Consider the following 193127-nt stretch of genomic DNA (forward strand, 5'->3'; position numbering starts at 1 on the left):
CCGGAGGGCTTGCTGCTGCCACGGCTGGGGCCGCGGCGGCGGCACCGGCGGCCGGACGGGCGCGAACGCGGGCACGGTGAGGTCCGACGTGTCGAGCGGAACGTGGTGCAGCCCGAAGGCGACGGCCGTCTCGGGCCGGTCCTGCGTGGTCGGCGTGACCCCGAGCTGCCGCCCGAGCAGCGTTGCCAGCAACGGCATCCGGCTCGGCCCGCCGACGAGGTGGATCCCGGCGAGCTGCCCGGGGCTCAGCCCGGCGCGGCGGATCGTCGTCCCGAGCAGTTCGGCGCTGCGCAGCAGGCTGGGCCGCACGAGCGCTTCGAGCTCGTCCCGGCTGACGAGGACGTCCCCGAACGGCTCGGGCATGGGGACGTGGGTCTGCGCGTGCCGGGAGAGGCTTTCCTTGGCGTCGCGGACGTCTTGCAGGAGCGCCCGCCGCGCCCGCCGGTCGGCGGTGGTCTGCGGCCGCAGCAGCCGTTGCCACTGCGCGGGATCGGCGTGCGACACCGCGCGTCCGATGTGCACGAGCAGCGCCTGGTCGATGTCGAGGCTCCCGAGATCCGGCAGCCCGTCCTCGGCGAGCACGGCGAACCCCTGGCGGTTCACCCCGACGACGGCGCAGTCGAAGGTCCCGGCCCCGAGGTCGTAGACCCCGATCGGCCCGTTCCCGGAGTGCCCGAGACTCGCGTAGTGCGCGGCGGCGGCGACGGGTTCGGGAATGAGCCGCACATCGGCGAGCCCGGCTTTACCGGCAGCGGTCCTGATGGCCTCCTGCCGCGCGGCCCCCCACCCGGCGGGGTGCGAGATCCGCGTCTGCCCGGCGGGCCGCTGCAGGAGCCGTTCGGCTTCTTCCCGCATCCGCCGCAGAACGGCGGCGAAGGCGTCGGTGACCGGGACATCGGTGTCGCCGAGCCTCAGCGAGCCTTCGTCGATGCGGCGCTTGGGATTGGCTTCGAACCGGCTGGGATCCAGCCGCGCCCGCCGCTCGGCTTCCCGGCCGACGACGAGCAGCCCGTCATCGTTGAGGAAAACAGCGGAGGCCATGGTGGCGGCCCCATCGACCTCGACGGCCCGCGGGCCGTGCCCGGCGCCGGAGAGCACTCCGACGGTGCTGGACGTCCCGAAGTCGATCGCCAGCACATCCACGCGGATTCCCCTCCCAAGGCCCGCGGGCATCGTCTCACGGGCGGAGGAAGCGGCTCAGGCCCCGGCCTCGGGAGCGGAGACGGTGACGTCGTGGTCGTCGAAGTCCGCGACACGCGCAGCCGGCCGCCGAGAGCCGAGATGTAGCGCCGCAGGGTGTCCAGCTCCATCTGCCCGGGGTCCCCCTGCTCGAGCTGACTGATCCTCGGCTGGCTGACGCCCATGCGCTTGGCGAGCTCGGTCTGGCTGAGGCCGGCGTCCTCGCGGAGCTGAGCCAGGCGGAACCCGAGCACGAACGCCTCGGTGGCTTCGCGCGCGGCGGCCCGAGCACCCCCGACGTCCCGGCCGGCGTCCCGGTCGATGGCGGCCTTGTCCGCCTTCACGGCCTTCCAGGATCGGCTCATCGCGTCAGCCCTCCGCTCCGTGACTCAGGTGAGCGCGAAACCGCAGCTCCGCGACGGGGATGTTCCGGTCGACCAGCGGCTGTCCCGAGACCAGGACCCTCCCGGGCGAGCACACAAGAAAGGGCGGCTCCCCCCTCAAGGGGAACCGCCCTTCCTACGTCGCAGCTAAAGCCCGATCACTCGGCTTCGGCTTCGCCGCTCTGCTCCTCGTGGCCCGCGCCGATGCTGACCGGCGGGGCGTCCGGGATCGAGGACGGCCGGCGCTCACCGCGGAAGGTGAACTTGGCCTGGTCGTCCTTGTCCTCCGGGTTGCCGCTCCAGCCTTCGACGTCGACCAGGATGATCTGGCCCGCCTCGACCTCGCCGAACAGGATCTTCTCCGACAGCTGGTCCTCGATCTCGCGCTGGATCGTGCGGCGCAGCGGCCGGGCGCCCAGCACCGGGTCGAAGCCGCGCTTGGCCAGGAGGGACTTGGCCTTCTCGGTCAGCTCCAGCTCCATGTCCTTGGCGCGCAGCTGCGTCTCCACGCGGCCGATCATCAGGTCGACCATCATGATGATCTGTTCCTGCGTCAGCTGGTGGAACACGATGATGTCATCGATCCGGTTCAGGAACTCCGGGCGGAAATGCTTCTTCATTTCCTCGTTGACCTTCTGCTTCATCTTCTCGTACCGGTTCGTGGTGTCGTTGGCACCGGCGAACCCGAGGGAGACGGACTTCGAGATGTCCGACGTGCCCAGGTTGGACGTGAAGATGAGGACCGTGTTCTTGAAGTCGACCGTGCGACCCTGACCGTCGGTCAGGCGGCCGTCTTCCAGCACCTGCAGGAGCGTGTTGTAGATCTCCTGGTGCGCCTTCTCGATCTCGTCGAACAGGACCACCGAGAACGGCTTGCGACGCACCTTCTCCGTCAGCTGGCCGCCCTCTTCGTAGCCCACGTAGCCCGGAGGGGCACCGAAGAGCCGCGAAGCGGTGTAGCGGTCGTGGAACTCGCCCATGTCGATCTGGATGAGCGCGTCGTCCTCGCCGAACAGGAACGCCGCCAGCGCCTTCGACAGCTCGGTCTTACCGACACCGGACGGGCCGGCGAAGATGAACGAGCCCGACGGGCGCTTCGGGTCCTTCAGACCGGCACGCGTACGGCGGATCGCCTGCGAGACGGCCTTGACCGCGTCCTCCTGGCCGATGATGCGCTTGTGGAGTTCGTCCTCCATGCGCAGCAGCCGGGTGGTCTCCTCCTCGGTCAGCTTGAACACCGGGATGCCGGTCCAGTTGGCCAGCACCTCCGCGATCTGCTCGTCGTCGACCTCGGCGACGACGTCGAGGTCGCCGTCCTTCCACTGCTTCTCCCGCTCGCCCTTCTGGCCGAGGAGGGTCTTCTCCTCGTCACGCAGGCGGGCGGCGCGCTCGAAGTCCTGCGCGTCGATCGCGGACTCCTTGTCGCGGCGGACGTTCGCGATCTTCTCGTCGAACTCGCGCAGGTCCGGCGGCGCGGTCATCCGGCGGATGCGCATCCGGGCGCCGGCCTCGTCGATCAGGTCGATCGCCTTGTCCGGGAGGAACCGGTCGTTGATGTACCGGTCCGCCAGGGTCGCGGCGGCGACCAGCGCCGAGTCGGTGATCGAGACGCGGTGGTGCGCCTCGTACCGGTCGCGCAGGCCCTTGAGGATCTCGATCGTGTGCTCCAGCGACGGCTCGCCGACCTGGATCGGCTGGAACCGGCGCTCGAGGGCGGCGTCCTTCTCGATGTACTTGCGGTACTCCTCGAGCGTGGTCGCGCCGATCGTCTGCAGCTCACCGCGGGCGAGCATCGGCTTCAGGATCGAAGCCGCGTCGATCGCGCCCTCGGCGGCACCCGCCCCGACCAGCGTGTGCAGCTCGTCGATGAACAGGATGATGTCGCCGCGGGTCTTGATCTCCTTGAGCACCTTCTTCAGGCGCTCTTCGAAGTCACCGCGGTAGCGGGAGCCGGCGACCAGGGAGCCCAGGTCCAGCGTGTAGAGCTGCTTGTCCTTGAGCGTCTCGGGCACCTCGCCCTTGACGATGCTCTGCGCGAGGCCTTCGACGACGGCGGTCTTGCCGACGCCGGGCTCGCCGATGAGCACCGGGTTGTTCTTGGTCCGGCGGGACAGCACCTGCATGACCCGCTCGATCTCCTTGCCGCGCCCGATGACCGGGTCGAGCTTGCCCTCGCGGGCGAGCACGGTCATGTTGCGGCCGAACTGGTCGAGGACCAGCGACGACGACGGGGTGCCCTCACCGCGGCCGGAACCGGTTTCGGTGGACTCCTTGCCGCCCTGGTAGCCCGAGAGCAGCTGCAGCACCTGCTGGCGGACCCGGTTGAGGTCCGCACCCAGCTTGACCAGCACCTGCGCGGCGACGCCTTCGCCCTCGCGGATCAGGCCCAGCAGGATGTGCTCGGTGCCGATGTAGTTGTGGCCGAGCTGCAGCGCTTCGCGCAGCGACAGCTCCAGCACCTTCTTGGCGCGCGGCGTGAACGGGATGTGCCCGCTCGGCGCCTGCTGGCCCTGGCCGATGATCTCTTCGACCTGCTGGCGCACGCCCTCCAGGGCGATGCCCAGCGACTCCAGCGCCTTGGCGGCGACACCCTCACCCTCGTGGATCAGACCCAGGAGGATGTGCTCGGTGCCGATGTAGTTGTGGTTGAGCATCCTGGCTTCTTCTTGAGCCAGAACGACCACCCGCCTCGCGCGGTCGGTGAACCTCTCAAACATGTGCACTCCCTCGACTGCTGCGCCGGCGGCCCGTTTCCATCGTGCTTTCACCGCGATGGATTCAGCACCGTGAGACCACTCTAGTAGCCAAGTCGTCGCGCTGGCGTACCACTACGGCTGACAGTGGCCTTTTCCGCACCCGGACGTGGCATCTCCCGGGCACTTCCATCTTCGTGCTGCCCTGCACCTTTACGTCAAGCCCAACGTGCGGAGGGCCATCCGGATTCCGCCATCCGCGCGGTGTCCGCTCACCGCGAACAGTCCGCAACCTGGGAGTGCCGGATCACCCCGCCACCCGATTGGCGCAGCCGCCGTCTGCCTGTAAGGTTAGGCACGCCTAATCCACTACGCCTGCGAGGAGGGCCGCGGTTGAACCACCAGCGGTCCTTCCGTGACGCACGCGAGGTCGGAGACGGCCTCGCGTCGTCGTTGCGGCGGGTCTCCGGCCGCCAGGAGCGCACCGAACTGCGCCGGGACGTCCCGGCGGGCTGGATCCGCTGCTCGGAGCTGCTGGAGACCCCCGCGTACTTCGCCGAGTGGCGCGGCCTCCTCGGCGACTGGCTGCTGCGCGAGCACGACGCGACCCCGCCGCGGACCACGGCCAGCTGGGTCATGACGTGGTACCTGCACGTGCCGGCCTACGTCGGCGCGCTGCTGCTGCACCACGAGCGGCGGGTGCCGTCGCTGAAGCCGGCGGAGCTGGCGTTCCGGCTGGCCGACGACCGCCCGCACCCCGACGGCATGGCCGTGCTGGGTGACGCGTTCCACTGCCTGCCCACCGACCCCGGTTCCGCCCGCCCGGAGGCCACCGTGGTGCGCGACGAGCGCGCGCTGGCGGCCGTCCTGCGAGCGCGTTACCTGGCTCACGCCGCCCAGTTCGTCCAGGCGTACGCGCCGGTCAGCAGGCTCGGCAAGCGGATGCTCTGGGCGGCGGCGACCGACGCGCTGGAGAACTCGCTGTGGTGGGCGGGCCGCCAGGGCGGGACCGCGGAAGCGGAGGGCGCGGGCGTCGCCGACGCGGCACTGGTCCTCGACGCGCGCTACCCGCCGCTGACGTCGGCGTCGACGTTGCGCCTGGCGGAGGGCCCGGACGGCCACCGCGAGTGGACGCGGCGCCGCGAGAGCTGCTGCTTCTCCTACCTGCTCCCGGCCGAGCCGGAGTGCGACGGGTGCCCGCGCACCTGCTCGCCGCGGGCTCAGGGCGTCCAGGACGGGTCGCGGCCCGACGCACCCAGTGCCCGGTCGAACGCCGGCGCGGCCGCCGGCACCTCGACCTCGGGCCCGTAGACGCCCATCGAGCGCGCCTGCGCACCCATCAGCACCGCGGACTCGTACACCGCTGTCGCCGCTTCAGGCGCGACAGCGAGCTCCTGGCCGCTCGCCCGGGCCAGGTCCCAGCCGTGCAGCACGAACTCGCCCAGCACCATGTCGCCGACCACCGAGGCGGGCAGCCGCGTCGTCCCGAGCGCCGTCACGCCGGTCCACGCCGACGGCGTGCCGAAGACGTCGACGAGCGTCTCGGCCTGCTTCTCCAGCGCCGCGCGCCAGTCTTCGCCGACCAGCGCCGCCTCCGCCTCGGCGCCGCCGGGAGGCGGGTCCTCGCGGCGCCCCGCGGCCAGCAGCCACGGGCCCCAGAACAAGAGGTGGTTCAGCAGCCCGCGCACGGCGTACCCGGCGCACGGCGTCGGCGCGGTCAAGTCGGTCACGGCGGTGGCGACCCGGAGGAATTCGCTCGCGGCGGGCCGCAGCAGCTCGGCAGTCATGCCGGAGAGCCAAGCGGGTGCCCGCTTCCCCGTCTTGGACGAACGCGACAGCTACCGTGGTGACCGTGGCGCACCGGATCCCGCGCGGCATCGTGGCCGAGGCCACCGCGCGCACGATGTTCACGCTGACGAGACACCCGCCCGCCCCGGAGCTGGCGGATTTCGTCGAATACCACTGGGTCCTGCGCTGGGACCGGCGCGGCGAACCACCCCACGAGCAGCGGGTATTGCCCAACCTCTCGGTGCACGCGACGTTCTTCCCCGGCGCGTCCGGCGTGTACGGCCCGTCGCGCGACGTCTTTTCACACCGCTTGTCGGGACGCGTGCAGGGCTTGGGCGTGCGTTTCCGGCCCGGCTGCTTCCGCGTGTTCCTCGACGGCCCGGTGAGTGACATCGCCGACCGATCCGTCCCGCTCAGGGACGTTTTCGGGCCGGCGGCGATCCCGGCCGCGGAATCGGTGCGCGCGGCGGCCGGCGACGCACAAATGGTCCGTGCGATCGACAACTTGCTGATCGCAAATCCGGTACGCCTGTCCCCGGCCGCGCGACAGGCGGCCGAGGCGGTGGAATCAATCGCGCGTGATCCGGGAATTACCCGGGTGGTGCAACTGTGCGCGGATACTGGACTAACCACCCGGTCCATCCAGCGGTTGTTCGCCGAACACGTCGGCTGCCCGCCCAAGTGGGCGATCCGGATATACCGGCTCAACGACGCTGCGCAGCGGTTGGTCACGGAAGGAGAGCCGGATTACGCCGGACTGGCGGTTCGACTGGGCTATAGCGACCAGTCGCACTTCATCCGCGATTTCCGGACCGTGACCGGCCAGTCGCCCGCCGACTACACCCGAACGGCTCGCGCGCCCGAACCGGACAGAGATCGGACATGAAGAAAGCCGCCGGGCGAATTCGCCCGGCGGCCACCGCTGGAAAGCCCGCTTCGAGGGATTCCGTCGAACCGGCGCGGGGGTCACCGCTGGTCAGCGACCCGCGACCACCCGCACCGGTGTGAACGTTCCTCAGTTCTTCTTGTGGTAGGCCTCGACGACCTCGGAGGGGATCCGGCCCCGGTCCGAAACGGCGTAACCGTTCTTGCGCGCCCAAGCGCGAATGGCCTGGTTCTGCTCGCGGTCGACCGCGGCCGGGCGCGCCGATCCCTTGCCGGAGACCGGACGCACGGTGGCGCGCTTGCGGCCACCCGCGCGCCGCGCGTGCTCGACGTACTGGGCGAGGGCGTCCCGCAGCTCCTCGGCGTTTTCCGAGGAGAGATCGATCTGGTAGCTGACGCCGTCCAAACCGAACTCGACGGTCTCTTCGGCCTCGCTGCCGTCCAGGTCGTCCACCAGCGAGACGAGCACCTTCTGCGCCATCTGTTTCCTCCTGCGGGGCTTACTCAATGATCTGGTGACGGGGCGAGCCCCGGGGACAGAAGACTTTGTCTAGAACATTAGTACCCGCTCCGGGAGTGCAGCGCAAATCTCTATGCGATAACCGACCGCTATCCTCACACGGGCGGGTTATTCAGGTCGCACGAGCGGGAAGAGGATCGTCTCCCGGATACCCAGACCGGTCAGCGCCATGAGGAGCCGGTCGATCCCCATTCCGACGCCGCCGCTCGGCGGCATTCCGTACTCCAGGGCCCGCAGGAAATCCTCGTCCAGCCGCATGGCTTCGCTATCACCCTGCGCGGCCAGCAGCGACTGTTCGGTGAGCCGTTCCCGTTCGACGACCGGATCGACCAGCTCGGAGTATCCGGTGGCGAGTTCGAATCCGCGCACGTAGAGGTCCCACTTCTCGGCGACACCGGCCCGCGAGCGGTGCTGCCTCGTCAATGGCGACGTCTCCAGCGGAAAATCACGGACAAACGTCGGTGCGTGCAGGTGATCTCCGACGAGGTGTTCCCACAGTTCCTCGACGAGCTTCCCGTGCCCGAGCTTCGGGTCCACTTCGAGGCCCCTGGCCTGCGCGAATCCGTGCAGTTTGGCGGCGGGCGTCTCCGGCGTCACCTCTTCACCGAGTGAATCGGACAACGACTCGTACATTCCGAGTGTGGTCCATTCGCCGGAGAGGTCGTACTCCGAACCGTCGGGCAGCGTGACGACCTGGCTGTCCAGCACGGCCTGCGCGGCCTCCTGGATCAGCTCCCGCGTCATCACGGCGTTCGTGTCGTAAGTCGCGTAGGCCTCGTAGTACTCGAGCATCGCGAACTCCGGCGAGTGCGAAGAGTCGCTGCCCTCGTTCCGGAAGTTGCGGTTGATCTCGAAGACCTTTTCGATGCCGCCGACGACGCAGCGCTTGAGGTAGAGCTCCGGCGCGATGCGCAGGAACAGCTCCATGTCGAAGGCGTTCGACCGGGTGACGAACGGGCGGGCCGCGGCGCCGCCGTGCAGCGTCTGCAGCATCGGCGTCTCGACCTCGGTGAACCCGCGGCGGTGGAACGACTCCCGCAGCGACCGGACCACGCCGGCGCGGGTGCGCACGACGTCCCGCGCGCGCGGGCGCATGATGAGGTCGACGTAGCGCTGGCGGATCCGCGTTTCCTCGGCGAGTTCCTTGTGCGCGTTGGGCAGCGGGCGCAGCGCCTTCGACGTGAGGCGCCAGCCGTCGGCCATCACGGAGAGCTCGCCGCGCTTGGACGTGATGACCTCACCCTGCACGAACACGTGGTCGCCGAGGTCGACGTCGGCCTTCCACGCGGCCAGCGCGTCTTCGCCGACCTTCGCCAGGCTGATCATCGCCTGCAGCTCGGTGCCGTCGCCCTCGCGGAGGCTGGCGAAGCACAGTTTGCCCGTGTTGCGCAGGAACATGACCCGGCCGGTGACGCCGACCTGCTGCCCGGTGGCGGTGTCGACGGGCAGCCCGGAATGCGCCGCGCGCACTTCGGCGAGCGAGTGCGTGCGGGGTACCTCGACCGGGTAGGGATCGATGCCTTCGGCGAGGATCCGGTCGCGCTTCTCCCGGCGCACCCGCATCTGCTCCGGCAGTTCGTCTTCGGCGGGGTCGCTGGTGGAAGCGGGGTTTTCGGTCATGGCCCATAGGGTACGAACCCCGCCGCGCGCTACGCCAACCGGATTACCTTTACTTTCCCTCCATTAACCTGGCCCGGTGAGTGATCCCACACGCGCCCGCCGGGCTTCTTCCTTCGGCAGCCGAGCGGCCGCGTACGCCGAGCACCGGCCCGATTACCCGCGGGCAGCGATCGAGTGGGGCCTTTCCGGCGCCACCGGAACCCCGCGGCGGGTGCTCGATCTCGGCGCCGGAACGGGCAAACTCACCCTCGGCCTCACCGAGCTCGGCCTCGACGTCACCGCGGTCGAACCCGACCCGGAAATGCGCGCGGAACTGGCGCGCCGGGTGCCGTCGGCGACGTCACTGGCCGGCCGGGCGGAACGGATCCCGGTACCCGACGCCGAGGTCGACGCGGTATTCGTCGGCCAGGCGTTCCATTGGTTCGACGTACCGGCGGCGATGACCGAGATCGGCCGCGTGCTGCGTCCCGGTGGCGTGCTGGTGCCGATGTGGAACTACGAAGACGAATCGGTGCCGTGGGTGGCCGAGTTCACCGAACTGGGCCGCGACGGCGCCCGCAAGCCGGCGTCGACCGACGATTTGCGCGCGGTGGCGCACCCGGCCTTCGAGCCGTTCGACGACGAACGGTTTCACCATGTGCAACGGCGGACCGCAGAGAGCCTCGTGGAAACGATCGCGACCTATTCCCTCGTGATCGTCTCGGACCCGGCGGAGTCGTCAGCGCTCCTGACGCGCCTTCGCGAGTTCCTCGCCGCGAACCCGGCGACGGCGAAAGGTGAGTTCGACCTCCCGCTGGTCACGTGGGGCCTGCGCGCCCGCCGCCGCTAGCTTTCCGGCGTGCTAGCTTCGGAAGTGGCCCCCGCACCCGCGGCCGGCCCCGGACGAGCGCGTCGTACCCGGTGCGGACAAGACGGCGCAGTGGTTCCCCACACTGCGAAAGGCTCGTCATGTCTTGGCTCGTCCTTGTCCTGTCCGGCGTGTTCGAAACGATCTGGGCGGCCGCGCTCGGCGCGGCCAAGGGGTTCTCCCGCCCGGTTCCCACGGTGGTGTTCGCCCTCGCGCTCGCACTGAGCATGGGCGGCCTGGCGTACGCACTGCGCGAAATCCCGCTGGGCACGGGTTACGCGATCTGGGTCGGCATCGGCACGCTCGGCACGGCGGCGTACGGCATGCTCGCCCTCGGCGACCCGGCGACGACGGCGCGGATCACCTGCCTGGCGCTGATCGTGGCGGGCGTGGTCGGGCTGAAACTGCTGCATTGACCTCGATCAAGCTGGAGGTTCGATACTGGCGGGATGAGCAGGAAATCGTTGGGGCGAGCCCTGATCTCGCTGACCTCACTGGTGACGGCGGTGGGCCCGTACCGCGCCGACTGGAACGAGACCCACGTGTACAACCCGGCTTGGCCGCCGCACGCGAAGTTCCACAACGGGCAGACGATGAGCCTGGGACTGGCGCTGGGCGCCACCAGCTTGTGGCAGCTGTGGCGGCCGTCGTCGGCTCGGGCCGGGCTCGACGCGGGGGCCGCGCTGGCGTCGTTGTACTGGCTGACGCAGATCTCGGCGCTGGCGTATCCCGGGTCTCGGGCGCCGACGCGGTGAAGCCGGCTTCCGCAGGAACCTCTGGCTGCGCCGGGCCGGCAAGTGTGTCACGCGTTCGGGCGGCCCCACCCAATCGAAGGTTTCGCGGGGGCGGTCGTTGAGCCCGGCCACCTCCGGTCACAAGCCGGGAAAGCGCGACTGCAGCCCGGTTGTCCACAGCCCACCCGAGTTGTGGACAACCGCGCGTCAGGGGCGGATGTTCCGCTCGTAAACCAGCCGCAGCCCGAGCAAAGTCAGGTCCGGCACGTGGTCCGTGATCGTCTCCGACTCCTCGAGCACCAGCGGTGCCAGCCCGCCCGTCGCCAGCACCGCCACCGGTTCCGCGCCGCCGGGCGAAAGCTCGCGCACGATCCGCTTCACCAGGCCGTCCACCTGCCCCGCGAACCCGTACAGGATGCCCGACTGCAGGCACTCCACGGTGTTCTTCCCGATCACCGACCGCGGCGGCACCAGCTCGACCTTCCGCAGCGCCGCCGCGCGCAACGCCAGTGCGTCCACCGAAATCTCGATGCCCGGCGCGAACGCGCCGCCCAGGAACTCGCCGCGCGCGGAAATCGCGTCCACGTTGGTCGACGTGCCGAAGTCGACCACCACGCACGCCGTGCCGCTGTGGAGGTGGTGCGCGGCCAGCGTGTTCGCCAGCCGGTCCGCGCCCACCTCCTTCGGGTTGTCCACCAGCAGCGGGACACCCGTGCGGACACCCGGCTCCACCACGATCTTCGGCACGCCGGCGTAGTACCGCGAAAGCATCACGCGCAGTTCGCGCAGCACCGCGGGCACCGTCGACAGCGCGCTGATGCCCGTCACCGCATCCGCGTGCGGGCCCAGCAGGCCGCGCACCGTCAACGCCAGCTCGTCGGCCGTCATGCGCGCGTCCGTGCGCATGCGCCAGTCGCCCACGAGCGACTGACCGGACCAAAGCCCCAGGACGATGTTCGTGTTGCCGACGTCGACGGTGAGCAGCAAGCGGGTCAGCTTTCCGCGTGCAGCAACGCGTCGAGGCGGCGGGCGTCCGCCGTCTCCGCGACCGGGAAGATCGCCGTCTCGTCGTCCGGCAGCGTCACCGTGCCGGACAGCAGGCCCGAACCCTCCGGCGCGTAGCCGGGGTCGCTGTGCCGGTGGACGATCCGGTTGTCCGCGTCCACGAACACCACGCGCGGTTCGTACGTCGCGGCCTCGGCGTTGTCCATCTGGCCGTACGAGATGAGGATGACCAGGTCACCCGGGTGCACCAGGTGCGCCGCGGCACCGTTGATGCCGAGCACGCCGCTGCCGCGTTCACCCTTGATGACGTAGGTCTCCAGCCGGGCGCCGTTGGTGACGTCCACAATGGACACCTGTTCGCCCGGCAGCAGGTCCGCGGCCTCCATCAGGTCTTCGTCGACCGTCACCGAACCGACGTAGTGCAGGTCGGCCTGGGTCACGGTGACGCGGTGGATCTTCGACTTGAGCATCGTGCGGTACATCGTGGACTCCTATTCCCCTGCGTCCAGCCGCTTCGGGTGCTCGACAGCCGCGCCGAGCAGCACCGGAACGTTGTCGATCAGCCGGGTACTCCCCACCCGGGCCGCGATCAACAGTCGTGCCTCACCGTCGACGGGCGCGGGCCCGAGGTCGGTTCCCCTCAACTCCAGGTAATCCACCTCGACCGCCGGCCGCGCGGCGAGGGTCTTCCACGCGGTCTCGAGGACCGCGTCGGCCCCGTCCCGGCCGACGAACGCCCCCGCGGTGAGGGCGGCCGACAGGACGATGGCGTCTTCACGCTGCTCGGGCGTCAGGTAGACGTTGCGCGACGACAGCGCCAGCCCGTCACGTTCCCGCACGGTCGGCACGCCGATGACGCGCGTGTCGATGTTCAGGTCCCGGACCATCCGCTTGATCAGCACCAGCTGCTGGTAGTCCTTCTCCCCGAAGAACGCGTAGTCCGGGCGCACCAGGTTGAACAGCTTCGCGACGACGGTCAGCACGCCGGCGAAGTGGCCGGGCCGCACTACGCCCTCGAGCTCGTCGCCGAGCGGGCCCGGGTGCACGGTCACGGCGGCGCCCTCGGCGTACAGGGCGTCGGCGCTCGGGGTGAACGCGATTTCGACGCCGTCCTCGCGCAGCACCGACAGGTCGGCCTCGAGCGGCCGCGGGTACGCCTCGAAGTCCTCGCCCTCGCCGAACTGCAGCGGGTTGACGAAGATCGAGGTGGCCACGACGGTGTTCGGCAGCCGCTTCGCGCGGCGGATCAGCTCGCGGTGCCCGGCGTGCAGCGCGCCCATGGTGGGCACGAGCGCGAGCTTGCGGCTGACGCCGTGCAAGGCCCGGCTGACCTGGTTCATCTGCTCGGGCGAGGTGAACGCGTTCAGGGTGCCGCGGCTGAATTTCGGTGTGGTCACTGGTCTTGGTGCCCTTCGGCGGGATCGTCGAGGAGTTCGGTGAGGTCTTTGGCGGCCGCGGTGTCCAGCAGCCCGGCAGCCGCGGAACGCGCTGCCGTGCGCTTGGCCAGCGCCCGGTAGGCCGGCGCCACGTCCGGCGCCCGGTCCGCGAGCACCGCGAGGTGCTTGCGGACGGTGCCGAGATCGCCACGCGCGACCGGGCCGGTGAGCGCGCGGTCGCCGTGTCGGAGAACATTATCCAACGCCGCCGAAAGCAGTGGTGCCACCAGGCGTTCGGAATGCCCGATTCCCGCTTCCCGCAAGACTTCCGTGCAATCGGCGACCAGCGTCATCAGGTGGTTCGCGCCGTGGGTCAACGCAGCGTGGTAGAGCGCTCGCGCGGAGTCGGGGATGCGCACCGGCTCGGCACCCATCTCGACCGCCAGCGCCTCGCCGACGTTCCAGGCCGCCTCGTCGTCCGCGGCCGCGGTGACGCCGATGCTGCACGCCGCCAGCCGTTCGAGGTCCTCTTCGCGGCCGGTGAACGTCATCACCGGGTGCAGCGCGAGCGGCAGCGCCCCGGCTTCGGCCGCGGGGGCCAGCACGTCGATGCCCTGCGCGCCGGAGGTGTGCACGACGATCTGCCCCGGCCGCAGCGACCCCGTGGCGACGAGCCCGCGGACCATCCCGGCCAGCGCGTCGTCGGGCAGGGCGAGCAGCACCAGGTCGGCCCGGCCGACGGTCTCGTCGGGCGGCAGGATGGGCACGTCGGGGAGGAGGCGTTCGGCCCTGGCCAGCGACGCGGCGGACAGGCCGGACGCGGCCACCACGGTGTGCCCCGCCCGGGCCAGCGCGGCGCCGAGCACACTGCCCACCCGGCCGGCGGACACGACGCCGACCGCGAGGCGGGCGGGCCTCATCATGGCGTGCGCCTGTGGACGCTCATGGCTGGCAGACTCCCTCTGCTCTCGTTCCAGTCCCGCTCCGGGTACCGGACGAACGGCGCGAGACTAACTCGATTGAGCGCGCCGCGTTGAACCCGGGTGACCAGCTTCACCCGGACCGGGTCACCCGCGGGCGGCCTCGTCGGCGAGGCGCGTCGCCTCCGCGCGAGCGGACTTCAACGTGCGCAGCAGCTCGCGCTGGCGCTGCCGGTCGGCGTCGCTGCGCAGCTCACGCCGGTCGAGGAAGGCGAGCTCGGTGACGCTCGCCTGGTAGAGGGCGACGGCCCTCGCGGCTTGCTTCCCGGACTGCCGCTTCGCCTGCCGCCGCCAAGCCCGGCGGCCGGGCAGGCTGGCCAGCAGATCGACCTCCGACGGCGCGATCCAGCGCGCCGACGCCATGTGCGGCAGCGCGGTGGCGATGATCCGCTGCTCCCGCCGTCGCTGCAGGACGACCAGGTAGACCACGCCGAGGAACAGCGGCAGCATGATCAGGAAGTAGACGGTGAGGAACTTCGACCCGCCGAGCAGCGCGGCGCTGTTCCACAGCGCGTGCAGGCAGACGGCGGCCAGGTAGCCGGCGACCGGCGCGATGACCTTGAGCGCCTTGGTGGTCGTCCGCGCGGCGATGCCGATCCCGATGCCGGTGAGCACCGCGAACAGCGGGTGCGTGAACGGCGCGAGCACGCCACGCAGGAAGAACGCCGTGATGACGCCCTGGCTGTGCCCGTCACCGAAGCCGTAGTCGGCGAACGCGCGGCCGAAGTAGTAGATGTTCTCGGTGAAGGCGAACCCGGCGGCGCTGAACCCGGCGTAGACGACCCCGTCCACGACGCCGTCGAACTCGCTGGAGCGGCGCCAGGCGATGAGCACGACGAAGAGCGCCTTGGCGGCCTCCTCGACGACGGGGGCCGAGACGAGCGCGGCGAGCGTGTTGCCGTTGCCGGACCCGAGCAGCTCGTCCCCGACCGCTTCGGCGGTGGTGTTGATGAGCAGCGCGGTGATGGTGGCGATGCAGGCGCCCCAGGCGAAGGCGAGCAGCAGGAACTTCGCGGGCTCGGGCTCCCACCGGTCCACCCAGAGGAACCCGGCGACGACCCCGGCGACCGGCACGAGCGCGGCCAGCACCCCGATGGTGACGGCGAGCGGCCCGACCCGCGCGGTGGCCAAGCCGAACAGGAACAGGCCGCACAAGGCCACCACGATCAGTCCGAACACCGGCAGCAGCACGGTGATCCGGCGAGGCCGCCGTCCGCGATCAAGTCCCGTCGCGGGCGAGAGGGTTCCGCTCACAGGCGGTCACCCTACGCAGACCGGACACGAGACGGAACGCCACCTCGCCCCACGGCGTGCCGCTCCTGCTCCGCCTGCGCGCCCCGATGTGGCCTTGGTGCGCTTGGAGCCTGGCTCAGTCCTCCGCGCGTCGGCGGCGGCGCGGGGTCGAGCCCGTTCCGCCGTTCGCCGCCAGCAGCTCGCTCACCGAGCGGCCGGCCGCGTGCGAACCGCTGCCCGGCTGTGGCTCCGCGGACCGGTGGCCGTTGCGCCCGTTGCCGTTGTGGCCGTTGCCGTTCTGCTGCTCGACGTCCGCCGGGTCGACCGGAGCCATGTTGCGCCGGGACATCGACGCGCGCTCGGCGACCATGCCCTCCCACGCCGGGGGCTCGCCGTCCGGACGACGGCGGCGGCCGCCTCCCGTGGGCTCCGGGGCGGGGACGGGCGGCATCTGCTGCGACTCGTCCGGCTTGCGGCGGCGCCCGCCGGACCCGCCCTGGAAGTTGCGGACCGACTCCGGGAGCGTCGGGTTCGCCATCGGCGCCTCGCCCTGGGCGGCCGCCGCCGGCGCGCGGTGCGAACCGCTGTGCCGCGACGACGGCTCGTCGAGGATCGGCGACATGTCGGCCCGCGAGAACTGCTCCAGCCGCGACGGGCGGCGGCCGTCGGCGGCCGGGACCGGGGTCGTCGGCGGGACCACCGGCGGTAGGTCCGTGCGCGACGGCTGCTGCCGCGACGAGGGGCCGGTGCTCGGCACCGGCGTCGTCGGCGGGACGACCGGGAGGTCGGTGCGCGACGCGGCGGCGTCCCTGTTCATCGGCGGGGCCTGCTTCGGCTCGGGCGGCTTCGGCCGGTTCGGGCGCTGCCGCTCGGCGAAGTCGTCGCGGTTCTGGAAGGCCGCGCTGAGGTCCTTGACCGGCCGGATGTCCGACCGCGACATCTCGGACGGCTTGGGCGGCGCCGCCGCGGGGCGGCCCGGCGCCGGACGCGGCGGCTCGGGCGCCTTGCGCGGCTCGGGCCGGGCACCGTTCGGCTTGGGGTTGACGCGCGGCAGGTCCGGCCGCGACATCTCGACGCGGGGGATGTCCGGGCGCGACATCTCCACCCGCGGGATGTCGGGACGCGACATTTCGACGCGGGGGATGTCCGGGCGCGACATCTCGACGCGCGGGATGCCGGGGCGCGACATCTCCACCCGCGGGATGTCCGAGCGGGACACCTCGGCGGGCCGCATCGCCGGGCGCGACAGCTCCGCGCGGCGCGCGGGCGGCGGCTCGGGACGGCGGATCTCGGTCTTCGGCTCCGGCGCCCGCCGGATCTCGGTCTTGGGCTCGGGCCGCGGGACCTGGCGCGTCGGCTCGGCGGCGGCTTCCGGACGTCGCTCGGGCTGCTTCGCGACCTCTTCGGGCTTCGGGAGCCGCATCGGCTGCGACTCGGCCTGGCGGCGCGCGGCCTCGGCCCGCAGCTCGGCGGCCTTCATCTCACGCTGCGCGGCGTTCAAGGCCGGGTCGACGGCCGGCACCGGCGGGCGGCGGTCGCTCAGCGGCTTCGGCCGCGCCATCTGCTGGGTGCTCTGCACCGAGACGTTCGCGGGGGTCTTCGGGACGGCCTTGCCGCCGAAGCCCTTGCCCAGGCCCTTGCCGTTCGCGGGCTTGCCGTTCGACGCCTTGCGGCGGCGCTCGTCGAGGACGCGGTCGATCAGCTCGGTCGGCCGCTCACCGCCCTCGGGCATCGGCTTCTTCGCGGCCATCAGCTGAGCGGGCCGCTTCTTCGGCGCGCTGTCCGGGATCATCCGGTTCTCGTCGGACAGCTTGCGCATCCGGGTCGCCTGCGCGGTCAGCGCGACGCGTTCGAGCAGCACCTCGCCACCGAACAGCGACTGGAGGCTGTCGCGCAGCGCCGACACCTCGGCCCGCAGCGCCTCCAGCTCCTCGCGCCCGCGGGAGTCGGCGGCGGTGCGGTTGTCCGCCTCCATCTCCAGCTCGTACTCACGCCGGGCCGCGATCTCGCGTTCCAGCTCCAACTCGTACACAGCCTGCGCCTCGGCGACCGCGTCCTCGCTCTGTGCCGCGTGCTTGCGGTACTTCACGGCGAGGAAAGCGCCGATCAGGGCAGCCCAGAGGGCCGCGACGATCCCCAGGCGGAGATAACGGAGATCGTCGCTGAGCACCAGTGCGAGGGTGGCTCCGATGGCGAGGACGAATCCGACGACTAGCCACGGCCTGCCCAGAAGGCGGCCGCGCGAGTCGTCACCCACGCCGGTCATGACTGACACCGTACCTGCTCGTAATCCGAACGAGACCTACTCGGTCCAGCGAGCGGTGGGATTCCAGCGCTAACCGGTCGTCCCGCGGGTGTGCTCCCGGTCTTGGTCGCGCGGGGTCCGGCAGCAGTGTTCGAGCCACAAACCCGCTGCTACCAGGGCCGCGGCGGAGGCGACGCCGACGACCGCCGCCCGGGTGTCGAGAACGGCGGCGACGAGTTCGTCACGTCGCGGGAAAAGGTAGGCGAGCGCGGCCAGCCAGGCACCGGCCATGAACGCTCCGGCGAGTGACGAAGCCTTGGCCAAGGCCACCGATCGGGCGATCCCGATCGCGGCAACGACCCGGCCGTTCTTGATCCGCGACCGGATGGAGAAGGCGAGCACGCCCTCGATCACGGCCAGGACGGCGAGGGTGACGCCGGCGAGCAGCGGCAGCTGGGGCAGCGAGCCGTAGGCGATCTGGAACAGCAGGTAGCCGACGGCCAGGCCGAGCAGCCCGGCGACGACCAGGTCACGGGACCGCGTGAAGTGCATGACCCAACCGTACCGTGCAAAGCTTGACTCTCCCCCGACTGGAGACTTCACCATGCGTCTAGTGGGCACCACCGCGACATTCACCATCGGCGAGCTGGCCAAGCGGACGGGCCTGCCGGTCAAGACCATCCGCTTCTACTCGGACGAAGGCCTGTTGCCCCCGACCGAGCGGACGGACGCCGGCTACCGCCTCTACGACGCGGCGGCGATGGCCCGCCTGGAACTGGTCCGCACGCTGCGGGAGCTGGGCCTCGGCCTAGCCGACGTCTCCGCGGCGTTGGCGAGGCCGGCGACGGTCGGCGAGCTGGCGACCCGGCACGTCGAGGCCCTTGACGAGCAGATCCGGCGGCTGCGGCTGCGCCGGGCGGTGCTGCGCGCGGTGGCGAAGCGCAATTCCGAACTGGAGGAAGTGAACCTGATGAACCGTCTCGCGTCGATGTCGGACGAGGAGCGCAAGCGGCTGGTGGACGAGTTCTGGGACGAGATGGTCGCCGGGCTCGAGGTGAACGACGAGTTCTACGAGCGGATGCGCGCGGGCAAGCCGGAGCTGCCGGACGACCCGTCGCCGGAGCAGCTGGAAGCGTGGATCGAGTTCGCGGAGCTGGTGCAGGACCCGTCGTTCCGCGCCCTGATCCGCGGCATGAGCGAGCAGCAGTCCCAGCAGATCAAGGCGGGCGAGTTCGAGCAGCCGGCCGAAGCGTGGCAGCAGAACTGGCCCGGCTGGGTTTCCCGCGCGGAAGCCGCACTGAAGGCGGGCGATTCGCCGACGTCGGAGGCAGGGCAAACGCTTGCGTCCGAGATCGCGACGGCGACGGCCCGCCCGGACCAGGACCCGGCGTCACGGGAGTTCCGCACGGAGATGGCAGACCGCTTCGAGACGAGCGGCGACCCGCGAGCGGAGCGCTACTGGCAGTTGCTCGCGACGATCAACGGGTGGCCCCCGGTCCCGACGGCCCAGCCGGCGGTCCGTTTCATGGTCGCGGCCCTGCGAGGCTGACAGCATCCTGTCACCGACCGCCAGCCACAGCTCGGCGATCGATGACCGGGCGGGGCTTGACTTGACTTGCTCGGCGCGGGGCGGAGTTGGCCGGCGCTGCTGAGGGCGGTCGCGCCAACCGCGGCGGCGCCCGGCGGGCGGGGTGGCAATGGCCGGCCCAGCCAAGGCGGGCGGGGCGGAGTTGGCTCGCGCCGCCGAGGCGGGCGAGGCGGAGTCGGCCGGCGCCGCCGAGGCGGCGGGCAGACCGAGAGCGCGCCGGGCGGGCGGAGTTAGCCGGGTCAGCCAAGTCGGCGACCAGGACGTGGTGGCGCCCGGCTGGCCGAGTTAACTGGATCAGCCAGACCTGCGGGCAGGCCGTGGCGGCGCCCGGTGGGCGAGGCCGGAATTAGCCGGCTCACCCAAGCCAGCGGGCGGGTCGTGGCGGCGCCCGGTGGGAGGAGTTGGCCGGCGGTGCCGAGGCGGCGGGCGGGCCGTGGCCAGCTAAGCGGCTCAGGCGAGTTCGAGCGTCGTCCGGCGGACCGTTGCCACCTCCGCCGGGGGGCGGGCGGCCAGCAGGTCCGTGATCGGGCCGTGGCCTGGCAGCACCGCCTCCGGGGCGATCTCCGCCCACGGGACCAGCACGCTGGCTCGTTCCGGGGTTCCCGGGTGCGGGAGCAGCAGCTCGGGATCGTCGGACGTCACGCCGTCCACCGTGACCACGTCGACGTCCAGGGTTCGCGGGCCCCAACGGAGCTCGCGGGCCCGGCCCGCTGCCTGCTCCGCCGCCTGGCCCGTGTGCAGCCAGGCCCAGTGGTCGCGGGCCGGGTCGTCGACCACGCAGACCGCGTTCAGGAAGTCCGGCTGGTCTTCGACGCCCCAGGCCTTGGTCTCGTACACGCTCGACACCGCGACCAGCGCCGGGCGGACCGCGGCCAGGGCCAGCTTCAGGTAGCCGAGCCGGTCGCCCAGGTTCGAGCCGAGGGACAGGACCGCGCGGGTCACCGGGCGCGCCGGACCGTCACCGCGACGTCGTCGAACGTCAGCGGGATCGGGGCCGACGGCTTGTGGACCGTCACCTCGATCGCGCTCAGGCGCTCGTCGCGCATGACCTCGTCGGCGATCTTGCCCGCGACGCTCTCGATGAGGTCGTACGGCTCGCCCGCGACGATGCCCGCCGCCAGCTCGGCCAGCTCGCCGTAGTGCAGGGTCTTGGTCAGGTCGTCCGACGCGGCGGCGGGCCCGAGGTCGAGCCACGCCGTGACGTCGATGACGAACTCCTGGCCGTCGCGCTTTTCGTGCTCGAACACGCCGTGGCGGCCGAACACGCGCAGGCCGGTCAGCGTGATCCGGTCAGACATCCGGCGAACCCTTTCCCCACGCCGCGGCCACCGCGACCGCGTCCAGCGAAGCTCCGACCTCGTGCACCCGCACGCCCCACGCGCCGGCCGCGGCGGCGAGGGCGGAAATCGCCGCCGTCGCGTCTTCGCGGCCGTCCGGGGGCCTCGGCGTTCCGTCCTTTTCGGACAGCAGGCGGCCGAGGAACCGTTTTCGGGAGGCGCCGACGAGCACCGGGAAGCCCAGGGACAGCACCGAGTCCAGGCCGCGCAGCAACGCCCAGTCGTGCTCGGCGTCCTTCGCGAACCCGAGCCCGGGATCCAGCACTATCGCGCTCTCGGCCACGCCGGCCGCCAGCGCTTCGTCCACCCGAGACAGCAGCTCGGACCGGACGTCGGCGACGACGTCGGAGTAGGACGCCAGCGCCTGCATGTCCTTGCTGTGCCCGCGCCAGTGCATCAGCACCCACGGCACCCCGGTTTCGGCCGCGACCCGGGCCATGTCCGGGTCGGCCAGGCCACCCGAGACGTCGTTGATCACGTGCGCGCCGGCTTCGAGCGCCGCGGCGGCGACGGACGCCCGCGTGGTGTCGACCGACAGCGCGACGCCTTCGCCGGCCAGCGTCCGGATCACCGGCAGGATGCGGTCCCGCTCGGTTCCGGCGTCGACCCGGGCCGCACCCGGGCGCGTCGACTCGCCGCCGACGTCGATCAGGTCGGCGCCGCGCGCCCACATCGCGCGGGCGTGCTCCAGTGCCTGGTCGAGCCCGAGGTAGCGGCCACCGTCGGAAAACGAATCGGGCGTCACGTTCAGCACGCCCATCACGACGCACCGGCCGGGAGCGGGAAGCCCCACGCTCACCGGCGCGCCTTGATCAGGTCGAGCGCCTCCGCCCGCGACGACGGCGAGGTCTTCAGCTGCCCCCGCACCGCCGAGGTGGTGGTGCGGGCGCCGGGCTTGCGGATGCCGCGCATGGCCATGCAGAGGTGCTCGGCCTCGATCACGACGATCACCCCGCGCGGCTCGAGCTTCCGCACGATCGCGTCGGCGACCTGGGAAGTCAGCCGCTCCTGCACCTGCGGGCGCTTCGAGTAGAGGTCGACGAGCCGGGCCAGTTTGGACAGCCCGGTCACCTTCCCGGCGGCGTTCGGGATGTACCCGACGTGCGCGACGCCGTGGAAGGGGACCAGGTGGTGTTCGCACTGGCTGAACATCGGGATGTCCGTGACCAGCACCAGCTCTTCGTGGGACTCGTCGAAGGTGCGGTCCAGCACCGAGTCGGGCTCGGTGTACAGGCCGGCGAACATCTCGTGGTACGCGCGGGCGACCCGGGCCGGGGTGTCCTTCAGGCCATCCCGTTCCGGGTCTTCGCCGCACGCCAAGAGGAGTTCGCGGATCGCCTTCTCCGCCCGGTCTTGGTCGAAGACCGGGCGGTCGGCGTCACTGGGGCTTGTCCGGTCCATCCACGTCACGTCGTTCTCCCTCGTTCTGCTGGTTGCCCGCCTGATCGGCGAACCAGCCGTGCTCACGAGGGCGTTCTTCACCACCGGGCCGCCACGACTGGCCCGGCTGACCGCCGGGGGAGGTCGCGGGGGTCCAGCCCGGAGGGGCACCGTAGTTCGGCGGGCCGCTCTGGCCACCGGCCGGGCCGCCCGGGTAGCCGCCGGGCTGCTGGCCGCCGCCGTAGGACTGCGGCCAGTGCGCCGTGCCGTTGGGGCCACCGTTCGGGCCGCCGTAGGGACGGCCGCCGTTCGGGTAGGCGCCCGGCTGCGGTGGGGCGTACGGGTTGGCGTTCGGGTCCGCCGGCGTCGGCGACGGATACGGCGGGCCGCCGGGCAGGTCGCCCGCGCCCGGGGCCGTGCCGACGGGGGTCGGCTCCGGCTTCAGGGCCGGCTTCGGCTCCTTCTCCGGCGGCGGCCACGGCTCGCCGCGCTCCATCGCCAGCTCGCCCGGGGTCTTGATCGGCGGCTTGTCCGACGGCGTGCGCTCGCCGAACTCGTTGAAGACGGTGATGTGCGGGCGCTTCTCGACGGTCGCGAAGATCCGCTCGAGGTCCTTGCGCTGCAGCGTCTCCTTCTCCAGGAGCTCGATGACCAGCTCGTCGAGAACGTCGCGGTAGGTGTTCAGCACGTGCCACGCCTCGGTGTGCGCCGTCTCGATGAGCTTGCGCACCTCCTCGTCGATCTCGTGCGCCACCTCGAGCGAGTAGTCCGCCTGCCGCCCGGCCGACCGGCCGAGGAACGGGTCGCCCTGCTCCTGGCCGTACTTGACCGCGCCGAGCCGGGCGCTCATGCCGTACTCCATGACCATCGCGCGGGCGATCTTCGTCGCCTGCTCGATGTCCGCGGACGCGCCGGTGGTGGGCTCGTGGAAGACGAGCTCCTCCGCCGTGCGGCCACCCATCGCGAAGACCAGCCGGCCGATCATCTCCGAGCGGGTCATCAACTCCTTGTCGTCCTCCGGGACGATCAAGGCGTGCCCGCCGGTGCGGCCGCGCGGCAGGATGGTCAGCTTGTAGACCGGTTCGATGTCCGGCATCGCCCACGCGGCAAGCGCGTGCCCGCCCTCGTGGTAGGCCGTGATCTTCTTCTCCTTCTCGGAGATGATCCGGCTCTTGCGGGCGGGGCCGCCGACAACGCGGTCGACCGACTCCTCCAGCGCGACGTCGGTGATCACGTGCCCGTTCTGGCGGGCGGTGAGCAGCGCGGCCTCGTTCAGCACGTTGGCCAGGTCCGCGCCGGACATGCCGACGGTCCGCTTGGCCAGGCTGCCCAGGTCGGTGCCCTGCGCGATCGGCTTGCCCTTGGCGTGCACCTCGAGGATCGCCTTGCGGCCGCGCAGGTCGGGCGCGGACACCGGGATCTGCCGGTCGAACCGGCCCGGGCGCAGCAGCGCCGGGTCCAGGATGTCCGGCCGGTTGGTGGCCGCGATCAGGATGATGCCGCCGCGGGCGTCGAAGCCGTCCATCTCGACGAGCAGCTGGTTCAGCGTCTGCTCGCGCTCGTCGTGCCCGCCGCCGAGGCCGGCGCCGCGCTGGCGGCCGACCGCGTCGATCTCGTCGACGAAGATGATGCACGGCGCGTTCTGCTTGGCCTGTTCGAACAGGTCACGCACTCGCGAGGCACCGACACCGACGAACATCTCGACGAAGTCCGAGCCGGAGATCGTGTAGAACGGCACGCCCGCCTCGCCGGCGACGGCTCGCGCGAGCAGCGTCTTGCCGGTACCGGGCGGCCCGTAGAGCAGCACGCCCTTCGGGATCTTCGCGCCGAGCGCCTGATATCGCGCCGGGTTCTGCAGGAAGTCCTTGATCTCGTACAGCTCTTCGACGGCCTCGTCGGCACCCGCGACGTCCCCGAAGGTCGTCTTGGGCATGTCCTTGTTCAGCTGCTTGGCCTTGGACTTGCCGAAGTTGAGGACGCGGTTCCCGCCACCCTGGGCGTTGTTCATCATCCACATCAGCAGGCCCAGGACGAGGGCCAGCGGGATGGCGAAGATGAGGATCTGCGTCAGCACGCCCTGCTGGGTCACCTTGGTGGTGAACTTGATCGGCTGGCCGCCGGTCTTCGCCGCGATCAACGAGTCGTAGATCGGGCGGGTGGCATCCGCCGGGTACTGCGAAATGATCTGGGTGACCTGCTGGCCGTCCACGTCCACGGGCTTCGAAAGCAGCAGCTTGAGCTGCTGTTCCTTGTCCTCGAGGCTGGCTTCCTTGACGTTGTTCGAGGAGATCTGGGAGTTCGCCACCGAGATGGGTGCCTGGGTGTACCCACGATCACTGTCGAAGATCGTGTTGTACGCGAACAACGCCAGCAACCCCGCGACGATCCACAGCAGTGGGTTCCTGAGCACGCTCTTCCGGTTCATACGACTCGGCCCTGGTGGCCTCGACCCTCCCTGGTTGGGCGGCTCCTGTGATACCCGCCATCACGATCTTGACAAACGCGCGGTGCCTGGACACCCGTCCCATCAGGGTACCGTCCGCTGCCGCGTTCATCCCCTGTGAGCCTCTCGCAGGTCAACGGGCGATACCGCGCCCGGGTTCCCGCCCCGCGTCCTCGGTGGTCACGCTATCGCGTGCCGTCCGACACACTGCTCACCATCTCGCCCAGCCGGGTCCGCAAAGTCTTCTGGTCGGCGGGGGCCACCGTGACCCACTCCCGACCGTCCGTACCTGCGCGGGAGAGGCTCAGGTAGCGGCCGCTCGCGGTGTCGAACCAGGCCAGGACGCGGGACCGCTGCTTGGCCCCGACCTGCGAACGGCTGTTCGCTGCCAGCTGACCGCCGCGCTGCCGCGGCTGCCCGGCGAGCCGGCCGTACGCCTCCCGCGGGTCGGCGGTGACACGCTCGCTCAGCGGGGTCCGGCGGGCCTTGCCCCGGCGCTTGTCTTCTTCCTCACCCGCCGACGGGAGTGACACGGGCACCCGGATCGGGGCCGTGCGCAGGGCGTCGTCCAGCGGGAGTGTGACCGACGCCTCGCTGCCGCGGGGGCCGGCGGGCAGCACGTCGACGACCGCGGAGACCAGCGCGTCCGGTGGGACGTCCCGCAGCCAGATGCCGTCGGCGTCCTGGACCGCGAGCACGCCCTTGGTGTCGTCGGCCGCCGCGAGCACGCCGACGGTCGGCGCCTCGAACTGCGGGATGTGCAGCGCGTCGATGGTCAGCGGGGCGAAGGCGAGCAGGTGGAGCGCGTCTTCGATCGGGGGCGCCAGCCTGCCGCGCGATTCGCGGATGCCGCGCGCCTTCAGCTCGACGTCGACGCGGTGGCGCAGCGAAACGCGCTCGTCCTCGGTCGCGCCGTGCGACCGGACTCGCAGCGGGTACGGCAGCTCCCCGACCTGCGCCGACTCCCAGAGGAAGTCGAACGCCAGTGGCGAGAAGAACTCTTGCATCATTACTCTCCCGGATCGTACTCTCGCTCAGCGTAGCCCGCACCACCGACAAAAAGTGATCGTCGGACGGGGCACCTTCGAAGAAGCCGGAGCCCGATCTTGGCAGAGGTGACGCTGGTGCCCGGAGGAGGGATCAGACGGGCGCGGTCGAGTTCGCCGCCGTCGCCAGCATCTCGCCGATGCGGTGGCGCAGCGTCGCCGCGTCCGCCGGGGCGATCGTGATCCAGTCGCGGCCGTCGCGGCCCTGCGTCGCCTGGGTGAAGTAGCGGCCCGTCTCGGTGTCGAACCAGCTCAGCACCGGGGTCCGGGTCCGGCCGCCGACGCGCGAGCGGGCGTTGGCCGCGATCTGGCCGCCACGCAGGCGCGGCTGGGCGTGCAGCCGGGCCAGTGCCTTGCGGTCCTCGTCCGCCGACGAACGCTCGTCGCCGGTGCCCCGCCGCTGCAGGAAGTCGACGCCGTGCGCGCCGACCAGCTGCTCCAGCGGGACCGTGATCGACTTCTCGGTGCCGCGCGGCGCACCCGGCAGCAGCGAGACGATCGCGCTGGCCAGGCCGTCCGCCGGGCACGGGTTCAGGTGCAGGCCGCGGCGGTCCTGCACGGCCAAGAGGCCCTGGCCGCCCAGCACGCCGGCGATCGCGAGCAGCGGCTCGGCGTCCGGGGCGATCAGCTGGACGGCGTCCAGGCTCAGCTCGGCGCCCGCGAGCACGCCGAAGTAGTCCTCGACGTGCGGTTCGGGCCGCCCGCGGCCGTCGGCCAGCCCGCGCGCGACGAGCCCTTCCAACGTGCGGCGGCGCAGCAGCGACCGCTCGTCGACGGTCTCGCCGTGCGAGCGGATGCGCAGCGGGTACGGCAGCTCGCCCAGCCCGGCGGACTCCCACAGGAAGTCCACCTCGACCGGGGTGAGCAGCTCAGCGTTCGGCATCGAGCCACCCCCAAGAGAAACCGGGCCGGGCACACCGTCGGCGTGCCCGGCCCGAAAGGATCAGCGGTCTTCGTCGTCCTCGGACCACGCGCCGATGACCGGCGGCGGGGTCGCCTGGTTCGCACCGAAGGCCTCGTCCGGGTCCGCCTCGATGAGGAAGGACGCGTGCGTGTGCTCCTCGTCCTGCTCGCCCTGGGCACCCTGCGGGGCCATGCCGCCCATGCCGGCCGGGTTCATCGGCGGCGGGGCCTGCTGGCCGCCGATGGTGCCCGCGGGCGAGACGACGCCCTGCTGCGGTGCCTGGGCCGAAGCGGCGCTCTGGCCCTCGGCCGACGCCAGCGTCGTGTCGTTCTCGGCCTTCGAGCCGGACTTGGTGCCCGCGCCGAGCGCCCGCGAAGCCAGCGCGCCCAGGCCACCGGCGACGCCGCCGATGCCGAGGCCCATGCCGATCTTGCCGAGCGGGCTGGTGCCCCCGGCCCCCGCGCCGCCCGGGGCGACCTGGCCGGCGCCGGTCACGGAGCCGGCACCGGTACCCGTGCCCGGGACCGAACCGCCGGGTGCGTCGCTGCCGAGCGAAGCCGCGTCGGCCCCGAAGCCACCGGGCACGCCGTGGCTCGCCCCGGTCACGCCGGCCGCGTGCTGCGCGCCGAACGCGCCGTTGGCGCCGAAACCGGAGGTGCTGGAGGCGAAGATCGCGTCACCCGCGCCACCGGGGAGCCCCTGGACCGGGCCGGTGCTGCCGACGGAGTTGACCGCGTTGAACGAGATCGAGTTGTGCGAGCCCGTCGGCTTCATGCCGAGCGACTCCGGGCCGAAGCTCGGGGTCGAGCTGTCGACCTCGCTCATCGACTTGGTGTAGGCGTTGAAGAACGCGACCTGCTGCGCCTTGACGTCGTTGGCCGCGTCCGCCTGCGCCTTCTGGTCGGCGATCAGCGCCGCCGGGCCGCCGGCCAGCGCCGCCGCCATGGACTGCTTGGGGTCGTAGTCCTTGGGGGCCGGCATCTTCTTGACCTCGGCGGCCGCCGCGGCCTGCCGGGCGAGCCGGTCGGACATCGTGTGCGCGGCCTCGGAAGCCTGCGAACCGGAGTTGGCGATGGCCACCAGCGCGCCCTGCGCACCGCCGGCACCCTGGCCGACCCACGCGTTGCCGAGCTCGGCGATCGCGTTGTACAGGTGGTCGGACGCCTGCTTCAGCTCGGTGCCGTGGTGCGCCCAGGCGTGCCCGGTCGCCTCGGCCGTGCCGGGGTCGTTGTTGTTGACCGCGCCGGCGTAGAGCTGCTGGCTTTCCTGCGCGTTCCAGTTCGGCGGGTTCGCGATCGCGCGGTCGCTGCCCATGTCGAAGCCGTCGGAACGGCCGCGGGCGGTGTCGACGATGTTCTGCGACGACGAGTTGTCCCCGAGCGGGACGAGCGAGCCCGGGTCGGTCGAGCCCCCGGTGGTCGACGAAGGCTGGTCGCTGCGGTTCGGAGCCATGACTGCGAAATCCCCCTCGGACTCAGGCGTTGCGGAACGGTTCGGCGGCGGCGTTGTCGATCTCGTGGTAGCGGGACATCGCCGTGACGATGCCCTCCTCCGCGGCCGAGTACTGGTCGAGCAGGTTCTGCAGCGCGGCGGCGTAGGAGTCGCCCCCGCCGTCCGCGCGCTGCACGAACTTCGCGGCCATCGCGTTGCCGACCGGGTTGTCGCCGAGCTTCGGCGGCTGGGCGAGCGTGCCCGCGCCGCTGAGCAGGGCTTCGACCGCGTCCTTGCCGGTGCGGATCTTGTTCAGCACGGTCTGCGCGGCGTCCGGGTCGATCCCGACCTGGCCCGCCGCGGCCGCGGCCTTGAAGGCGTTCGCGTCGGCAGCGCTGCTGTTCCCCATCAGAACTCTCTCCCGTTCCCCCGACCCGGTCACCGCGGGCACGAATGGTCTTCGCATAGGTTAACGCACGTGATCAGAGCCTATGACGCAAACTTCGCCACCGGGGTTCCGCGAATCCGGTAGTTGCGGTGAACGGTCGGTGAACTCCGCCGGCGCACTACGCGGTGTAGACCTTCGGGTCCAGCGTCCCGATGTAGGGCAGGTCCCGGTAGCGCTCGGCGTAGTCGAGGCCGTAGCCGACGACGAACTCGTTCGGGATGTCGAAGCCGATGTACTTGACCGGCACGTCCACCTTGACCGCTTCGGGCTTGCGCAGCAGCGAAACGACCTCGAGCGACGCGGGGTTGCGGCTGGCGAGGTTCTTCAGCAGCCACGACAGCGTGAGGCCGGAGTCGACGATGTCTTCGACGATCAGGACGTCCCGGCCCGCGATGTCGCGGTCGAGGTCCTTGAGGATCCGCACGACACCGGACGACGACGTCGCCGAGCCGTACGAGGAGACGGCCATGAATTCCAGCTGCGTCGGCAGCGGCAGCGCGCGGGCGAAGTCGGTCATGAACATGACCGCACCCTTCAGGACACCCACCAGCAGGAGTTCACCCTGCCCGTTGGCCGGATAGTCGGCGGCGATCTGCTCCGACAGTTCCGTGATCTTGTCCTTGATCTGCTGCTCGGTGACGAGCACGGAGGCGATTTCGCCCTCGTACACGGGTCATTCCCCTCGTGTGGTGGGTTGGGAGCTGACGCAGAGCCTGCCATGCGCCCGCCGCGCCTCCAAGTTGCCGGGCAACCAGACACCACCCTGACCACGCCACCGGGCGACCAGCCCGTCGACCGCACGGAGGTGCGCGTCGGTGAGCTCGCGCACACCCGATTGCAGCAACCACCTGCGAAGAACCCGCCGCCGCAGTGCCGCGGGCTCGGCCTCGATGAGCCCGACATCCAGCCCTTCGGCGCCGCCCGCGCGGGTGAAGATCACGTCCGCCATTGTGTCCAGCGCCTCATTGTCTTCACGCAGCTGCGCGGCCGTGCGGGCCAGCGCGCCCGCCACCCCGCCGTTGAGGACGTCTTCCAGGAGCGGCAGCACTTCGGTGCGCAACCGGACGCGCGTGAAGCGCGGTTCGGCGTTGTGCGGGTCGTCCCACGGCTCGACGCCGAGCTCGGCGCACGCGGCGCGGGTGGTGGCGCGCGCGACGGCCAGCAGCGGCCGTCCCCACGGCGGGTCGTGCGGCCGCATCCCGGCGACGCTGCGCGGGCCCGAGCCGCGGCCGAGGCCGAGCAGGACGGTTTCGGCCTGGTCGTCGAGGGTGTGGCCGAGCAGGACGAGCCCGTGCCCGGCCAGCGCCCGGTAGCGGGCCTTGCGGGCGGCGGCTTCCGGGCCGCCGGCGCCGGTCACGTCGACCCGGCGCACCTCGGCTTCGTCGACGCCGAGCGCCTTCGCCGCGGCCGCCGCGTCCCGCGCGATCTTCGCCGAGCCGTCCTGCAGGCCGTGGTCGACGACCAGCGCGCGGACGACGTGCCCGCCGCGGTGCGCGGTGTACGCGGTGGCCTCGGCCAACGCGAGGGAGTCGGCGCCACCGGAGACCGCGACGCAGATCTCGGGTGGCGCCTCGACGACGTCCAGGAAGGCGCGGACGGCCCGGCGGACGGCCGCGACCGCCGGCCCGGTCATCCGTGCAGGCGCCGGACCCACGCCGCCGGATCGGCGATCTCGGCGCGCGACGGCAGGGTGTTCGGCGAGCGCCAGACGGCGTTGAAGCCGTCCATGCCGACGGCGTCCACGACGTGTTTCGTGAACTTCGCGCCTTCTTCGTACTGGCGGATCTTCGCGTCGACGCCGAGCAGCGCGCGCAGCAGCCGGTCGAAGACGCCGCCGCCCTTGCGCCGGGAGGTGAACCGCTCGCGGATCGTGTCGACGCTCGGGACGACCTGCGGCCCGACGGCGTCCATCACGTAGTCGGCGTGGCCTTCGAGCAGCGTCGAGAGCGCCAGCAGCCGGTCGAACACCGCGCGCTCCTTCGGTGACTGGAGCAGCTCCGCGAGGTTCAGCTTCGGCCCCTGCTTGATCGCCTCGGGCAGCCGGCCGAACAGGTCGGACAGGCTGTCGCTGCCACCGCCCGCGAGGCCCGAGACGAGCCGCTCGACCTCGTCGGCGAAGTAGTCGCGCAGCCACCGGACCGCGGTGAACTGCAGCCGGTGGGTGCATTCGTGCAGGCAGACCCACAGCCGGAAGTCGTGGCCCGGCACGTTCATCGCCTGTTCGGCGGCGACGACGTTCGGCGCGACGAGCAGCAGCTGCCCGTCCCGCTCCGGCCCGCCGAAGGGGTCGTACTGGCCGAGCACGCGGCTGGCGAGGAACGCGAGCACCAAGCCGGTCTGGACGCCGGCGCCCCCGGCGAGGATCGGCCCGAGCGGGCCGCCCTGCTGCGGCAGCGCGCGCCCGGTCAGCGCGCCGAGCCCGGCGGCGGCGGACCGCACCCAGCCGGGCCGGTCGACGACCTCGCCGGGCAGCAGCGGCAGGTCGAGGCCCAGGTTCGTCAGCTGCCGGACGTGCCCCTCGGCCTCCATCGTCAGCTCGCGGAGGTCGGTGACGGCTGCTTCGGCTTCTTCGCGCGGGACCTGCGGGCCGCCGCGCACGAGCAGCGCGCCGGTCTGCGCGGCGATCGCCCAGTCGACCATGGGCCGGGTCTCGGTTTCCTGACTCACCCTTCCGACGCTACCTGGCCCGGGCCGGTTTCCGGCCACGATCTACGCACGCTTCGCACACGGAGAGGTACGCGGTGCGGCAAGCTGGCGTCCGTGATCGACGACGACGCCAAGGCGTACCTGCACGACGAGCTGCGCTGGATCCGCGAAGCGCTGCTCGCGAAGCTCGACGGACTCGGCGAACACGACGTCCGCCGCCCGCTGACCGCGACCGGGACCAACCTGCTCGGCCTGGTCAAGCACCTGTCGACCTGGGAAGCCCGCTACTTCGGCGAGGTCTTCGGCCGGCCGTTCCCCGAGCCGCTGCCCGAGCGCGGCACCGACCTGTGGGCGACCGAGGACGAGACCCGCGCGGAGATCGCCGGCCGCTACCGGCGGGTGTGGGCGCACACCGACGTGACCCTCTTCAAGGTCCTCGTCACCTTCCTGACCGAGATCAACCGGCACGCCGGGCACGCCGACATCCTGCGCGAGCAGCTCGACGGCACGACCGGGCTCGACGCGGAAGCCATGGCGCGGGAACCCGACGCCGTCGCCCGGGAGGCGCGCCGGGCCGAGATCGAACGGGTTGCCGAGGCGGCCCGGCGCTAGGCGCACTGCCCTGTGAGGTTGTTGACTCGGGTGATGGGTGGCTTTCCGCCGAGTGAGGTGTGGGCTCGGTGGTGGTTGTAGCGGTGCGGGAACTCGGCTAGTGCTTCGGCGCGGTGGTGTGAGCTGGTGAAGGGTTGGGCGTAGGCCCATTCTTCGGCGAGGGTGCGGTTGAAGCGTTCGGCTTTTCCGTTGGTTTGAGGTCGGTAGCGGCGGGTGAAGCGGGCTCGGGCGCCGAGGTCGGCGAGGGCGGTGGTGGCGCGGCGGCGAATCCCTTTGTGGCCGGTCGCGCGGGAGATTCCCAGCTCAGCGGCGACGTGGGCAACCGGGCGTCCAGCGGCGACACGGTCGATCAGCAGCCTGCGTCCGTGCAGGGTCAACCGGGCATCAACGGTGGGACACGAAGGCCTCCGTTGTGATCGGTGATGGCGTCAGACACCAGCACCACACACGGAGGTCTTCGCTCTGATCAACCCGACGCGCCGCTCAACCGTCAACAACGTCCATGGTCACTACAGCTAGGCGCACCCGCACTTGCGGAGGCTGGTGGCCAGCACGTCGATGGCGTCCCGGCCGGGATCGGTGTCCGAGCCGTTGGACATGAACGCGAACACGAGCACCCGGCCGTCCTGGTCGAGCACCAGCCCGGCCAGGGTGTTCACCCCGGTCAGCGTGCCCGTCTTCGCCCGCACCCAACCGCGGCCCGCCTGCGACGCCGGGGTGTCGAACCGCTTGTCGGCGAGGGTGCCGGAGCCGCCCGCCACCGGCAGGCCCGCCAGCACCGGGCGCAGCTTGCCGGTGCCCGGGTTCTTGCCCTCCGGTGCCGCCGCGGCCGCCAGGAGCTGGGTCAGCAGCCGCGCCGGGATGCGGTTGAGCGACGAGATGCCGCTGCCGTCGGAGAGGTCGACGCCCGAGACGTCGAACCCGTGGTCCTTCAGCACCTTGATGGTCGCCTTCGCACCGCCCGCGTAGCTCGCTTCCTCGCCGTTCGCCAGCGCCACCTGACGGGCGATGGCCTCGGCGAGGACGTCGTCGGAGAGCACCATCAGGTCGGACACCAGCTCGGTCAGCGGGGCCGACTTGACCTCGCCGAGCACCTTCGCGTCCTTCGGCGCGGTCGCCTGGCCGGCGGCCGACGCACCCAGCTTCGACGCGATCGACGAGGCCAGCGCGCTGCCCGCGTTCGCCGTGCGCTGCGAGTTGTTGTCCTTGGGGCTGATCCGGCCGCCGTCGGCCATCACGGGGGCCATCTGCGTCGCGTACGTCGACGGCGCGTCGCCCGCTTCCCAGCCCGGCGCAGTCGTCGCGCCCTTGAACAGGGTCAGGTCGACCTGCACCTTCTTGACGCCGGGCGCGGCCTTCTTGACCTGCGCGACGAGGTCGTCGACGTGCGCGCCGGCCGGGTACAGCGGCGAGTCCGTGCCGAGCGGCAGGTTGGTGATCGTCGTGTCGCCGCCGCCGACCAGGATGACCGTGCCCGGGTCGGCGCCCTGGACGATCTTGGTCGACAACCGCAGGTTGTGGTCCAGCGAGAGCAGCGCGGCCGCCGACGTGAGCACCTTCGTCGTCGACGCGGGCGTCACCGGCGTCGAGGAGCTGCGGTCCCACAGCACGGTGCCGCTCACCGGGTCGATCACGCTGCCGGTGAGCTGGCCGAGCGCGCCGTTGCCGGCCGCCGAGGCCAGCACGGACTTGACGCCGTTGGCGGTTGGCGCCGTGCCGGCGGTGTTGGGCCCCTGCAGCTGGCGCGTGGCGGCGACCGGGTCCGGGCTGTCGCCCTTCGGCGCGTTGGGCGCCCACGGCAGGCCCAGCCGGTTCGACACCTTCGGCATCGCCGCGGCGACCCCGCCCCCGGCCAGCACCAGCAGGACGACCACGACGAGCGCGATCAGCTTGCCCTTCTTCCGCTTCTTCGGCGGCTCCTCTGAGGGCGGCGCTTCGGCGGCGGGCGGCGGCTCGGACGGCGGCCGCTGCTCGGGCCGCGGCGGCTCGTTCCGCGGCTGGGGCTGCTGCTGGAAGGCGGCGGGGAACTGGGTGGGCCGCTCGATCCCGACGGTCGCCTCGGCGTCGAACCGCTGCCCGTCCGGCTCGATCCGCTGGGGCCGGGCGAGGGAGCCGGCGGACGCCGACGGCACGACCCCGCGCGGCGGCTCCGGCGGCAGGCTGGGCCGGCGCTCACCCGGTTCGGCCGGGCGGTCGCCGCCGCGGTTCTCCCGCAGCTCGATGCGCTGGGCCCAGGGCTGCTGGGGCTCTTCCGGGCGCTGCGGCTCGTCACGGCGCTGATCGTCCGCGCGCTTCAGCTGCTCTTCGCGGCGCTGCTGCTCGTCGCGCCACAGCTGCAGTTCCTCACGCCACTGCTGCTGCTGCGGTTCCTCGCGGCGTTCCGGCTGGTCGGCGGGCCAGACGTCGCGCTCGACCGGCACGACCGGCGTCCGCTCGGACTGCTTCACCTCGATGAACTGGGTGCTCTCGGCGACCGGCGGCTCGGCCTGGATGTACTCGGTGCCCGCCTCGGCCGGCCGCTTCGGCTCGCGGCTGCCGAGCCGGTCGGCCAGGTCCTGCTTGGCCGGGGGCGGCGGGGGCGGCGGCTCCTCGGCCGGCGCGTTGAGGCCGGGGACCGGCTCGGGCGCGACGTTCGGCGCGAACCAGGACCCCTTCGGGGCTTCGCTGCTTGTGACCTTCGGCACGCCGGACTCCCCCGGCGCGCCCGGCGGCGGGTCGGGCAGCGACATCGGGGTGGTCTTCCGCGCGCCCGACGACGAGCGGTCTTCGTCCGACGAAGGCCACATCGGCTGGTCGTTTTCCGGCACCCACCACTCCTTCTCACCTGCCCCGGAAGGGGCCAAGGTCACATGCCGCGTGGCCGACATCGATGCGGACCCGCGGCAGGCCGTAGTCCACACTAGGAGACGTCAAGACAGTCATGAAGGTTGCCGCCCGCGAGCCGCGGGCACGCCCGGATCTATAAAGAAGCAGCGAGGACGCCGTGGAGTTCGACGTCACGATCGAAATCCCCAAAGGGGAGCGCAACAAGTACGAGGTCGACCACAAGACCGGCCGCATCAAGCTGGACCGGACCCTGTTCACGGCCACGCAGTACCCGGCCGACTACGGCTTCATCGACGACACCCTCGGCCAGGACGGCGACCCCCTGGACGTGATGGTGCTCGTGCAGGAGCCCACCTTCCCGGGCTGCCTGATCCGCTGCCGCGCGATCGGCATGTTCCGGATGACCGACGAGAAGGGCCCGGACGACAAGGTCATCGCCGTTCCGTCGAACGACCCGCGCCTCGAGCACCTGCGCGACATCCACCACATGAACGAGTTCCACCGCCTGGAGATCCAGCACTTCTTCGAGGTCTACAAGGACCTCGAGCCCGGCAAGAGCGTCGAAGGCTCGTCCTGGGTCGGCCGCACCGAGGCCGAGGCGGAGATCGCCCGGTCGTACGAGCGCGAGACCGACCGGCTGGCCAAGGAGAAGGCCAACGGCGGCGCCGACCACTGACGGCACGCGGAAGAGGCCCCTCGGATTCCGAGGGGCCTCTTCGTGTTCCAGCGGGTCAGTGCGCCAGTGCCAGGGCCGGGGCGGCCTCCGCCTCGGCGTCCGCGCGCTGCTCCATCGCCGACTTGTCCGAGAGCGGCTTCTCCTTCAGGAACCACACCAGGGCGAACCCGACGGTCAGCACGATCCCGCCGACCAGGAACACCGTGCTCATCGACTCGGCGAAGCCCTGCAGGATCGGCCGGGCCAGCGTCGGGTCGAGCGAGGACAGGAACGACGTGTCGTTGACGTCCAGCCCGCCGCTCTTCAGCTGCTGCGCGAACGCGGGGTTCTGGGCCAGTGCCGACACGTAGGCCGGGCTCGTCATCGCCGAGCGGATGGCGTTCGCGATCCGGTCGCCGACCGTGCCGAACAGGATCGACAGGAACACCGCGGTGCCCGCCGTGCCGCCGATCTGCCGGAAGAACGTCGCCGCCGAGGTGGCGACACCGATGTCCTGCGGGCGGACGTCGTTGGTCGCGGCCAGCACCAGCGTCTGCATCGAGGCGCCGAGGCCGAGGCCGATCACGAAGGCGATCACCATGACCAGCGCCAGCGAGCTGTCGACGGTGATCGTCGAGAGCGCGAACAGCGCCGCCGCCATCAGGCCGATCCCGGCCACGGCGAACATCTTGTAGCGCCCGGTCTTGGCGATCAGGCGGCCGCTGGTCAGGCTGGCGACCATGATGCCGAGCGTCAGCGGCAGCATCTGCAGGCCGGCCTGGGTCGGCGTCGCGCCCTTGACGATCTGTAGGTAGAGCGGCAGCGACATCATCGCGCCGAACATCCCGGCGCCCTGCACGACGGTGACCAGCGTGGCCATCCGGAACACCGGCCGCTTGAACAGCCGCAGCGGCAGCAGGGCGGCGTCGCCCATCCGGCGTTCGATCCAGACGAACGCGGCCACGCCCAGGCCGCCGACGACGTACATGGCGATCGAGGCGGCGGAACCCCAGCCCCACTCGCGGCCCTGCTCGGCGACGATCAGCAGCGGCACCAGCCCGGTGGCCAGCGTGACGGCACCCCAATAGTCGACCTTCTGGTCCACGCGGGTGTGCGGGAGGTTCAGCACCTTGGTGACGACGACGAGCGCGGCCAGCGCGATCGGGACGTTGACGAGGAAGACCCAGCGCCAGCCGGTGATGCCCGCGAAGGTGTCGATGCCGGCGAAGAACCCGCCGACGACCGGCCCGGCGACGCTCGAGATGCCGAAGACGGCCATGAAGTAGCCCTGGTACTTGCTGCGCTCACGCGGCGCGGTGATGTCGGTGATGATCGCGAGCGCGAGCGACATCAGACCACCGGCGCCCAGCCCTTGGAAGGCGCGGAACGCGGCGAGCTCGTACATCGACGTGGCCATGCCGCTGGCCAGCGAGCCGATCAGGAACAGCGAGATCGCCGTCAGGTACATGGGCTTGCGGCCGTAGAGGTCGGACAGCTTGCCGTACAGCGGCGTGGAGAGCGTGGCGGTGATCAGGTAGGCGGTGGTGGCCCAGGCCTGCAGGGACAGGCCGTGCAGCTCGTCGGCGATGGTCCGCATCGAGCTCGAGACGATGGTCTGGTCGAGTGCGGCCAGGAACATGCCGAGCATCAGGCCGGACAGGACGGTGAGGATCTGGCGGTGGCTCAGTTTGCCGTTCGTAGCGGCTGCTCCTTCCGCCGTGGAGGTGTCGCTCATGGTGGTCTCCCTCGATTCGCGTAGTTGCTTGTACCGCTCAACTACTTGTCTCGACCAAGTATTCCCCGGAAGCTTGTATGGTGCAATCAACTTTTTTGTGAGCCCGGTCTCCCGGCTCGCTTGACGGCCCTCGCGACGACGGTGACCTCGGCGGAGGGGACGTCGAGGCCGGTCACGAAGGTGTAGAGGTCGCCGAGGTCCCGGCACCAGACGGCGGCCATCAGGTTGGTGACGCCCGTCGTGGCGAGGGTGCCGTGGACCATCGGGTGCCGCCCCAGCGCCCGTCCCACCTCGTCGAGCCGCCCCGGCGGGACGGTCATCCAGACGTTGGCGTCGACTCCCAGACCGAGCGCTGCGACGTCGACGTTCGCGTAGGTCCGGATCCGCCCGGCCGCGGCCAGCCGGTCGATCCGCCGCCGGACGGTCGACTCCGGCGCCTCCGCGTCCAGTTCGCCGGGCCCGAGCCGCGCGTCGACGGCCAGCCGGTCCAGCAGCCGGCGGTCGAGGTCGTCCAGGGTCACGTCTTCGCCGGGCGGAGGCGGGGTGAGCGCGGCGACTTCGGCGTCGGTGAGCAGGCCGGTGCGCCACTGCGTCGCGTCGGAGAAGACGTGCAGGACCGAGTGCGCGCGCAGCTCGGTGACGGCCGAGGTCGACGGCAGTGCGTCGTGCACGAGCCGGCCGTCGAGCCCGCCGAGCGCGACGGCGCTGATCTCCTCACCGCCCGCGAGGATGTCCACGAAGAGGACGTCGTCGCGGGCGGCGAGGGCGTCGGCGATCACCGGCGTCCGGCCGCGGAGGACCCTGACCCGCAGGAGCAGTGCACCGCGCAGGCCGTGCGCGGGATCGGGGACGCAGACGACCTTCAGCCGCCCGTCGGCTCGGAGCCGGGCGATGGCACGGGCGACCGTGCGCGGCGAGAGGCCGAGCACTTCGGCGATCCGGCCGGGCCCGGAGCGGCCGTCGAGCTGAAGAGCGGAGACGACCCGCTGTTCGATTTCGTTCATCAGCTGCACCATGCAGTCCAGTTTCGCTCATCGCGGCGCGCTGGAGTACCTCGAACAGCCGGCCTGGCTCGATCCTGGGCGCATGCGGAAATCAGTGATCGACATCGTGGAAACCCTGGCGACCGGCGTGCGGCGGCCGGCGCACCCGCCGACCTCGCTCGACGAGCTCGCCACCACCTTCTCGGCCGTCGACGGTCCCCTGGCCGTGAGCCTGCGCGCGGCGCTCGCGGAGCTCCGGCCGGCCGCGGGCTGGGTCGGCGAGTTCGAAGACGTGCCCGACGGTGAGGTCTGGGTGGTCGACGCGCTCGACGGCGCCGTCCAACTGCTGCAGGGCCTGCCGCAGTACTGCCTCACCGTGACGTTGCTGCGGGACGGCGAACCGGAGCTGGCCGTGTTGCACGCGCCGCGGCTCGGCGAGACCTATTCGGCAGAGCGCGGCGCGGGCGCGTGGCGCAACGGCGTGCCGATCTCGCCTTCACGCAAGACATCCCTGGACGCGGTCGTCGCGGCCACCAGCCAGCCGCCGTTCGTCGCCGGACAGCCGGGCGTCGCCGAAGCCGCCGGGCGGTCGCTGACCGCCGTGCTCACCGAGGTCGCCGCCGTGCGGAACCTCGGGCCGACGTCGTGGCAGGTCGCCGATGTCGCCGCGGGACGGCTGGACCTGTTCTGGCAGTACGGCCGTGACGCGACCAACCTCGCCGGCGCGGCACTGGTCGCGCGCGAGGCCGGTGCGGTGGTCACCACCGCCGACGGCGCCCCGTGGACGCCGTCGGCCGGCAGCTTCCTCGCCGCCGCGCCCGGCCTGCACGCGGCGGCGGCGAAAATCCTGCGTCAGGCGGAGTAGCCCGGGATCGGGAACGGCGCCAGGAACTCGCGGATCTCCGCCGCGATCGCGTCGAGAGTGGATTCGTTGGCCGCGGCCGCCGCGGTGATCGTGCGGTCGATCCAGTCCGCCACCTGGGCCTGGTGCTCCGGCCGCAGGCCGCGGGTGGTGATCGCGGACGTGCCGAGCCGGATGCCGGACGGGTCGAACGGCTTGCGGGGGTCGAACGGGACCGTGTTGTAGTTCAGCTCGATGCCCGCGCGGTCCAGCGCCTTCGCCGCCGGCTTGCCCGCGACCGCCTTGTTCGTCAGGTCGATCAGCAGCAGGTGGTTGTCCGTGCCGCCGGAAACCAGGTCGTAGCCCTTCGCCAGCAAGGCGTCCGCCAGCGCGCGGGAGTTCGCGACGATCGTGTGCGCGTACTCGCTGAACGACGGCTGCTGCGCCTCGCCGAGCGCGACCGCGATGGCCGCCGTCGTGTGGTCGTGCGGGCCGCCCTGCAGGCCGGGGAACACCGCCTTGTCGACGGCTTTCGCGTGCTCGGCGTCGGACAGGATCATCGCGCCGCGCGGTCCGCGCAGGGTCTTGTGCGTGGTCGTCGTGATGACCTGCGCGTGCCCGACCGGCGACGGGTGCGCGCCGCCCGCGACGAGGCCGGCGATGTGCGCGATGTCGGCGACGAGCACCGCACCGACCTCCGCGGCGATCTCCGCGAACGCCGGGAAGTCGATCGTGCGCGGGATCGCTGTGCCACCGCAGAAGATCAGCTTCGGCCGGTGCTCGCGGGCCAGGTCGCGGACCTGGTCGAGGTCGACGCGGCCGGTCTCCTTGGTGACGCCGTAGCGCACCGGGGTGAACCACTTGCCGGTCGCGGACACGCCCCAGCCGTGGGTGAGGTGGCCGCCGTCGGGCAGCCCCATGCCCAGCACGGTGTCGCCGGGCTCGGCGAAGGCGAGGTAGACCGCGAGGTTCGCCGGCGAGCCGGAGTACGGCTGGACGTTCGCGTGGTCGGCGCCGAACACGGCCTTCGCGCGGTCGATGGCGAGTTGCTCGACCTGGTCGATGAACTGCTGGCCCTCGTAGTACCGCTTGCCCGCGTAGCCCTCGGAGTACTTGTTGGTGAGCACGCTGCCGGTCGCCTCGAGGACGGCCTGCGAGACGTAGTTCTCCGAGGCGATCAGGCGGATCTTGTCGTGCTGGCGCTTCGCTTCGTCCTCGACCAGCCCGGCGATCTGCGGGTCGGCGGCGGTGAGCGCGTTCAGTTTCGGCTGGTGGGTCATGGCGTGCTCCGGCTCTGGAGTGGCCTTCACCCAGGCGCGCGGTGCGGGCCTCGTCGTCGCTTCCCGGTGGTGCTCCACCTCGATGGCGCCAGTCGCTGCTGCGGGGAAGAGCCTAGTCCACCCAGCCAGTGCCCCGGCGGTGCTCGGCGCACCACTTGCGGGTGCAGCCCGACGTCCGGTCGCAGAACGGCCGCGCGCAGGTGGCACAGCGCTTCAGCCGCCGACGGCGACGAGTTCGGCCAGCCCGGCCGCGCCCGCGGCCAGCTCGCCGGTGCCCGCGTACGGCGTCACGTAACCGATCCGCCACGCCGTCCCGGTCGCGACGAGCCGCGGCCGCGCACCCGCCTCCGCCAGGACGGCGTTGAGGCGGCGGGCGGCCGCGGATTCGTCGGGCAGCCGCGCGACGATCGCGCTCAGCTGCGGATTTCCCTGACGCAGCAACCGTTCCGCGACCCCGAGCTCGGGGTCCAGCGCGCGGAACGGCGGCACCACCGCGTGCTTGCGCACGTCAGTCCACGACCACGACGCCCATGGAGCGCGCCGTGCCCGCGATCGTGCGCATCGCCGCTTCGACGTCGGAGGGGTTCAGGTCCGGCAGCTTGCGCTCGGCGATCCCGCGCAGCTGGTCGGTCGTGAGCTTGCCGGCGACCTCGTGCCCCGGCCGCGCGGAACCCTTGTCCCCCAACGCCTTCTTGATGAGGAACGACGTCGGCGGCGTCTTGAGCCGCAGCGCGAACGAGCGGTCCTCGAACACCGAGACGACGACCGGCACGACGTCGCCGCGCTGGGCCGCCGTCGAAGCGTCGTACGCCTTCTTGATCTCGACGAGGTTGACCCCGGTCTGCCCCAGCATCTTGCCGAGGTCGACGACCGGGGCGTTGCCCGCGGTGAGCTCGAGGGTGACCTGGTGGGTGAGTTTCTTCGGAGCCATGCCCCGAAGCTAGGGTCTCCAGTTACTGGAGGGTCAACTTCAATCGATCGGCTTGGTCCCGGCGCGGTGCCGGCGGGCCAGCTCCTGGTAGATCGCCGCGTTGTGCTCGACCCACATGCGCGCGGAGTCGGTCAGCGGCACGAACTTCTTCGCCGGGCTGCCCATCGCGATGACCTCGTCCGGCACTTCCGTCGCCGGCGTGACGGTGGCCCCGGCCGCGACCAGCGCCCGCGCGCCGATCTTCGCCTTGTCGAGCACCGTCGAGCCGTTGCCGATCAGCGCCTGCTCCCCGATCGTGCAGTCGTGCACGAGGCACTGGTGGCCCACGGTGACGTTCTTGCCGACCTCGCAGACGCCGTCGTTGACGTGGATCACCGAGTTGTCCTGGATGTTGGCGCCCTCCCGGATGACGATCCGGCCGAAGTCGGCCCGGATCACCGCGCCGAACCAGATCGAGGCGTCCTTCTCGACGACGACGTCGCCGATCAGGGTGGCGGTGGGGGCGATCCAGGCGTCCGGGTGGACCTGCGGGCTGAGCCCTTCGAACGAGAACAGAGGCATGCCCGCACCCTAAACCGCGAGGGCCTCCTTCCCCGGTCCACGGGGAAGGAGGCCATTCGCGCGCCGCGTACCTGGCCGCTGGGGGTCAGCCGGTGATCGCGGCGTTGATGATGATGTCCACGGCCTGGTCGTTGCGGGTCGTCTGCGGCACGATCTGGGTGTCGCGCGGGTAGAAGCCCGGGCTGCTGCCCTTCGGGTACATCTCGAAGGTGAAGCTCCAGATCTTGTGCTGCGCCCACATCCAGTCGTTGACACTGCCGTCGGTGATGTAGAGGTCACTGGACTGCTGCGGCGTGTAGCCGTTGGTCGCGGCCATCTGCCTGCCGAGCGACTGGAACTTCTGCGCCTCGGCCGCGGTCAGGCCCGGCGCGGTGTCGGCGTAGGTGTAGCCGAACGGCCAGAGCACCAGCTCGGAGTAGGTGTGGAAGTCGATGTGCGTCTTGATCTGCTGGACGCCGCCGACCACTCGCGAGTTCACCCAGTTCGACAGCGATCGGGTCTCGGGCGCGGAGAACGCCGCCGTGCCGCGGTAGGTCTCGCTGGACGTCGAGCCCGACGAGCCGCCGCAGCAGCCCCACTTGTAACCCCAGTTGCGGTTGGTGTCGGTGCCGGGACCCTGGCGGTTCTTGCGCCAGCTGTGGAACGTGCCGCCGGAGATGTCGTACTCGGAGCCGTCCGGGTTGACGCTCGGGACCACCCAGATCTCGGCGCCGTCGACGAGCCGCTTGATCGCGGGATCGGTGGCGTACCCGCTGGTCAGCCGCTGCACGATGCGCAGGCACATCTCGGTCGTGAGGTGCTCGCGCGCGTGCTGGTTGCAGGTGAAGAGGACCTCGGGCTCGTTCTCGTCGGTGCCGGCGTTGTCGCTGATCTTGAGCGCCGACAGCGCGCGGCCTTCGTACGACGTGCCGACGCTGCTCAGCTTCGCGAGCGACGGGTAGTTCGCGACGGCCTTCTGCAGCTCCGTCTGCGTTTCGGCGTAGGTGTGGTAGCCGGTGTAGCCGGCCGGGAAGTCCTCGACGGTCGCGGTGCCCTGCGGGCGGTTCACCTTGCCGACCGCCTTGACGCCGAAGCCGAGCGCGCGCAGCCGGGCGACCTCGCCGGGGTTGGCGATGATCGTCGTCGTCGCGCCTTCGACGTCGAGGATGTCGGCGCCGGTCCGCGCGACCTCGGTGCGCTGCTGGGCGGTGCCGGTGCCGCTGACCTCGTAAACCTGCGGTCCGTCGGGCTGGGCGGCACCGGCCTGGCCGCCGACGGTGAGCACCAAGAGGACGGCCGCGGCCGCTGCCATGCACGTTCGTGTGCGCATCACGTCTCCTGCTCTCGGGGGTTCCTCGACCTTGGCCGGAGCCGGACGTACCGCACAATCCGTACCTCTACGGATCTATTGGGTGTTACTGGCCGTAGTTCGCGAAGCAGAGCGCCTCGATGTCGGCACGCAGCGTGGCGAACGGCCGAGGGCGCACCCGCTGCTGGACGACGGTGCCCAGCAGGTACGACAGCAGCGCCCGGGCGCGGGCCCGAGGGTCGTCGACGTCGAGCGGCGCGAGGAGCTCGGCGAGCAGTTCCGTGAGCGACGTGAGCATGACGTCGATGGCCTGCGGGTGCTGCGCGCGCCCGGCGGCGATCCAGTACTCGAACCACAGGAAGGCGGCGTTCGGGTTGGCGGCGAAGACGCGCAGGTACTCCTCGAGGACGGCGAAGAGCCGCCGGCGGGGTTCGTCGTGCTTCGCGGCCACCTCGCGCAGCCCCGCCGCGAAGGCGGTGATGTGGGCGGCCATCGCGCGGTCGATGAGGACGTCGATGTCGGCGAAGTAGTAGTGGATCGCGCTCTTGGTGAGCGGTCCGGCGTCGGCGATGGCCCGCACGGTGCACCCGGCGAGGCCGTCGCGGGCGAGGACCACGCGCGCGGCTTCGACGATCTGCTCCTGCTTGGCCAGCTGGTTGGGAGAGAGCCGGTCGCTGCGACCGGGGACTGCGCTCACGGTGATTCTCGTTACCTTCTTACTGGACGGCAGCCCCGAATCCTAGGGCAGACGTCCCGCGGATGACCTTCGGGTGAAAAACCGGATTGGCCACCCCGGTCCGCGCAGCGGACAATGCGCGCATGGTGATCTCAGGGGACAAGGGGCTCAGCCCGGCTGCGCGCAGCCAGCTGGAGAAGGAAATCGCGAACTTGCGCGCACAGCGGGAGGCCCTCGCGCCGCAACCCGGCGAGCAGGAGCGCACCGGCGACGCGGCGGACCAGGCGGACGTGATCGACCGCGCCGAAGCGGCCGCCCGGCTCGACCGCCAGATCGCCGACCTGGCCGCGAAGATGGAACACGGCGGCTACGGCAACTCCCAGCTCCCGGACGGCACAACGGTGACCCTCCGCTTCTCGGACGGCGACGAAGAGACGTTCCAGGTGGTGACGGTCCCCGGCGAGGACGCCGACGCGATCACCTCCGACAGCCCCCTGGGCCTGGCCCTGGTAGGCGCCAAAGCGGGCGACGAGATCACCTACCGAACCCCCCGCGGCGACGCCAAGGCAACGGTCGTGAAGGTGGTAGCCCCGAAGTAGCTCACGCTTCCCGAAGGCCCCCGGCTCATGGCTGGGGGCCTTCGCCATCTCCAACTTGACCCGTAAGAGTGGTTCCCCCGAACAAAGTTTCGCGCACCCTCCGGCGCCGGACTCGGCAACGCAACCACGACGGGGGCCGGGGCAGAGCCCCGGACGGGGCGTGGGGCGAAGCCCCACAAGACACGCGAGGCCAAGAAAAAGGCCCCTGCCCTCAAGGGGCAGAGGCCTTCCACTTGGACGAGCCGCCTAGGGGAATCGAACCCCTGACCTATTCATTACGAGCGGAATTCGTCACTTGTTGACCTTGGTCGCAGGGCTCTGACCTGCAGCACATCGTCTACGAACGTCCGCACACGTCCGCGCATAGCCACCCCGATTGTCACCCACTTAGCCACCCACCTCAGACCAAAGAGGCTGGAACATCACTAGGCGGAGTACGCCTCCACTTACCGGTGTTTCAGCCTCTTTTCGCTGCTCAGCGACTAGAGAGACATAGTAGTAGAGTGTTAACCCTTGCCTCCCAACGCTGTCACTCAACTGTCACAGCTTAAACCGCAGGTCAGACGAGGTTAAGTGACAGAGCGACAGGTGTGACACCTCGAACACCTACCACCTGTCACACTCGGCCGACGGTCACCACAGGGCGGCGGCACACACCTCGGAGCCACAGGGCGGATCGCCGAGCCCAATCGGGCGCAGGGCTCAGTTGGAGCCCCCGGGCAAGCAAGACGCCGAACACACGCAAGGATGGAAGGGTGCCGGAATACGTAGCTGATCGCGCTTACGCACGGGTGTATAACACGCCCACCCGGACAGAGCTTCACAGGTTCCTCACCGAAGCTGTCGACAGGTCACGCGCTCGGCTGCTGTACGCGAGCGACCCGAAGCGCAGCCCTGTCTACTTGGGGATCCAGACTCCAGCCGACGAACGCGTCGGCGTGCTCGTGTACCCGTTTACGGCGAACCACCGGTTGATCAAGAATCGGCCAGCTGACGAGCACCGGATGCAGATTCGCTACGGCGGTGAAGCGTCCTGGAAGGACGACCACCCGCTCGGCCGGGACATCGCCGGCATCGACACGACACTTGTCGTCGGCATCCACCTCGAGGCAGGCCTGCTGATCGGCCTGGACCCGTCGTTGTACGACCCGCTGCCCATGGGCATCTCGATCGAGTTCAAGGAAGCAAACGTCGCAGCGGCGGACACGAGCGGGTGGCATGTTTTCGAGCGCGACAACATCACCGGTCGAAAGCGTGCGAACCCGCGCGCGGCGAGCGGCCTCGAGACCGTGGTCATGTTCAAGCCGGACCGTCTTCTCGACTACGTCAGGCTCGAACGCACGGCGGCCGACTTCGCGCTCGACCCCGCCCTTCGCTTCGTCGCCGCGAACGAAGCCGCCACACCCAGAGCAGACTCTGACCATACCTTCACGTCAACCCATGACCTGGAAACTCAGTTCGAGATGACCAGTTCCGAGATCTTGACGATGATCAGCAAGGCCAACCGGCTCAGCACAGCCGTCAAGGGTGGCGTCGCTGAGTTCCACCTCGGCAAGCAGCTCACTTCTGACACCACCTCGATCGCGAAAGTCGTACCGCTTGACAAGGACGGCTTGCACGACTTCGACGTCACGATGGCCACGGGCGAGCACGTCCGGGTCGAGTGCAAGAACGCGTCTCCAAAGAAGTACGCCAACGGTGACATCAAGGTCGAAGTCCAGAAGACGCGAGCCACGCAGAACGACCCCGCAGGCCGGCTCTATCGCATCGACCAGTTCGATGTCGTGGCGGCCTGTTTGAAGGGCCCGACCGGGAGCTGGAGGTTCCGCTACCGTCGAACTTCACTCCTCACCGAGGACCAACGGCATCCGGGTAGGATCGCCCCACTTCAGCGGGTGACCGACGACTGGGCGACCACTCTAAAGGGGGCGCTGTGAGCAAGAACATCAGCGTGGCATCCCCAGACTGTCGGGGGGTCGTGGCATCGTCTCGAGATGTGGCTCCAGAACGTGGTGTAGCGGTCTCTCTGTTCTCCGGCGCTGGCGGCCTCGATCTAGGCGCTGAGCAAGCTGGCTATCGGGTACATGCTGCCGTCGAGTACAACAACGACGCTGCAGACACGATGGAGAAGAACTTCCCGGACCTCAGGTCCCCGGTCATACGGCAAAACATCCTCGAGGTGTCCTCCGCTCAGATACGTGAGGCCGCTGGCCTGGGCCAGAAGGAGCAACCTGAGCTTCTCATCGGTGGCCCTCCGTGCACCCCGTTCAGCAAGTCGAGCTTCTGGCTCGACTGGAAACGCGAAGGCCTCGATCCGAACGCCTCGCTGCTGCAGGAGTACACGCGGGTTCTGCGGGACCTGAGGCCGCAGTACTTCGTCCTCGAGAACGTGTATGCCCTCACGTACAACAACCGGCAAAGCAGGCCACACTTCGAGCGTCTGCTCCGCGAGATCGACGAGTACGGATACGACTGCAACTGGGAGGTCCTGAACGCAGCAAACTTCGGCGTACCTCAGGCTCGCCCCAGGCTAGTGATCGTCGGAGCCCCGAAGGGCTCTCGGACGCCAGCTTTACCTAAACCAACCCATGGCGGCCGGTGGGAGCGCCAGGACGTCGGCAAGTCCGACTCCCCTCACGTCACGGCTGGCGAGGCACTCGACGGGCTTCATACCGTGCCTGAACCGGCGGACGCGGTTGCTGGCCAGTACGGGCACCTACTACCGGACATCCCTCCGGGTGGCAACTATCTGCACTACACGGCCGAACGCGGGCACCCAGACCCACTGTTCAAGTGGCGAAGCCGTTACTGGTCGTTTCTGCTCAAGCTCGACCCGGCGAAACCCGCTCCGACCATCCAGGCCCAGCCTGGGCCCTACGTGGGTCCTTTCCACTGGGAGAACCGGAGACTTCGTGTTGCCGAGCTGAAGCGGCTCTTCACTTTCCCTGACAACTTTGAACTTGTGGGCTCGCGAAACTCGATTCAAGCGCAGCTGGGCAACTCGGTGCCACCGCTCCTTGCCAAGACGGTGATCGCAGCGTTGACCGAAGAGGGCTGACCTTGGGCGCTGGCTGGATTCCGACGCGCGAAGGGCGGCACCTCCGTGGACGGAAGAAGGTCGACACCGAGCCAGAGGTCCTGCTTCGCCGCGCTTTGCACGCGGCGGGCGCTCGGTTCAGACTTCACCGACGGATCGCGCAGGGTTGTACTCCTGACATCGTCCTACCCCGGCACAGGATCGCTGTCTTCGTCGACGGCGACTACTGGCACTCTTGCCCGGTCCATGGCAGGAAGACACCGTTTACAGGGCCGAACGCTGAGCTGTGGGAACAGAAGATGCGTCGAAACCGGGAGCGAGACGCACGGTCAACCTCGCTGGCGCGGGAGCAGGGTTGGACCGTGGTTCGCGTGTGGGAATGCGCAGTTCGCGCTGATCCAGACGGTGCAGCACGAGCGGTTCTCGATGGGAACCCACCTGGTCCTGCAGCTGCCACGTGCAGAAATGGTGTATCCACTCGCAACAAGATGGCCGCCAGATGTCACACACCGTAGCGCATAGTCGACAATGGTGGCGTGGACGAGACGCAGCCTTCACCCCTGCTGACCGACTTGACCGAACTCGAGCAACAGGTCATTAGCGCCGCCCGGCGCGGGGAGTGGGCCAAACCCTCCACCCCGATGGCGGTAGAGGGGCTAACCGTGACCGCTGACCCCGGCCTACGGGTACGAGCCGAACTGCTCCGCGATCTGCTCCGCGGCCTGCACGGCGACCTCGACCCCCGCGGAATCAGAGTGGAGGGCGTGCGGATCGTTGGAAAGCTCGACCTCGATCACATCACCGCTGTCACAGGCTTGAGCTTGCGGCAATGTGCGCTCCTGGACGGCATCTTTTGTCGTGATGCGGACCTTCACTACCTACAGCTGGACTACTGTCTGCTCACCCACCTTCACGCCGACGGCCTCCACACCAACGCGACCCTGAATATGCGGGGCGCCACCATCGTCGGCGCCAACGAAGACGGCGCAATCCGACTGCCCGGCGCCCACATCCGCGGCCAACTTGGCCTCGATCGAGCCACCGTCATCAACGCCGCCGGCCCCGCACTGCACGCCGACGGTCTCCGCGCCGACACCAACCTGTTCATGCGGGACGCCACCATCAGGGGCGTGGGAGAACTCGGCGCGATCCGACTGCTCGGCGCCCACGTCGGCGGCTCGCTCGAACTCGATCAAGGCACCAACATCACCAACTCCACCGGCCCCGCACTGGTCGCCGAACGCATGCGCGCCGATATGGGCCTTCTCATGCGGGACGCCACCATCAGCGGCGCCGGAGAACTCGGCGCGATCCGACTGCTCGGCGCACACATCGGCAACTCGCTCGAACTCGATCGAGCCACTGTCACGAACGCGACCGGCCCTGCATTACACGCCGAACGCCTCCGCGCCGACACCAACCTGTTCATGCGGGACGCCACCATCAGCGGCGCCGGAAAACTCGGCGCGATCCGACTGCTCGGCGCACACATCGGTGGCCAGGCTCTACTATCCGTGTCCAGAGTGGACAACAGCTCAGGCCCGCTTCTAGTGCTGCATGAGATGCAGATCGCGGGGTTGTTGCTTTTCCCGCCAGCGGTGGTGTGCGCCGCCGGTCGGCAGGAAGTGAGCCGCCATCGTTGCCCCGACAGCGACCGCACCATCACAGCCCACGGACTTACCTACACCAGCCTGCAGGAGATTTCGTGGCGTCAATGGCTGCACCTGCTGGTCCACCACACCATCGTCTACCGGCCCCAACCCTTCCAACAACTCGCCGCGACCGAGCGCGCCGCTGGCCACGACAACAACGCCCGTGAAGTGCTAATCGCTCAACAACACGACCTCCGCCGCCGCGCTCCTCGCGCTCTGGGCAACAGGCTCGCGCTCGGGCGGCACGCGTTGTGGGGGTGGCTCGGTCGCTACGGCTACCGCGCCCACCGCCTCGTTCTCGCCCTCGCCGTTGTTCTCGCCTTCGCCGCCGGACTGAGCCTGGTCGCCGGGCACGTCACAACCCGCCCCGGCCATCAAGCCGCCGAACGCGTTCCACCCGCCACTGCGAAGCCCGACGCCGCCGGCACTCCGTGCTCGCCGGTCGAACTCATCGGCCTTGGTATCGACCGTGGGCTCCCTCTCGGCGCGACTGGTCTGCGCGCCCGCTGCGACCTCGACACCGCCACCCGATGGGGCCAAATGTTCACAGTGATCCTTTGGGTGCTTCAAGCCCTGCTCTGGGGCCTGGCCACCCTCGCCATCGCCGCCTACACCGGACTCGTCCGCAAACCCGCCTGACAACCGCCGCCACAGGGCCGTCGACGGCAGGATGGGCAAGCCGAGACCGGACAACGGTTCAGCCGTACTACACAGCGTTGGACGGCCGCTCCCCCCTCAGAAACGCGACGATCTGCTGCGCGGCAACCTCATAGCAGAGGCGGTTGGTCCCCGGCACGGTACGGGCGGAGTGAGGACTGATCACGACACCCCGCTGCGCCCACAGTGGATGATCGCCGGGTAGAGGTTCCGGGTCGGTTACGTCGAGCGCCGCGCGCAAACGGCCAGACGCCAGCTCGACGAGCAGCGCGTCCGTATCGACGATTTGGCCACGGCCGGCGTTGACCAGGATGGCGTTGTCGTCCATCAGCTTAAGGAACCTTGAACCGACTAGCCCTCGCGTCCTCTCGGTCAAGGGAGCCGTGATCACCACGATAGCGTGACCCGACACAATTTCAGGCAACGCGGCCGCCCCGAAGACGCCATCCCGAGCACGCGAGGCGACAAGCGTGGAGTCCACTCCAAACACTTCGAGCCTTCGCGCGACCTCACCTCCGATTGCGCCGGCACCGACAATGAGCGCTTTCTTACCTGCCAAAGTATCCGCCTCGAACTGACGGTGCGCCCACACGCCTTTATCTTGAAAGCGAACCAGTGTGGGCCATTGACGAAACTGCGTCAGCACCGCAGATAAGACCCATTCAGCGACAGGTCCGGCGTGTGCGCCCCGTGCAGTCGCCAAAGTAACCCAGGCAGGCACATCCGCCGACCATTCGTCAGCGCCTGCGGATAGGAGTTGCACCATCTGAAGAGACCCTAGTTGCGCGAGTAACCGGATGGGCCGATGGCTGCTGCGGTACGGCGGCAAAAGAACAGTGGCGTCCGCTTGGCTCGACGTCAGCTCCGCGACATTCGGGTCGTACGGCACAACCTCGACACCCTCAAGGTCGCCAAGGATGCCACGGCCAACGACGTCGTCCGCCTCGTCGCTAACGAGAATCTTCAGCGCCGCAGCAGCCATTACTTCCCTTTGCTGTTCGACGTGAGCTGATCGATGAGCTGACGCGCCTGCTCAGCCATGACTCCCCCGGAAACCGAGTTGTCAATCACGACGTGAGGAACCGGAGGGCGGAAGTCGACATCTACGCCCTCCATGTACGTCTCCCAATCGGCAAGTTTCGTGGCGTCGCGCGGTGCGTTGCGATGGCGCACGTACGTGTGCATCGTATCCGCATCACAGTAGACCCAGACGATCGTCAACTGGGCACCAAGGTTGCGACACAGCAACTCTCGCTGTCGAATCCAACCCTCATCGGCGAACTCGCGAACAAACGGCGCAGTAACGATCGAATTGTTCCCGCATTGCAGGTTCTCGGTCATTGCCTCAAGCAGTGAGTCATACTCGGCCGGCCTGATCTTAGTTAGGTACGTCTCGGACTCGCGGTCATTCCTCGACAGGCCCTGCATCTCAAGCGCCGCTTCAACCACGAACCGAGTCAGGGTGTCCTTGTCGAGCATTGGCCAACCGGTCTCGCGCGCCAGAACGCGCCCCAACTCCGTCTTCCCGCTGCCGGCATAGCCGCCGATCATGACCACCTGCGGAGCTACCGGACGAACCTCCCCGCGAACCTCCTGATCCGGCGCGTTGACCGTGCGGGCAGCCCTCGGCTTGCTCACCACTAGCCCCTTCTTGGCGAGCAGGTCCATCGCTTCATTGATCGTGAAGACGCTCACGTCCCACTCTTGCGCCAACTCACGGGACGAGGGCAACCGCTGACCGTGCCGAAGCCGGCCCGCTTCGATGTCGTTCTCAACGTTCCGGGCGATCTGTTGCGCGAGCGGCTCAGACCTGGACACAGGCGACCTCGGGCGTGACATGCCTACTCCTCGCCGGGCTGTTGCCCATCGGTTCAACTGAACGGTCACCGTATCAGAACCTATCAGTTGGCCGCCATGTTTCCGCAGGTCATGACCCACTTTTGTCCAATCTCACGCCTAACAGTTGACCTGCTAACCATTCAACTGTTAGCTTCTTGGTGGTCCGGATCACTCCGGCCGAACCGCAAGGTTCACCACCGCACAAGGAGGCAGCGATGGCGCGGAAGCAACAGGGACTCCCGGTCCTGAAGACCGGTTCTGGCGTCGGTCGGAAGCTCATCGGCCTGGTCGTGGTGGCCGCGGCGCTGATGTTCGTCGTGTCCTCGCCGCTGGAGGCGGCCGGCCACGTCCGCCACGTCGTGCACAGCCTGACCACGTTCTTCAGCTCGCTCTGACACCTCACCGACCAGCACGTTCCTTCGAGAGGACTCCGCAATGGACACCAACGTCAACCGCCGCCGCATCGACGCCGCCGTCTCGGCCACTGACGAGTTCGCCGGCGAAGCCGTCTACCCGGACGGGCTGACTGAAGCCGACATCGACGCGCTGTTGCAGGACGTCTACGCCGAGCTGACCGCCGACGAGCACGCCGCAGAACGGGCGGTCCGGCACGACTTCAACGACCAGCGTCGGGTGAGCCGGGCGCAGCGCCGCGCGGCCCGTAAGGCGCTGTGGGCGCTGCCGGCGACTTGGACGTTCGACGGCGAGGCCGCGTGATGTCTGCCCGTCTGCTGATCAGCCCCGACGCGGCGGCCCACTCCGCCAAGAACGCGCCAACCGCGCCGGGTTCCACCGCCCAGTCACGAAACCGCACGGAGGAACACCAGATGGTAGACACCACCACCCCGGCCCGCGAGGTCGCTTTCACCTACACCCCGGCCGAGCTGAACCGCCTGATCTCCCGCGAGCTCTCCGGCCGCCTGCACGAGCTCGGCATGTCGCTGATGTCCAACGCCGCGTTCCTGCTGGCCAACGACACCGTGCCGGCCGCGGCCAAGCGGGATCGCGCCCGCGTCTACCTCGACGTCTCCGCGCAGCTGCGGCTGCTGGCCCTGGCCGAGCTGGACGGCATCGGAGGTATCCGATGAGCGACTCCGGCGCCTGGCACGACGCCGTACAGGCCGGTCAGGAAGCAGTCGAGAAGGCGCGGCGCGAGGCAAAGGAGAGGTTCCGGTGAACACGTTCGAGGTGTTGCAGGAACGCGGAACCCTCGCGCTGCTCCGGTTCGCTGGCACCGTGTGCCTGTTCCTGGTCCTGCACCTGATGCGCATCCCGCTGGTGATCGCCGAACGCGTGCTGGCCGGCGTGCTGGTCCGGCTCGACCAGGCCGCCACCCGACAGGCATCCCAGCCGCCGCGCCGGCGCGTCAACCAGTTCTTCCCCGCAGGTTTCCCGACCGGGCAGGAGGTGCCCCGATGAACGTCCCCACCGAGAAGCGGACCCGCCTGGAGCAGGCCATGGAGTGGGCGGTGTGGCACTTCGGCGAGCTGGCCGGCGTGCTCGGGCCGCTGGTCCTGGCCGTGGTGTTCACCCCGTGGTTCGCCCTGGTGTCCGCGCTGGTCGCGGCCGGGTGGGCGGTGCACGAGGTGCGCGACCACCGCGAGCAGGCCCGGCTGCGCGCCGGCACCGCGGAGCGCAAGCAGCTGCCGGCGACACCGGCCGCCACCGACGACGAGACGACCGACCACCAGAGCCGGGAGGTGACCCGATGAGCACGTGGGCAGAAGAGCGCCGCGCCAACCACGCGGCCACCGCGGAGCAGCGCCGCCAGGACGCGGCCGCCGCGACCGATCGGAAGCTGCGCGAGCAGTCCGCCCGCGCCGAGCTGCGGCGCGCCGACGCCGCAGCCGCGGTGAAGCTGGCCGACAAGCAGCGCGAGGCCCGCCGGGCTCGCCGGGCCGCCGCGCTGGCCCGCGTCGCGGGGTGGCTGTCGGCGAACCGGGTGCGGCTGCCGATCTACCTGCTTGCCCTGGTGTCCGCGGGCATGGCCGTGCCGGCGATGGCCGGCTACGGACTCGCGACCTACGGGGACGCGACCGGCGCGGCGCTGCCGGCGCTGTCGGAGCTGGGCATGTGGGCGTTCGCCCTTGCGGTGGAGGTCACCCGGCACCGGCACCCGGAGCGGCCGGTGTGGGCGTTGCAGGTCGGGACGTGGGTGTTCGCCGGTGTCGGGTTCGGCCTGAACGTCGTGCACGGCCTGGGTCGCGGGTGGGACGCCGCGGTGGTGATGGGCATCGTGTCCGTCGCCGGTGTCATCGCGCATCAGCTCGCCGTAGCCTCGCCGCCGCGGTCGCCGGCGGAGCGGGCCGCCGCCCGGATCGAGCGGCAGACGCTGCGCAAGGTCGCGAAGGTCCGGGCCGCCGCGGTCCGCACCGCGGTGGCGGAGATCGCCGCGGACGGGACGGCACGGCTGGTGTTCACCCCGGGCCGCTACACCCTCGACGGCCGTCAGCTGGCTGCCGTGGTCGACCTCGACGCCCACACCGCAGACGTGCTCGACGACGAGATCGCCGCGTTCTTCGCCGAGCAGAACCAGGCCGGCCGCGCCGACGACGGCCCGATCGCCGATGCCTCGATCCTGACCCTCGATCGCCCGGCAGAGCAGCCGAAATCGACCCGCAAGCCCCGTCCGCCGAGGGCACCGAAGACGCGGTCGATCGAGGACCTGCGCGCCGCGTTCACCGCCGCGATCGACAACCCCGACGTGGCGATCAACCCGAAGTCGGCGGAGTCGATCCGCAAGACGCTGCATTGCGCGCCGAAGTACGCCCGTCAGCTGCGCGACGAGCACGCCAACCCGAACCGCAAGTGAGCCGGAGGACCTGATGAACGAGCACACCGAGCAGAGCCCGGGCGCCGGCGAGCTGGCCACCGTCCACCACCTGCCCATCGCTCCCGAGCAGGACGAGGTGATCGAGGGCGAGATCGTCACCGAGGAGGAGTACGCGCGGCTGACGTCGCAGAAGGCGCGAGCGATCGCCCGGTACCGCGGCTACGGCCACGACGTCGTGACCGTAGCCCGCACCGCGCGCAAGGTGGTCAAGCACGAGCGCACCAAGACCGCGTTCCGCCACGGCGTCGCTTACCCCGCTGCCGGCGTCAAGGTGGTCGTGGCCCGGTGGCGCGACACGCACGGCGCGAACCGCTACGAACGGATGATGCGCGCCGCGGAAGCCGCCGGCGATCAGGAGATGCTGCGCTACTGGCAGGAAGCGGACGTGTCGGAGAAGCAGCGCCGCCACGACCGCACGATGGACTGGCTCCGCGCCCCGGGGCAGTGGATCAAAGCCGCCATCATCGGTTCCGTTGGTGTGACAGGGTTTCTGCTGGTCCTGGGCATCATCCTGGCGATCAACGACGGCGAGGTCGGCGAGATTCTGACGCCCATCACGGCCGTGTTCGACGCGGTGGCGTTCGTGGTGTGGTTCCTGATGACCTACGGGGTGCTGCTGCTGGTCGCCGGCACCGTCGTGGGTGCCGGCTACCTCTACCAGCAGGGCCGCACCCACGGCGACATGCCGACGTGGCTGGCCAAGCCGATCGAGGGCGACACGATGGACGAGCTGCCCGACGAGAACACCATCCTGAACGCGCTGAAGAACCTGAACATCCCGGGGTTCAACCGCGCGGTCAAGGACGGGTGGCGGATCAAGTTCATCACCCCGCCGCACAAAGACGGCAAGGGGTGGCGTGCGCAGGTGGCGCTGCCGCCGGCGTGCCCGGTGGAAGAGATCGTCAAGCGGAAGACCACGTTGGCGCACAACCTGGTCCGCTACCCGCGCGAGGTGTGGCCGACCGAACCGCAACCGTCCGTTCTGGACCTGTGGGTGGCCAAGCCGGGTGCCCTGTCCGGGCCGGTCGACCCGTGGCCGCTGCTCGCGGACCTGGACAACGCGACCGCGGACTACTTCGTCGGGGTTCCGGTCGGGGTGACGCTCAAGGGCGACGTGGTGCGCGGCCGGCTGTTCGAGGCGAACTACGCCCTGGGCGGCATGATGGGGTCGGGCAAGTCCACATTGGCGATCAACCTGGTGTTGGGCGCGATGCTGGACCCGGTGGTGGACATCGACGTCGTGGTCATGGCCGAGAACACCGACTACGACCCGATGAAGCCGCGGCTTCGGACGCTCACGACCGGTGCCGGTGACGACACCGTGGACGCGTGCCTGAACCTGCTCTACGAGCTCTACGACGACCTGTCCGTGCGCGGTAAGGCACTCAAGGAGCACGCCACCGACCGCGCGGTGACCCGGGCACTGGCCGAAAAGGACGGACGGCTCCGCCCGCGCGTCGTGGTCATCGACGAGTGCCAGAACCTGTTCATGGGCAAGGACGGCAAGAAGGCGATCGAGGTCGCGTCCAAGCTGATGAGCACCGCCCGCAAGTACGCCATCACGCTGATCTTCCTCACGCCGGAGCCGTCGAAGGACGCTCTCCCGCGCAAGATCACGTCCGTGGCCAGCAACAAGGCGTGCTTCGCCATCGGTGACCAGATGGCCAACGACGCCGTGCTCGGCACCGGGTCCTACAAGGCCGGCATCTCTGCGGTGGGCCTCACGCCGAAGACGGACGAGGGCCCCGGCGACGTCGGCACCTGCATGGCGCGAGGCTTCACCGCGAAGCCGGGCCTGCTCCGCTCGTTCTACGTCTCGCCGAAGGACGCTCACGCCGTCACCAAGCGCGCCATGGCGCTGCGCGAGCACGCCACGCTGCCCGCAGGCCCGGACGCGCCGGCCCCGGCCGGACCGGTCGACCACCTCGCGAACATCGCGGCCGTGCTCGGCACCGAAGCGCGGATGCGGACGCAGAAGGTGTTGCAGGCTCTGACCGAACGCGACCGCGGCACCTACGACGAGTGGAGCTTCGCCGACCTCGCCGACGCGCTGCCGGAGTCGGCCAAGCCGTACAAGACCGGCGGGCACATGCAGGTCTCCGCCGCCCGCGTCCGCGATGCCATCGCGGAGCGTGACGAAGACGACGACTTCGACGACGACGAAACGCAGGGAGCCGAGTAGGGGAGGCCGCTAGATCCGGGGAGTTCTCCCTCACCGCCTCCCCGGACTCGCCTCCCTCACCTGACCAGCAATGACTTGGACCAGGGAGGCGAGGGAGCCACCCGAGCAAACCCCCTGATCACGGCCCGAAACCGCTACCTCAACACCCCGTGACGCGCCTCCCTCCCGGGACACCGCGCCGGCCGACCCTACCCAAAAACAGGCACACACAGTCACCAACCGAAAGGGTCACCCGCGATGGAACACACCCACGACACCCCCGAAACGGCCCGGCTCACCGCGGACGTGCTCGCCTTCGCCCGCCGCAACGACGCCTGGAACGTCCTGATGATCCAGCGCCGCTGGGACCCCTTCGCCGGCCGCTGGGCCTTGCCCGGCGGGCACGTCGACCCCGGCGAGACCTTCCGCGCCGCCGCCGCGCGCGAGCTGACCGAAGAGACCGGACTCCGCGCCACCGACCTACGACAGCTCGGCATCTACGACCGGCCCGACCGCGACCCCCGCGGCCGCTATATCACCGTCGCGTTCTTCACCGTCGTCCGTCGGCCGGTCAAGCCCACCGCCGGCGACGACGCCGCCGTCGCGGTGTGGATGCCGCTGTCGTGGCTGGCCCGCAACCGTGACGCCATCGCCTTCGACCACGCCGACATCCTCGCCGACGCCACCGCCGTACTGGCCCGCTTCACCCCGGAGGTGCCCCGATGAACCAGACGACCACGGTGGACGCCGCGCTCGACGCCGCTGCCCGCGGCTGGCACGTCTTCCCGCTGCGCCCCGGCACCAAGCGCCCCGCCGGGCACCCGGAGGACCGGTGTCCCGGCACCGGCCGATGCGCCGGCGGGCACCGGACCCCGGAGCAGCGCGCCACCACCGACCCGGACAAGATCCGCGCCGCCTGGGCGCACGCCCCGTACGGCATCGGCGTGGCGGCCGGCCCGTCTGGGCTGTGCGTGCTCGACCTCGACACGCTCAAGCCCGGCGAGGAGATCCCCGACCGGTGGGCCGCGGCCGGCGCGGAGTGCGGGGAAGACGTCCTCGCCGTCGTCGCCGACGAGGCCGGCCGCGAGCTGCCCGGCGACACGCTCACCGTCCGGACGCCGTCCGGTGGGCTGCACCTGTACTACCGCGTTCCGACCGGCGTGGTGCTGCGCAACACCAGCGGGGAGCGAGGGACTGGGCTCGGCTGGAAGGTCGACACCCGCGCGTGGGGCGGCTACGTCGTCGGCCCCGGCACGGTCACCGACGCCGGCCGCTACGAGTTCGTCTGGGACGGGCCGGTGGCGGAGCTGCCGGGCTGGCTGGCCGACCGGCTCACGCCCGCGCCGCTGCCGGCCGCGCCGGTGCTGCCGATCCGCCCGGCCGGTAGTCGGCGCTCCCGCTACCTCGACGTCGCGATCCGGGCGGAGGCCGGGAAGGTCGCCGACGCCAAGGACAACCGCAACGCCACCCTCTACGCCGCAGCCGTGGCGCTCGGGCAGCTGGTGGCTGGCGGGGCGCTGTCCGAGGAGGAGGTGCGCGCGGCGCTGATGACCGCCGCCGGGCGGCACATCGGGATGCGGCAGTTCACCGCCCGCGAGGCCGAAACCACGATCACGTCCGGCCTGCGCGCCGGCGCCAAGCGTCCCCGGGCGGTGGCCTGATGACCCTCAACGTGCTGTCGCTGTTCTCCGGCATCGGCGGTCTGGAACTCGGCTTGGAACGGGCCGGGATGACCACTGTGGGCCAGGTCGAGCTTGACCTGTTCTGCCGCTCCGTCCTTGAACGACACTTTCCGGAGGTCCCGCGTCATGACGACGTCCGCACCGCACCCGCGTGGTGGCGAAGCCAGTCACGTCCCCGCGTTGACGTGCTCGCTGGCGGCTTCCCCTGCCAGCCCTTCAGCTCAGCCGGACTCCGTCGCGGCATCGGCGATCCCCGCTGGGGATGGCCCTGGATGCGAGACGCCCTGGACGCTGTTCGACCTCGATACGTCCTCATCGAGAACGTCGCCGCGCTGTTGGGGTACGTGGAAGCGTTTGCGATCGTCCTCGACGACCTTTCCCGACGCGGGTTCGCTGTCGAATGGTCGGTTGTACCAGCGTGCGCCCTGGGTGCCCCACACCCACGACGACGCCTGTTCGTACTGGCCTACCCCGACGGCGTCGATGGGCCGGCGGGGCTGGGGGTTGGGGACCGGCGGACGGTACTCGCCCGCCACCGAAGCCAGGGTCCGTGGCGTGATCCAGTCGATGGGTTCATGGCGGCCCGAACCCGCACAGATCGAGTGGCTGATGGGGTTCCCGCCGAACTGGACGGCCCCCGTATCACCGCCCTCGGCAACGCCGTCGTCCCCGCCGTCACCGAACGCATCGGGCGCTTGATCCTCGCCCACTACGCCTCGTACGCCGGACACGCGCCACTTCTGCAGACCGCGGCCTGAACGACAAGGGAGACGCTATGACCACGCCCCGGCCGCTGGCCGCCGTGCCGACACCGCCCGCCCGCCGCACCCGGTGGACCGATGCGGAGCTGATGCGAGAGGAGTTCCCGCCGCCGAAGTGGGCCGTGCCCGGTCTGCTCGCGGAAGGGCTGAACCTGCTGGCCGGTGCGCCGAAGCTGGGCAAGTCGTGGCTGTCGCTCGGACTCGGGGCCGACATCGCCAACGGCGACCCAGTGCTCGGGTCAATCGGAGTAGAGCGCGGCCCGGTCCTGTACTGCGCGCTGGAGGACACCGGCCGGCGGTTGCAGCGCCGGCGGCGGCAGATGCTCGCCGCCGGCGGCCGGGCCGCGCCGCTGCTCACCCTCGAAACCGCCTGCCCCACCATGACCGCCGGCGGTCACGCCGTGCTGGTCGAGTGGTTGGAAGAGAACCCGCACGCCCGGCTGGTCATCATCGACACCTACGAGAAGATGCGCGGCACCGACGCGACGGGCATGTCCGCCTACGCCGGCGACTACGCCGCAGCCGGCCGATTCAAGCAGCTGGCCGACCACTACAGCGTCCCCTTCCTGCTCATCCACCACGTCCGCAAGCAAGGCGCGGAAGACTGGCAGAACCTCGTCTCCGGCACCAACGGCCTGACCGGCGCCGTGGACGCGACGCTCGTACTCGAGCGCGGCCGCGGGCAGGCGGACGGCGTGCTGCACGTGACCGGCCGCGACGTCGAAGAAGCCGACTACGCCATGTCCTTCGACGCCACCGCCGGCGCGTGGACCAAGCTCGACGGGCCGGCCGCCGATCACCTGGTCGGCGACACCCGCGCGCAGATCCTGCGCCTGCTCCGCGAACACGGGCCGCTCACCCCGAAGGCGATCGCCGAAGCGCTCGACGCCAACCCGGGCAGCATCCGCCAAACCTGCAAGCGCATGGGCGACGCCGGCCAGCTCGCCCGCACCGTGGACGGCATCTACAGCGCGCCGGGAGCGGGTGACAGCAGTGCCGCACCCACCCTGTCACAGCTGTCACCGGTGTCACTCCAGGCAGCTGACCAGCACAAACACGAGTGACACCCCAAGTGACAACTTCGCCGGCTGTCACACCGCCGGCGCGGGAGTGACACCCGCGACCACCCCACCCCTGTCACACCTGTCACTCCGTCACTTCACCCGGTCTGACCAGGCCAAACCTAAGTGACAACCCGAGTGACACCTACCGAGAGGAGCGCCCGTGTTCATCGCCTCCACCGACCTGCAGCACGACCCGAGGGGACACACCCGATGGACGCCACCATCACGCCGGCCGCGGTACCCGCGCGGCACCTGTACACGGTCGAAGAAGCCAAGCGCCTGCTTTCCATGAGCCGTTCGGTGATCTACGAGCAATTGCGCGCCGGCCGCCTCGGGTCCGTGAAGCAGGGCCGGGCACGGCTCATTCCGGCGAAAGCCATTCAGCAGTACGTGGATCTTCTCATCAGCGAAGCGGAGGTGACCGGCTATGGCCACGCGGCGTAGTCGTGGGGACGGCGGGCTCTACTGGGATGAGCCGCGCCAGCGCTGGACCGCAGAGGTCACCGTTGGTTTCCGGCCGAACGGCAAGCGCATCGTGCGGAAGGCACGCGGCAAGACGAAGACGGAAGCCAAGACGAAGCTCAAGGAACTGCTCAGCGACGTCGAAGAGGGCGCGGTCAACGCGTCGGCCGGCTACACGGTCGCGCAGGCGGTGAACGACTGGCTGGACAGCTACGGGCGGGGCGAGCGAGACCCGAACACGGTCAAGGCCGTCCGGTCGCTGGCGAACAACCACATCATCCCGGCGATCGGCGCTCGACCGCTGGTGAAGCTCGACGTTGACGACGTCGAGGAGTGGCTAGCGGAGAAGGCGGAAGTGCTGGTCACCTCGACCCTGCGCAATCTGCGCTCCATCCTCCGGAGGGCGATCAACCGCGCTCAGGTGCGCAAACGGGTTCGGCACAACGTCGTGCTGCTGTGCGAGGAACTGCCGGCCGGTAAGGGAAATGGCCGGCCGTCGAAGGCACTCACGCTCGCGCAGGCCGAAGCGGTGCTCACCGCCGCGGAGTCGTCGCCGATGCGCGCCTACATCGTGGTCTCGCTGTTGACCGGCGCGCGGACCGAGGAGATGCGCCCGCTGACGTGGGATCACGTGGACCTGGTCGGCAAGCCGGACGCATCGCCGGCGATCCCGCCGAACGTCAAGGTGTGGCGTTCGGTCCGCGCCAAGGGCGAGACGAAGACGCGGAAGTCCCGGCGCACGCTGGCGCTGCCTGAGCGGGCCGTGAGGGCACTGGAGGACCAGCGGCTGGCCCAGAACGCCGTCAGGTCCGTCGCGGGCGACGACTGGCGTGAACAGGGCCTGGTCTTCGCGACCAACGTCGGCACCGAGCGGGACGTCAACAACGTCCGGCGGGACTTCCGCCGAGTGATCAAGGCAGCCGGGCTCAAGCCGACACAGTGGACGCCCCGGGAGCTGCGACACAGCTTCGTCTCGATCCTCTCGGACGGCGGGATGCCGATCGAGGAGATCTCGCGGTTGGTCGGGCACAGCAGCACCGCTGTGACGGAGCTGGTCTACCGGAAGCAGATCAGGCCGGTGGTCGAGTCGGGTGCAAGGGCGATGGACCGGCTATTCCCCGCGACGAGGGAACATGTGGAGCCTTCTCAGTCCGCGGACCATGCGCCTTAACCACCGAACAGCCGAGGTCAGCCCCCATCCGAGTCGGCGGGTGGGGGCCGGCCTCGCCGGACGCGCTCGGCTAGAAGGTGACCACCGGCCTACCGCTTCTCGAAGACCTTCGCCACGAACTCAGCCGCGGCCCGAACCATCTCGGGGTCCTTCTGCTCTAGGGCGAGCACACCGAACATGAACGCGCCGACGAGCGCGAGCACGGCCAATGTGTGCTTCTTCCTCACGAGCGCGACCACCACGCACGCGCAGAAGAGCACGAGTAGCGCACTCGCAGCGACGATTCCGACCACTTCCACGGCCGTCTCCTTGCATCCTGACTGGCACGCGAGCGCGTAGCACTCACGTCTTCAGGTATTGGGGTGGGAAGCCGCGACGTCAGGCAGGGGCCGACCGCGGCGCGCCGTCCTCCGAACTGGCCAGGGTCGGAGCGGCGGTGTCGACAACGGTAGCCGCCGGCCGCCGGGGGTGGCCCTCGAAATGCATGTCAGTTGCTCGGTACAGACCCCGTAGCGTCGCCAACCTTGCTCGCGCTGCCCTTACAAGTACTTAGGCCCCGCTGCTGCCTAAGGGAGCCGGGGCCTAAGCGTCAGCTTTCCCCTCGCCGGGTGATCTTGCGAACTTTCTTCTCCCACCCACCAGGCGTCTTAGTCACCCACTTAGTCACCCACCAGACGAGTCAGGCCCCACCCGAAGTGTCTCGGATGGGGCCTGACCTGCGGAGCCGCCTAGGGGAATCGAACCCCTGACCTATTCATTACGAGTGAATCGCTCTGGCCGACTGAGCTAAGGCGGCATGTCTCCGGCTCGCGCTGGCGACGGGAGCAAGTGTAGCGGAAGCTCGTGCCGTCACTTTCCGGGGGGACCGTCGTTAGGGCCCTATGACGCCGGTCTCACTCACCGGTCGACCTATCTGGAGGCTCTGGCACATGCGGCGAAGACTGCCCCGTTCGGTGGCCCTGCCGGCGGCCGCGGCGTTGTTGCTGTTCAGCGCGGCGCCGGCGAACGCCGACCCGACCTATCCGACGACTCCGATTCCGCAGCCGGCGAGTTCCGGGCAGGCGCCGATCTCGGCGCCGATCGGGCCGCAGCCGCTGGGGCAGGCCGTCGGGGATGCCGGGACCGCGCTCGGGATCGTCCGGTTGCTGCCCAACGCCGTGCCGACGAAGACGATCCTGCCCGGGTTCGGCGACACCCTGCCGAAGCAGTCGGCGCTCGAGGCCGGCATGGGTCTGTCCAGCGCGTCGGCGAACTCGGACGCCTACCTGAGCTACGAGAAGTCGATCGCGCAGGCGTCGCCGTTCGGGCTGTCGGTGGGCGGGAACGCGCCGCAGACGCCGGGCAGCGTCGTGCAGACCGCCTTGCCCGACAACCCGCAGCCGATCAGCGGTGGGCTCAACGGGCCGGCCAACCCGCTGCTCAACGTCGGGGTGCTCAACGGGAGCGCGCACGCGCGGTGGAGCCCGACGCTCGGGCCGTGCGTCGACACCATCGCCGACGCCAGCACGTCGGTGGCGAGCCTGTCGCTGCTGAACGTCATCCCGTCGATGCCGAACCTCGGGCTGGACGCGCTCAAGCCGAAGCTCGACCCGGGTTCGCTCGCGAGCGGGTTCGACCTGACCAAGGGCCTGCAGAGCCTCGGCGGCCTGCTGCAGGGCGGCGGCCAGACCGCGGCGAACGGCACCGGCTCGCTGCTGAGCCTGCCGAACACGCTGTCGTCGCGCTCGCAGGTCAAGCTGGTCGACATCCCGGGCTCGAAGAACAAGGCCGTGCAGTCGACGTCGACGCTGCAGGGCGCGGACATCGAGATCCTCAAGGGGACGCCGCTGGCGCTGAGCATCAAGGTGGCCAGCCAGCCGACGCTCAAGGTGACCTCCACCGGTGACGCCAAGACGTCCAAAGTGGACTACACCGCGCCGGTGCTGACCATCGCGGCGGGCGGCAAGACGCTCTACACCCTGGACGCCGCGCACCCGACCAAGGACATCCCGATCGGGCTGCCGCTGAAGGGCCTGAGCGACCAGTTCGGGCAGCTGAACGACATCCCGGTCGTCGGCGGGCTGGTCTCCACGCTCTCCCAGGGCGTCCAGCAGGTCGGCAGCACCGCGGGCACCGTGCTCGACCTCGGCGTGCTGCGGCTGAGCATCGCCGGGCTGGACCAGAAGTCCGCGAACATGACCACGCCGTTCAAGGGCTTCCAGCTGGGCGCGTCGGCGCGGCTGTTCGACCTGCAGCTGCTGCCGACGACCAAGCTCAAGGGCCTGCTGCCGGACGACCAGGCCAAGAACCTGCCGTCCTCGCTGGCCCAGCTGTCGCTCGGCGAGCAGGTCGCGCGGGCCTACGCGCCGACTGGCGGGGTGGTCTGCGGGTCGACGTCGACGCCGCCGCCCGCGGGTGGTCAGGCGCCGAAGGGGCCGGTCAAGAACCTCGCTTACACCGGGGGCGCGTACGACACCGTGCCGCTGTTCTGGTGGGGCACCGCGATGCTGCTGCTGGGCGTCGTGATGGTGGCCGCGATGCCGGGCGGCCGCCGTCGTCCGCTGGCCGTCGCCGTGGAAGAGAAGCCGTTCAAGCCGTCACCGCGACCGCGCGAGTGACACGAGGGCTGTGAAGGAACCCCGCCGGGAGCTTTCCCGGCGGGGTTCTTCGCGTTTCAGCCCTGGCGAAGCGTCGTGACCATCGCCTCGACGGCGATGCGCGGCTTGACGTTCAGGTCGATCGCCTCGCGGCACTCCAGCACCGCTTCGAGCCGGCGGAGCGTCGATTCCGGCGTCCACGACGAAGCCGCTTCGCGGATCTGGTCGGCGTGGTCCGGGTGGTTGAGCGTGACGCCGGAGCGGGTCACCGTCACCAGGACGTCGCGGTAGAAGCCGACGAGGTCGACCAGCGCCAGGTCGAGCGTGTCGCGCTGGGTCCGGGTGGCGCGGGACTTCTGCTTCTTCTCGAGCTGCTTGACCGCGGCTTCGGCGGCCCGCTTGGCCCCGGCAACGCCCTTGCCGATGCCGTCGCCGCCCATCGCCGTACGCAGTTCGTTGCGTTCGTCCTCGTCGCGGGACTTGCTCGCCTCGCCCGCGTCCGCCTCGGCCGCGCTGATCAGCTGGTCGGCGCACGTGAAGACGTCACTGGGCCGGCGCAGCCCCAGCGGGATCCGCAGCACGGTGGCCCGGCGCTGCCGGGCGGCCTCGTCGGTGGCGAGCCGGCGCGCGCGGCCGACGTGCCCGCCGCAGACCGAAGCCGCCCAGTGCGCCCGCTCCGGGTCGACGTGGTCGCGGCGCACCAGGACGTCGGCGATCGCCTCCGGCGGCGGCGTCCGCAGCGTCACCAGGCGGCAGCGCGAGCGGATCGTCACCGAGACGTCCTCGGGGTGGTCGGACGGCGCGCAGAGCAGGAAGACCGTGCGGTCCGGCGGCTCCTCGACGGCCTTCAGCAGGGCGTTCGACGCGCCTTCGGTGAGCCGGTCGGCGTCCTCGATGACGACGACCTGCCACTTGCCGGTGGTCGGGCGGCGCGCAGCGGCCTGGACCAGCGCCCGCATCTCGGCGACCGAGATCGACAAGCCTTCCGGCACCACGAGCCGGACGTCGGCGTGCGTGCCCGCCATCGTCGTGTGGCAGCCGGGGCAGGCGTCGCAGCCGGTACCGGTGCTGCACTGCAGGGCCGCCGCGAACGTCCGCGCGGCCACCGAACGGCCGGAACCGGGCGGACCGGTGAGCAGCCACGCGTGCGTCATCGCCCCGGGCGGGGCGGGCTCGCCGGCGACGATCTTCGCGGCGGCCGAAGCGGCCGCGGTCAGCGTTTCGACCGCGGCTTCCTGGCCGACCACCTGGTTCCAGACACCGATGCGTTCGGTCGTCGTCACTTCGCCTCCACGCGAGGCTCTTCCGGGGTCTCGACGGGCAGGGGTTCGTCGATGTCCATCGGCAGCGTCACCGGCTTCTCGGTCGTCGGCGCGAGCGCGGACAGGCGGCCGACGAACACGGCGCGCAGCGCGGTGCGGATGCGCTCGGCGACCTCGGCGTCGGTGCCGTCGGCGTCGATCACGACGTACCGGTCCGGGTCGGCCGCGGCCATCTCGGTGAGCAGGTGCTGGACGCGCCACTGGTCGTTCATGGCGGTCGACTTGTCGCGCGGGACGCCGTTCGGGGCGGAGTCGAGCAGCACGGTGAGGTCCGGGCGCAGCCGCCCGGTCGCCCAGTCGGCGAGGCCCTCGAGCTCGTCGCTGTCCAGGCCCGCGACAGCGGACAGGTGCGCGAGCGGCGAGTCGACGAACCGCTCCATCACGACCACCGAACCGGCGTCCAGCGCCGGCTGGACGTGCCGCTCGACGATGTCGGCCCGCACCGCGGCGGCGGCCAGCGCCTGGGCGCGCGCCCCGGTCAGCGAGGCGCCGGAGACCAGCGCGGTGAGCCGCTGGTCGTCGAGCGCGGGGTCGGCGGCGACCACGACCGGGCGGGTGCCGCCGCGCATCCAGTCGGCCAGGTTGACGGCCTGGATCGCGGTGTTGATCGCGGTGGTGCCCTCGACGGCGATGAGGAAGCCGTTGACGCGCCGCGGGGTGCGGCGCAGCGCGTTGCGCAGGTCGGACAGGATCGGCTCGGTGCGCTTGTCGTCCATCTGCCGGTAGGCGAAGAGGCCGGCGACCAGCGCGATCGCGGCGCCGCCGAGCATGACCGGGCGGGTGCCGTCGATGGTGAGCGGGCTGCCCCAGACGGTGACCGTGTGCCGCTGCACGAGCCCGACCAGCACCGGCACCGTGACCGTGGTGCCGAACAGGACCAGCTTCATCATCAGCTGGTAGATGGCGTTGATCCGGCCGCGGATGGCGTCCTCGACGCGCGAGCCGATGATCGTGACGCCGGTGAGGAACGCCGTCCCGGCCCAGACGCCGACGGAACACACGGCGATCAGCGCGACCGCCAGGTGCGGCGACAGCGCCACCACCAGCAACGAGAGCGCGGCGGCGATGATGGAGATGCCGAACAGCCGGTCGTGCGCCAGGCGCCGGGCGAGCTTCGGCGCGAAGGCCATGCCGGTGGCCAAGCCGAGGAAGACGGCCAGTACCAGCAGGTTGAACGCCGAGTCGCCGGCCAGCAGGCTCGAGGAGTACGGCTTGGCCGAGCCGATCACGGCCCCGCCGGCGGCGAACGCGCCGAAGGCCCCGACGAGCAGGCCGCGCACGAGCGGCGTGCTGCGGATGAACCGGAAGCCGTCGGCGATCATCTGGCCGATGCCGAACTTCTCTTCGTCGGCCGGCTTGACCTTCTGCTCCGGCAGCTCGTGGACGTTGCGCAGCGAAAGCTCGGGGATCCGGGTGGCGATGAGGATCGCGCTGGCCAGGTAGAGCAGGCCGGTGATGATGACGACGAGCTTCGCGATGTTGAGGCTCGGGTCGCCGGGGAACAGGTGGAACGTCGTGTTGACGCCGGTGATGGCCGCGTTGGCGCCGGCCGCGGTGATGACGGCGAGGCCGTAGGTCATCACCATGCCGAGCTGGTTGGCCGTCTCGACCTGGTCGGGGCGGCGGAGCAGGTTGGGGACCGCAGCCTCTTTCGAGGGGATCCACATGCTCGACGCGCAGCCGACGAGGAAGTTCCCGGCGAGCAGCCACCAGGGTGCGCTGACGATCGCGATGGACAGCAGGAAGCCGCACCGCAGCAGGTCGGCGACCACCATCACCTTGCGGCGGTCGAACCGGTCCGCGAGCAGGCCGCCGATCGGGGCGAACAGCAGCCCCGGCGCCAGTCCGGTCAGCACCACGCCGACGAACGCGAAGTTCTGGGCGAAGTAGTTGTCCGTCAGCTTCGTGGCCAGGCCGGTGAGGGCGAGGATGTTCAGCCAGTCGGCCACGCTGCACAGGTACGTGACGCCCCAGAGCCGCCGGAACGGTTTGATCGCCAGTACCCGCCGGACCCGGTTGATCGTGGACGCCTCGGCACCCGACGACGCACCCGGGCCGGACCCGGGCACCGATCGCAAGCCCTCGCTGATACGCCCACCCCACTAGTCACCGCGGTGCCGGACGCCCTGGTGGGGTCGCCCGACCGTGAAGCCAGGGTAGCCCGATCGGCCCTTGCCTCGCGGACGACCCCGAGGTGCCAGTGGGGTGGGGAACAGCGAGCGAACGCTAGTCGAACAGTCCGGTCACGCTGCTGACCAGGCTGGAGACCATCTCGATGGCGACGAAACCGAACACGATCAGCAACGCCACGGCGAGCATCACGCCCGCCGCGCTCGACGACGGCCGGTTGATCGCCGGCATCGACATCGCCGGCATCTTCGGCAGCCTCCGCCGCTTGACCGGCACGACGTCGACGTCGTCGAGGTCTTCGTCCGGCAGCGCCTCCTGCCGGACGGGCCGGAGCAGCTGCGGCGGCCTGGTCGGCCACGTCCGCTGCCGGTTCCGCTGCCGTGGCAGCACCCCGAGCGGCGGGGTGTCCCCGTTCGCCGCCAAGGTGCCCGCCGGCGGGATCGCCTCCGGGGCCCTGGCCCCTATTTCGCCCTCCTCGCGGAGTGTCTCCTCGACCATCCGGCGCACGACCTCTTCGTCGGGCTGCACCGGCCCGGCCACCGGGAAGGCGGCGGGCTCGTGGCCGTTCGGAGCCGCGGCGCGCGGCTCCGGCGCCGCGGTGACCAGTCCGGAGACCGGGTCCGCGAACGTTTCGCCTGGTGCTTGGGACAGAGTGCCGTCGCGCTGAGTGAGCTCGGGGGCATTGAAGAAGGGAGCCTCACCGTTCGCGCTCATGGTGACCACCTCACTACTGAATGTCCTCGCCTTTCCAGGGTAGCGACGATGGCGGATAACGCATCCGCCCAATGGCTCTGTCTGCTGTGGAGGGTCGGTCACGCAGCGCAAGCCCGCACCCGAACCCCCTGCAGTGTCCAGCCCGCCGGTGGCCCGGTCGACCGCCGTTGGTGACAGATCGTAGTGAGTCCGATCACACGGGCCTTGAAACGGCCCCGCGGAACAGGCCACACCCTGGGTGTCAAGATGGCCAGTTTCGCGGACGGCGATCGTGCCCGGATGGAGTACCGGTCAGGGCACCTCCTCCTGTCCGAGGTCGATCATCTTCCGGCACCAGTCGCGGAGCATCCCGCGGCTGAACGGGCTCAGGACGAGCTGGCGCCGCCCGTCGCCCCGATCCAGGGCCGCCAGCGCGAAGCGGCCCAGGTCGGTGTCGACGAGGACGAAACCGTGGTCGGGGAACTCCGCGCACAGTCCGCCGAACGCGAGCATGTCGAGCACCGCCGTACCCGAGCGCGGCCGGGCCAGCAGCTCCCGCATCGCCCAGAGGTCGGCGTCCTGGCCGTCGTGGACCAGCCCGTCGGCGTCCACCGACAGCCAGATCGCCCGCGCCGAGGCCCCGAACGGGACCTCCGGCAGCTCCGCGATGAGCATCTCCGGCAGCTCTTCGAAGTCGGCGAGGTGGATCGCCGTCCGGCCCGGCAGCGAGCCCATCATGAACGCCCGCTCGCCGTCGGCGTAGCACCGGATGTCCGCGATCTCGGGCCCTTCGTCGAAGACGCCGCACAGTGCCGCCCGCACCGAGCCGCGCAGCATCAGCGAGACGACCTCGAAGCCGAGTTCGTTGAGCTCCCCTTCCTCCCCGAAGGGTGTGCCGTCGATCCAGGCGGCCCAGGACATGTGGCGTTCGACCTCGTCGATCAGGTCCGCGGGGTCGTCGGAGACCGGGCCGTGGACGAGGATTTCGTGGTCGCTGACGTCCGGGTTGTAGAGCCGGTCGACGGGCTCCCGGTCCGGCATCGCCGCCAGCACCGGCCCGGCGGCGAGCTCCAGCAGCTCGCGCGCCGCCGTGCGCTCAGCCATGGCCCTGCACCTCCTTCTCCGTCTCGTCTTCGGTCTCGTCACCGGCAGTTCCGCTACGAGGGATCGGAACGTCGCTGATCAGCTCGGCCGCCGCCAGGATCGCGTCACGGACCGTGAGGCCCATGAGCGCCGGCTCGAGCGCTTCCCCGCGGGCCGGCGGGTTCGCCGCGGGCTCACGCATGGCTCTGGACCGCCTCGACGATCCACTGCTCGGCGGTGCTCCTCGACGCTGGACCCCACGTCACCGTCCAGCGGCCGGTGCGATCCACCGCCGCGCTGAACTGGTAGCGGCCGAGGTCGTTGTCGACCAGCCCGAACGCTCCGTGCGGGTATTCCGCCAGGATCGCGTTGCGGACCGCCAGGTCCACCAGCACCGTGCCCAGCCGCGGGCGGGCCGCGCACTCGCGGATCAGCTCGACCGCCCGCTCGCAGCCGCCCGGGATCAGGCCGCGCTCGTCCGTCTCGATCCGCACGGCCCGGCCCGGCCCCGGCGGCCGGTCCGGCAGGCCGTCGAACACCCAGCCCGGCAGCTCACTGAGGAAGCCCGACCGCAGCCGCGCGCGGTTGCCCAGTTTGTGCAGCACCGTGGTGTAGTCCTCGTCGCCGAAGAACCGGACCTCCCACGGCTCGTCACGGGCCGGGAAGACCCCGGTGACCACGCCGCGGATGAAGCCACCGCGCAGCGCCCGGTACAGCCCGACCGCCTCGGCCGTGACCTCGCCGCCCGGGGCGAGGCCGATCGCGGCCATCCCGGCGACGAACCGGGTGTACTGCTCCACCTCGTCGGCCAGGCTCAACGGCGGCGAGGGACGACGACCCGGGAGCGGTCCGGTGTCCGCGAGCACCGGCGGGATCTCGAACTCGGGGTCGTAGAACTCCATCACCGACGGCCGCCGCGGCACCTCGGCCGACAGCGGGGCGATGACCTCGTCGATGACGTCGAAGACGGCGACTGACTTGTTCACCCCTTGATTGAACACCCTGGCACCGACAATTTCTCGCACAGGTGTTCGACCGGGTGACATCGGTCGGCGAGCGGTCGGCGAGCGGCTCAGGCATGCGCCGGCACCCGGCCTTCGACGACCTCGGCCAGGCCGTCGACGCTCCCCGGCAGCCACCAGAGCCGGCGGCCACCGCCCCGGCGCCGACCCAGGACCGCCAGGTGCCGGCCGCGGTCGTCGTCGACGAACGCCACCGCCTCCCACGGCCGCCGCGAACCGCGGGCGATGTCCACCTGGACCGTGCCGAGCCGAGGTCTTCGGAGGTCCTCCAGCAGGTCGAAGACCAGGCACTCCTGCTCGGGCTCCAGCACCCCGCGCTCGTCGGCGTCCAGGTACAGCCCCCGGCCCGGCACCGGCGCCCGCACCGGCAACCGCGCGAAGGCCAGGCCGAGGAGTTCGGCGATCGAGCCGGACGACGACCCGGACCGCCGCAGCCCGTCACCGGCGACGCCGAACCGCGTGCCGTCGTCGAAGAAGGCCGACGTCCACGGCTCGTCGAACAACGCGACGGCCACGCCGCAGACGCCGTCACCGGCGAAGCCGGGGAGCGAGTCGTGCAGGTCCAGCGCGGAGGGACTGCCCGCGGCCGCGGCGCGGACGGGCTTGAGGATCTTGGCGAGCACCGTGTGCACGGTGCGTGGTGTTGTGGTCACGCGTCCAGCAAACCCGGGACCACCGACAATTTCCCGAACATCCGTTCGAGGTGTCACCCGAAAGTGTGGCCGAACGCCGTGAAGGCCCCCTCACCGGGCACAACCGCCGGCGAGGAGGCCTTCACGGCTTCCTGAGGTGCTACTTCGTCTTCGTCGCGGTGGACCGCTTGGCCGCGGTGGCCTTCTTGGTCGTGCCCGCCTTGACCGTCTTCGCCGTGGTCGAGGCCGGCTTCCGCGCGGGCGCCTTCCGCTTCGGTGCAGGCCCCTTCGCCCGCTTCTCGGCCAGCAGCTCGGACGCGCGCTCCGCGGTCAGCGACTCGATCTCGTCGCCCTTCCGCAGGGTCGCGTTGTACTCGCCGTCGGTCACGTACGGGCCGAACCGGCCGTCCTTGACCACCATCGGCTTCTTCGACACCGGGTCCTCGCCGAGCTCCTTGAGCGGCGGCTTCGCGGTCGCCGACCGGCCACGCTGCTTCGGCTCCGAGTAGATCTTCAGCGCTTCTTCGACGGTGATCGAGAACAGCTGGTCCTCGGTCGAGAGCGACCGCGAGTCCGTGCCCTTCTTCAGGTACGGCCCGTAACGCCCGTTCTGCGCCGTGATCTCCTCGCCGGACTCCGGGTCCTTGCCGACCACGCGCGGCAGCGAGAGCAGCTTCAGCGCGTCGTCCAGGTCGATGGTCTCGATGTCCATCGACTTGAACAGCGAGCCCGTGCGCGGCTTCGGCGCCTTCGCCTTCGCGGCCTTCTTCTGCGCGGCCGTGGCGTCCTCGGGGATCTCCACTTCCGGCAGCAGCTCGGTGACGTACGGCCCGAAGCGGCCTTCCTTGGCGACGATCTCGTGGCCGCTCACCGGGTCGGTGCCCAGCGAACGCCCCTCCTGCGGCGTCGCGAACAGCTTCTCCGCGATCTCCCGCGAGAGCTCGTCCGGCGGCAGGTCCTCGGGCAGGTTCGCGCGTTGCGAGTTGCCGTCGACCTCGCGCTCCAGGTACGGCCCGTAGCGGCCGACGCGGACCACGACGGTGTGCCCGTTCTCGTCGCTGAACAGCGGGATCGAGTTGATCTCGCGGGCGTCGATGTCCTCGACGCTGCCCTCGACCAGCTTCTTCAGCCCGCCCAGCCGGCCGATCGAGCCGTCGACGCCCATGTCGCCGCCGAAGTAGAACTTCGACAGCCACTGCGCGCGCTGCTCGTTGCCCGACGCGATGCGGTCGAGCTCGTCCTCCATGCCGGCGGTGAAGTCGTAGTCGACCAGCCGCTCGAAGTGCCGTTCCATCAGGCCGATCACGGCGAACGCGACCCACGACGGGACGAGCGCGGAGCCCTTCTTCCAGACGTAGCCGCGGTCCTGGATGGTCTTGATGATCGACGCGTACGTCGACGGGCGGCCGATGCCCAGCTCTTCCAGCTTGCTGACCAGGCTCGGCTCCGAGTACCGCGCCGGCGGCGAGGTGGTGTGGCCGTCCGGGTTCAGGTCCGACGCGGTGAGCGCCTGGTCCTTCTCCAGCACCGGCAGGCGGCTCTGCTTGTCGTCGGCCTCGCCACCGGTCTCGGTGTCGACCGCCTCGACGTACGCCTTCAGGAAGCCCGCGAAGGTGATCGTGCGGCCCGAAGCCGCGAAGGTGCACTCCTCGCCCGAGGTCGCGTTGCCGACGATGCGCACGGACATCGTGGTGCCCTTGGCGTCCGCCATCTGCGACGCGATCGTGCGCTGCCAGATCATCTCGTAGAGGCGGTACTCGTCGGTGTCCAGCTCGCTCGCGACCTGGCCCGGCGTGCGGAAGACCTCGCCCGACGGCCGGATCGCCTCGTGCGCCTCCTGCGCGTTCTTGACCTTGCGCGTGTACTGGCGCGGCGACGGCGAGACGTACTCCTTGCCGTACAGCTGCGTGGCCTGGCTGCGCGCGGCCGAGATCGCCGACTCCGACAACGTCGTGGAGTCGGTACGCATATAAGTGATGTAACCGTTCTCGTACAGCTTCTGCGCGATCCGCATGGTGCGCTCGGAGGTGAACCGCATCTTGCGGCCCGCCTCCTGCTGCAGCGTCGAGGTCATGAACGGCGCGTAAGGCTTCCGCGTGTACGGCTTCTCTTCGACGCTCGAGACCTTGAAGTCACGCTGCTTCAGCGCTTCGGCCAGACGCCGCGCGTCGGCCTCGACCAGCACGCGGACCTCGTTGTTCGACGCCTTGAGCTGCCCGTCCGAGCCGAAGTCGCGGCCGGTGGCCAGGCGCGCGCCGTCGACGGCGACGAGCCGGGCCGAGAAGTTCCGCGGCGAAGCTTCCTCACCGGCGTCCATGGTCGCCGAGATGTCCCAGTAGGACGCCGAGGTGAAGCGCATCCGCTCGCGCTCCCGCTCGACCACGATCCGGGTCGCCACGGACTGCACGCGGCCCGCCGAAAGCTTCGGCATGACCTTCTTCCACAGCACCGGCGAGACCTCGTAGCCGTACAGGCGGTCGAGGATGCGGCGGGTCTCCTGGGCGTCGACGAGGTCGGCGTCCAGCTCACGGGTCGAGTCGGCGGCCGCGAGGATGGCCTGCTCGGTGACCTCGTGGAAGACCATCCGGCGGACCGGGACCTTCGGCTTCAGCGTCTCGAGCAGGTGCCACGCGATGGCTTCGCCCTCGCGGTCGGGGTCCGTCGCGAGGTAGAGCTCGTCGACGTCCTTGAGCAGGCTCTTGAGCTCGGTGACCTTGGACTTCTTGTCCGGGGTCACCACGTAGAGGGCCTTGAAGTCGTTGTCGACGTCGACGCCGAGGCGTGCCCAGGACTCACCCTTGTACTGGGCGGGGACGTCGGCAGCGCCCCGCGGCAGGTCGCGGATGTGCCCGACGGAGGACTCGACGACGTAACCGCCGCCCAGGTAGGGGGCGATCTTGCGGGCCTTCGTCGGCGACTCGACGATGACCAGCCGCCGGTGCCCGGCGCCGTTGTCCGCCGAGGCTCCGTTCTTCTTCGTCCGTGCTCCTGCCACGCTGTCCTGCTCTCCGCTCATCTCGTCCCGCGACCGGGACCAGGCCCTGCCCTGGGGCGTCGGGCCCGCGTCTTCGACCTGCCAGTGTGCACGCTCTCCCGGGCCGGACGGCGCGGAGGTGACCCAACACGCCGCCGTTCCCGTGTCCAGCGCATCGCCGCTGACCTCGGCGATGTTTCCCCAACGTACCTGCCACGTGATTTCGGCCACGTCCCGCGCAGCCTAGCGCGTGACCGTGCGGATACCCTCCGTTCGACGGTGGTGGGCGCGGGGACGTGACCGCTTCACTGGTTTCCCCGCTCAGCCGAAAGGATCCGCCATGACCCGACGCCTCCTCGGCGCCCTGCTCACCGCCGCGACCGCCACAGTATTACTGGGGACCACTCCGGCGAGCGCGGCCGCGGCGAACTTCGCCGGCACGGTAGCCCTCTCCAACTGCTCGGGCTCGGTGGTGAAGCCGGCGGCGACGCCGGACACCGCACCCGCGCTCGTCATGTCCAACGGCCACTGCCTCGAGACCGGCTTCCCGGCTCCCGGGCAGGTCATCACCAACCGCTCGTCCAGCCGGACGTTCACGCTGCTCAACGCCAGTGGCGGCAACACCGCGACGCTGCGCGCCAAGAAGATCGTCTACGGCACGATGACCGACACCGACGTGTCGCTCTACCAGCTCACCACGACCTACGCGCAGATCAAGTCCAGCTACGGGATCTCGCCGCTCGAGCTGTCGAACGCCCACCCGTCGGCGGGCGCGGCGATCGACGTCGTCTCCGGCTACTGGAAGCGCATCTACTCCTGCAACGTCGACGGGTTCGTCTACCGGCTGAAGGAGGGCAGCTGGACCTGGAAGGACTCGATCCGCTACACCTCCGCCTGCCAGACCATCGGCGGCACGTCGGGCTCGCCGATCGTCTCCGGCGGCAAGGTCATCGGCGTGAACAACACCGGCAACGAGGACGGCGCGCGCTGCACGGACAACAACCCGTGCGAGGTCGACCAGGCCGGCAACGTCACCGTGCACTACAAGACGAACTACGGCCAGGAGACCTACGGCATCCCCGCCTGCCTGACCCCGGCCAACGAAATCGCCCTCACCCAGGCCGGCTGCACGCTGCCCCGACCCTGACGCTGCTCCCGCACCCGGTCAGGCCGTGCTCGTCGCGGCCTCCGGGTGCGGGACCGGCAGCGGCTCCGCGCCCGGCCACGCCGCTTCGGCGCCCGGCGGCGGCTCCCCGATCAGTTCCAGCAGCGCCTCCAGGCGGCGTTTCCCGGTGACCTTGACGGCCGGGACCTCGGCCTTCGGGCCGGTCAGCTTCGCCGCGACTCCCAACGGCGTCAGCGCCTCGACCAGCCGCTCGTGCATGGTCGGCGCGAGCGGGTCGACACCCAGCAGGTAGCCCTGCGTACCGGGGCGGCCACTGGCCAGCGCCCACATCCGCAGCATCGCGCCGCTCAGCCGGAAGCCGTCCGGCACCGCCTTGCCCGAGTCGTCCTCGACCGGCCCCGCGCAGCCCTCACGCAGCCACCGCAGCGCCAGCGGGAGCAGGTCGACCCGGAACGACGTGCGCACCTGCGGACGGCCGCAGTCGGCCTTGGAGACCTGCGCGTCCGCGCCGCGGCAGCGGAACTCGCGCGCCAGGATGTGCGCTCGCCACGGCTCCTCGACGACCACGGACAGCCGGGCGGCGGTGCGCCCGAAGCCGGTGATCTGGCCGTGGCAGCACAACAGGCCGGCCAGGTCGCCCAGGCCCGGCCCGCTGGCCTCGGCGGAGAAGAGCGAGATCGTCCGATCCACCGCGCCATACTAGAACACAAGTTCGATTAACGGCAGACCTCGGCGCGATCTTCAGCCAGGCGGTTGATCCAGCTGGCGGCAGGACGGGGCGCGCTGCTCCGCCGCCGTCAACGCCGGGGCGTCCTTGAGGCCCTTGAGGTAGTCGAGCGCGTCGATGCGGTCGAGCGTCGCCCTGGCTTCGCCCAAGGCGGCCTTCGTCGCCGTGGCGTCGCCGCGGACGGCGTCGATGCGCTGACGCGCCTGCTCGGCCTGTGCGCGGATCTCGGTGAACTGCCCGATGACGTCCGCGCGGCCGCCGTCTCCCGACGGCACCGGGGGCGCGCCGAGCGCGTTCAGCCCGGCCAGGCTCTGGTTCAGGCCGCCGACCACCGACGAGAGCAGGTCACTGGACGTCCGGGACGCCTGCTGCGGCGTGCTCGGGTCGACGGTGGGCAACTCCGCCAGCGCGCGGACCAGGTGGGTCACCGCGGCGCAGTAGCCCTCCGCCCATCTCGCCGCCGGATCGGCCTGCGGCACCACGGTCGTCACCGACAGACCCTGGTCCCGCGCCGGGGACTGCGTGGCGGCTTGCCCGCACCCGGCGAGGCCGATCGTGATCGTCGCGGTCAGCAATCCGGCCGAAAGCAGGCTGACACGGTCCGCAGCCGATCTGCACGGCGCAATGGTCTTCCGCCGTGGCTGCCGTCGGATTGATGACCAACGGCACAGTAGGGCGGCGAAAACGGTTGACCGCGGCCGCACCTGTGCACCTCCTGCTCGACGACGTCCCGGAAGGGCCGACGGTACCGACTCGGTGCCGCTTCGCAAGTCGCCGAGCCTGTGTGGGATGTCCCGACACGCCCCGGGCCCGGCACGCGACGCTGCGTGCCGGGCCCGGGAACGAGTACGCGTCAGGCCTTGATTTCCGTCGGGGTGTCGGAAAGAACCGTTCCCCGGCGCTTCGAGACCACGATCGCCGCCACGATCACGGCGACCGCGACGAGCGAGATGATGATGCGGACCGCGGCGTTCTCGTCCGGACCGATCGAGAACTGGACGACGGCGGGCGCGATCAGGACCGAGACCAGGTTCATGACCTTGATCAGCGGGTTGATCGCCGGGCCGGCGGTGTCCTTGAACGGGTCACCGACGGTGTCACCGATGATGGTGGCCTCGTGCGCGGACGAGCCCTTGCCACCGTGGTTGCCGTCCTCGACGAGCTTCTTCGCGTTGTCCCACGCGCCACCGGAGTTGGCGAGGAAGATCGCCATCAGGGTGCCGCAGGCGATCGCGCCGGCCAGGTACCCGGCGAGCGCGCCGGTGCCCAGGCCGAAGCCGACCGCGATCGGGGCGAAGACCGCCAGCAGACCCGGCGTCGTCAGCTCACGCAGCGAGTCGCGCGTGACGATGTCGACGACCTTGCCGTACTCGGGGCGGGTGGTGCCCTCCATGATGCCCGGGATGTCGCGGAACTGGCGGCGGACTTCGTAGACCACCGCGCCGGCCGCGCGGGAGACCGCGTTGACGGCGAGACCCGAGAACATGAACACCACGGCCGCACCGATGATCACGCCGACGAGCGTGTTCGGGCTGATGATCGTGTTGGTGAACGACTTGGCCGCGTCGAGGCCGGTGACCACGCCGTTGCCCATGCCGGCCAGCGTCTTCGTGATCGCGTCCGAGTAGGAGCCGAAGAGCGCGGTCGCCGCGAGGACGGCCGTCGCGATCGCGATGCCCTTGGTGATGGCCTTGGTGGTGTTGCCCACCGCGTCCAGCTCGGTGAGGATCTGCGCGGCCTTCTCGTCGACGTCGCCCGACATCTCGGCGATGCCCTGCGCGTTGTCCGAAACCGGGCCGAACGTGTCCATCGCGACGATGACCCCGACGGTGGTCAGCAGGCCGGTGCCGGCCAGCGCCACGGCGAACAGCGCGACGCCGCCACCGAGGAGGTACGCGCCGAACACGGCCGCGCCGATCACGAGGGCGGTGTAGACCGCGGACTCGAAACCGACCGAGATGCCCGACAGGATCACCGTCGCGCCACCGGTCTCCGACGTCTGCGCGACGTCCTTGACCGGCTTGTACTCGGTGCCGGTGTAGTAGCCGGTCAGCTTCAGGATGACCGCGGCGAGCACGATGCCGATGATCACCGCGATGGTCGCGATGACCGCCGGGTTGCCCGAGTTCTCGAAGCCGGCGCCGAAGTCGGAGAAGCTGCTCGGCAGGTACACGAACGCCGCGATCGCCGACAGGACGGCGGAGATGACCGCGGAGATGTAGAACGAGCGGTTGATCGTGACCAGACCGCCTTCGCCGGCGCGCGCCTTGGTGATGTAGACACCGATGACGGCGGTGATGACACCGATGGCCGGGACGATCAGCGGGAAGATCAGGCCGTGCACGCCGAAGGCGGTGCTGCCCAGGATCAGCGCGGCGACGAGCATGACGGCGTAGGACTCGAAGAGGTCCGCGGCCATACCCGCGCAGTCACCGACGTTGTCGCCCACGTTGTCCGCGATGGTCGCGGCGTTGCGCGGGTCGTCCTCCGGGATGCCCTGCTCGACCTTGCCGACCAGGTCCGCGCCGACGTCGGCGGCCTTGGTGAAGATGCCGCCGCCGACACGCATGAACATCGCGATCAGCGCGGCGCCGAAACCGAAGCCCTCCAGGACCTTCGGCGCCTGACCGGTGTAGACCAGCACGACGACCGCGGCACCGAACAGGCCGAGGCCGACGGTGATCATGCCGACCACGCCACCGGTGCGGAAGGCCACGCGCATCGCGATCTCGCGGCCGCCTTCCTCGCGCGACGCGGCGGCCACGCGCAGGTTCGCCTGCGTGGCCAGCCACATGCCGAGGTAACCGATCGCGAACGAGAACGCCGCACCGACCAGGAAGAAGATCGAACGACCGATCTTCTCGTTCCAGTCGTCGGCGGGAAGTGCGAAGAGCAGGAGGAACACGATCACGCCGAAAATCGCGAGGGTGTTCCGCTGCCGCTTGAGGTAAGCGGCCGCGCCTTCCTGCACCGCCTTGGCGATGTCCTGCATCTTGGCGGTGCCCTGGCCTGCGGCCAGCACCTCCTTGAGCAGGACGTAGCCGATGACGAGTGCGGCAAGCGCGACCACGGCGACTACACCGACAATCGTGTAGCCAGCTCCGGAGAGCGTGATGGAACCGCCCTCCGCGAGGAACTGCCGTGACATTCGTCCTCCAGGAGACGTCGCCGATCGCCAGCGTCGACGGCAAGCCGAGGGTTCGACACGGCCGACGCTGGCATGGACCCTGTACCGAGCGACACGCTAGCCGGGACGCAATGCACGTCTCACATGACGCTCACCACAGAGGGTGTGGATTGCGGGAGTGTATTGGTATCGCAACCAGCGTCTTCACGCCGTCCCGGTGACGGCACATTCCGTTACCTTGTGAGCCTCCTCACTTGATCGATCACCCTTTCGCCGATCCGTTGGCGCAGTTGGGGATGCGAGAACTGTCGGACCCCTGTGCCAAGCTCGCCTGGTGGACGACTCACGAGGGCGGCGGCTGCTGGGGCGGGTGACCGCCGGCATCCCTTCGCGCGAGGACCCGGTCACCCACGTCGCGGACTTGCCGGGCCGCGAAGCGGGTTACGCAGAGTGGCCGTCGTGGGTGGATCCGGCGGTCGTCGCTGCGCTGCGTGACTGCGGTGTCTCGGCCCCCTGGGCGCACCAAGCCGAGGCGGCTTCGCACGCGTACGAGGGTCGGCACGTCGTGGTTTCGACCGGCACGGCGTCGGGCAAGTCGCTGGCCTACCAGCTGCCGGTGCTGTCGCGGCTGGCCGCGGGCGAGAAGGCGAACGCGCTCTACCTGTCGCCGACCAAGGCGCTGGGCGCCGACCAGCTGCGGTCGGTGTCCTCTTTGGACGTTCCCGGCGTGCGGGCGGCGGCGTTCGACGGGGACACCCCGATGGCCGAGCGCGACTGGGTGCGCGCGCACGCGAACTGGGTGTTCACGAACCCGGACATGCTGCACCGCGGCATCCTCTCGGCGCACGGGCGGTGGGCGTCGTTCTTCCGGCGGCTCAGCTGCGTGGTGGTCGACGAGTGCCACAGCTACCGCGGCGTGTTCGGCTCGCACGTGGCCTTGTTGCTGCGCCGGCTGCGGCGGGTGGCCGAGCACTACGGCGCTTCGCCGGTGTTCGTGCTCGCTTCGGCGACAACGGCTTCGCCTGCTTCGTTCGCTTCGCGGTTGACTGGAGTGCCTTGCGTCGCCGTGACGGACGACGCTTCTCCGCGCGGTTCCCGCACGGTGGTGCTGTGGGAGCCGCCGCTGCTGGAGGAGCTGACCGGCGAAAACGGCGCACCGGTCCGGCGTTCGGCCGGTGCGGAGACGTCGCGGATCCTCGCCGACCTCGTCGTCGAAGGGGCGCGGTCGCTGGCGTTCATCCGCTCGCGGCGGGGCGCGGAGCTGGCCGCGCTGGGTGCACGTCGCATTCTGTCCGAAGTGGACCCCGCGTTGGCGGAAACCGTTGCGGCGTACCGGTCCGGCTACCTCCCGGAGGAGCGGCGTGCACTCGAGGCCGCGTTGCTGTCGGGGCGGTTGCTGGGCGTCGCGACGACGAACGCGCTGGAGCTGGGCGTCGACATCGCGGGACTGGACGCGGTCGTGCTGGCCGGCTACCCGGGCACGCTCGCTTCGTTCTGGCAGCAGGCCGGGCGCGCGGGCCGCTCCGGTGATTCCGCGCTGGTGGTGTTCGTCGCGCGGGACGACCCGCTCGACACGTACCTGGTGCACCACCCGGCCGCCCTGCTCGAGCGGCCGGTGGAGACGGCGGTGCTCGACCCAGCGAACCCGTACGTGCTGGCGCCGCAGCTCGCGTGCGCCGTGGCCGAGTTGCCGCTGACGCTTTCCGAGCTCGAGGTGTTCGGCGGTGCGGCGGCGCTGGAGGTGCTGACCGAACTGGCGGAGCAGAAGCTGCTGCGGCGCCGGTCGAGCGGCTGGTACTGGACTTCGCGGGACCGGCCGCACGCCGAGGTCGGGATCCGCGGGACGGGCGGCGAGCAGATCGCGGTCGTCGAATCGGACTCCGGCCGGATGCTGGGGACGGTCGACCCGGGCTCGGCGTGCTTCGCCGTCCACCCGGGCGCGGTGTACCTGCACCAGGGGTCGTCGTACGTCGTCGACGAGCTGGACCTGGAGACCGGGCTGGCGCTGGTGCACGCGGAAAACCCCGACTGGACGACGACACCGCGCGAAGTCGTGGACATCTCGGTGCTGAGCACCCAGGAGAAGCAGGACTTCGGCGGGGTGAGCGTCTGCCTCGGCGAGGTGGCCGTGACGTCGCAGGTCGTCGGGTACCTGCGACGCCGGCCGTCCGGGGAGGTACTGGACCACACGCCGCTCGACCTGCCGGAGCAGAGCCTGCGCACGCGGGCGGTCTGGTACACGGTTTCCGCCGAGCTGCTCGGCGGCACTTCGGCCGATGGCGAGGCGGGGACCGGGGGCCATCGGGTGGGGACCGAATCTGCGGGGCCGGTGGGGACCGGGGAGGAAACCCTGGCAAGCGGTCGGGGGCCCGCTCACGAGGGTGGCAGGGCACCGGGGGGTGCCGGATTGGTTCCGGCACGGGTCCCCGGTGCCCTGCATGCCGCCGAGCACGCGGCGATCGGCCTGCTACCGCTGTTCGCTACGTGCGACCGATGGGACATCGGCGGGGTGAGTACCGCGTGGCACGAAGACACCGGGGAGGCGACGGTGTTCGTGCATGACGGCCATCCCGGGGGTGCGGGATTCGCCGAACGCGGTTATGCCGCGATTGTCCCGTGGCTGGTCGCTACGCGGGAGGCGATCGTCTCCTGCGAGTGCCCGACGGGATGCCCGTCCTGCGTTCAGTCGCCGAAGTGCGGGAACGGCAACGATCCGCTGGACAAGGCGGGTGCGATGGCTGTTCTGGAAACCGTGCTCGGGGCATTGCGTCAACACGGGAACTAGAACGGCCACTGGTGGTTCATGGAGTTGTGTCCTGCTCCGCCGCGGCCGGGCTGGGACCGGCCGTGGGCGGTGGTTCGGGTGGTTCAGGCCGCGGTGGTCTGGACCAGCTGCGGGGCTTCGGCACCGGCCAGCGCACGAACGAGCACGTCGTGCACCTCGGCGGCGTCCGGCAGCTGCCAGCCGCAGACCTCGGGCTTGACGCGCCAGTGCACGACACCGTGCTGGAACGGCGACGGCGGCAGCGGGATGTAGCTGTCCTTGCCGTGCCACTGGATGGCGGCGCGGGTGGCCAGCTCGGCCGGCACGCGGTCGGCGACGGTGGTCAGGAAGAGCCAACGGCCGTTCGGCAGCGCGATGATCGGCGCCGGGTGGCCGAGGGCACGGAGCAGGCGGCAGGCGCGCTTGCCGAGTTCGTCGTCGACCTCGATGGCGTCGAGCACGGTGCCGGTCGCGACGAGGAGGCTGTGGGTGCGGTCGGAGAACCAGGTGGCGACGTCGTGGGCGTGGGTGCCGATCTGCTCGCGCCAAGCGTCACTCGCCGGCACCGGACGGCGCCAGGTGAGGTCGTCGCCCTCGGTGAGCGGAGCGGGGTTGACGCCCGGGAGCACCGGCCAGCCACGCCAAGCGAGTCCAATCGCCTCCGCCCGCAGTTCGATGCGGAAGGCGCCGCGCCAGCTGTCCGGCCAATTCGCGTCCAACATTGTCTTCCTGCCTTAGAGGTTCCGGTTCTCCGCGACCCGCTTAAACCCTGCCGTGGTGTCGCACATCTCACTTAACGGCAACTTGCACATTGCCCGGAACCCCCGCGCGACAACCGGTGGTTACGGGGCGATGAACGCCCGGTGATCCGTACGGCCCGACCGAACCCGACGGCACGGATGGACGGCGAACGGCGACCGGTTGCGGACCGTTCGTCGTACGAATCCCCAGGACAGGACGGCCCTGGAGCAGGCGTGCGGCGGCCGCGACGCAGCTGTTCGGCCCAGGTGAGCGGGGTGTTCGACCGCTCACCGTGCATCAACGACCGCTGCCCGTGACGATGGGCCGCTCATCGTGAGGTCCGGCGGAACAGCCGGTCATCGCCGCATACCGACCGGTCGGCGCGGACGAACGGCAACGGCGGCCAGTGGCGATGAGCGGCTCGTCCGGCCGGCCGTCGCGCGGTGCGCCGCGGGCTGGGCGGCCGCGGCCGCCCAGCCGCTGACCACCAGGCCAGCTGGCGAACCTCAAGCGGCCACACCGCGGCGGCCAGCCGACGGGACCGGCGCGCATCTCACGCGAGCAGGCCGGTCACGGTGGCTGGCCGGCGCGACCGGCATGGTCTCGAGCGGTCAAGCCCGGGTCACGGTGACCACCCGGCGGACCGGCGCAGGCTGGTCACCGGCGGCCAACCGATGGGACCGGTACGGCCTCGATCAGGCTGGATCACGGTCTTTGACCTGCGGGACCAGCGCAGGCCGGTCACCGCGGTCAGTCGGTGGGACCGGTACCCGCTCGGACGGGCTGGGTCACGGTGGTTGGCCAGTTGGACCGGCGCGGGCTCGGGCTGCTGGGGCGGGTAGGCCGGCGAGGGCTCCTGTTGGGGACTCGACCTCGATCAGGGCGTCCAGGCGTTGCCAGCGGCACGTCAGGAGCTTTACTCCCATCCGGTCGGTGACCCACCTGGCGCGTTCGCAGGCCTGCGTCGGCCCCTCCGCCGCGTGGGAGGCCGCTGCCAGGGCTCCCAGGTCGGCTGCTGTCTCTGCTCGGTGGCGGGCGATCGTCGCGGCTCCGAGCCAGATGCCGAGGGTGGCCACGCTCGTCAACGCCGCCACGGCCAGTGCCGACCAGATGGTGGCCGCTCCGCTGTCCGGGCGGTGGTCAGCCATCTTCGGTCCTGGTGCCCGGCTCGGCCACCGCGTAGGCCGTCGCGTTCAGGTGGAGTGCCGGGAGCAGGTTGCCGGCTGGTTGGGCCGTCACCTTCACCGTTATCGCGTCGCCTGCTTGCTCGATGGACAGGTTCGCGCCCGCTGGGGCGATCTGGTGGACGGCCGCGGCCGCTCGCTCGGGTTGGCCTCTCGAGAGGAGCCTGGCCGCCTCGCGGGCGGCGTCCGTGCAGCGCAGTTGGCTCGTCAACGCCGTCAGGGCCGCTACCAGCAGCACTGTCGTCACCGTCAGGCCGGCCAGGCCGAGGGCCGCTTCGACCGTCACCGCGCCTTCGTCGCGGCGGGTCACGATGGCACCGTCAGGGCCTTCATGACCAGGTTCGTCAGCCACGAGACCACCGAGTCTCCGGTGAGCAGTGTGTAGAGGACGGCCGCGAACGCCGCGACGGCCACGGTGACGATCGCGTATTCGACGGTCGTCGAGCCGTCGTCCGAGCGCGGGCGGCGGGTGAACGCGCGCATGGGTTCTTCCCTTCAGTACTGGTGGTCAGAAGAGCGGGCCGAGGTGGCCGGCCAGGCCGAGGACGACCGGCAGCACGCCCAGGCAGAAGAAGGCCGGCAGGAAACACACGCCCACCGGCAGGGCGAGCGCCACCCCGGCCCGTTCGGCGCGTTCCTCCGCTTCCGCGGCCAGCTCGTCGCGGAACCGGCCGGCGAGATCGGCGGCCGCCGCGGCGAAGGCCGTTCCGGAGCGGGACGTCCGGATGGCCGCGCTCGCCAGTTCGGCGAGGCCGGGAGCGGTGCGCACCGGTTCCCACGCCTCTTCCGGACGGGAGCCCAGGGCCAGGAGGCCGGCGGTCGAGCGCATCGCCGCACCCGCTCCGGTGGGCGCGGTACCGGCGACGGCTTCGAGCGCCGACGGAACCGGCAGCCCCGCTCGCAGGCAGGCCGCCAGGAGGTCGAGCGTTCCCGCGAGCCGGAGCCTGGTCGCGATGTCCGTCGTGGGTGCGCGTGGACGGCGCGTGCGGTGCATCGCCCACCAGCCGGTGGCGGTCACGATCGCGCCCAGGGCCACCCCGGCCGCACCGCCGATCAGTACGGCTGTCGATACACCGGCCGACGCTGTCGCGATGGGGACTATCGCGCGTGGCCACTTCCGGACGGTGTGGGGTTGGCCGAAGCGCCTTGCCACGGTGTCGTCCGGCCAGATGAGCAGGGCTGAGGCCACGAGGACCAGTGCGGCCGCGTTCATCGGATGCGCGTCCGTCCGGTCAGGGCGCGGCACCACGCCGTTCCTGCCCAGAGCAGACCGCTGCCCGCGATCAGGAGCAGCTGGCCGGGGGTGCTCCCGGTCAGCACCGTCAGCGGGGCCGCGCCCATGACCTGCCCGAGCAGCAGGCACAGGGCCGGGAGGCCGGTCAGCACCGCCGCGCTCGCTCGGGGGCCGGCCAGCTTCGCGCGCATCCGGCGGGCGAACGCCAGGCTCGCTTCGGCGTCGCGGCGGGTCGCGTCGAGGACGTCGGCCATCGGCAAGCCGTAGCGCTTGCCCAGACTCCAGGCCGCGGCCAGCTCGGGCAGGGCTGGTGCGCGCGGTTCGCTGTCGAGCCGGGCCGCCGTCGCCAAGGAGCGGAGATCGTTCGCCAGCGCCGGGACGACGTCCGCGGCCGCTTCCGCCGCGGTGACGGGGTGGGCACCGGAACGCAGCTCGGCCACCATCGTCCGCAACGCGGTCGCGGTGTGCGCCGCCATCGCGAGCTCGGCGCCGGCGCGCCGGTGGGCTCGCCACTCCTGGCGCCAGGCCAGCGTCAGCATGCCCGCGGCGATCGCGCCACCGATTCCGGCCAGCAGTCCCGCGAGTGCCGTGGGGAACAGCCAGCGAACGACGCGCCACACGTCGGGAACGCGGACCGTCGTCGGTGGCTCGATCACCGATTGGAGCCGGTTCGGTGGTGCGGGCCAGCACGCCAGCGCCGCGCCGACGCACAGCGGGAACCACGCCGTGATCATCGGCGTCTCCTTCGCTCGCGCGGGAAACCTTTTGACAGCAGGAGGTTCAGCACGCGATCGCCCCCGAGTTCACGAACAGGTGGCGGTCGATCGTCCAGCGGCCCGCGCGCCACACCGGCACCACCCGGGCCCGGCCGTGGTCGGTGCGGAGCACGCCGACCTCGGCGAGGCGACGTCGGCCGCCCAGCTCGCGGCGCATGTGCAGGACCACGCGGATCGCCGCGACCAGCTGGCTGTGCACGGCTTCGCGGCCGAGACCGCCCAGCGCGGCGAGTGCCTCGATGCGGGCCGGGACCTCCGCTGGGGAATTCGCGTGAACCGTGCACGCACCGCCGTCGTGACCCGTGTTCAGCGCGGTGAGCAACGCGCCGACCTCTGCGCCACGGACCTCGCCGACCACCAGCCGGTCGGGACGCATGCGCAGCGCTTGGCGCACCAGCTCGGGCAGGCCGACCGCGCCCGCACCCTCCACATTGGCCGGACGGGCGACGAGGCTGACGAACTGCGGGTGCGCCGGCTGCAGCTCGCCGGCGTCCTCGACGCAGACGATCCGCTCGCCCGGGTCGACCGCGCCGAGCAACGCGGCGAGGAGCGTGGTCTTGCCCGCGCCGGTGCCGCCCGTGACGAGGAACGCCATCCGCCTGGTGACGACGGTCTGCAGCAGCTTCGCGCCTTCGGCGTCGAACGCGCCGAGTGCGCGGAGAGCGGTGAGGTCGTGCGTCGCCGGGCGGAGGACGCGCAGGGACAGGCAGGTGCCGGCCGTCGCGATCGGCGGGAGGACGGCGTGGACGCGGATCCGGCCGTGCGGGCCGGCGCCGGGGAGCCAGCCGTCCACATAGGGCTGGGCGTCGTCGAGGCGGCGGCCCGCCGCGAGGGCGAGGCGCTGGGCCAGGCGGCGGACGGCTTCTTCGTCGGTGAAGCGGACGGTGGTGTGGGTGAGGCCGGTGGGGCCGTCCGTCCAGACCTCTTCCGGGCTCGTCACGAGCACGTCGGTGGTGTTCGGGTCCTCGAGGAGTGGGGCCAGCGGGCCGGCGCCGATGAACTCGTCGCGGGCTTGGCGGGCCGCGTCGAGGACGGCGCTGTGGCCGAGGGCACCGCCTGCCTCGGCGCGGACGGCGGTGGCGACGGCGACCGGGTCGGCCTGGCGGCGGTCGCCGGCCAGGCGGTTGCGGACGCGGTCCACGAAGTCGGTCGTCATGGGCTCACCGCCTTGGTCGGAGGGTGGCTTGGGGTGGCTGGGGCTGTGACGTGGGTGCCGGTCGGTGGCGGGAAGGTCCCCGTCGGGGCGCACGTCGAGGTGGCTTCAGCCGTGACGCGGGTACCTGGCCGTGCCTGGGGCGGCGGTTGGGCGGGAGTGTCGTCGGCTGTGACGCGAGTGCCGGTCGGTGCCGGGAAGGGCTCTGTCGGGGCGCGCGTCGAGGTGGCTTCGGCTGTGACGCGGGTGCCTAGCCGTGCCTGGGGCGGCGGCTGGGCGGGAGTGGCGTTGGCCGTGACGCGGGTGTCGGTCGGTGGCGGGAAGGGCTCTGTCGGGGCACGCGTCGGAGTGGCTTCGGCCGTGACGCGGGGGCCTGGCCGTGCCTGGGGCGGCGGCTGGGCGGGAGTGGCGTTAGCTGTGACGCGAGTGCCCCGTCGTCGCGGGGGTGGTAGCAGTGCGAGGAAGTTCTTGGCGCTTGCCGGGCTGCGGGTTGCCAGCGTCAAAAGAGCGGGCAGGAGGAGGTCGCGCACTCTGGTCGGGGTGCTCATCGGGTGGCTGCCCGGGCTTCGCGGCGGGCTGCGGTCAGGACTCGGGCTGCCGCCTTGGCCACCGGGCCGGTTGATTTGGCCGGGAACTCGCCGCGCTCCACCGCGGCTGGGAGGCCGCGTTCCGGGGGCATCGAGGCCAGTACGGGTGGGCCCAGGAGGCCGGCCGCGTGGGCTTGGGGGGCGTCGGCTCTCGAACGTCCACATGCGACCACCCCCGTTCGGGCCGTCAGCTCCGACAGGCGGCGCAGGACCTGCTTCGCCGCCAGGCAGGCGCGGAGTTCCACCGGGACCACCAGCACCACCAGGTCGGCCACCGCCACCGCTTCCGCGGCCGCGTCGGTGAGTGTGCGGGGGAGGTCGCACACCACCGTGCGGCCCGAGCGGCGGCCCGCGGAGAGGACCGCCGACAGGGATTCGACCGAGGGGCCTTCGCCCTCGGGGCCGCACGCCAGCACCGGCAGGCTGCCGCCGCGGTGTCTTCGCCGTGGGAGGGTCGCGGCCAGCGATGGCAGTGAGACGCGGCCGGTCAGGCGTACGTCCGACCAGCGCGGGCCAGGTGCCTTTTCCAGGCCCAGCAACACATCCAGGCCGCCGCCGAGTGGGTCGCAATCCACCAGCAGGGCGCCGCCCGGCTCCCGGTCCGCTGCCAGCGCCAGCGTCGCCGCGAAGACGGACGCGCCCGCGCCTCCTCGACCGCCGACGACACCGAGCACCAGGCCGGGTTCCTCCGCCGGTGTTTCGACGACGTCGGCGAACGCGCCGGCGAGTTCGGTCTCCTCGTCGGGCAACGAGATCACGCGCTCGACGCCGCCGCGGAACGCGTGGCGCCACGTCTCCGGTCCCGGGCTGCCCTTGCAGACCAGCAGGATCCCGGGGCGCCGGGGCAGGGCCGGTGGCAGGCGCACGGCTTCTTCGTCGAGGACCACCAGGGGCGCGCGGGCCCAGTGGCCGTGTGCCGCGGTCAGGTCCGGTGCCCGGTCCAGCTCGCAGCCCGCGACCGCCGCCACGCGCAGTATCTCGTCGAGCACGGTTTCGTCCGCGGCGACCACCAGCGGTCGTTCCCCCGTCATGCGTTCCTCCCCCGTCGTCGGTGCGGGCCGTGGGTGGCCCGGCTTCCACCGTCGCGGGCGGGGGCACGGAGGCACAACGGGTCGGGCGGCGGGCTGTGGACAACCCGGGTGCTGTGGACAACTTCCGCCCGGGGAACCGCTCGCGAACCGGTTTTGTCGGTGGGCCGTGGCAGGATCGCGCCCACCCGTGACGCACGTGCGGTGGAAAGCGGCGTGAACCGCCGCAGCCGGCGAGCCGCCGCGACCGGAAAGCGGATTCCTCGCTGGCCAAAGAAAATCGGCGAAGGTTAGCGGAAGGTAAGAGGGCGGCCCTCGCCAGGGGGGAGGGACGAGGGCCGCCGTGGGTTCAGCCCCGGGGGGTCGGACTGAACCGGCCCGGTTGGACACCGGGCTCCCTCACTGTAACTCCGCCGGGCGCCGGTTCGCGCGCCGGACGAGGCACACAGTTCGGTAACGGCACAGCGCGCCGGAAGTGCCTTCCTGTCATGGAATTTCCGGCGGCGCGGCGCGTCCGTGGTGGATCAACGGGACGCGCCGCGATCAAGCTCTTATCCTGGGCACGTGGCCGAACCGAGCAGTGCGCCGTCGCGCACCCGGAAGCCGGGCCCGGAGCACGCGGTGGCCGCGTTCTTCGACCTGGACAAGACGATCATCGCTTCGTCGAGCGCGCTGGCGTTCAGCAAACCGTTGCTGAGGGAGGGTTTGATCAACCGTCGCGCCGCGTTGCGAAGCGCCTACGCGCAGCTTGTGTTTTCGCTCGCCGGCGCCGACGAAAACAAAACCGAGAGGTTGCGCGCCGAGGTTTCCGCGCTGTGCGCGGGCTGGGACGTCGCCCAGGTTTCGTCGATCGTCCGCGAAACCCTGCACGACGTCGTCGACCCGCTCGTGTACGCGGAAGCGGCGGAACTGATCGCGCGCCACCGCGCGGACGGCCACGACGTCATCGTGCTTTCGGCGACCGGCGAGGAGGTCGTCGCGCCCGTCGCCGAAATGCTCGGGGCGACCCGCAGCGTCGCGACGCGGATGCAGATCGTCGACGGCCGCTACTCCGGCGAAGTCGACTTCTACTGCTACGGGGCTAACAAGGCCGTCGCGGCGAAGCAGCTCGCCGCGACGCACGGCTACGACCTCGCCGAGTGCTTCGCCTACACCGACTCGAGCACCGACATCCCGCTGCTCGAGGTGGTCGGGCACCCGCACGCGGTCAACCCGGACAAGCTCCTGCGGCGCGAGGCGCTCGACCGCGGCTGGCCGATCCTGGCGTTCGACCGGCCGATGTCGCTGCGCACCCGGATCCCCACCCGATCGGCGGGGATCGTGGCCCTCGGCGTCGGCGCGGTGGCCGCCGGAGCGACCTGGTACGGCCTCAGCCGTCGCCGTCGGTCCCGGTAGCCGGCGGGCCTCGCCACCCACACGGCCGTACGGCCGCCACTTTGCTTGGCCCAGCCCCGAATTGTCCGTCGCGCTGGGTGCCTGTGTCACCCGATCCAGCCTCTGTACCGGTGCACCCATCCGCGCACTTGAAGTGACCGGGCTCACGGCGTAGAAAGTAGGTGCGGACGTTCGGTCGGCCAGGGAACAGGTAGAAGAGAAGCCTGTTCCACCCCGGCAAACCTCCGTGCGCGGACTCCGGGTACCCACGCGCAGCGCGCCGCGGGAGGCTCGTCGTCTAGGGACTGCGTAGTGGGACGCCACACGCCGAGTCCATGTAGGTACGACCAGAGTTGCACGCTTGGTCGCCCGAGAAGTTCGCGCTTGCAGGCGGCGCCCGTGGCCCTTGGCCACGGGCGCCGCCTCGTCTATTTGGGGAGTGGGTGCGTGCGCGGCACGCGAGCCCGGGCCACGCCACCCGTTCGGACCTCTGTGCACGTTGCGAACGGCGACTTTCCTACCGATCCGGGTACGAACGGTCCGTTGGTGCGGTCGGTCGATGGACATCGCCGGATTCGGTGAGTAGCTTCCCGATACTGGCGCCTCCGAGTGGACTTCTCACGTCCGCCGGGCGCCCGCAACTTTCTGGGAGGCTGGTCGTGACGACCCGAAATCGGAGGTTCCATGCGCTCGCCCTGCCCGTCGCGGGGGTGCTCGCGTTCACCGGTGTGGGTGTCGCGACCGCGGCGAGCGTGCCGCGGATGAGCGTGGACGCGCAGGCCGAGGCCGCCGCCACGCAGGCGCTGCGAGGGCTGACGCTGGAAGAAAAGGTCGGGCAGCTGTTCATCACCTGGGTGAACGGCAAGACGGCCGACGAGGTGAACCCGAAGAACCAGACCGACTTCGGCGTGGACACCCCGGCGCAGGTGGTCCGGAAGTACCACCTGGGCGGTGTCATCTACTTCAACAACGACACGCGCGACAACTTCGACGACCCGGTCCAGGTCGCCAAGCTGTCCAACGGGCTGCAGAAGGCCGCCATCACCAGCGGGGCGCACATCCCGTTGCAGGTCGCCGCCGACCAGGAGGGTGGCACCGTCACGCGGATGGGGGCGCCGGCCACCGAGTTCCCGAACGCCATGGCCATCTCCGCCGGGCGGGACACCGGGCGGGCCACCAAGGCCGCCACCATCCTCGGCCAGGAACTGCGGGCCGTCGGGATCAACCAGGACTTCGCGCCCGATTCGGACGTCAACTCGAACCCCGCCAACCCGGTCATCGGCGTGCGGTCCTTCGCCGGCCAGCCCGGGCTGGCCAGTGACTTCGTCACCGCCGAGCTCAAGGGCTTCCAGAAGTCCGTGGCCGCGACCAGCAAGCACTTCCCGGGGCACGGCGCCGCGCCGACCGACAGCCACACCGGGCTGCCGCGGATCGACAGCACCGAGGCGCAGTGGCGGGCCACCGACGTGCCGCCGTTCAAGGCCGCCATCGCGGCCGGTGTCGACTCGATCATGAGCGCGCACATCCAGTTCCCCAGCCTCGACCCGTCGCTCGAACCCGCGACGCTGTCGAAGCCGATCATCACCGGCAAGCTGCGCAACGAGCTCGGGTACAACGGGGTCGTCGTCACCGACGCCCTCGAGATGCAGGGCGTGCGCCAGCTGCACAGCGACGCCGAGATCCCGGTGCTCGCGCTGAAGGCCGGCATCGACCAGCTGCTCATGCCGGTGCACCTCGACCTCGCCATCAACTCGGTGCTCACCGCTGTGAAGACCGGCGACATCCCGGTGCAGCGGATCGACCAGAGCGTGCTGCGCGTGCTGAAGCTGAAGTTCAAGCGCGGCATCCTGTTCTCGCCGTTCGTCGACACGAACCGCGTCATGAAGACCGTGGGCATCCCGGCGAGCCTCGCCACCGCGCAGGACATCGCCGACCGCGGGATCACGGCCGTAGCGAACGACGCCGGGGTGCTGCCGCTCAAGCAGAAGCCCACGACCGCGCTCGTCACCGGCTGGGGTGTCTCGACCACCGCGACCCTCGCCCAGAAGCTGACCGCGCACGGCACGGCCGCGACCGCCTACCAGACCGGCCAGGCCCCGACGGACGCGCAGATCGCGCAGGCCGTCGCGAACGCCAAGAACACCGACCTGGTCGTCGTGCTGACCAACAACATCGCCGCCTTCCCGCTGCAGACCAAGCTGCTCGACGCCCTGCAGGCCACCGGGAAACCGGTCGTCGCGGTCGCCGCGCAGATCCCGTACGACGCCGGCTACCCGAGCACCGTCAAGACGTGGCTGGCCACCTACGGCTACATCACGCCGACTCTCGAAGCGCTGGCCAAGGTGGTGCTCGGCGAGACGAAGCCGGTCGGGAAGCTGCCGGTCGACATCCCGGCGGGCGCCGACCTGACCACGGTCAAGTACCCGTTCGGCCACGGGCTGACCTGGTGACGCTCAACCGGCGCCACTTCCTGGGCGCGAGCGCGGCCGCCGTCCCGGTCCTGGCGGGCGGCTCGGCCGTCGCGGGTGCCCAGCCGGAGCAGCCGGCGCAGGCCGAACAGAACCACGGACGGGTGCTCACCGGTGCGGAGCAGCTGGCCGCGCAGGGCTGGCGGCCGCTGAAGGGCCGCAAGCTCGGGGTGCTGTCGAACCCCACCGGCGTGCTGCTCAACGGCGACCACATCGTCGACTCGATGGTCGCGGCCGGCGTCAAGGCGGTCGCGGCCTTCGGGCCCGAGCACGGCTTCCGCGGCAGCGCGCAGGCCGGCGGCTCCGAAGGCGACTACACCGACCCTCGCACGGGTGTCCCGGTGTACGACGCGTATGGCGTCGACGCGACGAAGCTCGCTTCGCTGTTCACCAAGGCGGGCGTCGACACGGTGGTGTTCGACATCGCCGACGTGGGCGCGCGCTTCTACACCTACATCTGGTCGCTCTACACGGCGATGGTGGCCGCGGCGCAGGTCAAGGCCGCTTTCGTCGTGCTCGACCGGCCGAACCCGATCGGCGGCCGGGCGGCCGGCCCGCTGCTCGACCCGAAGTTCTCCTCGGGGATCGGCAAGAAGCCGATCGTCCAGCAGCACGGCATGACCGCGGGTGAGCTGGCGCGCTACTTCGCCGAGGAGTTCCTGCCCGGCGACGGCGTGCAGCTGGATCGCCTCGAAGTCGTCCAGGTCCGCGGCTGGCAGCGCGACACGCTCTTCGCGCAGACCGGGCTGAACTGGGTGCTGCCGAGCCCGAACATGCCGACCCCGGACACCGCGCTCGTCTACCCGGGCACCGGGATGTTCGAGGGCACCGTGTTCTCCGAAGGCCGCGGGACGACCCGGCCGTTCGAGATCATCGGCGCGCCCGGGCTCGACTGGCGCTGGCGGGAGAAGCTCGAGGATCTCGCGCTGCCGGGCGCGAAGTTCCGCGAGACCTACTTCGTGCCGACGTTCGGCAAGTTCGTCAACCAGACCTGCGGTGGCGTGCAGCTGAGCGTGAGCGACCCACGGGCCTTCGACGCGATCCGGACCGCGGTCGCCATGCTCGTCACGGCGAAGGCGCTGCACCCGGACGTCTTCGCGTGGCGCCCGGACAACTACATCGACAAGCTCTCCGGCTCCGACCGGCTGCGCACCATGGTCGACGCCGGGGCGGGCGTCGACGAGGTCACCGGGGCCTGGCGGGCCGAGCTCGCCGAGTTCGACCGCAGACGTCGCCACTACCTGCTCTACCGCTGAGGGGGAAGCTCGTGCGTGCTAGGAAGGTCCTCGCCGCGGCCGCCGGAGTGCTGGTCGCGCTGACCACGTTGACCGTGTCGGATTCGGGAGCCAGCGCCATCACGGGACACCACGACGCCGGCCGTTTCGACCGGCCGCAGCAGGGGTTCGCCCCGGCGTGGACGACCCTGCGCGCCGGACCCCCGCAGCAAGTGGGCCTCGACCCGGCGCCGATGAAGGCGGCCGAGGACTTCCTGGCGAGCTGGACCAAGCCGGACGCCACCGGGCACCCGCACTTCTCCGGCGCGGTGGGCCTGCTGGCGCACGACGGCGTCGTCGTCGACCGGTACGCGGTCGGCGGCGCGCTGCGGTACGCCGACGCCGCGGGCACCGAACTGCCCGCCGACCAGCAGGTCCCCATGAAGAACGACACGATCTTCGACATGGCTTCGATCTCGAAGCTGTTCACGTCGATCGCCGTCCTGCAGCTCGTCGAGCGCGGGCAGCTGACCATCGACACCCCGGTGTCCCGCTTCTTCCCCGAGTTCGCCACCGGCGACAAAGCGGCCATCACGGTCAAGATGCTGCTCACGCACGTCTCCGGGTTCGACGCCGACCCGATCCCCTCGCTCTGGGCCGGCTACCCGGACATCCCGTCGCGCCGCCAGGCCGTGCTCGACAGCCCGCTGAAGAACAAGCCGGGCACGACGTACCTCTACTCCGACATCAACCTGCTCACGCTCGGCTTCATCGTCGAGAAGCTGACCGGGCAAACCCTCGACAAGGTCGTCCACGACCGGATCACCGCGCCGCTCGGGATGGTCGACACCGGGTACAACCCGCCCGCGTCGAAGCTGAACCGGATCGCCGCGACGGAGTTCGAGGCGAACCCGCCGCGCGGGATGGTCCGCGGCAGCGTGCACGACGAGAACGCGTGGTCGCTCGGCGGCGTCGCCGGGCACGCCGGGGTGTTCAGCACCGCCGGCGACATGGCCACCCTCGCCCAGACGATGCTCAACGGCGGCAGCTACCGCGGGCACCGGATCCTGGGCGAAGAGACCGTGCGGCAGATGATGCTGACGAACTACAACCAGCAGTTCCCGGACGACGCGCACGGCTTGGGCTTCGAGCTCGACCAGCCCTGGTACATGGGCGCGCTGGCGTCGCCGGTCACCGCGGGCCACACCGGCTTCACCGGGACGACGCTGGTCATCGACCCGGAGTCGCGCTCCTTCGCGATCCTGCTGACCAACCGGGTGCACCCGAGCCGCGGCTGGGGCTCGATCAACACCGCCCGCCAGGTGTGGGCGACGTCGCTGGCCAGGGCCATGGCGGTGCGGCCGGCGCTCGGGAAGGACGCCTGGGCGAGCACGCTGGGTAATGCGAGCGTCGCCACGCTGAGTACTCGGCCTTTTACTACCGAGAGCGATCAAGCCCGCGTCTCGTTCTACGCTTTCGTGGACACTGAAGGCCCGACTGATCCACTTCAGCTGCAAGCCAGCACCGACGGGGTGAACTGGCAACCGATCGCCGTATCGGTATCCGGACCGGGGGCACCCTCCGGAAGCGTGACGTCGCTCTCCGGACACGGCCACCGTGCCTGGTGGAAGGTCATCGGGACGCTGCCGTACGCGGCCTCGATCAGCCTCCGCTGGCGTTACAGCACCGACCCGAACTACACGGGACGCGGAGTTTCGGTCGACGGTGTGAAAGTCACCGAGAGCGGCCGATCACTCCTCGACGGTGAACGGAACCCGGCCGCTTTCGTCGCGGAGGGTTGGCAGTTGAGCGCTCGGTGAGCGATCTGTCGCCGAACGTCGACCACCAGCCCGAGTTTACCGTCCGCTTGCCGCTTGCACCGCGACACTAAGTTGCCAAGTCGTTAGCTTGACCTCGTTAACAAGACCGACCTGGTTGGCGACTTTCTGGTCAGTGATTAATCGCAAATCCAGATCCGCAGACACGGATGGGTTGCGATAGGACTGAAGGGTGTGGGTAGCCTTGTCGCAGATGCCAACGGTTAGTAACTTTCCGACGGTGAATGATACCGAATCCGTAGTCGGCACGGCACCGTCCGAGCCCGTATCGGTCCAGATGGCCGCACGGGACGCGGACTCCAGCCCGCTGGTGCGCATTCGGTCGCTGCTCCCCGGCCTGGCCCGCGCCGAGCAGCGCGTGGCGAAGGTCGTGCTGGAGGATCCCGCGCACGTCGCGAGACGCAGCATCACCGAGGTGGCCCTGGCCGCCAACACGAGTGAGACGACGGTGACGCGCTTCTGCAAGGCCGTCGGCGTCGGCGGGTACCCGCAGCTGCGCATCGCGCTGGCCGCGGACACCGCCCGCACCGAGGCGCGCACCACGCGCAACCTCGGTGGCGAGATCGGCCCGGAAGACGACCTGGCCGCCGTGATCGGCAAGGTCAGCTTCGCCGACGCCCGCGCGGTCGAAGAGACGGCCGACCAGCTCGACGTCGCCACGCTGGAGCGCGTGATCGAGGTCGTCGCGAGCGCCGGCCGCGCGGACGTCTACGGCGTGGGCGCCAGCGCCTTCGTCGCCGCGGACCTGCAGCAGAAGCTGCACCGCATCGGCCGCGTGTGCTTCGCGTGGTCGGACACGCACATCATGCTGACCTCGGCCGCGGTGCTGAGCCCCGGCGACGTCGCGATCGGCGTCTCGCACACCGGCGCGACCACCGACACCGTCGAGGCGCTGCGGGTGGCCCGGGAGCACGGCGCGATCACCATCGCCGTGACGAACTTCCCGCGGTCCCCGATCACCGAGGTCGCCGACTACGTTTTGACGACCGCGGCACGGGAAACCACGTTCCGTTCGGGGGCGACGGCGAGCCGCATCGCCCAGCTCACCGTCATCGACTGCCTGTTCATCGGCGTCGCGCAGCGGCACATGGACGCGTCGGTCAACGCCCTGGACGCCACCAGGGACGCGGTCGGCTCGCACCGCCTGGGGGTCAGGCCGGACGGTCGTCGCCGTCCGCGGGAAACCGGCAAGTAGTGACCGGAGAAAATGTGAGGCGCATGATGACCGTCCCCGTGCAGGCGGTGCACGTCGATTCGCCGACCGAGACCCGCAATCCCCGCACCACGGACATCGACCTGATGTCCACCGCGGGGATCCTGGGTGCGATCAACGCCGAGGACCGCACGGTCGCCGGCGCCGTGGCCGAGGTGCTGCCGCAGGTGGCCCGTGCGGTGGACTACGCGGTCGACGCCCTGCGGGCCGGTGGCCGGGTGCACTACGTCGGTGCGGGGACGTCCGGACGCCTGGCCACGCTGGACGCGGCCGAGCTGGTGCCGACGTTCAACGTGCCGGCCGACTGGTTCATCGCGCACCACGCGGGTGGCGAGCGCGCGCTGCGCCAGGCCGTCGAAAACGCGGAGGACGACGACGGGGCCGGCGCGGCCGAAATGGCCGCCATGGTCCAGCCGGGCGACTTCGTGCTGGGGCTGACGGCGTCGGGCAGGACGCCGTACGTCTTGGGTGCGCTGCTCGCGGCCCAGCGCCAGGGCGCGCACACCGGCCTGGTGTCGGGCAACGCGCGGGCCGCCAAGCCGGCGGGCGTCGACGTGCTCATCGCCGTCGACACCGGTCCGGAGGCGATCGCCGGGTCGACCCGGATGAAGGCGGGCACGGCGCAGAAGATGATCCTCACGTCGTTCTCGACGGCGACGATGATCAAGCTGGGCCGGACCTACTCCAACCTGATGGTCAGCATGCGGGCGACGAACGCGAAGCTGCGCGGCCGGACCATCCGGATCCTGCAGGAAGCCACCGGCATGACGATGGCGGACTGCTCGGACGCGCTCACCGAGGCCGGGGGCGACCTCAAGGTGGCGCTGGTGCACCTGCTTTCGGGCACCGACGTCACGAGTGCGGCGAAGGCGCTGCACACCGCGGGCGGACACGTTCGCAAGGCGCTCGACATGGTGCGCGTGCGCGCTAGCTGACACCCGGCTCTTCGGGGGCTCCGGGTGGCGGAGCCCCCGGCCCGGGGCGTAGCCCCGGCTGTCAGAGACGCATTGCCGTTCATCTGTTCACCTGTCTAACCTCACAGATGAGGAAGGCTGGTGGGCGATGGCGGGCACGGAAGAGGACTCGCGGCGTGGTCTATCGCGCCGCGAGTGGGTGTCGATCGGCGGGATGGCGGGGTTCGTCCTGCTGCTCAACGTCGTGGGCTGGGTGGTGCTGGCGGTCTTCGTCGCACCCCGGCACTACGCGCTGGGCGCGTCCGGCGTCTTCGGGATCGGCCTCGGCGTCACGGCCTTCACGCTCGGCATGCGCCACGCCTTCGACGCCGACCACATCGCCGCGATCGACAACACCACCCGCAAGCTGATGGCCGACGGCCAGCGGCCGCTGTCGGTCGGCTTCTGGTTCTCCCTCGGGCACTCGACGATCGTCTTCGCGCTGTGCCTGTTGCTCTCCCTCGGTGTCCGCGCGCTGGCCGGGCAGGTCGAGGACGACTCGTCGGCGTTGCACACCGCCACCGGCCTCATCGGGACGTCGGTGTCCGGCGTGTTCCTGTACGTGATCGCGATCCTCAACCTCGTCGTGCTGATCGGCATCCTGCGGGTGTTCAAGCGGATGCGCCACGGCGAGTTCGACGAAGCCGCGCTGGAGCACCAGCTGGACAACCGCGGTGTCATGAACCGGCTGCTGCGCGGCGCGACGAAGTCCGTGCGGAAGCCGTGGCACATCTACCCCGTCGGCCTGCTGTTCGGCCTGGGCTTCGACACCGCGACCGAGATCGGCCTGCTGGTGCTCGCCGCCGGCGCCGCCACGTTCGCCCTCCCCTGGTACGCGATCCTCGTGCTGCCGATCCTGTTCGCCGCCGGGATGAGCCTCTTCGACACCGTGGACGGCTGCTTCATGAACTTCGCCTACGGCTGGGCGTTCGCGAAGCCGGTGCGCAAGATCTTCTACAACATCACGGTGACGACGTTGTCGGTCGCCGTCGCGTTCGTCATCGGCACGATCGAGCTCGTGTCGATCCTCGCCGAGAAGCTGGACATCACCTCGGGACCGCTGGCCGCGATCGCGTCGGTGGACCTGGACTACGTCGGGTTCGGGATCGTCGGGCTGTTCGTGCTGACGTGGGTCGTCGCGCTCGCGGTGTGGCGGTTCGGGCGGATCGAAGAGAAGTGGGCGGCGAAACTGACCACTTAAGAAGCCGCGTCCGAAATGCTCTTCGCTTCGCGCGCACCCGCTTCGAACGCTTCGCAGCAGAAGAGCAGCCACTCGCGCACCGCTTCGGGTTTCCCGCTCGCGAAACCTTCCGCGGTTTCGAGGTAGCGCGGGACCCGCCGGAAGAACGCCACTTCGGGGACGCTCAGCGCCTTCGGGTCCAGACCGGTCGCGACCATCGTCAGCCGGGCGGCCGCCCGCGCGACGACGCCGTCCGCGCTGCCGAACGGCTTGAGCGCCAGCAGTTCCCCGTGCACGACCGCCGTCAGCACCGGGCCCGGGACCGACGTCGCGCCGGTCACCAGCTGGGCCAGCAGCTCGAGCCGGCCGCCGCCGGAATGCGGGCGCCCCAACGCGTCCAGGTCGTCGACGAGGTCCGCCGCGGCGAGGACGTGCAGGCGGGCCAACGCTTGCAGCGGCGCGCGGCGCCACGTCGGGAGGAGCGTCTCCAACGTCTCGGCGACGCGCAGCGCGCCGGCGAGGACCGGGTCCGCCACCGCGCCGTCAAGAGGTAGTTCCGGGTTCGCGCCCTCGATGCCGGCGGACGCACGCGCGGCGCGCACCGACGCTTCGGCCGCCGTCGCCGCGCCGCCGCGGAGGTTGGCGGGCAGGCGGTGCACCTTGAAGACGGCGTCCTGCGCGGACTTCGCCGCCGCGGCGACGCCTTCGAGGTCGAGGAGGGGCTTGAGCGGATCAGGCATCGAGCACCTGGCCTTCTCGGGAGACCACGGGCGGCAGCACCGACCACGGGAAGTTGATCCAGCGGTCGGTGTGCCGCCAGACGTACTCGCACTTCACCGTCGAGTGCGGTTTCTCGTAGACGACGGCCGAGCGCACCTCGGCGACGTGGTCGAGGCAGTAGTCGCGGACGAGCTTGAGGGTGGCGCCGGTGTCGGCGACGTCGTCGGCGATCAGCACCTTCTTGCTCGTCAGGTCGACGACGTTGGGCACCGGCGGCAGCATCACCGGCAGGTCGAGGCGCTGGTCGACGCCGGTGTAGAACTCGACGTTCATCACGTGCAGGTTCTTCACGTCGAGCGCGTAACCGAGCGCGCCGGCGACGAAGAGGCCGCCGCGGGCGATGGAGAGGATGAGGTCCGGCGCGAAGCCGTCGTCGGCGATGGTGTGAGCCAGTTCACGGCTCGCGGTGCCGAACAGCTCCCAGCTCAGCTCTTCGCGCTCTTCGGCCATCGATCTCGCCCTTCGTCGTGGTCAGCCGAGCATAGGCAACGCCGAAGTGGCCTGTGAAGATGCTTGAAAATTGGCTATCCGAGACAGCCATTACCGGCCTTACGGTGATCACGTGAGCGACTGGAACACGCAACCGACGCTGGCCGGCGAGCACGTCCGCCTGGAGCCGCTGACGCACGGGCACGCCGAGGGCCTCCTCGAAGCGGGCACCGACCCGGGCATCTGGGCCTGGCTGAGCATCCGTCAGCCGGGGGATCTTCCGGCGGCCCAGCGGATGGTCGAGCAGGCCCTCGCCGACCCCGCGCGGCGGGCCTTCGCGCAGATCGACGTCACCTCCGGCCGGGTCGCCGGGACGACGTCGTACTACCAGGTCGTCGAGCAGCACCGGATCCTCTCGATCGGGCACACGTGGATCGGCGCGGACTGGCAGCGCACCGGGCTGAACACCGAGTCGAAGCTGCTGCTGCTCCAGCACGCGTTCGAAACCCTTGACGCGCAACGGGTCTCCTGGGAGACCGACATCCGGAACCTGCGCTCGCAACGCGCCATCGAACGGCTCGGCGCGCTTCGCGAAGGCATCCTGCGGGCGCACCGGATCCGGCCGGACGGCTCGTCGCGCGACACCGTCACCTATTCGATGGTGGCGCCGGAATGGCCGGCCGCCAAGGCCCGGCTGAACGAACGCTTAGTCACCGCGGCTCGCCTGCCTCGGTGAAACGGCGGGGCAACGTGGGTGCAACCTTTTACAAGGCGGACTAACGTCGCTAGCGTGCCGCTAGCCGTCGTTTCGGCGCACTACAGGAGGCCTTGCAACCATGACCGAGCAGTCCCCAGCACTGGACAACCTGCTCACCGAGAGCCGCACCTTCCCGCCCAGCGACGAATTCGCTGGCCAGGCCAACGCGAAGGCCGACCTCTACGCCGAGGCCGACGCCGATCGCGAAGCGTTCTGGGCCAAGCAGGCCGAGCGGCTCACGTGGGACACGAAGTGGACCACGGTACTGGACTGGACCAATGCGCCGTTCGCGAAGTGGTTCGTCGGCGGCAAGCTGAACGTCGCCTACAACTGCGTCGACCGGCACGTCGAGTCCGGCCACGGCGACCAGGTCGCGATCCACTGGGTCGGCGAGCCGGGTGACACCCGGGACATCACCTATGCCGAGCTGAAGACCGAGGTTTCCAAGGCCGCCAACGCACTCGCGTCGCTGGGCGTGAACGCGGGCGACGTCGTGGCGATCCAGCTGCAGATGGTCCCCGAGGCCATCTTCGCGATGCTCGCGTGCGCGCGGATCGGCGCGCTGCACAACGTCGTCTTCGGCGGCTTCTCGCCGACGGCGCTGCGGGCCCGCGTCGACGACGCCGCCGCGAAGGTCGTGATCACCTCCGACGGCCAGTTCCGCCGCGGCAAGGCCGCGCCGATGAAGGCCAATGTCGACGAAGCGCTCGAAGGCGCCGAAACCGTCGAGAAGGTCATCGTCGTGAAGCGCACCGGCGAGAAGCTCGAGGGCGACGTCCCGTGGACCGACGGCCGCGACCTGTGGTGGCACGAGCTCGTCGACGGACAGTCCGAAGAGCACACTCCCGAGGCGTTCGACAGCGAGCACCCGCTGTTCATCCTCTACACGTCCGGGACGACCGGGAAGCCGAAGGGCATTCTCCACACGTCGGGTGGCTACCTGACGCAGACGGCGTACACGCACCACAACGTCTTCGACCACAAGGCCGGCGAGGACGTCTACTGGTGCACCGCCGACATCGGCTGGATCACCGGCCACAGCTACATCGTCTACGGCCCGCTGGCGAACCGCGTCACGCAGGTCGTCTACGAAGGCACGCCGAACACCCCGCACGAGGGGCGGCACTGGGAGATCGTCCAGAAGTACAAGGTCTCCCTCTACTACACGGCGCCGACGCTGATCCGCACCTTCATGAAGTGGGGCGCGGAAATCCCGGAGAAGTACGACCTCTCGTCGCTGCGCGTGCTGGGTTCGGTCGGCGAGCCGATCAACCCCGAGGCGTGGATCTGGTACCGCGAGAACATCGGCGCGGGCAAGGCGCCGATCGTCGACACGTGGTGGCAGACCGAGACCGGCGCGATCATGATCTCGCCGCTGCCGGGCGTCACGTCCACCAAGCCGGGTTCGGCGCAGAAGGCGCTGCCGGGCATCTCCGCGAAGGTCGTCGACGACACCGGCACCGAGGTCGGGCCCGGCGGCGGCGGGTACCTGGTGCTCGACAAGCCGTGGCCGTCGATGCTGCGCGGGGTCTGGGGCGACGAGGAGCGCTTCCGCGACACGTACTGGTCGCGCTTCAAGGACCAGGGCTTCTACTTCGCCGGCGACGGCGCGAAGTACGACAACGACGGTGACGTCTGGCTGCTGGGCCGCGTCGACGACGTGATGAACGTGTCCGGCCACCGCATCTCGACGACCGAGGTCGAGTCGGCGCTGGTTTCGCACCCGACGGTGGCCGAGGCCGCGGTCGTCGGCGCGACCGACCCGACGACGGGCCAGGGCATCGTGGCGTTCGTGATCCTGCGCGGCAACGCGGTCGACGGCGGCGAGGAGGCCATCCAGGCGCTGCGCAACCACGTCGCGAAGGAGATCGGGCCGATCGCGAAGCCGCGGCAGATCATGGTCGTGCCGGAGCTGCCGAAGACGCGCTCGGGCAAGATCATGCGCCGGCTCCTGCGCGACGTCGCGGAGAACCGGCAGGTCGGCGACGTCACCACGCTGGCCGACTCGTCGGTGATGGACCTGATCTCGTCGGGCCTGAAGTCGGGCAAGTCCGAGGAGTGAGCTAGCGTTCTCCCCGTCAGAGCCCTTCCGGCTTCGCGCCGGGAGGGCTCTGTCATGGAACCCCCGAGCGGCGCGCGTCGAACGCATGTTCTACACTGTGCCGCGAACCACACCCACTTCCCGGGCAAGGAGACGACACGACGATGACCGTGGATGTCCTGACGCACGACGAGGAAACGGCTTCGGCCACCACCGAGGCGCCGGCCGTTGCCACCGACGAGGCGACCGTCACCGAGTCCGCGTCCCCCTCCGCTTCGGAAGGCTCGCCCGAGCCGGCCGAGGAAGAGGCCCCCAAGCCCAAGCGCGGCCGCCCCAAGGGCGCGGCGACGGCGTCGACGGCGAAGAAGACCCGCACGGTCGAACTGATCCTGACGGTCACCGGCACCGCCGACGGCGAGTGGCAGGCCGAGCTGAAGAACGGCTCCAAGTGGGTCGCGAAGGGCCTCGAGATCCCGGCGGCGGCGGTCTCGCGTGCGGCGAAGGAGCTGCACAGCGAACTGTCCGGCCCGATCGACGAGGTGATCAACCAGGCCCGTGAGGCGCAGGCGGCGAAGGTCGCGGCGCTGGAGGCCGAGCTCGAGAAGGCCAAGCAGGCCCTCGCCGAGCTGGACGCCTGAGCTTTTTTCCAGGAGACGCCCGGGTCCGCTTCGCGCGGGGCCGGGCGTTTCCGCTATCCGGCCGCGGCCCGGGCCGCCCGTTCGACCTCCGCTCGCCGGTGGTCCCAGAAGGCCGCGTCCCGCCCCGCCACCTCGACCTCGCCGTCCAGCTGTTCCCGCAGGATGTCGGCGTGCCCGGCGTGCCGGCTGGTCTCGGTGAGCACGTGGACCAGGATGGTGAACAGCAGCACGTCCGGACGCGGCCACCACGGCACGTGGCCGGGCGAGTCGATGGCGAGCGCGGTGATGGTCGCGTCGGAGTGCGCCCAGGCGCGCCGGTAGCGGCCGGTGATCTCCTCGCGCGTCTCGTGCTCGGTCGCCCACATGTCGGTCCCGCGCCGGCCGAGGTCGTCCCACCGGGGGACGGGCTCGGGGGACGGCCGGTCGAAAACCTCGCCGAAGTACCGGGCCTCCGTCACCGACAGGTGCTTGACCAGGCCGAGGAGGTTCGTCCCGGTCGTGGTCAGGGGACGGCGGACGTCGTACTCGGAAAGCCCGTCGAGCTTCCCCAGCATCGCCTCGCGGATCTCTCGCAGGTCACTGTGCAGGTACTGCTTCGCAAACTCGTCGATCACGAGGTCCAGCATGCCCGGGTCAGGCGATCGGCGGCCGCTCCGGCAGCGGGGACTTGAACTCCACCCACATCGCATCCGTCAGCGCTTCCACGTGGTGGACGACTCCGCGGGGGTGCACCGCCGAATCGCCTGGTTCCAGCTCCGACTCCACGCCGTCCACCTCGCCGCGCAGGCGGCCCGACAGGACGTACACGATCGAGTCGTGGTCGTGCGCGTGCGGGGGCGAAGCCACGCCCGCCGGGTAGTGGATCAAGTACGCCAGGCCGCCCGGTGCCGTCTCCAGCAGCCGGAACCGGCCTTCGCCGCCGGTGATCGGGAGGCCCTCCACCGTGCGCAGCGGCTGCCAAACCTGCTCGTCCATCCGACCATGATGACCCAGGATCGCTGAGAGTCCACACAGGACCGACTTAGGCAAGGCACGCGTTAATAAGGCGTACCTGACAAAAAGAACAAGTCTCGCCACGATTCCCCGTTCGTGTTTCACTTGTCCGGTGACCGAAACGATCGACGGCGACGCCGTGGGGCACGCCCACGAACCGCACCAGGGCGTGGGCGGGAAGCTGAACTGGCTGCGGGCCGGGGTTCTCGGGGCGAACGACGGGATCGTGTCCGTCGCCGGGATCGTCGTCGGGGTCGCGGGGGCGACCACGGAAAGCACGACGATCCTCACCGCCGGAATCGCCGGGCTCGTCGCCGGGGCCTTTTCCATGGCCGGCGGGGAATACGTCTCCGTGAGCACCCAGCGCGACACCGAACAGGCCTTGCTCCGGCTCGAAAAGCAAGAGCTCAAGACGATGCCGGAGGCCGAGGAGCGCGAGCTCGCCGGGATCTACGAGAACAAGGGGCTTTCGCCGGAGCTCGCGAGCCGCGTCGCGCGGGAGCTGACCGAAAAGGACGCGCTGCAGGCGCACGCGGAGGCCGAGCTCGGCATCGACCCCGACAACCTGACCAGTCCGTGGCAGGCCGCGTGGGCCTCGCTCATCGCGTTCTCGGTCGGCGCGCTGCTGCCGATCCTCTCCATCGCCTGGGCCGGCGTCTCGCTGCGGGTGTGGGCGTGCGCGGCCGCGGTCGTCGTCGGCCTCACGCTGACCGGGTGGCTCAGCGCGCGGCTCGGGGACGCCAAGGTGGGGCGCGCGATCCTGCGCAACGTCGGGGTCGGCGCCCTCACCATGGTCGTCACCTACTTCGTCGGGGTGCTCTTCGGGGTCACCGTCGGCTAGCTAGTGGACGCCCTTCATCAGCTTGCGGATGAAGGGGATGGCCAGGAACAGCAGCACGCCGACCCCGATCGCGACGCCGCCGACCGTGCTGAAGTACGGCGCTTCGTCGTCGACCGTGTAGTACTCGGCGAGCTTGCCGGACATCGCCGTGCCCAGGGAGATCGACAGGAAGTTCAGCGCGACCATCTGCGTCCGGAACGCTTCCGGCGCCAGCTTCGTCGACAGCGACAGCCCGACCGGTGACAGGCACAGCTCGGCGATCGTGAAGACGAACAGGATGCCGACCATGGCCAGCAGCGGGCTGGCGTTCTTGCCGCTGCCCACCATCGGCAGGAACAGCAGGAACGCGCACCCCATCAGCACCGTGCCGATGACGAACTTCATCGGCGTCGACGGCTGCCGGTCGCCGAGCTTCGTCCACAGCGCCGCGAGGATCGGCGCGAACACGATGATGAACACCGGGTTGATCGAGTTGACCCAGGACACCGGCATCTCCCAGCCGAACAGGCTCCGGTTCAGCCGCTGGTCGGTGTAGGCCGCGACGACCGTGAACTGCTGCTGGTACAGCGAGAAGAACGCGGCGCTGGCGATGAACATCGGGATGAACGAGAACACCCGGCTGCGCTCGACGCCGCTGATCTTGCGGCTGGTCAGGATGACGAGGAAGTAGATCACCGAGATCACGGCGACCACCCACACGACGACGTCGGCGAGGTTGCCCGGGTTGACCACGCCGGTCGTCACCAGCACGACGATGGCGGCGACCAGCAGCACCGCGGCCGCGATCGCCAGCAGGCGCTGTGACGACGGCAGCGGGTTCGGCACTTCCTTGGCCTTGTCGCCGAGGTTCTTGCGGCCGAGCGTGTACTGGATCAGGCCCAGCGCCATGCCGATCGCGGCCAGGCCGAAGCCGAGGTGGAAGCCGACCGCGGTCTGCGCGAGCCCGGTCAGCAGCGGGCCGACGAAGGCGCCGAGGTTGACGCCCATGTAGAAGATCGTGAAGCCGGCGTCGCGTCGCTCGTCGCCTTCGGCGTAGAGCGTGCCGACGATCGCCGTCGCGTTGGACTTCAGCCCACCGCTGCCGATCGCGACGCACACCAGGCCGACGCCGATCCCGGTCAGGCCCGGCAGCAGCGCCAGGCTGATGTGGCCGACCATGATCAGGACGGCGCTGTAGAACAACGTCCGTTCGGAGCCGAGCAGCCGGTCGGCCACCCACGCGCCGACGACCGCCGACAGGTAGACCAGGCCGCCGTACGCGCCGACGATGCCGAGCGCGGACTCCTGCGCCAGGCCGAGACCGCCCTGGTCGGCCTGGTAGTAGAGGTAGATGGGGAGGATGCCGAGCATCCCGTAGAAGGAGAAGCGCTCCCACATCTCGACGCCGAAGAGGTTCGCCAGTCCTCGTGGGTGCCCGAAGAACCTCGTGTCCTGCTGGACCTCGGTGGAGGTGCTCACAACTCTGTCTTCCTTTGTCTCGGACTTCGTTGTCGCTTGGCATGCTATGAGGACACCGTGTGACCCACCACCGCCACCCCGTGTGGCGGTGGCCATAACGATCCGTGACAAAGAGTATTAAAATACCGTCAAAGGTGCGCCGGGAAGTCTGGTCGGCAACAGTGATCAGCGACCCCAGGAGCCGCCCCGATGACCCGCCCGCTCAGTGACTTCGCCCGCTACCTGCGCACCGAGACGACCGGCGGCCTGATCCTGCTCGGCGCGACCGCGGTCGCCCTGCTCTGGGCCAACTCGCCGCTGCGGGACAGCTACCACGCCCTGCGCGAGTTCCGGATCGGCCCGGAGTTCCTGCACCTGAACCTGACGCTCGGGGACTGGGCCAAGGACGGCTTCCTCGCCCTGTTCTTCTTCGTCGCCGGGCTGGAGCTCAAGCGCGAGCTCGTCATCGGCGAGCTGTCCCGGTTCAAGCAGGCGATCCTGCCGGTCGTGGCCGCGATCGGTGGCATGGTCGTGCCCGCGCTCGTCGCGCTGGCCGTCGGCTGGGGGACGCCGGGCATCGAGCGCGCCTGGGCCATCCCGGTGGCCACGGACATCGCGTTCGCGCTCGGCGTGCTCGCGCTGACGGCGTCGAACCTGCCCTCGAGCGCGCGGGTCTTCCTGCTGTCGCTGGCCGTGGTGGACGACCTCGGCGCGATCCTCGTCATCGCCCTGCTGTTCACGACCGGCTTCGACCTGGTCGCCATGGCCGTCGCCGTCGTGGCGCTCGCGCTGTACGCGTTCCTGCAGCACAAGCGGGTCCGGACACCGTGGATCTACGTGCCGCTGGCGCTGCTCACCTGGGTCGCGGTGCACTCGGCGGGCATCCACGCGACGATCGCCGGCGTCGCGCTCGGCCTGCTCACCCGCGTCCGCGCCGACGAAGGCGAGGCCGAGGCGCCGGCACTGCGGCTCGAGCACCGGCTCCAGCCGTGGTCGGCGGCGGTGGCCGTGCCGGTGTTCGCGTTGTTCGCGGCCGGCATCTCGGTCAACGGCGACTCGCTGGGCGCGGTGTTCACGACGGCGTTGCCGCTCGCCGTCCTCGCCGGCCTGGTCGTCGGCAAGTTCGTCGGCATCCTGGGCGCCAGCGTGCTCGCCGTGAAGCTGGGCGCGGCGGAGAAGCCACGCGGGATGAGCTGGCGCGACCTGGCCGCGTTGTCCGTGCTCGGCGGGGTCGGGTTCACGGTCAGCCTGCTGATCGCGGAGCTCGCGTTGCCCGAGGAGACGAGCGAGCTGGCCAAGGCGGCAGTACTGATCGCGTCCGCCGTGGCGTCCCTGCTGGCGGCGGCGCTGCTACTCCGCCGTAGCAAAGTGCACGCGCGAATCTCCGACACACTGTGACGCCGCCGCGCCCGGTTTCGGGACACATGGCACGATGACCCGGTGAGCAGCCCCAAGCACGAACGCACCGGCCCCGACGGCGTGGGGGCCGTGCCTTACCTCCCGCTGTCCTCCGCGAACGACGTCCCCGGCGACCAGTCGCTCGGCCGGCTGGTCGGCGACGCGACCCAGCACATCTCGACCCTGGTCAGGGCCGAGATGGAGCTCGCGAAGTCCGAACTGGTCGGCGAGGTGAAGAAAGGCCTCAAGGGGGCCGTCTACTTCCTGATCGCGCTGACGGTCTTCCTGTACAGCACGTTCTTCCTGTTCTTCTTCGCCGCCGAAGGCCTGGCCGAATGGGTGCGCTACCGCTGGATCGCGTTCGGCATCGTGTTCTTCCTGATGGTGCTGGTCGCGGCCGGAGCCGGTTTCCTCGGTTACCGCAAGGTGAAGAAGTTCAAGGCTCCCGAGCGGACCATCGCCAGCGTCAAGGAGACCGCCGCCGCGCTCAAGCCGCAGCGCGCGCCCGAAGACGACTTGACGACCACCCGCGACTGAGGCGTTGCCCGCTTCCCCCGACCCGTCGAGTGTCCGGCTCGACGGCCCGTGGGCCCACCGCGACGTCTCCGCGAACGGCATCCGGCTGCACGTCGCCGAGCTCGGCGACGGGCCCGTCGTCGTGCTGCTCCACGGGTTCGCCGAGTTCTGGTGGACCTGGCACCACCAGCTGCGGGCGCTCGCCGACGCCGGGTTCCGCGCGGTCGCCGTCGACCTCCGCGGTTACGGCGACTCGGACAAGCCACCCCGCGGCTACGACGCCTGGACGCTCGCCGGCGACGTCGGCGGGCTGATCAAGTCGCTCGGGGCGCGCCGCGCGCACCTCGTCGGGCACGCGTGGGGCGGCCTGCTCGCCTGGACGGTCGCGGCGCTCCACCCGCGGCTGGTGTCCTCGGTGACGGCGATCGGCGCCGCCCACCCGCTCGCGTTGCGCTCGTCGGTCCGCCCGTGGCGCGGCCAAGGACGCGCGGCCGGGCACCTCTTCCGCTTCCAGGTCCCCGTGGCACCGGAGAAGTGGCTCGTGAAGGACGACGCCCAAGCCGTCGAAGACCTCTTCGGCGGCTGGGCCGGCCAGGACTGGCGGTCCACTTCGGACTTCGCCGACAGCGTGGGCGCGTTCCGGCGGGCGATGCTCGTGCCCGGCGTCGCGCACAGCGCGCTCGAGTACTACCGGTGGGCGTTCCGGGCGCAGTTCCGCGGCGAAGGCCGCCGGTTCACCGACGCCGTCGGCGCCCGGATCGCGGCGCCGACGTTGCAGCTGCACGGCGCCGACGACACCTGCATCCTCCCCGAGACGGCGACGTCGTCGGTGCGCTGGGCGGGCCCGCACGCCGAGCCGGAGCTCTGGCCGGGCGTCGGGCACTTCCCCCACCTCGAAGTCCCGGACCGCACGTCGGCGGCACTCGTGGACTTCCTCAAGCGAGACTGATCGCGTTCTTCGCGCGATCGACCGACTCCTCCGAAGGGCCGCCCTCCGGGTTCTCCGTCGCCAGCGCCTGGTTGAGCGCGACGAACGGCCGCATCCGCCGCTCGTAGGCCGCGAACGCCTCCTCGTGGCCGGCCCGGCCCAGTTCCTGCGCAAGGACGTACGCGCCGACGAGCGCGAGGCTCGTCCCCTGCCCGGACAGCGCCGACGCGCAGTAGCCGGCGTCCCCGACGAGCACCACGCGCCCGGACGACCAGCGGTCCAGGTGGATCTGGGCCATCGCGTCGAAGTAGAAGACGTCGGCGCCGGCCATGGCTTCCAGCAGCTTCGGCACCTCCCAGCCGACGCCGCCGAGCCGTTCGGCGATCAGCCGCTTCTGCTCCGGGACGGTCAGCCGGGGCAGCGGCTCCGAACCGAACCCGAGCGTCACGCGCAGCTCGGTGTTGTCCCGCACCGGGTACGCGACGCCGCCGGTGTGCTCGTGGCGGAACCAGACCTGCCAGTCCTCGAGCCCGAGGAAGTTGGGCGCCGGGAAGATCGCCAGGTACTGCCCGAGGTGACGGGCGAACCGCTCCTCCGGCCCGAAGACGAGCCGCCGCACGGCCGAGTGGAGGCCGTCGGCGCCGACGACGATGTCGAACGTCCGGAAGCCGCCGTGTTCGAACTCGACGCGCACGCCGTGCGCCTCCTCGGTCAGTGCCGTGATCGAGTCGCCGAAGACGTACTCGACGTCGGCCGCCTCCTGCAGGATCGTGACGACGTCGTCGCGCAGCACCTCGAAGTCGGCGTTGTCGAGCCGTCCGCTGCTGTAGGTGAACTCCTCGGACCGGAACAGCTCCCGGCCCTCCCCGTCCACCACGGTCATCCCCCGCATCCGGGTGCGCAGCGCGCGCATCCGGTCGCCGAGGCCCATCTCGTCGACGACGTCGAGCGCGACACCGCGCACGTCGATCGCCTGGCCGCCGGTGCGCGGGCCGGGTGCGCGCTCGAGGACGGTCACCGCCCAGCCGTCGCGGGCCAGGAACCAGGCCAGGGTGCCGCCGGCGACGCCGGCGCCGGAGATCAGGACGTTCCGCATGGTGCCTCCAGGGTCGTACACTTGTGCGTCTCACAGTGGGGTTCACGCAGGTGCAAGGCCAAATCTGTGCTAGCACAGACAGCCCGCTGTACTAGGTCAGGAGGCAGCGGTGAAGTACGTGGCCATCGCCGAGGAACTGCGCGGCCGGATCACCCGCGGCGAGCTCCCGCCGGGCGCGCGGGTGCCCTCGACGCGGCGGCTCGCGACCGACCACGGCGTCGCGATGGCGACCGCGGCCAAGGCGCTGGCCCTGCTGGGTCAGGAAGGGCTGGTGCGCGCGGAGCCGCGGTCCGGCACGGTCGTCGCAGGCCGGGAACGCCGGTCCGGTGGCCACCGGACCCTGACCCGGGACCAGATCGTGCGGACCGCCATCGCCGTCGCCGACGCGGAAGGCCTGGCCGCGCTCTCGATGCGTGGGATCGCGGCCCGCCTCGGCGTCGCGGCCATGGCGCCGTACCGGTACGTCACCGGCAAGGAGGAGCTGGTGCTGCTGATGGCCGACGCCGCCTACGGCGAACGCGGTTACCCCGCGAACCCGGTGGGCGATTGGCGGGAGCGGCTGACGCTGAGCGGCCGCACGCTCTGGTCGCTCTACCGACGGCACCCGTGGCTGGCCCAGCTGGCCCCGCTCACCCGCCCGCTGCCGCTGCGCAACCTCGGCATGCACGGTGAGTGGGCGCTGGCGGCGCTGGCCGAGCTCGGCGTCGACGCGGCGACGCTGTGCGACCTGCACGTGCTGTTCTTCACCCACGTCCAGGGCCTCGCGATCCACCTCGAACGCGAGCAGCACGCGCTGGCCGCGTCCGGGCTGTCCGAGGAGCAGTGGATGGACCGCCAGGCGCCGCTGATGGGGACCATGACCAGCGGCCGTCCGGTGTTCACGAAGATGCTCCGCGAGCTCGGCGAGACCGGGTACGACGTCGTGCTCGACGACATCTTCGAGTCGGGCATGCGGGCGCTCCTGGACGGCCTCGCCCTGCGGTACGGCCGTTAGGCGGCGCAGGACCCGGTCGAGACGTTCGACGTCTGCGACGGTGCCGCGTCGACCTCGGCGCGGACCTGCTCGGCGGTCAGCGTGAAGCCCGTTTCCGGGTCCTCCACCGCCGCGCCGAAGACGACGCCGATGACCTTGCCGTCCGGCGTCACCATCGGGCCGCCCGAGTTGCCGCTGCGGATCTCCGCGCGGACCGTGAAGACGTCCCGCTGAACGGTGTTGGCCTCGTAGATGTCCGGGCCGCGCAGGTTGATCCGGCCGCGCACGCGGGCGGGCGTCGCCCGGTACGGGCCGTCGAGCGGGTAGCCGAGCACGATCGCGCTGTCGCTCGCCCGCGCCGTCTCCGGGGCGAACTGCAGCGGCTCGGCGCGCAGCCTCGGCACGGCCAGCACCGCGATGTCGACCTCGGGGTCGAAGTAGACGACGCGCGCCGGGTAGTCGCCCTGGGTCGTCTCGATGCCGACGGTGTCGGTGCCGGCCACGACGTGGGCGTTCGTCATCACCCGCTGCGGCGCGATCACGAACCCGCTGCCTTCGAGCGACCGCGAGCACGAGCTGGCGCTGCCGCGGATCTTGACCACGCTGCCGTGCAGCTGCTGGACGGTGGCGCTGCTCTGCAGCGCGGGGTCCGGCGGCGAGGTGTCCGCCGTCGGCGCCTTCTCGAACGGATCCATGATGGACGGGAAGCCGGACGCGTCGAGCAGCTTGCGCAGCTGGCTCGGGAAGCCCTGGGCGGCGGCCGGCATGGTGTCGTTGACCTTGCCGAGCACGACCGAGCCGTTGATCGCCTTCGCCAGCCCCGGCAGGCCGGACACGGTCGTCAGCGGCGTCGCGATCAGCCACGCCACCACGAAGACGACCAGTGCCTGCACGATCGCGCCGAGCGTCTTGTCGACACCGGAGAGCTTGTCCGGCCGGATCTTCTGCCGGAGCTTGCGGCCGACGTAGACGCCGATCGCCTCGCCGAAGGCGACGAGGAAGACGACAGTCGCGACCGCGAAGGCGACCTTCCACACCGGGTCGTCGAAGAACGAGACCACCACCGGCGCCAGCTTGATGCCGACGACCGCACCGAGCACGACGCCGACCAGCGACGGCAGCGCGATGAGCACGCCCTGGTACGCGCCGGACACCGCCGCCAGCAACGCGAGCAGCAGCACCAGCACATCGACCCAGTTCACCGTGTCACTCCCCGTTTAGTACCCGCGCGCGGTAGGCGGCCAGCGCTTCGTCGAGGTCCCGGACGTCGCCCGGGTCCCATTCGCGCTCCCAGCCTCCCAGGCTCAGGAGGACCGACAGCAACCCGGCGGTGAACCCCCACACGAACAGGCCGCTGACCTCGAAGGCGGGCCCCTTCCAGGGCGCGCCGGCCTTCTTGACCGTGAACCGGTTCGCGGGGTCGACCAGGTCGACGATGGCGACGCGGGCCACGGACGCCGTCTCGGCCGGGTCCACCGCGTGCACCGGGGACGGCTCCGCCCAGTGCGCCAGCACCGGCGTCACCGCGAAGCTGGAGACCGGGACGAACAGCTCCGGCAGCACCGCGACCGGCCGGACGCCGGCCGGGACGACCCCGGTCTCCTCTTCGGCCTCGCGCAGCGCCGTGCCGATCGGGCCGCCGTCGCCCTCCTCGGCGCCGCCGCCGGGGAACGAGACCTGCCCCGCGTGCGAGCCGAGCGTGTCGGCGCGGCGCTGGAGCAGGACGTCGGGTTCGCCGTCGGCTTCGCGCTCGCCGAAGAGGACGAGGACCGCCGCGGCGCGCGTGTACGCGGCTTCGGGCGGGCTGAACCGGGTGAACGTCTTCGCGTCGACGTCGCCGCTGACCTTGACCAGCGGCCGCAGCCACTCGGGCACCGACTCCGGCTCGACCAGTGGTCCGATCACGATGCCCCCTCGACTGCCGCGCGCACCTGGTCAGTGTTCCCGAAGGTGCGGGGATTCGCGATGAACCGGACCTCGCCACCGGCGGTGACCAGGTAGGACGCCGGGAGCGCCGAGGGCACCTTGAGCGCGGCGCGGACCGGGCCGCTGCCGCCGTCCCCGTCGAACACCGACGGAAGGTGCACGCCCAGGCGGGCCAGGAGGTTCAAGCCGTCCTTCGCCGGGCTCTGCACCTGGACGCCGAGGACGCGCACGGCGCCCGGCTGCTTCGCGTACTCCTGGAGCACGGGCAGCTCGGTCCGGCACGGCTGGCACCACGACGCCCACACGTTGACCAGCACCGGAGCGCCGGCGAGGGCCTGGCCGACGTCGATGCTCGCGCCGTCGCCGAGGCAGTCCGCCTTGACGCCTTCGAGCTGCTTCACCGGCGGCGCGGAGCCCGGCGCGGGACACGGCTGGAGCGCCGCCGCGGACCGGTCGGGCGCGAGGTCCTCGGACGGCTTCGCGGCGCGGTCGTCACCCCCGCGCGGCAGCAGCGCGACGATCAGCGCCACGGCCAGCACCGCGGCGGCCAGCGCCCACTTGGTGACTCTCGTCACCGGGGCGCCGCCAGGGCGAGGATGTGGTCCTTTTCGACACCCTTGACCAGCTTCGCGGCTTCCTCGAACCCGGTCGGGCCGGTGCCGTACGACGGGCAGTCCCTGGCCAGCGGGCAGGCGCCGCAGGCGGGCTTCTTGGCGTGGCAGACGCGGCGGCCGTGGAAGATCACCCGGTGCGAGAGCATCGTCCACTCCTTGCGGGGGATCAGCTCGCCGATCGCGTGCTCGACCTTGACCGGGTCCTCCTCCGCCGTCCAGCCCCAGCGCCGGACCAGCCGGCCGAAGTGCGTGTCGACGGTGATGCCGGGGACGTCGAAGGCGTTCCCGAGCACGACGTTGGCGGTCTTGCGGCCGACGCCGGGCAGGGTGACGAGGTCGTCGAGCTTGGCGGGCACCTCGCCGTCGAAGCGCTCGACCAGCGCCGCGCCGAGCCCCATCACGGAGTTCGCCTTGGCCCGGTAGAAGCCGGTGCTGCGGAGGTACTCCTCCAGCTCGGTGCGGTCGGCGCCCGCGTAGTCGGCGGCGGTCCGGTAGCGCTTGAACAGCGCCGGCGTGACCAGGTTCACGCGGACGTCGGTGGTCTGCGCGGACAGCACGACCGCGACCAGCAGTTCCAGCGGCGTGGTGAAGTCGAGCTCACAGTGGGCGCCGGGATACACGTCGTCCAAGCAACGCTTCATCCGCCTGGCGCGTCTCACCAGAGCCAATCGGCTTTCACCAGCGCCCTCACGGGGGGCGTTCGTGGTGGCAGGAGGCACCCCGATAGCCTACGGGCGCCGTCGGACGGGCCGGTCAGTGCACCGGTGGACACCGACACGCCAGAGCACCACCTCGGCGCAGTTTTCCGGCCGCCATGAGCGAGGATCTGGAGTAGATGCTTTTCACTGAGTGTTTCGGGGTCCGGTCATGACTGTCTGGTTCGTCATCCTGGTCCCCCTCGTGATCATGTTCTTCGCGCTCTTCATGGAGCGCGTCGAAAGCAGGCTCAAGCACGTCGCGGTGCAGGAGAACGAGGTCGAAGAGTTCCTCGAGCAGGCGCAGCCCAACGAGGTCAGGGCGCTCTACGGCCACGGCATCGGCCGGGCCCTCGAGCTGTTCCGGCTGCGTAGGCTGGGCGGACGGGCAGCCAGGCTACGCGCGCGTCGCGTGCGGAGTTAGGCTCCACGTTCGAACGAGATCGTTTCGGCGGGCCGCGCGTCCGGCGGGCGATCTCGGGAGTACGCCCTAGACTGACGCGCAAGTGATCGGCGTCACGCTCTTCCAGCCACGGGAGGGCGTGAACGTTTCTCGACGAGGAGGCACCCGAGGTGGACGAAACCCTGGCCCGTGCGGGCATTTTCCAGGGTGTGGAGCCGGCAGCGGCGGAGGCGCTGGCCCAGACCTTGGAATCCGTGGAGTTCCCCCGCGGCCATGTCATCTTCAACGAGGGTGAACCCGGCGACAAGCTGTACATCATCCAGTCCGGCAAGGTGAAGATCGGCCGCAAGTCCCCGGACGGCCGCGAGAACCTGCTGGGCATCTTCGGCCCGTCCGACATGTTCGGCGAGCTGTCCATCTTCGACCCCGGCCCCCGGACGTCGAGCGCGACCACGGTCACCGAGGTCCGCGCGGTCACCATGGACCGCCCGGCCCTGCGCCAGTGGATCTCGACCCGCCCGGAGATCGCCGAGCAGCTGCTGCGCGTGGTCGCGCGCCGCCTGCGCCGGACGAACAACATGGTCGCGGAACTGATCTTCACCGACGTCCCGGGCCGCGTGGCGCGCGCGCTGCTGCAGCTCGCGCAGCGGTTCGGCAGCCAGGAGGCGGGCCTGCTGCGGGTCACGCACGACCTGACGCAGGAAGAGATCGCCCAGTACGTCGGCGCCTCGCGCGAGACCGTCAACAAGGCCCTCGCCGACTTCGCCCACCGCGGCTGGCTGCGGCTCGAAGGCAAGAGCGTGCTGATCCTGGACCCGGAGCGCCTGGCCCGCCGCGCTCGCTGAGTCTTTTCACGGCGAAGGCCCCTCACCTCGGTGAGGGGCCTTCTTCGCACCCGGAACACAGTGCTTGCCCAAAACAAAGAGCCGGGCGCCACCCCCGACGTGGCGCACCGGCTCTTCGTTGTCGCGCGGACCATCCCCCGACGATCCGCGCTCCCCGCCCTCCGGGCCAGGCCCCGACCCATATGCCGGAGGGAGCTGGGTTCTGTGCTGTTGTTCAACCATCACGGCCCATACCCACGAATTCAAGGCCATTCACTCTCAAGGACGCCACCTGGGCCGTTTCGTTGCACGAGTTCACGGAGAATATCGTGACTGTTACCGGATCGAGACCAGTCATGATCCACTTGCAGTCGCCGGTGACGCACCTGACCGCCAAATAACTGGTACTCACGTACCACTCTGCGGCATACTGGCACGCGTGTCCCAGTCTGCCTCGAACCACGAAAGCCGCACGTCCCTCGCCGACTACCGCACCGCGCTGACGACCCGCGCGGCCCGGCGGCCCGCCGTCGCGTCCGTGCTCGCCCGCCTGCCGATCGCGATGATCGGCATCTCGGCCCTGCTCTACGTCCAGCGCGAGACCGGCTCCTTCGCCGCCGCCGGGCTCGTCTCGGCCGGTTCACTCGTCGGGGTGTCGGTCGGCGCCGTGGTGCAGGGCAGGCTGATCGACCGGTTCGGGCCCACGCGGCCGCTGCTCGTCTTCGCGCTGCTGTCGGCGCTTTCGATGGCGGCGCTCGTGACGGCGATCGAGTCGCACGCGGCGACGGCCGTGCTCGTCGCGCTGGGCGCGGTCACCGGGCTGTCGGAACCGATGGTCGGGTCGGCGTCGCGGGCGCTGTGGACGCGGCTGCTCCCGCCGGGTGGCGCGCGCAACGCCGCGTTCTCCTACGAGGCGATCAGCATGGAGGTCTTCTTCATCCTCGGCCCGGGTGTCGCCGGGCTGCTGGTGCTGGCGCCGTGGGCGGGGACCGGGCTGGTGCTGGGCGTCGCGCTGCAGTTCACCGGCGCGCTGCTGTTCGCGCTGAGCCCGGCGGTCCGGGACTGGGGTCCGGCTTCGGGTCCGTCCGGCTCCCTGCTGGGCGCGCTCTCGAGCCCGGGCATGCGGACGCTGGCGCTCGCCGCACTCGGCTTCGGCGTGGTGATCGGGTTCGTCGAGGTCGCCGTGCCGGCGTCGGCCACCGAGGCCGGTTCTCCCTCGTTCGGGGGGTTGCTGCTGTCGGCTTGGTCGCTGAGCTCGGTCGCGTTCGGCGTCGCGTACAGCCTGCGGCCGTGGCCGCGCCAGCTGGGCCTGCGGCTGCCGGCGCTGCTCGGCGGGTTCGGCGCGCTGGTGGCGCTGCTCGCGTGGCCGTCGTCGCTGTGGGGCCTGGCGCTGATGATGCTGCTCGCGGGCGCGCTGATCACGCCGCAGTCGACGGCGCACTCGGCGGCGATCGAGCTGGTCGCCCCGGCCGGGACCGCGGCCGAAGCGTTCGGCTGGGTGCTGACGGCGGTGACGCTCGGGTTGGCGGGCGGCCAGTCGGTGAGCGGCTACCTGGTCGAGCACGCGGGCCCGGGCGCCGCGTTCCTGGCAGCGAGCGTGGCCGGGCTGGTGCTCGCGGTGGGGGTCTGGCTGCTGCGCGGGACGATGCGACCGGCTTCACCGCCGGCGTCCGTCGGCTCGCCCACGCTGGTCGGCGCCGGTCAGTAGGTCTGCCGCGGCTGGTCGTGAGTGGGAAACCGTGTTCTAACCCTGTTTCTCACTCACGCCCCCTGAGCTGCGGGTTTGCGGTTTTTGTCGGTGGTCGCCGCTAGCTTGGCGGGCATGGACGTCACCGCTCCTGCCCACCGCCTCTCGGCGGCCGTCTCCGCCGCGTCGCGGCTGCTGCCCGCGCGCGCCGGGCTGCGGCTGCGCGCCGGTTCGGCGGGGCTGACGGTCGCCGGCAGCGACCCGGATCTCACCGTCCGGTTCGACTGCCCGGCGGCCACGCACACCGACGGCTCGGTCGTCGTCCCGGCCGCGCCGCTGGTGGAGACGCTCAAGGTGCTCGACGCCGAACTGGTGCGCTTGGTCGTCGAAGGCAGCCGCCTGGCCCTGCGGCTGGACAACGCCCGCTTCGCGCTCCCGCTCCTCCCGGACACCGAGGCGGCCGCCGGCCCGCCCGCCCAGGTGTCCGAAGTGGACGGTGCGGCGTTCGCCTCGGCGTTGCGGGTCGTCGCGGGAACGGCGGCGAAGGACGACCCGCTCCCGCTGTTCACGGGCGTCCGCCTCCAGTCGGCGGGCGACCGGCTGACACTGACGGCGTCGGACCGCTACCGGATGGCGGTGGCGCGCCTGCCACTGCTGTCCCCGGGTGCGCTGGACGTCCTGGTCCCGGCGGCCCTGCTGTCGGAAGCGGCCCGCCAGGCCCGCGGCCGCGTCGGCCTGCACGTCGGCCCGGGCCGGTTCGGGGTCAGCTGGCCGGGCGGCCTGGTCGGCACGGCGGTCCTGGACGCGGGCTTCCTGTCCGAGGACTCGATCCAGTCGGGCGCGGTGGACACAACGGTGACGTTGGCGGCGGACGCGCTCGCGGCGGCCGTCCGCCGCGTGGGGGTGTACGCGGAGGATCGGCGGGTCCTCACGCTGGAAGTGGGCGACGCCCAAGTCCGCCTGGCGAGCGCTCGCCAGGACACGGGCGAGGCGGAGGAAACCCTGAAGGCGGACGTCACCGGCGGCCGGACGTCACCGTCGTTCCAGGCGCGCTACCTGCTCGACGCACTGCAGGCGTTCGGCGGGGAGCGGGTGGTGCTGTCCATCCAGCCGGGGATGCGGGCATGCATCCTGCGGGCGGCGGAACCCGGGGAGGTGGAACTGACGTACTACCTGATGCCGATGCTCAGCCGATGATCTCATTCAGGTCCCGGAGGACGACGTCCGCGGCCGGTCCGGCGGTGAACTGGCTGACGGTCAGGGCCGCGCTCCCGAAGCGCTGCTTGTAGGCCTCTCGGAGGTTGGGCGACGAACGGCCGAGGGCCCATTCCATGGTCGAGTTGCTCTTCCGCAGGAAGTCGATCGGGAGGCTGCCGAGCACGTAGAGCTCGGCCCGGCGGTCACCGCGTTCGAGAACCAAGCCGACGAGGTCGGCCACGAGTGTGCGCTTGCGCATCGCGTCGCGGCCCTTCCACTCGGCGGCCTTGAACTCGGCCACCCGGCGATCGGTCTCGAGGTCGAACTTGCGACTCGGGTCGTTTCCGGCGGCTAGTGATGGACGCCGGACGATGCGCTCGCCGGGTTCGAGGATCGACGGCAGCGCGCGGACGATCATGGCGGCGTGGATGAGGTCGTTGACCCGGCCGGCGTGCCGGCGCACCAGCAGCGCGCCCCGGAGCAGGTCGTCGGTCAAGCCTTCGGGAGCCACCCGCGCGTCTACGGTCTCGGCGGCGGCACCCTCCAGCAGGACTTCCAACCGCACCACGCGGCTGGACAAGTCCTCCTGGCCGAAGAACTCGTGCAGGTCGATGAACGACTTGACCGCGGCACCGAGGTCGCTCCTGGGCGCCGGCGGCTCGACGGGCTGTTCCGGCTCGACCGGCACCTCCGGCTCCTGGGGCAGCGGGCTGGTCGGGAAACCGAGCCGCCGGAAGTGGCGGATCGCGGTGTGGGAGATGAACTCCGTCCGCGACACCCCCAGCGCGCGCTCGAAGAGCTGCCGCGGCGGCCACCGCTGGTCCCCGACGGAGACCCAGTGCGTGCGGATCGGTTCCGGCCCACCTCGCGCCGCCGCGCTCAGCACCCGGGCACGGCTCAAGCGGTGCTGCTCGCCGTTCAGCACGAAGTCGATCGCTCGCTCGTCGTTCACAGGCAGTGAGTCGCCAGGACGCGGTCGGGTGCTACACCGGCGGCACCGTGCCGAAGCGCTTCAGCGTCCTGATCATCGGGGCCGTCTCCACCTGGCGTACCCCTGGCAACCCGCCCAAGTCGTCGGCCAAGTACGAATACAGGGCCGCGTCGTCGCGACAGCCGACGTTCGCCACCAGGTTCGACGGGCCCGTTGTGGCCGCCGCGAAGGCGACCTGCGGGTGGGAGGCCAGCGCCTGGCCTGCCGGCTCCAGAGCTGAGGGAGCCACCGTCAGCCAGAGGGTTGCCGTCAGGGGGTAGCCCAGCAGGGCCGCGTCCACCTCGACGTCGAAGTACAGCGCGCCTGACGTGCGCAGGGCCTCCAGGCGACGGCGGACCGTCGACTCCGAACGACCCGAAGCCGCCGACAAAGTCGACATGTCGGCTCGGCCGTCGTGGGCCAACACGGTCAGGAGGGCCGGGTCGCCGGGTTCTGGGCGGTAGGTCGTCGGCGTCGAAGGGGGAAGGAGCGCGGCCGCCTCCGAAGGGGACAACGCGCTCGAGCGGCCGGACCAGCCCGCCGGGCCGCCGGCGAAACGGCGCAGCAGGCGGTACGCCGTCATCGAGACCACCCGGGGTGTCTTCGGCAGCTGACCCAGCAGCAGGCCGTCCGCCTGCTCGCGCAGTGGGGCACGGATGAAGCACACGATCTCCGTGCCGCCGGACATCAGGCTCACCCACTGGGTGTCGTCGCGGCGGGCCAGTGCCGCGGCGATCGGGGCGGCCGCGTCCGGGACGCAGCCCAGGCGGATCAGCCAGTGGACCTGGCCGAGCGGGGCCGCCTCCGGGACGCCGACCACGCGCAGCACCCCGGACGAGCGCAGCTTCCGGTAGCGGCGGGCCACCGTCTGGTCCGAGACGCCCAGCACCGACGCGATCGTGCTGAACGACGCCCGGCCGTCCAGCTGCAGCGCGTGCGCCAAGCGTCGGTCGAGCTCGTCGAGCAAGCCGGATTCCACCAGCCGAGCCTAATTCGTGTCGGATTCCGGGCACAAATACTCGACGAACGGAGAAAAGGCCGGCCGGAGACCAGGCTCGGGGGCATGACCATCGACCACACCGTCTTCCTGACCAGGAAGTACGCCGAAACCTGGCGGCGCTACGAAGAACTCGGCTTCACGCTGAGCCCCCCGTCGCCGCACTTCGCGTCCCGTCCCGGCGACGGCGCACTCGTGCCGAGCTGCACCGCGAACCGCTGCGCCTACTTCGGGGACTCGTTCCTCGAACTGATCGGCATCGTCGACGAAACCGCCGGTGATCCGTGGCGGGTCCTGCCCATCCTGGACGCGCGGGGCGACGGTCTGCACGGCTGCTCCTTCGGCGTCGACGACTCCGAGGAAGCCGAACGCCGGCTGCGCGAAGCCGGGCTCTCGAACTCGGGCGTGCTGAAGCTGCAACGGGACGTCGAACTGCCCGAAGGCACTCGCACCGCGCGCTTCCGCAGTGTCCACGTCAGCCGGGATCGCACGCCCGAAGGCATCCTGCACACCGCCGAGCACCTGACGCCGGAGTACGTCCACCAGCCGCGCTACCTCGGCCACCCCAACGGTGCCCGCGGGGTCGCCGGGATCTTGCTGGTCGTACCCGACGACGAAGTCGCCGCCTTCGAGAGGAGGTACGCCGTGATCACGCAAGGCCGGCCGCTGGCCGACATCGTCGGCGTCAGCGACCTCGACGCCGTTTTGCCCGGCGAACTCCCGAAAGAACTCCCGTTCTTCGCCGCCCACGGCGTCGCGGTTGCCGACCTGGCGAGAGCGCGGAAGCTGGTCGAGGAGCACGTCCCGACCACCACCCGGGCCGGCGGGTTCTTCGTCCGCGCCGAGGACGCGGGTGGCGCCGCGCTGTACTTCGAGGAGGCACGATGATCGTCGAAACCACCACCGGACCGGTGCGCGGCGCGCAGGGCGTGTTCAAGGGAATCCCTTACGCCACCGCGAAACGCTTCGAAGCACCCATGCCGCCGAAGCCGTGGACCGAGGTGAGGGACGCGCTCGAACCCGGTCCCGCCGCGCCGCAGCCGCCGTCGCGACTGGAGCACGCGCTCGGGCCGATGCCCCTGCCGCAGAGCGAGGACTGCTTGTCCCTCAACGTCTTCACGCCGTCGGCCGCCGGGAGCCGGCCGGTGCTGGTGTGGATCCACGGCGGTGGGTTCTCCAGCGGTTCGGGCGGTCAGGTCTGGTACACCGGCACGCGCTTGGCGCGCGAGGCCGACGCCGTCGTCGTCACGCTCAACTACCGCCTGGGCGTGCTCGGCTTCCTGTGCGCCGAAGGGATTCCGCCGAACCTCGGGATCGCCGATCAGCTCGCCGCGCTCGGATGGGTGCGGGCCAACATCGCCGCGTTCGGCGGGAACCCGGCCGAAATCAGCCTCGGCGGGCAGTCCGCGGGTGCGCAGTCGACGCTCGCGCTGTGGTCGTCGCCGCGCGCGCACGGCCTGATCAAGCGGATCGCGTTGCAGAGTGCGCCGCTCGGGATGCGACCGTCCACAACGGACGAAGCCGCGGTGGCCGCCGGGTGGTTCGCCGAGGCGTTGGCGGGCGAGGACATCCGGACCGCGCCGGTCGAGCGGGTGCTGGCCGCGCAGCTCGCGGTACCCGGGAAGCCGGGCTCGATCGAACCGCCGTTCCAGCTGGTCGCCGACGACGACCTCGTCGCGGCCGACCTCATCGAGGCCGCACCACGCGGGCCCGCGCTGATCAGCTGGACGCGAGAAGAGCTACGCGCCTTCGTCCCCGATGCGCCGCGAGAAGCGATCGAGACCGCCAACAGCTTCTTCACCAGCGAAAAGCTGATCGAGAAGCTCGACGCCGTCACCTACCGCTTCGACTGGCAGGCGCCCGGCAACCGGTTCGGTGCCTGCCACTGCATCGACATCCCGTTCCTCTTCGGCACCCACGACGTCTGGGCCGCGCCGATGCTCGAAGGCGCCCCGGAGGGTCTCGAAACGGAACCCGGGTTGCGCGAAGTGTGGGCCGCCTTCCTGCACGGAAAGCGGCCCAGCACGATCAGCCCGCCGAAGCTGCCTTGACGGCGGCCTCGACCTCGGCGAAGGACGGGTTGACCATGGCGGTCGACCCGACGATGACGGTCGGGACCGTCTCGTTCCCGTTCGCGACTTCGCGCACGCGCGCGGCCGCGGACGGGTCCTCCCAGATGTTGATCTTCCGGATGTTGAAGCCGCTCTTCGACATCGGCCGGTCCAGCGCGGCGCAGAACCCGCACCCCGGGCGCCAGTAGAACTCGACCTCGACGTTGCTCATCCCTGTTCCTCCGACCGCAAGTAGTCCAGCTGCGCCTGCACGCTCAGTTCGGCGGGCGCCCACAGCGCCCGGTCGACGTCGGCGTACACGACCTCGACGACCTGGCGCGGGGTGGCGTCCGCCCCCAGCGTCCGAAGAGCCGAACGCACCTGGTCGAGCCGCTGTTCCCGGTGCGCGAGGTACTCACGCGCGGTAGCCGGCAGATCGGGGAGCTCCGGGCCGTGCCCGGGCAGCCCGGTCGTGCCCGCCGGCAGCTCGATGAGCTTCCGCAGCGAGCGCAGGTAGTCGCCGAGGTCGTGCAGCACCGTGGTGCCGCGGCCGAGGATGGTGTCGCCGGTCAGCACCTGGCCCTCGAGCACCAGCGACACCGAGTCACCGGTGTGCCCGGGGGTGTGCAGGACACGCAGGTCGAGGCCGCCGGCCGAGATCACTTCGCCGTCCACAAAGGACGACGCGCCGACGCACAGCGCAGGGTCGAACGCCCGCACCGGCGCACCGACGCGCTCGGCGAACCACGGCGCGCCCTCGGCGTGGTCGGGGTGGAAGTGCGTGAGGAGCACCAGCTCCACCACGCCGACGCCGGCCAGCAGCTCGAGGTGCTCGAGGTCGCGGTACCCCGGGTCGACGACGACGGCCGGGGTGCCCGGCGTCGCCCGCAGTACCCAGCTGTTGGTGCCTTCGAGCGTCATCGACGACGGGTTGTTCTCCAGCAGCACCGAAGCCGTCGCGGTGACCTGGCGCAGCACGCCGTACGCGGGGGCGCTCATCGCTTCTCCAGCACGACGCGGACGTGGTCCTTCTCGCGGATGAGCGTCGGTGCGATCCGGACGATCTCGCGCGGCGCGTTCAGCACGTCTTCGGCGGTCGCGAACTGCGCGAGCTCGCTCAGCGTCAGCCACGTCGGCGGCATCAGCATGCGGCGGCCTTCGCGCGCGTCGGCGATCGCCTCCTCGGGACGCTGCCAGCCGGAGCTCGACGCCTCCGACGTCGCCCCGTCGGCCTGCTGGCCCTCCGGCAGCTTCGCGACGTAGAAGCGGGTGTCGTAGCGGCGCGGCTCCTGCTCCGGCGTGATCCAGTGCGCCCAGGGGCGCAGCAGGTCCGCGCGCAGCGTCAGGCCCGCGTCGGCGAGGAACCCGGCCAGCGACACCTCTCGCGTCTCCAGCGCCTGGCGCGCGGCGGCGTACGGGACGACGTCGGTGAGCACGGTCTCCGAGCTGCCCGCGAGCAGCACCCCGGACTCCTCGAACGTCTCGCGCACCGCCGCGCAGGTCAGCGCCCGCGCGAGGGCTTCGTCACAGCCGAAGCGCGAGGCCCACCACGACGGAGCCGGGCCGGCCCAGGCCACCGACGCGTCGGCGTCGCGCTGGTCCACCCCGCCGCCCGGGAACACGGTCATCCCGCCCGCGAACGGCATGCCCTTGACCCGGTGCTGCAGGAAGACCTCGACGCCGTCGGCGCCGTCCCGGACCAGGATCACGGTGGCCGCGTCCTTCGGCGTCGCCGGCGGGCCGTCCGAGTTGGCGCGGGTGGCTACCCCGGCGCCGACCGGGATGTCGAAGACGAACTCCTTTGGCTGCTCCACCCGGGCAACATACCTCCGCCACCCGACGTTCCGTCGCCCAGTTGTGGCATCCCGGACACAGCAAAAGCCGCACTTTCACGTGAAAGTGCGGCTTTGTGCTGCAAAGCCTAGGGAGCGGTCCAGCCGCGCTGGTCGCCGCCGGAGCGGGAAGCGCCGTTGAGCCGCATCTTCGCCGCCTCGGCCCGCTCGCGCTCGGCCAGCTCGGCGTGCAGCTCGCGCAGCAGCGCCCGGTCGCGCTCGCTCAGGCTCGGGTCGTCGAGGTCCAGCGCCGGCAGCTCGACGACTTCGTGCATCGACGGCTTGCCCGCGGCGATCTCACGGCCCTTCTCCGGGTCTTCGGCCAGCGCCTGCCGCAACTGCGCGACTTCGGCCGGCGTCAGGTCGGCGGTGCGCTCCGCGCGGGTCTCGGACCGTTCGGCCCGGATCTTGCGGGGCGGTTCCGGGGCCGGTGGCGGCGGCGACACGATCGGCACCACCGGGGCGACCGGCTCGACCGGCGCCGTCGTGGGGCTGCTCGAGCGCATGCTGTGCCTGCTGCCCGACTCCGCGACCGGCTCCGGGCTCACCGGGGCCGGCGGCTTGACGACCGGCTCCGGCCGAAAGGACGACGTGCTCGACGTCGTGCCCCCCGTCACCCAGGCCGGCGACGCGGCCGCCGAAGCGGCCTGGTGGTACTCGGAGTGCGCCACCCCCGGACCGCTGACCTCGACGACCGAGTGGATCCCGGCCCGGCGCAGCGCCGTGTCGACGCGGAACGCGACGGCGGGCGGGTTGCCGTCCGGTCCCAGCTCGACCAGCACCACGCGCTGCGGCAGCGCGCCCGGCACACTGCCGGCCGGCGTGTTGCGCCACACCGCGTGCACCGACCGGACGTCCGGCAGCACCTGCAGCGTCCGGTCGAGCGCCTCGGCGATGCCGAACTCCGGGGAGTTCTCGCCGGTGAACCGGTGCGCGTTGACCGGCTCGGCCTCGTCGACCAGCAGATCGTTGGCCAGCGTCGCGTCCGAACGGCTCATCTCGAGCACCAGCGCGAGCTCCCGCTGTTCGGCGGAGCTGACCGGGATCCGGCCCGCGATGAGCGTGCCGGTGGTCAGCTCGACCGCCTCGTCGATGTGGGCACGGGCGATCAGCTCCCGTGCTTCGGTGAGTGCGCTGTCGTCGATCCGGCCCGCCAGGGCCAGTAACAGGTTGTGCAGGCGCAGGGGCACCGAGAACCCGTCCATGGGCGGGCCGTCGTGGACCTCCACCATTGCCTTGCTCCCTCCCAGCTCGCTGGCGGGCGAGCGTTATGCGGCTACTAGCCGGCTTCCCGTCACCGCGCCCACGCAGACCAGCTCTGAGTCGGCCAGCGCGGCCCGGTGGTAACCCGGCAGGTCGAAGCGCGGCGGGATGACTTCGACGCTGGGCTCTTCGTCGCCCAGAACGCGCAGCACCCGCTGCAGCTCGCCGGTCAGCCTCGGCAACCCCGCCTGTGCGGTGATCAGCAGGACGCGCTTGGCGGTTCCCTGCCCGACCACACCGACGTGTCGCCAGCTCTGCCGCACTTCCCCCACGTCCGGGCGTCCCCGCAACGTTGCGTGGATCAACACGGACACGGAGTCGACCGAGTTAACCCATTCGGGCGCACTCGACGTGAATGTGTACCGGTTCTCGGTGACGTCGTCTACCCCCAGCGTCGAACTGACCTGGTGCCAGTCCGCGCCGTGCGGGATGAGACCGGCCACGAGCAGCCGGTACTCCGTCTGGTCGAGATCGATCCTGTGCTTAAGCAAAGACCTCGGCAGGGTCCGGGCGAGCGTGCCCATGGCGCCCTCGCCGAGCCAGTCGCGGAACCGCCACAGCAGCTGGTCGGGCAGCCGCCCGGCCAGCCGGAGCAGCAGTTCGTGCGTGGACTGCTCGATGTCCGGATCCATCACTGCACCTCCACGATCAGTTCGACCTCCACCGGCGAGCCGATGGGCAGTTCCGCGACGCCGACGGCCGAGCGGGCGTGGATGCCCGCGTCGCCGAAGACCTCGCCGAGCAGCTCGGACGCGCCGTTGACGACCGCGGGCTGGCCGGTGAAGCCCTCCGCGGAAGCCACGAAGCCGACAACCTTGACGATCCGCGCGACGTTGTCAATGCCGACCAGTGCGTGCACGGCCGCGAGCGCGTTGAGCACCGACGTGCGGGCGTGCCCCTTCGCCTCTTCCGGGCTGATCTCCGCACCGACCTTGCCGGTCGCGGCGAGCACGCCGTCGACGAAGGGCAGCTGACCCGAGGTGTAGACGTGCTTCCCGCTCTGGACGGCGGGCACGTAGGCGGCCAGCGGAGCGGCCACGCCGGGCAGCTCGATGCCGAGTTCCTTCAGCCGTTCGCTCCAGCTCACGGATCAGCCCTTCGGACGCTTGAGGTACGCGACGTGCTGCTCGCCCGTCGGGTTCGGCAGCACGGTGACCAGTTCCCAGCCGTCCTCGCCCCACTGGTCGAGGATCTGCTTCGTCGCGTGGATCAGCAGAGGAACGGTCGCGTACTCCCACTTGGTGGCGCTCATAGGTCGGGAGCGTAGCCAAGCGGGCAAGGGCGCCGGGTGCCGCCGCCGGAAAACGGCGCGCGACGCGCCGTCGTGTGGTTCATCTCACGTCGCTAGCGTTGGCCCGTGGATACCTGGCGCGTGATCGCGACGGCGCTGCTCGCGGCGGCCGGACTCCCCCTGGTGCTCGTCGTGATGGCGAAGGTGCGCGATCGGACGCAGAGCTCGGGGCAGGTGGCCGTCGGCGGCGTGATCACCTTCACCCTGCTGCTCGTGGTGGGCGTGCTCACCCTCACGGTGCTGCCCGGCGCCGTGGCCTGGGCACTGGTCGCGGCGGTCGCCGCTGCGGTCAGCGTCATGCTGCTGGCCAGCTGAGAGCTGATTTAGGGTGAAGAAGTGACCACTTCCCATGCCGGCTGGACCGACGAGCTTGCCCGCGCCCGGCTGCACTTCGTCACCGGCAAGGGCGGGACCGGCAAGACGACGCTCGCCGCCGCGCTCGGGCTCGCGCTCGCCCGCGAAGGCCGGCGCGTGCTGCTCATCGAAGTCGAAGGCCGCCAGGGCATCGCCCAGCTCTTCGACACCGAGCCGCTGCCCTACGCCGAGCAGCGCATCGCGTCCGTCCCCGGCGGGGGCGAGCTGCGCGCGCTGCACATCGACGTCGAAGCCGCGCTGCTCGAGTACTTCGAAATGTTCTACAACCTGGGCTTCGCCGGCCGGACGCTGCGGCGGATGGGCGCGATCGAGTTCGCCACCACCCTCGCGCCGGGCCTGCGGGACGTCCTGCTCACCGGGAAGGTCAAGGAGTGCGTCGGACGCACCGAGTCCGACGGGCGGCACACCTACGACGCCGTCGTCGTCGACTCGCCGCCGACCGGCCGGGTCGTCAAGTTCCTCGACGTCACCAAGGCACTGACCGACCTGGCGAAGACCGGCCCGATCCGCGGCCAGGCCGACGGCGTCGTCAAGCTGCTGCACTCCGGCGAGACCGTGATCCACCTCGCCACGCTGCTGGAGGAGATGCCGGTCCGCGAGACGGTCGAGGCCGTCGCCGAGCTGGACGGCGCCGACCTGCGCCCCGGCGCGGTGCTGGTCAACCGGGTCAGACCGCCGCGGCTGCCGGCCCGTTCGGTGACCGCCGCCGCGGACGGCCGCGTCGACGCCTCGCGCGTCCGCGACGGGCTCGCGTCGGCCGGGCTGAAGCTGCCGCAGGAGACGCTGGAAGCGCTGGTCGACGAGACCGTCGAGCACGCCGTGCGGGTCGCCGCCGAGCAGCGGGCGCGGGAGCAGCTCGCCGAGGCCGACCTGCCCACCCTCGAACTGCCGGACCTGACCGACGGCATCGACGTCGCGGCCCTCTACGAGCTGGCCGAGGCCCTGACCGAGCAGGGGGTGCGGTTGTGACCACCGTCGACATCGACGCGTTGCTGGACGACCAGGAAAGCCGTGTGATCGTCTGCTGCGGCTCGGGCGGTGTCGGCAAGACCACGACGGCCGCGGCGCTGGCGCTGCGCGCGGCCGAGCGCGGCCGCCAGACGGTCGTGCTGACCATCGACCCCGCGCGGCGGCTGGCCCAGGCGCTGGGCTTGCGCGAACTCGGCAACCACCCGAAGCAGGTGCAGGTCGACGGCTTCGAGCCCAAGGGCGAGCTGTGGGCGATGATGCTCGACATGCGCCGCACGTTCGACGACATGGTGCGCGTGCACGCCGGCCCGGAACGCGCCGAGCAGCTGCTGAAGAACCCCTTCTACCAGACCATTTCCACGTCGTTCTCCGGCACGCAGGAGTACATGGCGATGGAGAAGCTGGGCCAGCTCGCGGCGACCGGCGACTGGGACCTGATCATCGTGGACACCCCGCCGAGCCGCTCCGCGCTGGACTTCCTGGACGCCCCGACTCGGCTGTCGTCCGCTTTGGACGGACGGATGATCCGCCTGCTGACCGGCCCGGCGAAGGCCGGCGGCTGGGGCCTGCGCAAGGTCGTCAACGCCGGGTTCTCGATGTTCGCGAAAGCGGTGTCGACGATCATCGGCGGCCAGCTGCTGACCGACGCTTCGGCGTTCATGCAGGCGTTCGACAGCATGTTCGGCGGCTTCCGCGAGCGCGCCCGCAAGACGGCGGAGCTGCTGCGCTCGTCGGGTACGTCGTTCCTGGTGGTGGCCGCCCCGGAGCCGGACGCGCTGCGCGAGGCGTCCTACTTCGTCGAGCGGCTGTCCTCGGAGTCGATGCCGCTGGCCGGCCTGATCGCGAACCGCACGCACCCGGTACTGGCGTCGCTCTCGGCCGCGGAGGCACTGGCGGCGGCCGAGAACCTGCAGAACGCGCCGTTGGCCGAGGCGGTGCTGCGGCTGCACGCGGACCGCGTCGCCCTGGCCGCGCGCGAAGAGCGGCTGCTGGCGCGGTTCACCCGGGCGCACCCGGAGGTGGCGCTGGCGAGGGTGCCCGCGCTGGCCGGCGACGTGCACGACCTGGAGGGACTGCGCGACATCGGCGTGAAGCTCGCCGGCTGACGCGTCACTTTCATAGGGAAAGTTGCGCGCTCGAGCGGTCGAGACGGAACTTTCCCTACGAAAGTGACGGCCTGCTCAGCCGACTTCGACCCGCTCCAGTGCGTTGCGCTTGGCCGCTTCCAGCAGTTCGGCCCAGCTCTCCACGTCGGGGCGGCGGCGCAGCAACGCCCGCCGTTCCCGTTCGGTCATGCCACCCCAGACCCCGAAGTTGATGCGGCCGTCGAGTGCTTCGGCGAGGCATTCCGTGCGGACCGGGCAGCCCAGGCACACGGCCTTGGCCCGGTTCTGCTCGGCACCCCGGACGAACAGGCCGTCCGGATCGGCGTCCCGGCAGGACGCGTTGATTCGCCAGCTCGACTGGTTGGTTTCCATACCCCCAGCTCCCTACCCTGGTGATCGACGCACCAGCGGGGAAAGGCACTGCGCTCCTTGCCCCCGCGAGCGTGTCTCCCTCAGCTCACGTCGGTTACCCGGGCACCTCCCCGGTGCCGGTGCCGCCGAACGGAGCAGGCGAGCTCCCACTCGCGTTGATCCATCCGACGGCTTTTCTTCGTGAGACGTTGACGGACTGTAGGGGCCCTCGGTTCCCCCCGTCGAGACCTAGAATGCCTTCCGTTACCAGAAGTCACCGAAGGGGGTCGGTTTTGTCACTGATTTCACACTTGCGGAGACAGGGCGTCACCGTCGCCTGAGTCGTTCCGGGTAGCCTGGCCCTCGTGCGAAAAGCGGACGGTTTGTTCAAGCTCATCGGCCTCTGCCTGCTCGCCGGGGTGCTCGTCGCCGGCATGCTCTTCCCGGTCGTGGGGGCCGCCGGTGTCATGTCCAACCAGGCCAGCGAGACGGTGGAGAAGACTTCGTCGGACCTCGCCGACATCCCGCCGCCGCTGGTGACGACCGTCACCGACAGCACCGGCAAGCCGATCGCGACCCTCTACGACCAGTACCGGCTGCCGATCACGCCGGACCAGATCAACGAGGCCATGAAGTGGGCCCTGGTCTCGGTCGAGGACAAGCGGTTCTACGACCACCACGGCGTCGACTGGCAGGGCACCCTGCGCGCGGCCGTCAGCAACACCACCGGCGCGGACACGCAGGGCGCGTCGACGCTGACCCAGCAGTACACCAAGAACTACCTGATCAACGTCGTCTACCGGAACGACCCGGTCGGCCAGAAGAAGGCCCAGGAGCAGTCGATCGCCCGCAAGCTCAAGGAAGCGCGGATCGCGATCCAGCTCGAGACGAAGCTGTCCAAGCAGCAGATCCTCGCGGGCTACCTCAACATCGTCGAGTTCTCCCGGCAGATCTACGGCATCGGCGCCGCCGCGCACGCGTACTTCAACACCACGCCGGAGAAGCTGACCGTGCCGCAGGCCGCGCTGCTGGCCGGGCTGGTGAACAACCCGATCAACAACGACCCGTGGAAGCACGCGGACAAGGCGACCGCGCGCCGCAACCTCGTCCTCGACCGCATGGTGGAGAACAAGAAGCTGGCGAAGACCGACGCCGACCGCTTCAAGGGCGAGCCGCTGGGCGTCGTACCGGACTTCCCGGCGAAGCCGCCGGCCAACTGCATCGGCGCGGGCCCGGAGTCCGGCTTCTTCTGCCAGTACGTCGAGGACTACCTGCTCAAGTCCGGGATGACGAAGGACCAGCTCTACACCGGCGGCTACACGATCAAGAGCACGCTGGACGAGCGCGCGAACCACGAGGCGAAGGTCTCGGCCGAGGCGCAGGTCGACAAGACCCAGAAGTACGTCGCGAACACGCTGTCGCTGATCAGACCGGGCAAGAACCGGCACGAGGTGGTCGCGCTGGCCGCGAACCGCGACTACGGCCAGGACCAGGACGCCGGCCAGACGACGTACGCGCTGCCCGCGGGCGTCTACAACACCGGTGGCGCCGGGTCGACGTTCAAGATCTTCACGTCGGCGGCCGTCCTCGACAAGGGCATCGCGGGGATCTACTCGCCGGTCGACATGCCGGACTCCTACACGTCGCACGTGTTCTCGACCGGCAAGGGCGGCTGCAGCACCACGCCGACCGGGAAACCGGCCACCTACTGGTACTGCGTCGGCAACGCGGGCGACTACAGCCGGGTGGGCGCCAACGCGACCCTCCAGACGGCGCTGGCGACGTCCCCGAACACCACGTTCGTGGCGCTGGAGGACCAGCTCGGCAGCACCGGCCCCGCCATCGACATGGCGAAGCGGCTCGGCCTGCGCGAGACGATGGCGAGCAACACCGGCGGCGGCCCGGTAGACCCGAACGTCAAGGGCAAGAGCCAGAGCCAGGCGGAGGCTTACGGTCCCAACGGGAACAGCCCGGGCTTCGGCGCGTTCACGCTCGGGTTCAGCCCGGTGAGCGGCCTGGAGATGGGCAACGTCGCCGCGACGATCCTCTCCGGCGGGGTCTGGTGCCCGCCGACCCCGATCGCCGGGGTGACCGACCGCAACGGCAAGCCGGTGCCGGTCAAGGAAGCGCCGTGCGAACAGGCCGTGCCCGAGGGCTTGGCGAACACCCTCGCCGTGGGCATGAGCAAGGACGACCAGCCGGGCGGCACGTCGGCCAAGGCCGCCGCCGACGTCGGCTGGGACCGCCCGATCATCGGCAAGACCGGCACGACGCAGGGCAACGTCTCGGCGGCGTTCGTCGGCGGCACCCCGCAGCTGGCGGGCGCGGCGATGACGTTCAAGTTCGGCGGCGGGCAGGGCGGCATCTGCGACGCCGGGCCGGGCAACGTCCGGGTCTGCGGCGGCGGCGGGAACATCTTCGGCGGCAAGGCACCGGCCCGCACCTGGTTCGGCGCGATGAAGAACATCATGGACGCCAGCCAGCCGAGGATGGAGCTCCCGCAACCGGATCCGCAGTACCTGGGCGGCGGTCGCCGGTAGCCAGGACGACGAGGAGGGCCCGCGGGGAACCGCGGGCCTTCTTCAGTTCTCGGGCATCTCCGACAGGACCTCGGTGTTCCACCACTGGTAGAGCTTGTCCAGCTCGTCGTTGTCCGTCACCTTGGTGGAGAGCAGGATCCCCGCCACGAGGGTCTTCTTCTCCGTCCACACCAGCTGCGCCGGGTCGCCGAGGAAGCAGGTCAGGAACTCGCCGGGGACCGGGTTCGGGACTTCCGCGCGGTAGTACGTGCCCCAGATCTTCGGGTGCGTGTCCGGCCGGCACGCGCCGTGGGCGTCGTCGCGGGTGAGTCCCTGGGTCTTCACGATGTCCTGGAAGAACGCGTCCATCGCCGCCGCGTCCGGGAAGCGCACGAACTTCGCCCCGGTCGGCTGCTGGAACACCACGTTGCCGATCTTGACGTCGCCGACGTTCGAGTCCGTGCACTCCGCCGCCGCGGCCGTGCCGGCCGGCGCCGCCGCGGGCACGCACGTGTACCCCTTGTAGACCGCGGGGAGCGCGGCGAACAGCTTCGTGTCGGGCGCGCTCTTCGATTCCGAAGTGGACGGTGCGGTCTCCGGGCTCTTCTCCGGCGTCGGCGAGGGCGAGGGCGGTGGCGTCGAGACGACGGTCTTCGGGGTGATCGGGCCGGGCCCCGCCGTGTTCCCCTTGTCGCCGTTGGTCACGACGTAGGTGATCACCAGCGCGACCACGACGACGCCGGCCAGCGCGGCGCACAACGCGATCCAGCGGTTCCGCTGGGACTTCGGCGGCGCGGCCGGGCCGACCTTGCCCGCCGGGCCGGTGAACCGGACGGGCTGCGGGCCGGTCGGCGGGCCCGGGTGGGGACCGGTCGGCGGGCCGGCGTACGGCCCGGTCACCGGGGCGGCCATCGGGACCGGCCCGGACGGCGGGTTCAGCGGGCCGGAGAACGTCGGCGGCGGCGCGGCCAGCGTGGGCCGCGGCGGGGTCGGCGGACCCGGCACGGCCATCGGGCCCACCGGACCGACCGGGCCCGGCAGGGTCTTCTGCCACGTCGGGGCCGGCGGCGCCGGCGCGGTCACCGCCGCGCGGACGGCGTCGGCGAACGCCTTCGCCGTCGGGTAGCGGGCGGCCGGCTCCTTCGCCATCCCGTGCGCCACCACGGCGTCCAGCGCGGCCGGCAGGCCCGGCCGCACCTGCGACGGCACCGGCGGCGGCGCGGTCAGGTGCGCGCCCATCTGCGCGGCCGCGCCCTCGCCCAAGAACGGCCGGCGGCCGGTGACGCACTCGAAGAACACGCACGCGAGCGCGTAGACGTCGACCAGGCCGGTGATCGGGGCGTCGCCGAAGCGTTCGGGCGCCATGTAGTCGAGCGTGCCGATCACGTTGCCGGTGCCGGTGATCGACGTGCCCTCGGCGGTCATCGACCGCGCGATGCCGAAGTCCACGAGGTACACGAAATCGGCGCTCGTCACGAGCACGTTGGACGGCTTGACGTCCCGGTGCACCAAGCCGTCTTCGTGGGCGGCGTCGAGCGCGCCCGCGACCTGCTCGACGATCCCGGCGGCCCGCTCGGGCGTGAGCGGCCCGTCCTCGAGCAGCTCCTTGAGGTCCTTGCCTTCGACCAGGCGCATGTCGAGGTAGAGGCGGCCGTCGATCTCGCCGTAGGCGTGGATCGGGATGACGTGCGGCTCCCGCAGCCGCGCCACGATCTGCGACTCGCGCCGGAACCGCGCGCGGAAGGCTTCGTCGCCCGCGTTCGGACCGGACAGCAGCTTCAGCGCGACCACGCGGTCGTGCGCGGTGTCGTAGGCGCGGTGGACCTCGCCCATTCCCCCTCGGCCGAGCAGGCCTTCGATCTTGTACGGCCCGAACTGCTCCATCGTTCTCCCCAACCCCCCGGCTGGTCACCCTTGTACGGGCCGACGCAGATGCTAATCGGCAGGTTCCCCAGAACGGCGGCGAGTTCATCCAACCGTTGAGCACGTATCCTGGAGCCCGTGAGCACGCTCAGTAACACAAGCACGTCGGGGGCGACCGCGAAGCGCCTCGCCGCGGGGACGGTGGCGCTCGGCGTCGCGACCCTCGGTTACGCCGTCGGCATCGAACGGCGCCACTGGACCCTGCGCACCGCCGAACTCCCGGTGCTCGCGCCGGGCTCGCGGCCGTTCACCGTCCTGCACGTCTCGGACCTGCACATGCTGCCGGGCCACCGCAGCAAGCAGCGCTGGGTCGCCGCGCTCGACGAGCTGAACCCCGACCTCGTCGTCAACACCGGGGACAACCTGTCGCACCGGACGGCCGTGCCGTCCGTGCTGCGCGCGCTGGGCCCGCTGCTCGACCGGCCGGGGGTGTTCGTCTTCGGGAGCAACGACTACTACGCGCCCAAGCCGAAGAACCCGGCCCGGTACCTGATGCCGCGGGGCAAGAAGAAGCGCATCCACGGCGTTCAGCTGCCCTGGCGCGACCTGCGCGCGGCCTTCGTCGAGCACGGCTGGACCGACCTGACGCACGTCCGCCGCACCGTCGACGTCGGCGGGCAGGCCGTGTTCGCGGCCGGCGTCGACGACCCGCACCTGCGCCGCGACCGCTACCCCGACATCGCGGGCCCGGCCGACCGCACCGCCGCCGTCCGCATCGGCGTGACGCACTCGCCGGAGCCGCGGGTCCTCGACACGTTCGCCACGGACGGTTACGACCTCGTGCTGGCGGGGCACACCCACGGCGGCCAGCTGCGGCTCCCGGGTTACGGCGCCATCGTCACCAACTGTGACCTGGATCGCAGCCGCGCGCGGGGCGCTTCGCGGTGGGGCGCGCAGATGTGGCTGCACGTCTCGGCCGGTCTGGGGACGTCGCCGTGGGCGCCGGCCCGGTTCGCCTGCCCGCCGGAAGCGAGCCTGTTGACGCTGGTCCCGCGTGGATCGGAGCCCGCCAAGCCCCGAAAGCTGGCCCCGCGGAAAGCCCGAAACACCGTCCGCTAGACTTCTCCACGACCCGTTAAGCAGTACCTCGGGGTGTGGCGCAGCTTGGTAGCGTGCCTCGTTCGGGTCGAGGAGGTCGTGGGTTCGAATCCCGCCACCCCGACGAGTAAGAGCCGGTGTCTTCGGACACCGGCTCTTCTGGTTTCAGCGGGTCGCCGTCACTTCGACCCAGCACTGGCTGAAGTCGCCGTCCCCGCCGCGGGTCCACACCGACGCCGAACGCGCCGCGCTCGCCAGCTGGTCGCGGTCGCGGCCCTCCCCCTCGAGCGCCGCTTCCAACCGGGACTCCACGTACTTCGCCAGGTCCCGGTAGCTCATGTCCGAGCGGTAGCGGGCTCTCGACACGATCTCCGTGAACCCCGCCGACGCGCACTGCTCGGCGATCACCCGGCCCGCGAAGGGGTTGCCGCCCGCCTGGCGGCGCAGCAGGTAGTGCCCGCGCAGGGCCGCGTCGACGTTCGCCGTCTTCGGGCGCAGGCGAGCCTTGCTCCAGTCCGAAGTGGACAGCGCCAGGCGACCGCCGGGGCGAAGCACGCGGCGCAGTTCCGCGAGTGCGTCCAGCGGAGCGGCCAGGTGCTCGAACAAGGCGTGCGAGAAAGCCACGTCCACACTCGCGTCCGCGAACGGCAGGTCGTACGCCGACGCCACCAGGTAGTCCACTGTGGACCTTCCGGCGCGGCGGGCGGCGGCCCGGGCGAGCTCGACCTGACCGGCGTCGAGGTCCACCCCCGTGACGCGGGACTCCGCCGCCAGGCCGAGCGTGATCGAGCCCGGGCCGCAGCCGAGGTCGACCACCCACGTGCCCGGGGCGAACAGGGGCTGGGCGAACGCCGCGCGCTCGGCAGCCGTGCGCGCGGACATCATCGAAACCGCGTCTCGCCCGTAGCCCGGCGCGTAACCCTCCAGCACCCCGCACACAGTACGGCCAGAAGGTGGCAGGATCGAGGGGTGAGCACGCAGTCAGCGAACCAATATCCGCCCGCGGTGGTCCCGGACCGGCTGTTCGACGACGCCGAAGCCGAGAACCGCTGGCGCGCCCGCTTCCACGCGCCGCGCATCTCCACGCCCGACTGGGCCCGCGACGCGCCCGACGCCAACATCTACGTGTCCAATTCCAGTGGCGTCTGGGAGGTCTACGCCTGGAACCGCGCGACGGGCGAGCACCGCCGCGTCACCGACCGGCCCAACGGCACCCTGCACGCGACGCCGTCCCCGGACGGCGAGTGGATCTGGTGGTTCGACGACACCGACGGCGACGAGTTCGGCTCGTGGGTGCGCGAGCCGTTCGCCGCGACCGAGGGCAGCAAGCCGGAGAAGGGTGTCCCGGACGTCCACGACGGCTACCCGGCCGGGCTCGAGATCGGCGCGAAGCTCGTCGCGGTCGGCGTCTCGACCGACGACGGCAGCGAGCTGTTCGCCCGGGTCGACGGCGAAACGCACCGCTTCTACAGCCACGCGGACGACGCCGGCATCTCCTCGCTCTCCCGCGACGAGAGCCTGATCGCGATTTCGCACTCCGAACACGGCGATTCGCGCCACCCCGCGCTGCGGGTGCTCGCCACCGACGGCTTCGGCGTGGTCGCCGAGAAGTGGGACGGCGAGGGCAAGGGCCTGTCCGCGCTGGAGTTCTCGCCGCTGCCCGGCGACCAGCGGCTGCTCGTCCTGCATGAACGCCGCGGCCGCGAAGAACTGCTCGTCTGGGACGTCCGCGCGGACACCGAGACCGAGCTCGAGCTGGACCTGCCCGGCGAGGTCGTCGCGGGCTGGTACCCGGACGCGCGCGCCCTGCTGGTCGTGCACTTCCACGAGGGCCGCAGTTCCTTGTACCGCTACGACCTCGACACCGCCGAGTTGTCCTCTGTGGACACCCCGGCCGGCCGGATCGGCGGCGCGGGCGTCCGCCCGGACGGCACGGTCGAATACTCGTGGTCGAGCGCGGCCGAGCCCAGCGCCGTGCGCTCGCGGACCACCGACGGCGCCGACGCGATCCTGCTGGAGCCGCCGGGTGACCGGGCGCCGGGGTCCGAGCCGGTGACCGACGCGTTCGTCGAAGGCGTCGGCGGCCGGATCCACGCGCTGGTCTCGCGGCCTTCGAACGCGGCCGACGGCCCGCTGCCCACGGTGTTCTCCCTGCACGGCGGCCCGCACGCGGCGGACGAGGACCGCTTCTCGGCCTACCGCGCGACCTGGCTCGACGCCGGGTTCGCCGTGGTCGAGGTCAACTACCGCGGCTCGACCGGCTACGGCTCGGCCTGGCGCGACGCCATCGAAGGCCGGCCGGGGCTGACCGAGCTGGAAGACGTCGCTTCGGTGCACGACTGGGCCGTCCAAAGTGGACTCAGCGACCCGGCCAAGTGCGTCGTCAACGGCGCTTCCTGGGGCGGTTACCTGTCCCTGCTCGCGCTCGGCACGCAGCCGGCGCGGTGGGCGGCGGGTGTCGCCGGGGTGCCGGTGGCGGACTACGTCGCCGCGTACGAAGACGAGATGGAGCAGCTGCGCTCGTTCGACCGCGCGCTGTTCGGCGGCTCGCCGGAGGACGTGCCGGCGGTGTACCGGGAGTGCTCGCCGCTCACCTACGTCGACGCCGTCACGGCGCCGGTGCTCGTGCTGGCCGGCGACAACGACCCGCGCTGCCCGATCCGCCAGATCGAGAACTACCTGAACCGGCTCGGCGGCCGCGACCTGCACCACGAGTTCTACCGCTACGACGCGGGCCACGGCTCGCTGGTGATCGCGGAGACGATCAAGCAGACGTCGATCGAGGTCCACTTCGCCCTGCGAGCCCTCAACCTGCGCTGACCCCAACCCCCGCACTTTCACGTGAAAGTGCGGGGGCCAAGGCCGCACTTTCACGTGAAAGTGCGGCTTCAGCGTTCGGAGTGCAGGACGCCGCCGGTGGCCCAGTGGTCGGCGCCGATCTCCACCAGCGTCACCTGGACGCCTTCGGGCTTGCCGCCGCACGTGCGGACGAAGGCGTCGGTCAGTTCGCGGACCAACGCGCTCTTCTGGGCGGGCGTGCGGCCGGGGAACAGGGAAACGCTGATCATGGGCATGGCGGGAAGCTAACACCAGACCGGGACGGCCGCCGCGAACTGCGGGACGAGCCGCGCGCCGAGGGTCGCCTTCATCTCCGTCATCTTCTTGCCGAACACCACCGACGCGCGCCCGTTCGCGATCGCCCAGCGCACCGCCTCGCCGTAGAAGTGGAAGTACAGGTTCGGCCGGCCGCCGTCCGACGGCGGCAGGGCGCCCCAGTGCCGGGCGATCGGCAGGTCCGGGTGGTCGAGCAGCGTCGCCAGCGCGATCAGCCGCCCGGTCCGGGTGTCGTGGTAGGAGATCACCGAGACGTCGGGTTGCCGCAGCAGCGCCGCCAGGTAGCCGGTGAAGTGCGGCAACGGCACGATCGGCACGTCGTGGTGCTTGCGCTCGTTGTGCCGCAGCACCTCGGCGACGGCGACCGGGTCGGCGTCCTTCCCCGGCACGAACCGCACCTCGACCGACGGGTCGGCGTCGAAGGTCCGGAAGATCTTGCGCAGGTTCTGCTTCCGCTTGCGGGCCAGGGAGTTCATCCAGTCGTCGCGCGAGCCGAACGCGGCGACGTCGAGCACCGCGATGTCCTCGGTCCGGCGCACCAGCCGGAACCGGCCGTCGACGGCGGGGACGCCCGGCTCGCCGACCTGCCGCACCAGCAGCCCGCGCAGGCCGCGGCCGAGCTCGGCCCGCATGGCCGGGACGTACGCCTCGAGCAGCCGCGTGACGCCGCCGTCGCCGCCCGCGTCGGCGAACCACCAGCCCGGCTGCGAACCCGAGCCGGGCCCGCGGACGTCGAGGCCGCCGACCCGGCCCCGGCCGGTGCCGGCGAACCGGTGCCGCCGCGTCCGGCCGGTGACCCACGCGGCGCTGACCACCCCGGTCGGCTCACCGCCCTCGCGCAGCACCGTCACCGGTTGCGGGGTCCGCGCGGCCCAGGCCTGGGTCGCGAGCACCGCCCAGCTCCAGTCCGCGCGCAGGCCGGCCCGCTCGCGCAACGCCGTCCAGTACGCCGGTTCCGCGTCGTGGCGCGGGTCGAGCACGTCGATCACCACCGCGTCACCGGCCTCGGCACGACCACGCCGGTCATCGGGCTCGGGCTGAACCCCAGCGAGGCCTTGAGGTCGGTGACCCCGCGGCCCAGTGACAGGAACTTCCGGTTGTTCTCGATCATGTGCCGCACTCCCCGCACGACGACGTCGAAGTAGAGGTGTTTCGGCCGGCCACCGTCGGGCGGCAGCGCGGCCCAGTGCTGGTGCAGGGGCATCACCGGGTGGTCGAGCAGGTCGGTGAAGGCGAGCAGGCGGCCCTCGGCGTCGTGGTAGGTCGTGGTGACGACGTCGGGGCGGCGGACCAGCTCGCCGAGGTACTCGGCGGTCACCGGGCCGCGCTGGTCGAACTTCACCGGCCCCTTGGTCGCGCGGTGCGCCCGCAGCATCGCCGCCAGCTCCTCGGGGTCGAGGTCGTCGCGCGCGGTGCCCTCGCGGACGACCACCCCGGGGTCGGCGGCGATCTTGCGGATCTGGCCGCGCAGGCTCGAGCGGCGGTTGCGGCTCAGTGACGCGAGCCAGTCGTCGAGGTCGCCGAAGGTGTTCTCCAGCACCAGGGCCGGCTGGATCCCCCGGACGAGCCGGCCGCGCCCGGCCACCAGCCCGGCGGTGTCGGGGGTGGCCGCGCGGTAGACCACGCCGAGGCAGCCCGGCCCGGTGCGCCGGCAGGCGGCGCGTTCGAACCGGCGCAGGATCTCGCGGCGCGCGGCGGCGTCGAGCGCTTCGGCGAACAGCCACGCCGGGTAGCACGACAGCCAGGCGTGCTGGACCTCCAGCCAGCGCGGCGTCCACCGCGCGACACCGCCGACCGCGCCGGGTTCGCTCGAGCCGCCGGGGTGGCAGACCATCGCGAGCACCGCGGCGACGAGCTCGTCGCCGTCGCTGACGACGGTGAGCAGGTACGGGCTGCGCGACGGCCGCGACTCCGTGCACAGCAAGCCGTAGTCCCAGGTAAGCGGGGCTTGCTGGGCTTCGAGGAACGCGGCCCAGCCGGCGGGTTCGGGATCGGTGCGCGGGTCGAGCACCCGGACGGTCCAGGTCATCGGCCCAGCACCGGCCTCGGTACCGCCACCGAGAAGAGGCTTCGCGTGCCGAAGCCCAGCGCCTCCTTCTCCGGCAGCATCGCGCGGCCGGCGGTCAGCTCCGGCCGTCCCGCGGCGATCATGTGGGCCACGCAGCGGGCGTAGCAGTCGACATAGAGACCCTTCCGGCCGCCTTCCGCGCTCGGTAGCGCGGCCCAGTGGTGGACCGCGCACCCGCGGTCCTGGTCGATCATCGTGTTGAAGCCGAGCAGCTTGCCGTCCGCGGCCCGGTAGGTCCGGGTCACGACGTCCGGCCGCCGGACGAGCGCGTCGAGGTAGGCCGGCGCGATCGGGCTGCGGGTGTCCAGGTGCAGCCCGCCGACGCGGGAACGCTGGCCGCCGGCCCACGCGCGGTCGTCCTGCCGCGCGCGGTGGGCGTTGAGCAGCACGGCCAGCTCGTGCGGATCGAGGTCGGTGCGCCCGGCCGCCGCTTCGGTGGCGACGTCCGGGTCCAGGTACCGGCGGACGTCCGGTGCGAGCGCGGCCGCCCATTCGTCCACAGTGGAATAGCGGTTGACGAGCACGGCGGCCGGGTCGATCTCGCGGCTGATCCGGGCCCGGCCCGCCAGCGCGGGCACCAGCTCCGGGTTCATCGCCCGGTAGACGACGCCGAGCAGGCCGGGGCCGACGTACTCGCGCAGCGCCCGCTCGAACTGGCGGATCGCGGTGCGCCGCTCGGTGAAGCCGTCGTCGAACACGCACGCCGGATAACCGCTCAGCAGCGGGAGGTAGACCTCGGCCCAGCGCGGCCGGAACCGGCCACCGGAGAGCGGGCCGAACGTACCCGCGCCCCAGCCCCGGCACACCATCGCCGACAACGCGCCGACGACGAGCGAGCCCTGGCGGACGACGGCGAGCACCGGCGGGTTCTTCGCCAGCCACGCCTCGCGGCGCAGCAGCTCGTAGTCCCACACCGGCGGCAGGCACCGGGCCCGGAACGCGGCCCAGCCCTCCGGCGGCGGGTCGGTGCGGGGGTCGTGGACGTCCACCCGCGACACCGCGGTCACGGTCTTCACCGGCCCAGCACCGGCCTCGGCACGGCGGCCGTGTAGACCGGCCGGGGCCGGAACCCCAGCTCCTGCTTCAGCTCGATCATGCCGCGCCCCGCGGACAGCTCCCGGGCGCCGCGCTTCGCGGTGAAGCGCACCGCGCGCACGTAGGAGTCGAAGTACAGCCACTTCTTCCCGCCCGCGGCCGGCGGCAGCGCCGCCCAGTGCTGCAGGACGGGGGTGTCCGGGTGGTCGAGCATGGTCTGCACGGCGAGCAGCTGCCCGCCGGTGCCGGTGTAGGTCAGGGTGTGCACGTCCGGCCGCCGGACGAACCGGTCGAGGAACCCCGCCGACGGCGGCGTGCGGGTGTCCAGCGCCAGCCGCCCGTACCGCTCGCGGTGCGCCTGGATCAGCCCGGCCAGCTCGGCGCCGTCGAGGTCGGTGCGGCCCGCGCCACCGCGGATCACCAGCGACGGGTCTTCGGCGAGCCGGCGCCGCTGCCGCCGCAGTCCCGCCCGCCGCGACTTCGACAGCGACGCGATCCAGTCCTCTTCGGACTCGAACCGGTTCTCCAGCACCGCCACCGGGTCCACGCGCTTGACGAGCCGGCCGCGGCCGGCGAGGCCGGTGGCGAGCTCCTCGCCGAGCGCGCGGTGGACGACACCGAGCAGGCCCGGCCCGAGGTGGCGGCCCAGCTCCCGCTCGAACTCCCGCACCAGCGCCGCGTGGTCGCGCACCCCGGGCGCGAACGCGATCCCGGGGTAGCCGCTGAGCCACGGCTGGCAGACCTCGGCCCAGAACGGCCGCAGCAAGCGCTTCCCGGGCCGCGGCGCGAACCGCGGGGCCAGCCGGGGACGGCAGACCAGCACGGACACCGCGGCGACGAGCGCGTCGCCGTCGGCCGCGACGACCAGCAGCTGCGGGTTGCGGGCACCCCAGGCTTCGAGACCCATCACGCCGTAGTCCCACACCGGGTGCAGCCGGGCGGCCCGCGAAAACTCCGCCCACCCCGCGGGCGCCGGGTCGGCGCGGGGGTCGTGGAACGCGAACCTCATGCCAGGACGACCGGGGTGCCGTGCCGGGGGCAGAACGCGATCTCGCCGCGCACCCCGCCGGCCGGGACGACATCGACGAACCGCGGGGAAGCCTGGCGCAGCAACGTGAACGCGAGCCCGGCGGCGGTCGGGCGCGCGTAGACGTGCGGCCAGTCGAGGTGCCACCGCCCGCAGTCACCCAAGGCGCCGAGGTACCCGAGCACCGGGTCGTGCAGCACGCCGTACGGGCCGGCGTCCAGCGAATCGAGTTCGCGGTGCGGCACGGCCTCGACGCGGTGGTCCTCGGCGAACACCGCGATCGCCTTGTCGTCACCGACGGCGAGCACGCGGCGCCCGCGGTCCAGCACGGCCGCGACTTCGCGCAGCACCGAGGCGCTCGGCGCGTCCGGATCGGCGACGCAGCCCCGCACCCCCTTCGGCAGGTCGGACGGCGGCCGCAGGTCGTCGGGTCCGAGCACCACGACCAGGCTGCCGGGGCCCGGCCGGCGAGCCGTCCGCAGCACCCGCCCGAGCCCGCGCGCCGGCTCGGGCCGCCGGGCGCCGCCGGCGAGCGGGACGAGGTCGACCAGTTTGTGCACCGCTTCCGCGAGGGGTACCGCGCCGCCGTTCGTCCCGGTGCGACCGGGCACCACGACCGGGTCCTCCCGGCCGTCGAGCGCCCAGCGCTCGCGGTAGAACGGCACCGTCGCGAACGCCGAGCGCACCGCCCGCGCGTAGGCAGCGCGCCACACGACCCCCGCCCCCAGATTCCACATGGCCGGGGAGTCTGCGCCACCGACCGGCCCGTGGGGAAGGACTTGGCCGTCAGGTCACCCCGAATGCCGGATGGGTTACTACTTTGGTCTGGGTCTGAACGGAGGAATTCGCCGAAGTACCGTCGCCGTTCCGCGATCCGTCTGCTTATAACTCCCGCCACACCGCAATCGGCAAGCGGCCTTATCGGATCCGGCTGGGGGATTCATGATCACCATTCGCACTGTCGGTGACCGCGCGGACACGAAATCGCTACACAGACCTGGACGGGGTAGATGACCAGCCCTTTCCCGGGTCCGGCCCATAGTGGACTCACCGTAGTCATTCCGTGCTTCAACGAAGTCGAGAACGTCGAACCGTCCTATCGGGAAATAACCAACGAACTAGGCCACTACTCACTCGAATTGTTTTACGTCGATGACGGGAGCGTCGACGGAACACTGGACAAGATCCGCGCACTCGCGGCCGCCGACCCGCGCGTGCGGTATTTGTCCTTTTCTCGGAACTTCGGTTTCGAAGCCGCGTTCTCGGCGGGCTACCGCTACGCGGCGCAACCGTGGATCCTGCACGTCGACGCCGACCAGCAGTTCCCCGCCGCCGAAGCGGAGAAGCTCGTCGCGGCGGCGGAGCTGGGCAACGACGCGGTCTTCGGCGTCCGCACCAACCGCCAGGACCCGCGGCTGCGGCGGTGGGGCACCGCCGCGTTCCACTTCCTCGGCCGGCGCGTCCTGCGGATCGAGATCCCGCCGGGCGCCACGGCGTTCCGGCTGGTCCGCGCGGAACTGGCCCGCAAGATCGTCGACCTGCGGCTCGGCACGCCGTACTTCCTGGCCACGGTCCCCCGGCTGACCAGCCGGTACACCTGCGTCCAGGTCGCGCACCGGGCCCGCGAGCGCGGCGAGTCCAAAGTGGGCTTCGGGTTCCTGGCATCGCACGCCATCGAGCTCTTCGTCGGCTTCACCCGGCGGCTCACGACCGCGGCGTCCGCGACGGCGTTGCTGGCCGCGGGGATCGCGGTGCTCGCCGGCGGCGCGGCCGCGTTCGGCCTGCTCGGCGCGGGGGTCACGGCCACGCTGCTGTTCGCGCTGCTCGCGGTGCTGCTGCTGGTGGCGTCGCTGACCGTGCGCTACCTCGTCGTGGTCGGCGCGGGCCAGCCGCGGCCGCGGCAGTTCTACGTCCGGGAAGCGAACGTCGTCGTCGACGCCGAGGACCGGCTCTTCACCCCGGCGGACCCGGCGGGTCCCCGGCTCATCGATGTGCACCTGGGGAAAGGCGTTTCGGCGTGACGAGTTCGAAGAAGGACCCCGCGAGAACCCTGGTGATCCTGGGGGGCGCGGACGGTTCGGTCAGCACCTACGAGCGGGCGCGGGAGCTGGGGTTCCGCACGATCTGCGTCGATGTCCGGCCGGGCGCACCGGCGGTGGCGTACGCGGACGAGTTCCTGCAGGTCAGCGTGCGCGCACCGGAGCAGATCGCGGCGGCGCTGGAGGGCCGCCGCGACCTCGCGGGGGTGCTCTGCCCGGCCAGCGACGTCGGCCTGCCGGCGCTGGCGTGGCTGACCCGCCACTGGGGCATGCCGGACCCGTTGCCGCAGTACGCGGTGGCCGCGTCGACGGACAAGTCGGTGTTCCGCGCGCTGTGCGACCACCTGGGCCTGCCGAGCTACCGCAGCGTCGACGGCCGCCCGGGACCGGAGCTCATCCACGCCGCCCAGCAGCTGCGCTTCCCGACGCTGGTCAAGCCGGTCGACTCCTCGGGCAGCCGCGGGGTCGTCTCCTGCCCGGGTCCGGGCCGGCTGACCAGGGCGTTCACCGAGTCGCTCGCGTTCTCGCCGTCCGGCCGCCTGGTCGTGGAGGAGCACCTCGACGGCTCGCACTTCACCATCGAGGCGCTCGTCGTCGACGGCCGGATCGTCTTCCACGCCGTGACCGAGCGGGTGCTCACGCCGCCGCCGTTCTTCGTGACGTCGTCGCACCTGCTGCCCGCCGAGCTGCCCGCCGACGTCGAGCTGAGCCTGATCGAAGCCCTCGACCAGATCTGCACCGAGCTCGGCTACCGGACGGGACCGCTGACGCTCGACGCCGTGCTCGGCCGGGACGGGCGGCTCTACCTCATCGAGATGGGCGCCCGGATGGGCGGCAACGGGCTGGCGGAAGCGATCGCGCACTGCCACGGCGCCGACCTGATCGGCGCCGGGATCGCCGCCGCCACCGGCGACGAGGTGCGGCTGGACCTGCACCAGCCGAAGCCGACGCTGGTGCACATCCTGGCGTCCGACCGCGGCGGTCACCTGTCCCGGGTGGACGGTGTCGCGGACGTGCGCGCGCTGCCCGGGCTGGTCGGCCTGCACCTGTTCGCCGACGAGGGCTCGTTCGTCCGGCCCTACGAGCAGGCCGGGCACAAGCTCGGGTACGTCGTGCTCACGGCCGGGTCGGTGCCGGAACTGCTGTCCGCGGAGAACGCCGTGCGCGGCACGCTGAAGTTCCTGCTGAGCGACCAGGACATGGCGGTACCCCTGCCGTGACGGGTCCTCCCTCGGTCAGCACCGCCCCGGCCGTGGCGCCGCCGCGGCCGGCGGTGGTGCTGCGCCTGCTCGCCGGCCGGGGCGTGTTCCGGCTTTCGGTGCAGGTGATGGGGCTGGTCCTGATCACGGCGTGGGGCGCCCGCGACTACGGGCGTTTCGCGAACGCGCTCGGCCTGATGACCTGGCTGAACTTCGTGCCGGCCGCGGCGGAGAAGTCGGCGTTGAAGAGCCTGCCGCGGCTGCACCGGACCCGGGACGCCGTCGCGGCGCTCGCGGTCCGGCTGGCCGCGGTGCCGGTGCTGGCCGTGCTGGCCGCGACCGTCGTCGCGCTGGTGGTGGCCCCGCGGTCGGACGCGGCGCTGTACCTGACGGCGGCGGCCTGGTCGATCTCCGGCGGGCTGCTGATGACGGTGTCCGGCCTGCACCGGCTGCGCGACAAGTCCACTTTGGACGCCTTGGCGTTCGCCGCCGGCTCGGTCGTGGTCGGCGTCGTGACGTGCGTGACGTGGGCGGTGGGCTGGCCACCCGAGACGCACCTGGCGTTGCTGCTGGGCGGGATCCTCGTCATCCTCGGCACTTCGGTCGCGCTGCTGCCCCGGCCGTGGCTGCGCGGGGGCGGGGTGCCGGGCCACCGGCTGCTGCCCGCGTTCGGCCGCAGCACCGTCCTGCTCGGCCTGACCGAACTGCTCGACGTCATCTCGACGTCGGTCGTGTTCGCGGTGCTCGCGTTGTCCGGCCGGACCACCGACAGCGGCCCGTTCTACCTGGCGCTGCTGGTGTCGAGCGCGTTCTGCTCGCTGCTGTACTACCAGCTCAAGCTGCACCAGCCGGCGGCGTCGCGGCGGATGCGCGGCACGGGCGCGGCGGCCGGGCGGGCACGGGCGGTCGCGCTGCTGCGGCTGGTCGAACGCGCCGGGATCGCCGTGGTCGTCCTGCTCGGCGCGGGTCTCGCCATCCCCGGGACCCGCGCCTCGCTCACGGCCGAAGACGCGTACGTCGTCCTCGGGCTGCTCGTGCTCGTCGAGACCGCGTTGTACGCGACCGGGCTGTACGCGGGCTTCCTCATCGAAAACACCAACAGCAAGGTGCTGACGCTGACGTCCGGCACCGCCGTCGTCTCGCTCGTCGCCACCGCCGCCGCCGCGGCGCTGCTCGTCCCCGTCCTCGGGCCGGTCGGGGGGTTCGCCGCACTCGTGTTCGCGCTCGCGGTGAAGGCGGCCGTCCTGCGGCGCCTGGTCCGCCGATTCTGAACCACTGGGAGAAATCATGTACGTACTGGGCATCAGCCGGGTGCACGACTCGGCGGCGGCACTCGTGCGCGACGGCGAGATCATCGCGTTCGCCGAGGAGGAGCGCTTCACCCGCGTGAAGCACGACGGCGGCTTCCCCGCCGAGGCCATCAAGTTCTGCCTGGAGCGGGCCGGGATCACGCTCGCCGACGTCGACCACGTGGCCTACTACTGGCAGCGCTGGAAGGAAGGCATCCACGCGGCCAAGGTGTTCGCGCGGTACTTCCCCGGCACCCTGGACGTCTTCCGCAACACCAACGGCGACGAGGGCGGCAAGTCCGCGGGCATGGTCGACACCTTCCTCACCGGCGGTGGCAAGGGACACGACGACTACCACGTCGGCGGCGCGGTCCTCGCGCACATCAAGCGGTCCTACACGCTGGCGAACGACGTCAAGGAGGCCGTGGGCTGGACCGGGCCGACGAAGTTCAAGACCCACCTCGTCGACCACCACCGCGCGCACGCGGCCAGCGGCTACTTCATCTCGCCGTGGGACGAGTCGGCGGTGCTCACCTTCGACGGCATCGGCAGCGACGGCACGGCGACCTACCTCGCGCACGGGCGCGGGAACAAGATCGCCGACCTGCGGCGGATCAAGTTCCCGCACTCCCTCGGCGCGATGTACGCCGGCGTCACCGGCTACCTCGGCTTCTACCCGACCCGCGACGAAGGCAAGATCATGGGCCTCGCGCCGCTGGGCGAGGACACCTACGTCGACGCGTTCAAGCAGCTCATCCACCTCGACGACGACGGCGGCTTCGAGCTGGACCTGAGCTGGTTCGGCCACCACCGCACCGGCAAGCACGTGATGGCGAAGAAGTTCACCGACGCCTTCGGTCCCGCACGGCCGAAAACCCGCGTCACAGCCGAAAATCCCGTTCCCCAGCACTACTGCGACATCGCGTACGCGCTGCAGGTGACGCTCGAAGAAGCGGGCCTGCACCTGGCGCGGTGGCTGCAGCGCGAGACGGGCTCGAAGCGGCTGTGCGTCGCCGGCGGGGTCGCGTTGAACAGCGTCATGAACGGGCGGATCCTGCTGGAGACGCCGTTCGAGGACTTCTTCGCCCAGCCCGCGGCCGCGGACGACGGGTGCGCGCTCGGCGCGGCCCTCGACGTGTCGGTCGCCAAGTACGGCAAGCCGCGCCCGCGCGACGGCTACACCTACACCGGGCCGGACTACACCGAGGCCGAGATGGAGCTGGCGCTGCAGGACGCCGGCGTCGAGTACGAGCGCGTCGACGACATCGCGGCGCACACCGCGGCGAAGGTGGCCGACGGCAAGATCGTCGGCTGGGTGCAGGGCCGGATGGAGTGCGGGCCGCGCGCGCTGGGCAACCGCTCGCTCGTCGCCGACCCGCGCGACCCGGAGTCGAAGACGCGGATGAACGAGAAGGTGAAGCACCGCGAGGCGTTCCGGCCGTTCGCGCCTTCGTGCCTGGAGGAGCGGGCGGGCGAGTACTTCGTCAGCGACTACCCGTCCCCGGTGATGCTGCTGGTGTTCGACGTCCTGCCGGACAAGCGCGCCGAGGTTCCGGCGATCACGCACGTCGACGGCACCGCGCGGGTGCAGACTGTCAGTCGTACCGACAACCCGCTGTACTACCGGATGATCGGCGAGTTCGAGAAGCTGACCGGGGTGCCGATGGTCGTCAACACCTCGTTCAACGACAACAACGAGCCGATCGTGGCCAGCCCCGCCGACGCGATCGCGTGCTACCTGAAGACCGACGTCGACGCGCTGGCCCTCGGACCGTTCTGGGTGGAGAAGGAACTGTGACGCTCTTGGAATCGCCCGGCCTGGTCGCCGCCCTGTACCGGCGGCGGCAGTGGCTGTGGCTGGTCGCCGCCGTGCCGGCGGTGGTCACCGCGCTGCTGATCATGGTGGTGCTGCCGCCGGACCAGACGCTGGACAACGTCGGTGACTGGGCGTTCAAGCTGTGCCCGTTCGTCTTCGCGGTGCTGACGGTTTCGCTGTTCCCGCGCGGGCGCTTCGGGCCGGCCTTGATCGTGTTCGCCGTGTTCGTGTACATGTCCTATTTGGACACCGAACTGGTGATGCGGGTGCAGGGGTTCGCGCGCTCGCCCGACCAGGACTTCCAGCCGGTGTACCAGTTCGAGCTGTTCGTGACGACGTTCATCGTGCTGTTCGCGCTGCTGGCCTACCGCCTCGGCGGCGGCCGGACGGCGAACGTGCTGAAGGTCGGGATCGCGTCGATCCTGGTGGTCATCTCGGGCGTGAACGACCTGACGTTCTGGGCGCTCAACGACGTCTGGGCGGCGGGCACGAAGCCGGCCGAGCTGAAGTGGGCGTCGCACATGATCGTGTTCCTCGGCGGCCCGCCGAGCGTGCCGGCCGCGGTCGCGTTCATGGCCGTGCACCTGGTGCTGGCCGCGATCGTGGTCGCGCTGCCGGTGGGCCGCTGGGTGACGCTCAGAGTCCGCGGTTCACACCCTGGAGCTTCGTGACGGCGGCCGCGTCGCCTTCGAACTCTAGGCGGACGGCGTCGCGGCCGAACACGAAGAGCAGCAGGTCGATCGGGTCGCCGATCACGGCGACGGGATCGGGCCCGGTCTTGACGGCGGCTTCCTGCCCGGTGCGGGTCCGCAGGGTGACCCCGACGGGCGCCTTGCGCAGGTTGAGCTTGGCGGCCTGCTTGGCCGACTTCCACGCGGCGGCGTCCCTGGTGGCGTCGGCCGGGCGCGGTTCCCAGCCGGGCTGCGCGCGGCGGACGTCCTCGTGGTGGACGAGGAACTCGGCGGTGTTGGTGAGCTCGTCGAGGGGGCCGATGGCGGTCGGCCAGAACTTCGACGGGCCCTTCCGCACCTGGTCGACGAGGGTGCCCCAGGGCTTGGCGGCGTAGCGGTCCTGCACCTTTTGCGTGTGCCCGGCGAGCGCGGGAACGATGATCCCGGGCGCGGCGTCGGGGCGGTGTTCCCGCACGACGAGGTGCGCGGCGAGGTCACGCGTCGTCCAGCCTTCGCACAACGTGGGCGCGTCGGGCCCGAGGTCGTGGAGGAGGGAGCTCAAGGCCTGGCGTTCGTCAGCAGCGACACCCATGTGGTCGACGTTACTCGCCGGTAGAGCCCTTGGCGACGGGAAGAGACGGCGGGCACGTACCGGGGCCGGCTTCGGGTCGCGCGGGTCACCGGCAGGCCCACTCGGGAAGAGAGCGCGGGCGCGTGTCGTTGATCGAAGTGTGAGCCGACTCTTCAGCCCGATCACCGTCCGTGGACTTACCTTGCCGAACCGGGTCTGGGTTTCTCCCATGTGCCAGTACTCCGCCACCGAGGGACTCCCCGGTGACTGGCACCTCGTGCACCTCGGCCAGTTCGCCGCCGGGGGTGCGGGGCTCGTCATGACCGAAGCCACCGCCGTCACCCCCGAAGGGCGGATCAGCCCGCAGGACACCGGCATCTGGAGCGACGCGCACGCCGACGCCTGGCGCCGGATCGTCGAGTTCGTGCACGGGCAGGACGCCGCCATCGGGATGCAGCTCGCCCACGCCGGGCGGAAGGGTTCGACCAAGCGGCCGTGGGACGGGCCCGGCAGCGTGCCCGCCGAAGACGGGGGCTGGCCGACCGTCGGACCGTCCGCGACGGCCTTCGGCGAGTACGCCACCCCGCGCGAGCTGACCACCGACGAGGTCGCCGCGCTCCCCGAGGCCTTCGCCGAGGCGGCCCGCCGGGCGGAGGGCGCCGGGTTCGACGTGCTCGAGCTGCACTTCGCCCACGGCTACCTCGTGCACCAGTTCCTGTCGCCGCTGTCCAACTCCCGCACCGACCGCTACGGCGGCGACTTCGAGGGGCGCACCCGGCTGGCGCTCGAGATCGCCGACGCCGTGCGGGCGACGACCGGCCTCCCCCTCTTCGCCCGGCTGAGCGCCACCGACTGGACCGAGGGCGGCTGGACCGTCGACGAGTCCGTCCGGCTCGCGAAGCTGCTGGCCGAGCGCGGGATCGACCTCATCGACACCTCGTCCGGCGGCAACACCCCGCACCCGGACATCCCCGTCGGGCCCGGGTACCAGGTTCCGTTCGCCGGGCGCATCCGCTCCGAAGCCGGCCTCCCGACCGGTGCGGTCGGCATGATCACCGACCCGCACCAGGCCGAGGAGATCGTCGGGAACGACCAGGCCGACGTCGTGTTCCTCGCCCGCGCCCTGCTGCGCGACCCGCACTGGCCGCTCCGCGCGGCGAACGTCCTCGGCGCCGACGTGCGCTGGCCCGACCAGTACGCCCGCGCGAAGTCCTGGCACTAGTGGTGGAAGGCGGTCGCCTTGGCGGGATCCTTCGGGCGGCCGCCCTCCTCCTCCAGCTCCGGCAGGACCCGGGCGAGGTCGGCCAGCAGCAGGTCCGCGAGGTCGTGCGTGAAGCCGTTGCGGACGACGATCCGCAGCACCGCCAGGTCCGTCCGGTTCTCCGGGAACGTGTACGCGGGCACGAGCCAGCCCCGCTCACGCAGGCGGCGTGACACGTCGAAGACGTCGAACCCCGCGTCCGCGCGGGTCGTGAACGCGAACACCGGCAGCTGGTCGCCGCGGGTCAGCAGCTCGAAGGGACCCAGCGCTTCAACGCCCGAAGACAAGTGCGTCGCGACGTCCCGCGAAGCCTGCTGCACCGCGCGGAACCCGTCCCGGCCGAGCCGGACGAACGTGTAGTACTGCGCCGCCACCTCGGCGCCCGGGCGCGAGAAGTTCAGCGCGAACGTCGGCATGTCGCCACCGAGGTAGTTGACGTTGAACACCAGCTCCGACGGCAGCGCGGCCCGGTCGCGCCAGAGCACCCAGCCGACGCCCGGGTACACCAGCCCGTACTTGTGGCCGGACGTGTTGATCGACGCCACCCGCGGCAGCCGGAAGTCCCACTCCAGCCCGGGGTCGAGGAACGGCGCGATCATCGCCCCCGAAGCGCCGTCGACGTGCATCGGGACGTCCCAGCCGGTGCGCTCCTGCAGGGCGTCCAGCGCCGCGGCGATCTCCGCGACCGGCTCGTAGCTGCCGTCGAACGTCGAGCCGAGGATCGCCACCACGCCGATCGTGTTCTCGTCGCAGCGCGCCACGGCCTCCTCGGCCGAGAGGTGGTACCGGTCCCCCGCCATCGGCACCAGCCGCGGCTCGACCTCCCAGTACTCGCAGAACTTTTCCCAGCACACCTGGACGTTCACGCCCATCACCAGGTTCGGCTTCCCGGTGCGCCCGAGCTGGGACCAGCGCCGCTTCAACGCCATCCCGGCGAGCATGCACGCTTCCGACGACCCCGTCGTCGAGCAGCCCATGACGTCCGTCGGGTCGGGGGCGTGCCACAGGTCGGCGAGGATGTTCACGCAGCGCCGCTCCAGCTCGGCCGTCTGCGGGTACTCGTCCTTGTCGATCATGTTCTTGTCGACGCACTCGGCCATCAGCTCGCGCGCCTGCGGCTCCATCCACGTCGTGACGAACGTGGCGAGGTTGAGCCGGGCGTTGCCGTCGAGCATCAGCTCGTCGCGCACCAGCTGCAGCGCCGTGTCCGGCGGCAGCGAGTCCTCGCGCAGCTTGTCGTGCGGCATGACGAACCCCGCGGCCAGCGCCGGGTTCGCCCCGGCGTACAGCGGGTTCGTCCCGCCCGCGCGGTCCGGGTGGTCGGTTTTCCCCTGATGCAGCACCATGCCACCGAAGGTACTGACCCCCACCGACGAAAAAGGGCCGCTCCGTACGGAACGGCCCTTTCGTGGCGATAAAAAAGTCAGGCCTGCTGGGCCTGCCACATCCAGTGCGCCTCTTCGAGCGCGCGAGTGATCTCGATCAGCAGGTCCTGCGTCACGAGGTCGCTCTTGTCGGTCTCGTCGATGCGGGCGCGCAGCCGCTCGATCAGCGTCGAGAGGATGTCGACGACCGCGGCGACCGTGGACTCGACGGACTGCCAGTTGTCCGGGTAGTCCGGCGCGCCCGAGCTCTCGACGACGGTCTTGGCCTTGCCGTTCGGCGAGACGCCGATGGCGTTGGCGCGCTCGGCGACCTCGTCGACGTACTGGCGCGCGGTGTTGACCAGCTCGTCGAGCTGCAGGTGCGCGCTGCGGAAGTTCGCGCCGACGACGTTCCAGTGCGCCTGCTTCGCGATGAGGGACAGGTCGACCAAGTCGACCAGCGTCGCCTGCAGGGCGTTGCCGGTGATCTCCTTGTCGGCCTCGGAAAGCGGGCTCTTGATCGGAGACTTGCTCATCTCTGGTGGTCCTTTCCTCGGACTGGTTCGACGACGGGGGATCAGACGGTGGCGGAGAGCGCGACCTCGATGTTGCCGCGGGTCGCGTTGGAGTACGGGCAGACCTGGTGGGCCTGCTCGACCAGCTGGTCGGCCTGCGCCTGCTCGAGGCCCGGGAGCGACACGTTCAGCGCGACGCCGAGGCCGAAGCCGACGTCCTGCTTGAGCACGCTCACCTCCGCGGTCACCGTCGAGTCGGCCAGCGCGACCTTGGCCTGGCGGGCGACCAGCTGCAGGGCGCTGTGGAAGCAGGCCGAGTAGCCGGCGGCGAAGAGCTGTTCGGGGTTCGTCTTGTCCCCGCCGGGGCCGCCCATCTCCTTCGGGATGGCCAGCGATTCGTCGATGACGCCGTCCGACGAAGTGACCTCGCCGTTGCGGCCGTCGCCGCGCGCCGTCGCCACCGCGGTGTAGATCGCCTGACCCATGCTCAGCCCGCCTTCTGCTCTGGATGCTCTTCGATCGAGCGTCTCACTGGGCACAACATCCCGCACCCGCGGAACAGTGCCCGCACATGGCAGGCGTCACGTTCATCGACTACCCCGGACCCACCCGGGTGAAAACGTCAAGCGGTGCGCGTCACCGCGAATTCGGCGACCTGCCGCCCGATCAGGCGAAGCGTCCGGACACTCTTCTCGTCCGACGCGCCACCGCCTTCGTCGAACTTGGTCTCGGCCGAGTTGATCGAACCACCCAGTGGGGTGGCCCAGCCGCGCAGCGCGTGCGTGATCGTGCGCAGCTGCTCCAGCGTGGTCACCGCGGCCTGCCAGCCGTACGCGACGGCGGCGAGGCCGACCGCGCGGCCGTCGAGGTACGGGCGGCGGTCGTCACGCAGGTCTTCGACGTAGTCCAAGGCGTTCTTGACCAGGCCGGACAGCGCGCCGTGGTAACCGGGCGAGACGACGATGACCCCGTCCGCCTCCCGGATGGCTTCGACGAGCCGCGTGGCGCGTTCGTCGCGCTCCGGCACGCCGGCGTCGTAGAACGGGAGGACCAGGTCCGGGCCGGTCAGCAGCCGGGTCCGGACGCCGACTTCGGCCGCGCCGCCGAGCGCGATCTGCAGCGCGCGTTCGGACTGCGAGCCCTCCCGCAGAGAGCCGCCGATCCCGAGCACGTTGAGCGTCCTGGCTGAAGTCACGTTTTCCAGGCTAACCCCTCCACTTAACTGGAGGACCAGACTCTGGGACCGAGGTCCCGGTCACACCTGGACCTGTTACCTACTGACAAGTAACGTCCGGGGCGGCACCGAAGCTCAGGAGGAACCCATGGCGATCCCGCTCCCGGTCCGCGTCCAGGCGGCCGCGTCCCAGCTGGCGTTCTGGCTGCCCGCGCCGGTCCGGCGCGCGGCGGCGGGCCGGACCGTCCGCATCGACGGCCAGGACCTCGCGCTCGACGCCCAGCTGCTGCTCCGGCTGCAGAAGATCGCCCGCGCCGAGCTCGTGCGCGGGTCGGTCGAGCAGTCGCGGGCCCTGCTCGACGTGGGCCGGCACCTGGTCAGCGGCCGGCCGGTCGAGCCCGTCTCGGTGCGTGAGCTCGACGTGCCGACACCGGACGGCGACCTGCCGGCGACGCTCTACACGCCGGTCGGACTGCCCGAGAAGTCGCCGCTGCTGGTGTTCTTCCACGGCGGCGGCTGGGTGATCGGCACCCGCGCGAGCCACGACAACGCCTGCCGCTTCCTGGCCAAGCACGCCGGGGTGCGGGTGCTGTCGATCGAGTACCGGCTGGCCCCGGAATTCCCCTTCCCGGCGGCGACCGGCGACGCGCTGGCGGCGTTCGACTACGCCGTGGCGAAGGCGGGCGACCTCGGCGCCGATCCGGCGCGGATCGCCGTCGGCGGGGACAGCGCGGGCGGCAACCTCGCCGCCGTCACCGCGCAGCAGGCGGTCAAGCGCGGCGGCCCGGCGCCGGCGTTCCAGCTGCTGATCTACCCGGCGACGGACTTCGCGCACCGGTACCGCTCGCAGGACCTGTTCGCCGAGGACCTGTTCCTGACCGACGTGCACATGAAGTGGTTCGAAGGCCACTACGTGCCGGAGGGCAGCGACCTGACCGACCCGCGGCTTTCCCCGCTGCGCGCGGACGACCTGAGCGGCCTGCCGCCGGCACTGGTCGTCACGGCGGGGTTCGACCCGCTGCGCGACGAAGGTGAGGCGTACGCGGAGAAGCTGCGCGAGGCGGGCGTCGAGGTGGCATTGCGCCGGCACGAGGACCTGATCCACGGGTTCATCAACTTCACCGGCGTCGGCACGCGGTTTCGCGAAGCACTCGCCGAAACCGCGGGCGCGCTGCGACAGGGACTGGCCGGAAAGGGCTGAACCGAATCCGGGGCCCGGCGCGGAGAAATGTCCGCGCCGGGCTCCGGATCCCCCTGTTTCCCGTGGCCGGAGTCAGCCCGCCGGTGCGGGCAGCGGGGGCACCGGCAGCGGCGGTACGGGCAGCCCGCCGAGCAGGCCGCCGAGGATTCCGGTGACGGCCGCGAGCAGCGCCTTCACCAGGTCGCTGACGATCTTCAACGGCCCGGGCAGGTCGGGCAGCGACGGGATGGGCAACGGCAGCGGCGGCAGCTGGCGCGCCTTCGCCGTCGGGTCGGTCAGGAGCCTGCTGGACTCGTCCGCCCGGCCTTTGGCCAGGCCGGCGAGCTGCTCGGTGTCGGTCTGGACGGTGTAGCGCTTGCCGGCCGCGATGTCCGCGAGCACCGGGCTGAACTGCCCGAGGTCGCCGCGCGTGGCACCGACGTTGCCCGCGTAGGCCACCTTGGTGAGGTCGTCACGCATCTGGAGCACCTGTGCGGCGAGGGCCTGGGTGCTGGAGGAACCCTTGCCCCCGTCCGGGCTCGCCGACGCCATACCCGCCGTTCCGACCGCGAGCAGACTGCCGGCGGCTACCAGGGCGATGACCCGCCCGATCTTGCCTTTCATTTTTACCTCCTGGCCTCGGGAGACCTGACGGGTTAAATCGATACCCGCCGTATCGGAGATAAGCCACCCGATCACCGGTTCGAGACGTTTTCTAACCCTTACGTGCCGGATCCGGAAAAGGCGAACTGGCCCGCATCTGATTAACGTCGAAAGCTTGCCCCTCCCCCTGAAGATCACCCTTGCCGAGCACGGTCGTCACTCAGCGGTGATCACTGTCCACTATGGAACGATTGGGGCACCTACACGGGTGTAAACGGTGATCTTTTGGCTTCATCACTCCGTCGGACCGCGTGTCCTGACTGCTCCAGACGGGGTGTCCCCCACGTTCGCGCCGCCACCCACACAGGTCAGCGCGCAGATCCGAAGGCGATTCGCCGATTCAGAGCGGCAAACCCTCTTCCAGGTGGGCAACGGCTTCGTCGAGCACGGCCAGCGTGTCCGCCTCGGGATCCGCCGCCGACCCCAGGAACGCGGCCAGGACGACGCCGACCACCGCGCCCGCCCAGTTGCGGACCTCGAAGCCGCCCGGCTCGCGGCCGGTGCGCTGCGCGGCGAACCCGGCCAGCAGGTCGATCCCCTCGGCGAACTTGTCCATGGCCGCCGTGCGCAGCTCGGGTTCGCGCAGCACCAGCCGCTGCCGCTGGCGTTCACGCTCCCATTCGTCGGCGGGGAGCACCTCGCGGATGGTGGTCACGGTCGCCCGCAGCGCGCCGATCGGGCTGAGCTCGGCCGGCTGCGCCAGCGCCGCGGCGATGAGCAGCGGGTCGAAGGGGTCGTACAGCACCGTCGCCTCCTTCGTCGGGAAGTACCGGAAGAAGGTGCTGGGCGAGATCTCCGCCGCGGCCGCGATCTGGTCGACCGTCGTCGCGCTGTAGCCCCGCTCGTGGAACAGCCGCAACGCGTGCCGCTGGATCGCGGCGCGCGTCTTGGCCTTCTTCCGTTCGCGCAGTCCCTGCGGTTCAGATGGCGACGACGTCATGCCCCGATTCTCGCGGCTGCACCTCCGCGGCCGCCCGGCCGGGCAGGAACAGCGCCGCCAGCAGCGCGCCGGCCACGCCGAGCCCGGCGCAGACCCACAGCGTCACCGCCATGCCGTCGGTGAACGCGACCCGCGCGGACTCGGCGAGCCCCGGCAGGTGGAGCTTCCCGGCGACGGCGATCGCGGCGGACGCGCTGCCCCGCGCCACGTCGGCCACCGGCCCGGGCAGGCCCGCCACCCCGACGCCGTCGCGGTAGACGCCGTTGAGCACCGTGCCCAGCACCGCGACGCCGATGGTGCCGCCGACCTGGCGCAGCACCTGGATCAGCGCCGAGCCGGCGCCCGAGCGGCCCTCGGTGAGCGCGCCCATCGCCATCGACATCAGCGGCGGCAGCGTGCACCCGGTGCCGAGGCCGATGACGACCTCCCAGCCGGCCGTGCCGCCGTAGCCGTCCGACGGCGCCGTCGCCGAACCCCAGGCCAGGCCCACCGCGAGCACCAGGAACCCGCCGGTGACGACCACCCGCACGCCCACCGCGGCGACCAGCCGCTCGGCGATCTTGGCCGAGACCAGCATCCCGCCGATCAGCGGCAGGAGCCGCAGCCCGGTCTGCAGCGCGTCGGCGCCCTGCACAGCCTGGAACAGCTGCGGCAGCACGAACATCAGGCCCATCAGCGCGAAGGACGCCACCGTGGCGAGCACCGCGCCCCAGACGAACCGCGGTTCGCGCAGCAGCGCGAGGTCGGTGAGCGGCGCGGCCACCCGCGTCTGGGTCCGGCAGAACACCGCCACGAGCGCGACGCCGAGCGCGATCAGGCCGTAGGTCACCGGGTCGGCCCAGCCGTGCTCGCCGGCGTGGACGAAGCCGTAGGTGAGCGCGACCAGCCCGGCGGCCGAGAGGGCGATGCCCGCGAGGTCGACGCGGCCCCGGCCCGACCCCGGCGTGAGCGGCACGAGGAACACCACCGCGGCCACCCCGACGGCCGTCAGCGGGACGTTGACGAGGAAGACCGAGCCCCACGCGAAGTGGTCGAGCAGCCAGCCGCCGAGCAGCGGCCCGAGCGGGATGCCGGCGAACGTCGCCAGCACCCACGTCGTCAGCGCCTTCGCGCGCTCTTCGGGCGGGAAGAGGGTGTTGAGCAGCGAGAGCGACAGCGGGATGAGGAACGCGGCGCCGACGCCGAGCACGACCCGGGCGGCGATCAGCGCGCCCGGCGAACCGGCGTAGGCGCACGCCAGCGAAGCCAGCCCGAACAGCACGAGCGCGCCGAGCAGGAGCTTCTTCGGGCCGAAGCGGTCGCCGAGCAGGCCCGCCGGGAGCAGGAGGGCGGCGAGCGCCAGCGTGTAGGCGTTGCCGAACCACTGCAGCTGCGTCGTCGTGGCGCCGAGGTCGACCGCCAAGGTCGGCACGGCGACGTTGAGCACAGTCAGGTCGAGGCCGACGGTCAGCAGGCTCACCGCGAGCGCACCGAGCGCCCACCACCTGCGCGGATAGGGCTGAGTCATAGCGACCCCCATTTGATAGTTGCTACCAAATGAGAGTAGCTATCAAATTTACCGAGCACCAGTGCCGAAATTTTGTTGCACGCGCGTACCAGGTTGGGTTCTCATCGGGGACGTGCCGCTGCAGCCCTACCGCCGGGTCCTCGCCGTTCCCCGTGTCCCCTCGACCATGGCCCTGATGTTCCTGGCGCGGCTGCCGATGACCATGAACGGCGTGATGATGACGCTGTACATCGTCACCGGGCTCGGCCGCGGCTACGGCGCCGCCGGGCTGGTCGGCGCCGGCGTCACCCTCGGGATGGCCCTTGGCGCGCCGCTGCTCGGCCGGTTCCTGGACCGGTACGGGCTGCGCCCGGTCGTCGCGGTCTGCGGGCTCGCCACGACGGCGTTCTGGATCGCCGCACCGCACCTGCCGTACGCGGCGCTGGCCGTGGTCGCGGTCCCGGCCGGCGCGCTCTCGGTGCCGGCGGGCTCACTGGCCCGGCAGGTGCTGGCCGCGCTCGTCCCGGTGGCCGAGCGGCGGGCGGCGTACTCGCTGGACACGATCTCGATCGAAGCGACGTTCATGATCGGCCCGGCGGCCGGCATCGCGGCGATGACCGCGCTCTCACCGACGTTCACGCTCAGCGCGCTCGGCGTCCTGTTCGGCGGCACGGCGTTCCTGATCTGGCTGGTCGACCCGCCGATCCGCGACGACCTCGAGCCGGTCGTCGACGGCGTCCGGCCGAAGCTGCGCACCTGGCTGTCCTGGCAGCTGGTGGCCACGCTCCTGATCGCGGGCGGCGCGCTGTTCGTGCTGGTCGGCACCGAACTGGCGACGCTGGCGGCCCTGCGCGCGAACGGCGACATCGGCGTGACCGGCCTGGTCATCGCGGTGATGTGCGCGGCATCGATCCTGGGCGGCATCGTCCACGGCGCGGTCAAGCGGTCGCTGCCGCAGGGCGTGCTGATGCTGCTGATGGCGCTGCTGGTGGTGCCGGTCGGGCTGGCCGACCAGCCGTGGTGGCTGCTGATGCTGGTGCTGATCCCGACGAACCTGCTGTGCGCCCCGACCCTGGCGGCGACCACGGAGACGGTCAGCAGGATCGCGCCACCGCGGGTCCGCGGGGAGGCGATGGGCTTGCAGGACGCGTCGACCCGGCTCGGGCTGGCCCTGGGCAGCCCGTTCGTGGGCTTCGCGATCGACCACTCGAGCCCGGCGTGGGGCTTCGCGGCGGCGGGCCTGGGCGGTCTGGTGATCGCGGCGGCGGGCTTGCTGCGCCGCCACACCCGCACGGTGGACCCGACCGCGGAGCCGGTCCCGGCACTGGCGGAGAGCTAGCCTGCCCGCCGCCGGGTCAGCCGCAGGCCGCGCGGAGGGCGTCGAGCTTCGTGACGTTGCGCTGGACCCACCGGGCCACGACGCCGGCGTCCTCGATGCGTTCCTTCTGCACCTCGACGTACGAGCCCGCCATGCCGAGCAGCGCGTTCTTCACGTCCTGGTCCTGGACGTTCGCGGCCAGTTCGCGCAGCCGCTTCTCCTTGTCCGCGGCGCGCGCCTTGAGCTTGTCCGGGTCGACCAGCGGGTTCAGGTCCGCCAGCCCGAGCGCCTCCGTGCAGGCACTCACCTTGTCCGCCGTCCTCGACCCCTGGTCGACCGCGTTGCCGACCTCGGCGCACCCGCTCAGCAGCAGTGCGGCCCCGGCCAGCAACGCGGCCGTCGTTCCACCCCTCGTCATGGCGCCAAGGTACCGGTCAGCCCTTGACGCAGACCACCTGCTTGAGGTGCGCGACGACCTCGACCAGGTCCGTCTGCGCCCGGATCACCGAATCGATGTCCTTGTACGCGGCCGGGATCTCGTCGACGACGCCGGAGTCCTTGCGGCACTCGACGCCGGCCGTCTGGGCCGCGAGGTCGTCGGCCGTGAACAGCTTCTTGGCCTTGGTGCGGGACATCCGGCGGCCGGCGCCGTGCGACGCCGACTGGAACGACGAGTCGTTCCCGAGCCCGCGGACGATGTACGAACCGGTCCCCATGCTGCCCGGGATGATCCCAAGGTCACCCGATCCGGCGCGGATCGCGCCCTTCCGGGTGACGAGCAGCTCGACACCGTCGTACGTCTCCTCCGAGACGTAGTTGTGGTGGCAGGAGATGGCGTCGTCGAACGTCGTCTGCGGCACGACGTCCTTCAGCGCCTGCTTCACCAGCGCGACCATCGTGGCGCGGTTGCGCGCCGCGTAGTCCTGCGCCCAGAACAGGTCACGCCGGTAGGCCGCCATCTCCGGCGTGCCGGCGACGAACACCGCGAGGTCGCGGTCGGGCAGGTCGGCGTTGTGCGGCAGCTTGCGCGCGACCGCCATGTGCCGCTCCGCGAGCTCCTTGCCGATGTTGCGCGAACCCGAATGCAGCATCAGCCAGACGCGGCCGTCGTCGTCGAGGCAGACCTCGATGAAGTGGTTCCCACCGCCGAGGCTCCCGATCTGGCGCGCGGCCCGGTCGTGCAGCTCCTGGACGCCGGTGTGCAGTTCGCCGAAGCCCCGCCAGAACGCGTCCCAGCCGCCGACGCCGTGCACCTTCGCGGGGTTGACGGGCGTCTTGTGCAGCCCGAACCCCACCGGCACGGCGCTTTCGACGCGCCGGCGCAGCTTGCCGAGGTCGTCGGGCAGGTCGGCGGCGGTCAGCGACGTCCGGACGGCGCTCATCCCGCACCCGATGTCCACCCCGACGGCGGCGGGCGAGACGGCGTCGCGCATGGCGATGACGCTGCCGACGGTCGCTCCCTTGCCGTAGTGCACGTCGGGCATCACGGCGAGCCCGTGCACCCACGGCAGGTTGGCGACGTTCTGCAGCTGCCGCATGGCCTGCTCTTCGACCGACGCGGGATCCGCCCACATCCGGATCGGGACGCGGGCGCCGTCGACAGCGGTGTACATGATTTCCTCCCCTGGAAATGTTTTCGCGGTGCCCAGGATCTCCTGAGCACCGCGAAACGCCAAGTGAGTTTCAGCTGTCCACTGTGGTCACTGCTGCGCGATCAGCTCCGCGATCTGCACCGCGTTCAGCGCCGCGCCCTTGCGCAGGTTGTCGTTCGAGATGAACAGCGCCAGGCCGCGGCCGCCCTCGATGCCCTGGTCCGCCCGGATGCGGCCGACGTAGCTCGGGTCGTTGCCCGCCGCCTGCAGCGGGGTCGGGACCTCCGACAGCTCGACGCCCGGCGCGTGCGTCAGCAGCTCGGTCGCGCGCTCGGGAGTCAGCGGCTGCGCGAACTCCGCGTTCACCGAGATCGAGTGGCCCGAGAACACCGGCACCCGCACGCAGGTGCACGAGACGCCGAGGCCCGGGATGCTCAGGATCTTGCGGCTCTCGTTGCGGAACTTCTTCTCTTCGTCCGTCTCGAACTCGCCGTCGTCCACAATGGACCCGGCCATCGGCAGGACGTTGAACGCGATCGGGCGGACGTACTTCGCCGGCTTCGGGAAGTCGATCGCCGCGCCGTCGTGGGTGAGCAGCGACGCGTGCTCGGCCGCCGCGCGGACCTGGCCCGCCAGCTCGTCGACGCCGGCCAGCCCGCTGCCGGACACCGCCTGGTACGTCGACGCGATCAGGCGGACCAGCCCGGCCTCGTCGTGCAGCGGCTTCAGCACCGGCATCGCGGCCATCGTGGTGCAGTTGGGGTTCGCGATGATCCCCTTGCGCGCCTCCTTGATCGCCTGCGGGTTGACCTCGCTGACGACCAGCGGCACGTCCGGGTCCATCCGGAACGCCGAGGAGTTGTCGATCACCGTCACGCCCGCCTCGGCGAACCGCGGCGCCTGCGCCTTGGACGTCGAGCCGCCCGCCGAGAACAGCGCGATGTCCAAACCGGACGGATCCGCCGTCGACGCGTCTTCGATCGTGATTTCGGTGTCGCGCCAAGGCAGCTTCGAACCCGCCGAGCGCGCCGAAGCGAAGTACCGGAGCTCGGCGATCGGGAACTCCCGCTCCGCCAGCAGCTTGCGCATCACCGCGCCGACCTGGCCGGTCGCGCCGACCACCCCGACCCGCAGTCCCTCGGTCATCAGCGACCACTCCCCGCGTAGACGACGGCTTCTTCGTCGCCGCCGAGTTCGAACGCCTCGTGGATCGCGCGCACGGCTTCGTCGAGCTGCGCGTCCCGGATCAGCACCGAGATGCGGATCTCCGAGGTGTTGATGATTTCGATGTTGACGCCGGCGTTGGCCAGCGCTTCGCAGAACGTCGCCGTCACGCCGGGGTGCGAGCGCATCCCGGCGCCGACCAGCGAGACCTTGCCGACGTGGTCGTCGTAGAGGACGGACTCGAAGCCGATCTCCGCCTTGACCTTCTCCAGCTCCTTGACCGCCTTGGCGCCGTTGGCCTTCGACAGCGTGAACGTGATGTCGGTGCGGCCGGAGACGGTGCTGGACACGTTCTGCAGCACCATGTCGATGTCGATTTCGGCGTCGGCGATCACGCGGAAGATCCGGGCCGCGGCACCGGTGTGGTCCGGCACGCCGGTGACCGTGATCTTGGCTTCGGAGCGGTCGTGCGCCACACCGGTGATCAGGGCTTGTTCCACGGGGATCTCCTCGATAGAACCGGTCACCGTCGTGCCCGGCTTGTCACTGTAGGAAGAGCGGACTCGGATCGGCACGCCGTAGCGCCGCGCGTACTCGACCGAACGCAGGTGCAGGATCTTCGAGCCGCTCGCGGCGAGCTCCAGCATCTCCTCGTAGGGGATGACGTCGAGTTTCTTCGCGTCCGGCACGATCCGCGGGTCGGCCGAGTACACACCGTCCACATCGGAGTAGATCTCGCAGACGTCGGCGTTGAGCGCCGCGGCCAGCGCGACGGCGGTGGTGTCCGAGCCGCCGCGGCCGAGCGTGGTGATGTCCTTGGTGTCCTGCGCGACCCCCTGGAAGCCCGCCACCAGCGCGACGTAACCCTGCTCGAGGGCTTCGGTGACACGGCTGGGCGTGACGTCGATGATGCGCGCGTTGCCGTGCACCGACGTCGTGACGACGCCGGCCTGCGAACCGGTGAACGACCACGCTTCGGCGCCCTGGGCCGCGATCGCCATCGCGACCAGCGAGTTCGAAATGCGCTCACCGGCGGTGAGCAGCATGTCCATCTCCCGCTCCGGCGGCGCCGGGTTGACCTGCTGCGCCAGGTCGAGCAGCTCGTCGGTGGTGTCACCCATCGCCGAGCAGACCACCACGACGTCGTTCCCCGCCTTCTTGGTGGCGACGATCCGCTCCGCGACGCGCTTGATCCGGTCGGCACTTTCCAGCGACGATCCGCCGTACTTCTGGACCACGAGGGCCACGCCCGAACCTCCTCGCGGGCCGGGCGGCTCCCTGGTGGGCACCGGAGAGCCCCCGCGTCCCATGATTTGAAGAGGAGCCTACCGGGGCTGGGACGGCCCGCCACCCTCTTGACGTGGGGCGGACCCTTTGCGTGGGTCACTCGGAAGTAAATCTTCCGCAACACCAACGAAATGCGCGGAGCCCTTCCTCCCGAGTGACACAGCGCACGCCTGGGTATCGTCGAGATCGTGCGAAAGCCAGCTGTGACGAGCGTCCCGATCTCGACCCTGATGGCCGAACGTTGGAGCCCGCGGGCTTACGACGAGTCGGCCTTGGTCACCCCGGAGCAGGTCCGCGCCCTGCTGGAAGCGGCCCGCTGGGCTCCGTCGTTCGGCAACACCCAGCCCGCCCGGTACCTGGTGGGCGTCCGCGGGACCCCGGCGTTCGACGCGATCCTGGCGACGCTGAACTCGGGCAACCGGGCGTGGGCGCACCGCGCGGGCCTGCTGCTGATCGGCGTGGTGGTGACGACGAACGAGAAGGGCGACGTCCCGTACGCGGAGTACGGGCTCGGGCTGGCGTCGGAGAACCTCGTGCTGCAGGCGGTGGAGCTCGGGCTGATCGCGCACCAGATGGCGGGGTTCTCGCCCGATGCGGTGCGGGACGCCTTCTCGCTGCCGCCGGACGCGGTGCCGAAGGTGGCGATCGCGGTGGGGTCGGCGGCCGCGCCCGAGGTGCTGGAGGAGGACTGGCGGATCGAGCGGGAGAAGGCCGAGCGGGTGCGGGTGCCGCTGGCGGAGTTCGCGTTCACCGACCAGTGGGGCAAGCCGGCGCTGTAACCGTGTCCGCCGATCCGCGACTTCACCGGCAGGAGGTGGCCGATGGACGAGCGGGAAGCGGTGCACAACGAGGCGTCCGGCGTCTCGACGGGCAGTTTCGGGCAGATCGGCGCGGTGCACGGGAACGTCATCTTCACCGGCGGGCCGCCACCCGAGCCACCCCCGCGACCGGCCGCCGCTTCCGGGCCGGGCCCGGCCGAGGCGGCCCGGACCGCCGTTCGCCTGATGGCCGAGCTCGGCAAGCAGCCGCTGGCCCGGATCCGCAAGAACGGCTACGCCGGGATCTACCGTGAATTGGCGAAGCTGGCTCCACCCGACGCCGCGGCCGTGCTCCGGTACCTGCCCCTCGAGGAGATCAGCGGCCTCCTCCACGAGATGCCCGTGCCGCTCGCCGCCCGGGTGCTGCCGCAGCTCGGCCTCGACCACCTGCGCGAATTGGCGGCCCGTCAGCCGCAGGCCTTCGCCGACGGCCGGCTGCTCTGCTACTCACCGGCCGAAGACGTCGTCGAACTGCTGCGCGAACTGCCGTCGTCGACCGCGATGGACCTGCTCGGGCAGCTGCGGCGCGGCTCGACCGGCAGCACCGACGGCGAGCACCACGCGCGGCAGGCCGCGGCGGCCCGGATCTGGGAAGGCCTGGCCCGGCGTTAGGAAGCGCCGCCCACCCGGCGGATCACCTTCGCGAGGATGCCCGACACCACGAGCCAGAAGATCGCCGCGATGCCGTAGTTCACCAGGACGCGCAGCTTTTCGTCACTCGGCGTGAACAGGTCGCTGAACCCCAGCGCCAGGCCGTCCGCCCAGGACTTCACGAACGAGACGATGCCGTTGTCCGGGTTGGCCGAGCCGACCGTGAAGATCACGTGGATCACCAGGAACGCCGCGAAGACCAGTCCCACCCAGCGGACGATCGACGCCACCGCGGAGGCAGCGCGGCCCCCGGTCCTGCGCCAGTCGACGGGAGCCCGGCGGGAGACCTCGGTCTCCTCCGACGACGACTCTGCGTGCTCAGCCATGCCCGCAGTTTCGCACGGCGACCGTCCAATTGCTACCCACAGGTAACCCCGGGAAGGGGCCGCCCGGCTTCCCTCGGGCGGCGTTGCCTGGTTATGGTGGGGTCGTGGCGCGTGCTCTCCTGCTTCGCTGCCGCGACGGGGCCTGACCGGACCGGCTCCCCGTCGCGGGGCTTCGTGGTGCCGGTCGCACCCGTCGAGCTGGAGACACCCCCGAACCCATGAGCAAGATCCGCAAGCCCTCTCGTCCCGCGCCCGCTGACCAGCCCGCTTGGAACACCCAGCGCGGCACGTCCATGCCGGTGCACCGCTACCGCCCCTGGTACGACGTCGTCGAGAACATCGACCTGCCCGACCGCACCTGGCCCGCCAAGCGCATCGACCGCGCGCCGCTGTGGTGCGCCGTCGACCTGCGGGACGGCAACCAGGCCCTGATCGACCCCATGTCGCCCGCGCGCAAGCGCAAGTTCTTCGACCTGCTGGTCCGCATGGGCTACAAGGAGATCGAGGTCGGCTTCCCGGCCGCGTCGCAGACGGACTTCGACTTCGTCCGCGAGATCATCGACGAAGGCGCCATCCCCGACGACGTCAGCATCCAGGTGCTGACCCAGTGCCGCCCGGAGCTGATCGAGCGGACGTTCCAGTCGCTCGAAGGCGCGCCGCGCGCGATCGTCCACATCTACAACTCGACGTCGATCCTGCAGCGCCGCGTGGTCTTCCGCGAGGAGCGCGAAGGCATCAAGAAGATCGCGACGCAGGCCGCCGAAATGGTCGTCGAGCTGGCCGACAAGCAGCCCGACACCGACTTCCGGTTCCAGTACTCGCCGGAGTCCTACACCGGCACCGAGCTGTCGTACGCGCTCGAGGTCTGCGACGCCGTCACCGAGATCTGGCAGCCGACGCCGGAGAAGCCGGTGATCCTGAACCTGCCGGCGACCGTCGAGATGGCGACGCCGAACGTCTACGCCGACTCGATCGAGTGGATGAGCCGCAACCTGGCCCGCCGCGACTCGGTGATCCTGTCGCTGCACCCGCACAACGACCGCGGCACCGGCATCGCCGCGGCCGAGCTGGGTTTCCAGGCCGGCGCCGACCGGATCGAAGGCTGCCTGTTCGGCAACGGCGAGCGCACCGGCAACGTCGACCTGGTCGCGCTGGGCATGAACCTCTACAGCCAGGGCATCGACCCGCAGATCGACTTCTCCGACATGGACGAGATCAAGCGGACGGTCGAGTACTGCAACCAGCTGCCGGTGCCCGAGCGCTCGCCGTGGGGCGGCGACCTGGTGTTCACCGCGTTCTCCGGCAGCCACCAGGACGCGATCAACAAGGGTCTCGACGCGCTGAAGGACGCCGCCGACAAGGCCGGCGTACCCGTCGAGGAGCACCCGTGGGAGGTCCCGTACCTGCCGATCGACCCGAAGGACGTCGGCCGCACGTACGAGGCGGTCATCCGGGTGAACTCGCAGTCCGGCAAGGGCGGCGTGGCCTACATCATGAAGGCCGAGCACCAGCTCGACCTGCCGCGGCGCCTGCAGATCGAGTTCTCGAAGGTCATCCAGCGCCACACCGATTCCGCGGGCGGCGAGGTCGACCCGACGACGATGTGGAACGCGTTCTCGGCCGAGTACCTGGAGCTGAAGACGCCGCTGGAGCTGGTCCGCCAGCACGTCCGCGATAACGGCGACGGCGAGTACGACATCACCGCGACGGTCCGGGTGGAGGGTGACGAGCACGAGGTCACCGGCAGCGGCAACGGCCCGATCGCGGCGTTCTTCGACGCGCTGTCCACAGTGGGCTTCGACCTGCGCCTGCTGGACTACAGCGAGCACACGCTCTCCCCGGGTGACGACGCACGCGCGGCGTCGTACATCGAGTGCGCGATCTCGGACCGCGTGTTCTGGGGCATCGGCGTCGACCCGTCGATCGTGACGGCGTCGCTGCGCGCGGTCGTGTCGGCGGTGAACCGCGCCAACCGCTGAACCTGTGGGCCGCCTGTCGGGTTCCTGTGAGTACCCCTTGATCCGGAGTTTCCGGGCCTGACCGGCGGTTGATGGGGATGTGGACGCGACTACGGCCGGACTGCTGGTGCTGTTCGTCGTCTCGCTGGTGCCGCTGCTGCCCACCGAGGTGACGCTCCTCGGCATGGGCGTCGCGGCGGCGCAGGGCGGGACTTCGCTGGCCCTGGTGATCGCCGTGGCGAGTGCCGGGTGCCTGGCGTCCGACCAGGCGCTCTACGCCCTCGGCCGGTTCGGTGGCCGGGCGGCGCTGAACCGGCTGAGCCGGCGGCGGAAGATCGCCGCCGGCATCGGCTGGGTCGACGGGCGGCTGCAGCGCCACCCGCGTCCCGTGCTGGTGATCGCCCGCTGGCTGCCCTCGGGCGGCACGGTCGGCGCGCTGCTCGCCGGCTCGCTCCGGTGGCCGATGGCGGAGTTCTTCACCGCTTCGGCCATCGGCGTCACGCTCTGGACGTCCTACGTGGCCTTCCTCGGCTACGCGGGCGGCCGGCTCATCACCGAACCCGGGATCAGCGTGCTGCTCTCCCTGGGCGTCGCCCTGGTCCTGGGTTCGGTGATCACCTACGGCGTGAAGCGCGGCGCTAAAGCGACTTGACCGCTTCGAGGATCTCCGCCGGTTCGGTCCGCGTGACGAAGTCCGGGTGGACGTCGACGAACCGCAGCACCCGGTCCCGGTCCACCACGACGACCGCCGGGTGGACCAGCTCCCAGGTGCCGTTGACCGCTTCGAGGTCGGTGCCGAGCGTCTCCATGGCCTCGCGCACGACGGCGGACACCGGGTAGCTCAGCCCGAGGCCCCGCGCGACCGTGCTCCCGACGTCCGACAGCACCGGGAACGCCAGCTCCGGCGCCGGGCCGTCCGGCCGCTGCGGGCTGATCGCGACCAGGCTCGCACCGGACTTCCCCAGCTCGGGCAGCACTTCCTGCTGGTAGGTGCGCAGGGTCAGGTTGCAGTACGGGCACCACTGGCCGCGGTAGAACACGAGCACCGCCGGCCCGTCCGCGACGAGCCGGCCCAGGCTCGTCGTCGCACCATCGGCTGCCGGCAGCGTGAAGTCGTCGATCTTGGTGCCGACCTCCGCGAAGTCCGTCGCGGCCCGGCGCCGGTCCGCTTCGAGCACGGCGAAGATCTCCGGCGGCAGCACGCCGCGGAGGTGGTCGTTCACGCCGGTCAGGGCGTTGTCGAGCGTCATGGATCCCCCTAGCCTGTTGTACTGATCGGTACAGTGTGCCGAACTGTACTATTCGGTACATGGAGACGCAAGCAGCGGCCTCGACCCCGCGCGGCAAGCGGACGCGGGAAGCGATCGTCGACGCGGCGGCGGGCCTGATGTACGTCGACGGCGTCGCGGGCACGAGCGTCGACAAGGTGCTCGCCGCGAGCGGGGCCGGGAAATCGCAGATGTACCACTACTTCAAGAACAAGGAACAGCTGGTCGAGGCCGTGATCGACCGGTACGTCGAGCAGATCCTCGCCAACCAGCCGGCGATTTTCACGCTGAGCTCGTGGGCCGACCTCGAGACGTGGACCGAGCAGCTGCTGGACGTCCACCGCCGCGCGGGCACGCCGGTCGCCTGCCCGCTGGGCAACCTCGCCGGCGAAGTCGGCGACAACCCGAAGCTCGCGCCGCTGGTCGACCAGGCCTACCGGCAGTGGGAGTCGCACCTCGTGCGCGGGCTGACCACGTTGCGGGACAAGGGAGAGCTCGCGCCCGACGCCGACCCGGCCCGGCTGGCGCAGGCGGCGATGACGTCCGTCCAAGGTGGACTGCTGCTGGCGCACATCCGGCACGACCTCACGGCGTTGGAGGACGCGCTGGGCATCGCGCTGACGTACCTGCGCGGCTTCAAGCGGTGAGCTGGGCGACCTCCGCGGCCAGTTCCTCGATCACCTTGGCCACCGCCGGGCGCTGCAGCGCGCCCGTGCGGCACACCGCCTCCACCAGCCGCGCCGCGCGGATGCCGGCCAGCGGCCGGCTGACCAGCCCGCTGCCCCGCCGCGTGTCGATCGTGTAGCGCGGCACCAGCGCGATGCCGTGGCCGGCCGCGACCAGCCGTTCGGTGATCCGGAAGTCGTTGATCCGCTGGACGACGACCGGCCGCACGCCGGTGCGGACGGTCAGCGAGCGCAGCACGTCGTCCACCGGGAACCCGTGGTCGACGCCGATCCAGCGTTCGTCGGCCAGCTCCGCCAGGTCGACGCGCCGCCGGCTCGCCAGGCGGTGCCCGGTCGGCAGCGCCACGTCGAGCGGTTCGCGCAGCAGCGGCACGACGTCGAGGCGGTCCGAATCGAACTCCGGCGCGTGCTCGTCCCGGTGCGCCACGACGACGTCGTAGTCCGCGACCAGGCCGGGCACCTCCGGCGGCGTCATGTCGACGTCGCGGACGTCGACCTCCAGCCCCTCGTACGCGGCGACGCGGGTCAGCAGGCCGGGCAGCAGCATCAGCCCGGCCGACTGGAAGATCGCGACGCGCACCCGCCCGCGCGGCGCGCTGCGGTAAGTGTCCAATTCGGACTCCGCGCGCTCGAGCGCGGCCAGCACCTCGTCGGCGCGGGCGACCAGCGCCCGCCCCGCGTCGGTCAGCCGCAGGCCCCGCCCGGCCGGCTCGGTGAGCGGCAGCCCGACCTCGCCCTGCAACGCGCGCAGCTGCTGCGAGACGGCCGACGGCGTGCAGTGCAGCGCCCGCGCGGCCGCCGTCACGCTCCCGCGGTCGGCGAACTCCCGCAGCGTGCGCAGTCGTCCCAGGTCCACGGCGCCAGCATATGTGAAGCGGTGCTACAAAGTCCCTGCAGATATTCTCGCTGGTCCTTCACGGTCGACGTGGTCACAGTGGAGGCATGCCCGCTCGTGACCGCCTGCTCGCCGTGCTCGTCGCCGTCCTCTGGGGACTCAACTTCCTCGCCATCCACGCCACGCTCGGCCAGTTCCCGCCGGTGTTCGCGGGGGCGCTGCGGTTCGCCGTCATCGCCGTGCCGACGATCCTGTTCGTGCCGTGGCCGAAGGTGAAGGTGCGGTACCTGCTCGGCTACGGCCTCGGCTTCGGCACCGGGCAGTTCGCGTTCCTGTTCATCGCGATGGACACCGGGATGCCGACCGGGCTCGCGTCGCTGGTGCTGCAGGCGTCGGCGCCGTTCACGGTGCTGCTCGGCGCCGTCTTCCTGCGCGAACGCGTCACGCCGCACCAGCTGGCCGGCATCGGGCTGGCGGTCGCCGGGATGGTCGCGATCGCGTGGCAGCAGTCCGGGCACGCCGCCCTGCTGCCGATGGTGCTGACCCTGCTGGGCGCGCTGAGCTGGGCGTTCGGCAACCTGAGCACGCGCCGGGCCGAGCCGGACAACCCGCTGCACTTCACGCTGTGGATGTCGGTCGTGCCGCCGCTGCCGATGTTCGCGCTCTCGCTGGTCATGGAGGGCCCGGCCGCGCAGTGGCGGTCGCTGACGACGCTCGGCACCCCGACCGGCCTGACCGCGCTCGGCGGCCTGACCTACGTCGTGCTGATCGGCACCGTCGTCGGCTCCGGCCTGTGGACGACGCTGATGCGGCGCAACCCGGCCGGCGTCGTGTCGCCGTTTTCGCTGCTGGTGCCGGTGGTCGGGCTGTCGGCGTCGTTCATCTTCCTCGGCGAGCGGCCGACCGGGCTGGAGATCGGGGCGGCCGCCGTCGTGATCGCCGGCGTGCTGCTGGGCTCGCTGCGGTTCACGCGCAAACCCCAGCCGGAGCTGGTGGCGGTCTAGGCCGCCGTCTCCTCCTGCTTCGGGGTCTCTTCTTCACCCTCGTGGGTGCGGCCGAGGCGCTTCTTCATGACGAAGAAGACGACGATGCCGATGACGACCGCGGCCACCAGGCCGAACTTCGAGAACCGGCCGAGCCACTGTTCGGCCACGACGCCGAGGTAGTAGACGAGCACGGTGGTGCCGCCGGCCCAGACGATGCCGCCGGCCGCGTTCGCCAGCAGGAACTTGGGGTAGTGCATGCGCAGCGACCCGGCGAGCGGGCCGGCGAGGATGCGCAGGAACGCGATGAAGCGGCCGAGGAAGACAGCCCACACACCGCGTTTGTCGAAAATGCGTTCGGCGTTGGCCAGGTGCGTCGGGCCGAAGTGCTTCGGGAATTTCCGCCCGGCCCAGGCGAACAGGCGCTGGCCACCGGTCTTCCCGATGAAATACCCGATGCTGTCGCCGATGATGGCGCCGGCACTGGCCAGCACCGCGATCCAAACCGGGCTCAGGGTGTCGTGCTGCGAGGCCAGCAAGGCCGCGCTGACCAGCACGATCTCGCCGGGGAGCGGGATGCCGAGGCTCTCGATCATGATCACCGCGCCGACGATCAGGTACACCGAGAGCGGCGGGATCGCCTCCAGCCATTGGTCGATGTGCACTGCTCGTACCCCCTGGTACTCCGGAATCTGCTTTCCGAAGGGTACCGGGGGCGGGGCGCTCGGGGCGGCCTACTCAGGTATTGCGGGGGGTCCTACTCAGGTCGGGGGTCAGTCGAGCGCGGCGAGGGCCGGCGCGACCGGGAATTCCCCGGAAACGACGTCGAACCCACGGTTTTCGGTGAGCGGCTCGGCCAGCGTCCCGACGAGCACGGCAGCGACGTCCTGCCTGGTGATGCGCCCCGGTTCGAGGTGCCCGGCGGCCTTGACCCGCCCGGTCGCGGGCCCGTCGGAAAGCGTCCCGGGCCGGACGATCGTCCAGGTCAGCGCCGATTTCTGCAGGACGCTGTCGGAGATCTGCTTGGCGAGCAGGATCGACCGGACGAGCCGATCGCCCTGATCGGGTGAGTCGGCGAACTGCGCGGAGAGCTGCACGAAGCGAGCCACCCCCGCTTCCTCGGCGGCCCGGATGGCGGTGATGGCCCCGTCCCGGTCGACGAGGTTCACCGATTCGGGTTCCGGATCGGGGGCCCCGATCGTGGTGATGACGACGTCGGAGTCCTTGAGGACCTCGACGAGATCGGCCGGATCGGCGGTGACGTCGGCGAGCACGGGTTTGACGTTCTCGATCCCGCGAAGCAACTCGGCCCGCTTCCGGCTGCGGAGGCCGGCTTTCACGGCGTGACCGCGCGCGGCGAGCAGGCGGACTACGTGGAAGCCGGTTCGCCCGGTCGCGCCCAGCACGGTGACCTGCATGGGGTGATCCTCCCGCAGATGGGGGTGGTTCGCCGGTCCACAGGGTTGTCCACAGGGTTCACCCCCATGTGGACAACTCGGGGAGCGGCCGGGTTTTATCGGGGTGCGGCGATAGGCTGGAACGGGGATGGCCCCCTGGGAGGGTGGGCGCTGCGGTGGGGGCGGCGGGCACCGCGGGCGGCACTGCCGAGCGGGCACCGCGGCGGGCACTGCCGAGCGGGCACTGCCTGCGGCGCACCAGCGAAGTCGCAACCTCCGCGCGAGCCGGCCGGTGCCGCGGAACGTCATGAACGACCCTTTCATCGCGTCCGGCGAGGTGAACGACTCGTTCATGACATCCCGGGTCGGGGAGGGCGGGCGGGCACCGCCGAGCGGGCACCGCAGGCGGGCACCGCCGAGCGAGCACCGCAGGCGGGCACCGCCGAGCGAGCACCGCAGGCGGGCACCGCCGAGCGAGCACCGCGGGCGGGCACTGCCCGCGGCGAGAGCGGGCGCTGCGGTGCCGAGCGGGCGCTGCGGTGCCGAGCGAGCGCCCGCGGCAGGCACTGCCCGCGGCGCACCAGCGAAGTCGCAACCCCCGCGCGAGCCGGCCGGTGCCGCGGGAACGTCATGAACGCCCCTTTCATCGCGTCCGGCGAGGTGAACGACTCGTTCATGACATCCCGGGGAGGACGGGCTCAGGCTTCGGCCAGCGCGGCCGCCCGGGACCGCAGGTAGCCCTGCTCCGGCACGCTCAACGTCCGTTCGGCCGCCGCCAGGTACGCCTCTCGAGCCCCGGTCACATCCCCCGACAGCTCCAGCAAGTGCGCCCGCACCGCGTCGACCCGGTGGTGTGCCGCCAACGCCGGGTCCGACGCCGCCGCCAGCTCCGCCAGTCCCGCCTCGGGACCCGCCACCTGCGCCAGTGCCACCACCCGGTTCACCGTCACCATCGGGCCCGGCGCCACCACGCGCAGCAAGTCGTACAGCGTCAGGATCTGGGCCCAGTCCGTCGTCTCCGTCGACGCCGCCTCGTCGTGCACCGCCGCGATCGCCGCCTGGAGCTGGTACGGGCCGATCGGCGACGACGACAGCGCGCCCGTGATCAGGGCGATCCCCTCCGCGATGAACTCGCGGTTCCACAGCGACCGGTCCTGCGAGGCCAGCGGCACCAGTTCCCCCGACGGCGACACGCGCGCCGGGCGGCGGGCGTCCGTCAGGAGCATCAACGCCAGCAGGCCCGTCACCTCGCCGTCCTCCGGCAGCGACGCGCGCAGCTGCCGGGTCAGCCGGATCGCCTCCGTCGTCAGCTCGACCCGGTTCACCGCGTCGCCGGAGCTGGCCGTGTGGCCCTCCGTGAAGATCAGGTACAGCACCTCCAGCACCCGGTCCGGCGAGCCCGAAGCGACGAACCGCTCGCCGCGCAGGGAGCGCTTCGCGCGGCTGATGCGCTGGCCGATCGTGGCCTCCGGGACCAGGAACGCCCGCGCGATCTCCGCCGTCGTCAGGCCGCCGACCGCGCGCAGCGTCAGAGCCACCTGCGACGGCCGTGACAGCGACGGGTGGCAGCACAGCAGCAGCAACGTCAACGTGTCGTCGACCGCGACCGGCGCCGGGTCCGGTGGCTCGGCCAGCGCCACCGCCGCTTCACGGCGTTGCCGGGCCGTCTCGCTGCGCAGCTGCTCGATGCGGCGGCGGGACGCCGTCGTGATCAGCCAGCCCTTCGGGTTGTCCGGCATCGCCGACGGCCACTGCTGCGACGCCGCCAGCAGCGCCTCCTGGACCGCGTCCTCGCACGCGTCGAAGTCGCCGTAGCGGCGGACCAGCGCCGTGACGACCTGCGGGGTCAGCGAGCGCAGGAGGTCGGGGATCACCGGAGCCCCATCACCGGCCGCACCTCGACCACCCCGAACGACGCCTCCGGGACGCGGCCGGCGATTTCGGTCGCGCGTTCGAGGCTCTCGCAGTCCAGCAGGTAGAAGCCGGCGAGGAACTCCTTGGCCTCGGCGAACGGGCCGTCCGTCGTCAGGACGCCGCCTTCGCCGGCGCGGACCTGCTTCGTCAGCTCCGGGTAGGCCAGGCGCTCGGACACGACGCGCTCGCCGGACGCGTCGAGGTCGTCGTTGAGCTGCTGGTAGTGCGCGAGACCGGCCGCGCGCTGCTCGTCGCTCATGCCCGCCCACGCCGCGCGGGACTCGGGATTGCCGTAGATCAGCACCACGTACTTCACGAACGCCTCCCGCTGGATGTCGAAATCCGCGCGACGGCGCCTACGTCCCCTACGACAGGCAAGGCACCACCACTCCAGGAGGATGGCATGACCGAGCACGACGACAAGCTGATTCGCGAACTCGTGGCCGCCCGCGCCGAGGCGATGACCGAACGTGACGCCGAAGCGCTCGCCGCGCAGTGCGTGCCCGGGCTCCTCGCGTACACGCTGGCCCCGCCGCTCGCGCACCACGGCGAAGACGTCGAGGCGCGCAAGGCGTGGTTCGCGAGCTTCGACGGCCCGATCGAGTACGAGGTCCGCGACCTCGAAGTCGTCGTCGGGGGCGACGTCGCCTACAGCCACTCGCTCAACCGGCTGTCGACGACACCGAAGGGCGTGCCCCAGAAGTTCGAGCTCTGGTTCCGCTCGACGACGGGCTTCCGCCGCGAGAACGGCGAGTGGCGGATCGCCCACGTCCACGACTCGACGCCGTTCTACATGGACGGCACGATGAGCGCCGCGCTGGACCTCCAGCCCTGACGCGCACTTTCACGTGAAAGTGACGTGGAGGGGGTACCTCCGGGTCACTTTCACGTGAAAGCTCCGCTCAGAGGATTTCGGCGGCCGTGCCGACGTCCGGCGGGCCCAGGTCGGGGTTCAGCGCCCCGGTGAGCTCCACCAGTTCCGGCTTCACCTCGTGCGGCTGGATGCGCCCGTCGCGGATGTCCTCCGCGTAGTGGCACGCCACCCGGTGCCCGGCGCCGATTTCGCGCAGCTGCGGGCGGTCGGTGTCACACAGGCTCGCCTGCCGCCACGGACAGCGCGTGTGGAACCGGCAGCCCGTCGGCGGGTTGGCCGGCGAGGGCAGGTCACCGGCGAGCAGGATCTGCTCGCGGGTGTCCTCGACCTGCGGGTCCGGCACCGGGATGGCCGACAGCAGCGCCCGCGTGTACGGGTGCAGCGGGTCCTGGTACAGCGAGTCCGCGTCGGTCTCCTCGACCAGCGCGCCCAGGTACATCACGCCGATGCGGTCGGAGATGTGCCGCACCACCGCGAGGTCGTGCGCGATCACCAGGTAGGTCAGCCCGAGCTGGTCCTGCAGGTCCTCCAGCAGGTTCACCACCTGGGCCTGCACCGAAACGTCCAATGCGGACACCGGCTCGTCGGCGACGATCAGGTCCGGCTCCACGGCCAGCGCCCGCGCGATGCCGATGCGCTGGCGCTGCCCGCCCGAGAACTCGTGCGGGTACTTCCGCAGCGCCGTCTCCGGCAGGCCGACCGCGGACAGCAGCTGGCGCAGCCGCTGCTGCGTGGCTTCCTTGTCCTTGTCGAGCCCGTGCGCGTGCATGCCCTCCAGCAGAATGGATTCCACCGACTGGCGGGGGTCCAAACTGGACAGCGGGTCCTGGAAGATCATCTGCATCCGGCGCCGGGCCTTCCGCAGTTCCTCACCCTTCAGGGCCGCGACGTCGGTGCCGTCGAAGACGACCTGGCCGTTGGTCGGCTCGTTGAGCCGGAGGATCGCGCGGCCCAGCGTGGACTTGCCGCACCCGGATTCGCCCACCAGGCCGTAGGTCTCGCCGCGGCGGATGGCCAGGTCGACGCCGTCGACCGCGTAGACGTGCCCGACCGTCCGGTCGATCACGATGCCGCGCTTGATCGGGAAGTGCACCTTGAGGTCGGTGACCTCGAGCAGCACGTCACCAGCAGGACGGGTCATCGGGTTCCTCCTCCCGCCGCGACCGGCGGCCGCACGGGGTTGTGACAGCGCAGCAGCCCGCCGCGGTCGGGGACCAGCTGCGGCTGGACCTCGCGGCACGCGGGCACCGCGTTGGGGCAACGCGGCGCGAACGCGCACCCGTTGTCCCACGGGATGTTGTCGGCCACCGAACCCCGGATGGGGACCAGCTTCTCGCCGCGGCCCGCGTCGAGGCGCGGGATCGAGGCGAGCAGGCCGTGCGTGTACGGGTGCCGCGGTTCGGCGAACAGCTGGTGCCGCTGCGCGCGCTCGACGATCTTGCCGCCGTAGAGCACGTTGACCTCGTCGCACAGCCCGGCGACGACGCCGAGGTCGTGCGTGATCATGATCAGCGCGGTGCCGGTGTCCTGCACCAGTTCCCGCAGCAGCGCCAGGATCTGCGCCTGGATGGTGACGTCCAGGGCCGTGGTCGGCTCGTCGGCGATGAGCAGCCGCGGCCGGCACGCCAGCGCGATCGCGATCAGCGCGCGCTGCCGCATCCCGCCGGAAAGCTGGTGCGGGTACTCGGAAAGCCGCCGCGACGGGTCGGGGATGCCGACCTTGTCGAGCAGGTCCACCGCTTCGACGGACGCCGCCTTGCGCGACATCCCGCGGTGGCGCTCCAGCACCTCGGTGATCTGCAGCCCGATCGGGATGACCGGGTTCAGCGAGGACAGCGGGTCCTGGAACACCATGCCGAGGTCGCGGCCGCGGCGGTCGCGCATTTCCCGGTCGGACAACGTGAGCAGGTCGGTGCCTTCGAAGCGCACCGAGCCGCTGACCTTGTTGCCGCGCCGGGCCAGCAGCCGCATGATCGCCAGCGACGTCACGGACTTGCCGCAGCCGGACTCGCCGACCAGGCCGACCGTCTGGCCGGGTTCGACGTCGAAGCTGACCCCGTTCACCGCGGTGAACGACTTCTCGCCGCGCCGGACGAAATCGACCGTGAGGTCGCGGACTTCAAGGAGTGCCATGGGTTTTCACCGCCTGTTCTTCGGGTCGAGGGCTTCGCGGAGGGACTCGCCGAGCAGCGTGAACCCGAGCGCGACGATGATGATCGCGATGGCCGGGTAGTACGCGAGCTCGGGGCGGATGTCGAGGAACTGGCGCGCGGCCTTGCCGAGCATCAGCCCCCACTCCGCCCGCGACGGGTCCGGGTCGCCCAGACCGAGGAACGACAGCGCCGCGGCCTCGAGGATGGCGGTCGCCAGCGTCAGCGTCGCCTGCACGATGACCGGGCCGAGCGAGTTCGGCAGCATGTGCCGGAACACGATCGTCCCGCGCTTCACACCCAGCGACGTCGCCGCCAGCACGTGGTCGGCGTCGCGCTGGGCCAGCATGGAACCGCGCAGCAGCCGCGCGAAGATCGGCACGCCGACCATCGACACGGCGAGGATGACCGTCCACTGGCTCGGCTTCGAGAACAGCGCCGCGATCGAGATGGCCAGCAGCAGCGACGGGAACGACAGCATGACGTCGACCAGTCGCATGAGGACGGTGTCGACCCAGCCGCCGAACGCGCCCGCCAGCCCGCCGATGATGACGCCGAGCAGCACGCCGATCAGCGTGGCGAGCACGCCGACGATCAGCGTCTGCTGGGCACCGACGATCAGCCGGGACAGGAAGTCGCGGCCGAAGTCGTCGACGCCGAGCGGGTACCCGGGCATCGAGCCGGGGATGATGCCCCGGCCGAGCTGCACCTGGTCCTGCATCGAGCGGTCGAGCGGGTCCTTGGGTGCGAGCAGCGGCGCGAAGATCGCCAGGAGGAAGAACAGGCCGGTGATGACGCCGCCGGTGATCGCGACCGGGCTGCGCAGCATGCGGCGGAACGCTTCGCCGCCGATGCTGCGCCCGCTCGCCGCGGCGAGCTTGTCGATCGGTTCCTTCTTCTTGTTGAGCAGAGTGTTCATCGCACACGCACCCTCGGGTCGATGATCCCGTACGAGATGTCGACCAGCATGTTCACCAGGACGTAGACCACGGCCCCGAACAGCAGCAGCGCCTGCAGCCGCGGGTAGTCACGCCGCTCGATGCCTTCGGCCAGCAGGAACCCGAGGCCGCGGAAGTTGAACACCCGCTCGGTCAGCACCGCGCCGCCGAGCAGCGCGCCGGTCTGCAGGCCGATGGTGGTGACCACCGGGAGCAGGCCGTTGCGCAGCACGTGCCGGCGGCGGACCACCTGCTGCGTGAGGCCCTTCGAGTTGGCCGTGCGGATGAAGTCTTCGTTGAGCACCTCGAGCACGGACGCGCGGGTGATCCGGGTGATCACCGCGAGCGGGATCGTGGCCAGCGCGAACGCGGGGAGGATCAGGTGCCGGATCGCGTCCCAGACGGCGTCCCACTCGCTCGTCATGATGCCGTCGAGGATGGCGAAGTTCGTGATGGCCGTGGCGTCGAGCCCGGTCGTCTGCCTGCCCTGCGACGGCAGGCCCAGCGGCGAGGCCAGCAGGTCCTGCATCATGTAGCCGAGGAAGAACACCGGCACCGCGACGCCGATCAGGCTGAGCAGGATGACACCGTTGTCGACCGGCCCGCCGCGGTAGCGCGCCGACAGGTAACCGGCCGGGATGCCGACGACGCACGCGATGAGCATGGCCGTGAAGCCGAGTTCGATGGTCGCCGGCAGGAACGTGGTGATCTCGCCCATGACGGGCTGGGTCGACACCAGGGAGTTGCCGAAGTCGCCGGTGAAGGCGCGGCCGAGGAACCCGAAGTACTGCAGGATGATCGGCTGATCGAGCCCGAGTACGTGGTTGAGGTCGGCGATCTTCTCGGGCGTTGCCTTGTCACCCAGCAGCGCGGCTGCGGGACCGCCGGGCAGGGAACGCAACCACGCGAAGACCAGGATGGACAGGATGAGGAGCGTCGGGATCGCTTGTAGCAGCCGACGCACGAGAAAACGGAGCACGTGCAGTCCTTTGTCGCCAGCCCGGGATCAGGCGCAAGGGGTGGGCGCGGTAGCACCCACCCCTTGCCTTTGGCTGAAATCCGTTTGTCAGCTCACGGTCACGGTGTTGAAGCGCTCATCGGTGAGCGGGCTCGCCACCAGACCCTTGACCTTCGGGCCGACGACGATGGCCGGCGTCGGGTACGCGATCGGGACCGCCGGGAGGAAGTCCATGATCTTCTTGTTCACTTCCTGGTACGCCTTGGCGTGCGCGTCGCCGGCGGGCGAAGCGTCCGCGGCGGCGAGGGCCGAGAACAGCTCGGGGTTGTTGAACCCGAACTCCTTCTTCTCGCGGCCGAAGAACGTGCCGACGAAGTTGCCGGCGTCGTTGTAGTCACCGGTCCAGCCGAGCAGGTGCAGGTCCTGCTTGCCGAACTTCTGGACGTCGTCCTTGTAGCCACCGTTCCACGGCTCGGCGTGGGCCTCGATGGTGATGCCGATCTTCTTCAGGTCCTCGGAGATCGCCGTGAACGTGTCCGCCGGGTTCGGCATGTACGGGCGGCTGACCTCGGTCGGGTAGTAGAACTTCAGCGTCATGCCCTCGGCGCCCGCCGCCTTCAGCAGGTCCTTGGCCTTCTGCTGGTCGTACGGGTACTTGGTGACGTCGTCGGTGTAGCCCGAGATGACCTTCGGGACGAACTCGCTCGCGACCTCGGAACCCTCGGCCAGCTTGCTCTTCACGAACTGCTCGCGGTTGATGCCGTAGGCCAGCGCCTGGCGGACCCGCGGGTCCTTCAGCTTCGCCGCGTTCGGGCCGGACTGGTTGATGCCCAGGTACAGCACGTTGAACGACGGGCGGATGAGGACCTGCTCGCCGTCGTTGCGCAGCAGGCCGTAGTCCGCCGGGTTCGGGTAGTCGTAGCCGTTGATGTCGCCGGCCTTGAGCGCCTGCTTGCGGGCGTTCTCGTCCGGGATGACCTTGAAGATCAGCTTGTCGAGCTTCGCCGGGGACGGGCTGCTGTCGTTGCGCACCAGGGTGATCTCACCCTTGCCCTGGTCCCAGCTGTCGAACTTGAACGGGCCGGTGCCGACCGGGTGCTTGTTCGCGTACTCGCTGTAGGTGAACGAGTCGCCGCTCTGGGTGACCGTGTCGCCGTTGTACTGCTTGATCGCCGTCGGGCTCTGGATCGCGAACGACGGGAGCGTGAACGCCGCCGGGAACGCGCCCTTGGCCTTGTTCAGGTTGAGGACCGCGGTCGCCGGGTCCTTCGCCTCGCAGCTCTTGTAGACCGGGTCGCCGGCCGCGTCGCCTTCGTTCTTGGCGAAGCCCTCGAAGACGTCGCCGTAGTAGATCATCTGGCTCTGGGCGGCGGCGCCCTTCATGTTGAACCAGCGGTCGAAGTTCGCGCAGACCGCCGTCGCGTCCATCGCGGTGCCGTCGGAGAACTTGACACCCGACTTCAAGGAGAACGTCCAGGTCTTGCCCTCGTTGCTCGACTCCCACTTCTCGGCGAGGGAGGGCTCGAGGTCAGCGGTGCCCGGCTTGTTCTGGATCAGCGTGTCGAAGATCTGCCGCGTGATGCGGAAGGTCTCGCCCTCGTCGTTGAACGCGGGGTCGAACAGCTTCGGGTTGCCGGCCGCACCGAAGATCATCGTGCCCCCGGTACCACCCCCGGCGCCTTCTTCACGCTTGGATTCCGCACAGGCGGACAGCGAAACCGCGAGCGCGCCGGCGAGCCCGATCAGGGCCACGCGGCGTGTTCGGGTCAGCCGCAATTGCTGCATCTGGCACCCCTTGGGAGATGTTTCGGGTTCAAAGTCACCGTCCGGTCGGTCAGGAACTCGACGGACGATCGTGTGTTCGCCGACACTAGCGGGAACTCGGCTCGCACTTAAGCACGTGAGGTTACGATCGCGCTACGTGGACGTCGATTTGACCGCAATGTGTCCGTAAATCACGACAGAATGTGACCGTTTGAGCGTTACGGATGCACCCGGTGCCGGATCACTAACTCAGATGGCGGTACCTATGTTAGTCCGGTCGTGATGCCGGGCTGGATCGATCCGGGTCCTTCGGACACGCTGGGTGACCGTTCCGTTCCCTACGAAAGTCGGGTTCCGGCCGCCGCGGGGGTGCCGTCCACAGCGAACCAGCCGCGCTCGAACCGTTGCCAGCGCCCCAATTCGGCCCGTGCGGCCTCCCCGTCCCGGCCGACGGCTTTGGCCAGCCGCACGGCTTCCGGGCCGCCGGAGAGCCAGCAGAGGTGCGAAAGCAGGGTTCTTGCCGAAGCCCGGCCGCTCGAGACGCCTTCCAGCACCAGCACGTCCGGCACGCTCACCCGGACGAGCTCACCCGGGCGGGGAACGCCGGAAGACCAGTCGGTGCACCGATAAGCGCCCGGAACGCCGTCGGAGAGGGGACGCAGGACGCCGTCGACCAGCCGCGGCCACCACGAAACCGGGTCGTCCCAGGTGGCGAAGGCGTCGGTGCTGACCAGTTCGGTGCGGCACCCGCGGGCGCGCAACGCTTCGACGACCCGGGCGGCCAGTGTGGACTTCCCGGCGCCCGACGGCCCGTCGATGGCGAGCACGCGGACCCCGCCCAGCCGCGCGGGCGCGGCGAGCAGGGCTTCGATCAGGGCGTCACTTGCTGACGCGCTCGACCTCCGGGAGCCCTTTGACGTCGTCGGGAGCCGACACGCGGGTCTCGAGCCCGGCGATCCGCCGCTCCAGGTCGCGCCGGGTGTCTTCGAGCTCGCAGCGCAGCAGCGCGATCTCCTCGACCGACGTGCGGACCTCTTCTTCGAGGTGCCCGACTTCGGTGGACAGGTGCAGCGACACGAGCGCGAGCACGACGCCGGCCAGGAGGAAGACGAAGTTGGACGGGGTTTCCACCCCGGTCAGCTTGGCCAGGAAATCCGCGGCCGACGGGACCACGGCCAGGACGACGACGCCGGTGGCGACGACCAGCCACACGCCCGCGTACTTCTCGCGCAGCTTGCGCCGCCGCATCATTTCGATGACGACGAAGAGCACCAGGCAAGCGATGACGATGCTGAGGATGCGCCAACCGACCATCTTCGGAAGCTCCTTATGCCGAGTCTGAGGAGTCGACGGCCGGGCGGCGGCGGACCAGCGCCAGCAGCAGCGCGAGGCCGGCCCGGCCCAGGTAGACGGCCGACTTGACGGGCGAGTGGCTGGGCGTGCCGCCCGCGCGCTCGCGCATGACGACCGGGATCTCCTTGATGGTCAGTTTGGCCCGGATGGCCATCACCAGCGATTCCACCGTGTCGCCCAGGTACTCCGCCGGGTAGTAGCCGGCGAACAGCCGGATCGCCCGCGGGCCCATCGCCTTGAAGCCCGACGTGACGTCGGTGAGCTTGGTCTTCCCCAGCCGCGAGAACACCAGCGACAGCACGACCATCGCGTACTTGCGCGGCCCGCTGGCCTTGTAGGCGCCCTTGCCGGCGAACCGGGAGCCGATCACGATGTCCGCGTCGTCCAGGCCGCGCAGCAGCGCCTCGAGCTCGTCCGGGTCGTGCTGGCCGTCCGCGTCCACCTGCACGACGACGTCGTAGCCGCGGGCGGCGGCGTACCGGAAGCCGGTGCGCATCGCGCCGCCGACCCCGAGGTTCACCGCGAGCCGGGCCACGTCGGCCCCGGCCGCGCGGGCGAGCTTGGCGGTGTCGTCCACCGAGCCGTCGTCCACGACCAGCAGGTCGCCGTCCGGCAGGGCGCGCTTCACCTGCGCGATGACCGAAGCGACACTCGCCGATTCGTTCAGCGCGGGCATCACGATGAGCACCCGGCGGCTGGTCACGGAGGTGGTGGACACGCGATCACTCTAGCCTTTCACTGCCCGTTACCGGCTGCGGACCCGGGCGCGGCGCCCGCCGCGACAACGCCCTGCTGACCTTCGATCTCGTAGATCTTCGCGCCCGCGTTGCGGTAGACCAGCTTGAACCCGGGGCTGCTGTCGAGGTGCTGGAGGCCGACGTCGTTCTGCGTCGTCGGGGTCACCTTGCCCGACCCGACGAAGGCGTAGCGGACCTTCAGGTCGGTGAGCAGCTCACGCACCTTCGGGTACTTCTCGACGTCGTTGGCGAAGACGCTCAGGTAGCCCGCGTCGGTGTCGAACTCGGCGCCGTAGAAGTTCCACTGCGTCGGCATCACGCCGGCCAGCGCGTACATCCAGACGGACCCGTCGGCCTTGTCGTTCAGCACGCGCTCGCCCGGCGCGGTGTGCTGCGCGAGCCAGGTGAACGCGGCCTCTTCGTCCTTGCTGACCGTCGGGCCGCCGCTGTAGTTGAGCTGCAGGCGGGCGGCGTTGCGGCCGATGTAGCCGCCGCGGCTCAGGCCGCCGACGACCAGCGCGAGCACCACGACGCCGACCAGGGTGAGCGTGGCGGGCTTGAGGTTCGGCAGGCGCGGGGCGACCTTCTCGGCGAACCAGCCGGACGCCGTGTGCACGAACTCGCCGAACGCCACGCAGCCGGCCAGCGGCACCAGGGCCGCGACGCGCCAGTTGTCGTTGTAGAACGGGCTGCTGAGCGTGTGCACCAGGTCGGTCTCCAGGGAGACGGTCGCGGCGAACAGCCCGCCGAGCACGACGTACGCGCCGACCATCCACAGCATCCGGCGGTGCTTCACCAGCAGGAAGACGCCGATGATCGCGGGGACGCCGATCCACCACTGCGGGAACGCGGCCATCGGCGAGAACGTGATCGTCTCGCCGACCGCGCCGCTCACGGTCGCTTCGTTCGCCCAGTACGCGCTGGTCACGCCGCCGGCGTTGTACAGCGACGGGAGCACCACCGGGATGCCGAGCGCGGCGGCCAGCACCACGGTCGCGACCAGCGACGGCAGCGACCGGCGCCAGGTGATCGCCTCGAAGCGGAACACCACCGCGGCGAGGATCAGCAGGAAGTAGACGATGACGACGAACACGACGCTGGTGTGCAGGCCGGCGAGCCCGGCGACGCCGACGCCGATGGCGACCGGGCCGGCGATCCCGCGGGGCTCCAGCAGGTGCCGGGCCACCGCAAGCATCGCCGGGATCAGCGCGACGCCGGCGACGAACGGCCACAGCGGGCCGCGCCACAGCGAGTCGTACGGGAAGACCGTGAAGCAGGCCGACACCGCGGCCGCCGCGGCCACCCCGATCGGGGGCATCCGCCAGGCGTGGCACATCGCGGCGACGCCGAGCGGCACGGTCAGCACGACCGCGAGCGCCGCCAGGTTCAGCGTCGGCATGATCGTCAGGCCGCCCTTGCCGAAGACCAGGGCGAGCAGCGCGTGGTAGGTGTCCGGGTAGAAGTAGTGCGTTTCGTTCGGCAGGTTCGCGATGGTGCCGACGGTCGAGGGCCGGGCGTCGCCGTGCTCGGCGATCCAGCGGACCAGGTTCGCGTGGAACGGCGCGTCCCAGCCCTGCTGCACGTTGCCGACGTCGCGGATGCCGCGCAGGAAGGTGACGGTGCCGATGCCGAGGCCGGCGAGGACGCCGAGGCCGATGAGCAGGTGATCGCGGAGGCTGCGCTCGGGCCGCTCCGGCTCGGTCCAGTCCGGGTGGCGGCGGCGCGTGGAGCGCGTCACCGCGAAGGCCAGCGCGAACCCGACGGCCGAGAGCACCAGCGTCCACAGCGCGACGTTCGGCATCGACCAGCGGATGCCGAACCGGCCGAGCACCGGGATGCCGATGGCGACGAGGCCGAAGGTCAGCATCGGCGCGGCCGCGGCCAGCGTCCAGCCGCGCAGCCGGATCGCGGCACCGAACACCAGACCCGGCAACCAGAACGCGAGCAAAACGAGTAGCACGTTCATCGAATTCGCAGTCCAAACCTTACCGGCGTTTCACGCCGTTTCCCGTCCCCACCGGCGGGTTCGCAACGCACCTTACTGGGCCGCTACGAAGACGTTCCACCGGTGCCCGGGGTTGTCCCCGAAACCGATTCCGGTGCTTTCCGGAGAACGAACGCGAGCACCACGGCCAGGCCCAGCGTCGGCGCGGCGGCCAGCGCGACGACCGCGCGGAACACGGTTTCGCCGGGCAGCAGCACCAGCAGCAGGGACGCCGTGCCGGTGACGATCGCCCAGGTGACCAGCACCAGCCGGGCCTGGGTGCGGGCCACGAGCACGGCCGTGAGCAGCTGCATCGGCACCAGCAGCACCGACGACCAGACGAGCCCGGCGACCGACCAGCCGTCGATGTCGTACTCCGGCCCGCTGACGAACCGGACCGCCCACGGCCCGAGCCACAGCCCGACCAGCGCGCCGAGCGCGGCCAGCACCAGCGACGCGGCGGCGCCGAGGGCGAGCACACGGCGGAGCTTGTGGCGGCCTTCCTCGGTGACCGAGAGCCGGACGACGAACGGCACGGCCAGCGACTGCACCGGCCCGATCAGGGTCAGCGGCAACCGGGCGATGACCAGCGCGGCGAACAGGGCGCCGACGCGGTCGCGGTCCCCGCCCGGGGCCAGCAGGCCGACCAGCGCCGGGTAGCCGGTGATGACCGCGGCCGTCAGCGCGGCCCCGACCAGCAGCATGCCCATCCGGCGGCCGGTGACGCCCCAGCCGTCGCCCTCGACGTGCGGGTCGAGCAGCTGCCGGGCCGGGCGCGCGAACAGCAGCCACGCGAACGAGCCGGCGGCGACCGCGATCGCGAGCGAGACGACGTTGTAGGCGACGGAGACGAACAGCACGCCCAGGACGAGCGCGCGGATGGCCGGCTCGGCCACCACGAGCAGCGAGAACGCCTTGACCTTGTGCTGGCCGATCAGCAGCCCGCGGGTGCCGAACTGGCAGGCGAACGCGACGCCGCCGGCCAGCACGATCAGCGGCAGCGCGAGGTCACCGCCGAACAGCCGGTCGTTGACCGGTGGGATCAGCAGCGCGAGGGAGAACACGGCCGCGACGAGCACGCCGACGGCGACCGCGCGCAGGGCCGGGCGCCCCGCCTTGCCGCCGGTGAGGGCGGCCACCGCGGACTGGCGCGAGAGCTCCTGCTCCAGCGGCGAGAGCGCGCTGCCGAGACCCATCACCAGGCCCCAGAAGGTGACGAAGACGGCGTAGTCCTGCGGGGACAGCAGGCGCTGGCAGGCGACCGTGAGGACGTAGCCGAGGCCGATGGACACGATCAGCGAGCCGCCGAGGCTGCCCGCCGTCGTGCGCCCGCTGCGGGCGGCGGCCGGGGTTTCCACGTCCGCGCTGCTCATCGGCGGCGGAGCCGGGTCCGCACGGCCATGGCCAGTCCACGCAGGACACCCGCGCCGAAGCCGCCGGCGAACACCGGCAGCAGCTTGGTGACCGCGCGGGCCTCGGGGCCGGTCGCACCGCACTTCTTGACGACCTCGCCGGCCGCGACCGCGCCGAGCACGCCGGCGGCCAGCGTCGTCTTCGGCTTCTTCGCGGCGAAGGCCAGCCCGATGACGCCGGCCGCGAGCGCGCCGAACAGGGCGTTGCGGGCCGGGCCCGGCGAAGCGATGTAGGAGTCCACGTACGTCGTGCCGCGGAAGTACGCCTGCTGCGTGAACTTCTTGAAGGAGTCGCGCCCGTTGTAGGTCGCGGACAGCTCGGGGGCGAGCCAGATCTGCTCGCGCTCGGCGATCCACCGCAGCATGCGGGTGTCGTCGCTGGCGAAGCGGATGTCGTCGAACAGCGACGCGAACGCCGTCACCGAGCCTTCGAGGAGACCGCGGCGGGCGCAGAAGAAGGTCGTGCCCTTCGGGTAGACGTCGAACTCCTCGATGCCGTACGACATCAGCCGCGGGTTCGCGCAGTACTTGCGCCACGGCACCTTCACCAGCCCGGCCATGAAACCGGCGTACGGGTTGTGCTCGGAAGCGACGTTGATGTGGCCGTTCCAGACCGCGCGCTCGGGGTGGTCCACGAGCTGGTCGCGCAGGAACGTGAGGGTGTGCTCGTCGACGATGACGCGGCTGTCGAGCAGCGCGATCCACTCGCCGGAGGACTTGGCGATGCCCGCGCTCCTGGCCTCGAACCGGCCGCCGTTGGCCTGGCTGAGCACCGTGATGCCGTGGCGTTCGCGCAGGTCGTCGAGCCGGGACGGGGTGGCGTCGGTGCTGCCGTCGTCGACCACGACGACCTCGATCGGCCAGCTCGCGGCCGACGCCGAAGCGAGCAGCGCGCCGACACTGCGTTCGATCCAGTCCTGCTCGTTGTAGACCGGGATCACGACGCTGAGCGAGGGGAGGAGCGGGTTCGCACTCACCGTGCCGAGGCTACCCGGCGGCCCCCGCGGGGGGTCGGCCAGTATCCTTACGCCACCGCACCCGACCGGAAATGGGCTCCTCTGGTGATTTCCTTCATTCTCGGCACCACCGCGGAACTGATCAAGATCGCGCCCGTCTACCACGGGATCCGCGAGCGCGGGATGCGGCCGAAGATCTGGTTCACCGCCCAGCACGTCGACGAGGTCGCGGACGTACTGGCCGACCTGGACATGCCGGCGCCCGACGTCTGGCTGGTGCCGGAGGACAAGGCCCACAACCTCGAGTCGCCGGCGCAGGTGCCGGGCTGGGCCGCGCAGGTGCTGCGCACCGCGTGGAGCCGCCGCCACGAGCTGCGCGCCGCGCTGAACGAGGACGGCCGTCCCCCGCTGGTGCTGGTGCACGGCGACACGTTCACCACGCCGTACGGCTCGCTGATCGGGAAGCGCATCCTCAAGTCCCGCGTCGGGCACGTCGAGGCCGGCGCGCGGTCGGGCAGCATCCTCTCGCCGCTGCCGGAGGAGCTGAACCGCAAGATCGCGGCGAAGATCGTCGACATGCACTTCGCGCCGAGCATCCGCGAGGTCAACAACCTGCGGCACGCCCGCGGCGTCGTCGTCGACACCGAAGCGAACACGGCGATCGACGCGATGCGCCTGGCCATCAACCAACCGCTGGACGTGCCGAACCTGCCGGAGAAGTTCGGCCTGGCGACGCTGCACCGCTTCGAACTGGTCTCGCGCCCGGACAAGTACCGCGAGGCGCTGGAGATCCTGCGCGAGCAGAGCCGCAAGATGCCGATCCTGTACATGGCCGGCGCGCCGGAGCGCGAGAAGATCCGCGCGCTGGGCATCGGGAACATCTTCGACGACCAGTTCATCGTCCAGCCGAAGATGCGCTACCTGAAGTTCCTGCCGCTGGTCGCGCGCGCGGAATACGTCGTCACCGACTCGGGTGGCCTGTCGGCGGAGTGCTACTACCTCGGCCTCCCCTGCGCGGTGCACCGCGAGCGCACGGAAACCCCGCAGCACCTGGGCGAAACGGTCGTGCTGACCGAGATGCGCGGCGACAAGCTGCAGAACTTCCTCGACACGTACCAGAACCGCCGCGGCGAGTCCTGGATGGACAAGTACCACCCGTCCGAGATCATCGTGGACACGCTGGCGCAGCTCGGCTACTGCTGAACCGGACGGCTTCGGCCGTTCGAGTGTTTTCCCCTCCGCACGTGATCAGGCGTGACTAGGGTCCGAAGCGAGGTCACCTGAACGTGTGATCTCACGGGACTGGGGGGATCTCGATGCGGTTTCAGCTGTTGGGGGCGGTGACCGCGCGGCGAACCGGGGCCGATGTCCCGCTGGGCGGGCCGAAGCCCCGCACGCTGCTCGCGGCGCTGCTGCTGGCGGAAGGCCGGGTGCTGCACGCCGACCGGCTGATCTCGATCATCTGGGACGAGACGCCGCCGGACAGCGCGTCCGCGTTGCTGCACACCTACGTTTCGACGCTGCGGCGGGCGTTCCAGCAGCCCGACGGCGCACCGGGCGCGATCCTCACCGAGCAGAGCGGCTACCGGATCGAGCTGACCGGCTGCACCGTGGACCTGCTGGAGTTCGCCCGCCTGGCCGCCGAAGGCGATGCCGCCGCCGGCGCGGGCGACCACGAAACCGCCGAACAGCGCTACGACCAGGCGCTCGGCCAGTGGCAGGGCCCGGCCCTCGGCGGCCTCAAGTCCCGGTTCGCCGCCGCGGAAGCCGCGCGGCTGGCGGATCAGCGGCTGGACGTGCTGGAGAAGCGCGTCGACTGCGCGTTCGCGCTGGGCCGCGGCGCGGGGCTGGTCGGCGAACTCACGGCGCTGGTCGCGGAGCACCCCCTCCGCGAGCGCCTGCGCGGCCAGCTGATGACCGCGTTGTGGACGACCGGGCGGCAGGCCGACGCCCTGCGGTGCTACCAGACCGGCCGCGAACTGCTCGTCGAGGAGCTCGGCGTCGAACCCGGGCCGGAGCTGCGGGCGCTGCACCAGCGGATCTTGCGCGGCGACGCGGGCGCGCCGGAGGCGGGTGCACCGGCGGTGCCGAAGGCCGACGAAGAACCGGAAGCGCCCGGCGGCCCGTGCCTGCTTCCCCCGGACATCACCGACTTCACCGGCCGGCGCACCGAGACGGCGACGCTCACCAAGCCGTCCGCGCGCCGGGTGGCGATCTCCGGGAAACCCGGCTCCGGCAAGAGTTCGCTGGCCGTGCACGTGAGCCACCTGCTGCGGGCCCGGTTCCCCGACGGCCAGCTCTACGTCGCTCTGCGCGGCGCCCAGCAGTCGCCGGTGGACCCCGGCGAGGTGCTCGGCCGGTTCCTGCGCGCCTTGGGCGTCCCCGACGGGGAACTCCCGGTGGGCCTCGACGAACGCGTCGAGCTGTACCGGGTCCTTTCGGCGTCGAAGCGGCTGCTCGTCGTGCTCGACGACGCCGCGGACGAGCGCCAGGTGCGGCCGCTGCTGCCCAGCGGGGACGGCTGCCTGTGCGTGCTCACCAGCCGGGTGCGGCTGGCCGCGCTGGACTCGACCGAGCACATCGACCTGCGGGTCCTCGACGACGAGACCGGGCTCGCCCTGCTCACCCAGATCGTCGGCGGCACCCGGATCGCCGCCGAACCCGACGCGGCCCGCACGCTCGTGCACCTCTGCGGCAACCTGCCGCTGGCCGTGCGCATCATCGGCGCCCGCCTCGCCGCGCGGCCGGACTGGCGGCCGTCGCGGCTGGTGCCGAGGCTGCGCGAACAGCGGAAGTTCCTGAACGAGCTGGCGATCGGGGACCTCGAAGTCCGCGGCAGCCTCGCCCTCTCCTACCGCGGGCTCGACGACCCGGAACGGTCCGCGCTGCGCCGGCTCGGCTGGCTGGGCGTCCCCGACTTCGGTGCCTGGCTGGTGAGCGTGCTGCTGTCGGTGCCGCCGGACGACGCCGAAGACATCGTCGAAGGTCTCGTCCGCGCGCAGCTGCTGGACGTGGTCAGCAACGACGGCTCGGCCGTCACCCGGTACCGCCTGCACGACCTCATCCGCGTGTTCGGCTGGGAACGCGCGGAAGCGGAGGAGGACGCCGAGCAGCTGCAGCTCGCGGTCCGGCGGGCCGCCGACGAGTGGTACCGGCTGGTCGAGTGGGCGTCGGGCGGCACGCCGGTGCGCGCGCTGCGCCCCGCGACGCCGAGCCCGGCGGCGACCCCCGAGCTGGTCCGCACCGACACCCTCGGCGAACCGCTCGCCTGGTTCGACGCCGAACAGGCGGCACTCGTGCACATCGTCGAGCGCGCCAGCGAACTCGGGCTGGCCGACGCGGCCGTGCGGCTGGCGACCGCGTTGTGTTCGTCGTCCTTCGCCGTGGAGAACCACTTCCACCACTGGTGGCGGACGCACACGGCGGCGCTCGAAGCGGCCCGGCAGGCGGGCGACCTCTCCGGCCAGGGCCTGCTGCTGGCCGGGCTCGGCTGGCTGCGCAGCGAACAGGACCGGCTCGACGAAGCCGCCGACTACTACGCGCAGGCCCTCCAGGCGTACGCCGACGTCGACGACGTCCGCGGCAAGGCGGTCACGCGGCTGATGCTGAGCAGCGTCCGGCGCGAGCAGGCCCGGCTCCCGGAAGCGCTGGAGCTGCTCGGGGAAGCGCTCCCCGTGCTGAACGAGCTCGGCGACCCGCGTGCGGAGGCCAGGGGGCACCACGGCCGCGGCATGGTGCTGACCGAGCTCGGCCGGCTGCCCGAAGCGCTGCACGAGCTGGAGCTCGCCCTCGAGCGGTACCGGTCGCTGCCGGACGACCACGGCGTCGCGCTCGTCCTGCGCTCCACCGGCATCGTGCACCGCGCGGCCGGCCGGCTCGTCGAGGCCGAACTGGCGTGCGCGCGGGGATTGGCCCTGCTGCGGGACGTCGGCGACCGGCTGATGATCGCCTACGCCACCCAGGCGCTGGTGAAAGTCCACATCAGACAGGGCAGGCGGGACACCGGCGAGCTGCACGCCGAACTCGAGGACGCGCTGGCGACGTGCCGCGAGATGCAGGACGGCTTCGGCCAGGCGCTGATGCTCCGGACCCTCGGCGAGCTCGACCTCGTCCGCGGCGAACCGGACGCCGCCCGGCGGCACCTCGAGCTCGCCCTCACCTGGTGCGACGCGCTTTCCCTCCCGCTGTGGCGGGCACGCAACCTGCGTGACCTCGCGGCCGCCCAGCGAGCACTGGGCAGGCACGCGGAGTCCGACGCCACCCACGCCGAGGCGCATGCCCTGTTCGCCAGGTACGGCGCCCGGGAAGCCGGCGAACCCCGGATGGCCGTGAAGACCGCTTCCGGGGAAGCGGTCTTCACGGAACACCACTAGCAGCCGTTGAAGTCGCCCGGCGGCACCCAGGGGATCCCCGGCCAGAAGATCCGGCCCTCCGGCCGGTACTGCTTGCCCATCACGTTGTCCCACGACCAGGGGCTGATCTGGTAGTCGAACGGCTTGTAGGCGTTCCAGATCGACTGCTTGCGGTCCCGCCAGTACCCGCCGACGTTGTCCGGGTAGTCGGTGATGACGTAGCCCTGGTACTCGTCCCGGCGGATCCAGGTGTTCCCGGCGCCGTCGACGTCCGCGTCGGCCGCGAGGATCGCTCCGGCGACGTGGTCGACGTTGTCGGCCACGCCGTCCCCGCGCTTTTCCCGGTGCCCGATGGTGCTCTGCGTGCGCAGGTAGTCGGGCTGGACGTAGTCGATGATCGACCGCAGCATGCCGACGAAGGAGTCCTTCGTGTACGCCGGCCGGTAGTCGATCGGCTCGGCGACGTAGGAGTCGTCGTGCAGCATCCGGTACAGGTCACCGCAGTTGTCCTCGGGACCGGCGGCCGCGTGGATGTAGGTGAAGACGAGGTGGACGTTCGTGCCGTCGAGGTGGTCGACGGCGACCGGGTGGCCGCCGAACCACATTTCCTCGTAAGTCCAGGAGTTGGGCACCCCGGCCGTCTCGGCGTAGGCGGCGTGCTCGCCCTGCACCCGGTTGTCGGCGTAGTCCATGCCGCACGGATCGTGGCTCTCGCACGGGATTTCGCCCGCGGTGAGGTAGGTGACCCACACGTTGTACCCGGCTTCGACGTCGGAAGCGATGTCCGGGTTCATGAACAGGAGGTCGTCGTCCTGGTGCGCGGAAAAGCTGAGCGTCGTGGTGGTGTCGGCGGCGGCGGGGCTGTGCACCGCGGCGACGGTCGCCGCGGCCAGGACCAGCGCGGCGAGCGGCCGCGCGATCTTCGTTCGCATGACGTGCTTCCTTTCGTTCACCGGCCCCAGTTTTCGATGTCGGGGGCGCCCATGTCGGTGTTCCAGTACCAGTGGGTCAGCGTGCCGTTGGTGGACCGGCCGTAGATGTTTTCC

Annotated in this window: 189 protein-coding genes, 2 tRNA genes, 2 pseudogenes and 1 riboswitch (1 of these 194 only partly in view); of the genes and pseudogenes, 75 read left to right on the forward strand and 118 right to left on the reverse strand. The window is 70.9% G+C overall.

The window, feature by feature from the left end:
* The 3 genes and pseudogenes from AB0B33_RS29115 to AB0B33_RS29125 form a co-directional block, all read right to left on the reverse strand.
* Window positions 1-1143: pseudogene (locus AB0B33_RS29115) on the reverse strand (Hsp70 family protein) (its annotated part extends 48 nt beyond the left edge of the window); the annotation flags it as partial.
* 170 nt (window positions 1144-1313) lie between these two features.
* Window positions 1314-1544, reverse strand: a pseudogene (locus AB0B33_RS29120) (helix-turn-helix transcriptional regulator); the annotation flags it as partial.
* 176 nt (window positions 1545-1720) lie between these two features.
* Window positions 1721-4279: an ATP-dependent Clp protease ATP-binding subunit gene (locus AB0B33_RS29125; RefSeq protein ID WP_360777454.1), complete on the reverse strand. Its 2559-nt coding sequence runs from the start codon at window positions 4277-4279 to the stop codon at window positions 1721-1723.
* Between the two features lie 369 nt (window positions 4280-4648).
* Between AB0B33_RS29125 and AB0B33_RS29130 the strand changes: the two genes are divergently transcribed.
* Window positions 4649-5566, forward strand: a complete 918-nt coding sequence (locus tag AB0B33_RS29130) for a (2Fe-2S)-binding protein (protein ID WP_360777456.1) — start codon at window positions 4649-4651, stop codon at window positions 5564-5566.
* Here AB0B33_RS29130 and AB0B33_RS29135 read toward each other — a convergent pair.
* Window positions 5476-6042: a TIGR03086 family metal-binding protein gene (locus AB0B33_RS29135; protein ID WP_360777458.1), complete on the reverse strand. Its 567-nt coding sequence runs from the start codon at window positions 6040-6042 to the stop codon at window positions 5476-5478. The genes AB0B33_RS29130 and AB0B33_RS29135 overlap by 91 nt on opposite strands.
* Window positions 6043-6107: 65 nt before the next feature.
* On the opposite strand from AB0B33_RS29135, the gene AB0B33_RS29140 reads away from it, so the two are divergent.
* A complete protein-coding gene (locus AB0B33_RS29140; RefSeq protein WP_360777460.1) occupies window positions 6108-6929 on the forward strand; it encodes a helix-turn-helix domain-containing protein in 822 nt (273 codons plus the stop codon).
* Between the two features lie 129 nt (window positions 6930-7058).
* Here the strand turns inward: AB0B33_RS29140 and AB0B33_RS29145 are convergent, their stop codons facing one another.
* Together AB0B33_RS29145 and lysS are read right to left on the reverse strand one after the other, a co-directional pair.
* A complete protein-coding gene (locus AB0B33_RS29145) occupies window positions 7059-7409 on the reverse strand; it encodes an Lsr2 family protein (protein WP_247017463.1) in 351 nt (116 codons plus the stop codon).
* A gap of 147 nt (window positions 7410-7556) precedes the next feature.
* Window positions 7557-9068, reverse strand: a complete 1512-nt coding sequence (gene lysS / locus AB0B33_RS29150) for a lysine--tRNA ligase (protein ID WP_360777463.1) — start codon at window positions 9066-9068, stop codon at window positions 7557-7559.
* A 76-nt stretch (window positions 9069-9144) separates the two neighbouring features.
* Here lysS and AB0B33_RS29155 point away from each other — a divergent pair, with 76 nt between their 5' ends.
* The 3 genes from AB0B33_RS29155 to AB0B33_RS29165 all read left to right on the forward strand — a co-directional run bounded on the left by AB0B33_RS29155 (window position 9145) and on the right by AB0B33_RS29165 (window position 10670).
* Complete coding sequence (locus AB0B33_RS29155) at window positions 9145-9897, forward strand: class I SAM-dependent methyltransferase (RefSeq protein WP_360777465.1); 753 nt, start codon at window positions 9145-9147, stop codon at window positions 9895-9897.
* Window positions 9898-9918: 21 nt separating this feature from the next.
* Window positions 9919-9989: riboswitch (guanidine-III (ykkC-III) riboswitch) on the forward strand.
* A 27-nt stretch (window positions 9990-10016) separates the two neighbouring features.
* Complete coding sequence (locus AB0B33_RS29160) at window positions 10017-10331, forward strand: SMR family transporter (protein ID WP_360777466.1); 315 nt, start codon at window positions 10017-10019, stop codon at window positions 10329-10331.
* 33 nt (window positions 10332-10364) lie between these two features.
* Window positions 10365-10670, forward strand: a complete 306-nt coding sequence (locus AB0B33_RS29165) for a DUF6640 family protein (RefSeq protein WP_360777468.1) — start codon at window positions 10365-10367, stop codon at window positions 10668-10670.
* A gap of 186 nt (window positions 10671-10856) precedes the next feature.
* Here the strand turns inward: AB0B33_RS29165 and AB0B33_RS29170 are convergent, their stop codons facing one another.
* The 7 genes from AB0B33_RS29170 to AB0B33_RS29200 form a co-directional block, all read right to left on the reverse strand.
* Window positions 10857-11636, reverse strand: coding sequence for a type III pantothenate kinase (locus tag AB0B33_RS29170; RefSeq protein WP_360777470.1), 780 nt, complete (start codon window positions 11634-11636; stop codon window positions 10857-10859).
* Between the two features lie 5 nt (window positions 11637-11641).
* Complete coding sequence (panD, locus tag AB0B33_RS29175) at window positions 11642-12136, reverse strand: aspartate 1-decarboxylase (protein WP_247017451.1); 495 nt, start codon at window positions 12134-12136, stop codon at window positions 11642-11644.
* Between the two features lie 9 nt (window positions 12137-12145).
* Window positions 12146-13051, reverse strand: coding sequence for a pantoate--beta-alanine ligase (gene panC / locus AB0B33_RS29180; protein WP_360777472.1), 906 nt, complete (start codon window positions 13049-13051; stop codon window positions 12146-12148).
* Window positions 13048-13953 carry a DUF2520 domain-containing protein gene (locus AB0B33_RS29185; protein ID WP_247017447.1) on the reverse strand — a complete coding sequence of 302 codons (906 nt, stop codon included), beginning with the start codon at window positions 13951-13953 and terminating at the stop codon, window positions 13048-13050. The genes panC and AB0B33_RS29185 overlap by 4 nt, the downstream gene beginning before the upstream one ends.
* Window positions 13954-14097: 144 nt before the next feature.
* Window positions 14098-15201 (reverse strand): PrsW family intramembrane metalloprotease, encoded by a 1104-nt coding sequence (locus AB0B33_RS29190; protein ID WP_360777730.1) that lies wholly within the window; start codon window positions 15199-15201, stop codon window positions 14098-14100.
* A gap of 178 nt (window positions 15202-15379) precedes the next feature.
* Window positions 15380-17509, reverse strand: coding sequence for a DUF6779 domain-containing protein (locus AB0B33_RS29195; RefSeq protein WP_360777474.1), 2130 nt, complete (start codon window positions 17507-17509; stop codon window positions 15380-15382).
* A 69-nt stretch (window positions 17510-17578) separates the two neighbouring features.
* A complete protein-coding gene (locus tag AB0B33_RS29200; protein WP_360777476.1) occupies window positions 17579-18040 on the reverse strand; it encodes a DUF3180 domain-containing protein in 462 nt (153 codons plus the stop codon).
* Between the two features lie 61 nt (window positions 18041-18101).
* Between AB0B33_RS29200 and AB0B33_RS29205 the strand changes: the two genes are divergently transcribed.
* Window positions 18102-19037 (forward strand): MerR family transcriptional regulator, encoded by a 936-nt coding sequence (locus AB0B33_RS29205; RefSeq protein WP_360777478.1) that lies wholly within the window; start codon window positions 18102-18104, stop codon window positions 19035-19037.
* 489 nt (window positions 19038-19526) lie between these two features.
* On the opposite strand, the gene folK is transcribed toward AB0B33_RS29205, so the two are convergent.
* The 12 genes from folK to AB0B33_RS29265 all read right to left on the reverse strand — a co-directional run bounded on the left by folK (window position 19527) and on the right by AB0B33_RS29265 (window position 30705).
* The gene (folK, locus tag AB0B33_RS29210) at window positions 19527-20018 is read right to left on the reverse strand and encodes a 2-amino-4-hydroxy-6-hydroxymethyldihydropteridine diphosphokinase (RefSeq protein ID WP_360777480.1); all 492 of its coding nucleotides are present in this window, start codon (window positions 20016-20018) and stop codon (window positions 19527-19529) included.
* Complete coding sequence (gene folB / locus AB0B33_RS29215) at window positions 20015-20374, reverse strand: dihydroneopterin aldolase (protein WP_247017437.1); 360 nt, start codon at window positions 20372-20374, stop codon at window positions 20015-20017. Before folB ends, folK begins: the two co-directional genes overlap by 4 nt.
* Complete coding sequence (folP, locus tag AB0B33_RS29220; RefSeq protein ID WP_360777732.1) at window positions 20367-21173, reverse strand: dihydropteroate synthase; 807 nt, start codon at window positions 21171-21173, stop codon at window positions 20367-20369. The genes folB and folP overlap by 8 nt, the downstream gene beginning before the upstream one ends.
* Before the next feature lie 35 nt (window positions 21174-21208).
* Window positions 21209-21814: a GTP cyclohydrolase I FolE gene (gene folE / locus AB0B33_RS29225; protein WP_360777482.1), complete on the reverse strand. Its 606-nt coding sequence runs from the start codon at window positions 21812-21814 to the stop codon at window positions 21209-21211.
* The gene (ftsH, locus tag AB0B33_RS29230) at window positions 21792-24218 is read right to left on the reverse strand and encodes an ATP-dependent zinc metalloprotease FtsH (protein WP_360777484.1); all 2427 of its coding nucleotides are present in this window, start codon (window positions 24216-24218) and stop codon (window positions 21792-21794) included. The genes folE and ftsH overlap by 23 nt, the downstream gene beginning before the upstream one ends.
* Window positions 24219-24421: 203 nt before the next feature.
* Window positions 24422-25246, reverse strand: coding sequence for an ESX secretion-associated protein EspG (locus tag AB0B33_RS29235; RefSeq protein ID WP_360777486.1), 825 nt, complete (start codon window positions 25244-25246; stop codon window positions 24422-24424).
* Window positions 25247-25376: 130 nt separating this feature from the next.
* A complete protein-coding gene (locus tag AB0B33_RS29240; RefSeq protein ID WP_247017430.1) occupies window positions 25377-26165 on the reverse strand; it encodes an ESX secretion-associated protein EspG in 789 nt (262 codons plus the stop codon).
* Between the two features lie 60 nt (window positions 26166-26225).
* Window positions 26226-27638 (reverse strand): hypothetical protein, encoded by a 1413-nt coding sequence (locus AB0B33_RS29245; protein ID WP_360777488.1) that lies wholly within the window; start codon window positions 27636-27638, stop codon window positions 26226-26228.
* 22 nt (window positions 27639-27660) lie between these two features.
* Complete coding sequence (locus AB0B33_RS29250) at window positions 27661-28026, reverse strand: hypothetical protein (RefSeq protein ID WP_247017425.1); 366 nt, start codon at window positions 28024-28026, stop codon at window positions 27661-27663.
* A 157-nt stretch (window positions 28027-28183) separates the two neighbouring features.
* Entirely contained in the window at window positions 28184-28735 is a 552-nt protein-coding gene (gene hpt, locus AB0B33_RS29255) for a hypoxanthine phosphoribosyltransferase (RefSeq protein ID WP_191312585.1), read from the reverse strand.
* A 3-nt stretch (window positions 28736-28738) separates the two neighbouring features.
* Window positions 28739-29698 (reverse strand): tRNA lysidine(34) synthetase TilS, encoded by a 960-nt coding sequence (tilS, locus tag AB0B33_RS29260; protein WP_360777490.1) that lies wholly within the window; start codon window positions 29696-29698, stop codon window positions 28739-28741.
* Complete coding sequence (locus AB0B33_RS29265) at window positions 29695-30705, reverse strand: zinc-dependent metalloprotease (RefSeq protein ID WP_360777734.1); 1011 nt, start codon at window positions 30703-30705, stop codon at window positions 29695-29697. The genes tilS and AB0B33_RS29265 overlap by 4 nt, the downstream gene beginning before the upstream one ends.
* Window positions 30706-30825: 120 nt before the next feature.
* Between AB0B33_RS29265 and AB0B33_RS29270 the strand changes: the two genes are divergently transcribed.
* The gene (locus tag AB0B33_RS29270; protein ID WP_360777492.1) at window positions 30826-31323 is read left to right on the forward strand and encodes a DUF664 domain-containing protein; all 498 of its coding nucleotides are present in this window, start codon (window positions 30826-30828) and stop codon (window positions 31321-31323) included.
* Here the strand turns inward: AB0B33_RS29270 and AB0B33_RS29275 are convergent.
* Together AB0B33_RS29275 and dacB are read right to left on the reverse strand one after the other, a co-directional pair.
* A complete protein-coding gene (locus tag AB0B33_RS29275; RefSeq protein WP_360777494.1) occupies window positions 31320-31700 on the reverse strand; it encodes an integrase core domain-containing protein in 381 nt (126 codons plus the stop codon). The genes AB0B33_RS29270 and AB0B33_RS29275 overlap by 4 nt on opposite strands.
* 138 nt (window positions 31701-31838) lie before the next feature.
* Window positions 31839-34130, reverse strand: a complete 2292-nt coding sequence (dacB, locus tag AB0B33_RS29280) for a D-alanyl-D-alanine carboxypeptidase/D-alanyl-D-alanine-endopeptidase (protein ID WP_360777496.1) — start codon at window positions 34128-34130, stop codon at window positions 31839-31841.
* A gap of 176 nt (window positions 34131-34306) precedes the next feature.
* On the opposite strand from dacB, the gene AB0B33_RS29285 reads away from it, so the two are divergent.
* Window positions 34307-34825: an inorganic diphosphatase gene (locus AB0B33_RS29285; protein WP_247017417.1), complete on the forward strand. Its 519-nt coding sequence runs from the start codon at window positions 34307-34309 to the stop codon at window positions 34823-34825.
* 55 nt (window positions 34826-34880) lie between these two features.
* On the opposite strand, the gene AB0B33_RS29290 is transcribed toward AB0B33_RS29285, so the two are convergent.
* Both AB0B33_RS29290 and AB0B33_RS29295 read right to left on the reverse strand, forming a co-directional pair.
* A complete protein-coding gene (locus AB0B33_RS29290; RefSeq protein ID WP_360777498.1) occupies window positions 34881-36539 on the reverse strand; it encodes an MDR family MFS transporter in 1659 nt (552 codons plus the stop codon).
* An 86-nt stretch (window positions 36540-36625) separates the two neighbouring features.
* Window positions 36626-37543, reverse strand: coding sequence for an Lrp/AsnC family transcriptional regulator (locus tag AB0B33_RS29295; RefSeq protein ID WP_360777500.1), 918 nt, complete (start codon window positions 37541-37543; stop codon window positions 36626-36628).
* Window positions 37544-37625: 82 nt separating this feature from the next.
* Between AB0B33_RS29295 and AB0B33_RS29300 the strand changes: the two genes are divergently transcribed.
* Entirely contained in the window at window positions 37626-38387 is a 762-nt protein-coding gene (locus tag AB0B33_RS29300) for an inositol monophosphatase (RefSeq protein WP_360777502.1), read from the forward strand.
* Here the strand turns inward: AB0B33_RS29300 and glyA are convergent.
* The 6 genes from glyA to AB0B33_RS29330 all read right to left on the reverse strand — a co-directional run bounded on the left by glyA (window position 38375) and on the right by AB0B33_RS29330 (window position 43120).
* Complete coding sequence (glyA, locus tag AB0B33_RS29305; RefSeq protein WP_360777504.1) at window positions 38375-39643, reverse strand: serine hydroxymethyltransferase; 1269 nt, start codon at window positions 39641-39643, stop codon at window positions 38375-38377. The genes AB0B33_RS29300 and glyA overlap by 13 nt on opposite strands.
* 213 nt (window positions 39644-39856) lie before the next feature.
* Complete coding sequence (locus AB0B33_RS29310) at window positions 39857-40150, reverse strand: hypothetical protein (protein WP_360777506.1); 294 nt, start codon at window positions 40148-40150, stop codon at window positions 39857-39859.
* Window position 40151: 1 nt separating this feature from the next.
* Window positions 40152-40574 carry a 50S ribosomal protein L11 gene (locus tag AB0B33_RS29315; protein WP_360777508.1) on the reverse strand — a complete coding sequence of 141 codons (423 nt, stop codon included), beginning with the start codon at window positions 40572-40574 and terminating at the stop codon, window positions 40152-40154.
* Between the two features lie 39 nt (window positions 40575-40613).
* Window positions 40614-41135: a gamma carbonic anhydrase family protein gene (locus tag AB0B33_RS29320; protein WP_247017393.1), complete on the reverse strand. Its 522-nt coding sequence runs from the start codon at window positions 41133-41135 to the stop codon at window positions 40614-40616.
* Between the two features lie 85 nt (window positions 41136-41220).
* Entirely contained in the window at window positions 41221-42426 is a 1206-nt protein-coding gene (locus tag AB0B33_RS29325; protein WP_360777736.1) for a M14 family metallopeptidase, read from the reverse strand.
* Window positions 42427-42529: 103 nt separating this feature from the next.
* Window positions 42530-43120: a TetR family transcriptional regulator gene (locus AB0B33_RS29330; RefSeq protein WP_360777511.1), complete on the reverse strand. Its 591-nt coding sequence runs from the start codon at window positions 43118-43120 to the stop codon at window positions 42530-42532.
* A 122-nt stretch (window positions 43121-43242) separates the two neighbouring features.
* On the opposite strand from AB0B33_RS29330, the gene AB0B33_RS29335 reads away from it, so the two are divergent.
* The 5 genes from AB0B33_RS29335 to AB0B33_RS29355 all read left to right on the forward strand — a co-directional run bounded on the left by AB0B33_RS29335 (window position 43243) and on the right by AB0B33_RS29355 (window position 49026).
* Entirely contained in the window at window positions 43243-43698 is a 456-nt protein-coding gene (locus tag AB0B33_RS29335; RefSeq protein WP_247017389.1) for a GreA/GreB family elongation factor, read from the forward strand.
* 755 nt (window positions 43699-44453) lie between these two features.
* A complete protein-coding gene (locus AB0B33_RS29340) occupies window positions 44454-45635 on the forward strand; it encodes a hypothetical protein (RefSeq protein ID WP_360777513.1) in 1182 nt (393 codons plus the stop codon).
* Window positions 45632-46756, forward strand: a complete 1125-nt coding sequence (locus tag AB0B33_RS29345; protein ID WP_360777515.1) for a DNA cytosine methyltransferase — start codon at window positions 45632-45634, stop codon at window positions 46754-46756. Before AB0B33_RS29340 ends, AB0B33_RS29345 begins: the two co-directional genes overlap by 4 nt.
* Before the next feature lie 2 nt (window positions 46757-46758).
* Complete coding sequence (locus AB0B33_RS29350) at window positions 46759-47250, forward strand: very short patch repair endonuclease (RefSeq protein WP_360777517.1); 492 nt, start codon at window positions 46759-46761, stop codon at window positions 47248-47250.
* Window positions 47251-47271: 21 nt separating this feature from the next.
* Window positions 47272-49026 (forward strand): hypothetical protein, encoded by a 1755-nt coding sequence (locus AB0B33_RS29355; RefSeq protein ID WP_360777519.1) that lies wholly within the window; start codon window positions 47272-47274, stop codon window positions 49024-49026.
* A 67-nt stretch (window positions 49027-49093) separates the two neighbouring features.
* On the opposite strand, the gene AB0B33_RS29360 is transcribed toward AB0B33_RS29355, so the two are convergent.
* Both AB0B33_RS29360 and AB0B33_RS29365 read right to left on the reverse strand, forming a co-directional pair.
* Window positions 49094-50026, reverse strand: a complete 933-nt coding sequence (locus AB0B33_RS29360; RefSeq protein WP_360777521.1) for an NAD(P)-dependent oxidoreductase — start codon at window positions 50024-50026, stop codon at window positions 49094-49096.
* Window positions 50026-50883 (reverse strand): GntR family transcriptional regulator, encoded by an 858-nt coding sequence (locus AB0B33_RS29365; RefSeq protein WP_360777523.1) that lies wholly within the window; start codon window positions 50881-50883, stop codon window positions 50026-50028. The genes AB0B33_RS29360 and AB0B33_RS29365 overlap by 1 nt, the downstream gene beginning before the upstream one ends.
* Window positions 50884-51098: 215 nt before the next feature.
* Between AB0B33_RS29365 and AB0B33_RS29370 the strand changes: the two genes are divergently transcribed.
* The 13 genes from AB0B33_RS29370 to AB0B33_RS29430 all read left to right on the forward strand — a co-directional run bounded on the left by AB0B33_RS29370 (window position 51099) and on the right by AB0B33_RS29430 (window position 61017).
* Complete coding sequence (locus AB0B33_RS29370) at window positions 51099-51278, forward strand: hypothetical protein (protein ID WP_328612885.1); 180 nt, start codon at window positions 51099-51101, stop codon at window positions 51276-51278.
* Between the two features lie 40 nt (window positions 51279-51318).
* Window positions 51319-51600 (forward strand): hypothetical protein, encoded by a 282-nt coding sequence (locus tag AB0B33_RS29375; protein ID WP_360777525.1) that lies wholly within the window; start codon window positions 51319-51321, stop codon window positions 51598-51600.
* Window positions 51601-51710: 110 nt separating this feature from the next.
* Window positions 51711-51971 (forward strand): hypothetical protein, encoded by a 261-nt coding sequence (locus AB0B33_RS29380; RefSeq protein ID WP_360777527.1) that lies wholly within the window; start codon window positions 51711-51713, stop codon window positions 51969-51971.
* Window positions 51972-52056: 85 nt separating this feature from the next.
* Window positions 52057-52302, forward strand: coding sequence for a hypothetical protein (locus AB0B33_RS29385; protein WP_360777529.1), 246 nt, complete (start codon window positions 52057-52059; stop codon window positions 52300-52302).
* Window positions 52299-52595: a hypothetical protein gene (locus tag AB0B33_RS29390; RefSeq protein ID WP_360777531.1), complete on the forward strand. Its 297-nt coding sequence runs from the start codon at window positions 52299-52301 to the stop codon at window positions 52593-52595. Before AB0B33_RS29385 ends, AB0B33_RS29390 begins: the two co-directional genes overlap by 4 nt.
* Window positions 52592-53695 carry a hypothetical protein gene (locus AB0B33_RS29395; RefSeq protein WP_360777533.1) on the forward strand — a complete coding sequence of 368 codons (1104 nt, stop codon included), beginning with the start codon at window positions 52592-52594 and terminating at the stop codon, window positions 53693-53695. Before AB0B33_RS29390 ends, AB0B33_RS29395 begins: the two co-directional genes overlap by 4 nt.
* A gap of 13 nt (window positions 53696-53708) precedes the next feature.
* Window positions 53709-55898: a zonular occludens toxin domain-containing protein gene (locus AB0B33_RS29400; RefSeq protein WP_360777535.1), complete on the forward strand. Its 2190-nt coding sequence runs from the start codon at window positions 53709-53711 to the stop codon at window positions 55896-55898.
* Window positions 55899-56135: 237 nt separating this feature from the next.
* Window positions 56136-56603 carry an NUDIX hydrolase gene (locus tag AB0B33_RS29405; RefSeq protein ID WP_360777537.1) on the forward strand — a complete coding sequence of 156 codons (468 nt, stop codon included), beginning with the start codon at window positions 56136-56138 and terminating at the stop codon, window positions 56601-56603.
* The gene (locus AB0B33_RS29410; protein ID WP_360777539.1) at window positions 56600-57538 is read left to right on the forward strand and encodes a bifunctional DNA primase/polymerase; all 939 of its coding nucleotides are present in this window, start codon (window positions 56600-56602) and stop codon (window positions 57536-57538) included. Before AB0B33_RS29405 ends, AB0B33_RS29410 begins: the two co-directional genes overlap by 4 nt.
* Complete coding sequence (gene dcm, locus AB0B33_RS29415; RefSeq protein WP_360777541.1) at window positions 57538-58317, forward strand: DNA (cytosine-5-)-methyltransferase; 780 nt, start codon at window positions 57538-57540, stop codon at window positions 58315-58317. The genes AB0B33_RS29410 and dcm overlap by 1 nt, the downstream gene beginning before the upstream one ends.
* A 17-nt stretch (window positions 58318-58334) precedes the next feature.
* Window positions 58335-59384, forward strand: a complete 1050-nt coding sequence (locus AB0B33_RS29420) for an AAA family ATPase (RefSeq protein ID WP_360777543.1) — start codon at window positions 58335-58337, stop codon at window positions 59382-59384.
* Window positions 59385-59594: 210 nt separating this feature from the next.
* Window positions 59595-59828, forward strand: a complete 234-nt coding sequence (locus tag AB0B33_RS29425) for a helix-turn-helix domain-containing protein (RefSeq protein ID WP_360777545.1) — start codon at window positions 59595-59597, stop codon at window positions 59826-59828.
* Window positions 59812-61017, forward strand: coding sequence for a site-specific integrase (locus AB0B33_RS29430; protein ID WP_360777547.1), 1206 nt, complete (start codon window positions 59812-59814; stop codon window positions 61015-61017). The genes AB0B33_RS29425 and AB0B33_RS29430 overlap by 17 nt, the downstream gene beginning before the upstream one ends.
* 89 nt (window positions 61018-61106) lie before the next feature.
* Here AB0B33_RS29430 and AB0B33_RS29435 read toward each other — a convergent pair whose 3' ends face one another.
* Both AB0B33_RS29435 and AB0B33_RS29440 read right to left on the reverse strand, forming a co-directional pair.
* Window positions 61107-61316, reverse strand: a complete 210-nt coding sequence (locus AB0B33_RS29435; protein WP_360777549.1) for a hypothetical protein — start codon at window positions 61314-61316, stop codon at window positions 61107-61109.
* 423 nt (window positions 61317-61739) lie between these two features.
* Window positions 61740-61813 (reverse strand) — tRNA-Thr (locus tag AB0B33_RS29440).
* A gap of 133 nt (window positions 61814-61946) precedes the next feature.
* On the opposite strand from AB0B33_RS29440, the gene AB0B33_RS29445 reads away from it, so the two are divergent.
* Entirely contained in the window at window positions 61947-63614 is a 1668-nt protein-coding gene (locus AB0B33_RS29445; protein WP_360777551.1) for a hypothetical protein, read from the forward strand.
* 56 nt (window positions 63615-63670) lie between these two features.
* On the opposite strand, the gene AB0B33_RS29450 is transcribed toward AB0B33_RS29445, so the two are convergent.
* From AB0B33_RS29450 to topA, 8 genes are all read right to left on the reverse strand, one after another.
* Window positions 63671-64876: a DNA polymerase III subunit delta' gene (locus AB0B33_RS29450; RefSeq protein WP_360777553.1), complete on the reverse strand. Its 1206-nt coding sequence runs from the start codon at window positions 64874-64876 to the stop codon at window positions 63671-63673.
* Window positions 64873-66993, reverse strand: coding sequence for a dTMP kinase (locus AB0B33_RS29455; protein WP_247017379.1), 2121 nt, complete (start codon window positions 66991-66993; stop codon window positions 64873-64875). Before AB0B33_RS29455 ends, AB0B33_RS29450 begins: the two co-directional genes overlap by 4 nt.
* Window positions 66994-67141: 148 nt before the next feature.
* A complete protein-coding gene (locus AB0B33_RS29460; protein ID WP_360777555.1) occupies window positions 67142-67759 on the reverse strand; it encodes a hypothetical protein in 618 nt (205 codons plus the stop codon).
* 291 nt (window positions 67760-68050) lie between these two features.
* Window positions 68051-68842, reverse strand: coding sequence for a hypothetical protein (locus tag AB0B33_RS29465; protein ID WP_360777557.1), 792 nt, complete (start codon window positions 68840-68842; stop codon window positions 68051-68053).
* Entirely contained in the window at window positions 68835-69023 is a 189-nt protein-coding gene (locus AB0B33_RS29470) for a hypothetical protein (protein WP_247017373.1), read from the reverse strand. The genes AB0B33_RS29465 and AB0B33_RS29470 overlap by 8 nt, the downstream gene beginning before the upstream one ends.
* The gene (locus AB0B33_RS29475) at window positions 69016-69807 is read right to left on the reverse strand and encodes an ESX secretion-associated protein EspG (protein WP_247017371.1); all 792 of its coding nucleotides are present in this window, start codon (window positions 69805-69807) and stop codon (window positions 69016-69018) included. The genes AB0B33_RS29470 and AB0B33_RS29475 overlap by 8 nt, the downstream gene beginning before the upstream one ends.
* A gap of 86 nt (window positions 69808-69893) precedes the next feature.
* Window positions 69894-70496 (reverse strand): hypothetical protein, encoded by a 603-nt coding sequence (locus AB0B33_RS29480; RefSeq protein WP_360777560.1) that lies wholly within the window; start codon window positions 70494-70496, stop codon window positions 69894-69896.
* A gap of 139 nt (window positions 70497-70635) precedes the next feature.
* Window positions 70636-73491, reverse strand: a complete 2856-nt coding sequence (gene topA / locus AB0B33_RS29485) for a type I DNA topoisomerase (RefSeq protein ID WP_360777562.1) — start codon at window positions 73489-73491, stop codon at window positions 70636-70638.
* Between the two features lie 298 nt (window positions 73492-73789).
* Here topA and AB0B33_RS29490 point away from each other — a divergent pair, with 298 nt between their 5' ends.
* Entirely contained in the window at window positions 73790-74596 is an 807-nt protein-coding gene (locus AB0B33_RS29490) for a serine protease (protein WP_247017365.1), read from the forward strand.
* An 18-nt stretch (window positions 74597-74614) separates the two neighbouring features.
* Here AB0B33_RS29490 and AB0B33_RS29495 read toward each other — a convergent pair whose 3' ends face one another.
* From AB0B33_RS29495 to AB0B33_RS29505, 3 genes are all read right to left on the reverse strand, one after another.
* Window positions 74615-75265: a hypothetical protein gene (locus tag AB0B33_RS29495; RefSeq protein WP_247017363.1), complete on the reverse strand. Its 651-nt coding sequence runs from the start codon at window positions 75263-75265 to the stop codon at window positions 74615-74617.
* Between the two features lie 51 nt (window positions 75266-75316).
* A complete protein-coding gene (locus AB0B33_RS29500; protein WP_360777565.1) occupies window positions 75317-75877 on the reverse strand; it encodes a hypothetical protein in 561 nt (186 codons plus the stop codon).
* A gap of 278 nt (window positions 75878-76155) precedes the next feature.
* Entirely contained in the window at window positions 76156-78450 is a 2295-nt protein-coding gene (locus AB0B33_RS29505) for a sodium-translocating pyrophosphatase (RefSeq protein WP_360777567.1), read from the reverse strand.
* Between the two features lie 349 nt (window positions 78451-78799).
* Between AB0B33_RS29505 and AB0B33_RS29510 the strand changes: the two genes are divergently transcribed.
* Window positions 78800-81214 carry a DEAD/DEAH box helicase gene (locus tag AB0B33_RS29510; protein WP_360777738.1) on the forward strand — a complete coding sequence of 805 codons (2415 nt, stop codon included), beginning with the start codon at window positions 78800-78802 and terminating at the stop codon, window positions 81212-81214.
* A gap of 83 nt (window positions 81215-81297) precedes the next feature.
* On the opposite strand, the gene AB0B33_RS29515 is transcribed toward AB0B33_RS29510, so the two are convergent.
* The 8 genes from AB0B33_RS29515 to ssd all read right to left on the reverse strand — a co-directional run bounded on the left by AB0B33_RS29515 (window position 81298) and on the right by ssd (window position 87899).
* Window positions 81298-81915, reverse strand: a complete 618-nt coding sequence (locus AB0B33_RS29515) for a bifunctional DNA primase/polymerase (protein ID WP_360777569.1) — start codon at window positions 81913-81915, stop codon at window positions 81298-81300.
* A gap of 807 nt (window positions 81916-82722) precedes the next feature.
* Window positions 82723-83082, reverse strand: a complete 360-nt coding sequence (locus tag AB0B33_RS29520; protein WP_360777571.1) for an Rv3654c family TadE-like protein — start codon at window positions 83080-83082, stop codon at window positions 82723-82725.
* Entirely contained in the window at window positions 83075-83404 is a 330-nt protein-coding gene (locus AB0B33_RS29525; protein WP_360777740.1) for a TadE family type IV pilus minor pilin, read from the reverse strand. The genes AB0B33_RS29520 and AB0B33_RS29525 overlap by 8 nt, the downstream gene beginning before the upstream one ends.
* A 20-nt stretch (window positions 83405-83424) precedes the next feature.
* Entirely contained in the window at window positions 83425-83601 is a 177-nt protein-coding gene (locus AB0B33_RS29530; RefSeq protein ID WP_247017353.1) for a DUF4244 domain-containing protein, read from the reverse strand.
* A gap of 25 nt (window positions 83602-83626) precedes the next feature.
* Entirely contained in the window at window positions 83627-84331 is a 705-nt protein-coding gene (locus tag AB0B33_RS29535) for a type II secretion system F family protein (RefSeq protein WP_360777573.1), read from the reverse strand.
* Window positions 84328-85086 carry a type II secretion system protein gene (locus tag AB0B33_RS29540; protein WP_360777575.1) on the reverse strand — a complete coding sequence of 253 codons (759 nt, stop codon included), beginning with the start codon at window positions 85084-85086 and terminating at the stop codon, window positions 84328-84330. The genes AB0B33_RS29535 and AB0B33_RS29540 overlap by 4 nt, the downstream gene beginning before the upstream one ends.
* Before the next feature lie 46 nt (window positions 85087-85132).
* Window positions 85133-86284, reverse strand: coding sequence for a TadA family conjugal transfer-associated ATPase (locus AB0B33_RS29545; protein WP_360777577.1), 1152 nt, complete (start codon window positions 86282-86284; stop codon window positions 85133-85135).
* Window positions 86285-86825: 541 nt separating this feature from the next.
* Window positions 86826-87899, reverse strand: coding sequence for a septum site-determining protein Ssd (gene ssd / locus AB0B33_RS29550; RefSeq protein WP_360777579.1), 1074 nt, complete (start codon window positions 87897-87899; stop codon window positions 86826-86828).
* A gap of 561 nt (window positions 87900-88460) precedes the next feature.
* On the opposite strand from ssd, the gene AB0B33_RS29555 reads away from it, so the two are divergent.
* From AB0B33_RS29555 to AB0B33_RS29585, 7 genes are all read left to right on the forward strand, one after another.
* Window positions 88461-89291: an HAD family hydrolase gene (locus AB0B33_RS29555; protein WP_247017343.1), complete on the forward strand. Its 831-nt coding sequence runs from the start codon at window positions 88461-88463 to the stop codon at window positions 89289-89291.
* 689 nt (window positions 89292-89980) lie between these two features.
* Window positions 89981-91720, forward strand: a complete 1740-nt coding sequence (locus AB0B33_RS29560; RefSeq protein WP_360777742.1) for a glycoside hydrolase family 3 protein — start codon at window positions 89981-89983, stop codon at window positions 91718-91720.
* A complete protein-coding gene (locus tag AB0B33_RS29565) occupies window positions 91717-92994 on the forward strand; it encodes a DUF1343 domain-containing protein (protein ID WP_360777581.1) in 1278 nt (425 codons plus the stop codon). Before AB0B33_RS29560 ends, AB0B33_RS29565 begins: the two co-directional genes overlap by 4 nt.
* A gap of 47 nt (window positions 92995-93041) precedes the next feature.
* Complete coding sequence (locus AB0B33_RS29570) at window positions 93042-94772, forward strand: serine hydrolase (RefSeq protein ID WP_360777744.1); 1731 nt, start codon at window positions 93042-93044, stop codon at window positions 94770-94772.
* Window positions 94773-95067: 295 nt separating this feature from the next.
* A complete protein-coding gene (locus tag AB0B33_RS29575; protein ID WP_247025465.1) occupies window positions 95068-95985 on the forward strand; it encodes a MurR/RpiR family transcriptional regulator in 918 nt (305 codons plus the stop codon).
* A gap of 23 nt (window positions 95986-96008) precedes the next feature.
* A complete protein-coding gene (locus AB0B33_RS29580) occupies window positions 96009-96938 on the forward strand; it encodes an N-acetylmuramic acid 6-phosphate etherase (protein ID WP_247017339.1) in 930 nt (309 codons plus the stop codon).
* A 127-nt stretch (window positions 96939-97065) separates the two neighbouring features.
* A complete protein-coding gene (locus tag AB0B33_RS29585) occupies window positions 97066-98157 on the forward strand; it encodes a HoxN/HupN/NixA family nickel/cobalt transporter (protein ID WP_360777584.1) in 1092 nt (363 codons plus the stop codon).
* Here the strand turns inward: AB0B33_RS29585 and AB0B33_RS29590 are convergent.
* The gene (locus AB0B33_RS29590) at window positions 98154-98876 is read right to left on the reverse strand and encodes an oxidoreductase (RefSeq protein ID WP_360777586.1); all 723 of its coding nucleotides are present in this window, start codon (window positions 98874-98876) and stop codon (window positions 98154-98156) included. The genes AB0B33_RS29585 and AB0B33_RS29590 overlap by 4 nt on opposite strands.
* Complete coding sequence (locus AB0B33_RS29595; RefSeq protein WP_360777588.1) at window positions 98869-99366, reverse strand: phosphoribosyltransferase; 498 nt, start codon at window positions 99364-99366, stop codon at window positions 98869-98871. Before AB0B33_RS29595 ends, AB0B33_RS29590 begins: the two co-directional genes overlap by 8 nt.
* 112 nt (window positions 99367-99478) lie before the next feature.
* Between AB0B33_RS29595 and AB0B33_RS29600 the strand changes: the two genes are divergently transcribed.
* From AB0B33_RS29600 to AB0B33_RS29610, 3 genes are all read left to right on the forward strand, one after another.
* Window positions 99479-100081 carry a GNAT family protein gene (locus tag AB0B33_RS29600; protein WP_360777590.1) on the forward strand — a complete coding sequence of 201 codons (603 nt, stop codon included), beginning with the start codon at window positions 99479-99481 and terminating at the stop codon, window positions 100079-100081.
* A gap of 100 nt (window positions 100082-100181) precedes the next feature.
* Window positions 100182-102164 carry an acetate--CoA ligase gene (gene acs, locus AB0B33_RS29605; protein ID WP_360777592.1) on the forward strand — a complete coding sequence of 661 codons (1983 nt, stop codon included), beginning with the start codon at window positions 100182-100184 and terminating at the stop codon, window positions 102162-102164.
* A 143-nt stretch (window positions 102165-102307) separates the two neighbouring features.
* Window positions 102308-102781 (forward strand): DUF6319 family protein, encoded by a 474-nt coding sequence (locus AB0B33_RS29610; RefSeq protein WP_247017327.1) that lies wholly within the window; start codon window positions 102308-102310, stop codon window positions 102779-102781.
* 53 nt (window positions 102782-102834) lie between these two features.
* Here the strand turns inward: AB0B33_RS29610 and AB0B33_RS29615 are convergent, their stop codons facing one another.
* Both AB0B33_RS29615 and AB0B33_RS29620 read right to left on the reverse strand, forming a co-directional pair.
* Window positions 102835-103407, reverse strand: coding sequence for a DinB family protein (locus tag AB0B33_RS29615; protein ID WP_360777594.1), 573 nt, complete (start codon window positions 103405-103407; stop codon window positions 102835-102837).
* A 7-nt stretch (window positions 103408-103414) separates the two neighbouring features.
* Window positions 103415-103756, reverse strand: coding sequence for a cupin domain-containing protein (locus AB0B33_RS29620; protein ID WP_360777596.1), 342 nt, complete (start codon window positions 103754-103756; stop codon window positions 103415-103417).
* 130 nt (window positions 103757-103886) lie between these two features.
* On the opposite strand from AB0B33_RS29620, the gene AB0B33_RS29625 reads away from it, so the two are divergent.
* Window positions 103887-104615, forward strand: a complete 729-nt coding sequence (locus AB0B33_RS29625; protein ID WP_360777598.1) for a VIT family protein — start codon at window positions 103887-103889, stop codon at window positions 104613-104615.
* Here AB0B33_RS29625 and AB0B33_RS29630 read toward each other — a convergent pair whose 3' ends face one another.
* Window positions 104616-106073, reverse strand: coding sequence for a peptide MFS transporter (locus AB0B33_RS29630; protein ID WP_247017321.1), 1458 nt, complete (start codon window positions 106071-106073; stop codon window positions 104616-104618). It abuts the gene before it with no gap.
* Window positions 106074-106262: 189 nt separating this feature from the next.
* On the opposite strand from AB0B33_RS29630, the gene nhaA reads away from it, so the two are divergent.
* Genes nhaA through AB0B33_RS29645 form a run of 3 tightly spaced genes read left to right on the forward strand, consistent with a single transcriptional unit; the run spans window position 106263 to window position 108915 of the window.
* Complete coding sequence (gene nhaA / locus AB0B33_RS29635) at window positions 106263-107450, forward strand: Na+/H+ antiporter NhaA (RefSeq protein ID WP_360777600.1); 1188 nt, start codon at window positions 106263-106265, stop codon at window positions 107448-107450.
* A 42-nt stretch (window positions 107451-107492) separates the two neighbouring features.
* Window positions 107493-107987, forward strand: coding sequence for a phage holin family protein (locus AB0B33_RS29640; RefSeq protein ID WP_247017317.1), 495 nt, complete (start codon window positions 107493-107495; stop codon window positions 107985-107987).
* A 4-nt stretch (window positions 107988-107991) separates the two neighbouring features.
* Window positions 107992-108915, forward strand: coding sequence for an alpha/beta hydrolase (locus AB0B33_RS29645; protein ID WP_247017315.1), 924 nt, complete (start codon window positions 107992-107994; stop codon window positions 108913-108915).
* On the opposite strand, the gene AB0B33_RS29650 is transcribed toward AB0B33_RS29645, so the two are convergent.
* On the reverse strand, window positions 108902-109990 hold the full coding sequence (locus AB0B33_RS29650) for an FAD-dependent monooxygenase (RefSeq protein ID WP_360777602.1): 1089 nt from the start codon (window positions 109988-109990) through the stop codon (window positions 108902-108904). The two genes, AB0B33_RS29645 and AB0B33_RS29650, sit on opposite strands and share 14 nt — an antisense overlap.
* Window positions 109991-110099: 109 nt before the next feature.
* Here AB0B33_RS29650 and AB0B33_RS29655 point away from each other — a divergent pair, with 109 nt between their 5' ends.
* Window positions 110100-110984: a GntR family transcriptional regulator gene (locus AB0B33_RS29655; RefSeq protein ID WP_360777604.1), complete on the forward strand. Its 885-nt coding sequence runs from the start codon at window positions 110100-110102 to the stop codon at window positions 110982-110984.
* On the opposite strand, the gene AB0B33_RS29660 is transcribed toward AB0B33_RS29655, so the two are convergent.
* The 4 genes from AB0B33_RS29660 to nth are packed head-to-tail and all read right to left on the reverse strand — an operon-like array spanning window position 110981 to window position 114144.
* Window positions 110981-112165, reverse strand: a complete 1185-nt coding sequence (locus AB0B33_RS29660) for a MarP family serine protease (protein WP_360777606.1) — start codon at window positions 112163-112165, stop codon at window positions 110981-110983. The two genes, AB0B33_RS29655 and AB0B33_RS29660, sit on opposite strands and share 4 nt — an antisense overlap.
* Window positions 112166-112169: 4 nt before the next feature.
* A complete protein-coding gene (locus tag AB0B33_RS29665; RefSeq protein WP_360777608.1) occupies window positions 112170-112868 on the reverse strand; it encodes a CoA pyrophosphatase in 699 nt (232 codons plus the stop codon).
* Window positions 112865-113464 (reverse strand): TlpA disulfide reductase family protein, encoded by a 600-nt coding sequence (locus tag AB0B33_RS29670; RefSeq protein ID WP_360777610.1) that lies wholly within the window; start codon window positions 113462-113464, stop codon window positions 112865-112867. The genes AB0B33_RS29665 and AB0B33_RS29670 overlap by 4 nt, the downstream gene beginning before the upstream one ends.
* Window positions 113461-114144, reverse strand: coding sequence for an endonuclease III (gene nth, locus AB0B33_RS29675; protein WP_360777612.1), 684 nt, complete (start codon window positions 114142-114144; stop codon window positions 113461-113463). The genes AB0B33_RS29670 and nth overlap by 4 nt, the downstream gene beginning before the upstream one ends.
* 226 nt (window positions 114145-114370) lie before the next feature.
* Between nth and AB0B33_RS29680 the strand changes: the two genes are divergently transcribed.
* From AB0B33_RS29680 to AB0B33_RS29695, 4 genes are all read left to right on the forward strand, one after another.
* Window positions 114371-114622 (forward strand): hypothetical protein, encoded by a 252-nt coding sequence (locus AB0B33_RS29680; RefSeq protein ID WP_013230551.1) that lies wholly within the window; start codon window positions 114371-114373, stop codon window positions 114620-114622.
* Between the two features lie 149 nt (window positions 114623-114771).
* On the forward strand, window positions 114772-115446 hold the full coding sequence (locus AB0B33_RS29685; protein ID WP_003081747.1) for a Crp/Fnr family transcriptional regulator: 675 nt from the start codon (window positions 114772-114774) through the stop codon (window positions 115444-115446).
* Window positions 115447-115864: 418 nt separating this feature from the next.
* On the forward strand, window positions 115865-117133 hold the full coding sequence (locus AB0B33_RS29690) for an MFS transporter (RefSeq protein ID WP_360777614.1): 1269 nt from the start codon (window positions 115865-115867) through the stop codon (window positions 117131-117133).
* 114 nt (window positions 117134-117247) lie between these two features.
* On the forward strand, window positions 117248-118309 hold the full coding sequence (locus AB0B33_RS29695; protein WP_360777616.1) for a DNA polymerase III subunit beta: 1062 nt from the start codon (window positions 117248-117250) through the stop codon (window positions 118307-118309).
* Here the strand turns inward: AB0B33_RS29695 and AB0B33_RS29700 are convergent.
* Window positions 118299-119261: a hypothetical protein gene (locus AB0B33_RS29700; RefSeq protein ID WP_360777618.1), complete on the reverse strand. Its 963-nt coding sequence runs from the start codon at window positions 119259-119261 to the stop codon at window positions 118299-118301. The genes AB0B33_RS29695 and AB0B33_RS29700 overlap by 11 nt on opposite strands.
* 31 nt (window positions 119262-119292) lie before the next feature.
* Window positions 119293-120258, reverse strand: coding sequence for an Lrp/AsnC family transcriptional regulator (locus tag AB0B33_RS29705; protein WP_360777620.1), 966 nt, complete (start codon window positions 120256-120258; stop codon window positions 119293-119295).
* Between the two features lie 84 nt (window positions 120259-120342).
* On the opposite strand from AB0B33_RS29705, the gene AB0B33_RS29710 reads away from it, so the two are divergent.
* A complete protein-coding gene (locus AB0B33_RS29710) occupies window positions 120343-121164 on the forward strand; it encodes a VOC family protein (protein WP_360777622.1) in 822 nt (273 codons plus the stop codon).
* Entirely contained in the window at window positions 121161-122327 is a 1167-nt protein-coding gene (locus AB0B33_RS29715; protein ID WP_360777624.1) for a carboxylesterase family protein, read from the forward strand. Before AB0B33_RS29710 ends, AB0B33_RS29715 begins: the two co-directional genes overlap by 4 nt.
* Here the strand turns inward: AB0B33_RS29715 and AB0B33_RS29720 are convergent.
* The 7 genes from AB0B33_RS29720 to AB0B33_RS29750 form a co-directional block, all read right to left on the reverse strand.
* Entirely contained in the window at window positions 122305-122559 is a 255-nt protein-coding gene (locus AB0B33_RS29720) for a glutaredoxin domain-containing protein (protein ID WP_360777626.1), read from the reverse strand. The two genes, AB0B33_RS29715 and AB0B33_RS29720, sit on opposite strands and share 23 nt — an antisense overlap.
* Window positions 122556-123326: an MBL fold metallo-hydrolase gene (locus tag AB0B33_RS29725; protein WP_360777628.1), complete on the reverse strand. Its 771-nt coding sequence runs from the start codon at window positions 123324-123326 to the stop codon at window positions 122556-122558. The genes AB0B33_RS29720 and AB0B33_RS29725 overlap by 4 nt, the downstream gene beginning before the upstream one ends.
* On the reverse strand, window positions 123323-124141 hold the full coding sequence (locus tag AB0B33_RS29730; protein WP_360777630.1) for an NUDIX hydrolase: 819 nt from the start codon (window positions 124139-124141) through the stop codon (window positions 123323-123325). The genes AB0B33_RS29725 and AB0B33_RS29730 overlap by 4 nt, the downstream gene beginning before the upstream one ends.
* Before the next feature lie 107 nt (window positions 124142-124248).
* Entirely contained in the window at window positions 124249-125391 is a 1143-nt protein-coding gene (locus AB0B33_RS29735) for a hypothetical protein (protein ID WP_360777632.1), read from the reverse strand.
* Window positions 125392-125427: 36 nt separating this feature from the next.
* Window positions 125428-126054, reverse strand: a complete 627-nt coding sequence (locus AB0B33_RS29740; protein WP_247017282.1) for a hypothetical protein — start codon at window positions 126052-126054, stop codon at window positions 125428-125430.
* Entirely contained in the window at window positions 126054-126509 is a 456-nt protein-coding gene (locus tag AB0B33_RS29745; RefSeq protein WP_247017280.1) for a RidA family protein, read from the reverse strand. The genes AB0B33_RS29740 and AB0B33_RS29745 overlap by 1 nt, the downstream gene beginning before the upstream one ends.
* A 3-nt stretch (window positions 126510-126512) precedes the next feature.
* Window positions 126513-126674, reverse strand: coding sequence for a DUF4177 domain-containing protein (locus AB0B33_RS29750; RefSeq protein ID WP_086679227.1), 162 nt, complete (start codon window positions 126672-126674; stop codon window positions 126513-126515).
* Window positions 126675-126779: 105 nt separating this feature from the next.
* On the opposite strand from AB0B33_RS29750, the gene AB0B33_RS29755 reads away from it, so the two are divergent.
* Genes AB0B33_RS29755 through AB0B33_RS29765 form a run of 3 tightly spaced genes read left to right on the forward strand, consistent with a single transcriptional unit; the run spans window position 126780 to window position 129163 of the window.
* Window positions 126780-127028, forward strand: a complete 249-nt coding sequence (locus tag AB0B33_RS29755) for a hypothetical protein (protein ID WP_360777634.1) — start codon at window positions 126780-126782, stop codon at window positions 127026-127028.
* 21 nt (window positions 127029-127049) lie between these two features.
* Window positions 127050-128057 carry an ArsA-related P-loop ATPase gene (locus AB0B33_RS29760; protein WP_247017276.1) on the forward strand — a complete coding sequence of 336 codons (1008 nt, stop codon included), beginning with the start codon at window positions 127050-127052 and terminating at the stop codon, window positions 128055-128057.
* Entirely contained in the window at window positions 128054-129163 is a 1110-nt protein-coding gene (locus AB0B33_RS29765) for an ArsA family ATPase (protein ID WP_360777637.1), read from the forward strand. The genes AB0B33_RS29760 and AB0B33_RS29765 overlap by 4 nt, the downstream gene beginning before the upstream one ends.
* A gap of 75 nt (window positions 129164-129238) precedes the next feature.
* Here AB0B33_RS29765 and AB0B33_RS29770 read toward each other — a convergent pair whose 3' ends face one another.
* Window positions 129239-129535, reverse strand: coding sequence for a WhiB family transcriptional regulator (locus AB0B33_RS29770; protein WP_247017272.1), 297 nt, complete (start codon window positions 129533-129535; stop codon window positions 129239-129241).
* A 344-nt stretch (window positions 129536-129879) separates the two neighbouring features.
* Here AB0B33_RS29770 and AB0B33_RS29775 point away from each other — a divergent pair, with 344 nt between their 5' ends.
* Window positions 129880-132054 carry a transglycosylase domain-containing protein gene (locus AB0B33_RS29775; protein WP_360777639.1) on the forward strand — a complete coding sequence of 725 codons (2175 nt, stop codon included), beginning with the start codon at window positions 129880-129882 and terminating at the stop codon, window positions 132052-132054.
* A gap of 42 nt (window positions 132055-132096) precedes the next feature.
* Here the strand turns inward: AB0B33_RS29775 and AB0B33_RS29780 are convergent, their stop codons facing one another.
* Complete coding sequence (locus AB0B33_RS29780) at window positions 132097-133917, reverse strand: protein kinase (RefSeq protein WP_360777641.1); 1821 nt, start codon at window positions 133915-133917, stop codon at window positions 132097-132099.
* A 117-nt stretch (window positions 133918-134034) separates the two neighbouring features.
* Between AB0B33_RS29780 and AB0B33_RS29785 the strand changes: the two genes are divergently transcribed.
* The gene (locus AB0B33_RS29785) at window positions 134035-135015 is read left to right on the forward strand and encodes a metallophosphoesterase (protein ID WP_247017265.1); all 981 of its coding nucleotides are present in this window, start codon (window positions 134035-134037) and stop codon (window positions 135013-135015) included.
* 29 nt (window positions 135016-135044) lie between these two features.
* Window positions 135045-135118: transfer RNA gene (locus AB0B33_RS29790), tRNA-Pro, on the forward strand.
* A 41-nt stretch (window positions 135119-135159) separates the two neighbouring features.
* Here AB0B33_RS29790 and AB0B33_RS29795 read toward each other — a convergent pair.
* A complete protein-coding gene (locus AB0B33_RS29795) occupies window positions 135160-135924 on the reverse strand; it encodes a methyltransferase domain-containing protein (protein ID WP_247017263.1) in 765 nt (254 codons plus the stop codon).
* A 39-nt stretch (window positions 135925-135963) separates the two neighbouring features.
* Between AB0B33_RS29795 and AB0B33_RS29800 the strand changes: the two genes are divergently transcribed.
* Entirely contained in the window at window positions 135964-137814 is a 1851-nt protein-coding gene (locus tag AB0B33_RS29800) for a prolyl oligopeptidase family serine peptidase (RefSeq protein ID WP_360777644.1), read from the forward strand.
* Window positions 137815-137882: 68 nt separating this feature from the next.
* Here the strand turns inward: AB0B33_RS29800 and AB0B33_RS29805 are convergent, their stop codons facing one another.
* The 6 genes from AB0B33_RS29805 to AB0B33_RS29830 are packed head-to-tail and all read right to left on the reverse strand — an operon-like array spanning window position 137883 to window position 142924.
* Entirely contained in the window at window positions 137883-138068 is a 186-nt protein-coding gene (locus AB0B33_RS29805; protein ID WP_247017259.1) for a tautomerase family protein, read from the reverse strand.
* Window positions 138069-138077: 9 nt separating this feature from the next.
* Complete coding sequence (locus tag AB0B33_RS29810; RefSeq protein WP_360777646.1) at window positions 138078-139100, reverse strand: GNAT family N-acetyltransferase; 1023 nt, start codon at window positions 139098-139100, stop codon at window positions 138078-138080.
* Window positions 139094-140137, reverse strand: a complete 1044-nt coding sequence (locus AB0B33_RS29815) for a GNAT family N-acetyltransferase (protein WP_360777648.1) — start codon at window positions 140135-140137, stop codon at window positions 139094-139096. The genes AB0B33_RS29810 and AB0B33_RS29815 overlap by 7 nt, the downstream gene beginning before the upstream one ends.
* A complete protein-coding gene (locus AB0B33_RS29820; RefSeq protein ID WP_360777650.1) occupies window positions 140134-141192 on the reverse strand; it encodes a hypothetical protein in 1059 nt (352 codons plus the stop codon). Before AB0B33_RS29820 ends, AB0B33_RS29815 begins: the two co-directional genes overlap by 4 nt.
* Window positions 141189-142220: a GNAT family N-acetyltransferase gene (locus AB0B33_RS29825; RefSeq protein WP_360777652.1), complete on the reverse strand. Its 1032-nt coding sequence runs from the start codon at window positions 142218-142220 to the stop codon at window positions 141189-141191. Before AB0B33_RS29825 ends, AB0B33_RS29820 begins: the two co-directional genes overlap by 4 nt.
* Complete coding sequence (locus AB0B33_RS29830) at window positions 142217-142924, reverse strand: hypothetical protein (RefSeq protein WP_360777746.1); 708 nt, start codon at window positions 142922-142924, stop codon at window positions 142217-142219. Before AB0B33_RS29830 ends, AB0B33_RS29825 begins: the two co-directional genes overlap by 4 nt.
* A 324-nt stretch (window positions 142925-143248) precedes the next feature.
* Between AB0B33_RS29830 and AB0B33_RS29835 the strand changes: the two genes are divergently transcribed.
* Genes AB0B33_RS29835 through AB0B33_RS29855 form a run of 5 tightly spaced genes read left to right on the forward strand, consistent with a single transcriptional unit; the run spans window position 143249 to window position 149252 of the window.
* Window positions 143249-144259, forward strand: a complete 1011-nt coding sequence (locus AB0B33_RS29835; protein ID WP_360777654.1) for a glycosyltransferase family 2 protein — start codon at window positions 143249-143251, stop codon at window positions 144257-144259.
* On the forward strand, window positions 144256-145497 hold the full coding sequence (locus tag AB0B33_RS29840; protein WP_247017246.1) for an ATP-grasp domain-containing protein: 1242 nt from the start codon (window positions 144256-144258) through the stop codon (window positions 145495-145497). Before AB0B33_RS29835 ends, AB0B33_RS29840 begins: the two co-directional genes overlap by 4 nt.
* Window positions 145494-146747 carry a hypothetical protein gene (locus AB0B33_RS29845; RefSeq protein ID WP_360777656.1) on the forward strand — a complete coding sequence of 418 codons (1254 nt, stop codon included), beginning with the start codon at window positions 145494-145496 and terminating at the stop codon, window positions 146745-146747. Before AB0B33_RS29840 ends, AB0B33_RS29845 begins: the two co-directional genes overlap by 4 nt.
* A 16-nt stretch (window positions 146748-146763) precedes the next feature.
* Window positions 146764-148563 carry a carbamoyltransferase C-terminal domain-containing protein gene (locus AB0B33_RS29850; protein ID WP_360777658.1) on the forward strand — a complete coding sequence of 600 codons (1800 nt, stop codon included), beginning with the start codon at window positions 146764-146766 and terminating at the stop codon, window positions 148561-148563.
* Window positions 148560-149252, forward strand: coding sequence for a hypothetical protein (locus AB0B33_RS29855; protein WP_360777660.1), 693 nt, complete (start codon window positions 148560-148562; stop codon window positions 149250-149252). Before AB0B33_RS29850 ends, AB0B33_RS29855 begins: the two co-directional genes overlap by 4 nt.
* Here the strand turns inward: AB0B33_RS29855 and AB0B33_RS29860 are convergent.
* Window positions 149218-149844: a TIGR03085 family metal-binding protein gene (locus AB0B33_RS29860; protein ID WP_247017237.1), complete on the reverse strand. Its 627-nt coding sequence runs from the start codon at window positions 149842-149844 to the stop codon at window positions 149218-149220. The genes AB0B33_RS29855 and AB0B33_RS29860 overlap by 35 nt on opposite strands.
* A gap of 139 nt (window positions 149845-149983) precedes the next feature.
* Between AB0B33_RS29860 and AB0B33_RS29865 the strand changes: the two genes are divergently transcribed.
* The gene (locus AB0B33_RS29865) at window positions 149984-151045 is read left to right on the forward strand and encodes an NADH:flavin oxidoreductase/NADH oxidase (protein WP_360777662.1); all 1062 of its coding nucleotides are present in this window, start codon (window positions 149984-149986) and stop codon (window positions 151043-151045) included.
* Here AB0B33_RS29865 and AB0B33_RS29870 read toward each other — a convergent pair.
* The 4 genes from AB0B33_RS29870 to AB0B33_RS29885 form a co-directional block, all read right to left on the reverse strand.
* A complete protein-coding gene (locus AB0B33_RS29870; protein WP_360777664.1) occupies window positions 151042-152430 on the reverse strand; it encodes a glutamate decarboxylase in 1389 nt (462 codons plus the stop codon). The two genes, AB0B33_RS29865 and AB0B33_RS29870, sit on opposite strands and share 4 nt — an antisense overlap.
* A gap of 77 nt (window positions 152431-152507) precedes the next feature.
* On the reverse strand, window positions 152508-152984 hold the full coding sequence (locus tag AB0B33_RS29875) for a DNA starvation/stationary phase protection protein (RefSeq protein WP_247017231.1): 477 nt from the start codon (window positions 152982-152984) through the stop codon (window positions 152508-152510).
* Between the two features lie 41 nt (window positions 152985-153025).
* Window positions 153026-153448 (reverse strand): organic hydroperoxide resistance protein, encoded by a 423-nt coding sequence (locus tag AB0B33_RS29880; RefSeq protein ID WP_247017228.1) that lies wholly within the window; start codon window positions 153446-153448, stop codon window positions 153026-153028.
* Between the two features lie 137 nt (window positions 153449-153585).
* Complete coding sequence (locus AB0B33_RS29885) at window positions 153586-154158, reverse strand: NAD(P)H-dependent oxidoreductase (protein WP_360777667.1); 573 nt, start codon at window positions 154156-154158, stop codon at window positions 153586-153588.
* Window positions 154159-154285: 127 nt separating this feature from the next.
* Between AB0B33_RS29885 and AB0B33_RS29890 the strand changes: the two genes are divergently transcribed.
* A complete protein-coding gene (locus AB0B33_RS29890; protein ID WP_360777669.1) occupies window positions 154286-155338 on the forward strand; it encodes an alpha/beta hydrolase in 1053 nt (350 codons plus the stop codon).
* A 72-nt stretch (window positions 155339-155410) separates the two neighbouring features.
* Here the strand turns inward: AB0B33_RS29890 and AB0B33_RS29895 are convergent, their stop codons facing one another.
* The 3 genes from AB0B33_RS29895 to AB0B33_RS29905 all read right to left on the reverse strand — a co-directional run bounded on the left by AB0B33_RS29895 (window position 155411) and on the right by AB0B33_RS29905 (window position 158427).
* Entirely contained in the window at window positions 155411-155941 is a 531-nt protein-coding gene (locus tag AB0B33_RS29895) for a hypothetical protein (protein WP_247017222.1), read from the reverse strand.
* Between the two features lie 379 nt (window positions 155942-156320).
* On the reverse strand, window positions 156321-156920 hold the full coding sequence (locus AB0B33_RS29900; protein ID WP_247017220.1) for a TetR family transcriptional regulator: 600 nt from the start codon (window positions 156918-156920) through the stop codon (window positions 156321-156323).
* Window positions 156901-158427 carry a DHA2 family efflux MFS transporter permease subunit gene (locus AB0B33_RS29905; protein WP_360777671.1) on the reverse strand — a complete coding sequence of 509 codons (1527 nt, stop codon included), beginning with the start codon at window positions 158425-158427 and terminating at the stop codon, window positions 156901-156903. Before AB0B33_RS29905 ends, AB0B33_RS29900 begins: the two co-directional genes overlap by 20 nt.
* Window positions 158428-158593: 166 nt before the next feature.
* On the opposite strand from AB0B33_RS29905, the gene AB0B33_RS29910 reads away from it, so the two are divergent.
* Complete coding sequence (locus AB0B33_RS29910; protein WP_360777748.1) at window positions 158594-159745, forward strand: MFS transporter; 1152 nt, start codon at window positions 158594-158596, stop codon at window positions 159743-159745.
* A gap of 16 nt (window positions 159746-159761) precedes the next feature.
* On the opposite strand, the gene AB0B33_RS29915 is transcribed toward AB0B33_RS29910, so the two are convergent.
* The 4 genes from AB0B33_RS29915 to AB0B33_RS29930 form a co-directional block, all read right to left on the reverse strand.
* A complete protein-coding gene (locus tag AB0B33_RS29915; protein ID WP_247017216.1) occupies window positions 159762-160142 on the reverse strand; it encodes a hypothetical protein in 381 nt (126 codons plus the stop codon).
* A gap of 16 nt (window positions 160143-160158) precedes the next feature.
* Window positions 160159-161337 carry an RtcB family protein gene (locus AB0B33_RS29920; RefSeq protein ID WP_360777673.1) on the reverse strand — a complete coding sequence of 393 codons (1179 nt, stop codon included), beginning with the start codon at window positions 161335-161337 and terminating at the stop codon, window positions 160159-160161.
* An 87-nt stretch (window positions 161338-161424) separates the two neighbouring features.
* The gene (locus AB0B33_RS29925) at window positions 161425-162462 is read right to left on the reverse strand and encodes an aspartate-semialdehyde dehydrogenase (protein WP_360777675.1); all 1038 of its coding nucleotides are present in this window, start codon (window positions 162460-162462) and stop codon (window positions 161425-161427) included.
* A complete protein-coding gene (locus AB0B33_RS29930) occupies window positions 162462-163727 on the reverse strand; it encodes an aspartate kinase (RefSeq protein WP_360777677.1) in 1266 nt (421 codons plus the stop codon). Before AB0B33_RS29930 ends, AB0B33_RS29925 begins: the two co-directional genes overlap by 1 nt.
* A gap of 228 nt (window positions 163728-163955) precedes the next feature.
* Between AB0B33_RS29930 and AB0B33_RS29935 the strand changes: the two genes are divergently transcribed.
* Both AB0B33_RS29935 and AB0B33_RS29940 read left to right on the forward strand, forming a co-directional pair.
* Window positions 163956-164546, forward strand: coding sequence for a nitroreductase family protein (locus AB0B33_RS29935; RefSeq protein ID WP_360777679.1), 591 nt, complete (start codon window positions 163956-163958; stop codon window positions 164544-164546).
* 42 nt (window positions 164547-164588) lie between these two features.
* Window positions 164589-165197 carry a hypothetical protein gene (locus AB0B33_RS29940; protein WP_247017206.1) on the forward strand — a complete coding sequence of 203 codons (609 nt, stop codon included), beginning with the start codon at window positions 164589-164591 and terminating at the stop codon, window positions 165195-165197.
* Here AB0B33_RS29940 and AB0B33_RS29945 read toward each other — a convergent pair.
* Window positions 165194-165562: a hypothetical protein gene (locus tag AB0B33_RS29945; protein WP_360777681.1), complete on the reverse strand. Its 369-nt coding sequence runs from the start codon at window positions 165560-165562 to the stop codon at window positions 165194-165196. The two genes, AB0B33_RS29940 and AB0B33_RS29945, sit on opposite strands and share 4 nt — an antisense overlap.
* Before the next feature lie 218 nt (window positions 165563-165780).
* Between AB0B33_RS29945 and leuA the strand changes: the two genes are divergently transcribed.
* Together leuA and AB0B33_RS29955 are read left to right on the forward strand one after the other, a co-directional pair.
* Window positions 165781-167541 carry a 2-isopropylmalate synthase gene (gene leuA / locus AB0B33_RS29950; RefSeq protein WP_360777683.1) on the forward strand — a complete coding sequence of 587 codons (1761 nt, stop codon included), beginning with the start codon at window positions 165781-165783 and terminating at the stop codon, window positions 167539-167541.
* Between the two features lie 79 nt (window positions 167542-167620).
* Window positions 167621-168172, forward strand: coding sequence for a DedA family protein (locus AB0B33_RS29955; RefSeq protein WP_360777685.1), 552 nt, complete (start codon window positions 167621-167623; stop codon window positions 168170-168172).
* On the opposite strand, the gene AB0B33_RS29960 is transcribed toward AB0B33_RS29955, so the two are convergent.
* Window positions 168159-168770 (reverse strand): peroxiredoxin-like family protein, encoded by a 612-nt coding sequence (locus tag AB0B33_RS29960; protein WP_360777687.1) that lies wholly within the window; start codon window positions 168768-168770, stop codon window positions 168159-168161. The genes AB0B33_RS29955 and AB0B33_RS29960 overlap by 14 nt on opposite strands.
* Window positions 168771-168829: 59 nt before the next feature.
* Between AB0B33_RS29960 and AB0B33_RS29965 the strand changes: the two genes are divergently transcribed.
* Window positions 168830-169435 carry a TetR/AcrR family transcriptional regulator gene (locus AB0B33_RS29965; protein ID WP_360777689.1) on the forward strand — a complete coding sequence of 202 codons (606 nt, stop codon included), beginning with the start codon at window positions 168830-168832 and terminating at the stop codon, window positions 169433-169435.
* Here the strand turns inward: AB0B33_RS29965 and AB0B33_RS29970 are convergent.
* Window positions 169425-170330, reverse strand: a complete 906-nt coding sequence (locus tag AB0B33_RS29970; protein WP_360777691.1) for a LysR family transcriptional regulator — start codon at window positions 170328-170330, stop codon at window positions 169425-169427. The two genes, AB0B33_RS29965 and AB0B33_RS29970, sit on opposite strands and share 11 nt — an antisense overlap.
* Before the next feature lie 86 nt (window positions 170331-170416).
* Between AB0B33_RS29970 and AB0B33_RS29975 the strand changes: the two genes are divergently transcribed.
* On the forward strand, window positions 170417-171313 hold the full coding sequence (locus AB0B33_RS29975) for an EamA family transporter (protein ID WP_360777692.1): 897 nt from the start codon (window positions 170417-170419) through the stop codon (window positions 171311-171313).
* On the opposite strand, the gene AB0B33_RS29980 is transcribed toward AB0B33_RS29975, so the two are convergent.
* From AB0B33_RS29980 to AB0B33_RS29995, 4 genes are all read right to left on the reverse strand, one after another.
* Window positions 171310-171957, reverse strand: a complete 648-nt coding sequence (locus tag AB0B33_RS29980; protein WP_247017188.1) for a DedA family protein — start codon at window positions 171955-171957, stop codon at window positions 171310-171312. The two genes, AB0B33_RS29975 and AB0B33_RS29980, sit on opposite strands and share 4 nt — an antisense overlap.
* Before the next feature lie 108 nt (window positions 171958-172065).
* Window positions 172066-172710, reverse strand: coding sequence for an SDR family oxidoreductase (locus AB0B33_RS29985; RefSeq protein WP_360777695.1), 645 nt, complete (start codon window positions 172708-172710; stop codon window positions 172066-172068).
* A gap of 677 nt (window positions 172711-173387) precedes the next feature.
* A complete protein-coding gene (locus tag AB0B33_RS29990) occupies window positions 173388-174563 on the reverse strand; it encodes a sigma-70 family RNA polymerase sigma factor (RefSeq protein WP_360777697.1) in 1176 nt (391 codons plus the stop codon).
* Window positions 174560-174919: a YciI family protein gene (locus AB0B33_RS29995; RefSeq protein ID WP_247017182.1), complete on the reverse strand. Its 360-nt coding sequence runs from the start codon at window positions 174917-174919 to the stop codon at window positions 174560-174562. Before AB0B33_RS29995 ends, AB0B33_RS29990 begins: the two co-directional genes overlap by 4 nt.
* Window positions 174920-175006: 87 nt before the next feature.
* Between AB0B33_RS29995 and AB0B33_RS30000 the strand changes: the two genes are divergently transcribed.
* On the forward strand, window positions 175007-175438 hold the full coding sequence (locus tag AB0B33_RS30000) for a nuclear transport factor 2 family protein (RefSeq protein WP_360777699.1): 432 nt from the start codon (window positions 175007-175009) through the stop codon (window positions 175436-175438).
* Window positions 175439-175505: 67 nt separating this feature from the next.
* Here the strand turns inward: AB0B33_RS30000 and AB0B33_RS30005 are convergent, their stop codons facing one another.
* The 11 genes from AB0B33_RS30005 to AB0B33_RS30055 form a co-directional block, all read right to left on the reverse strand.
* Window positions 175506-176618, reverse strand: coding sequence for an oligopeptide/dipeptide ABC transporter ATP-binding protein (locus tag AB0B33_RS30005; RefSeq protein WP_360777701.1), 1113 nt, complete (start codon window positions 176616-176618; stop codon window positions 175506-175508).
* A complete protein-coding gene (locus AB0B33_RS30010; RefSeq protein ID WP_360777703.1) occupies window positions 176615-177610 on the reverse strand; it encodes an ABC transporter ATP-binding protein in 996 nt (331 codons plus the stop codon). Before AB0B33_RS30010 ends, AB0B33_RS30005 begins: the two co-directional genes overlap by 4 nt.
* A 6-nt stretch (window positions 177611-177616) precedes the next feature.
* Window positions 177617-178546 (reverse strand): ABC transporter permease, encoded by a 930-nt coding sequence (locus AB0B33_RS30015; RefSeq protein ID WP_247017174.1) that lies wholly within the window; start codon window positions 178544-178546, stop codon window positions 177617-177619.
* Window positions 178543-179544 (reverse strand): ABC transporter permease, encoded by a 1002-nt coding sequence (locus tag AB0B33_RS30020; RefSeq protein ID WP_247017172.1) that lies wholly within the window; start codon window positions 179542-179544, stop codon window positions 178543-178545. The genes AB0B33_RS30015 and AB0B33_RS30020 overlap by 4 nt, the downstream gene beginning before the upstream one ends.
* 87 nt (window positions 179545-179631) lie before the next feature.
* A complete protein-coding gene (locus AB0B33_RS30025) occupies window positions 179632-181308 on the reverse strand; it encodes an ABC transporter substrate-binding protein (protein WP_360777706.1) in 1677 nt (558 codons plus the stop codon).
* A gap of 317 nt (window positions 181309-181625) precedes the next feature.
* The gene (locus AB0B33_RS30030; RefSeq protein WP_360777708.1) at window positions 181626-182114 is read right to left on the reverse strand and encodes a uridine kinase; all 489 of its coding nucleotides are present in this window, start codon (window positions 182112-182114) and stop codon (window positions 181626-181628) included.
* A 52-nt stretch (window positions 182115-182166) separates the two neighbouring features.
* Window positions 182167-182601: a DUF2304 domain-containing protein gene (locus AB0B33_RS30035; protein WP_360777710.1), complete on the reverse strand. Its 435-nt coding sequence runs from the start codon at window positions 182599-182601 to the stop codon at window positions 182167-182169.
* 13 nt (window positions 182602-182614) lie between these two features.
* Window positions 182615-183358 carry a glycosyltransferase family 2 protein gene (locus AB0B33_RS30040; RefSeq protein ID WP_360777712.1) on the reverse strand — a complete coding sequence of 248 codons (744 nt, stop codon included), beginning with the start codon at window positions 183356-183358 and terminating at the stop codon, window positions 182615-182617.
* Window positions 183359-183375: 17 nt separating this feature from the next.
* Window positions 183376-185343: a DUF6541 family protein gene (locus tag AB0B33_RS30045; protein ID WP_360777714.1), complete on the reverse strand. Its 1968-nt coding sequence runs from the start codon at window positions 185341-185343 to the stop codon at window positions 183376-183378.
* Between the two features lie 83 nt (window positions 185344-185426).
* Window positions 185427-186734 (reverse strand): hypothetical protein, encoded by a 1308-nt coding sequence (locus AB0B33_RS30050; protein ID WP_360777716.1) that lies wholly within the window; start codon window positions 186732-186734, stop codon window positions 185427-185429.
* Window positions 186731-187750 carry a glycosyltransferase family A protein gene (locus tag AB0B33_RS30055; RefSeq protein WP_360777718.1) on the reverse strand — a complete coding sequence of 340 codons (1020 nt, stop codon included), beginning with the start codon at window positions 187748-187750 and terminating at the stop codon, window positions 186731-186733. The genes AB0B33_RS30050 and AB0B33_RS30055 overlap by 4 nt, the downstream gene beginning before the upstream one ends.
* An 84-nt stretch (window positions 187751-187834) precedes the next feature.
* On the opposite strand from AB0B33_RS30055, the gene AB0B33_RS30060 reads away from it, so the two are divergent.
* A complete protein-coding gene (locus tag AB0B33_RS30060; protein WP_360777720.1) occupies window positions 187835-188932 on the forward strand; it encodes a UDP-N-acetylglucosamine 2-epimerase in 1098 nt (365 codons plus the stop codon).
* A 113-nt stretch (window positions 188933-189045) separates the two neighbouring features.
* Window positions 189046-192102 (forward strand): BTAD domain-containing putative transcriptional regulator, encoded by a 3057-nt coding sequence (locus AB0B33_RS30065; RefSeq protein ID WP_360777722.1) that lies wholly within the window; start codon window positions 189046-189048, stop codon window positions 192100-192102.
* Here the strand turns inward: AB0B33_RS30065 and AB0B33_RS30070 are convergent.
* A complete protein-coding gene (locus AB0B33_RS30070) occupies window positions 192099-193013 on the reverse strand; it encodes a PIG-L family deacetylase (protein ID WP_360777724.1) in 915 nt (304 codons plus the stop codon). The two genes, AB0B33_RS30065 and AB0B33_RS30070, sit on opposite strands and share 4 nt — an antisense overlap.
* Before the next feature lie 17 nt (window positions 193014-193030).
* Window positions 193031-193120: a hypothetical protein gene (locus AB0B33_RS30075; protein ID WP_360777750.1), complete on the reverse strand. Its 90-nt coding sequence runs from the start codon at window positions 193118-193120 to the stop codon at window positions 193031-193033.
* Window positions 193121-193127 lie beyond the last annotated feature (7 nt).

Origin of the sequence: Amycolatopsis sp. NPDC049159 (assembly GCF_040648295.1) — a bacterium.
GTDB lineage: Bacteria > Actinomycetota > Actinomycetes > Mycobacteriales > Pseudonocardiaceae > Amycolatopsis > Amycolatopsis pretoriensis_A.

Excerpts from the sequence above, each read along its gene's own strand:
- AB0B33_RS29290 (WP_360777498.1), bottom strand. The coding sequence starts at position 36,539 with ATGAGCGACACCTCCACGGCGGAAGGAGCAGCCGCTACGAACGGCAAA.
- AB0B33_RS29835 (WP_360777654.1), top strand. The coding sequence starts at position 143,249 with ATGACCAGCCCTTTCCCGGGTCCGGCCCATAGTGGACTCACCGTAGTC.
- AB0B33_RS29595 (WP_360777588.1), bottom strand. The coding sequence starts at position 99,366 with ATGGCCGAAGAGCGCGAAGAGCTGAGCTGGGAGCTGTTCGGCACCGCG.
- AB0B33_RS29405 (WP_360777537.1), top strand. The coding sequence starts at position 56,136 with ATGGAACACACCCACGACACCCCCGAAACGGCCCGGCTCACCGCGGAC.
- AB0B33_RS29590 (WP_360777586.1), bottom strand. The coding sequence starts at position 98,876 with ATGCCTGATCCGCTCAAGCCCCTCCTCGACCTCGAAGGCGTCGCCGCG.
- AB0B33_RS29890 (WP_360777669.1), top strand. The coding sequence starts at position 154,286 with ATGGCGATCCCGCTCCCGGTCCGCGTCCAGGCGGCCGCGTCCCAGCTG.
- AB0B33_RS29900 (WP_247017220.1), bottom strand. The coding sequence starts at position 156,920 with ATGACGTCGTCGCCATCTGAACCGCAGGGACTGCGCGAACGGAAGAAG.
- folE (WP_360777482.1), bottom strand. The coding sequence starts at position 21,814 with ATGGACCGGACAAGCCCCAGTGACGCCGACCGCCCGGTCTTCGACCAA.
- AB0B33_RS29295 (WP_360777500.1), bottom strand. The coding sequence starts at position 37,543 with ATGAACGAAATCGAACAGCGGGTCGTCTCCGCTCTTCAGCTCGACGGC.
- AB0B33_RS29965 (WP_360777689.1), top strand. The coding sequence starts at position 168,830 with ATGGAGACGCAAGCAGCGGCCTCGACCCCGCGCGGCAAGCGGACGCGG.
- AB0B33_RS30065 (WP_360777722.1), top strand. The coding sequence starts at position 189,046 with ATGCGGTTTCAGCTGTTGGGGGCGGTGACCGCGCGGCGAACCGGGGCC.
- glyA (WP_360777504.1), bottom strand. The coding sequence starts at position 39,643 with ATGACCCACCAGCCGAAACTGAACGCGCTCACCGCCGCCGACCCGCAG.
- AB0B33_RS29585 (WP_360777584.1), top strand. The coding sequence starts at position 97,066 with ATGGCGGGCACGGAAGAGGACTCGCGGCGTGGTCTATCGCGCCGCGAG.
- AB0B33_RS29870 (WP_360777664.1), bottom strand. The coding sequence starts at position 152,430 with ATGGTGCTGCATCAGGGGAAAACCGACCACCCGGACCGCGCGGGCGGG.
- AB0B33_RS29300 (WP_360777502.1), top strand. The coding sequence starts at position 37,626 with ATGCGGAAATCAGTGATCGACATCGTGGAAACCCTGGCGACCGGCGTG.
- AB0B33_RS29940 (WP_247017206.1), top strand. The coding sequence starts at position 164,589 with ATGGACGAGCGGGAAGCGGTGCACAACGAGGCGTCCGGCGTCTCGACG.
- AB0B33_RS29515 (WP_360777569.1), bottom strand. The coding sequence starts at position 81,915 with ATGTTGGACGCGAATTGGCCGGACAGCTGGCGCGGCGCCTTCCGCATC.
- AB0B33_RS30070 (WP_360777724.1), bottom strand. The coding sequence starts at position 193,013 with ATGCGAACGAAGATCGCGCGGCCGCTCGCCGCGCTGGTCCTGGCCGCG.
- AB0B33_RS29860 (WP_247017237.1), bottom strand. The coding sequence starts at position 149,844 with ATGGGTGTCGCTGCTGACGAACGCCAGGCCTTGAGCTCCCTCCTCCAC.
- AB0B33_RS29195 (WP_360777474.1), bottom strand. The coding sequence starts at position 17,509 with ATGACCGGCGTGGGTGACGACTCGCGCGGCCGCCTTCTGGGCAGGCCG.
- AB0B33_RS29370 (WP_328612885.1), top strand. The coding sequence starts at position 51,099 with ATGGCGCGGAAGCAACAGGGACTCCCGGTCCTGAAGACCGGTTCTGGC.
- AB0B33_RS29125 (WP_360777454.1), bottom strand. The coding sequence starts at position 4,279 with ATGTTTGAGAGGTTCACCGACCGCGCGAGGCGGGTGGTCGTTCTGGCT.
- AB0B33_RS29780 (WP_360777641.1), bottom strand. The coding sequence starts at position 133,917 with ATGGAGCAGTTCGGGCCGTACAAGATCGAAGGCCTGCTCGGCCGAGGG.
- AB0B33_RS30000 (WP_360777699.1), top strand. The coding sequence starts at position 175,007 with ATGACCGAGCACGACGACAAGCTGATTCGCGAACTCGTGGCCGCCCGC.
- AB0B33_RS29520 (WP_360777571.1), bottom strand. The coding sequence starts at position 83,082 with ATGGCTGACCACCGCCCGGACAGCGGAGCGGCCACCATCTGGTCGGCA.
- AB0B33_RS29895 (WP_247017222.1), bottom strand. The coding sequence starts at position 155,941 with ATGAAAGGCAAGATCGGGCGGGTCATCGCCCTGGTAGCCGCCGGCAGT.
- topA (WP_360777562.1), bottom strand. The coding sequence starts at position 73,491 with ATGAGCGGAGAGCAGGACAGCGTGGCAGGAGCACGGACGAAGAAGAAC.
- AB0B33_RS29250 (WP_247017425.1), bottom strand. The coding sequence starts at position 28,026 with ATGGGGAACAGCAGCGCTGCCGACGCGAACGCCTTCAAGGCCGCGGCC.
- ssd (WP_360777579.1), bottom strand. The coding sequence starts at position 87,899 with ATGACGGGGGAACGACCGCTGGTGGTCGCCGCGGACGAAACCGTGCTC.
- AB0B33_RS29365 (WP_360777523.1), bottom strand. The coding sequence starts at position 50,883 with ATGTCACGCCCGAGGTCGCCTGTGTCCAGGTCTGAGCCGCTCGCGCAA.
- AB0B33_RS29335 (WP_247017389.1), top strand. The coding sequence starts at position 43,243 with ATGGTGATCTCAGGGGACAAGGGGCTCAGCCCGGCTGCGCGCAGCCAG.
- AB0B33_RS29240 (WP_247017430.1), bottom strand. The coding sequence starts at position 26,165 with ATGCCGAACGCTGAGCTGCTCACCCCGGTCGAGGTGGACTTCCTGTGG.
- folP (WP_360777732.1), bottom strand. The coding sequence starts at position 21,173 with ATGGGCGTGCTGAACGTGACGCCCGATTCGTTTTCCGACGGTGGCCGC.
- AB0B33_RS29315 (WP_360777508.1), bottom strand. The coding sequence starts at position 40,574 with ATGGCTCCGAAGAAACTCACCCACCAGGTCACCCTCGAGCTCACCGCG.
- AB0B33_RS29535 (WP_360777573.1), bottom strand. The coding sequence starts at position 84,331 with ATGAACGCGGCCGCACTGGTCCTCGTGGCCTCAGCCCTGCTCATCTGG.
- AB0B33_RS30015 (WP_247017174.1), bottom strand. The coding sequence starts at position 178,546 with ATGAACACTCTGCTCAACAAGAAGAAGGAACCGATCGACAAGCTCGCC.
- AB0B33_RS29530 (WP_247017353.1), bottom strand. The coding sequence starts at position 83,601 with ATGCGCGCGTTCACCCGCCGCCCGCGCTCGGACGACGGCTCGACGACC.
- AB0B33_RS29320 (WP_247017393.1), bottom strand. The coding sequence starts at position 41,135 with ATGCCTCTGTTCTCGTTCGAAGGGCTCAGCCCGCAGGTCCACCCGGAC.
- AB0B33_RS29815 (WP_360777648.1), bottom strand. The coding sequence starts at position 140,137 with ATGACCTGGACCGTCCGGGTGCTCGACCCGCGCACCGATCCCGAACCC.
- AB0B33_RS29430 (WP_360777547.1), top strand. The coding sequence starts at position 59,812 with ATGGCCACGCGGCGTAGTCGTGGGGACGGCGGGCTCTACTGGGATGAG.
- AB0B33_RS29805 (WP_247017259.1), bottom strand. The coding sequence starts at position 138,068 with ATGCCCATGATCAGCGTTTCCCTGTTCCCCGGCCGCACGCCCGCCCAG.
- AB0B33_RS29575 (WP_247025465.1), top strand. The coding sequence starts at position 95,068 with ATGGCCGCACGGGACGCGGACTCCAGCCCGCTGGTGCGCATTCGGTCG.
- AB0B33_RS29265 (WP_360777734.1), bottom strand. The coding sequence starts at position 30,705 with ATGGTCGACTGGGCGATCGCCGCGCAGACCGGCGCGCTGCTCGTGCGC.
- AB0B33_RS29390 (WP_360777531.1), top strand. The coding sequence starts at position 52,299 with ATGAACGTCCCCACCGAGAAGCGGACCCGCCTGGAGCAGGCCATGGAG.
- AB0B33_RS29750 (WP_086679227.1), bottom strand. The coding sequence starts at position 126,674 with ATGAGCGCCACCAAGTGGGAGTACGCGACCGTTCCTCTGCTGATCCAC.
- tilS (WP_360777490.1), bottom strand. The coding sequence starts at position 29,698 with ATGACCGGGCCGGCGGTCGCGGCCGTCCGCCGGGCCGTCCGCGCCTTC.
- AB0B33_RS29910 (WP_360777748.1), top strand. The coding sequence starts at position 158,594 with ATGGCCCTGATGTTCCTGGCGCGGCTGCCGATGACCATGAACGGCGTG.
- ftsH (WP_360777484.1), bottom strand. The coding sequence starts at position 24,218 with ATGAACCGGAAGAGCGTGCTCAGGAACCCACTGCTGTGGATCGTCGCG.
- AB0B33_RS29905 (WP_360777671.1), bottom strand. The coding sequence starts at position 158,427 with ATGACTCAGCCCTATCCGCGCAGGTGGTGGGCGCTCGGTGCGCTCGCG.
- AB0B33_RS29505 (WP_360777567.1), bottom strand. The coding sequence starts at position 78,450 with ATGTCACGGCAGTTCCTCGCGGAGGGCGGTTCCATCACGCTCTCCGGA.
- AB0B33_RS29470 (WP_247017373.1), bottom strand. The coding sequence starts at position 69,023 with ATGCGTGAGCCCGCGGCGAACCCGCCGGCCCGCGGGGAAGCGCTCGAG.
- AB0B33_RS29880 (WP_247017228.1), bottom strand. The coding sequence starts at position 153,448 with ATGGGTCAGGCGATCTACACCGCGGTGGCGACGGCGCGCGGCGACGGC.
- AB0B33_RS29425 (WP_360777545.1), top strand. The coding sequence starts at position 59,595 with ATGGACGCCACCATCACGCCGGCCGCGGTACCCGCGCGGCACCTGTAC.
- AB0B33_RS29395 (WP_360777533.1), top strand. The coding sequence starts at position 52,592 with ATGAGCACGTGGGCAGAAGAGCGCCGCGCCAACCACGCGGCCACCGCG.
- AB0B33_RS29420 (WP_360777543.1), top strand. The coding sequence starts at position 58,335 with ATGACCACGCCCCGGCCGCTGGCCGCCGTGCCGACACCGCCCGCCCGC.
- AB0B33_RS29720 (WP_360777626.1), bottom strand. The coding sequence starts at position 122,559 with ATGAGCAACGTCGAGGTCGAGTTCTACTGGCGCCCGGGGTGCGGGTTC.
- AB0B33_RS29735 (WP_360777632.1), bottom strand. The coding sequence starts at position 125,391 with ATGGTGGAGGTCCACGACGGCCCGCCCATGGACGGGTTCTCGGTGCCC.
- AB0B33_RS29920 (WP_360777673.1), bottom strand. The coding sequence starts at position 161,337 with ATGTACACCGCTGTCGACGGCGCCCGCGTCCCGATCCGGATGTGGGCG.
- AB0B33_RS29615 (WP_360777594.1), bottom strand. The coding sequence starts at position 103,407 with ATGCTGGACCTCGTGATCGACGAGTTTGCGAAGCAGTACCTGCACAGT.
- AB0B33_RS29875 (WP_247017231.1), bottom strand. The coding sequence starts at position 152,984 with ATGAGCAAGTCTCCGATCAAGAGCCCGCTTTCCGAGGCCGACAAGGAG.
- AB0B33_RS29245 (WP_360777488.1), bottom strand. The coding sequence starts at position 27,638 with ATGGCTCCGAACCGCAGCGACCAGCCTTCGTCGACCACCGGGGGCTCG.
- AB0B33_RS29540 (WP_360777575.1), bottom strand. The coding sequence starts at position 85,086 with ATGATCACGGCGTGGTTCCCGCTGTGCGTCGGCGCGGCGCTGGCGTGC.
- AB0B33_RS29185 (WP_247017447.1), bottom strand. The coding sequence starts at position 13,953 with ATGATGAGGCCCGCCCGCCTCGCGGTCGGCGTCGTGTCCGCCGGCCGG.
- AB0B33_RS30035 (WP_360777710.1), bottom strand. The coding sequence starts at position 182,601 with ATGGTCGGTTGGCGCATCCTCAGCATCGTCATCGCTTGCCTGGTGCTC.
- AB0B33_RS29145 (WP_247017463.1), bottom strand. The coding sequence starts at position 7,409 with ATGGCGCAGAAGGTGCTCGTCTCGCTGGTGGACGACCTGGACGGCAGC.
- AB0B33_RS29465 (WP_360777557.1), bottom strand. The coding sequence starts at position 68,842 with ATGGCTGAGCGCACGGCGGCGCGCGAGCTGCTGGAGCTCGCCGCCGGG.
- AB0B33_RS29200 (WP_360777476.1), bottom strand. The coding sequence starts at position 18,040 with ATGCACTTCACGCGGTCCCGTGACCTGGTCGTCGCCGGGCTGCTCGGC.
- AB0B33_RS29985 (WP_360777695.1), bottom strand. The coding sequence starts at position 172,710 with ATGCAGGTCACCGTGCTGGGCGCGACCGGGCGAACCGGCTTCCACGTA.
- AB0B33_RS29325 (WP_360777736.1), bottom strand. The coding sequence starts at position 42,426 with ATGGCAGCGGCCGCGGCCGTCCTCTTGGTGCTCACCGTCGGCGGCCAG.
- AB0B33_RS29770 (WP_247017272.1), bottom strand. The coding sequence starts at position 129,535 with ATGGAAACCAACCAGTCGAGCTGGCGAATCAACGCGTCCTGCCGGGAC.
- AB0B33_RS29725 (WP_360777628.1), bottom strand. The coding sequence starts at position 123,326 with ATGAGCGCCCCCGCGTACGGCGTGCTGCGCCAGGTCACCGCGACGGCT.
- AB0B33_RS30045 (WP_360777714.1), bottom strand. The coding sequence starts at position 185,343 with ATGAACGTGCTACTCGTTTTGCTCGCGTTCTGGTTGCCGGGTCTGGTG.
- acs (WP_360777592.1), top strand. The coding sequence starts at position 100,182 with ATGACCGAGCAGTCCCCAGCACTGGACAACCTGCTCACCGAGAGCCGC.
- AB0B33_RS29400 (WP_360777535.1), top strand. The coding sequence starts at position 53,709 with ATGAACGAGCACACCGAGCAGAGCCCGGGCGCCGGCGAGCTGGCCACC.
- AB0B33_RS30050 (WP_360777716.1), bottom strand. The coding sequence starts at position 186,734 with ATGAGCAGCGCGGACGTGGAAACCCCGGCCGCCGCCCGCAGCGGGCGC.
- AB0B33_RS29135 (WP_360777458.1), bottom strand. The coding sequence starts at position 6,042 with ATGACTGCCGAGCTGCTGCGGCCCGCCGCGAGCGAATTCCTCCGGGTC.
- AB0B33_RS29975 (WP_360777692.1), top strand. The coding sequence starts at position 170,417 with ATGCCCGCTCGTGACCGCCTGCTCGCCGTGCTCGTCGCCGTCCTCTGG.
- AB0B33_RS29850 (WP_360777658.1), top strand. The coding sequence starts at position 146,764 with ATGTACGTACTGGGCATCAGCCGGGTGCACGACTCGGCGGCGGCACTC.
- panD (WP_247017451.1), bottom strand. The coding sequence starts at position 12,136 with ATGTACCGCACGATGCTCAAGTCGAAGATCCACCGCGTCACCGTGACC.
- AB0B33_RS29380 (WP_360777527.1), top strand. The coding sequence starts at position 51,711 with ATGGTAGACACCACCACCCCGGCCCGCGAGGTCGCTTTCACCTACACC.
- AB0B33_RS29235 (WP_360777486.1), bottom strand. The coding sequence starts at position 25,246 with ATGATGCAAGAGTTCTTCTCGCCACTGGCGTTCGACTTCCTCTGGGAG.
- AB0B33_RS29445 (WP_360777551.1), top strand. The coding sequence starts at position 61,947 with ATGCGGCGAAGACTGCCCCGTTCGGTGGCCCTGCCGGCGGCCGCGGCG.
- AB0B33_RS29825 (WP_360777652.1), bottom strand. The coding sequence starts at position 142,220 with ATGAGGTTCGCGTTCCACGACCCCCGCGCCGACCCGGCGCCCGCGGGG.
- AB0B33_RS30025 (WP_360777706.1), bottom strand. The coding sequence starts at position 181,308 with ATGCAGCAATTGCGGCTGACCCGAACACGCCGCGTGGCCCTGATCGGG.
- AB0B33_RS29410 (WP_360777539.1), top strand. The coding sequence starts at position 56,600 with ATGAACCAGACGACCACGGTGGACGCCGCGCTCGACGCCGCTGCCCGC.
- AB0B33_RS29650 (WP_360777602.1), bottom strand. The coding sequence starts at position 109,990 with ATGCGGAACGTCCTGATCTCCGGCGCCGGCGTCGCCGGCGGCACCCTG.
- AB0B33_RS29580 (WP_247017339.1), top strand. The coding sequence starts at position 96,009 with ATGATGACCGTCCCCGTGCAGGCGGTGCACGTCGATTCGCCGACCGAG.
- AB0B33_RS29160 (WP_360777466.1), top strand. The coding sequence starts at position 10,017 with ATGTCTTGGCTCGTCCTTGTCCTGTCCGGCGTGTTCGAAACGATCTGG.
- AB0B33_RS29740 (WP_247017282.1), bottom strand. The coding sequence starts at position 126,054 with ATGGATCCGGACATCGAGCAGTCCACGCACGAACTGCTGCTCCGGCTG.
- AB0B33_RS29620 (WP_360777596.1), bottom strand. The coding sequence starts at position 103,756 with ATGGACGAGCAGGTTTGGCAGCCGCTGCGCACGGTGGAGGGCCTCCCG.
- nhaA (WP_360777600.1), top strand. The coding sequence starts at position 106,263 with ATGACCCGCCCGCTCAGTGACTTCGCCCGCTACCTGCGCACCGAGACG.
- AB0B33_RS29715 (WP_360777624.1), top strand. The coding sequence starts at position 121,161 with ATGATCGTCGAAACCACCACCGGACCGGTGCGCGGCGCGCAGGGCGTG.
- folB (WP_247017437.1), bottom strand. The coding sequence starts at position 20,374 with ATGTCTGACCGGATCACGCTGACCGGCCTGCGCGTGTTCGGCCGCCAC.
- AB0B33_RS29460 (WP_360777555.1), bottom strand. The coding sequence starts at position 67,759 with ATGAGCGCGAACGGTGAGGCTCCCTTCTTCAATGCCCCCGAGCTCACT.
- AB0B33_RS29960 (WP_360777687.1), bottom strand. The coding sequence starts at position 168,770 with ATGACGCTCGACAACGCCCTGACCGGCGTGAACGACCACCTCCGCGGC.
- AB0B33_RS29680 (WP_013230551.1), top strand. The coding sequence starts at position 114,371 with ATGACTGTCTGGTTCGTCATCCTGGTCCCCCTCGTGATCATGTTCTTC.
- AB0B33_RS29915 (WP_247017216.1), bottom strand. The coding sequence starts at position 160,142 with ATGACGAGGGGTGGAACGACGGCCGCGTTGCTGGCCGGGGCCGCACTG.
- AB0B33_RS29710 (WP_360777622.1), top strand. The coding sequence starts at position 120,343 with ATGACCATCGACCACACCGTCTTCCTGACCAGGAAGTACGCCGAAACC.
- leuA (WP_360777683.1), top strand. The coding sequence starts at position 165,781 with ATGAGCAAGATCCGCAAGCCCTCTCGTCCCGCGCCCGCTGACCAGCCC.
- AB0B33_RS30005 (WP_360777701.1), bottom strand. The coding sequence starts at position 176,618 with ATGACCCGTCCTGCTGGTGACGTGCTGCTCGAGGTCACCGACCTCAAG.
- AB0B33_RS29360 (WP_360777521.1), bottom strand. The coding sequence starts at position 50,026 with ATGGCTGCTGCGGCGCTGAAGATTCTCGTTAGCGACGAGGCGGACGAC.
- AB0B33_RS30010 (WP_360777703.1), bottom strand. The coding sequence starts at position 177,610 with ATGGCACTCCTTGAAGTCCGCGACCTCACGGTCGATTTCGTCCGGCGC.
- nth (WP_360777612.1), bottom strand. The coding sequence starts at position 114,144 with ATGAAGCGTTGCTTGGACGACGTGTATCCCGGCGCCCACTGTGAGCTC.
- AB0B33_RS29545 (WP_360777577.1), bottom strand. The coding sequence starts at position 86,284 with ATGACGACCGACTTCGTGGACCGCGTCCGCAACCGCCTGGCCGGCGAC.
- lysS (WP_360777463.1), bottom strand. The coding sequence starts at position 9,068 with ATGACCGAAAACCCCGCTTCCACCAGCGACCCCGCCGAAGACGAACTG.
- AB0B33_RS29375 (WP_360777525.1), top strand. The coding sequence starts at position 51,319 with ATGGACACCAACGTCAACCGCCGCCGCATCGACGCCGCCGTCTCGGCC.
- AB0B33_RS29695 (WP_360777616.1), top strand. The coding sequence starts at position 117,248 with ATGGACGTCACCGCTCCTGCCCACCGCCTCTCGGCGGCCGTCTCCGCC.
- AB0B33_RS29610 (WP_247017327.1), top strand. The coding sequence starts at position 102,308 with ATGACCGTGGATGTCCTGACGCACGACGAGGAAACGGCTTCGGCCACC.
- AB0B33_RS29925 (WP_360777675.1), bottom strand. The coding sequence starts at position 162,462 with ATGACCGAGGGACTGCGGGTCGGGGTGGTCGGCGCGACCGGCCAGGTC.
- dcm (WP_360777541.1), top strand. The coding sequence starts at position 57,538 with ATGACCCTCAACGTGCTGTCGCTGTTCTCCGGCATCGGCGGTCTGGAA.
- AB0B33_RS29490 (WP_247017365.1), top strand. The coding sequence starts at position 73,790 with ATGACCCGACGCCTCCTCGGCGCCCTGCTCACCGCCGCGACCGCCACA.
- AB0B33_RS29165 (WP_360777468.1), top strand. The coding sequence starts at position 10,365 with ATGAGCAGGAAATCGTTGGGGCGAGCCCTGATCTCGCTGACCTCACTG.
- AB0B33_RS29945 (WP_360777681.1), bottom strand. The coding sequence starts at position 165,562 with ATGGCTGAGCACGCAGAGTCGTCGTCGGAGGAGACCGAGGTCTCCCGC.